General features: G+C 62.9%; 159 protein-coding genes and 8 tRNA genes (2 of these 167 cut by a window edge). 106 read left to right on the forward strand and 61 right to left on the reverse strand.

Translation table 11 applies throughout. The features are described from left to right. The 7 genes from GDJ97_RS02600 to GDJ97_RS02630 all read right to left on the reverse strand — a co-directional run. Window positions 1-466, reverse strand: partial view of a phosphatase gene (locus GDJ97_RS02600; RefSeq protein WP_152069656.1) — the 5' portion only. 407 nt of this gene lie to the left of the window's left edge; only the first 466 of its 873 coding nucleotides appear in the window; its start codon is at window positions 464-466; the stop codon falls past the left edge of the window. 16 nt (window positions 467-482) lie between these two features. Then, entirely contained in the window at window positions 483-1,664 is a 1,182-nt protein-coding gene (locus tag GDJ97_RS02605) for a pyridoxal phosphate-dependent aminotransferase (RefSeq protein ID WP_152069657.1), read from the reverse strand. Window positions 1,665-1,773: 109 nt separating this feature from the next. Beyond that, window positions 1,774-5,220: a leucine-rich repeat protein gene (locus GDJ97_RS02610; RefSeq protein WP_152069658.1), complete on the reverse strand. Its 3,447-nt coding sequence runs from the start codon at window positions 5,218-5,220 to the stop codon at window positions 1,774-1,776. Between the two features lie 181 nt (window positions 5,221-5,401). Beyond that, window positions 5,402-7,651, reverse strand: a complete 2,250-nt coding sequence (ftsH, locus tag GDJ97_RS02615) for an ATP-dependent zinc metalloprotease FtsH (RefSeq protein ID WP_193221280.1) — start codon at window positions 7,649-7,651, stop codon at window positions 5,402-5,404. Window position 7,652: 1 nt separating this feature from the next. Next, window positions 7,653-8,201 (reverse strand): hypoxanthine phosphoribosyltransferase, encoded by a 549-nt coding sequence (hpt, locus tag GDJ97_RS02620; RefSeq protein ID WP_152069659.1) that lies wholly within the window; start codon window positions 8,199-8,201, stop codon window positions 7,653-7,655. Window positions 8,202-8,287: 86 nt separating this feature from the next. Continuing rightward, the gene (gene tilS, locus GDJ97_RS02625; protein ID WP_193221281.1) at window positions 8,288-9,787 is read right to left on the reverse strand and encodes a tRNA lysidine(34) synthetase TilS; all 1,500 of its coding nucleotides are present in this window, start codon (window positions 9,785-9,787) and stop codon (window positions 8,288-8,290) included. Window positions 9,788-9,943: 156 nt separating this feature from the next. After that, window positions 9,944-10,378 (reverse strand): Hsp20/alpha crystallin family protein, encoded by a 435-nt coding sequence (locus tag GDJ97_RS02630; RefSeq protein WP_152069660.1) that lies wholly within the window; start codon window positions 10,376-10,378, stop codon window positions 9,944-9,946. Between the two features lie 297 nt (window positions 10,379-10,675). Between GDJ97_RS02630 and GDJ97_RS02635 the strand changes: the two genes are divergently transcribed. Together GDJ97_RS02635 and GDJ97_RS02640 are read left to right on the forward strand one after the other, a co-directional pair. After that, entirely contained in the window at window positions 10,676-11,215 is a 540-nt protein-coding gene (locus GDJ97_RS02635; protein WP_152069661.1) for a hypothetical protein, read from the forward strand. Between the two features lie 66 nt (window positions 11,216-11,281). Continuing rightward, window positions 11,282-12,511, forward strand: coding sequence for a cysteine desulfurase family protein (locus tag GDJ97_RS02640; protein WP_152069662.1), 1,230 nt, complete (start codon window positions 11,282-11,284; stop codon window positions 12,509-12,511). Window positions 12,512-12,558: 47 nt separating this feature from the next. Here GDJ97_RS02640 and GDJ97_RS09650 read toward each other — a convergent pair whose 3' ends face one another. From GDJ97_RS09650 to cbiM, 5 genes are all read right to left on the reverse strand, one after another. Next, window positions 12,559-12,690 carry a hypothetical protein gene (locus tag GDJ97_RS09650; RefSeq protein WP_255445736.1) on the reverse strand — a complete coding sequence of 44 codons (132 nt, stop codon included), beginning with the start codon at window positions 12,688-12,690 and terminating at the stop codon, window positions 12,559-12,561. A 206-nt stretch (window positions 12,691-12,896) separates the two neighbouring features. Further along, window positions 12,897-14,591, reverse strand: a complete 1,695-nt coding sequence (locus tag GDJ97_RS02645; protein ID WP_152069663.1) for a phospho-sugar mutase — start codon at window positions 14,589-14,591, stop codon at window positions 12,897-12,899. Window positions 14,592-14,764: 173 nt separating this feature from the next. Then, a complete protein-coding gene (locus GDJ97_RS02650) occupies window positions 14,765-15,505 on the reverse strand; it encodes an energy-coupling factor ABC transporter ATP-binding protein (RefSeq protein ID WP_152069664.1) in 741 nt (246 codons plus the stop codon). Between the two features lie 9 nt (window positions 15,506-15,514). Beyond that, window positions 15,515-16,372: an energy-coupling factor transporter transmembrane component T gene (locus tag GDJ97_RS02655; RefSeq protein WP_152069665.1), complete on the reverse strand. Its 858-nt coding sequence runs from the start codon at window positions 16,370-16,372 to the stop codon at window positions 15,515-15,517. 93 nt (window positions 16,373-16,465) lie between these two features. After that, on the reverse strand, window positions 16,466-17,536 hold the full coding sequence (gene cbiM / locus GDJ97_RS02660) for a cobalt transporter CbiM (RefSeq protein ID WP_152069666.1): 1,071 nt from the start codon (window positions 17,534-17,536) through the stop codon (window positions 16,466-16,468). A 280-nt stretch (window positions 17,537-17,816) separates the two neighbouring features. On the opposite strand from cbiM, the gene GDJ97_RS02665 reads away from it, so the two are divergent. Then, a tRNA-Lys gene (locus GDJ97_RS02665) sits at window positions 17,817-17,892 on the forward strand. Window positions 17,893-17,976: 84 nt separating this feature from the next. On the opposite strand, the gene GDJ97_RS02670 is transcribed toward GDJ97_RS02665, so the two are convergent. The 7 genes from GDJ97_RS02670 to GDJ97_RS02700 form a co-directional block, all read right to left on the reverse strand. Continuing rightward, complete coding sequence (locus tag GDJ97_RS02670) at window positions 17,977-19,260, reverse strand: aminopeptidase (protein WP_152069667.1); 1,284 nt, start codon at window positions 19,258-19,260, stop codon at window positions 17,977-17,979. 141 nt (window positions 19,261-19,401) lie between these two features. Then, window positions 19,402-20,028 (reverse strand): hypothetical protein, encoded by a 627-nt coding sequence (locus GDJ97_RS02675; RefSeq protein ID WP_152069668.1) that lies wholly within the window; start codon window positions 20,026-20,028, stop codon window positions 19,402-19,404. Between the two features lie 4 nt (window positions 20,029-20,032). Next, the gene (locus GDJ97_RS02680) at window positions 20,033-20,908 is read right to left on the reverse strand and encodes a phosphoribosylaminoimidazolesuccinocarboxamide synthase (protein ID WP_152069827.1); all 876 of its coding nucleotides are present in this window, start codon (window positions 20,906-20,908) and stop codon (window positions 20,033-20,035) included. Window positions 20,909-21,088: 180 nt separating this feature from the next. Beyond that, window positions 21,089-22,645: an ATP-binding protein gene (locus GDJ97_RS02685; protein ID WP_373422654.1), complete on the reverse strand. Its 1,557-nt coding sequence runs from the start codon at window positions 22,643-22,645 to the stop codon at window positions 21,089-21,091. 123 nt (window positions 22,646-22,768) lie between these two features. After that, window positions 22,769-23,494, reverse strand: coding sequence for a response regulator transcription factor (locus tag GDJ97_RS02690; protein ID WP_152069670.1), 726 nt, complete (start codon window positions 23,492-23,494; stop codon window positions 22,769-22,771). Window positions 23,495-23,595: 101 nt separating this feature from the next. Further along, window positions 23,596-24,819 (reverse strand): hypothetical protein, encoded by a 1,224-nt coding sequence (locus GDJ97_RS02695; protein WP_152069671.1) that lies wholly within the window; start codon window positions 24,817-24,819, stop codon window positions 23,596-23,598. Continuing rightward, a complete protein-coding gene (locus tag GDJ97_RS02700) occupies window positions 24,816-25,091 on the reverse strand; it encodes a TIGR03905 family TSCPD domain-containing protein (RefSeq protein WP_152069672.1) in 276 nt (91 codons plus the stop codon). The genes GDJ97_RS02695 and GDJ97_RS02700 overlap by 4 nt, the downstream gene beginning before the upstream one ends. 258 nt (window positions 25,092-25,349) lie before the next feature. On the opposite strand from GDJ97_RS02700, the gene GDJ97_RS02705 reads away from it, so the two are divergent. Further along, complete coding sequence (locus GDJ97_RS02705) at window positions 25,350-26,318, forward strand: hypothetical protein (protein WP_152069673.1); 969 nt, start codon at window positions 25,350-25,352, stop codon at window positions 26,316-26,318. 218 nt (window positions 26,319-26,536) lie between these two features. Here GDJ97_RS02705 and GDJ97_RS02710 read toward each other — a convergent pair whose 3' ends face one another. From GDJ97_RS02710 to GDJ97_RS02720, 3 genes are read right to left on the reverse strand one after another with little or no spacing between them, the layout of a single operon-like run. Further along, entirely contained in the window at window positions 26,537-27,208 is a 672-nt protein-coding gene (locus GDJ97_RS02710) for a cytochrome c3 family protein (protein WP_152069674.1), read from the reverse strand. Window positions 27,209-27,229: 21 nt separating this feature from the next. Beyond that, complete coding sequence (locus tag GDJ97_RS02715; RefSeq protein WP_152069675.1) at window positions 27,230-29,476, reverse strand: aldehyde ferredoxin oxidoreductase; 2,247 nt, start codon at window positions 29,474-29,476, stop codon at window positions 27,230-27,232. 14 nt (window positions 29,477-29,490) lie between these two features. After that, on the reverse strand, window positions 29,491-30,213 hold the full coding sequence (locus GDJ97_RS02720; protein WP_152069676.1) for a 4Fe-4S binding protein: 723 nt from the start codon (window positions 30,211-30,213) through the stop codon (window positions 29,491-29,493). Window positions 30,214-30,478: 265 nt separating this feature from the next. On the opposite strand from GDJ97_RS02720, the gene GDJ97_RS02725 reads away from it, so the two are divergent. Then, entirely contained in the window at window positions 30,479-31,828 is a 1,350-nt protein-coding gene (locus GDJ97_RS02725) for a coproporphyrinogen III oxidase family protein (protein WP_152069677.1), read from the forward strand. A gap of 120 nt (window positions 31,829-31,948) precedes the next feature. On the opposite strand, the gene GDJ97_RS02730 is transcribed toward GDJ97_RS02725, so the two are convergent. Further along, window positions 31,949-32,539, reverse strand: a complete 591-nt coding sequence (locus tag GDJ97_RS02730; protein WP_152069678.1) for an iron-sulfur cluster assembly scaffold protein — start codon at window positions 32,537-32,539, stop codon at window positions 31,949-31,951. A 90-nt stretch (window positions 32,540-32,629) separates the two neighbouring features. Continuing rightward, a complete protein-coding gene (locus GDJ97_RS02735; protein WP_152069679.1) occupies window positions 32,630-33,457 on the reverse strand; it encodes a hypothetical protein in 828 nt (275 codons plus the stop codon). 122 nt (window positions 33,458-33,579) lie between these two features. On the opposite strand from GDJ97_RS02735, the gene GDJ97_RS02740 reads away from it, so the two are divergent. Next, entirely contained in the window at window positions 33,580-35,196 is a 1,617-nt protein-coding gene (locus GDJ97_RS02740) for a response regulator transcription factor (RefSeq protein WP_193221282.1), read from the forward strand. Window positions 35,197-35,425: 229 nt separating this feature from the next. Here the strand turns inward: GDJ97_RS02740 and GDJ97_RS02745 are convergent, their stop codons facing one another. The 3 genes from GDJ97_RS02745 to GDJ97_RS02755 all read right to left on the reverse strand — a co-directional run bounded on the left by GDJ97_RS02745 (window position 35,426) and on the right by GDJ97_RS02755 (window position 38,725). Further along, window positions 35,426-36,445: a hypothetical protein gene (locus tag GDJ97_RS02745; protein WP_152069681.1), complete on the reverse strand. Its 1,020-nt coding sequence runs from the start codon at window positions 36,443-36,445 to the stop codon at window positions 35,426-35,428. 519 nt (window positions 36,446-36,964) lie between these two features. Next, window positions 36,965-38,308, reverse strand: coding sequence for an adenylosuccinate lyase (gene purB, locus GDJ97_RS02750; RefSeq protein WP_152069682.1), 1,344 nt, complete (start codon window positions 38,306-38,308; stop codon window positions 36,965-36,967). Window positions 38,309-38,650: 342 nt separating this feature from the next. Continuing rightward, window positions 38,651-38,725, reverse strand: a tRNA-Gly gene (locus tag GDJ97_RS02755). Window positions 38,726-39,059: 334 nt separating this feature from the next. On the opposite strand from GDJ97_RS02755, the gene GDJ97_RS02760 reads away from it, so the two are divergent. Continuing rightward, window positions 39,060-44,414: a VaFE repeat-containing surface-anchored protein gene (locus GDJ97_RS02760; protein WP_152069683.1), complete on the forward strand. Its 5,355-nt coding sequence runs from the start codon at window positions 39,060-39,062 to the stop codon at window positions 44,412-44,414. Window positions 44,415-44,520: 106 nt separating this feature from the next. On the opposite strand, the gene GDJ97_RS02765 is transcribed toward GDJ97_RS02760, so the two are convergent. Together GDJ97_RS02765 and GDJ97_RS02770 are read right to left on the reverse strand one after the other, a co-directional pair. Further along, window positions 44,521-44,754 carry a hypothetical protein gene (locus GDJ97_RS02765; RefSeq protein WP_152069684.1) on the reverse strand — a complete coding sequence of 78 codons (234 nt, stop codon included), beginning with the start codon at window positions 44,752-44,754 and terminating at the stop codon, window positions 44,521-44,523. A 162-nt stretch (window positions 44,755-44,916) separates the two neighbouring features. Continuing rightward, window positions 44,917-48,033: a M28 family peptidase gene (locus GDJ97_RS02770; RefSeq protein WP_152069685.1), complete on the reverse strand. Its 3,117-nt coding sequence runs from the start codon at window positions 48,031-48,033 to the stop codon at window positions 44,917-44,919. Window positions 48,034-48,231: 198 nt separating this feature from the next. On the opposite strand from GDJ97_RS02770, the gene GDJ97_RS02775 reads away from it, so the two are divergent. Both GDJ97_RS02775 and GDJ97_RS02780 read left to right on the forward strand, forming a co-directional pair. Next, window positions 48,232-49,236, forward strand: a complete 1,005-nt coding sequence (locus tag GDJ97_RS02775) for a YafY family protein (protein WP_193221283.1) — start codon at window positions 48,232-48,234, stop codon at window positions 49,234-49,236. Then, window positions 49,223-50,134, forward strand: a complete 912-nt coding sequence (locus GDJ97_RS02780; protein WP_193221284.1) for a YafY family protein — start codon at window positions 49,223-49,225, stop codon at window positions 50,132-50,134. The genes GDJ97_RS02775 and GDJ97_RS02780 overlap by 14 nt, the downstream gene beginning before the upstream one ends. Window positions 50,135-50,158: 24 nt before the next feature. Here GDJ97_RS02780 and GDJ97_RS02785 read toward each other — a convergent pair whose 3' ends face one another. Both GDJ97_RS02785 and GDJ97_RS02790 read right to left on the reverse strand, forming a co-directional pair. After that, on the reverse strand, window positions 50,159-53,038 hold the full coding sequence (locus GDJ97_RS02785; protein ID WP_152069688.1) for a helicase C-terminal domain-containing protein: 2,880 nt from the start codon (window positions 53,036-53,038) through the stop codon (window positions 50,159-50,161). Then, complete coding sequence (locus GDJ97_RS02790; RefSeq protein ID WP_152069689.1) at window positions 53,038-54,003, reverse strand: D-alanine--D-alanine ligase; 966 nt, start codon at window positions 54,001-54,003, stop codon at window positions 53,038-53,040. The genes GDJ97_RS02785 and GDJ97_RS02790 overlap by 1 nt, the downstream gene beginning before the upstream one ends. Before the next feature lie 102 nt (window positions 54,004-54,105). Here GDJ97_RS02790 and rlmN point away from each other — a divergent pair, with 102 nt between their 5' ends. Then, window positions 54,106-55,161 (forward strand): 23S rRNA (adenine(2503)-C(2))-methyltransferase RlmN, encoded by a 1,056-nt coding sequence (gene rlmN, locus GDJ97_RS02795; RefSeq protein WP_152069690.1) that lies wholly within the window; start codon window positions 54,106-54,108, stop codon window positions 55,159-55,161. A 155-nt stretch (window positions 55,162-55,316) separates the two neighbouring features. Here rlmN and GDJ97_RS02800 read toward each other — a convergent pair whose 3' ends face one another. The 9 genes from GDJ97_RS02800 to rpmH form a co-directional block, all read right to left on the reverse strand. Further along, window positions 55,317-55,565 carry a hypothetical protein gene (locus GDJ97_RS02800; RefSeq protein WP_152069691.1) on the reverse strand — a complete coding sequence of 83 codons (249 nt, stop codon included), beginning with the start codon at window positions 55,563-55,565 and terminating at the stop codon, window positions 55,317-55,319. Then, a complete protein-coding gene (locus GDJ97_RS02805; RefSeq protein ID WP_152069828.1) occupies window positions 55,562-56,398 on the reverse strand; it encodes a ParB/RepB/Spo0J family partition protein in 837 nt (278 codons plus the stop codon). Before GDJ97_RS02805 ends, GDJ97_RS02800 begins: the two co-directional genes overlap by 4 nt. 43 nt (window positions 56,399-56,441) lie before the next feature. Then, on the reverse strand, window positions 56,442-57,242 hold the full coding sequence (locus GDJ97_RS02810; RefSeq protein WP_152069692.1) for a ParA family protein: 801 nt from the start codon (window positions 57,240-57,242) through the stop codon (window positions 56,442-56,444). A 111-nt stretch (window positions 57,243-57,353) separates the two neighbouring features. After that, on the reverse strand, window positions 57,354-58,115 hold the full coding sequence (gene rsmG / locus GDJ97_RS02815) for a 16S rRNA (guanine(527)-N(7))-methyltransferase RsmG (protein ID WP_152069693.1): 762 nt from the start codon (window positions 58,113-58,115) through the stop codon (window positions 57,354-57,356). Between the two features lie 103 nt (window positions 58,116-58,218). After that, entirely contained in the window at window positions 58,219-58,827 is a 609-nt protein-coding gene (locus tag GDJ97_RS02820; protein WP_152069694.1) for a R3H domain-containing nucleic acid-binding protein, read from the reverse strand. Between the two features lie 61 nt (window positions 58,828-58,888). Beyond that, window positions 58,889-59,662, reverse strand: a complete 774-nt coding sequence (locus GDJ97_RS02825; RefSeq protein WP_152069695.1) for a YidC/Oxa1 family membrane protein insertase — start codon at window positions 59,660-59,662, stop codon at window positions 58,889-58,891. Further along, window positions 59,643-59,927 (reverse strand): membrane protein insertion efficiency factor YidD, encoded by a 285-nt coding sequence (gene yidD, locus GDJ97_RS02830; RefSeq protein WP_152069696.1) that lies wholly within the window; start codon window positions 59,925-59,927, stop codon window positions 59,643-59,645. The genes GDJ97_RS02825 and yidD overlap by 20 nt, the downstream gene beginning before the upstream one ends. Continuing rightward, complete coding sequence (gene rnpA, locus GDJ97_RS02835) at window positions 59,920-60,249, reverse strand: ribonuclease P protein component (RefSeq protein ID WP_152069697.1); 330 nt, start codon at window positions 60,247-60,249, stop codon at window positions 59,920-59,922. The genes yidD and rnpA overlap by 8 nt, the downstream gene beginning before the upstream one ends. Before the next feature lie 11 nt (window positions 60,250-60,260). Beyond that, window positions 60,261-60,407 carry a 50S ribosomal protein L34 gene (gene rpmH / locus GDJ97_RS02840; RefSeq protein ID WP_152069698.1) on the reverse strand — a complete coding sequence of 49 codons (147 nt, stop codon included), beginning with the start codon at window positions 60,405-60,407 and terminating at the stop codon, window positions 60,261-60,263. 339 nt (window positions 60,408-60,746) lie between these two features. Between rpmH and GDJ97_RS02845 the strand changes: the two genes are divergently transcribed. From GDJ97_RS02845 to gyrA, 7 genes are all read left to right on the forward strand, one after another. Beyond that, the gene (locus GDJ97_RS02845) at window positions 60,747-61,976 is read left to right on the forward strand and encodes an ATP-binding protein (RefSeq protein WP_152069699.1); all 1,230 of its coding nucleotides are present in this window, start codon (window positions 60,747-60,749) and stop codon (window positions 61,974-61,976) included. Window positions 61,977-62,029: 53 nt separating this feature from the next. After that, window positions 62,030-63,781, forward strand: coding sequence for a DnaA ATPase domain-containing protein (locus GDJ97_RS02850; protein ID WP_152069700.1), 1,752 nt, complete (start codon window positions 62,030-62,032; stop codon window positions 63,779-63,781). A 248-nt stretch (window positions 63,782-64,029) separates the two neighbouring features. Beyond that, window positions 64,030-65,133, forward strand: coding sequence for a DNA polymerase III subunit beta (dnaN, locus tag GDJ97_RS02855; RefSeq protein ID WP_152069701.1), 1,104 nt, complete (start codon window positions 64,030-64,032; stop codon window positions 65,131-65,133). A 24-nt stretch (window positions 65,134-65,157) separates the two neighbouring features. After that, the gene (locus tag GDJ97_RS02860; RefSeq protein WP_152069702.1) at window positions 65,158-66,285 is read left to right on the forward strand and encodes a DNA replication/repair protein RecF; all 1,128 of its coding nucleotides are present in this window, start codon (window positions 65,158-65,160) and stop codon (window positions 66,283-66,285) included. Continuing rightward, window positions 66,275-66,862: a DUF721 domain-containing protein gene (locus GDJ97_RS02865; protein ID WP_226808759.1), complete on the forward strand. Its 588-nt coding sequence runs from the start codon at window positions 66,275-66,277 to the stop codon at window positions 66,860-66,862. Before GDJ97_RS02860 ends, GDJ97_RS02865 begins: the two co-directional genes overlap by 11 nt. A 239-nt stretch (window positions 66,863-67,101) precedes the next feature. Continuing rightward, complete coding sequence (gyrB, locus tag GDJ97_RS02870) at window positions 67,102-69,120, forward strand: DNA topoisomerase (ATP-hydrolyzing) subunit B (RefSeq protein ID WP_152069703.1); 2,019 nt, start codon at window positions 67,102-67,104, stop codon at window positions 69,118-69,120. Window positions 69,121-69,156: 36 nt separating this feature from the next. Then, on the forward strand, window positions 69,157-71,910 hold the full coding sequence (gyrA, locus tag GDJ97_RS02875; RefSeq protein WP_152069830.1) for a DNA gyrase subunit A: 2,754 nt from the start codon (window positions 69,157-69,159) through the stop codon (window positions 71,908-71,910). 442 nt (window positions 71,911-72,352) lie between these two features. Here gyrA and GDJ97_RS02880 read toward each other — a convergent pair. Then, window positions 72,353-72,428: transfer RNA gene (locus GDJ97_RS02880), tRNA-Ala, on the reverse strand. Window positions 72,429-72,493: 65 nt separating this feature from the next. After that, window positions 72,494-72,570: transfer RNA gene (locus GDJ97_RS02885), tRNA-Ile, on the reverse strand. 129 nt (window positions 72,571-72,699) lie between these two features. On the opposite strand from GDJ97_RS02885, the gene GDJ97_RS02890 reads away from it, so the two are divergent. The 9 genes from GDJ97_RS02890 (at window position 72,700) to typA (ending at window position 103,049) form a co-directional block, all read left to right on the forward strand. Continuing rightward, entirely contained in the window at window positions 72,700-73,245 is a 546-nt protein-coding gene (locus GDJ97_RS02890) for a bifunctional nuclease family protein (protein WP_152069704.1), read from the forward strand. A gap of 126 nt (window positions 73,246-73,371) precedes the next feature. Continuing rightward, a tRNA-Ile gene (locus GDJ97_RS02895) sits at window positions 73,372-73,448 on the forward strand. Window positions 73,449-74,079: 631 nt separating this feature from the next. Continuing rightward, a complete protein-coding gene (locus tag GDJ97_RS02900; protein WP_152069705.1) occupies window positions 74,080-79,371 on the forward strand; it encodes a sugar-binding domain-containing protein in 5,292 nt (1,763 codons plus the stop codon). A gap of 105 nt (window positions 79,372-79,476) precedes the next feature. After that, window positions 79,477-84,282 carry a discoidin domain-containing protein gene (locus tag GDJ97_RS02905; protein ID WP_152069706.1) on the forward strand — a complete coding sequence of 1,602 codons (4,806 nt, stop codon included), beginning with the start codon at window positions 79,477-79,479 and terminating at the stop codon, window positions 84,280-84,282. Window positions 84,283-84,325: 43 nt separating this feature from the next. After that, on the forward strand, window positions 84,326-90,427 hold the full coding sequence (locus GDJ97_RS02910) for a beta-N-acetylglucosaminidase domain-containing protein (protein WP_193221285.1): 6,102 nt from the start codon (window positions 84,326-84,328) through the stop codon (window positions 90,425-90,427). A 264-nt stretch (window positions 90,428-90,691) separates the two neighbouring features. Continuing rightward, window positions 90,692-95,776 (forward strand): glycoside hydrolase N-terminal domain-containing protein, encoded by a 5,085-nt coding sequence (locus tag GDJ97_RS02915; RefSeq protein ID WP_152069708.1) that lies wholly within the window; start codon window positions 90,692-90,694, stop codon window positions 95,774-95,776. 237 nt (window positions 95,777-96,013) lie between these two features. Further along, entirely contained in the window at window positions 96,014-100,030 is a 4,017-nt protein-coding gene (locus tag GDJ97_RS02920; protein WP_193221286.1) for an alpha-L-fucosidase, read from the forward strand. A 613-nt stretch (window positions 100,031-100,643) separates the two neighbouring features. Beyond that, window positions 100,644-101,093: a hypothetical protein gene (locus GDJ97_RS02925; protein WP_152069710.1), complete on the forward strand. Its 450-nt coding sequence runs from the start codon at window positions 100,644-100,646 to the stop codon at window positions 101,091-101,093. Window positions 101,094-101,210: 117 nt separating this feature from the next. Beyond that, window positions 101,211-103,049 (forward strand): translational GTPase TypA, encoded by a 1,839-nt coding sequence (typA, locus tag GDJ97_RS02930; protein ID WP_152069711.1) that lies wholly within the window; start codon window positions 101,211-101,213, stop codon window positions 103,047-103,049. Between the two features lie 287 nt (window positions 103,050-103,336). Here the strand turns inward: typA and GDJ97_RS02935 are convergent, their stop codons facing one another. Next, window positions 103,337-104,110 (reverse strand): trimeric intracellular cation channel family protein, encoded by a 774-nt coding sequence (locus GDJ97_RS02935; RefSeq protein ID WP_152069712.1) that lies wholly within the window; start codon window positions 104,108-104,110, stop codon window positions 103,337-103,339. A gap of 158 nt (window positions 104,111-104,268) precedes the next feature. Between GDJ97_RS02935 and GDJ97_RS02940 the strand changes: the two genes are divergently transcribed. The 37 genes from GDJ97_RS02940 (at window position 104,269) to GDJ97_RS03120 (ending at window position 161,172) form a co-directional block, all read left to right on the forward strand. Next, window positions 104,269-104,359: transfer RNA gene (locus tag GDJ97_RS02940), tRNA-Ser, on the forward strand. 53 nt (window positions 104,360-104,412) lie between these two features. Further along, window positions 104,413-104,503 (forward strand) — tRNA-Ser (locus tag GDJ97_RS02945). Between the two features lie 146 nt (window positions 104,504-104,649). Further along, window positions 104,650-105,201, forward strand: coding sequence for a hypothetical protein (locus tag GDJ97_RS02950; protein ID WP_152069713.1), 552 nt, complete (start codon window positions 104,650-104,652; stop codon window positions 105,199-105,201). Window positions 105,202-105,205: 4 nt separating this feature from the next. Beyond that, window positions 105,206-106,360, forward strand: a complete 1,155-nt coding sequence (locus GDJ97_RS02955; protein ID WP_193221287.1) for a DUF4013 domain-containing protein — start codon at window positions 105,206-105,208, stop codon at window positions 106,358-106,360. Between the two features lie 352 nt (window positions 106,361-106,712). Then, complete coding sequence (rpsF, locus tag GDJ97_RS02960; protein ID WP_152069715.1) at window positions 106,713-107,009, forward strand: 30S ribosomal protein S6; 297 nt, start codon at window positions 106,713-106,715, stop codon at window positions 107,007-107,009. Between the two features lie 50 nt (window positions 107,010-107,059). Next, window positions 107,060-107,548, forward strand: coding sequence for a single-stranded DNA-binding protein (locus tag GDJ97_RS02965; protein WP_152069716.1), 489 nt, complete (start codon window positions 107,060-107,062; stop codon window positions 107,546-107,548). Window positions 107,549-107,594: 46 nt separating this feature from the next. Next, window positions 107,595-107,867, forward strand: a complete 273-nt coding sequence (gene rpsR / locus GDJ97_RS02970) for a 30S ribosomal protein S18 (protein ID WP_152069717.1) — start codon at window positions 107,595-107,597, stop codon at window positions 107,865-107,867. A 12-nt stretch (window positions 107,868-107,879) separates the two neighbouring features. Then, window positions 107,880-108,410, forward strand: a complete 531-nt coding sequence (gene rplI / locus GDJ97_RS02975) for a 50S ribosomal protein L9 (protein ID WP_152069718.1) — start codon at window positions 107,880-107,882, stop codon at window positions 108,408-108,410. Between the two features lie 560 nt (window positions 108,411-108,970). After that, the gene (dnaB, locus tag GDJ97_RS02980) at window positions 108,971-110,365 is read left to right on the forward strand and encodes a replicative DNA helicase (protein WP_152069719.1); all 1,395 of its coding nucleotides are present in this window, start codon (window positions 108,971-108,973) and stop codon (window positions 110,363-110,365) included. A 70-nt stretch (window positions 110,366-110,435) separates the two neighbouring features. Next, the gene (locus tag GDJ97_RS02985; RefSeq protein WP_152069720.1) at window positions 110,436-111,722 is read left to right on the forward strand and encodes an adenylosuccinate synthase; all 1,287 of its coding nucleotides are present in this window, start codon (window positions 110,436-110,438) and stop codon (window positions 111,720-111,722) included. Window positions 111,723-111,848: 126 nt separating this feature from the next. Further along, on the forward strand, window positions 111,849-113,135 hold the full coding sequence (gene purD, locus GDJ97_RS02990; protein ID WP_152069721.1) for a phosphoribosylamine--glycine ligase: 1,287 nt from the start codon (window positions 111,849-111,851) through the stop codon (window positions 113,133-113,135). A 42-nt stretch (window positions 113,136-113,177) separates the two neighbouring features. Further along, a complete protein-coding gene (locus GDJ97_RS02995; RefSeq protein WP_152069722.1) occupies window positions 113,178-113,864 on the forward strand; it encodes an NUDIX domain-containing protein in 687 nt (228 codons plus the stop codon). 221 nt (window positions 113,865-114,085) lie between these two features. Further along, window positions 114,086-115,834: an ABC transporter ATP-binding protein gene (locus GDJ97_RS03000; protein WP_152069831.1), complete on the forward strand. Its 1,749-nt coding sequence runs from the start codon at window positions 114,086-114,088 to the stop codon at window positions 115,832-115,834. A 78-nt stretch (window positions 115,835-115,912) separates the two neighbouring features. Next, window positions 115,913-116,773, forward strand: coding sequence for a hypothetical protein (locus GDJ97_RS03005; protein ID WP_152069723.1), 861 nt, complete (start codon window positions 115,913-115,915; stop codon window positions 116,771-116,773). A 143-nt stretch (window positions 116,774-116,916) separates the two neighbouring features. Then, window positions 116,917-117,810, forward strand: a complete 894-nt coding sequence (locus GDJ97_RS03010) for a PfkB family carbohydrate kinase (RefSeq protein ID WP_152069724.1) — start codon at window positions 116,917-116,919, stop codon at window positions 117,808-117,810. A gap of 217 nt (window positions 117,811-118,027) precedes the next feature. Beyond that, window positions 118,028-119,407 carry a glutamine-hydrolyzing carbamoyl-phosphate synthase small subunit gene (gene carA, locus GDJ97_RS03015; protein WP_193221288.1) on the forward strand — a complete coding sequence of 460 codons (1,380 nt, stop codon included), beginning with the start codon at window positions 118,028-118,030 and terminating at the stop codon, window positions 119,405-119,407. Continuing rightward, window positions 119,400-122,738: a carbamoyl-phosphate synthase large subunit gene (gene carB / locus GDJ97_RS03020; protein WP_152069726.1), complete on the forward strand. Its 3,339-nt coding sequence runs from the start codon at window positions 119,400-119,402 to the stop codon at window positions 122,736-122,738. Before carA ends, carB begins: the two co-directional genes overlap by 8 nt. Window positions 122,739-123,077: 339 nt before the next feature. Then, the gene (locus GDJ97_RS03025; protein WP_152069727.1) at window positions 123,078-127,667 is read left to right on the forward strand and encodes a discoidin domain-containing protein; all 4,590 of its coding nucleotides are present in this window, start codon (window positions 123,078-123,080) and stop codon (window positions 127,665-127,667) included. Window positions 127,668-127,806: 139 nt separating this feature from the next. Further along, the gene (locus GDJ97_RS09695; RefSeq protein ID WP_152069728.1) at window positions 127,807-134,262 is read left to right on the forward strand and encodes a discoidin domain-containing protein; all 6,456 of its coding nucleotides are present in this window, start codon (window positions 127,807-127,809) and stop codon (window positions 134,260-134,262) included. Window positions 134,263-134,482: 220 nt separating this feature from the next. Next, on the forward strand, window positions 134,483-135,532 hold the full coding sequence (locus tag GDJ97_RS03035; RefSeq protein WP_152069729.1) for a Fic family protein: 1,050 nt from the start codon (window positions 134,483-134,485) through the stop codon (window positions 135,530-135,532). Between the two features lie 72 nt (window positions 135,533-135,604). Continuing rightward, window positions 135,605-136,075, forward strand: a complete 471-nt coding sequence (gene purE, locus GDJ97_RS03040; protein WP_152069730.1) for a 5-(carboxyamino)imidazole ribonucleotide mutase — start codon at window positions 135,605-135,607, stop codon at window positions 136,073-136,075. Between the two features lie 92 nt (window positions 136,076-136,167). After that, window positions 136,168-137,301: a class B sortase gene (gene srtB, locus GDJ97_RS03045; protein WP_226808760.1), complete on the forward strand. Its 1,134-nt coding sequence runs from the start codon at window positions 136,168-136,170 to the stop codon at window positions 137,299-137,301. Window positions 137,302-137,714: 413 nt separating this feature from the next. Next, window positions 137,715-143,387: a Spy0128 family protein gene (locus GDJ97_RS03050; protein WP_193221289.1), complete on the forward strand. Its 5,673-nt coding sequence runs from the start codon at window positions 137,715-137,717 to the stop codon at window positions 143,385-143,387. An 80-nt stretch (window positions 143,388-143,467) separates the two neighbouring features. Further along, window positions 143,468-143,782, forward strand: a complete 315-nt coding sequence (locus GDJ97_RS03055; RefSeq protein ID WP_152069732.1) for a hypothetical protein — start codon at window positions 143,468-143,470, stop codon at window positions 143,780-143,782. Between the two features lie 110 nt (window positions 143,783-143,892). Beyond that, a complete protein-coding gene (locus tag GDJ97_RS03060; protein WP_152069733.1) occupies window positions 143,893-145,191 on the forward strand; it encodes a hypothetical protein in 1,299 nt (432 codons plus the stop codon). A 136-nt stretch (window positions 145,192-145,327) separates the two neighbouring features. Further along, entirely contained in the window at window positions 145,328-146,395 is a 1,068-nt protein-coding gene (locus GDJ97_RS03065) for a hypothetical protein (protein WP_152069734.1), read from the forward strand. 484 nt (window positions 146,396-146,879) lie between these two features. Beyond that, window positions 146,880-148,556 carry an amidophosphoribosyltransferase gene (locus GDJ97_RS03070; RefSeq protein ID WP_152069735.1) on the forward strand — a complete coding sequence of 559 codons (1,677 nt, stop codon included), beginning with the start codon at window positions 146,880-146,882 and terminating at the stop codon, window positions 148,554-148,556. A 131-nt stretch (window positions 148,557-148,687) separates the two neighbouring features. After that, window positions 148,688-149,800 (forward strand): phosphoribosylformylglycinamidine cyclo-ligase, encoded by a 1,113-nt coding sequence (gene purM / locus GDJ97_RS03075; protein ID WP_152069736.1) that lies wholly within the window; start codon window positions 148,688-148,690, stop codon window positions 149,798-149,800. Between the two features lie 329 nt (window positions 149,801-150,129). Beyond that, entirely contained in the window at window positions 150,130-150,954 is an 825-nt protein-coding gene (purN, locus tag GDJ97_RS03080; protein WP_152069737.1) for a phosphoribosylglycinamide formyltransferase, read from the forward strand. Window positions 150,955-151,119: 165 nt separating this feature from the next. Further along, window positions 151,120-152,433, forward strand: a complete 1,314-nt coding sequence (locus tag GDJ97_RS03085; protein WP_152069738.1) for a peptidylprolyl isomerase — start codon at window positions 151,120-151,122, stop codon at window positions 152,431-152,433. 331 nt (window positions 152,434-152,764) lie between these two features. Beyond that, window positions 152,765-153,496: an amino acid ABC transporter ATP-binding protein gene (locus GDJ97_RS03090; RefSeq protein WP_152069739.1), complete on the forward strand. Its 732-nt coding sequence runs from the start codon at window positions 152,765-152,767 to the stop codon at window positions 153,494-153,496. Window positions 153,497-153,607: 111 nt separating this feature from the next. Further along, the gene (locus GDJ97_RS03095; protein ID WP_152069740.1) at window positions 153,608-154,459 is read left to right on the forward strand and encodes a transporter substrate-binding domain-containing protein; all 852 of its coding nucleotides are present in this window, start codon (window positions 153,608-153,610) and stop codon (window positions 154,457-154,459) included. After that, window positions 154,460-155,230 (forward strand): amino acid ABC transporter permease, encoded by a 771-nt coding sequence (locus GDJ97_RS03100; RefSeq protein WP_152069741.1) that lies wholly within the window; start codon window positions 154,460-154,462, stop codon window positions 155,228-155,230. 3 nt (window positions 155,231-155,233) lie between these two features. Continuing rightward, on the forward strand, window positions 155,234-155,872 hold the full coding sequence (locus GDJ97_RS03105) for an amino acid ABC transporter permease (RefSeq protein ID WP_152069742.1): 639 nt from the start codon (window positions 155,234-155,236) through the stop codon (window positions 155,870-155,872). A gap of 60 nt (window positions 155,873-155,932) precedes the next feature. Further along, complete coding sequence (locus tag GDJ97_RS03110) at window positions 155,933-156,652, forward strand: AAA family ATPase (RefSeq protein ID WP_152069743.1); 720 nt, start codon at window positions 155,933-155,935, stop codon at window positions 156,650-156,652. A 644-nt stretch (window positions 156,653-157,296) separates the two neighbouring features. Beyond that, the gene (locus GDJ97_RS03115; protein ID WP_152069744.1) at window positions 157,297-159,540 is read left to right on the forward strand and encodes a helix-turn-helix transcriptional regulator; all 2,244 of its coding nucleotides are present in this window, start codon (window positions 157,297-157,299) and stop codon (window positions 159,538-159,540) included. Between the two features lie 324 nt (window positions 159,541-159,864). Next, window positions 159,865-161,172: an ATP-binding protein gene (locus tag GDJ97_RS03120; protein WP_152069745.1), complete on the forward strand. Its 1,308-nt coding sequence runs from the start codon at window positions 159,865-159,867 to the stop codon at window positions 161,170-161,172. Window positions 161,173-161,355: 183 nt separating this feature from the next. Here the strand turns inward: GDJ97_RS03120 and gltA are convergent, their stop codons facing one another. The 3 genes from gltA to pth form a co-directional block, all read right to left on the reverse strand. Beyond that, window positions 161,356-162,807, reverse strand: coding sequence for an NADPH-dependent glutamate synthase (gene gltA / locus GDJ97_RS03125; protein ID WP_152069746.1), 1,452 nt, complete (start codon window positions 162,805-162,807; stop codon window positions 161,356-161,358). After that, window positions 162,792-163,634 carry a sulfide/dihydroorotate dehydrogenase-like FAD/NAD-binding protein gene (locus tag GDJ97_RS03130; RefSeq protein ID WP_152069747.1) on the reverse strand — a complete coding sequence of 281 codons (843 nt, stop codon included), beginning with the start codon at window positions 163,632-163,634 and terminating at the stop codon, window positions 162,792-162,794. Before GDJ97_RS03130 ends, gltA begins: the two co-directional genes overlap by 16 nt. A gap of 428 nt (window positions 163,635-164,062) precedes the next feature. After that, window positions 164,063-164,692 (reverse strand): aminoacyl-tRNA hydrolase, encoded by a 630-nt coding sequence (pth, locus tag GDJ97_RS03135; protein ID WP_193221290.1) that lies wholly within the window; start codon window positions 164,690-164,692, stop codon window positions 164,063-164,065. Window positions 164,693-164,986: 294 nt separating this feature from the next. Here pth and glmU point away from each other — a divergent pair, with 294 nt between their 5' ends. The 7 genes from glmU (at window position 164,987) to GDJ97_RS03165 (ending at window position 175,154) form a co-directional block, all read left to right on the forward strand. Beyond that, the gene (glmU, locus tag GDJ97_RS03140; protein WP_152069748.1) at window positions 164,987-166,381 is read left to right on the forward strand and encodes a bifunctional UDP-N-acetylglucosamine diphosphorylase/glucosamine-1-phosphate N-acetyltransferase GlmU; all 1,395 of its coding nucleotides are present in this window, start codon (window positions 164,987-164,989) and stop codon (window positions 166,379-166,381) included. A 54-nt stretch (window positions 166,382-166,435) separates the two neighbouring features. Continuing rightward, window positions 166,436-167,419, forward strand: a complete 984-nt coding sequence (locus tag GDJ97_RS03145; RefSeq protein ID WP_152069749.1) for a ribose-phosphate pyrophosphokinase — start codon at window positions 166,436-166,438, stop codon at window positions 167,417-167,419. Window positions 167,420-167,774: 355 nt separating this feature from the next. After that, a complete protein-coding gene (locus GDJ97_RS03150; protein ID WP_152069750.1) occupies window positions 167,775-169,436 on the forward strand; it encodes a hypothetical protein in 1,662 nt (553 codons plus the stop codon). Further along, window positions 169,433-170,302, forward strand: a complete 870-nt coding sequence (locus GDJ97_RS09530; protein WP_226808761.1) for an energy-coupling factor transporter transmembrane protein EcfT — start codon at window positions 169,433-169,435, stop codon at window positions 170,300-170,302. The genes GDJ97_RS03150 and GDJ97_RS09530 overlap by 4 nt, the downstream gene beginning before the upstream one ends. Next, complete coding sequence (locus tag GDJ97_RS03155) at window positions 170,299-171,762, forward strand: ABC transporter ATP-binding protein (RefSeq protein ID WP_226808762.1); 1,464 nt, start codon at window positions 170,299-170,301, stop codon at window positions 171,760-171,762. Before GDJ97_RS09530 ends, GDJ97_RS03155 begins: the two co-directional genes overlap by 4 nt. Next, window positions 171,743-172,510 (forward strand): DUF6580 family putative transport protein, encoded by a 768-nt coding sequence (locus tag GDJ97_RS03160; RefSeq protein ID WP_226808763.1) that lies wholly within the window; start codon window positions 171,743-171,745, stop codon window positions 172,508-172,510. The genes GDJ97_RS03155 and GDJ97_RS03160 overlap by 20 nt, the downstream gene beginning before the upstream one ends. A 634-nt stretch (window positions 172,511-173,144) precedes the next feature. Beyond that, window positions 173,145-175,154, forward strand: a complete 2,010-nt coding sequence (locus GDJ97_RS03165) for a cation:proton antiporter (protein WP_152069752.1) — start codon at window positions 173,145-173,147, stop codon at window positions 175,152-175,154. A 212-nt stretch (window positions 175,155-175,366) separates the two neighbouring features. On the opposite strand, the gene GDJ97_RS03170 is transcribed toward GDJ97_RS03165, so the two are convergent. Continuing rightward, window positions 175,367-176,182, reverse strand: a complete 816-nt coding sequence (locus tag GDJ97_RS03170) for an exodeoxyribonuclease III (RefSeq protein WP_152069753.1) — start codon at window positions 176,180-176,182, stop codon at window positions 175,367-175,369. A gap of 184 nt (window positions 176,183-176,366) precedes the next feature. On the opposite strand from GDJ97_RS03170, the gene folP reads away from it, so the two are divergent. Next, the gene (gene folP, locus GDJ97_RS03175; RefSeq protein ID WP_152069754.1) at window positions 176,367-178,130 is read left to right on the forward strand and encodes a dihydropteroate synthase; all 1,764 of its coding nucleotides are present in this window, start codon (window positions 176,367-176,369) and stop codon (window positions 178,128-178,130) included. A gap of 72 nt (window positions 178,131-178,202) precedes the next feature. Here the strand turns inward: folP and GDJ97_RS03180 are convergent, their stop codons facing one another. Continuing rightward, the gene (locus GDJ97_RS03180; RefSeq protein ID WP_152069755.1) at window positions 178,203-178,976 is read right to left on the reverse strand and encodes a type III pantothenate kinase; all 774 of its coding nucleotides are present in this window, start codon (window positions 178,974-178,976) and stop codon (window positions 178,203-178,205) included. A 128-nt stretch (window positions 178,977-179,104) separates the two neighbouring features. On the opposite strand from GDJ97_RS03180, the gene GDJ97_RS03185 reads away from it, so the two are divergent. From GDJ97_RS03185 to GDJ97_RS03220, 8 genes are all read left to right on the forward strand, one after another. Further along, window positions 179,105-179,773, forward strand: coding sequence for a cytochrome c maturation protein CcmE (locus tag GDJ97_RS03185; protein WP_152069756.1), 669 nt, complete (start codon window positions 179,105-179,107; stop codon window positions 179,771-179,773). 186 nt (window positions 179,774-179,959) lie between these two features. Then, window positions 179,960-182,161, forward strand: a complete 2,202-nt coding sequence (locus tag GDJ97_RS03190; protein ID WP_152069757.1) for a heme lyase CcmF/NrfE family subunit — start codon at window positions 179,960-179,962, stop codon at window positions 182,159-182,161. An 84-nt stretch (window positions 182,162-182,245) separates the two neighbouring features. Then, window positions 182,246-182,425: a hypothetical protein gene (locus tag GDJ97_RS03195; protein WP_152069758.1), complete on the forward strand. Its 180-nt coding sequence runs from the start codon at window positions 182,246-182,248 to the stop codon at window positions 182,423-182,425. Further along, on the forward strand, window positions 182,412-183,149 hold the full coding sequence (locus tag GDJ97_RS03200) for an ABC transporter ATP-binding protein (RefSeq protein ID WP_193221291.1): 738 nt from the start codon (window positions 182,412-182,414) through the stop codon (window positions 183,147-183,149). The genes GDJ97_RS03195 and GDJ97_RS03200 overlap by 14 nt, the downstream gene beginning before the upstream one ends. After that, window positions 183,150-183,878, forward strand: coding sequence for a heme exporter protein CcmB (locus tag GDJ97_RS03205; protein ID WP_152069759.1), 729 nt, complete (start codon window positions 183,150-183,152; stop codon window positions 183,876-183,878). Between the two features lie 54 nt (window positions 183,879-183,932). Continuing rightward, a complete protein-coding gene (gene ccsA, locus GDJ97_RS03210) occupies window positions 183,933-184,778 on the forward strand; it encodes a cytochrome c biogenesis protein CcsA (RefSeq protein ID WP_226808764.1) in 846 nt (281 codons plus the stop codon). A 3-nt stretch (window positions 184,779-184,781) separates the two neighbouring features. Further along, entirely contained in the window at window positions 184,782-184,967 is a 186-nt protein-coding gene (locus GDJ97_RS03215) for a hypothetical protein (RefSeq protein ID WP_152069761.1), read from the forward strand. Window positions 184,968-185,403: 436 nt separating this feature from the next. Continuing rightward, a tRNA-Met gene (locus GDJ97_RS03220) sits at window positions 185,404-185,480 on the forward strand. Window positions 185,481-186,878: 1,398 nt separating this feature from the next. On the opposite strand, the gene GDJ97_RS03225 is transcribed toward GDJ97_RS03220, so the two are convergent. Further along, entirely contained in the window at window positions 186,879-188,825 is a 1,947-nt protein-coding gene (locus GDJ97_RS03225) for a DUF6273 domain-containing protein (RefSeq protein ID WP_152069762.1), read from the reverse strand. A 589-nt stretch (window positions 188,826-189,414) separates the two neighbouring features. Beyond that, on the reverse strand, window positions 189,415-190,209 hold the full coding sequence (gene larE / locus GDJ97_RS03230; RefSeq protein WP_152069763.1) for an ATP-dependent sacrificial sulfur transferase LarE: 795 nt from the start codon (window positions 190,207-190,209) through the stop codon (window positions 189,415-189,417). A 163-nt stretch (window positions 190,210-190,372) separates the two neighbouring features. Between larE and GDJ97_RS03235 the strand changes: the two genes are divergently transcribed. The 3 genes from GDJ97_RS03235 to glmS all read left to right on the forward strand — a co-directional run bounded on the left by GDJ97_RS03235 (window position 190,373) and on the right by glmS (window position 194,699). Then, a complete protein-coding gene (locus tag GDJ97_RS03235) occupies window positions 190,373-191,047 on the forward strand; it encodes an HAD family phosphatase (RefSeq protein ID WP_152069764.1) in 675 nt (224 codons plus the stop codon). A gap of 455 nt (window positions 191,048-191,502) precedes the next feature. Further along, a complete protein-coding gene (locus GDJ97_RS03240; protein ID WP_152069765.1) occupies window positions 191,503-192,594 on the forward strand; it encodes a LacI family DNA-binding transcriptional regulator in 1,092 nt (363 codons plus the stop codon). A 227-nt stretch (window positions 192,595-192,821) separates the two neighbouring features. Next, window positions 192,822-194,699: a glutamine--fructose-6-phosphate transaminase (isomerizing) gene (gene glmS / locus GDJ97_RS03245; protein ID WP_152069766.1), complete on the forward strand. Its 1,878-nt coding sequence runs from the start codon at window positions 192,822-192,824 to the stop codon at window positions 194,697-194,699. Window positions 194,700-194,776: 77 nt separating this feature from the next. Here the strand turns inward: glmS and GDJ97_RS03250 are convergent, their stop codons facing one another. Further along, on the reverse strand, window positions 194,777-195,526 hold the full coding sequence (locus GDJ97_RS03250) for a GntR family transcriptional regulator (protein WP_193221292.1): 750 nt from the start codon (window positions 195,524-195,526) through the stop codon (window positions 194,777-194,779). A 207-nt stretch (window positions 195,527-195,733) separates the two neighbouring features. On the opposite strand from GDJ97_RS03250, the gene GDJ97_RS03255 reads away from it, so the two are divergent. The 4 genes from GDJ97_RS03255 to GDJ97_RS03270 all read left to right on the forward strand — a co-directional run bounded on the left by GDJ97_RS03255 (window position 195,734) and on the right by GDJ97_RS03270 (window position 199,410). Further along, window positions 195,734-197,134 (forward strand): glycoside hydrolase family 1 protein, encoded by a 1,401-nt coding sequence (locus GDJ97_RS03255; RefSeq protein WP_152069768.1) that lies wholly within the window; start codon window positions 195,734-195,736, stop codon window positions 197,132-197,134. Window positions 197,135-197,244: 110 nt separating this feature from the next. Next, window positions 197,245-198,609, forward strand: a complete 1,365-nt coding sequence (locus GDJ97_RS03260; protein ID WP_152069769.1) for a PTS sugar transporter subunit IIC — start codon at window positions 197,245-197,247, stop codon at window positions 198,607-198,609. A 141-nt stretch (window positions 198,610-198,750) separates the two neighbouring features. Beyond that, entirely contained in the window at window positions 198,751-199,056 is a 306-nt protein-coding gene (locus tag GDJ97_RS03265; RefSeq protein ID WP_152069770.1) for a PTS sugar transporter subunit IIB, read from the forward strand. A gap of 9 nt (window positions 199,057-199,065) precedes the next feature. Then, window positions 199,066-199,410: a PTS lactose/cellobiose transporter subunit IIA gene (locus tag GDJ97_RS03270; protein ID WP_226808765.1), complete on the forward strand. Its 345-nt coding sequence runs from the start codon at window positions 199,066-199,068 to the stop codon at window positions 199,408-199,410. Window positions 199,411-199,605: 195 nt separating this feature from the next. On the opposite strand, the gene GDJ97_RS03275 is transcribed toward GDJ97_RS03270, so the two are convergent. After that, complete coding sequence (locus tag GDJ97_RS03275; protein ID WP_152069771.1) at window positions 199,606-200,136, reverse strand: nitroreductase; 531 nt, start codon at window positions 200,134-200,136, stop codon at window positions 199,606-199,608. A 123-nt stretch (window positions 200,137-200,259) separates the two neighbouring features. Between GDJ97_RS03275 and GDJ97_RS03280 the strand changes: the two genes are divergently transcribed. The 10 genes from GDJ97_RS03280 to cydC all read left to right on the forward strand — a co-directional run bounded on the left by GDJ97_RS03280 (window position 200,260) and on the right by cydC (window position 212,932). After that, window positions 200,260-201,096, forward strand: coding sequence for an HAD-IIB family hydrolase (locus tag GDJ97_RS03280; RefSeq protein WP_152069772.1), 837 nt, complete (start codon window positions 200,260-200,262; stop codon window positions 201,094-201,096). Window positions 201,097-201,318: 222 nt separating this feature from the next. Beyond that, window positions 201,319-201,630, forward strand: coding sequence for a CDP-alcohol phosphatidyltransferase (locus tag GDJ97_RS03285; protein ID WP_152069773.1), 312 nt, complete (start codon window positions 201,319-201,321; stop codon window positions 201,628-201,630). Between the two features lie 149 nt (window positions 201,631-201,779). After that, entirely contained in the window at window positions 201,780-202,160 is a 381-nt protein-coding gene (locus tag GDJ97_RS03290; protein WP_152069774.1) for a Rid family detoxifying hydrolase, read from the forward strand. Between the two features lie 181 nt (window positions 202,161-202,341). Further along, a complete protein-coding gene (locus tag GDJ97_RS03295) occupies window positions 202,342-202,878 on the forward strand; it encodes a MarR family winged helix-turn-helix transcriptional regulator (protein ID WP_152069775.1) in 537 nt (178 codons plus the stop codon). Between the two features lie 70 nt (window positions 202,879-202,948). Then, window positions 202,949-204,778, forward strand: coding sequence for an ABC transporter ATP-binding protein (locus GDJ97_RS03300; RefSeq protein ID WP_226808767.1), 1,830 nt, complete (start codon window positions 202,949-202,951; stop codon window positions 204,776-204,778). Next, a complete protein-coding gene (locus GDJ97_RS03305; protein WP_152069776.1) occupies window positions 204,771-206,657 on the forward strand; it encodes an ABC transporter ATP-binding protein in 1,887 nt (628 codons plus the stop codon). Before GDJ97_RS03300 ends, GDJ97_RS03305 begins: the two co-directional genes overlap by 8 nt. A 212-nt stretch (window positions 206,658-206,869) precedes the next feature. Next, window positions 206,870-208,318, forward strand: a complete 1,449-nt coding sequence (locus tag GDJ97_RS03310; protein ID WP_152069777.1) for a cytochrome ubiquinol oxidase subunit I — start codon at window positions 206,870-206,872, stop codon at window positions 208,316-208,318. Next, the gene (gene cydB / locus GDJ97_RS03315) at window positions 208,315-209,334 is read left to right on the forward strand and encodes a cytochrome d ubiquinol oxidase subunit II (protein WP_152069778.1); all 1,020 of its coding nucleotides are present in this window, start codon (window positions 208,315-208,317) and stop codon (window positions 209,332-209,334) included. The genes GDJ97_RS03310 and cydB overlap by 4 nt, the downstream gene beginning before the upstream one ends. 57 nt (window positions 209,335-209,391) lie before the next feature. Continuing rightward, window positions 209,392-211,134, forward strand: coding sequence for a thiol reductant ABC exporter subunit CydD (cydD, locus tag GDJ97_RS03320; protein ID WP_193221293.1), 1,743 nt, complete (start codon window positions 209,392-209,394; stop codon window positions 211,132-211,134). A 13-nt stretch (window positions 211,135-211,147) separates the two neighbouring features. Then, a complete protein-coding gene (gene cydC, locus GDJ97_RS03325) occupies window positions 211,148-212,932 on the forward strand; it encodes a thiol reductant ABC exporter subunit CydC (protein WP_193221294.1) in 1,785 nt (594 codons plus the stop codon). An 83-nt stretch (window positions 212,933-213,015) separates the two neighbouring features. On the opposite strand, the gene GDJ97_RS03330 is transcribed toward cydC, so the two are convergent. Beyond that, window positions 213,016-213,672 carry a VTT domain-containing protein gene (locus GDJ97_RS03330; RefSeq protein ID WP_152069781.1) on the reverse strand — a complete coding sequence of 219 codons (657 nt, stop codon included), beginning with the start codon at window positions 213,670-213,672 and terminating at the stop codon, window positions 213,016-213,018. Window positions 213,673-213,989: 317 nt separating this feature from the next. Between GDJ97_RS03330 and cysE the strand changes: the two genes are divergently transcribed. From cysE to GDJ97_RS03360, 6 genes are all read left to right on the forward strand, one after another. Continuing rightward, on the forward strand, window positions 213,990-214,691 hold the full coding sequence (cysE, locus tag GDJ97_RS03335; RefSeq protein WP_152069782.1) for a serine O-acetyltransferase: 702 nt from the start codon (window positions 213,990-213,992) through the stop codon (window positions 214,689-214,691). A 106-nt stretch (window positions 214,692-214,797) separates the two neighbouring features. Further along, window positions 214,798-215,841 (forward strand): branched-chain amino acid aminotransferase, encoded by a 1,044-nt coding sequence (locus tag GDJ97_RS03340; protein WP_152069783.1) that lies wholly within the window; start codon window positions 214,798-214,800, stop codon window positions 215,839-215,841. A gap of 290 nt (window positions 215,842-216,131) precedes the next feature. Continuing rightward, window positions 216,132-217,802, forward strand: a complete 1,671-nt coding sequence (locus GDJ97_RS03345; protein WP_152069784.1) for an InlB B-repeat-containing protein — start codon at window positions 216,132-216,134, stop codon at window positions 217,800-217,802. A 346-nt stretch (window positions 217,803-218,148) separates the two neighbouring features. Beyond that, window positions 218,149-219,021: an amino acid ABC transporter substrate-binding protein gene (locus GDJ97_RS03350; protein ID WP_152069785.1), complete on the forward strand. Its 873-nt coding sequence runs from the start codon at window positions 218,149-218,151 to the stop codon at window positions 219,019-219,021. 75 nt (window positions 219,022-219,096) lie between these two features. Continuing rightward, window positions 219,097-219,750, forward strand: a complete 654-nt coding sequence (locus GDJ97_RS03355; protein WP_152069786.1) for an amino acid ABC transporter permease — start codon at window positions 219,097-219,099, stop codon at window positions 219,748-219,750. Window positions 219,751-219,809: 59 nt separating this feature from the next. Further along, window positions 219,810-220,595 (forward strand): amino acid ABC transporter ATP-binding protein, encoded by a 786-nt coding sequence (locus GDJ97_RS03360; protein WP_152069787.1) that lies wholly within the window; start codon window positions 219,810-219,812, stop codon window positions 220,593-220,595. A gap of 49 nt (window positions 220,596-220,644) precedes the next feature. Here the strand turns inward: GDJ97_RS03360 and GDJ97_RS09335 are convergent, their stop codons facing one another. Further along, window positions 220,645-220,992 carry a hypothetical protein gene (locus tag GDJ97_RS09335; RefSeq protein WP_193221295.1) on the reverse strand — a complete coding sequence of 116 codons (348 nt, stop codon included), beginning with the start codon at window positions 220,990-220,992 and terminating at the stop codon, window positions 220,645-220,647. A 16-nt stretch (window positions 220,993-221,008) separates the two neighbouring features. Between GDJ97_RS09335 and GDJ97_RS03365 the strand changes: the two genes are divergently transcribed. The 3 genes from GDJ97_RS03365 to GDJ97_RS03375 all read left to right on the forward strand — a co-directional run bounded on the left by GDJ97_RS03365 (window position 221,009) and on the right by GDJ97_RS03375 (window position 222,909). Beyond that, window positions 221,009-221,545, forward strand: coding sequence for a PTS glucose transporter subunit IIA (locus tag GDJ97_RS03365; protein ID WP_152069788.1), 537 nt, complete (start codon window positions 221,009-221,011; stop codon window positions 221,543-221,545). Between the two features lie 107 nt (window positions 221,546-221,652). Continuing rightward, window positions 221,653-222,339: an orotate phosphoribosyltransferase gene (pyrE, locus tag GDJ97_RS03370; protein WP_152069789.1), complete on the forward strand. Its 687-nt coding sequence runs from the start codon at window positions 221,653-221,655 to the stop codon at window positions 222,337-222,339. A 9-nt stretch (window positions 222,340-222,348) separates the two neighbouring features. Continuing rightward, window positions 222,349-222,909, forward strand: coding sequence for a DUF5105 domain-containing protein (locus GDJ97_RS03375; protein WP_152069790.1), 561 nt, complete (start codon window positions 222,349-222,351; stop codon window positions 222,907-222,909). A 78-nt stretch (window positions 222,910-222,987) separates the two neighbouring features. On the opposite strand, the gene GDJ97_RS03380 is transcribed toward GDJ97_RS03375, so the two are convergent. The 7 genes from GDJ97_RS03380 to GDJ97_RS03410 all read right to left on the reverse strand — a co-directional run bounded on the left by GDJ97_RS03380 (window position 222,988) and on the right by GDJ97_RS03410 (window position 228,985). Further along, on the reverse strand, window positions 222,988-223,236 hold the full coding sequence (locus GDJ97_RS03380; RefSeq protein WP_152069791.1) for a helix-turn-helix transcriptional regulator: 249 nt from the start codon (window positions 223,234-223,236) through the stop codon (window positions 222,988-222,990). A 12-nt stretch (window positions 223,237-223,248) separates the two neighbouring features. Then, a complete protein-coding gene (locus GDJ97_RS03385) occupies window positions 223,249-223,719 on the reverse strand; it encodes a hypothetical protein (RefSeq protein WP_152069792.1) in 471 nt (156 codons plus the stop codon). A 301-nt stretch (window positions 223,720-224,020) separates the two neighbouring features. Then, window positions 224,021-224,680 carry an HAD family hydrolase gene (locus GDJ97_RS03390; protein ID WP_152069793.1) on the reverse strand — a complete coding sequence of 220 codons (660 nt, stop codon included), beginning with the start codon at window positions 224,678-224,680 and terminating at the stop codon, window positions 224,021-224,023. Window positions 224,681-224,937: 257 nt separating this feature from the next. After that, complete coding sequence (gene hypE, locus GDJ97_RS03395) at window positions 224,938-225,957, reverse strand: hydrogenase expression/formation protein HypE (protein ID WP_152069794.1); 1,020 nt, start codon at window positions 225,955-225,957, stop codon at window positions 224,938-224,940. A gap of 78 nt (window positions 225,958-226,035) precedes the next feature. Next, window positions 226,036-227,157: a hydrogenase formation protein HypD gene (hypD, locus tag GDJ97_RS03400; protein ID WP_152069795.1), complete on the reverse strand. Its 1,122-nt coding sequence runs from the start codon at window positions 227,155-227,157 to the stop codon at window positions 226,036-226,038. Further along, a complete protein-coding gene (locus GDJ97_RS03405) occupies window positions 227,154-227,405 on the reverse strand; it encodes a HypC/HybG/HupF family hydrogenase formation chaperone (RefSeq protein ID WP_152069796.1) in 252 nt (83 codons plus the stop codon). The genes hypD and GDJ97_RS03405 overlap by 4 nt, the downstream gene beginning before the upstream one ends. 185 nt (window positions 227,406-227,590) lie before the next feature. Continuing rightward, window positions 227,591-228,985, reverse strand: coding sequence for an NAD(P)/FAD-dependent oxidoreductase (locus GDJ97_RS03410; protein WP_152069797.1), 1,395 nt, complete (start codon window positions 228,983-228,985; stop codon window positions 227,591-227,593). Window positions 228,986-229,248: 263 nt separating this feature from the next. Here GDJ97_RS03410 and GDJ97_RS03415 point away from each other — a divergent pair, with 263 nt between their 5' ends. Further along, window positions 229,249-230,686: the 5' portion of a BglG family transcription antiterminator gene (locus GDJ97_RS03415; protein ID WP_152069798.1), read on the forward strand. It continues 488 nt past the right edge of the window; the window shows 1,438 of its 1,926 coding nt (coding positions 1-1,438); the start codon lies at window positions 229,249-229,251; its stop codon lies beyond the right edge, outside the window.

The following is a 230,686-nucleotide window of genomic DNA, read 5'->3' on the forward strand; positions in this document are numbered from 1 at the left end:
TGATGAACACCTTGGGCTGCTCCAGCGCGCGCAGGTACATCTCCGTGGCCTGCACCGTGCTGGCGCCCTCGGTGAATCCGGCGTTGTGCACGCTCGCCACCACGTAGTCCAGATTGTCCGTCACGCGGTCGAAGAGGCTCCGGTCCTTCTTGTACGCGCGCCCCACGATGCTCACGGGCGAAGGCGTGTCCTGCCCGTAGAGGTCGCCGCGCAGGGTGAGGATGTCGGCTTCGCAGGCGCGGAACAGCGCCACGCCCTTCCACCGACGCGGCCAGATGCCCACGTTCAGAAAGAATTGGAAGGTACGGATGTCGCGCTCGGTGAAGAGCATATCGCCAAAATGGTCGGCGGAACCGAGCATCTCGAGCCCTTGCTCGGCGGCCGCCGTGACGTTCTCCTGAATGGTCGAGTATGCATGACGCGAGTACAGCGTATGCGTGTGCATATCGCCCTTGATCTGGTACATGGTGCCGAAGCCCCTCCTATCGATAGCTCTCGGCCAGCGCTTTCCACGCCGGCAACGAGGCCTTGATCGTCTCGTAGCTCACGCAGTAGCCGATGCGCACCCAGCCAGGGACGCCAAAGCTGTCGCTCGGAACGGGCAGCAGCTCAAAGCTCTTCGCTCGCTCGCAGAAGGCCTGCGCATCGGGCTCCAGGGCACGCACCCATAGGTAGAAGGCCCCCTGCGGCTCCACCGTGGTATAGCCCATCTCACCGAGCGCGTTGGCGAGCAGGTTCCGGTTGCGCGCGTACGCCTCCACGTCCGCCGGCTCGTCCACGCAATCCTCCACCACGCGCTGGAAGAGCGCCGGAGCGCACACGAATCCGAGTGACCGGGCGGCACCCGCGATGGCGGGCATCACTTTGTCGGCCATGGGATCCGTATTGGGCACGAGCACCCAGCCCACGCGCTCACCCGGCAGGCTGAGCGACTTGCTGTACGAATAGCAGACCACGGTGTGCTCGTAGAGGTCCGGCACCCAGGGCACCTCCGCCCCGTAGGTGACCTCGCGGTAGGGCTCGTCAGAAATGAGGTAGATGGGATGCAGGCGGCTCTTGTTGCGCTCGTGCAGGATGTTTGCCAGGCGCGTGAGCGTCTCGCGCGGATACACGGCCCCCGTGGGGTTGTTGGGCGAATTGACGATAACCGCCGCCGTCTTCTCGGTGATGGCACTCATGATGCTCCCCACCGAGAGGTTGAAGGTGACGGACTTGGCGGGTGCTTCCACGCACACGGCGCCCGCCTCCTCGATCCACACGCGATACTCGGGGAAGTACGGCGAGACCACGATCACCTCGTCGCCCGGATTGGTGAGGGCATGGAGCGCGCAGCACACCGAAGCAGCCGCGCCGCAGGTCATAAAGATATTTTGCTGACCGTAGGCGGTGCCGAAACGACGATTGAGCGAATCGGCCACCGCCTTGCGCGTGCTCGGCAGGCCGGGGGCCGGCGTGTAGCCGTGCAGCTCCTCCGGCGAGCGCCCCATCAGGTTGCGCTCGATGCTCTCGCGCACCGCTGCCGGAGCGGGAATGCTCGGGTTGCCCAGGCTGAAGTCGAACACGTTCTCGGCGCCGATTTGCTCTTTGCGTTGGCAGGCATAGGTGAAGATCTCGCGAATGACGGAGCTCTCGGCCCCGCGCGCGTACATGGTCTTGTTGATCATGCGAACCCCCTCAACCAAAAAGTGGTACATCGGGACAGTCCCAATGTACCACGTTCATGAACTGGTACGCTGGGATCGTCCCACTGTACCACCGTCGCTTACGTGAAGCCTACTTTTTGCCGCGTCGCGCGAAGATGCCCACGGCGATGCACACGACGGCCACACCGGCCACGCCGATCAGCAGCAGCGGGCTCCAGGTATCGCCCGTGCCCGGCAGCGCTGCCTTGGGCTGCTCGGCCTTGGGCGCCGGGTTGTCCGGGTTTGGCGTGCTCGGCTTCTCGGTGCCATCGGTGTTGTCCGTATCATTGGTATCGTCCGGGTTCGACGGGTTCTCGGGCGCACCGGGGTTCGTAGGCTCCCCCGGCTTCTTGGTGTTGGTGATGGTGAAGCCCTTCTCGGCGCTACCGGTCGTCTTAGAGGTGTAGCCGTCGGGCACGGCCTTCTCGCGCACCGTGTAGGTGAACTGCTCGCCCGTGCCGTCGGCTCCCACCGTCCGGTAGACGGGCAGGTTCTCGAACGTAGCCTTCCAGCCGGTATCGGCGGAGAGCGTGGCCGTGTCGATCACGGCGTCACCGTTCAGCAGCTCGACCTCGACGCTCTGCGGACGGTCGACCGCGGCGTCGTCCTTCCAGACCTTGGAGACCTCGACCTTCGTCAGCTCGCCCCGCGCATCGCCCGAGGCCACGCCGCCGTTGGTACCGATGCCGCCGCCGCGCTTGGCGCTGTTGCCGGTGATGAACAGCGTGGCCGTCTCCCTGGCGAGCTTGGCCGCGTCATCGCTCACCTGGGCCTTGAGGGCAAGGTTCCGAGCCACACCGCCGGCAAGGTCATCCACCGCGGTATTGTCAACGCCCTCGGTGCCGTAGCGCGCGCCATCGCCCACCTCCGTGTTGCCCATGCCCATGGGCGTGTAGACGCTGCCATCCGCATACCACGTAACGGAGCCGCCACCCAGCACGCGATCGGCCAGAGCGAGCGTATGAGCCTCCTCACCCTTCTCGTAGCCGTTCACCACGTCGTCGCCCGCCGCCTTGCCGTCCTGATCGTCCGTCTTGGCCGTGTTGCCGGCAATGTAGGCACCGAGCGCCACCGTCGCCTTGACCTCGCCCGTCGGACACGACCACAGACCACCGCCCTGCTCGGCGGTGTTGCCGCTCACGTAGGCGTTGTAGATATGGAGCGTGGAGTAGTAGTCCTTGTTGCCCTCGCTGTAGATGCCGCCGCCTTTGTCGGTGGCAACGTTATCGGTGATGTAGCCCGCCCTCAGTTCCACGCCGTTCGCGTAAGAATAGATGCCAGCGCCCACAGCCGCACGGTTCTTGGAGATGATGCCGCCGTTCATGATGAACGCCGTACCCGACTCTGTCGACGCCGAGGCATGCTGCAGACCGCCGTCGACAACGCAGACGCCACCGCCCTGCACACCCTGGTTGCCGGTGATGGTGCCGTCGTTCATGGTGAAGGCGGCCACATCCTGAACGTGCACCGCGGCGCTGCCCTGGAGCGTGCTCGACGTGCTTGTGGTCGTGTTGCCCGAGATCTCGCCGCCGTCCATGGTGAAGGATGCCTGCTCGTCCTTGGTCGTTCCGCCCCACAGGTAGACCGCGGAGCCACGATGGCCCTTGTTGCCCGAAATGGTGCCGCCCGTCATCTTGAAGGAAGACGCCCCATAGAGCATGATGCCAGCACTCGAGGTGTGACCGTCATCCGCCAGGCCGTCGTTATCCTTGATGGCACCGGACTTCATCTCAACGCTCGCCCCGTCCTTCACGAGTACGGAGCCCGAGTAGGAGGTGCCGTTCACCAGCGTGTTTTCGCTGATGGCGGCGCCATCAAGCAGGAGGGAGGCCTTGGTGCCCGCGACCTTCACCGCGCCACCAAACGTGTTGTCACCCACCCGAAAGCGCGTGATCGTCACGCCGTCGCGCAGCTTGAGCTCGCCGGCCGAGGTGATTGCAGGGGCGGTCGTCGCGCTGTAGCGACCGTCGAACGTGAGCGTGGCGCCATCCTCCGCTTTGAGAGTGAGCGAGGCGCCCTCTGCCACGCTGATGAGCGCACTGTTCAGCGGGCTATCTTTCTTGCCGATAATCCGCCAGTCGCCGCCCTTGGCGGCGATGGTGACCTTCTTGCCAGCGGGCACGGTCACGGTCTTGGTTGGGCGCACGTTCTTGGTGATATAGATGGTATCGCCGTCTTGGGCGGCGTTGATCGCCTCCTGCAGCGTGGGCGCGTCGGCGTCATCGGAGATGGTGTCGTCCGTGTCTGGGATGGAGGGAAGCGTGTAGACCTTCTCCGCCGAGGCGGGCAGCGAGCCGTTGGTCACCACAACGTCATCCTGACTGTTGTTGAAGGTGATCTTGGTCACACCGCTCGTGGGGAAAATGCTCGCATCGACCTTCTTCAAGCCGGAGCCGATGGTGAACTCCGTGGCGTCGGTCCCCCGGAATGAGCCTGTTCCGATGCTTGTCACGGAATTCGGAATGACCATCGGATTGGCCACCTTGCCGTAGTAAAACGCATACGTGCCAATAGTCTGCAGGCCGTCGGGCAACGTCACATGGGAGGTATCGCAGTGGATAAAAGCCCAATTCCCGATAGCGGTCAGGTTGGAACTCAGCTTGGAAACCTTTACGTGCGAATAGGCAAATGCGTTTGTTGGAATGTCGTTCAACGCGGAAAGGTCCACCTCAGTCGTAAGCGAACTGCAGCCTGAAAACGCATAGGACCCCATCTTGCTCACCTGGGAGAGGTCCGGGATCGTCGTGAGCGAACTGCAGTCTGAAAACGCGCTGCTACCAATGGAGGTGATAGTCGACGGCGCGATAACCTCGGTCAGCGACGTGCAACCGCTGAAGGTGCTCATCGGAATAGACGTCATGGCGGACGGCAGGGTAATGCTCTTGAGCGCGGTGCACCCGCTGAAGGTGCTGTTTTCCTCGATTACCAGGTCATCAGGCAGGCTAATGGATTCCAGGGCGGTCGCATTGGAAAAGATCGCCACACCGCTGATCTTCTTGAGCGAGCTCGGCAGGTTGACCGTCTTGAGCGATTCACAGCCAGACACCATTGAATTACCGGTCAGGTCCTCAACGCCCTCTTCAAAAGTAATCGACTCGAGCCTGCGGCAGTTCTGGAAGCTGCCGTTGAACTCCTTCACCGCGCCGGGGATCGTCATAGTAGCGAGATCCGAGAAATGACTGAAGTTTGCAGACGAATAATCGGTAATGGTATCCGGCAGCTTGAGCTCGGTCACGTTGGCGACCTTTTCGCTCCAGGCGGAAAGAGAAATATCAGTCACCGCATACGACACGCCGTTGTACTCAACCTTGCTGGGAACGGTGACCACAGTGGGCGAGGCGGGTCCAGAGACATCCGTGAAAGTCGCCGTCTTCGTCGAATCGTCCAGCTCGAAGTCGAGCTGCAGGCCATCGACCTCAATCGTGGTGTCCGTCGTGGCAGCGCGGGCAACCCGCGGTACCGAAAAAGCGACGATAGCCACCAGAACCATGGCCGCAAAAAGCGGCACCCTCCTCAACAGGCTGTGCGTGCGTTTCATCTTCGTCTTCCCCGTTGAGCCTCGACGGTACGGAGGGGGATATTCTGTACCCCCCCCCCGTCAAAGCGAGCTTGAGGTTACACAATAGCAAACCCAACGGTGGAAAGTAGCGAAATGGAAGCGTTTCCAAGTCTTAATTTGAAAAATGGTGCACCGGACTGTCCCGGTGCACCATGTTTAGCTAGCTCTCGTCGTCTGCCGAGTTGCCTACCGAGCTCGCAGCCGCCATGCCGGAGACCTGCTCGGCAGCGTAGGCCGCGGCCTCGTCTTGCAGGGCCTCCTCCTGCTCGGGCGTAAGCGGGCGCTTCTTGTCAGCCGGAGCCTCGGACCCGTCATCTCCACCCTTGGCGGCCTCGCGCTCCAGGTAGGCATCCCACTCGTTATCGAGCAGCGCCTCCACGGCCTCGCCCTCCACCGTCTCGCGCTCAAGCAGCACCTTGGCCATCAGGTCGAGCTGATCATGGCGCTCGGAGAGGATCTTCTCGGCGCGCGCGTGGGCCTCGCGCATGATGCGCTGGACCTCCTCGTCAATCCGCTCGGCGGTCTTCTCGGAGTAGTCCTGGTGGTCGGCGTAGTCGCGACCCAGGAACACCTGGTGCTGCGCCTCGCCGAACACCTGCGTGCCCAGCACCTCGCTCATGCCCAGGCGCGTCACCATCTCGCGCGCCATCTTGGTGGCCCGCTCCAGGTCGTTGCTCGCACCGGAGGTCACGTCGTCGCACATGAGCTCCTCGGCCACGCGACCACCCAGGAACACGGCGAGCTCATCGAGCATCTCGTTCTTGGTCTTGAGGTAGTGGTCCTCGGTGGGCAGCTGCAGCGTGTAGCCCAGCGCCTGGCCGCGGCTGATGATACTGATCTTATGCACCGGATCGGAGTTGTCCAGCACATGCCCCACCAGCGCGTGACCGCTCTCGTGGTAGGCGATGGTCGTGCGCTCCCTCTCGGTCATCACGCGGCCCTTCTTCTTAGGGCCGGCGATGACGCGCTCCATGGACTCCTCCACCTCTTCCATAGAGATGAAGCTGTGGTGCCGGCGCGCCGTGAGCAGCGCCGCCTCGTTCAAGAGGTTGGCAAGGTCAGCACCGGTAAAGCCCACCGTGAGCTTGGCGAGTTTGTCAAAGCGCACATCGTCCTTGAAAGGCTTGTTTTCCGCATGCACGCGCAGAATCTGCTCGCGACCCTTCACGTCCGGGCGGTCCACCGTCACCTGACGGTCAAAACGGCCGGGACGCAGCAGGGCGGGGTCCAGGATGTCCGGACGGTTGGTGGCGGCGATGAGAATCACGGACTCGTTATCCTCAAAGCCGTCCATCTCAACGAGCAGCTGATTGAGCGTCTGCTCGCGCTCGTCGTGCCCGCCGCCCAGGCCGGCGCCACGCTGACGACCCACGGCATCGATCTCGTCGATGAAGATGATGCTCGGGGCCTGCGCCTTGGCCTCTTTGAAGAGGTCGCGCACGCGCGAAGCGCCCACGCCCACGAACATCTCAACGAAGTCGGAACCGGATATGCTGAAGAACGGCACGCCCGCCTCACCGGCCACGGCCTTGGCGAGGAGCGTCTTGCCCGTGCCCGGAGGGCCCACCAGCAGCACGCCTCGCGGAATCTTGGCGCCGAGTTTGCGGTAGCGGTCGGGATCGGCCAGGAAGTCGCGAACCTCTTCCAGCTCCTCGACCGCCTCGTCGATGCCCGCCACGTCCTTGAACTTCACCTTGGGGCGCGTGGCTTCGCTCGTCTTTGCGTTGGTCTTGCCGAACTGCATCGCGCGGCTGTTGCTCCCGAGCGTCTGGCGCATGAAGTACACCATCACGGCGATGATCGCGATGGTGGGCAACACGGTGACGATCACGTTAGTCCAGAAATCAGGATCGACGGTATTCACCTTGTAGACCACGCGGGGATGATCGGCCATGAGCTCGGAGAGCGAGTCGGAGCCCACGTAGCTGGTCTTATACGACTTGAGCTTGGAGAGGCTCTTCTCTTTGGCAGCGCTCTTGCTGGTCCAGTACTTGCCTTCCACGGCACCGTTGGCGGTGGTAAAGGTAGCGCTCTGAACGCGGTCTTCCTTCACTGCCGTCACGAACTCACTGGTAGCGAGCTCGGTCACGTTGGACTTGCCGCCAAAGACGCCGCCCATGTTGAAGATGATGTAGGCGATGAGCGCCACGGCGACGGCGAGGTACACCCAGTTCACGCGCGGGCGCTTGGGACCATCGCCTTGCGGGTCGGAGCCGCCGCCCGAGAGCAGGTCCTCCAGGCGATCGCGCGCGGACTCGTCCTTGCGGCGCGCGGGGCCGGCCGGCTCGGAACCCCGGTCATCCCGCTCTCCCGAGGCCGGCGGCTGGGGACCGCGCCCTTTACCAGAGCCGCCGCCCTCGGTCATGAGGACGACGGCACGCTCGTTTTCGGTTGCAGTATCGAACGTCATGCTACGAATAGACCTCCGGTTTAAGAACGCCCACGTAGGGCAGGTTGCGATAGCGCTCGGCATAGTCCAGGCCATAGCCCACCACAAACTCGTTGGGGCAGTGCGTGCCCACGTACTTGGGATCCACCGCCGTGGTGCGGCCGGGCACGTCCTTCCACAGGAAGGTCGCCACCTCGAGCGAGGCCGGATGGCGGTTGGACAGGTTCTTCATGAGGTACTTGAGCGTGAGGCCGGAATCCAGCACGTCCTCCACGATCAGCACGTCGCGACCCTTGATGTCCATGTCGAGGTCCTTGACGATGCGCACGATGCCCGAGGACTTGGCGCCGTCGCCGTAGCTGGAGACGGCCATGAAGTCGATGGCGCATCTGGTGTCGATGGTGCGCATGAGGTCGCCCATGAACACCACGGCGCCGCGGAGCACAGCGATGAGCACGAGGTCCTTGCCCTGATAGTCCTGGGTAATCTGCTCGCCCAAGCGCTTGACGATGCCCTTGATGTCGTCTTCGGTGAAGAGAACGCGCTCGATGTCCGGATGCATGGCTTCCATGAAGGCCCTTCCTGCTCGGTGATGTGCCTGGTAGCAGCGCGCGGAACGATACCGCGCGCCTTCGGTGCCTTTGGATTGTAGCGCGGCTAGGCGCCGGTAACAGGGCGATTGGTCAATTTCACGAGCCGCGTGCTGCGCTCCGTGCACTTAAAGCGCTCGTCCAAGCGGATCCCGGGGAGCCACACCACGGCTCCGCCGGGTTCCGTGCGCACCACGGGCACCAGATGGCGCTCAGCCACGGGAACGCGCGCGGCGCCCAGGATGTCCGAGAGCTTCTTCTTGCGACCGTTCATGCCGAGCGGGCACATCACATCGCCGGGAGCCGGCGCATCCACCCACAAACGCCCGTTCAACAGGCTCGCATCCACGTAGGCAACCGCGGCGGGAGAAGTATCTGATACGTTGGAGCTGTCCCGCTGCACCACCCAATCCAGTGGGTTCACGCCGGCGGGCACGCGCAGCAGCTCGGCGATCAGGATGCTTCCCGCCGCCGTGGCAAAGCTGCCCGGAACGGCGAGCCAGCCCGTGGCAAGCTCCTCGCGCGCCCGGGGCGTGCGCAACGTGAGGGTGCCGAACTCCATGCGGGCATCCAGGCCGCCGGGCAACGTGACGGAACCCTCGCCCGCTCCCACGCAGGCGAGCACATCCTCCACATGGCGCATCTCGAGCCGCGCATCCGGATCAAGCGCCTTGACCGCAAGGCGCACCATCCGCCGCGCGATCGCAACCTCGCTCGCCGCCAGGCGCGCGCCGTCGATCACCAGCAGGCCGTCCTGGCTCCGGCGCGTGCACGTGCGGAGCGCCGTCGCCGCGAGCTGCTGCATGAAGGCATCTTCGTCGCCGAGGATCTCGCAGCCCGTGCCCACCGTGCGCTCCAGGTTGCCGTTGCGCTCACGCGCCACCGGCAGCAGCTTGTGTCGAACGAAATTCCTCAGGTAGGAGGTATCGGCGTTGCTGACATCCTCCCGCCAGGGCTGACCGGCCATCTCCAGGTAGTCCACAAGCTGCTCGTGGGTGAGGTCGATGAGCGGGCGAACGATGATGTTCCGCCGCCGGGGGATGCTCGAGAGCCCGGCGGGCCCCGACCCCTTGATCGCGTTCATGAAGAAGGTCTCCGCCCGATCGCTCGCCGTGTGGGCCGTGACGATGCGCGCGGCGGATCGCGGCGTGTCTGAGGCGCGACACAGCTCGCGCACGTACCGACGCGCGGTCGCATAGCGCACCTCGCGCGCGGCAGCCTCCAGGTTCCGGCCTCCTAAATCCCCAAAGGAGGCATGTTCCACGCAAAGCGGCAGCCCGTAGCGCTCGCACAGGTCGCGGACGAACGCCTCATCGCCATCGGATTCGGCCCCGCGCAGGTGATGGTTCACGTGGAGCACGTGCAGCCGCTCGCGCGCGATGCGCGAAGGACCGCGACCATCCGCCAAATCAAGCTCCGCGGTGCAGGCCATCAGCAGGAGCGCGGTGCTGTCCGCCCCGCCCGACACCATGAGCACCACGGGGGCGCGACGCTCCGGCTCAGCCGCCGCAGCCACCCGCTCCCCGCGAGCACGACGGTTGGCATAGCGCTGGGCAACGGTGGGCATGAGGTTCCTCCTTCTTCAACGGCATCATTGTATCCACGGGAGCAAAGCGAAAACGCATCCGGCTCAAACGATCCCGAACCACCTTGCCCCCGAAACAAAAAGCCCGGAGCCGAAGCTCCGGGCCAAAACCGTCTCGCGCGCTGATAGGCGGCAAGGCTAGTCGATGGCGACCTTCGTGACGTTCTTCTTCTCCACGAACTTGGGCACCGAGACCGTGAGCACGCCGTCCGCGTACTTGGCCGTTAAGCCCTCGCTCGCCGCGTCCTTCAGGTACACGCCACGCGTCGCGCTGTAAGAGGTGAACTCTTTCTGCAGGTAGTTCTTGCCCTTGTCCTCCTCCTTGTCCTCAACGTTCACGGAGATGGACAGGCGGCCCTCGTTGAGCTCGACGTCGATGTCGTCCTTGTTCACGCCGGTAAGGTACGCCTTGACCTCGTACTGATCGCCCTTGTCCTCAACGTCGATCGGGAACGCCTTGTTCGCGAGCGGCGAGCTGGCGAAGTCCATCATGTCATCGAACGCGTCGAGCCACGAAGCCGGGACAGCGGGACGAATACCAAAAACCGAACGATACGGAACCATGCTTGCCATGATTATCACTCCTTCAGGTGACTACCGCTCCCCTCGCTTCCGGGGATCGCGGTCTTCTTTGTACGCTTGTGGTTATTCCCACGCCCATTGGCTCTAAACAATTTATCTGAGATTTTCTAAGCGTCATATCATCATCAAATCTAAGTCTATACCGCTTAGGTATTTGATGGACCGTCCGGCTCACGTGGCATCGCCTTACATCTCGCTAAACCTTTATCGCATTTTCTGAGGCGGGTTCGCACACCCCGTGCAAGGTCGTAGAATGGTGCATAAGCGACCCGAAAGCAGAGGATCTCGATGAGCGAACAGGACAAACCGCACGACACGTATGCGGAGCACGAGGGCGGTCGCCCCTTGCCCGGGGCCACCCCCTCCCAGCCGTACCACCGTCGCGTACCACATGTCACGCAGTCCCCCATCAACGACGTGGAGCCTGAGTACGCCACCATCAACCGCTACGCCACGCTCGATCAACAGCGCACCGCCTACGCCGAGCAGCGAGCGGAGCGGGGCAGACGCCATATGGGAACCGCCACCTCCGATGCCGACTATCTCCCACTGACGGATTTTCAGAAGCAGCAGGATCGCGCCGCCGCGATCGCCGCGCGCGGCCAAGGCAAGGAGCCGAATTCGAGTAGCCCGGCCTTGGCATCAGACGAGACCGGCGCCGCTCCTCGGAGCCTGCATGCGAGCCGGTACCTGCAAACGCCCAAATCTGGCCGGTCCATCTTCGTGTCCCGCCAAGCACGTCAGCAAAAGCGCCATAAGGCTCTGCTCCTTCTCTTCGTGGTGCTTGCGCTGGTGCTCGCCCTGGTGTGGTTCTTCATCCTGCGGTAACCCGCTCGGCTCACCCGTACCGAAAGCCGCCGGGCACCCCCCCCGCATTCATACAAGGAAGACTTCATGAGCACGCAATCCGATAATCCCTACATCTACGCCGATAACGCCGCCACCACCCCGCTCTCACCGGTGGCGCGCGAGGCCATGCTGCCATTTCTCGGCGGCACCTTCGGCAATCCCAGCGGCATCCACCGCGTGTCGCGCGAAGCTGCCCACGCCCTTGCGGACATCCGTGCGCGCCTGGCCCGGGCGCTCGGCGCACGCGATGCCGGCGAGATCTACCTGACAAGCGGCGGTTCAGAGTCCGATAACTGGGTGCTCCGCGGTGCGGTTCGGCGCTTCCTCGACCAGCATACCGCCGATGAATCCCACTCCCCGCATCCCTTTGTGGTGACCAGCGCGATCGAGCACCATGCGATTCTCCACTGCTGCGAGGCTATGGAGCATGAAGGTCTCGCCACCGCCATCTACCTGCCCGTCGACGCGCAGGGCCATGTGCGCGCCGAGGATCTAGAGCGCGCGCTTGCCGCCCATGAGGGCCAGGTCGCACTCGTCTCCGTCATGCTCGCCAACAACGAGATCGGAACCGTGGAGGACATCCGCGAACTGGCGCGTATCGCGCACGAGCACGGCATCCCCTTCCATACCGATGCCGTTCAGGCGGTCGGCCACATCCCCGTAGACGTTCGCGCGCTCGGCGTGGACGCGCTCTCGCTCTCCGCCCACAAATTCCACGGTCCCCGCGGCGTCGGGCTGCTCTACCTGCGTGAAGGATTCTCAATTCCCCCGCTCATCGCCGGGGGCGCCCAGGAGCGCGGCGAGCGAGCCGGCACTGAGAACCTCGCCGGTGCCGCCGGCATGACGGCCGCACTCGAGTCCGCGCTGGGCGGCCTCGAAAACCGCATGACCCGCGTCGCCGCCCAGCGCGATCGCCTCATCCGCGCCGTGATCGACGCGGTTCCCGACGTTAAGCTCACGGGAGACGCCGGACCTGACGCCACGCGCCGCTTGCCTTCTATTGCTTCCTTTATCTGCAAGGATGTGGACGGGGAACTGCTCGTGGTGCTCCTCGACCGCGCGGGCGTTGCCGCGGCCACGGGCTCCGCGTGCGCCACGGGCTCCACCGACCCCTCGCACGTGATTCTCGCCCTGGGCGAGACGGACCGTCGCTGGAACCACGGCACCCTGCGGCTCTCGCTCGCAGACGATGCAACGGCCTCAGATATCGACGCTCTCTGCGAGCGCGTTCCCGCCTGCATCCTGCGCGCGCGGGCACTCAGCGGAACCATGTAACGGCAAGCGGAAGCCGCGCGGTAGCCGCCACCGACACAAGGCGCGCCTTACACGGAGAACAGGGACACGATCCAGACCGAAACGGCAACGAGCGCGAGAACGGTGAGCACGTACACGATGGCGGCACGGCGGACGTCTTTATCCCCCAGTTTCTCGGTGCTCATACGCATACCCTTCATGACGGCTCCTTTCACGCAGAGCGTTTTCTAGCTTCATCTTCGTCTCCTCTTATTAACGCACGGTAAGGGAGGGGTAAATTGTTACTTGCGTCTTTCGCAGGTGATCGGTCGGCATAGAAAGCGGGCCCCGTACACCGTCCATGCCGTGCATGGAGCGTGTACAGGGCCCGCTTATCAGCATCCTCTCGCGAGGATACCAGCCGAGATTACGACAGCAGCTTGCGACCGTCCTCCTCGATCTTCGCAAGCAGGGCATCGGCCGCGGCCGCGTCCTCGCCCTTGGCAAAGATGTACAGCTTGATCTTGGGCTCGGTGCCGGAGGGACGCACGATGGCCTTGTTGCCGCCCTCGAGGTCGAACTCGAGGACGTTCGCCTTGGGCAGGCCGCTCACGCCCTCGTTGTAGTCCACCACAGCCTCGACCTTGCTGCCCGCGATCTCCTGCGGAGCCTCCTCGCGCAGCGCAGCCATGATGCCGGCCATCTTGGCGTGGCCGTCGGCGCCGGGATAAGCCAGCGCGATCGTCTTGTTGTGGTAGTAGCCGTACTTCTCGTACAGGTCGTGGATGGCATCGGCCAGGTTCTTGCCCTGCAGCTTGTAGTACTGGGCCATCTGGCAGATGAGCAGCGACGCGTTCACAGCGTCCTTATCGCGCACGTGGTCGCCCGTAAGATAGCCGTAGCTCTCCTCAAAGCCAAAGATGAAGCGCTCGACATGCCCCTCGTCGGCGAGGCCGGTGATGATATCGCCGATGTACTTAAAGCCGGTGAGGCAGCGACGCAGCTCAAAGCCGTACTCGGCAGCCAGCGCGTCCACCATGGCGGAGGATACGATGGTGGTCACGGCAACCTTGTCGGTGAGGTCCTCGCCACGCTCGGCGCGCATCTTGCAGATGTAGTCGAGGAGCATGACACCCATCTCGTTGCCGGTGATGAGCTGGTAGTCATCGCCCGCCTTGCAGGCCACGCCCACGCGGTCGGCGTCGGGGTCGGTCGCGAGCAGCAGGTCGGGATGCACCTGCTCGCACATGTCGATGCCCTTCTGCATGGCCTCGCGAATCTCGGGGTTGGGGTACGGGCAGGTGGGGAAGTCCCCATCGGGGTTGGCCTGTTCGGGCACCACGGTGATATCGGTCATGCCGGCGCGCTCGAGCACGGTCGTCACCGGGATGAGGCCGGTACCGTTGAGCGGCGTGTACACCAGCTTGAGCGGAGCCTCGGCCACTTGCTTGTCCGTGAGGTTGGAGACGGACTTGGTAAGCACCGCGTCGTAGTAGGCCACGAGCACGGAGTCGTCGATCCAGTTGATGATGCCGTCCTTGGCGGCCTGCTCAAAGTCGGTGGTCTTCACGCCGTGGAAGGTGTCAGTCTCGGCGATGGCGGCGGAGATGGCGGCCGCCGCCTCGGAGGTGATCTGGCAACCGTCGGGACCATAGGCCTTGTAGCCGTTGTAGGCAGCCGGGTTGTGGGAGGCCGTCATGCAGATACCGCCCGAGCAGTGCAGGTAGCGGGTGGCCCAAGAGAGCGTGGGAACCGGCGAGATCTTGGGGTAGATGTAGGACTTCACGCCGTTGGCAGCCAAAATGGAGGCCGTCACGCGCACGAAGAGGTCGCCCTTGTTGCGGCTATCGCGCGCGATGGCAACGCTCGGGTTCTCGTAGTTTTTCACCAGGTAGTCCGCAAAGCCCTGCGTGGCGCGACCGACGGTGTAGATGTTCATGCGGTTGGTGCCCGCGCCCAGCGTGCCGCGCAGGCCGGCGGTGCCGAACTCAAGGTCCTGGAAGAAGGCATCGGTGATGGCGTCCTCGTCACCGGTATCCTTCATGGCCTTGAGCTCGGCGGCCAGCTGCGGATCCGTGACATTCTCGATCCACGTATCGAGAAGCTTGTTCACATCTTGCATGGATGCACCCTTCCGTTGTTCGATAGGCAGTCCCATGGCGCATGCGCACCATCCATCTGCATGATATGCCATATATAGCACCCTGCGCACATCAACTGCGCCAAGCGGGAGTTTAACCCGGGCGTGTGAACGATGGAACCAGAGACGTTCTTTCCCGCGCGCTCGCAGGCGCGCTAGCGGGCGGCCACGTTGCCGACGGCGCTCTCCGGCACGGCATCGGACACCAGGCGGTGGTCCTTGCCGATGCGGATTGGCCGCGCGCCCAGCTGCTCTACGAAGTCCCGGTGGTGGGTGGAGACCACCACCGTCTTCCCCGCCTTGGCGTAGGACACCAGAAAGGCCGTCACCGCGTCGGCGGAGTCCTCATCCAGCCCGTTGGTGGGCTCGTCGAGCACCAGCACGTCCGGGTTCATAGAGACGATGGCGGCAAGCGTCACACGCTTCTTCTGCCCGCCCGAGAGCCGGTACGGAGCGAGCGGCGCCAGATCGGAGATGTTGAAGAGCGCGAGGGCGTCCGCCACCCGGCGGTCGACCTCCTCCTCGGGAAGTCCCATCTGCGCGGGCCCGAAGGCCGCTTCTTCTTCCACACTCGGGCAGAAGAGCTGGTCGTCGGCGTTCTGAAACACGTAGCCCATGCGCTGGTGCAGGCGCTTAGCGGCCAGCTCGTCCTTGGCAAGCGCCCGGTCCACGCGCTCGCCCTCGAACATGACGGTCCCAGAATCGGCAAACTCCAGCCCGTTCATGATGCGCATAAGCGTGGTCTTGCCGCACCCGTTGGGCCCCAGCAGTGCCACGATCTCGCCGCGGTTCACCGCAAACGACACGTCGTCCACCACGGTAGCATCCCCGTACGCGAAGCTCACGTGCGAGAACTCAATCAGCGGGACCGCGTTCTCAGCTTCCGTCAAACCCATTGCAAACCCCTAACCCAGCAGCAGGTAGCACAGCACGAGTAGCGCGATGCCACCAAGATAGATAATACCCGCGGGCGTCATCACGCGCTCGCGCCGGCAGACATACGTTCCCGTGAACCCGCGGCAGAGCATGGCCTCGTCAAGCGCCTGCCCGCAGGTGTACGCCTTGAGAAACGTGGCGCCCATCACACCCGCCGAGGACGTGGTCTTATCAAAGCGCCCGCGCGTACGGCCCACGCTTCGCAGCACCAGCGCCTCGTTGAGCCGCGTCGCCGAGCGCCCCAGGATCTCGATGTGCTTGAGCGCAAGGTCCAGCGTGAAGATGATCTCATCCGGCAGGTGGAAGAGCTTCAGGCCCGCGATCAGCCGGTTCCAGGGAACCGTCCACGACACCCCAAGCACCAGGGTCACGTTCAGCAGGATCTTGGCGGCGATGCTCACCATGGCGACGGCGCCGTTCACCCAGATGGCGGGGATGGCCAGGACCAGCGCAACGATCGCCGCACCAAACGAAGGAAGCAGCGTGGCCTTGATGCCGGCCGCGGGGCGCAACGCCACCATCACCAGGACCACGCAACCCATGAGCATGAGAAAAACCGGGTTGTGGGCGATCAGCGTCAGGGCGATGCACACCAGCAGGCCGATCAGCCGCAGCGCCGGGGACACGTGCGAGAGCGCTCGGTCGATAGGTGAGACGGGACCGGTGCCGTACGCGAGTGCCGCCGCGCCGCCGCCCATCTTCACGTGGGCGACCATGCTCGTCAGATGCAGCAGGTTTCGGGCCATGAAGCCCGTCTTGTCGTGCTCTGGCCGGTAGTCTTCGCGCTGCGCGAGCCAGGATGGAAGGGTTATATCAGGCTGCGGCATGGCAGAATCGTCGTCCCTGTTTTTCCAAAAGGCGACCCGCCGCCGCGTGATGCGACAGGCGGGTCAGCGAAACTATACGTACCGAACACGGTCTTACGCAGCGTACGTCGTCTTCGAGTTGTCATCCTTCGCGGCCAGAGACACGAGCTTGAAGATGATGGTCAGACTCGCGGCGCCAATCACGCCGGACAGGATGTAGACGGCCGCCTGACCGACAAAGGAGAAGTTGTCGTTCTCGGCCAGCACCTGCATGTAGTCACCTAGCGGCGCGTTATCGGCGTAGGTGGGCGCGTCGAGGCCGACGGACGGCTTGATGCTCGAGTCGCCGTTCTCCTGCACCGCGGTCGCGGCGCCCTCGGCATCCCACTCGCCCCAAGCATCACCAGTGGCAAGCAGGCCCAGCGGCGTGGCCACGATGAGCACGAGGGTCAGCACGATGGTGGGCACGAGCGTCGTCTTCTTGGCCGGGGTGGTAAACACGTCGCCGGCACCCGGTCCAACCACGAGCTCAGACGCCGTGCGCTTGATGAACAGCAGGATGGCGGCACAGGATACACCCTCCACCACGCCGGCGACCAGCATGTGCGGGATCACCATGGCCGGGATGGAAACGGAGAGCGGGAAGGGGCAGAACAGCGGATTGCCCGCAGCATCGTGGAAGAGCGCGGGCTGGATGCCGAACTCGATGGACGCGCAGAGCGCCGCGACGCAGATGCCCACCCAGCCGCCGACGGCCGCGGAGATGGCGAAGCCGGTCGCGTTCTTCGGCAGGTGGGAGCGCAGGCCGTTGAACACCAACACGCTCAGGAAGGGCAGGACGAACGCCATGTTGAAGCAGTTGGCGCCGAAGGAGAGGATACCGCCGTCGCCGAACAGCAGAGCCTGGATGGCCAACGCGACCGAGACAGCGATACACGCGGCTTCCGGCCCCAGGAGCAGGGCGATGAGCGAGCCGCCGACCGCGTGGCCCGTGGTGCCACCGGGCAGCGGCACGTTGAACATCATGAGCAGAAAGGAGAAGGCAGCGCAGATGCCCAGGAAGGACAGGTGCTTGCGGTCGAGGGTCTTCCGGACGGTGCGGACCGAGTGGACCCAGACCGGCACCATGGCAACGGCCATCACGGCGTCCGTCTGCGGCGAGAGGTAGTTATCTGGAATGTGCATGCGCGTCAGCTCCCAACTGCACGCGCCCCGCTTACCACGCGGGACGATCCGAACAATGCTCGTTGCGTGAGGTGAGGGCTCGAAGGCGATACAGGTCGCGCAGCTGTGGAGATGTTACTCCGATTGGAATTCGTGCTATTGCCGATTGTCGCGGAAATAGATTCGTAACATATTCCTTAGCATCGTAACATGATGTGAGAGTTGGACGTGCGAGGTCGGCAGGACTGGCGGGCGGTGCCACCGGTGGATACCGCCGCCATCATGCTACAATGCTGCACGCGCACCGTTAGCTCAATTGGCAGAGCAGGGGACTTTTAATCCCAAGGTTCAGGGTTCGATTCCCTGACGGTGCACCATCCGGAAACCGAAAGAGGGGCGCCGCGGCGCCCCTCTTTTTTTCGATTATGCTATTGCCGGCGACGGGCCGGCTGCGGTACGCCCTACTCCCAGCCCCACTGGCCGTTCACGAACACGGGAATCTCCTCGCCATCGGCAGTGATGCCTACGATATCGAGGTCATCCGTTCCGATCATAAAGTCCACGTGCGTGGCGGAATGATTGACATGCGCGGCCTGAAGCTCCGCGGACGTCATGTCGTAGCCGCCCTCCAGGCACTCGGCAAACCCGATACCCAGTGCGAGGTGACAGCTCGCATTCTCGTCGTAGAGGGTGTCGTAGAAGAGAATCTCGCTCTCGCGGATAGGCGTGTTCTTGCTGATGAGCGCAGCCTCGCCCAACCGACGCGCACCTTCATCCGTGTCCAAGATGCTCTGCAGCGTGGCACGGCCCACCTCGGCGTCGAAGTCGACCACGCGACCGGCCTCAAAGCGCAACCAGAACCGGTCGACCCTGTTGCCATGGTGAATGAGCGGCAGCGCGGAGTGCACGATACCGTCCACGCGCGTGCAATCCGGCGAGGTGAACACCTCCTCCGTGGGGATGTTGGGGAAGAACGGATGCCCGTCGGGCGTCTCACCGCGCCCGCCGGCCCAGATGCCGCCCGGATTAAGGCCCACCACCAGGTCCGTTCCATTCTCGCTCGTATAGTGGAGGCGGTCGAAGTGCTTGCCATTCAGGAACCGCAGGTTCTTCTCAAAGGTCGCGTCGTGCAGCTCCCAATCCGCCTCGGGGTCCTCGCCGTCCGCGCGCGCCACGGAAAGGATGGCGCGCCACAGACGATACACCGCCACTTCGTCATCCTCGCAGTCCGGAAACACCTGCCGCGCCCACGCCGCCACCGGCGCGCCGGCAATGCACCACGGGTTGATGTTGAAGTCGAGGCCATGGCGGAATGCGCGGCACTGGGTGTTCTGCGCCTTCGAAGCGGCGGCGGGTTTGGCAGGGTCGATACCCTTCAGCGCCGCAGGGTCCGCACCCTCCACGAAGATGAAGCACGCGCCCGCCTCGGCAAGGGAATCCAGCTGCACGCGTTGCCACTCGGGCGTCTGCTCGAACCAGCTCGCCGCCACGTTCTCGTACGTCAAACGGGAAACGACGTCATCGCCCCAGATAACCGTCACATGCCCCGCGCCCGCTGCGTATGCGCGCGCCACCAGAATGCGGCAGAAGTCCGCACGTTCAACCGGGCACCGAATCACGACCTCCTGGTCACGCTTGACGTTCACGCCCTTGCGAACAATGAGGTCCGCATAGCGCTCGAGCTGCGGCACGAGCTTGCTCATGCCGATTCGGGCATCTTCCCTGGTGATCTTTGCCACGACCATGAAACGGCTTCCCTTCCTGTGGTGACGCGGACTCGCAATCCGCCGGACCCACCTTTTTGCATACGGACAGAACGGGTGGACCACCCGATTCCAAGTGATCCACCCGTCATCGCTCACATCAAGCCATCGCCGCGCGACGAGCTACTTGCGCTTACCGCGCTTACCGGCCTTCTTGGCCTCCTTGTCGGCGCGCTTGGAATCCTCCTTGGAGGCCCCGCGCTCGACCGTGGCGCTGAGCCGTGCCTCGCTCATGCCCTCGGCCTTGGCACGCGCCTCGTTGCGGATGGGACGAATCTTGACGAAGTCGAAGATGAACGCCGCAAAGATAGCAATGTAGGCAATCGCCACCGTGGCATACTCCACCACGGAAAGGGTAGCTGAGGGCTTGTTCCCCGCAAACGAGAACAGGATGAACGCCACAACGATCACGGCAATACCCGCAGCGATGAGAATCATCCAGATCTTGCGATAGCGGTTGTAGTCAAAGTCCTCGCGCATGAGAACGTTTGCAGCCGCAAAAACACGGTCGTCATGCCGGCGAATCTCGGCCTTGCGGGCGCGCTTCTCCTCGCGCGACAGACCGGAAAGGTCCTCGCCGCGCTCAGCCTGCTGGCGCTTGGCCTTGGAATTGGCGGGGACCACGCGGACGGACTCGGCCGCAGTGCGCGCCGGCTTGGCGGAACCGGCGGACTTGCGCATCATGCCGCCCTTGGTCTCACCGCGCAGGCGCTCCTGGGTTCGCTTGTTCTGGGGACTACGGGTGCTCACGTGCCTACTGCTCCTTCTTGCTCTCGAACTTGCTGCCGGTGATGATCTCGAACGCCTCGCGATACCGCGCCGACGTACCCTCGATGACATCCTGGGGCAGCTCGGGCGCCTCGCCCTTGAAGTCCCAGTTGGCCTTCAGCCAGTTGCGCACGAACTGCTTGTCGTAGCTGGGCTGGACCTTGCCCTCCTCATAGGAGTCCGCCGGCCAGAAGCGGCTGGAGTCCGGGGTAAGGCACTCGTCGATGAGCGTGACCTTACCGTCGATGATGCCGAACTCGAACTTGGTGTCGGCGATGATGATGCCGCGGGTCAGCGCGTACTCGGCCGCCGCGGTGTAGATCTTGAGGGAGAGGTCGCGGATTTGTGCGGCAATATCCTCGCCCACGATCTCGGCGCAGCGCTCGTACGAGATGTTCTCGTCATGCTCGCCCAGCGCCGCCTTGGTGGACGGGGTGAAAATCGGCTCGGGAAGCTTGGAAGCCTCGACCAGGCCCTCGGGGAGCTTGATGCCGCACACGGTGCGATCCTGGTCGTAGGTCTTCTTGCCGGAACCGGTCAGGTAACCGCGCACGATGCACTCGATGGGGATGGTCTTGGCCTTCTTCACCAGCATGGAACGGCCGGCCAGGTAGCTCGCGTACTTCTGGAACTCCTCGGGATAGTCGGCCGTGTCGCACGAGATGAGGTGGTTGGGCACCAGGTCGGCGAACTTGTGGAACCAGAACTCGGAGATGCGGTTCAGCACCTCGCCCTTGAAGGGAATCTCATCCGGCAGGATGTAGTCGAAAGCCGAGATGCGGTCGGATGCCACCATCAGCAGGGCGTCACCCGTATCGTAGATATCGCGGACCTTGCCATGCGAATCGGGACGAAGCTCCATCTGTGCCACTGGTGACCAGCTCCTTTGCGGTCGATGTTGCAGGTTGCAACCTCGTATTGTATCCCATACGCGTACCGCGCGCGGCGCAAAGGGTCGGCTTGACGCAGAGGCCATCGGCAAAGGGAGGGCGTTTCACGTGAATCAGATGCTGCCCGCTTCAGGTACTGCCCGCTGGCAGATCTAATCCTCCGCCTGCTCGCGCGGCAGGTGGATGGTGAATGTGGTGCCATGTCCCAGCTCGGACTCAACGGAGATGAAGCCGTGATGGCGCTCGACGATACCCTTGGTGACCGCCAGGCCCACGCCCAGACCCCCGGCCTCGCGCGCACGGCTCGCATCTGCCCGCCAGAAGCGCCCGAAAATCCGCGACAGGTCTTCCTTGGCGATGCCGATGCCCGTATCGGATACCTTAATCAGCACGTTCTTGCGATCCGCCTCAACGGACACGAGCACCCAGCCATCTTCCGGCGTGTAGCGCATGGCGTTCGACATGATGTTGATCATCGCCTGGGTGATCATATCGGGATCGATCTCGGCGGTGGCACCGCGCCCCTGCGTCTCATCCGTAAAGCGAAGATGCAGGTCGCGGTCGTGGAACAGCTGATGCTGGCTCGACACGATAGTGCGGGCGAGCGATACCACGTCCACGCGCTCGATGCTCATGGGAGCCGTCTTGTTCTCCATGCGCGAGAGGTCGAGCATCTGCTGCACCAAGCGCGCCAGGCGCCGCGTCTCAGAGGCGACCGTCTCCAGATGGTCGGAGTCCGTGGGGTACACGCCATCCTGCATGGCCTCCACCGTGGCAAGCATGGCCATGAGCGGCGTGCGCAGCTCATGCGCAACGTCCGAGGTCAAACGACGTTCGTGCTTGAGGTCTTTCTCCAGGCTCTGCGTCATCTCATCGAAGGTCTCGCCAAGCTGATCGATCTCGTCGTCGCCCTTCATGCCCGTGCGTGCCGTTAGATCTCCGTCGCGAATCTGCTTGGCGGTGGAGGTAATGCGGCGAATGGGATTCGTGAGCATGCGGCTCACCAAAAAGCCGATGACGAGCGAAATGATGACGGCCACCAGCGCGGAGATAGCCATGGCGTTGAAGGTCTTGCCGCGAAACGCGGTGTCCGCCTTGGTGAGCAGGGCGTCCGAGCCCAAAACCCACATGCGCAGGGTGCCGATCTCCTTGCCATCCGAGGTGGTGATGGCGCGGCTCACGGCCTCCACCGGATCCGTGGGCGCCTTGGACGCAAGCGCATGCGCGCCGGAATCCGCGCTCGAGTACGCCGGAGCGCCCGAGGTATCGGTCGAGCCGGAATCTGCCGGGATAACCGAGCTCTCCTCCGTGGACGTTCCCGCAGCATCCGAAGCGGCGGAGCCACCCGAGACCGAAGCGTCCTCGGTGGAACCCGCGGGCTCGCTCTGGGCCTTTTCCTCGCGGCGAATCTCGGCGGCAACCGAGGCCGCCGGCCAGGTGTCGTCGTAGAGAATCGTGCCATCGGCATCCAGCACCTGCATGCCGATATCGTCAGAAACGGAGGACGAGCTGGCAACGTTGGCTAAAAAGGAAATCGACCAGCCGCCCCGCTCCTCATAGCCCGCGGACAGGCGCTCCGAGGTGAGCCGTGCGATTTCTTCCACGTTCGCACGCGTGTACTCCGAGAACGCGCCGCCCCAGACCACGGTCACCACCGACACCAAGATGGCGACGGTCAGCAGCGAGGTGAGCGCGAACGAAAAGGCCATCCGCGACCCGTACGTCGTAGCGGGGCGAACGTCCGCACGTGGCGTATTCCAGCTCGCACGGGACGAACCGTCCTCTTTCTTATGCTTCTGGCCTATGACGAACTGAGCCGGCAGCATGGGTTGTTACTTGGCCTGGACGTCCTCGGCCGGCTTGGCCGGGGCCTCAAAACGGTAGCCGACGCCATGAACGGTGTAGAGCCACTTGGGATGCTTGGGGTCGTCGCCCAGCTTGGCACGCAGGTTCTTCACGTGGCTGTCGATGGTGCGCTCGTAGCCCTCGAAGTCGTAACCGAGCACCTTCTCCACGAGTTCCATGCGGTTGTACACGCGACCCGGATGACGCGCGAGCGTGGTGAGCAGCTTGAACTCGGACGCGGTGAGGTCCACTTCCTTGCCCTCCACGAGGATCTTGTGCCCGGAGATGTCGATGACCAGATCACCGAAGTCGAGCACCTCAACCTGGGGCTCATCAGCCAGATGAGTGCGGCGGAACAGCGCGCGCACGCGAGCGACGAGCTCGCGCGGGGAGAACGGCTTGATCAGATAGTCGTCCGCGCCGAGCTCCAGACCGATGATGCGGTCCTCAACCTCGCCCTTGGCGGTCAGCATGATGATGGGCACATCGGAGGTATCGCGAATGGCGCGGCAGACGCGCTCGCCGGAAAGCTTGGGAAGCATGAGGTCGAGCACGATGAGGTCGAACTGGTGCTTTTCGAATTCCTCAACCGCGGACTGGCCGTCGCCAACGCCCACGACCCAGTAGCCCTCGCGCTCAAGGTAGGCCGCGACGGCATCGCGAATGGCCTTCTCGTCCTCGACGAGCAGAATCTTGCGTGCATCTGAAGCCATGGTGGCCTCCTTGTCCTAAATGCCCATAGTTCAACCTATTTTAGCGCAGGCCGTATCTTCGTTTCTACCCAACCTGCCACCGGGTTAACCGCGGCCCGCCCCTACAACGATATCAAGCGGGCGAGCACGTGAGACGGTTTGCCCTTGTCGTCGCGCACCGTCGCAAACACGAGTGCCGTGGAGCACGCACCCTCGCTGGCGGTAAAGTCCCCCAGTCCCAAGCTTCGATCGGGTGACGAGATCCCCTGGTATTTCTGCGAATCCGTATCTATAGCGTAATGAGCGGACTGTGTCTTGATCAGATAGTGCGAGCCGTTGAACGCCACCTGGGCCGCCGGCTCGCGCGAGAAGTACACGTACGGGCCGCCCGAACTCCCCAAAAAGGTTCCCATATTGCCTAAGCTGCCCGCCGATTCGTACGCCGCCTCGATGGAGAACGCAAACTGCGACCCGGTGTAGACCGCCTCGAACGGCTTGACCGAGGAAGGCAGCACCAGTTGTGCCAGTTGGGAATAGTTGCTGCTCGTGAGGTCGAGCGCGGTGATGCCGTAGTAGGTTCCCTCCGACACGCGCACGCGCGGCGTGATGGCGAGCGTCCCGTCGGACACGCGCGGATGCGTGGCGAAGCGCCCCTTGGACTCCCACACCGACGAGCCCTTGCTGTCGCCAACCTTCCAAACGAGGCAATTCGACGCCTCGGAGCTCTTCGAGCCCTTCGCCATGGGCATCTTCTGCCAAACGACCATGGTCCCCGTACAGCTGAATTGCGGCGGCTCCCAGTTGGCGTCCCCGCTGTCGAGCTCCGCAGCCGCACCCGAGATCGCTCCGTTCCCGAAGGGCTGCGCAAGAAGCACCCAGTCGAGCGTGCGGTAGTTCATCTCGATCCAAGCCATGACGCCCGTGCCGAGCCGCACGTCATGGAAACCGTACGCCGAGCCCTTGGTCGGGGCACTCATGAGCGTGGTGAGCGATCCGGCCGAGAGCGAGAACGCGCCAATCGTGTTGGGATGCAGCGCGGACTCAGGCGCCATCATGGCCGCAGCCCATGCTCCCTCGCTATGCCAGAGCAGCGTCCCCAGGGGAAGCGTCCAGCCATCGGAGATGGTCAGGCCCAGGTCGCCCGACTTGTAATCGCCGTCGAGCACGTTCACCACCTGCGAGCTGTCGGTCACCACCTGGGGCTCGCCCTCCGACTTCGACTGCGTCCCCGAGCAGCCCGAAAGCGCCGTTGCCGCAGCAGCCGCCCCGGCAACGGCGACGGTTCCCGCCGCGAGCTTTCGGCGCGTTACCCCTCCGGCGCGGTCAAAGAGGTCGCGGATACTCATGCCCGGGTCGTCCGAGCGTCAGAAACCGCCTGCTCAAGCGCGTGCGCCAGCTGATCAGCGCACGACGTCGAGCGCGGACCGCACGTGTTGCCGCGCAGGATGTCGCAGACATGCTCCACTGGCTGCCCCTCTACCAGCTTTGAGATCGCCTTGAGGTTGCCATTGCAGCCACCTGTGAACTCAACGTGCTCGATGGTCCTACCGGTGTCATCCAGCTCGACATGGATATTTCTCGCACATACGCCACGCGGCGTGAAATCTGTCTCGATCACGGTACCCCCTCATCTTGTCGCACACCATTATATATTGGTGCGCGTGCAATCCGGATTTCCACACGGCGACCTCGACCGCCGATGTGTCACGACCCTCTGGCACCCCACCCGCCCCTGCCTCTGCTCATCGAACGTACCGCAAAGGCCCAAAACAACCCGTATACTATCCTGTTTTTTGGCCGTTCGGGTACGCTCGATTTGTACCCCTCTTAATCCCGACTTCGCGCGATAATGATTACCCGCGCAAAGGAGGCCATCATGGGAGGATGGGCCGCAACCGAAGCAGCTATCGACCTTCAATTTCAGAAGGCCGAGCAGCAAGGAGTCTGCCTGGTCTCGAGCTCCCGTTCCCTGCGGCGGGCGCTCGCCGCCAGGGCCAGCGAAGACATGCTGATCAGCCCGCTCCCCGGCATGTTTGCGCGGCCAGCCTATTGGAACGCCCTGTCTCGGCCTGAGAAGCTTCTACTGGTTGTTCGGACCGACGCCTTGCTGCATCCAACATGGGTTTTCTCCCATGCAACCGCCGCCTTCGTCCTCGGACTCGACGTTTCCTACAACCTCATCTGGCCCATCAACTTCCTCACCGATAATCCGGGAGGCGGAAAGCACCCTCCCCACCACAAGCACCATCGCACGGGCTTCAACGCCTTTATTGAAAAAGGCAGTATCAAGACAACCGATGTCCTGCAGACCGTCATCGACTGCGCGCGGACATATCCCTTTGGCCATGCCCTTGCGATAGCCGACTCCGCGCTCCACCAAGGGCTCATCGCCAAAGATGATCTTGAAGCCGGTCTTGCGTGGTTTGGCGGAAAGCGGGGTATTCGGGCCGCCCGACGCGTCGTATCCCTGGCGGATGAACGACCGGATTCTGGAGGTGAATCCATGGTCCGCGCCCTCATGATGGAACTCAGCCTTCCCCAACCGATCCTTCAGGCACCCGTTCCCAATCTTGAGCATCCCGAGCTCGTTTACCGCGTCGACTTCCTCTTCCGTCCCGAGGGGCTCGCCCCGGTCGCGTTCGAGCTCGATGGTCTCGAGAAATACGAGAGCATCCAGATGACCAAAGGTCGCACCGCAGTTCGCATCATGGCAGAGGAGCGACAACGCGAGGCCGCTATCACGGCCAGTGGCATCCGCGTCGCCCGTCTTGGATTCCGCCAAGCCATGAAACCGCGCCTCCTCCTGGCCAAGCTCGCGGCCTACGGCGTGGTCCCTACCTCATAGTCCGTACGCTCGAGCGTACCGCAAAGGCCAAAAACAGCCCGTATACTATCCTGGTTTTTGGCCGTTCGGGTACGCTCGCGCAACATAGGCAAGGAGCATCAGCCGCGCCGACGCCGGCGCCGGCGCCGGCACTCCATAGCCGCTACAGCAACCCGCCAACAAAAAGCGGGACGACCCAAAGGCCGCCCCGCTCGCTGCTGGCTTCCTGCTACCAGGTGCTACTCAGCAGCCTGGAAGTTCTTCGGCGTCGTCCAGCCGTCGGGCACGCCGCCCTGCTGGCCGTCGCCCAGATCCTGCATCGTCCAGCCCTCGGGCAGGCTGCCCTCGCCCTCCCAGGCGCCAACCTGGTGGCAACCGGCGCAGGTGAAGACGGACTGGTCGTGCATGCGGTGGCAGCTGTTGCACTGCTGCACGCCATGGTGGGTGCTGTGCGGGTCGAACGACCAGTCCTTCGTGGAGGACTCAGTCGCGCCCGGCATCACGCCGGCACCGGTGTGGCAACCGCTCTGCAGGCAGAACTCGTTCGTGAAGGTGACCTTCTTGAACGGCATGTCGTACGTGCCGGAAAGCTGCATCTGCACCTCGTGCAGCATCTGGGGCAGCGTGGCCTCATGGCAACCAAGGCACTGGTTGTTCGCAGCGGCCTTGTGCTTGTACGCGAGCGTCGTGGTGTCGTTCACGAAGCTGTTGTAGTACTTGCCCATGGTGCTGTGGCAGATGGTATCGCAGCACTCCGGGGTGGCATGCCAGGCCCAGCCGGCAACGCCCACCACCGTCACAACGCACACGAGGGCGATGATGATCGGAAGGCGCTTCTTCTTCCAATCGATCTTCTTCTTCGGAGTTGCCTCGGCCGTAGCCTCGGTGCTCTCCTTGATCTCGTCAGCCATTGTCTACTCCTCTCGAGATCTCTAGGCGTTGAGCGCCGGGTTGTCGCCGCAGTACTTCTCGAGGATGTGATCGTACTTGCGCGTACGGTCTTCGTACTTGGCGCCGCCTTCGGTCAGCAGGCCGAGCTTCTCGAGGTCCTTGGCCTGATCGGTCAGACCCAGATCCTCCAGGCACTCCTTGGTGGGGCAGCCGAGCTTCTCGTCGTAACCGAAGCGCTTGTAGAGCATGGTCAGGGCCTTCTTGAAGTCCTTGTGCTCCATCTTGTCCGTACCAGGGGTGAAGGGCGCGATGTCCGGGTCCTTGCTGAACGGCCACTCGGTGATGACGTCGTGGACGCCGCGCATGTCGTTGCAGCCCTTCTTGCCATCCTTGTCGGTCATGCCGCGGACGGTGTTGCAGCGCTGCAGCGTCATGATGCGCTCGCCGGCCTTGTACAGGTCGTCGATCGTGACCTCGATACCGGTCACCGCGGTGTAGAACTGGGCCTCGAGGTCCAGGTCGCCACGGTAGCTGCGCTCCTTGGCGGGGGCCATGGTCATCGGCCACACCCAGTTGCACAGGGTGAGGGAGTCGTGCAGGACATCGGTAACCAGGCACCACCAGGCGAACTCGGCCTTGGCCTCGTTCATCGGGGTATAGTTCTTGTCCGGGTCAACCGCATCGGCGCTGCCCCAGACCTCCTTGGCCATGTCCTTCTTAAGCTCGATGGGCAGGCCGCAGCCCTGGAAGTTCACCGCGGAGTGAATCATGTCGTCGCGGTTGAACCACATGTTGTACAGGCCGCCCACCTGGCTGAAGCACTCGATGGCGTGGTGCACGGGCCAGCCGCGGTAGTTGATCAGGCAGCTGCGCTTGTCGTCGAACCACTCCATGTCGTTCCAGTGATCCTTGTCGCACCACACGAACGGACCGTGACCGAGCCACGCGATGGGCTTGTTGTCGGTGTCGTTGGAGGCGATGTCGGAGAGGATCTTGATGAACGGCGTGGCGTCGCCGGCCATGATCTTGTCGAAGCCGTACTCGGGGAACTGGTCGCCCAGCTCGCGCTCCAGGATGCCGTCCACATAGGTGTGGGCGATATCGCGGTAGAGCTGAGCGTAGTTGCACCACAGACCGAGGTCATCCACGGTGGCCTGGATGAGCAGGTTGTACACCACGGACTGCTCGGTAAGCTTACCGCTTTCGTCGGTGGTGCCGGGGACCTTCATCATGCCCTGCATGTACGCGGAGAACGGGAAGTTGGGCACGCAGGTGTTGCCCATGGACTCGTAACCCGTCTTCTCAAGCACGACGGGGTGCTTGACCTGGGCGTAGCAGCGCACGGGGCAGCCGTGGCAACCGGCCATCTTGACGGTGTACTTCTCAGCCTCGGGGCCGAGGTCCTTGGTGGACTTCATGCAGCGATAGCCCATGGTGTTCGGCTCGAACGGCTTGGGCTCGCCGGTCTCGATGGGACCGCCCTCGGCGGCAGCCCAGTAGAGGCCCTTCTTGGAGGTCCAACGCGAACCCTTGTCGTAGTACTCGGCCCAGGACTGCTGGGTGCTCGGCACGACGTGGTTGTTGTTGGAACCCAGGACCTGAGCGATCATGTAGTCGGACAGGTCGGCGACCATCTGCGGGTTCTTGACGTTGACCGGCTTGGTGCCGCGCACGACCACGGCCTTGACCTTCTTGGAGCCGAGCACCGCGCCCAGACCGGCGCCCGCGGAGTGCGAACGGGTGTTGATGACGCAGGCGTAGGGCAGCAGGTTCTCACCGGCGGGGCCGATAGCGGCAACGCAGCAATCCAGGCCGTGCTTCTTGCACAGGGCCTCGGTGGTCTCACGCGTACCCTTGCCCCACACGGCGGAGGCGTCCTCGATCGAGACCTTGTCGTCATCGATCAGGATGTAGACCGGGCTGTCGGCCTTGCCCTCGATGATCAGGCCGTCGTGGCCCGAGAACTTGAGCTTGGCGCCCAGCTGACCGCCGCAGTGGCAGTCGACGACCAGGTGGTCCTTGGTGTAGGTGGACAGCGTCGCCCAGGTGGAGCGGCCACCCAGAGGCACGCCGGAACCGGTCAGAGGACCGACTGCGAGAACCGCCTTGTTCTCCTCGTCCATCCAGTCCGTGCCGGCGGGCACCTCGTCGTACATGATCTTGTTCGCGAAGCCCATGCCACCGATGTAATCCTTCTGCATATCGGTGTCGTCGACCTCGGTGATGTCACCCGTGCTCAGGTTGACGCGAGCGATCTGACCCGCCCAACCGTACGTGGTTTCTGCCATTTACCTCTCCTCCCCTACGCGATCTTGCCGCCGGCGATGAAGTCCTGCTTCTCGGTGACGAGCTGCTCGGGGTTCGCCTGGCGGGTCGGGCCGGAGGAGTGGTTGACGTTCTCCCACTTGACAAGCTCGAGCGCGCCGTTCGGGCACTGGTCTGCGCAGCGACCGCAGGCGATGCACTTGGTGGACTTCTTCGTAACGGTGTTGACGACGGGCATGTGCCACGGGCAGGCAGCGACGCAGGTGCCGCAACCCACGCACTTGTCCGGGTCCACGGAACGGACGCCGTTGTCATCCGTGAGGATGGCAGCCTGCGGGCACGAGGTCTGGCACAGTGCGGTGGTGCACATGTGGCAGGTACGGACCATCCACTCCATAGAGTAGTAGATGCCGTCGCCCGAGCCGAGCTCCGAACCATAATAGAAGCCGTCGTTCACGTGGATACGAGCAGCTGCGGGCTGCGACACGCCGTCGTTCTTGAGCGTGCAGCTCATCTCGCAGCGCTGGCAGCCGGTGCACCTCGCACGGTTCACCTTCAGCACGTGGGACGGGGTCGCGTAGTAGTCGACCTTGCCCTTCGAGCTGGTGGGAGCCGCCGCGGCGGAGTCGGGCAGCAGCCCGAGAGCCACCATGCTGGCGACGAACGCGCTCGAGACCTTCACGAACCCGCGACGGGTAAAGAAGGTGTCGAGGCGATCCGCGCCGGAGCCGACATGCTCCAAAGCGGTGTTCTCTTTCATAGTTCCCTCCCCTTGCATTGCTTCGCGACGAGTCTTGGGATGACTCGCCGTACCGATGGATCGGCGCGCAGGCGGCACGCACCGAATACTCCACGAGCTATTGTGGGACACGGCGCGGGGAGTTCGTCCCCTCCTTGTGGGTAACTTTGTTCCTTATCGCGTTTCCACAGCTCAGACGTGTCACCTATAACAGGGTACCCTTCTCTTTTGAGCTGCAAGGCTTGTCGGTGCTACACTGTCGGGCGTCGAATCGAGAGGGGTCCCCATGCTTTCTGAGCGTTTGCTCTCCAAAACCATCGGCGCCGGCGCCGTCCAGCTCTTCCGCTCCAAGACCGAGACCGCGGACATGCTTCCTGCGCCCAAAGATGGCCATACGTACATGCTCTACGTACACATCCCGTTCTGCGATGTGCTATGCCCATATTGCTCGTTCACACGCTTCCCGTTTAAGGAGGAGCTCGGCCGCCGCTACTTCAAAGCCTTGCGCCAGGAACTGAAGGCCATCCACGATCTGGGCTACCAGCCGCCCTCGGCATACATCGGCGGCGGCACGCCCACCATCATGATGGATGAGCTGGAGCGCACCATCGACTACATGCGCGAACTGTTCCCCACTATCACCGAGGTCTCCAGCGAGACCAACCCGCCGCACCTGGACCGCGAGCGCCTGGAGCGCCTCTCCCACATGGTGCAGCGCTTCTCGGTGGGCGTGCAGAGCTTCGACAACACGCTGCTCAAGCGCATGGACCGCTACAACAAGTACGGCAGCGCCGAGGAGATCGTAGAGCGCATCCAGAACGTTCACGACATGTTCCAGACGTTCAACGTGGACATGATCTTCAACTTCCCCGGCCAGACGCCTGAGATGATCTTGCATGACATCGAGGTCTTCAAGACCACCGGCGCCAACCAGATCACCTACTACCCGCTCATGGCCTCGCCGGGCTCCGAGAAGCTCATGCAGACCTGCTTCCACGGCCAGGTGGACTACGTGCGCGAGCGCGAGCTCTACAACACCATCTTCGACACCATGACGGCACCGGAGGAGCAGGGCGGTGCCGGCTTCTACGCCACCGACGTCTACACCTTCGCCAAGGACAAGAACGCCATGATCGACGAGTACGTGGTCGACTACGGCGAATTCGTTGCGGCCGGTTGCGGCGGCTACTCCTTCATGGGCAGCGAAATCTACAACAACGACTCCTCGCTCGACGGCTATTGCCGTCGCATCGAGGAAGGCCATATGAGCGTGGCGAACAAGATCGACATGGGCCGCGCCAACGAGAAGCGCTACCGCATGGGCCGCGAGCTCTTCGGCCTGCGCCTGGACAACCAGGCCTGGCGCCGCGACTACGGCAAGTACATCCAGTACGACATGCCGGTTGAGTACGGCTACCTGGCCGCAAACGGCGCCTTCGACAAGAACAACGCCGACGAGCTCACCCTCACGCGCAAGGGCCGCTACCTGGTGCTCGTGATGATGCGCCAGATCTTCATCGGCATGAACACCGAACGCGACCGTCTACGCACTCTGCTGCCGGATGAGGAGCGCACCTGGTTCGCGAATTCCGCCGCCAAGCAGGTTGCCGCCGCGAAAGCCGCCGACGCGGAGTAACCGCGCAGATCGCGCAGCGTGCTACGGCCACGCGTAGCGACTGGTTAAGAAAGGGCCCGGCTCGATTCAGCGCACAGCGAATCGAGCCGGGCCCTTGTTGTAGAGCGTGGAAACGGGTGGCTAGATCTCGCCGACCTCGCGCATCTCCTGATCCACGCGTTCGTCACGCAGCGAGCAATTCTCGGTGAGCAGACAGTCCACGCACATATTCTGGCAGGTCACGCGCTCGTTGAGCTGCGCCAGGTTGTAGCCCTTCACACGGAGGAAAAAGTCGCCCACCAGGGCTTTGATGGCCTCCACGGCAAAGAGCAGGGTGTAAGCGCGGCCGTTGGGCACGCCGTCCACCGCGTCCGAGACCGTCTTCTGGTCGATTTCCAGCGCTTCGTCGATAGTCATCCCCGGCAGCATCTGCGAGATCGCGGCGGCACATGCGATGGCCGCCAGGCATCCGTGGCTCCGGAAACCCACCGCCCCAAAGGTCTCCGTCTCGGGATCGATGACGGCGAAGAGCTGCATCTGCACCGTGCCGCGCTTCTCGCGCCCCACGCTGCAGAAAGCGTTGGCACCATCCGGAATACCGGAGTTGCGGGCATCGGCAATCAGGTCGAGCGACTTCTCCGAATACTCGGTAATCGGAGCGTCGTTCTCGATCTGGTACATATCGGGCGTGCGAAGGAACGGCGTGTCCTCCTTGAGATGAACGCGCGCCATAAATCTCCCCTCTCATTCAATGGCGGCGGGTGCAGGGGTGGGCGGTTTCGTCGGCTTCGTCAAACGAACGTGGCCGCACCCCGTTCCCGGTTATGGATTGGCAAGCTTCTCGACCTCGTACCACTCGGCAAGCGAGCGCGCCTGGGCCGCGCTCAGGTACAACGTTGAGTAGAAATGCACCTTACCATTGCTCGAGGAGCAGCGCTCGATGTCCTTGAAGGCCCCATCAGCTTGAACCTGCTCGAAGAGCTTGAGCGTCTTAGCCGGATCCCACAGGTAGGGCGGGTTCATGAACTGGTCGATCGCCACCGGGCGCGGATAGGTGCGCGACTCGCTCCGCACCACGTCAACGAACGTGGCCAGTTCGTCATCCTCCGTGGTGAGGAAGAGGGCATGCGCGAAGCTGTGCGAGAGCAGCGGCTTGGAGTAGAGGTAGGTGCCCTTCTTGCCGTACAGCAGGACCACATCGGACACGTCGAGCGCGGGCAGAAGCTCGTCCTCGTCAATCTCCTGGCCCTCAAGCTGCACGTCGAGCGGCTTGGGCGCCTCCATGCGGCCGATGGCGGGCGTGTCCTCGGCGTGCGGGGACGCCTCGATGAACTCGAGCAGGCCCTCAGCGAAGTCATCGACAGACATGCCCGCGGGTGCCACCGCGAGCTTCTTCCAGCGGGCAGGCGTGGTGAGCTTGCCCTCGTAGCTCCGCTGACGCATATCGGTGAGCGCTGCGTCCCGCGCGCGGGTGAGGGCGTTCGCAGCGTGAATCTCCGCCCGCTCCTCGTCTGTGAGCTCGGGTTTGGCAGCCGCCTCTCCTTCCACGGCACCGACATCGGACTCGGGCTCATCCGCTATCGACACGGCCTGGTCCTCCTCGACAACGGGCGCTTCTTCGTCCGCCGTCGATGTGCTCTTGTCTGCCATGCTCTCCCCCTTTGCATTCATACGTTTTGCGTAGGTCTCGATTCTGTGTCCACAGTGTAGTACAAGGTATACTAACGTATCACCTAGTTGAGGGTACGGACGACAAAAGGGGAGGTAGAAGCATGGGCGATGCTTTGGATAGGCGATCCGGCGCAGGCGCGGACGCTCCCGAGGCATCAGGCGCCGACCCCACCATGCCACCCCTTACCCTCGAGAACTACGGCATCTTGCTTCCCTCTATCACCGGCCTCGCTATGGCTTCCACGGCCTCGAATATCATCGTTCAGCAGGCGCACGCCACCACCGGCATCTCCACCTTTGGCGGATGGGCGATGGTCGCCGCCTGCATCCCCGTCGGCGCGCTCTTCATCGCAACGCTCGTAGTCAAGCGCTTCTCCAAGCGGGCCATCTCGCTTTCCGTCTTCCTTTCCATTCATCTGGCGGGTCTCTCGGCCCTAGCGCTCGCCTTTGCCGACCTTACCCAAGCGAGTTTCCCTACTGCCGCGGAGCTGCTCTTTCAGGGGGCGATTGCGCTGGGCGCGGTGATCGTGCAGTTCTACTGGCTCCGCAAGCTGCGCGGCACCTCGGCCCAAGCCGTCGTGATGGTAGTGTTCTCGGCGCTTGCCATCTCCGAGCTGCTCACCTTTATCTGTTCCCTCGCGCCGCTGCCGACACGTCTCGCTTTCTCCGTGGCGCTCATGTTCATGCAATTCGCCGCGGTGAACCGCTCCCGCAAACTCGGTGTGCCGAGCGACCAATTCCCCGCCGTCTCTGAAAGCTACTTTGGGACCGACGAAAACCGTTTCTCCAACCGCAGCTTTCTGGCGGTTGCCGCCATGGGCGTGTGGTTCATCTCCATCCCGCTCGGCATGGGACGCGGCTTCCCTGCTGGACCGGCCATCTACCTCGACGTGCTGCCGCGCGGCCTTGTGCTCGCCTGCGTCTGCGTGGTCTCTGCGCTCTGGGTTCGCTTTGCCCTGGCCTCGCGCATGTGGGCGCTCACCACGAGCATCTGGGTGATGATGCAGCTGCTGCTTGGCGCGGGCGCCATCTGTTTTGCCGCATGGCCTGTCAACGCCAGCATGGGAGGCGCATTCTTCATGGCCGCAGCGCTCGTGCTGCAGGCGTTTATCTGGTACATGACCGTGGCCTTTACCAGCTTTGGCTGGCGCGACCCGTACTACTACGCCAGCGCCGCGTGGCTCGCCATGAACCTGCTTGCCATCCTCGGCATGCGCGTCGACTCGCTGCTGACCGCCATGTTCCCCACGAATACCGGCGTGATTATCGCCATCATGAGCTTCTTCGTGCTGATCGGCGCGCAGGTTGTCTTCACCCGACTCCTTGCCTCGCCCTCGGAGGAACAAGCCGCTGCCCAGGCTGCGGCGCAAGCTACCTCGGGTGCTGGTACCGAGGGCACCCCGACGGAGGAGGTGCACCACGAGCCGCTTATGGGCATGCTCGCCATCTCTCCCCAGGAGAACATTTCTATGAGCAGCAAGACCCCGGACGTGCACATCGCCCAGTCCGTTATGGAGATGGGCCGGCTCTTCGGCCTTACCGGACGCGAGGTCGAGGTACTCACCCTCTACGCGCTGGGCCACACCCAGGCCCGCGTAAGCGAGGAGCTGCAGCTCTCCACGAACACCGTGCACACGCACATCAAGCGCATCTATGAGAAGACCGACCTGCATTCGCGCCAAGAGATCCTCGACTACATCACCAAGTACGGACGATAGCGCCCTTGGGGTGGTTGGGAGCCGGCTTCCCACCACCGCCCCAAGGCGGTTGCTAAGCGGATTTGCCACTATCGGGCTTTTGCTAAGCAGATTTGCCACTATCGGGCTTTTGCTAAGCGGATTTGCCACGAAGACCCTGTTTTCGAGGCTTTGCTGGCAGGTTTGCTTAGCAACCTCCTGTTACTGGAAGATGTGCTTAGCAACCGCCCCCTCCTGCCGACAGGTTTGCTTAGCAGCGTCCCTTTAGCGGCCGATCAACTGAGCGACGTGCCCCGGGGTGCAGTCCAACGGAGGCCAGAAGGTGCTCCAACCATCCCGGTGCTACCAAATCGTGAAAGGTAAAGCGCAGCACCGGAAAGCCGAGAAGCGTCAAGTGCGATTCCCGCTGTCGTTCATCGATGAGCTTACGGGCCTCAAGTCCGTTCGCAAGCACGCCGCCTCGACCGTACTTACCGAGTCCATCGAACTCCCCGATGACTTTGTCCACCTTGTTACCAGCCCTTTTGATCTTCCAGAAGAAGTCAACCCGATACACCCGGTGCCGGTCAACCGGATCCCTGAGTTCGACCTGCAATTCCGGCAGCTCATATCCATTTTCTATCAGATAGGCTCGGACGCGAGATTCCCCGCCGTTCTCCGCGCGCGGGTCGACCCACTCCGCCGTATGAAGCGCCCCCGCTCGACCGTGACGACGAATCGTCTCCTTCATGACCCGACTCACGAACTCATCCCGGTCCAACCCCTGCAGGCGAGCTGCTGAATCGGCAACTGCCAAGGCTTCTGAAAAAGGTGCGGTCAGCAGGCAGTCGCATACCGTGCGCCAGAACGGCGTAACCATCATTCCCTGTGCGCACTCCGCTTCGACATTCCGGTACGAATGGAAGCTGACGGGGTGTTCGGGCATCCTTCCGGCATGCCCGGGCGCTTGAACGTGAATGGAATGAAGCAGGGAATACGGAACGTCAAGGCCGTGAATCAACGCAGCGCTCGAACCGCAGAAGATCCAGGCTGGATGCCTCTCGGCGAGACCTCTCATTACGCCGAGCATCCGCTCTTCTGCGGGAAGCGTCTGCCAGCGCGAGCGACGCGCAAAGACCCCGGGTACCGGCTCAACGATTTCATCCTTGCAGAGACGCTGCAAGACTCGTCGGTCAGCGGAAGATGCCGGCGCTAAACAGCCTCCTTGTTTCTCCGACTCATTGAGGAGAAGCTCCGCTCGCGCGCGTGCTGCAGTTTGTCGTCCCTCCATATGCGCAACCTCCTTTTTGAAGATTACGCTAGCTCAGACCCCTTGTTTTCGCTCCCCGAGAAGGTGAGCGGTCTTAATGGAATCTGACAGGGATTACGATTTTTCTTCCACGGAACTCACGGTAAACACGACGCCGCCGCTCCAATGCGCGCCATTCTCGCCGACGCTCCGAAGAACAGCCGGCCCGTCCATACAATCGACATGAGCGGTTATGGAGAGACCAAGCAGGTCAGCCGTTCGCCGAACCGCCCCATGCTCTTTATATGATGAGCACGGGGCGGGTCCGGTATCACCGCCAACGCGGGGGGCATCGAGCCGCGTTGCGTTGCAAAGCAGATCTTCCACCACCAGTCTTTTGCTAAGCATATCTGCCGGCAAGACCCCGGAAACGAGGGTTTCGTGGCAAAGATGCTTAGCAAATTCCTCTTGGTGGACGCTTTGCTTAGCAACCGGGGCTCCGGACGCTTTGCTTAGCAACGACCTCGCCATCGGAAGCAGACTGGGCCAACGGCCAAGGAGTTAGAACTCCAGCTGCTCCAGGCGGTCGAACACCGTGTCGATGCGGGTGAGGAAGTCCCAGGGGTCAAAGATCTCGTCCAGCTTCTCAGCCGGAATGGTGCAGCGCGGATCGGCCTCGAGCTTCTCCTTGAGGGTCGTGCCCGGCTCGCACTGCTGCACCTCGCGCCAGGTGGCCATGGCGTTCTCCTGCACGATCTTGTAGGCGTCCTCGCGCGTGATGCCCGTGTCCACGAGTGCCAGCAGCACCTTAGACGAGAACACCAGACCGCGCGTCTTGTTGAGGTTGGCCTCCATCTGCTTGGGATAGAGGATCAGCCCGTCGATCACGCGCAGCAGGCACTGGAACATGTGGTCCAGCGCGATGAAGCTGTCAGCCTGCGCCACACGCTCGGCGGAGGAATGCGAGATGTCGCGCTCGTGCCACAGCGCCACATTGTCGAAGGCAACCTGCGCGTTCGCCTTCACCACGCGGGAGAGGCCGCAGACCTTCTCCATGGTGATGGGGTTGCGCTTGTGCGGCATGGCAGAGCTGCCCTTCTGGCCCTTCTTGAACGGCTCCTCGGCCTCTAGGGTGTCGGTCTTCTGAAGGTTGCGTACCTCGGTAGCGATGCGCTCGCAAGTCGCGGCCGTAGTGGCGAGGACGCCGGCCAGGTAGGCATGGTGGTCGCGGGAGATAACCTGCGTGGACAGCGGGTCGTGCACGAGGCCCAAGTGCTCGCAGACGTACTCCTCCACGAACGGGTCGATGGAACTGTAGGTACCCACCGCGCCGGAAATGGCACCGAAAGCCACATTCTTGCGCGCGTCCACCAGACGGTCGAGGTCGCGCTTGAGTTCCCAGGCCCAGCTGCCGAACTTCATACCAAAGGTCATGGGCTCGGCATGGATGCCGTGCGTGCGGCCGACGCAGAGGGTGTTGCGCTCCTCGAAGGCACGGCGTTTGCAGATCTCGACGAGCTTCTTCACATCTTCGATGATGAGGTCGCAGGCCTGCGTGAGCTGGTAGCAGAGCGCGGTGTCGCCAAGGTCGGAGGAGGTCATGCCGTAGTGGACCCAACGGCTGGGCTTCGGTTCGCCCTCCGGCACCTCGGCATCGATGTAGCTGCCCATGTTGGTAAGGAAGGCGATGACATCGTGGTTGGTCACGGCCTCGATCTCGTCGACCTCGGCCTTGTTGAACTTGGCGTGTTCGCGGATCCAGGCGGCCTCTTCCTTGGTGATGCCACTCTTGCCGAGCTCCGCCTGAGCCTCGCAGGCGAGCACCTCGATCTCCTGCCAGACGGCGTACTTGTTCTCGAGCGAGAAGATGTGACCCATCTCGGGGCGGGTATATCGATCGATCATGCAGGCTCCTTTACGTGGACGCAGGGCAGATAGGTTCATTGTACAAAGATGGGTGCGTTTCACTCAAATTTCCGATGACGGTGCGATGAAACGCGTGCGCACCTGTTGCGCCTTTTCGCACACAAGCGTTGGTGGCCACACAAGCAGGCATGGGCAAGCAACTTTCCTTCCCAGCAGGGTCGGTGCGATAGGCCCGAACGGACCCCGGCGCTGGCCTGGGAGATGAATCCCGAACAGCTTTCCGTGCGAGTTTGGCTCACATTTGGTGCACATTCATGGCGCACATTCCTCGGAAAAGAAAGCAGGTCAGAGGCTTTACCACCTCTGACCTGCTGCTTTTCTTGGAGCGGGTAACGGGACTCGAACCCGCGAATGTCAGCTTGGGAAGCTGATGCCTTACCACTTGGCGATACCCGCATATATCTCGCTGGGCGAACCAGCGCAGCGTTCAGTATACCGTGGGCGTTTTCGTGGAACAAGGTGTCAGCTGGAATCGGCTGAAATTCGCGGGCACCGGAGCCGAAGGGCATCGCAACCAAACTTGTGTTCTTCTCCTGGGTACTTTGTGCAGATTGACACCCCTTTGCCTTGAAACCCACCGATGCAACACCGACTCCTACCAGCTCCGTTCAGCTTTTTGGAAGATTGCCCCGGTATCTCCTTCAGACATTTGGAAGCTCAACCGTAATCTGGTTCAGATTCCCCACGGTACGCTCGCCTTCCCGAGAACGCCGTCGAAGGGAGTGACGCCATGACACGCAATCGAAGATCGAACGTACCCCCGCCCATGCCGATCGTGATAGCGGTGATTATCCTCTTAACCGCGCTGGCGGCGCTCTCGGCCTTGCGTCCGCTCTCGGCACGTGCTGCCGTTGACGCCATCGTCATCCAGTCGGACGAGTGCCTCACCGAATTCACCTCTGTCGGAGCCGTGACTCCCTCGTTCTTTCAGGTAACGGGCGGCGGCACCGGCTCCGCGGCATATTGCGCCATGGCGAGCATGAAGGCCCCGCGCAACGGCGACTCCTGCGCCTACTACGGGAGCCTCGGTATCCCTGAGCTCGACTACGTGATGTACCACGGCTACGACGGTGAGGTGGTTACCCAGATCTACGGCCTCGACGAGAAGCGATCGAAAGCAGCGACCGCCGTCGCCGTGTGGCTCGCCATCGGAGACCAGCGACTGGACGTCCAGACGGTGATCGGCGCGATCGACGGCAAACAGTACCAGGGGAACGGTGCCTGGCAGCTCGGATACAACTCCATCACCGACACCGCTGTCAAGAACGCCGCCTGGCGCCTGTACCAGGAGGGCCTTGCTTACAAGACCGCGGGCGAGCATGCGCCCGAGAAGGGATGTACCACCTATTGGCGCTCTGGCGCGGATCCCTCCTACGGCCGCTGGCAGGCCATGGTCACCGTGGAGAAGAGCGTGGACGTGACATTCTCCAAGACCTCCGCGAACGCCACACTCACCAACGGTAACACGGAATACAGCGTGGCCGGCGCCGAATATGACATCTTCCTCGCGTCGAACAATACCAAGGTGGCACACATCACCTTGGATGGCAATGGCCAAGCGAACTTGTCTCTCAAGCCGAATACCGACTATTACGCCGTCGAGACCAAGGCGCCGCGAGGCTTTGTGCTCGATACCGGGAAGCGCGCGTTCCAGACCAAGACGGGACAGACCGCGGTCACCCTGACCGATATCCCCGGCGCCGTGAACCTCTCTCTGCGCAAGCGTGACGCCGATACGCACGGCAACGCCCAAGCAGCGGCGACCCTCGAGGGGGCCGTGTTCCGCATCACGGACGCCAACGGCAAGACGCATGAGGCGAGAACTGATACCCAGGGGCGCTTCTCGGTGACGGGCCTACCGCTGGGTCAGATCACCGTGGTTGAGACCAAGGCGCCTACCGGCTATCTCCTCGATGAGACTCCCCGCATCTACCAGTCCTCCGCAGATGACTTGCCCGCCACAGGGGTGGTCGAGATTGAACGAGCGAATGACTATGACGAGCAGATCATCCGCGGCGGGGTCCGCGTACAAAAGCTCGATGCCGACAGCGAGAACGATCACAACACGGGAGACACCTCCTTTGCCGGCGTGAAGTTGCAGGTCTTGAACGCCAACGCGGGAGACGTCATGGTCGGCGGCAAGGCCATCCCCCAGGGCGGTGTGGTCGCAACGCTCACGCTCGACGAGCACGGCACGGCCGCCACTTCGGCAAAAGCCTTGCCGTACGGCACGTACCGTGTGATCGAGAGCGCCGGGGCGGGCGGATACCGCCTGAACCGCGATTGGTCGGCGACCATCACAATCGAGCACGACGGTCAGATGGCCGACCTCACCGCGAACCCGGTTTCCAACGAACCCATCCGAGGCGATATCCTCGTCCGGAAACGCGATGTGCAAACCGACGCGACCACCGCGCAGGGAGGCGCCACCTTGGAAGGCGCCGAGATCTCCATCACCAACCGCTCAACCAAGATGGTGAAGGTCAACGGGGTGTTCTACCAACCCGGTGAGGTTGTCTGCCGCCTGCTAACCGACGCTCAGGGCAAGGCGCGAACCGAAAACGGGGCGCTACCCTACGGCACCTACGAGCTCATCGAAACCAAACCGCCGCGCGGATACAAACTGAACACCACGTGGAAGAAGACCGTCGAGATCCGAGAGCACAACAAACTGTATGAGGTGACCGGTCCGTGCGGCAGCATGAACCTTGCTGGCAAGAGCAACACCTCCGGTGTGGGCAACCTGGTGAAACGCGGCGACCTGCACTTCAACAAAATTGCCGGGATCGCGCAGCGGCGCTTGCCACGCACGGCGTTCCTCATCACCTCCGATTCCACGGGAGAGCGCCATGTGGTAGTCACCGATGAGAACGGCTCCTACGACTCACGCGCCTCATGGACTCCGCATACCGCGTACGTGGACGATGAGGGCATCGAGCATAAGACCAACGCCAACGATGCGCTCCTCTCCTCGGATGGGGCTGCCATCACAGACAGCCGGGGACTCGATCCCGCTGCGGGAACCTGGTTCTTCGGCTCTGCGAACAACAAGGATGCCGCGCCCGACAACGCGCTGGGAGCGCTTCCGTACGACACGTATACCGTGCAGGAGCTGCGCTGCGAAGCGAATAGGGGCTACCAGCTCGTCCGCTTCCGCCTGAGTGTGACACGCGACGGAGCCGCCGTTGACGCCGGCACCCTCACGGATACCATGCCGTCCATCTCCACCAAGCTTGGAGACGGCAATGGCAGCCAAGAGCTCGCTGAGATGGAAAATCTACAGCTCATTGATACCGTCAAGCTGAGCGACCTTGCCGAGAGCGCAACCTATACGCTTGTCTGCAAGCTTTGGGACGACACAGCCGGTGCCTATCTCACGAACGGGGATGGCAGCGAACGCACCTGGCAGCAGGAGGTGCATGCCAAGGGAACCAGCGTCACCGTCCGCCAGAAAATCAGCCTTGATGCGCGCAGTCTGACCGGTCACACGCTCGTGGCCCACGAGTTTCTCTACGATGCTGGCGGAACCCTCATCGCCGAACACGCGGATAACAGCGATCCCGAGCAGACGGTAACCTTTGCGTCGCTCGACACCATGGCCTCCGGAGCGCACGGCGAGCGCGACATCCCCGCTGGTCCCACGACCGTGCACGATCGCGTGACCTGGGCAGGTCTTCGCCAAGATGCCGTGTACGAACTCACGGCAACCGTCCACCTCCTCGATGAAAAGGGGCGGGACGACGGCGTGGCAACCAAGACCGACGGAAGCCCCGCACGGGCAACGAAGGAGTTCACGGCAACCTCCTCGCAGGGTGATACCGCCATGGAGATCGAGGTTGACGCTACGGAACTCGGTGGACGAACCCTGGTGGTCTTCGAGGTGCTCAAGCGCAATGGAACCACCGTCGCCCGGCACGAGGACGTACGCGATGACCAGCAGATGGTCACCGTACCGCGCATTGAGACCAAGGTCTCGGGCGAGGACGGTTCGAACACAGCCCGTGCAGCTGAGGATGCTTCTTTTACCGATGTGGTCCGTTACCAGGGACTCGTTCCCGGTCAGACCTATGAATTGCGCGGCACCCTGCATCTGCGCCACGAGGATGGAAAGGACGCAGGCTCATTGACCGATGAGGCAGGGAACGAGCTTGTCTCGACGGTCTCTTTCACGCCTACGGAGTCAACGGGTGAGGTCGAGGTACCGTTCAACATCGATGCTCGCGCGCTCGATGGCAAGACGCTCGTTATTTTTCAAACGCTCGCCCGAAACGGCGTAACCTTCGCCACCCATGAGGATATCGGCAGCGGCGATCAGGAAGTCCTCCTTCCTCATATAGACACCACCGCGACCGATGCGGACACCGACTCCCATGAACTTGCCTCCACGGGCAAGGTCACGGTCGTGGACCGTATCTCGTACGAGGGTCTCGTCCCCGGTCACCTCTACACGGTAACGGGGACGCTCATAGATGCGGCAACCGGAGAGGCAGCCCTCGATGCCTCCGACCAGCCCATTCGTTCACAGGAGCGCTTCACGCCCAAACAGAGCTCGGGCACCGTGGAGATTACGTTCACCTTCGATGCGGCGCGTTTTGCCGGAAAGACCTTGGTGGCGTTTGAAGAGGTCGAGCGCGACGGCAAGCTCTGGACTTCCCACGCCGACCTCACCGACGCGGATCAGACGGTGACCATCCCCCGCATCGGCACCTCGCTCGCGGATAACGGCGGCGCACATGAGGTTCAAGCCGCTCGCGACCCCAAGCTCATCGACACCGTTGCCTTTGAGAACCTCACCCCCGGCACGGAGTATCGACTCGTCGGCAGGCTCAAGAATGCCGAGACCGGCAAACCGGTGACGGACGCCAGCGGCAGGGAGGTCAAGGCGAAGACCTCATTCACCCCGAAGAAGCCCGACGGCTCCGTGGACGTCACGTTCGCCTTCGATTCCAGCAAGCTCGCTGAGCAGCGTCTGGTTGCCTTCGAAGAGCTCTGGCGCGCCGATTCGCTCATCGCCGCCCATCGCGATCTCACCGATGAGAACCAGACGGTCAGCATTGTTGACATTACTACCAAGGCAAGCGATGCCCAAGACGAGGACAAGTCCCTTGAGCTGCGAGACGGTATCGCGACCATCGCCGACGAGGTGGAATACCAGGGACTTACCCCGGGTGAAACCTATGAGCTCGCCGCGAGCGTCATCGCGAAGGACAGCGAGAACAAGGAGGTGCTCCCTGCTCTTGACCTGACAGAAATAGAGGTCGTTGAGCTGCAGGAGGACATGGAGAAGGATGTCGAACTCCTCTCGAATGGGCGAGTCCGCTTCACGGCGCAAGCGCCCTCTGGGAGCATCCGCGTGCCGATTCGCATCTTCATCGGAGCGCTCTCCGGAAAGACGCTCGTCGCGGCAGAAGAGCTCACGCGCGGCGGAAGGACGGTAGCGGTGCATCGAGACCTCGAAGATGAAAAACAGACGGTGCGAGTACCGGAAATCGACACGACGCTTACCGCGCTTGATGGCAAGCACGCCGTTGCGAGCAATGCCTCGGTTGAGCTGGTGGACACCGTTTCGTATCGCAATCTCGTGCCCGGGAAAACCTACCGCGTCATCGGAGCGCTCCAGCTCCTGCCCAAAGACTGGCCAAGCGGGCGAGACAAGGCGGACGTTGAGCCCGAAAGCGACGCCGTGGTAGCAGAGGATGCGGCCGAGCGTGTTGATACCGCCCTTACGGGCGCCGACGGGCAGCCGATGAGCGCTGAGGCCGCCTTCACGCCCGAGCAGCCCGACGGCACGGTACCGGTTACCTTCTCCTTCGATGCGCAAAAGCTCGGAGGCCGAAAAGTCGTCGCGTTTGAACGCCTCTACACCGAGGACGGCTCACTCGTCGCACAGCATGAAGATCTTGATGATCGAGCCCAGACCGTCGAGGTTGCCGCGCCGCTCCCCAAGACCGGTCTGTTCAACCGCCTCGCCGTCCCCCTGCTTGTCACGGCCGCCACAGCGGTCACCGCGCTTGGGTGGTATACCCGGCACCATGGCCAACGTTCAGGCCCGAAGGGACCGCGCTGGATGATGCGTCAACGGTGACGGCGCGGTTAACCAGCTCAGGAGACTGTACGTAACAAGGACCTGGCTTCCATTGCTGCACATCGCAAGCAATGGAAGCCCGGTCATCTCGTTCCAGCGCAGATTGTCACTCAGCAGTCGAGCCGGAATCGCTCGTACCAGAGGAGGAACTACTCTCCGATTCGCTCTCCATCATGGTGTTGAGCTCGGCGTTTTTCTGCTCAGCCTTGATATTCTCAGCACGCGTATCGGATGGCGTCGATGCCTTGATGCCGATAACGTAGGCCCCAAGTCCGCCCAACCCGAGCGCGATGAGCGCCGCAATGAGATAGGCAATCCAATGCCGTCTGATAAAGTCCATCGCTTCCTCCACACCCCCGAACCATAAACGACATGCTAACAGCTTTTCCAGTCTCTTCTTGCAGCTACTTGGCTCGATTGCCAGCAAAATGGGACCGGATACGATCCGATCCCATCATCGTTCCCCTTGCAAGTGCACTGAACGCCAGATGCCTCGCGACCCTTAGGACCGGCGAATGGCCTCGGTCACCACGTTGGCCACGTGATTCACGTTGCGCGGATCGATATTGAACGGCTGGTCCTCCTCGTTGTGCGAGCACGCCAGATGCGTGGCGTCGATGCCGGCGAGCGTCAGGGCGCGCAGACTGAGCTCCATGGCGGCATGGGCGTCGGTATCGATGAACGGCATGTCCACCGCACCGATCTCGCCATGGAAGGCGGAAGACACGCGCGACACGAGCTTCATGATGCGCTTATCGCCCTTGAGCACGCGATTCTCGCCCTCGGTGGCAAGCATAGCCAAACGGCCGGCCCCCACGCTCTCGAGGTTGATGAGGAACACGCCGCGCAGATACTCGCGATGCGTGGAAAGGAAGGCCTTCATGCCTGCGTTGCCATACTCGGAAGCGCCGGTCGCCACGAACCAGATGTCGTGACCCAGGAGTTCGTCATCACCCATGCTGGTGATTGCATCGCGTAGCTCGTCCTCGGAGACACCCTCGGCTCCCGTGGCGCCACCCTTCCAGTCGTCATCGGAGTCGAAGTTATCCCAGCTGCCGATCTCGCCGCCGGTGCGCTTGGCGTCGAAATCGTCTCCCACGCCCAGCCACTCGCCCATGCTCTCCTGTTTATCCTTCTTACGGCCGAAGAGCTTGCCCAGGGCGTGCCGTTCCTTCTTGGGCGCCGGGGCTTCGGACTTGATGGTCACAGGCGCAGGGGGCTTCGGCTCGCTCGTGGGAGCCATGGCCGCGTCCTCCGGGGTGACCAAGCTGAACCCGCTCGTCGTAGGCGTTTCCACCGCGGAAACGGGCACGGTCGGAATCGGACCCGATGAGGCAAAGGGATCACTCGGAGCGGTTGCCGGGTCGGGAATATCGAACAGCGCGGTGCGATTGGACGAAACCGGCTGCTGATATGCCGAAGGATCGGGCACCACGGGAGGGATCTGACGGATAACGGTACCGTTCCCCATGCTCGGAATGTTCAGCGAGCGCTGCGGACGCGGTGCGGGAGCGCTCTTCGCCTGGATCTGGGCCATCAGCGAATCAACGGTCTCCGCCGGCTGGGACACAGCCTGGGTAGCCTGGTCGTCCTGCGCCGGCATGGCAACCGTTGCGGAGAGATCGGCCTCGGCAGCGGGCTCCGGAGTACCCTCCTCGTTCGCAGACGCCTTGCTCGCGGGATCCTCGTCGGCCGCAAGATCGATGGGAACCGTCACGGACACGGTCTTTTGCGGGTCGGTCGGCGCAGCGCCCTCTGCAGCGGGCGCCGCACCCGCTCCATCCGCCCCACCGGAGCGAGGCTCAGCCGTATCGGACGGCTCCTCGGCACCGTGCTCGTCATCCAGCTCGGCATACTCGACCACGGCATCCACCGCGTCTGCGTACTCGGCGGCATAGAGAAGGTGAGCGGGGGTCGCCTCGCCGGCATAGATCACGCCGGCAGGAGGCACAGGGATCTCTTCCGGCTCAGGGGTCTCTTCCGACCCAGGGGTCACCTGGGTCATCTGCTCCGACGCGGGCTCCGCCGTAGGAGCGGCATTTGTCGCGGGAGCAGCATCCCCCTCCGCGGCAGGCATATCGGTGTATGCCTCGCTCGTCGCAGGCCCGTCCGCGGTCGCGGCGACAACCTGCTCGTCCATCTCGGTCACAGCGGGAACAGCGGCATCGTCTGCTTGCGCAGCGACCTCGGCATTCGCTTCCTCTTCGACGGCGTCGCCATTCGCAACGGAAGCGGGCTCGGCCTCAACCGGAACGGCGGGCACCGCTGCGGAAACGGACGCCGCCGCGGAAGCGCCGTCATCAGAGGAATCCTGGTCGGTCCCGTTCTCCCCCACGTACACAACGCGGCAAGAGACGGGAACCATGCCCAGGGAGTGAATCACATCGGAGCCGTAGCGAATGTTGCCGAGCGCGTTCACCGGCACGGCGGTCGGCTGCGGCTCGGGCAAAACGGGCTCCTCCGTCTCCGGAGCGGAACCGTCGCGCGACTCATCTTCCTGCGCCGGCTCGGAAACAACCTCGTTACCCTCAGAAGCGGCCTCAGATGAAACGGGAACTGGAGCGGGAACGGGTGCGGCATCGTCTTCCACCGGCGCTACGGCGTTGGCGCCGCCAAACGAATCCAAGCCGGCATCGATACCCACACCGTCCATAGCCTGCGTAGACGCGGGCGTGGGCACGGGAGCAACAACGGGGGCGGCAGCCTCGGGAACGGCCGCGTCCTCGTCGGCGACCTCCTCGGGCGAAGCAACCTCCGCGCCGAGCATGTCACCATCCTCGCCACCGAACGCATCCACGTCCTCATCCGCGGAAGGCACGGCAAAGCTCGCTGCCAGGGAAGACTGGCGTCCCATATAGGCCTCGAACGGTTCGTCGTTCGGGAACTCCTCGCCGTGCGCCCAGGGGGCCACAGCGTCCATGACGCCCAACATGGCGGCCACGGAGGACTTGTTGCACACGGAACCCGAGGTATAGGGGGTGAAGAAACGGTTGGCGATGATGGCCACGGCGTTCGCGAGCGGCACGAGGGCAGCAAGGATGGCGAGCACCCACAGAATCGCTTTTGCGGCGCCGGGCAGCGGCAGCAAGCGCACGACCGCGATGGCGGCGGGAACGATCATGGCGTAGGGCAGGAACTTGGCAACGAGCGGTCGATACGCGGCAAACGGCTCCTGCGCAAACAGGTCGGCACGCGGAGAATCGTAATGGGCGACCACCACGACGGGGCGGTTGCGCGGAGACGCCATGGGGCCGGACGCCACATGGTGCGCGATCACGTTCTGCGAGAGACCGCCGGATCCCAGGTGGAAGAAATCGATACGGCCGGCGCGCTCCAAACCGAAGACCACAGCGGCGGCCACGGCGAACAGGAAGCCGAACACGCCGAGCGCCCCGCTGAAGCCCATGAGGAAGGCACCGAGAAAGAGCACGATGCCCAGAATCGCCCGAACCACCTTGGGCGTGCCGTTTGCGGTGAACTCCTGTACCTCAGGTTCAAACCCGTGGGAGCGAAAGATATCTGCCACGAGGTCAGAAGCGGCGCGCTCCTCCTCGCTGCAAGCAGGCGTGATGCCGGTGTTTTGCAGCAGGTGATTGAGGTACTTTTCGGTATTGGCCATAGGGGCTCCACATCAGATGCTCGACAAGTACGGACGCCCGCCTTGGCGGTGCGCCCATATATTCCGCAAGTATACCCTTACTCAGGCCTACCTGCATCTTTTGCGTTTCCGCTGCATAAGTCCGCCGAGAGCGCAGTCCCTGTCGCAAAGTCCATATGGGCTAGAATGGACCGAACGAGAGTGCGGAAAGGAGCGCCCGTGGCTTCAGATAACGATGCATGGCGCATGATGAACCTGGCCTTCACGCTTAACACCTCGCGGCGGCCGGTGACCACGGAGGAGATCGTATCCGACTCCGACCTTGGCTACGGTTCCGCCAACAAGGACTCCGATAAGCGCAAGTTCCGGCGCGACCGCGCCGCCCTGGCCGAGCGGGGCATCCACGTGCGCGAGATTCGCCCGCTCGGAGCAAAGAACTCCGACCAGAGCTCCTGGACCATCGACGATAACTCCACCTACGCCGACACCCTCGACGCTGCCGACACGGATGCGCTGCTCGCGGCGCTCGATGATCAGATGGCTCGGACCGACCTTCCCTACCGTGGGTCCCTTCCCGCGCTGCGCACCAAAGTGGCCATGGCGACTGGGAGGTTGAACCAGGTGGCGGACGGGGCCACCGAATCGGAATCGATCCAGACGCCTTCCAACAGCGCCGTCTTAGATGCGGTGTGGGGCGCCTATCTACTCAGAAGGGGACTGCTCTTTGCATATCGCGACGGATCAGGCATTGAAACCAAGCGGACCGTCTTCATCTACGGCATCTTTACCAGAAACGGCCTCTGCTATTTCGTGGGCATGGATGATGTGGCCCAGGATATCCGAACCTTTCGAACCGACCGCGTCGCACGCGCGTACCAGCCAAAACCAAAAGACGTCTACGAGATTCCCGATAGCTTTCACCTCGATGAATACCTTTTTCTCCCCTTCGACCTTGCGATGGGCGACGACATAGACGCAACGTTCTCCTTCCCGGCCACGACGAATGCCGAGGAGATTCGCTCGCTCGGCTGCGAGCGTGGAACGCTTGAACGCGACGCGGGAGGGTTCTGGCGTTGGAGCGTGCACGTACGCGACCTCGATGCGGCGGCCGCCTTTGCCCTCAGCCATGCCCGCAGGGGCATGCGCTGCCTGGAACCTCCAGCCCTCGTGGATAGTTGGAACCGAATTATCAAAGAAGTGGTGGAGTGCCATGCCGGCGAGTAGCAAGAAGAGCGCAAATACCGTCATTAACCTGCTCATCCTTTTGAACACCAAGGGCGGCGCCGTGGCACGCGAGGAGGCGTGCCGCATACTTGGCGTCCGCGACGGCGCGCTTGACGAGGCCCTCGATATCATCAACTCCCTGGCGAACCGCGAGTCGGGTGCGAGGGCCGTGGTCGTGGACGACGGTGAGACTCTCACGCGCCTGGGTCACTCGGCCGACCTCGCCCCGATTCGCCTGACCATAGACGAAGGGCTCATCCTCTCGCAGGTCATGACAGATGTCGACTTGGATGAAACCCTCCGGCAACGCGTCGCCGATGCGTTGCTCCCCCTTGGAATAGCCCCCACGCGAGACGCCCGCGTGGCGGATACCACCCACTATGGGCCCTATTACCAGCGCCTGAGCGAAGCGGTGGCCGACGGTATCCGCTGCCGCATCGTCTACCGCTCCGACCGGGAACCGGCGCCCACGACGCGGACGATCGATCCGCTGCGGCTGCGCGTCGAGACGGGCATCTCCTACCTCGACGCCTGGGACGTGGAGCGCGACGCGCAGCGACGCTACCGCTTGGACCGTATAACCCAGGTCTCCTTTACCGAGGACTCCGCAAATCGGCACACCTGGGACCGCGCCGGCCTTGCCGAAAGCCTGAAGCGCGACGGCCAGGTTGCCACGCTCGCCTTTCCCTCCGAGCGCCACGCCCATATGCGGGACTGGTCCGGCATGGGCGACGTGGTTACCGTGCGCGAGGGACTCGCCTTAGCGAGTGTTGCCTACACGAACGAGGCATGGCTCTTTGACCAGGTCCTTGAGGGTGCGGGCGAAATTCAAATCATAGCTCCGCTGGAGCTGCGGGAGCGGCTGCGCGACTACGCCGCCGCCCTTCTCACCGCGTAGAAGCGCCACCGACGCCGCCGGCGTCTACTCGTGACCGCGGCGCCACAACGTGAGAAACCGTCCCACCTGCCGCGCCTCGAGCCGCTGGTAGTCCGTGGGCAAACTCTTCAGGAACTGCTTTCCGTAGCCCTTGCTCACCAGGCGCGAGTCTGCCAGCACGAGCACGCCCGCGTCCGTGGAAGATCGGATGAGCCGGCCGGCTGCCTGCTTGACCTCGAGTACGGCATCGGGAAGCGCGTACCGGGCCCAGGCGCGGTTCTCGCGAACTTCGCGCTCGCACGAGAGCGGGTCGGTGGGCGGGCTGAACGGCAGTTTGGGAATCACCACGCAGCGCAGCGTCTCGCCACTGGCGTCGAACCCTTCCCAAAACGCCTTGAGTGCAAAGAGCGAGGAGGCCTTATCGGCCAGGAACTTCTCCCGCAAGCGTCGAACGCTCGTCCCGTGCGCCTGATAGTCCAGCACCAAACCCTCCCGGGCCAGGCGCGGAGCCACCCGTTCATAGAGGTCCTCCATGTCGCGCCGGTTGGTGAACAGCGTCAGCGTCGAGCCGCCCATGGCAACGTGCACATCCACGAGCAGCTCCTCGAGGGCGTTCAGGTAGGCATCGCGATTGCGCGGATCGGGAAGATCACCCGCCACCACCACGGCCATGTTGCGCTCGAAATCGTAGCTCGAGTCCAGATGACGCGAGCTGCTCGCGCCCGCAGGAAGACGGTCGAGCCCCACGGCATGGTTGAAGTGCTCAAACGAGTTCGAGATGCTACAGGTAGCCGAGGTGAAGATGACCGTCTTCATCTCGGGCAACCACTCCTCGGCAAGCGCCTCGCCGATATCCATGCGCTCCGCCGTCAACGATTCGCCGCCCACCCGGAGCCGGTGATTCACCTGGAAGGAGTACACGTAGCGATCATCCGTGCCATCCATGACGAGTTTGAGCACGTCCCGCAGATCAGCGAGGGAGTTCGCCGCATCCGAGAGGTCGGCGATGGCTTCCGGTTTCTCCTCGCTCGCCGCTTGCACCAAACCCGCAAGGTTCTTGGCAGCCCCGTCGAGCGCGTCCCGCGCCGCGGCGGCAACCGGGAGAAAAGTCTCCCATGCCTGGGAGGCGCGCAGCTCCGCGCCGATCCACGTGTTCACGTTGTCGAAGCCGCCGCGCGCCTTCTTACCGAGCAGGCGGATGCCGTCGAAGAGGTCGGCCAAGGATGAGGACGCGCGCTGCACCGAGGCGACTGCCTTGGCCAGCACGCCCAGGTAGAGCGTGGCGGCATCTGATGCAGCTAGGTCGTGCGCGGCGCGGCCCAGCGAACCCGTGCGGTCGGTACCCAGGCGCTCGAACAGAGCACGCACTTCATCAGCCGAAACCGTGAGCGCCCACTGACGGCGCGCCTCCTTTTCCACGGAGTGCGCCTCATCTACCACCCAATGTCTGATCGGCGGCAGGATCTTTCCGTCTGCGGCGACGTTTCGAAAGAGCAGCGAGTGGTTCGTGACCACCACGTCCGAGCGGGCAGCACGGCGGCGCGCGCCATGCACCAGGCATCCTTCCGGATAGAACGGGCAAAGCCTCCGGGCGCACTCTCGCGAGCTGCACGTGAGGTCGGCACGGTTTACGCTGCGCCAGCGAATACCAAGCCCGTCCAGGTCTCCCGAGGGAGACTGACACGCGAACGCGTAGATGACCGCGATCGCCGTGAGCGTATCGGCCGGGTTCTTATCGGTTTTGACCTCCTGGGCGCGTGCCAGACGTTCCAGGCGGCGGAGACACGGGTAGTGGTCGTACCCCTTGAGTGCGCAGAACGAAAGGCCACCGGGAAGCTCGCGGGCGAGTCGGGGCAGCTCCTGGTACATGAGCTGGTCGGCCAGGTTGTTCGATTTGGTGGCAACGCCCACCGTTATCTTGTTACGGCGCGCAGCCTCCGCCATGGGAACCAGGTACGCCACGGACTTACCGACACCCGTGCCCGCTTCGATCACGCGGTGCGTGGAGGTCGCCAGGGCATCGCGCACCGTTACGGCCATGGCCATCTGCTCCTCGCGCGGCTCGTAGCCCGGATACATCCGGCTCACCAGGCCACCGGGGGCAAAATCCTCCTCCACCTCGGCAGCGCTTGGCACGTCGAGCGCGGGCAGGTCGTCGGCATTCACCCGTTCGGGCTCGCTTACCGCCCGTACCACCTTTGAGCGTGCCTCTACCAGGGAAAACGTTGCCGTCGGCTGGCTGCCGGCAAGGTACGAGAAAATCGGCCGGTACGCCCACGGCACCTCGGGATGCATATCGGCCAACCGGCGCAGGAGCCCCTGCGGCAGATCGTCCAGGGCGGCGAGCAGGATACGCCAGACCCCGCAGAGTGCATCGACATCATCCACCGCGCGGTGGCTCACTGCGGCGCACCCAAAGAGCTCGGCCATGCTCGACAGTTTGTGCGAAGCCAGACGGGGCAGGGCGATGCGCGAAAGGGCGAGCGAATCGATCCAGAGGTCGCTCACCTTCACACCGCCCTTCACGCTCTCGATGAAGGAGCGGTCGAAGGTAGCGTTATGGGCGATCACCGGGGCGCCGTCCACGAACCGAGCCAGGTCGGCCACGGCATCCTGCGCTTCGGGAGCGTTTGTAACCTGCGCGTTCGTGATGCTTGTAAGCTTGGTTATCTCAGGCGGAATAAGCCCGTGCGGATGCACGAACGTGTCGAAGCGATCTACCACCGTGCGACCGGAGAGGCGCGCGGCGGAAATCTCGATCAGCTCGTTCTCGGAAACCGAAAGCCCCGTGGTCTCGGTATCGAGCACCACGACGTCTTCCTCGATCAGCCCGAACGACTGGGTACGAGCGCGTTCGGGCAGTTTGGCATAGGCGTCGATAACGAACTGGGGGGTTCCCGGCAGGACCGCTTCGCTGAAATTCATCAGGCTCCCGCCCGCTCGATTGCCATGTCGACCAACCCTGCGCATACCTCGGGAAACGTCAAGTCGGACGTGTGCCGAATCTCATCGGGATACAGCGAGGTATCGGTCATGCCGGGAATGGTGTTGGTCTCCAGGATGACCGGGCCTTCCGGTGTGACGATGAAATCGCTGCGCGATATTCCCAGGCAGCCCAGGGCACGGTGCGCCGCGCAGGCGAGTTCCTCGGTTCGCTGGTACAGCTCAGGGGAGATCTGGGCCGGGATACGGTGGAGCTTGGAGGGATCGATGTACTTCACGCTCGTGTCGTAGTACTCGGCACCCTCGTTCTGTACGCACACCTCAACGATGGGCAGCGCGCGCAGGTGCGCATCGTCGCCGAAGACGCCCACGGTCACCTCGGTACCGCGCACGCGGCGCTCTACGAGCACCTTTTCGCCGTACTCGAACGCGTGCTCGATGGCGCGCGGGAGCTCGGACGGATCCTTGACGAGCGAGATACCATAGCTCGAACCGTTTACCGCCGGTTTGACGAAACACTCGCCGCCTACGATCTTCACGATCTCGTCCACATCGTAGTCATTGCCGCGCTCGATGGCGCAACCGGGGGCGACGGGGATGCCGGCGCGGGCATAGAGCAGCTTGGAGAGCTCCTTATCGGCTGCGCACGCGCTCGCCGCCACGTTCGACCCGGTATAGGGAATACGCAGCACCTCAAGGAGACCCTGCATCGCGCCATCTTCACCCATAGCACCGTGGAGTGCCAGAAACGCGCAGTCGAACGAGCCTCCCGTTAGGGTGTCTATAAATGATGAATTTCCGGTATCGACGAGCTTGACTACGCCGAAACCGGCCTGTTCGAGCGCCCGCGCCGCATTCGCACCCGATGCCAGTGAAATCTCCCGCTCGCTCGACGTGCCGCCCGCGAGCACGGCGATGCGCATACTCTCCCTGCCGTTCGCAGCCATAGCTCCTCCTTTTTCGTGACAAAGGAGGAGTCCTTTTGTCACGCGCTCGATCAATCCTTTATTGTATAGGCATCATCGCCCTAAATCCTCGAAAGGCATCATATGCAGCGTACTACCATGCGTCGTGACATCCGCACCCTCAAACCCGAAGATCTCTCCCAACTCGTCTCCGATCTGGGCCAGCCGGCGTTTCGCGCCAAACAGATCGGCGAGTGGCTCTTCCAGAAAAACGTCCGCTCTTTCGATGAGATGACCAACCTGCCCAAGGCACTTCGCGAGCAGCTCGCTGAGCGCTACTCGTTCAGTGCTCCCACCGAGACCGCTCGCCAGGTGTCTCGCGATGGCTCCCGCAAATATCTGCTCACGTTTTCCGACGGAACCGCTGTTGAAACCGTTGGCATGCCGCGGCGTAACAAACTTGCCGTCTGCATTTCCACGCAGGCCGGTTGTGCCATGGGTTGCGCCTTCTGCGCCACGGGTATGTCGGGCCTCATGCGCTCGCTTTCCGCGCGCGAGATGGTCGACCAGGTGCTCCATGTTGCCGACGACTTCAACGAGCGCGTGACCAGTGTTGTCTTCATGGGTCAGGGCGAGCCGTTCGCCAACTTCGACGCCACAGTCGAGGCCCTTCGCATGTTGAATGATCCTGACGGCCTCGCCATCGGCGCACGCCATCTCACCGTTTCCACCTGCGGCATCATTCCGAGTATCCGTCGTTTTGCCGAGCTTCCCGAGCAGTTCACCCTGGCCGTTTCCTTGCATTCTGCCGTTCAGGAGACCCGCAACAAACTCATGCCCGGTGTGAAGAAGTTCACGTTGCTCCGCCTACACGAGACGCTTCAGCTCTACACCGAGAAGACGGGTCGTCGTCCGAGTTATGAGTTCGCTATGATCGACGGGGTGAACGACACGCGCCCCGAGATGGAAGCACTCGTTGATTTCTGCGCCGGCACGCTTTGCCACGTCAACCTCATCCAGCTGAACGATATCCCGAGTAGCCCGCTCAAGCCGTCTCCCCAGGAAAAGGTTGAGCGTCTCCAGCACCTGCTCGAGATGCACGGTGTTGAGACGACTATCCGCAACTCCCGTGGTCAGGACATCGACGCAGCCTGCGGTCAGCTGAAGCAGCGATTTGCCGTGAAGAAGGCGGGGGAGTAGGCTCACCCAACCCTGCAGCGCACCATGGCAAATACCCCGTTCTCTTGAGCAGGATGACCTGATTGGAGAACGGGGTTTTTCTTTAATCGCAACGCACGTGCTTTTGTTTCGTCAGGCGCTGTTGCCTTATCTTGCCGATTAACTAGTTCGGTACCTTACAGACCTATTGCTTCCCATTGCTTTTCAACAAAGTCCTGATTTACCTTGGGGTTCTTGGTGAGCTTAGCTGTTCTGATGGCCACATCCTCACTCATCGTATCAATCTTCTTCGTGAGTTTGAGGACGTCCTGAGCATTCCGAACAATCTTTCCGCGGAGTTCATCATTAGTAGCAACCTTGTAACCAAGGAAGGATCCCGCAGCAACGGCAACGCCCGCAATAATTATTCCTATATACTTCTTCATGCTTCATCACCTTGTTCAAGCGATACAACCATCTGCAGAATATGAGAGAGTTGTTCCTCGTCTTTGAACTCAATCTCGATCTTGTTCTTACCTCTCAGCTGTTTTACCCGCACATTGGTATTGAACACTTGACGCAGTACGCGGGCCGCCTTCTTATACGACTGTGGCGTGACAGGTCGAGCAGGCTTTGGCTCATCTCCGACTGAAAACAATGGAGCAAGGTTTTCAGTCGCACGAACCGATAACTGCTCTGCAACAACTTTCTCAGCAAGCTTGATTCGTTGTTCCTCAAAAGGAACAGCAAGGATTGCACGAGCATGTCCAGCCGTCATCTTGCCCTCAAAGAGAAACTGCTGAACCTCTTCTGGCAAATCGAGCAGCCGCAATGAATTCGTGATAGAAGACCGAGATTTTGAGACCGCCTTAGCCAAGGCTTCCTGAGTCATCTTACTCTTCTTGATGAGTTGCTGATATCCTTTGGCCTCTTCGATGGGATTCAGGTCAGAACGCTGAAGATTTTCGATGAGCGCCAGCTCCATCATCTTCTGATCGTCAACATCCTTGATGATTACGGGAACCTCATCGAGACCCGCGAGCTTAGAAGCTTGATATCGCCGCTCGCCCGCAATGATCTCGTAGTTCTGACCTTTCTTGCGAACCAACAATGGCTGCAGGACACCATTCTCTCGAATTGATTCGGCAAGCTCTGCGAGAGCTGACTCATCAAAATGCGTACGCGGCTGATTGGGATTCGGTTTCACCTGAGCAATGGGGAGCGTCTGGTCCTCATGCTCGGCACTGTTATAACCAGTTTCTGTTTGCGCTTCCCCCATAAGGGAACCCAAGCCACGTCCAAGTGCTGACTTCTTCTTGGGACTAGGCACGCTTGATCACCTCTCTCGCCAAAGCGATATACGCACGTGAACCCTTATTGTTGGGCGCATATTTGGTTATTGGCATACCAAAAGACGGAGCCTCGGATACCTTTACAGAACGTGGTATAACCGTCTTGAAGGTTAGGTTGCCGAAGTACTTACGCACTTCATCTGCAACCTGATTTGAGAGAGATGTACGCGAATCAAACATCGTGAGCAAGATGCCAAACGTATCAAGATTCTTGTTGATCCTACTCTTTACCATGCGCATCGACTCAAGTAGCTTCGTAACGCCTTCAAGCGCGTAATACTCGCATTGGATGGGGATCAATACGCTGTCTGCGGCTGTCAGCGCATTGATTGTCAGAAGACCGAGAGAAGGTGGGCAGTCAATAAGGATGAAGTCAAACTCGTCACGAATCGGCTCTATCAGATCCTTTAACCGCGTTTCCCTTGCCATTGCGGAAACGAGTTCAATTTCTGCTCCGGCAAGCTGAATAGTTGCGGGAATCACGAATACTTTTTTGCAGCATGTATCTTGGATGAGCTCATCAGCTGTTGCATCATGTAGAAGTGCATCATATACGCATTTCTCAAGCCCCTCTTTATCGATACCAAATCCACTGGTGCTATTTCCCTGCGGATCGAAATCGATAATGAGTACTTTACGATTTTGGTCACCAAGTGCTGCTGCGAGATTTACTGCCGTGGTCGACTTTCCAACGCCACCTTTTTGATTGATGATTGCAATGACGCGTGTATCCTTCTCGCTTTTTGACCTTAGTACGTCTTTGTATCCCACTATCCCTCCATTCGTGTTTATGCTTCATTTGGATAGCAAGAAACCCTAGATGTTTCACGTGAAACATCTAGGGTTTCACTCTGCTAATTCATTATGTTTCACGTGAAACATCTAAGCAAGAGGATTCTTCTTTGCAAGTCCCGGTGTACGAGGAAGCTTGACGCGGGAACGCTCCACAGCCATATAGGTATAAACAACACGATGACCAAGATCATTCGGTAAATCAAACTCATCGAAACCATCAAGCTCAAGACCAAGCATTTCTGCAACTTTCTCACCAGAAGATAGTTCCCCTTCTGAAGGATTTGCCTTAGCAATAACAAGAGAAGACCCCAACTGCAGAAAGGGACGACCATATTCAAGCAAGAGGGGTATGGGGCCAAGGGCACGGGCAACAACACAATCAAAGCAATGGTTCTGCGAAGCATACAGCTCGGTACGTTCATGAACAGCTTTGAGGGTTTTCAAATCCAATTGATTGAGAATTGCGTTTACCACGTTTACCTTCTTGCCAACGGAATCGAGAAGAATGCCGTTGCAACCAGTAGCGATTCCAATTGGAACACCCGGGAAGCCAGGACCTGTGCCCATATCGAGGAACGAGTTCAGGTCAGGTGGAAGGGATTGCAACAGTGCGAGCGAATCAAGAATATGAAGAACAAGAGCCTCATCAAGATTCGTAATGCGAGTTAGATTGATGTAATGGTTCACCTGTTCCACGTAAAGAAGATGTTCGACGCAGAGGTTTGCTTGCTCAGCAGTAAGTTCGATACAGAAGTCATCACAATACTGGAGAAGCTTATTAACAAGAGTCTTCAGGTCGGAATCCAAAACATCCAACGTTTTCAGCTGAATCTCTCTTTGTGTATCCATAACTCTTCCTTTCAATACTATGTCTCAAATCAGTGTAACAAGAAGCTCAGTCAAAAAAGAAGGGCGCATCGCTGCGCCCTTTCACCAACCTATGGGGAACAAGCTAGACAAGCTCAATCACAACATGACGATTAGTATCACTACCCTCGGAATGCGTATCGACGTGCTCGTCATCGCGAAGAGCGATATGCACCAAGCGACGCTCGTAGGCAGTCATCGGCGGAAGGCTGACAGAGCGATGCTGGCGAACAGCACGGCTTGCAGCGGAACGAGCCATGTTCGTGACCTTCTGGCGACGACGCTCCTTGTAGCTCTCAATATCGATAACAACAGGGTAGTGGAAACCCATGCGATGATCGAGAACCATAGAGAACATCGTCTGGAAGGCTTCGAGACCACGCCCGTGATACCCAATGAGAACGGAGAGATCGCAGTTCTTCTTACCGACCTTCTCGTCGGCAAAGACATTGAGGATCAACTCGCCCTCATCGCCATCGAACTCCTCAATGCTTGCGCGATCGAGGTTGTAGAAGGATAGGATCTCGCGAACAACCGTGACGCCCGCATCACCGATCAGATCGATATCGTCTTGAGAGAGCTCCTCGCCGACATGCACACGCTCAGCAAGGGCTGTGAAGGAAGAAGTATCCTCGACCTCTGCCACGTCCTCAATCACATCATCCTGAACATCTTCGATGCTGTCCTCCGCCATGGGAACCTCCAAATAGTAAGGTACCTAACAGGATACCCTGTTAGGTACGTAGAAATGAAAGCTAGTTCTTCTTGTGCGGACGCTGGCGACGCTCGCGGCGCACCACATCAACCTCGAGCGGAGCATTCTCCATACGCTCCTGCTCCTCCTCCTTGGCCTTCTCCATGACCTTCTGAGTGACGAAGATCTGCTGGATGACCTGCCAGCCGGTGGAGACGTCGTAGTACAGCAGCACACCGGCGGGAAGACTCCAACCAATCCAGAGCATCATGACGCTCATGACGATAGCCATGGTCTTCATGCTCTGTGCCTGGGAACCGGTCTGGTTCCGCGCCTGCATGAGCGTAGGGATCAGGGTCAGCACGGCAAAGAGCAGCAGAGCGACCACATACGGGATGGACTGCATCGGGTCGGTGGTCAGCGTGCCGGAAACCGAGGCTGAGAGGTTGGGCATGATGCCGAAGAAGCAGAAGTCACCCTTGACCTCAAGGTACTTGCGAATATCGCGCAGCAGCGTGAAAAGCGCGAACAGCACGGGCATCTGGATGAGCAGAGGCAGGCAGCCGCCCAGCGGGTTGAACTTGTTCTCGGAGTAGAACTTCTGCATCATCTCCGACTGCTTCTGGGGATCATCGGCGTACTTCTCCTGAATCTCCATCAACTTGGGCTGCAGCACCTGCATGCGCGCCTGCGACTTCGTTGACTTGAGCTGCAGCGGGGTGAGGATCAGGCGGATGATGACCACCAGAATGATGATGGACAGACCCCAGTCCACGGCAAAGCTCTGGATGCCGCCGAGGACGACGGCAAGAATGTTAACGATCCAATCCCACATGTGAGTCCTTCCTAAGGGACGCCGGCCCCGCCGGGACGGGGTCGTATCCTCCTTTATGCAAGGGATTACAGCGGGCTATGCGGCGCGCCGCGAGCCAGCCACCCCTGAGTACACCAAATCGAGCAATAGCCTCAACAGCATACGCGGAACAGGTCGGGATGTATATACACGCGTCCGGTAAAAGAGGTGAGATCCACCGCTGGTAGACGCGTATAGTGCCGATGACGAGCCGCTGGACATAGCCGGCAGGCCGAAGATTATCCATTGATGCCGGCGCGGCGGAGAAGCGAGGAAAGCGCGCCGCACAACTCCTCGGGAGATGCGTCGCGAGTACGCGGCGTGGCGAACAGGATGACGTCTCGCCCGGGGAGCGGAAGCTCCAGATGCCGGGCGGCCTCGCGCAGCACGCGCTTGGACCTGTTGCGCACCGCGGCGCAACCAAGTCGCTTGGCAGCAACGAAGGCGACCCGACCAGGATCGCCTTCGTCAACAGTTTCACCTATGACCATGCGCATCACCGGGTGGTTGTAACGCCTACCCGTGGTGAACACCCGCTCAAAATCGCGCCGGGACTTGAGTGTCCTCATGGGCACGAGATCTACTTCTCGTCGCTCACCGTGAGACGCTTGCGACCCTTGGCACGACGACGGGCAAGCACGGCACGGCCGCCCTTGGTCGCCATACGGGCACGGAAGCCGTGGGTCTTGGCACGCTTGCGCTTGTTCGGCTGGTAGGTACGCTTCATGGTGGTTTTCCTCCTGCTGCGTTTCGTTCGCATCCGGCTGAGCCGAAATACGGATAACTAGGCTCGTGAGCTTTCAGATTGTAGGGAAATCGCCGCTCGAATGTCAATCGCACAACTAAAAAAGAACGCGGTGACGAGGTATCTACGCAGGGCGTTCACGGGCTTTTCAACACTTTTCACCATATTGCACTGAGTTTTCAACAGCTCACGTTGAAAGTGTTGATAACTTTTCGCGATTTTTCTTCAGTTTTCAACCATTTCGGAAAACTTGTTGAAAACCTGAAAGAACCGCGGCCACGCGGTATGCTGGTTGGGCATCTTCGAGGAGTGGGATCACGCATGTCAGACGATTTCTACCCGTTCGTGGACTCGGGCGACCCCGCTCCGGGCAACGAGCACCTTCATCAAACCGCGCGAGACGGTTCGGCCGCGCTCTCGACGCAAACTGAATCGAACGTCCAGAACTTGGACGGGGGCTCGCGCGCGCTCTATGCCACGCGCATCGCGGTGTACGACGACATGCTCTCCACGCCGCGCGTGCTCGTGGTGGATTCTAAGGATGTGCGCACCTACCTGGAAGAGGTCACGAACACCACGTACCGCTGCATGAAGGAGCAGGGTGGTCGCCTCTCCCTTATGGTGATTCGAGAAATCGTCGAGAACTTCATCCACGCCCATTTCGCCGAGCCGGTCATCTCCATCCTCGATAACGGGGACACGATCCGCTTCGCCGACCAGGGCCCGGGTATCGATAACAAGGAGCAGGCGTTCGAGTTCGGCGTGACGTCGGCCGACCGCGAGAAGAAGCGCTACATCCGCGGCACGGGCGCCGGGTTCCCCATGGTGCAGCAGTATCTGGAGAACGCAGGGGGCGCCATCTCGATCGAGGACAACCTAGGACAGGGGACCGTGGTGACGGTGACGGTGGACCCGGGACGCACCCAGGAAGTGGAAGCCTCCTCGGCCCGCGGCGCAGCCGTTCGCGGGGCCGCGGGAGCCGGAGGCGGCATGGCCCGACAGCAACCGGCCTCCCCGTCGGCGACATCGACCGGGTATACCGTATCGGCGGGAATGGAGTTCAACGGCGCGGGCTGTGCACCAGCGCCCGGCTGGCCCGCGGGGACGCAGGCGCCTGCCTACGCCGGCTACCAGCCATATCAGGCCGCCTACCCGATGCATGGCGCCCAACCCTGGCCGCAACAACCCGTGTACCAGGGATATCCCGCCTACCAGCAGCCCGTATACCAGCAGCCGGCGGGCATGTGGCCGGCGATGGCGCCGATGCCAGCAGCCCCGCAGGCCCCGGTGCCGATGAACCCCGGGGCGCCGCATGTGTCGGAGCGTGGGCGGGCCGCGCTGGCATACCTCATGGCCAACGGCATCGCCGGCCCCACGGACCTCGCCCACGCGCTCGGCGCCTCCAACGCCACCTGGTCTCGCGAGCTGGACGCGCTCGGAGCGTTGGGGCTCGTGGTGAAGCAGGGGCAGAAACGCGTGCTCACTGAGATGGGCCGCGTCTGGCTCGAGCAGGAGGGCGGCACCGCGCAGCCGCCGGTCTCCGTATCATAGCGACGGCAGAGCGCGCCCGCGTAAGTAATAGAGAGGGACGGTAAGGGAGCCCCATGGAAAGCGAAGCCAAGATTCTCCTGGACGACGCCATCGATTTCTGTCAGCGAGACGGTCGCGACGACCGCCTGGTGCAGATGCTCTCCCAGGCTCGGGCGGTCGAGCTCACCGACGACCGCCTGGTCATCGAGGCGCCGAGCCGGTTTGCCATCTCGTACCTGGAGCGGAACCGCGAGCTGGTGGAGGGCTACCTGATGGAGATCGCCTTCGCGCCGATCGCGCTCGAGGTGCGCCCACCGGAGAGCGCGGCGGGCGATAGGTCCGCGCGAACGCGGGCGGCGGGCATACAGGCTCCCGTGACGGCGCAGCCCGCGGCCACGCCGCAGGCGGATACCGCCCCGATGCCGGTTCAGCCCGCATCGGTCGCCGCTGCCGCGGCCGCGATCCCCGCCCGCGCGCAGGCGGCCACGACGCCGCGCCCGACAGCGCCATCCCCCCTGCCCCGGCCGCAGCAGGCTGGCGACCGCCCAGCCGAGGGCGGCATCCGCGTGAAGAGCACCATCAACCCCGCCGAGCTCGCGGAGATGATGGGGCGCATGGGAGGCGCCACGCCGGCGACGCCAGCTGCCTTGCACGGCGCCGCAAGCCCCGTCGCGACCGCGGGCGTGGTGGAGCCCAAACTCGAGCCGGATTACCCGCAGACCCCCATCAACTCCAAGTTCACGTTCGCGAACTTCGTCTACGGCGACGAGAACAAGCACGCCTATCACTCCGCCCAGCGCTTCGCCGCCTTTGCCGACGAGCCGGGACAGGCCGGCTCGCTCTTCATCTACGGCGACTCGGGTCTGGGAAAGACGCACCTGTTACTCGCCATCCAGAACTACCTAGCCGAGAACAAGCCGCACATCCGCGTGAAGTACTCCAACAGCCAGGCGTACATCGATGACTTCATCAACGAGATCCAGCGGCAGAAGACCGAGGGCCGAACGATCCTGCGCGAGTACCACGATGCCGACGTGCTCATCATCGACGACATTCAGAACATCATCGGCAAGCAGGCCTCGATCGACTACTTCTTCCGGCTGATGGAGGAATTCATCAGCCAGAACAAGAAGATCGCCATCGCATCCGACCGCGCGCCCAAGAAGCTCGCCCTGGACGAGCGCATGACGAGCCGCTTCAACGCGGGCATGCTCTGCTTGGTGTCGGAACCGGGCTTCGAGATGAAGTACACGATCCTCAAGCGCTACTACGAGAGCATCACGCGCCCTGACGACGACATGCAGCTCAACTACGACGCCTCCCTGCTTTCGGCGTTCAAGCCCAACGAGGGCCGGCTCACAGACGAGCAGCTGCGCCATATGGCCGAGATCTCGGGCAACAACATCCGCGAGCTCGAGAGCTTCTGCGAGCGGTGCACCAACCTCTCCTTCGAGCGCGAACAGGCGGGCGGCGAGCTCACGGCCGAGGACATCGAGCGCGTGGCCGACGAGTACTTCGACACGCAGCACAAGGTGATCCACATCGACACCATCCAGAGCGTCATCGAGGAGTTCTACCACGTGAGCCACGAGGAGCTGATCGGCCCTAAGCGCCAGCGCGACATCGCGTTCGCGCGGCACGTGGCGATCTACCTCTCCAACAGCCTGTGCGACCTCTCGTCCAAGGCCATCGGCGAGGAGTTCGGCGGGCGCGACCACTCCACGGTGATCAACAGCCTGAAGGTCGTCGAGAGCAAGATGAAGGAGGACCGCCGCATCTGCGAGGACCTGCAGCAGCTCAAGAACAAGATCACCCTGCGCTCGTAGCCCGTGGCGCGGGACCACGCCGCACCGACCGACACCGCTGGAAAAGATGGGGAATGACGGTGGAAAGACGGTTCAAACCCCGTGGAGAGATGCGATGGTGGAAAACCGTTGTGGAAACCGGGGGACTTATCAACAGTTCGACAGGGAAAAAGATTCGGGGCGCTATCTGTGGATACGCTTGTTCTCAACACCATCCACAGGCTTATTATGATGATTAGATTTTTATATATCTAAGGAAGGATAAACAGATGAAGTTCACGGTCAGCCAATCCTCCCTCGCGGAGGCTCTCGGCGTCGTCATGAAGGGCGTTGCGGGAACCTCCACCCTCCCCATCCTCTCCGGCGTGCTCGTTCGCGCTACGGACGGCGTCATCGAGTTCCAGACCTCTAACTACACCATCGCCATCCGCCATCGTATCGCCGCGCGCGTGGATGAAGAGGGTGCCATGGTGGTCCCCTGCAAGATGCTCTTGAACATCACGCGCACCCTGCCCGATGCCCCCGTGACCTTTGAACAGGTGGAGCGGCAGGTTCAGATTCGCTGCGAGAAGAGCTCGTTCCGCCTGAACACGCTCGACGTGAGCGACTTCCCCGAGTTCCCCACCTTCGCGCTCGAGAGCTCCGTCGAGCTGCCGGCCGATATCCTCTCGGAGATGGTTGCCCGCACCTGGCGCGTGACCTCCACGGATAAGAACCGCCCCGTGTTGAACGGCGTGTACCTCACGGTCGAGAACAACACGGTGCGCCTGGTGGCCACCGACTCCTACCGTCTCGCGGTCTGCGACACGCAGGTGGAGACCTCCTCGCTCGATGGCAGCTTCGAGCTGAACGTGCCCTCCGATTCCTTCAACGACGCCGTGCAGCTCACGGGCGGCCAGGGCTCCATCCTCATCGGTGCCACGGACACGCAGGTGGTCTTCGTGGCGGGCAACACCACCTACGTGGCGCGCCGCATCGAGGGCATCTTCCCCGACTACAAGCGTCTGTTGCCGCCGACCTGCGCCACCACGGTGAAGATCGGCATCGAGGCCTTCTCCGCGGCGCTCAAGCGCGTGGCCGTGGTGGCCCAGGGCAACTCCGCGGTGAAGTTCGGCATCGACGCCGACGCGGGCATCATGTCGCTCTCGGCCGTCTCGAGCGACCAGGACGCCGCCGACGAGACGCTCGACGTGGAGGTCGAGGGAGATTCCGGCATGATCGCCTTCAACTACCACTACATCCAGAGCTGCCTGGACGTGCTCAAGCGCGAGAAGGAGATCACGCTCGAGCTGCAGAGCTACAACCAGGCGGGCGTCTTCAAGAGCTACGACAAGATCAACTACCTGTACCTGGTCATGCCCGTGCGCGTGTAGGCGACGGCTGGGGTATCGCTCGGTATGGCGCTCTCCGCCCGCACGCTCTCTGTGCGCAATTTCAGGAGCTACGAGGAGTTCACCCTCGAGCTCGACGCCGGCGTGACCGTGCTCGCAGGCCCCAACGCCGCAGGCAAGACCAACCTGGTCGAGGCGCTGCAGCTCCTCACGGCGGGGCGGTCCTTCCGGACCACCTCGCCCGCCCCGCTCGTGCGCGCCGGCGAGACGCGGGCATCGGCCGAGCTGCTCGTGGAGGGGGACGGCCGCCGCGTCGATTTGGGATGGCGCGCGGAAACGGACGTGGTGGCCGCGGCGGGCAATCTGGCGGTCAAACGGACGTTCACGCGCAACGGCAAGAACGTCACCGTGGCGGGTATGCGCGGTGTGCTGCCGAGCGTGCTCTTCTACCCGGACCACCTGGACATCGTCAAGCGCGCGGCCGTGGAGCGCCGCAGTGCGCTCGATGAGTTCGGCGTGCAGCTCTCCGAGAGCTACGCGCAGCTGCTCGGCGCTTACCGAAAGACGCTCGAGCAGCGAAACTCCCTGCTGAGGGGAGGCTTCGCCGATCCTGTGCTGCTTTCCTCATGGGACGAGGCGCTCATATCCGCCGGCATTTCCGTCATGCGCCACCGCGCGGCCCTGCTCGAGCGCGTGCGCGGCCACTTCCACCGGGTGTACGCGGCAATCTCGGGCGGTGAGGAGGCCGATGCCGTCTACGAGCCATCCGTCCCGCTCGCCGTGCCGGTGACCGAGGCTTCGGCGGACGATCTGGAGGAGGCGTTTCGCGCGGCCCTCGCGGCTCATCGAGGCGAGGACCTCGCCCGCGGGCACACGAGCGTGGGGCCCCAGCGCGACGACGTGGCCATGAGCATCGCGGGCCTGCCCGCGCGTACCTTCGCGAGCCAGGGGCAGCAGCGCTCGCTCGTGCTCGCTTGGAAGATCGCCGAGGTCGAGGTCGTGCGCGACATCCTCGGTCGCCCGCCGCTGCTGCTGCTCGACGACGTGATGAGCGAGCTCGACGCGGACCGCCGCCGCGCGGTGATGCGCTTTGTGCAGGAGGGAATCCAGACCGTCATCACGACCACCAACCTGGGGTATTTTGAGGGCGATGTGCTGGACCGGGCAAAGGTGGTGAGGGTCGGTGGCGAATAGGTATCGCGGCAGGGGCTCCGCCCGCATGGGCGAGACCCGCGGTCTGGGCGAGGTGGCGGCCGATATCAGCCGGAACATCTACGACCGCTCGAACGCCGACACCCGGGCCCGTATGGACGCCGCGAGCCGCCGCGGCCGCGTGTTCGCGGCCTTCAACGGCGTGGTCGCCGGCACGCGCGAGGGGGCCCACGTGACGGGCCTCCACTACCTGTCCGATTCCAACGAGCTCGTGGTCTACCTGGACGGGCCGAGCTGGACGCAGGAGTTCACCGTGATGCGCGAGATCGTGCGTGCCCGCATGGAGGCCAAGGGCGGCGCCGTGGACGCGCTCATCTTCCGCACGAGCCGTCCCGATTACGTTCGCTCGCAGCGAGCGGATGCCGTGTTGCAGAGCCATCGTTCGTCTTCTCCGGTGGCCGCCCCGCCGCTTCCGGAGCTGACGCCTTCTGAGGAGGCCAAGCTCGACCGGGACGTGGCCGGCGTGGCCGATCCCGGTCTGCGCGAGGCGCTCCGCCGGGCCGAGCGGGCTTCCATCGCGCTCTCGAAGCAGGACTCCACCGCACAGCCGCGCGAGTAAACGGACGAATCGGCTCCATTCGCCCGGTAGTGCGGTGAAAACGCTTCGCACGGGTCCGCTATCCACTCAAAAGTGACCTTTCTGGTATGAGATGCCAAAGAAACCGTCCGCGGGCCTTACAGGGGCATCTGGGTTCCTTGTAGAGCCATGTCGCCGGTGTCCCGTGTGTCCGATTCAACCGTTAAAATAGACAAGTTTGTTCCCTAGCTCACCCAGACGGGTGGAGAGGTAGCGTGCGCATGGCGAAAAACGAGTACGACGGCAGCGAGATTAAGATCTTGGAGGGCCTCGACGCCGTCCGCAAGCGTCCCGGCATGTACATCGGTTCCACGAGTTCGAGCGGCCTGCACCACCTGGTGTGGGAGATCGTCGACAACGCCGTCGACGAGGCCATGGCCGGCTTCTGCACCAAGATCGAGGTGACCGTGCACGCGGACAACTCGATCACCGTCGTGGACAACGGCCGCGGCATCCCCGTGGACAAGCACCCTGTGAAGAAGATCCCCACGCTCGAGGTCGTCATGACGATCCTCCACGCGGGCGGCAAGTTCGACAACTCCGCCTACAAGGTCTCCGGCGGCCTGCACGGCGTGGGCGTCTCCGTGGTGAACGCCCTCTCCAAGAAGGTCATCGTGCAGGTCAAGCGCGACGGCAAGATCTACGAGATGCAGTTTTCCCGCGGTAGGACCACTGAGAAGATGAAGGAGGTCGGCACCTCCAAGACCACCGGTACCACGGTGACCTTCTGGCCCGACGAGGAGATCTTCGAGACCACCGTCTACGATTACGACACCCTCCGCGACCGCCTGCAGGAGACGGCCTTCCTCAACAAGAACCTGAAGATCGTGCTCACCGACGAGCGCGAGCTCGCCCCGCGCGTGGACGAGTTCTGCTACGCCGGCGGCATCGTGGACTTCGTGAAGTTCCTGAACGAAGGCAAGACCGTGGCCGACGGTCTCAAGCGCCCCATCTACCTGGAGGGTAGCTCACCCGAGGGTACGCCGCTGGAACGTATGGGCGAGGTCGAGGTCGCCATGCAGTGGAACACCTCGTACTCCGAGACGGTCATGAGCTTCGCCAACGACATCTACACCCCCGAGGGCGGCATGCACCTGGAGGGCTTCCGCACGGCGCTCACCAAGGTGGTGAACGACTACGCCCGCAAGCAGAACATGCTGAAGGACAAGGATCCCAAGCTCGAGGGCAACGACGTGCGTGAGGGCCTGGCCGCCGTCATCTCCGTCAAGCTCGCCGACCCGCAGTTCGAGGGTCAGACCAAGGCCAAGCTCGGCAGCTCCTTCATGCGCGCGCTCGTGCTCAAGGTGGTGACCGACGGCCTTACCGACTACCTGGAGGAGCATCCCAAGCAGGCTCGCGAGATCGTCAAGAAGGCGCAGCAGGCGAGCAAGGCCCGCACCGCCGCCCGCAAGGCCCGCGAGGCCACGCGCCGTAAGAGCCTGCTCGAGACGGCGAGCCTCCCCGGCAAGCTGGCCGACTGCTCGGTGCGCGATGCCGAGATGACCGAGCTCTTCATCGTAGAGGGCGACTCCGCCGGCGGCTCCGCCAAGGACGGCCGGCGCCGCGACATCCAGGCCATCCTGCCGCTCCGCGGCAAGATCTTGAACGTGGAGCGCGTGGGCGACCACCGCGCCTTCTCGAGCGACACCATCCAGTCGCTCATCACCGCCATCGGCACCGGCGTGACCACCGGCGCAGGCGACGGCGGCGACTTCGACATCACCAAGGCGCGCTACCACAAGATCATCATCATGACGGATGCAGACGTCGACGGCGCGCACATCCGCATCCTGCTGCTGACGTTCTTCTACAAGTACATGCGTCCGCTCATCGATGCCGGCTACGTCTACGTGGCCTGCCCGCCGATCTTTGGCATCAAGGTGCGCAACAAGATCCACTACGTCTACCCCAACGGGCGCCAGGCGGAAGACGAGATTCTGCGCGACTCGATCATCGAGCTCGGGCTCAACCCCGACGAGGACGACGACAGCGCCGCCGGCAAGGTGACCAAGAAGCGCAAGGGCTACACCGTCCAGCGTTACAAGGGTCTGGGCGAGATGGACCCCAAGCAGCTGGCGAGCACGACCATGGACCCCAAGACGCGCATTCTGCAGCGCGTGACCATCGAGGACGCCGCCGTGGCCGAGCGCGCCGTGCGCGAGCTCATGGGCAACGAGGTGGGGTACCGTCGCGAGTACATCGAGAAGCACGCGCATGACGCCCGCTTCCTCGACGCGTAGAAGGAGAACTGAGTGGCTGAGAACAACGAGAACGAGATGAACGAGGGCACCGGCGCGACCGGCCTGCCCGACGACCTCAAGCACCTGCTCGCCCGCGCCGAGGCCGATGACGGCGCCGACGTGTACGTCGAGGACGCCGCCACCGACGACGAGGACGATGCGGGCGACGGCGAACTCGAGGAGAGCTTCGGCGACATCGACCGCGGTGACGACGGCGGCGAGGACGAGAACGGCGGCAAGCTGCAGCTTTCCGAGTTCGGGCACGAGATGAAGCAGTCTTTCATCGAGTACTCCATGTCCGTCATCACCGCGCGCGCCCTGCCGGACGTGCGCGACGGCCTGAAGCCGGTGCACCGCCGCATCCTCTACGCCATGAACGAGAGCGGCATCTTCCCCAACCGCCCGCACAAGAAGAGCGCGTGGACGGTCGGCGAGGTTATCGGCAAGTACCACCCCCACGGTGACTCCGCGGTCTACGAGACGATGGTCCGCCTGGCCCAGTGGTTCTCCATGCGCACCCCGCTCGTGGATGGACACGGCAACTTCGGCAACATCGACGGCGACTCCGCGGCGGCCATGCGTTACACCGAGAGCCGTCTGGCCAAGCCCGCCATGGAGCTGCTGCGCGACCTGCAGAAGGACACGGTGGACTGGCAGCCCAACTACGACGAGTCACTCGCCGAGCCCCAGGTGCTGCCCGCGCGCTTCCCCAACCTGCTGGTGAACGGCCAGACGGGCATCGCCGTTGGCATGGCCACCAACATTCCGCCGCACAACCTGGGCGAGGCTATCGAGGCCACCTGCTACTACATCGACCACCCCGACTGCACGGTGGACGAGCTCATGCAGATCATGCCGGGTCCGGACTTCCCCACGGGTGCCGTCATCATGGGCACCGACGGCATCCGCCAGGCCTACGAGACCGGCCGCGGCTCCATCACCGTGCGCGCCAAGGCGCACGTGGAGTCCACCAAGACGGGTCGCAACCGCCTGGTGTTCACCGAGGTTCCCTACATGGTCAACAAGGGCACTCTGCAGGAGAAGATCGCCGCGCTCGTGAACGAGAAGCGCATCGAGGGCATCTCGGATATGCGCGACGAGTCCACGCAAAAGGGCATCCGCCTGGTGATCGAGCTCAAGAAGGGTGTCATCCCGCAGGTCGTGCTCAACAACCTGTACAAGTTCACCCAGCTGCAGACCACCTTCGGCGCTAACAACCTGGCCCTGGTGAACGGCGTGCCCAAGTGTCTGTCGCTCCGCGAGATCCTCGGGCACTACGTTGACCACCAGGTTGACGTCGTCACCCGCCGCACGCGCTTCGACCTCAAGAAGGCCCAGGCCCGCGCCCATATCCTCGAGGGTTACCTCCTGGCTCTCGACCACATCGACGAGGTCATCTCCATCATCCGCTCCTCGCAGACCGATGCCGAGGCGAGCGCGCGCCTGATTGAGCGTTTCAGCTTCAGCCCCGAGCAGACCACGGCCATCCTCGAGATGAAGCTGCGCCGCCTGACCGGCCTCGAGCGCGACAAGATCGAGGACGAGCTCGCCGGCCTGCGCCGCGCCATCGCCTACTACGAGGACCTGCTGGCGCACGAGGAGAAGATCTTGGGCGTCATCAAGGACGAGATGCGCGAGATCGCCCGCAAGTTCGGTGACAAGCGCCGCACCGAGATCACCCACGCCGAGAAGGACCTGGACGTGGAGGACCTCATCGCCGACGAGGACATGGTCGTCACCATCACGCACACCGGTTACGTGAAGCGCATCCCGGTGGCCACCTACCGTAGCCAGAAGCGCGGCGGCAAGGGCGTCTCGGGCGCGAACCTCAAGGAAGATGACGTCATCGACGAGATGTTCATCGCCAGTACCCACGAATACGTGCTGTTCTTCTCCAACCGCGGCAAGGTGTACCGCGTGAAGGTACACGAGCTGCCCATTGGCAGCCGCCAGGCGCGCGGCACGGCGATCGTGAACATCGTGCCGTTCGAGGACGGCGAGAAGATCGCGAGCGTCATCTCCTGCCGCGAGTTCCCCGAGGACGAGTACCTGATGTTTGCTACGGCGTCCGGCATGGTGAAGAAGACGGTGATGAGCGCGTACGGCCGCGTGCTGCGCAGCGGCATCATCGCCATCAAGCTGCAGGCCGGCGACCGCCTGCTCGGCGTGCGTCGCGTGCGCCCGGGCGACAAGGTGATCCTCGCCTCTACCGCGGGCAAGGCCATCATGTTCGATGAGAACGAGGTGCGCGCGACCGGTCGCGACACGAGCGGCGTGCGTGGTATGGCGCTTAAGAACGACGCCGAGGTGCTGGGCATGGAAATCACCAACGGGAGGGGCGACCTGTTCGTGGTGACGGAGCGCGGCTTTGGCAAGCGCACCGCCGTGGCCGACTACCCGACCCAGGGCCGCGGCGGACAGGGCGTCTACACCATCCAGATGACGGACCGCAAGGGCAAACTGGCAGCCTGCAAGGTGGTGGGCCCGCAGCACGAACTGTTCATCATCACCGAGGGTGCCACGGTGATCCGCGTGAAGACGGCTGAGATCTCTGAGACCGGCCGCGCCACGCAGGGCGTGAAGATGATGAGCGTGGCCGACGGCGACCGCGTGTGTGCCGTGGCGCGCATGACGAGCGCCAAGAAGAAGCCCGCCAAGCCTACCGGCGTGGTCGAGGGTCAGGGCGCGCTCGACCTCTCGGCCGCCGGCGCCGAGGACGCCACCGACGCGGCCGACCGCGTGGACATCGGCAGCGGCGACGAAGCGCTCGAGGATCTGATGGACGAGTAGCGCGGCTCTCCCTCAATCGCCCCCATGCTCAGGACGGCCTCGGAGAAGTTCCTCCGAGGCCGTTTGTGTTGATAAACGCGGTACGCGGCGAATGCAGGGCGTAGCGAACGGGTGAATATGCCGGAACGGGCTCGAACTTGCAGAAATCGCAATTTCAAGCCCGTTCTGGCAGATCGCCCTCTATGCGCTCCGCGCAACCGGTTTGCTTGGGGACAGCGTTATCCGTTTTTAGATGTCAGATAAGGCTCGAAATCGCATTTTCAGCGATTTCGAGCCTTATCTGATCAATCGATACAATAGCCTCATGTCAGTTAAGCCTCGAAATCGCAAAAATCCGGATTTCGAGGCTTAACTGACATCTCAGTCCCGTATCAGATCCGGGGCGACAAGGGCGTCTGAGTTCAAGAACGAAAAAACAGGCTCGCGGCCCGCCAAAAAGAAGTGGTGGAGATGAAGGGGCTCGAACCCTCGGCCTCAGGCTTGCAAAGCCCGCGCTCTCCCAGCTGAGCTACATCCCCACTCTAATGTAATAAACACCCCAGCGGCGACTCGGCTCTCGCTGGGGTGTTTATTGCGAAAGAAGTGGTGGACCTGACAAGATTCGAACTTGTGACCTCCCGGTTATCAGCCGGACGCTCTAACCAACTGAGCTACAGGTCCATCGCTCGAACGATATTAGCCTAGATGAGTATTCCAAGTCAACAACATTTTTTGAAATAAGCGACAAATAGTTGAAAAGCGGGTACCATACCTCATTGCAAATGTGCGAGGAAGGTGAGGAGGCACCAGATGATACGCGTTGATATCGAGACTGTGATCATGTCGAATGGTCCCGTGCCGTCCGTCATCGTACTCCGCGAGCGAAGCGACCAACGCACTCCGGAAGCCGCCACGCGCGTTCTTTCCATTCAAACGGGCATGTTCGAAGCAGCGTCCATTGGGCGCGGTGCCGAGCAGGCAAGGAGTTCCCGTCCCATTACGCACGATTTGCTCCTGAACGTCATGCGCGAGCTGGGCGGCAAGCTGGAGCGCGTGGAGATCGACCGGGTGGATGCCCCTGTGTTCTTCGCCAAGCTTATCGTGCAGGTTGAAGCCGCCGTTGAGGATAGTACCTCCGCCGAGGCGGCAGTGGGCAGCCAGCCCCGCGAACTGCGCATCGATGCCCGTCCGAGCGACGCCCTGGCCTTGGCCGTGCGCGCCAACGCACCCATCTACGTTGAAGACGACGTCATGAACCGCGCCGGCAACATCAACGTGCGCGAATCCGGGGACGGTGAGGCCGAGCTGGAGCGCTTCGACCAGTTCGTGCAGACGCTTTCGCCCGACGACTTCTAAGACAAGGGAAGCCGCATGGACAACGACCTCGACGAGTAGGTAGTCCTCTCTGACAAAAAAGCAGACCCCTCACATTGGCGGTCGATGCCCTGCGCGGCGACTCGTCTCATATGTCCCTTGTGTGATGGACCTGTAGCTCAGTTGGTTAGAGCGTCCGGCTGATAACCGGGAGGTCACAAGTTCGAATCTTGTCAGGTCCACCATCTATTGAACTGAAGGCCTCGGGGCATTGCCTCGGAGCTTTTTTTGTGCCGAGAAGGGTCGGGGGGCAATGGCTTTCGCGTTGTACGCCTCGGTAGAGACAGACGGGTCTAGCGGCGAGCCTCGCGATACTCACTGTTCGGACGTGCCTACATCCGGCCATTATCGATGTATAAAAAATAAATGAATATTCCCAAACTGGTATCGTTATGAAAATACCTCTAAATGCAGGTATAACCGTTTACCGATTGGGGACAACAAAAATAGAGTGAATAATAATGGCGTAAATAGCGAATTAAATGAATAGTGAACTCATGGAAGAAAACTAACACCTTTCCATTCGGTGTCGAGGCATAGCGCCTGAGCAAGCTTTTTATAACGCTGCAGGTGCGCAATGGGGGCTATGTTTGCGTTAACAATTGCTCAGTTCTGCGTAAAGACGCCCATATTGTCAAAAGACGTTTACCGGTGGGCGGCAGATTCTTAAGTTGTTTTTAAGTTAGAAACATGGTGGAGCGTAATGTCAGTCCGCGCTGCGCCAAGGCTATGCAGCTTGCGTCGCAAGACGTGTGGACACGGCGCAGCTTGACGGCAGTTTGTCGTCGGCTTGTAAACGAAAGGGGCGCTGCTGCCATGGTAACTAACGGTCGTGCAATTCGATGGGTGCGAGGGGCGGTGTGCGCGGCGGCATTTGCGGCGGCTGCGCTCACCCTTCCCGTAGCCCACGCGTGGGCGGCGGATGATGTTTCGCCCGAGCTGCGCTCGCAGACTCAGACTCAGATGAGTTCTGCACCCGAGATTGCCTATGTGAGTAATGTAAGTAATCCGTCTCAGCGTACGGTTTCGTTTAACGACAACTGGAAATTCAATCTGGGCGACGCCAGCGGCGCCCACGATCCCTCTTTTAACGATTCGACGTGGGAGAACGTGACGCTTCCCCACGACTACAGCATCGATCAGGACTATGCGTCCAACCTTGAGGCCGAGAGCGCCTACAAGCCGGGCGGCATCGGCTGGTATCGCAAGAGCTTCTTTGTCGACAGCGCTCTTGCCGGTAAGCAGGTTCGCATCGATTTCGATGGCGTCTATATGGATGCCACCGTGTGGGTCAACGGCACCGAGCTGGGTAACCACCCTTACGGTTACACCCCCTTCTCGTTCGATCTCACCCCGTACCTCAAGACGGGCGAGGAGAATACCATCGCCGTCAAGGTTAACCATAAGGTTCCCTCGAGCCGTTGGTACTCCGGTTCGGGCATCGGCCGCAACGTCGACCTCGTTGTGACCAACAAGGTCTCCGTTGCCAAGGACGGTGTGCACGTGACTTCCCCCAGTCTGGAGAGCCAGGCCGGCGGCACCGTGACCACCAAGCTTTCCTCCACCATCGTCAACAATGGCGACAAGGATGCCTCCGTGACGCTCGTGCAGACCATCTTCCCCAAGGGTGGCAATGCTGAGCAGGCTATCGGCACCGTGACCACCGACGCTCAGGCTGTGGCGGCAGGCGAGTCCAAGACCATCGAGTCGACGATCAAGGCTGCCAACCCGAGCCTCTGGTCCACCGAGGCCCCCAACCTCTACACGGTTCGCACCGAGGTCAAGGTTGGCGACAAGGTTGTCGACACCTACGACACGGTCTATGGCTATCGTTGGTTCAACTACAACGTCAACAACGGCTTTAGCCTTAACGGCAAGAACGTGAAGCTCAAGGGCGTCTGCATGCATCACGATCAGGGTGCCCTGGGTTCCGTCGACAGCCGTGCGGCTGTTGAGCGCCAGGTCCGCATCCTGAAGGAGATGGGCTGCAACTCCATCCGCACCTCTCACAACACGCCGTCGCGCGTGCTCGTTGAGGTGTGCGAGGAGCAGGGCATCCTGCTTGACGAGGAGATCTTTGACGGCTGGACCGACGCAAAGAACGGCAACCGCTTCGATTACGCTCGCTTCTTTAATAAGAAGGTCGGCGATTCCAAGATCATCGGTGCCAAGTCCGATCAGGCTTGGGCTGAGTTTGATCTTAAGGCAACCATCGCCCGTGATTACAACTCCCCTTCGGTCATCATGTGGTCTGTAGGTAACGAGATGATCACTGGCGGTACCAAACCGTTTGATGAGACCGCTCAGCGCAACCTCATTAAGTGGACCAAGGAGGCCGACCCCTCTCGTCCTGTGACGCTCGGCGACAACCAGCTCAAGAGTGGCTCGTGGAACTATCGGCCCGGCAACCTTGCTAACGCTGGCGGTCTGATTGGTATCAATTACGCCGACGGCAGCATGTATGATCAGCTGCACCGCAATAATCCGACGTGGAAGTTCTACGGCTCCGAGACGGTTTCTTCCGTTAACAGCCGTGGCGTCTACAACACGCTCGGCAGCATGGCCGATGCCGGCGGTCATCAGCTGACCTCCTACGACACGTCTTATGTAAGCTGGGGTCACACCGCTTCCCAGGCATGGTATGACACCATCACCCGCGACTTCGTCGCCGGCGAGTATGTCTGGACCGGCTTTGACTATCTGGGTGAGCCCACTCCGTGGAACGGCATCAGTGCCGGCGTTCAGGGTGGCGATTGGAGCATTGCTCCCAAGAACTCCTATTTTGGCATCATCGATACCGCCGGCCTGCCCAAGGATACGTACTATCTGTATCAGAGCCAGTGGAACGATAGCCTGCACACGCTGCACATCCTTCCTGCCTGGAAGAACGATATGGTCAAGAAGGATGCCAGCGGCAAGGTCAAGGTCGTTGTCTACACCGACGCGGCTGGCGTCGAGCTCTTCTTTACGCCTAAGGGTTCCACGACCCCGCAGTCGCTCGGCAAGAAGACGTTCACCAAGAAGAACACGACTGCCGGCTACACCTATCAGATCTATGAGGGTGAGGGCAAGAGCGTTAAAACGGCTGAGAATCTCTGGCTCAGCTGGAATGTTCCCTATGCCGATGGCACCATCACCGCCAAAGCCTATGACGAGAGCGGCAACGTTGTCCCGACCGAGAATTGGGACGGCCGTCAGAGCGTGACGACCACCGGTGCCGCCACCAAGCTCGAGGCTTCGGTCGATCGCACCGAGCTCTCTGGTAAGGGCGACCTGGCCTATGTCACCGTGAGCGTTAAGGACCAGAACGGCAACATCGTTCCCGACGCCAAGAACAACGTGAAGTTTGAAGTCAGCGGTGCAGGCGAGCTCGCCGGTATCGACAATGGCAGCTCCCCGGACCACCAGTCCTACCGTGATAACAACCGCAACGCATGGGCTGGCCAGCTCGTGGGTATCGTGCGCTCCAATGGCAAGGGCGGCGACATCAAGGTCACCATGACTGCCGGCGGTCTCGCGTCCACCACCGTGACGATCCCCTCTACGAGTTCCAGCGATCCTGCGGCTCCTAAGTCGGTTTCGAGTCTGCTGTACTCCCGCTTCTACTATGTTAAGACCGGCAGCGAGCTCACCCTGCCCAAGCAGATTGATGTCAACTATTCCGATGGTACGTCCGAGAAGAAGGATGTTGCCTGGGCCCCGATCAACAAGGATGACCTGTCCAAGCCCGGCACCTTCCAGGTTACCGGTGAGGTTGCGGGTGCCAAGGTCTCTTGCACCGTTACGGTTCTTGATGAGGTCGCCGCGCTTCTGAACTACTCCGCCACGACCCCGGTCGGTACGGCCGCTGCTCTCCCCGACGCGCGCCCTGCCGCCATGGCCGACGGCTCCGTTCTCAATGCGAGCTTCCCCGTTACGTGGGAGACGCCCGCCGAGGACGCTTACAAGCAGGCTGGCACCGTGACCATCAACGGCACCGCCAACGTCTTTGGCAAGGACCTGACCGTCACCGCAACGATTCGCGTTCAGAACGAGAAGGTCACCATTGGCGACAACGTTGCCAACGCCGGTGCCCTGATGAGCGTTTCGCAGAGTGTCCCCGAGGGCAAGCAGTCCGATAGCCTCTCGGCTATCAACGACGGCGTCACTGCCTTCACCCCGGGTAAGGGCGACGGTAGCGCCAATACGACCTGCTGGTCCAACTATGCGTATGCACAGGAGGGCCACACCAAGTCGAGCGTGACCTTCAACTACAACACCCAGCAGCGCCTGGGCCGCGCCGTGGTGTACTTCGTTGAGGATTCTTGGTCTGCGAGCTATCCCGATGCCGGTACCACCAAGGTCGAGGTTTCCGAGGACGGCAACACTTGGCGCGCGGTCACTACGACTGAGACCATCGGCTCTGCCAGCAATCGCGTTAAGCCCTACACGTATGAGTTCGAGCCCACGCTTGCTACGTTTGTGAGGTTCACCTTCACCAACAAGAACGTGACGCTTCCCCATGCCAAGCCCTGCACCTGCATCACCGAGATCCAGCTGCTTGAGGCCAAGGGCAGCTTCGACACCAATACCGAGGCTGCGCTCGATAGCCTGACGGTCAACGGCAAGAAGTTGAGCGCCAGCAACCTCGAGAAGGGCAGCTACTCCACGGCTGCACTCTTTGCCGATGTTGAGGCTGTCGGTTCCAACAACACCGCTGTCACGGTGCTTCCGGCACACGATAACAAGATCAACATCATCCTCGAGTCCGAGGACCACGCCACGCGCAAGACCTTTGTTATCAATCTTGCGGCCGATGCCAGCTCGAGCGTTCTGCCCGACGATAGCGACGAGCGCGATGTTCCCAACGAGGAAATTAAGAACAAGGCCGCCGGCAGCGAGCTGAAACCCGCCTCTGGCAACGAGGGCCCTGTTGCGTTTGCGTTCGATAAGAACAACGCGACCTACTTCCACACCAACTGGAGGAATGGCCATAAGCCCAGTGCCGATGAGCTGTGGGTCTCCATGGAGCTCGAGGAGGCCCAGGCGGTCGAGGCCCTGCGCTACCTGCCGCGTAACTCTGGCGGCGATGGTGGCTACAACGGTATCGTTACCAATTACGAGATTCAGTACCGTGAGAACGAGTCTGACGAGTGGAAGACCATCTCTACCGGTCACTGGAAGGGCTACAAGGACGAGGGCTTTGAGATGGGCTGGCGTGTCGCTCAGTTCGATCGCCCTGTCACTGCCAAGTACTTCCGCTTTAAGGCCAACGGCACCCAGGCTGCCAGCGGCGATAACGAGCACATGAGTGCTGCCGAGATTCGCCTGCGCAAGCCGAGCCCGGCTGTCGAGATCAAGGATGAGAACGTCAAGGTCGCCGACACGCTCAAGGTCGCCAACATCAACGATGAGGACGCCATCAAGAGCGCGATCGCCAAGACGGTCGACGTCATGGTCGGCGACAAGAAGCTCACCTATGGTCTCGATTACAAGCTCGCCTTTGAGATGGGCGATGTGAACGAGGGTACCCGCGCCCGTCAGGTTACCGTTACGGTGACCGGTATCGAGGACTACAAGGGTTCTATCAATAAGGACGTTGCGATTACCGAGGCCCCGCGCTCGCTTGAGGGCATTGCGGTTAACGCCGATGCCGCCAAGCTCACCTACACCGAGGGCGAGAAACTCGACCCCAAGGGTCTGGTTCTGACGCTGACCTACAGCAACGGCACTTCCGAGCAGGTCGAGTACAACGACGACACCAAGAGCGACTTTACGTTCGATCCGACGCTCGACACGGAGCTGACCGAGAACGGCAATCTCCAGGTGACCGTTACCTATGGTGGTAAGTCCGCCAGCTATGTTGTCTCGGTGAGCAAGAAGGCGAACCCCGACCCCGACAAGCCCAACCCTGAGCCGAGCCCTGACCCCAAACCCAATCCGGATCAGCCCAAGCCTGAGCCGAACCCTGACCCCAAGCCCAACCCCGGCAAGCCTGGCAAGAACAACGCCAGCGGCTCTATGCCCGAGACGGGCGATAACGCACTTGTTGCGGTTGCGGCAACCGGATGCGCTGGTGTTGCGGCTATCGCTTGGGGCATGGTTGCCCGCAAGCGTCGCCAGAACTAATCGCACCACCACGGACGCGCTCCCTGGATACAGGGGGAGCGCGTCCTCTTGCGCGTTAAAAACGCACGAATTTGGTAGGAAGAGAGAAAGGAAGGGAACGTAAGTATGACGGTTCATAAGACCAAAATGCTGAAGCGCGTGACCACCATGGTTGCTTGCATGCTTGCAATCGTGTTTGCGTCTACGCTGCTCTGTGCGAACCCTGCCGTTGCGGCCGAGGCAGCCAATCTCGCCCTCAACAAGACCGCCGTTGCGGATAGTGAAGAGGCGGGCACGGTTGTCGCTGCCAAGGCGGTGGACGGTAGCGACTCCACTCGTTGGGGCAGTGCCGAGGATAGAACCGGTGGCGCCCACTGGATCTACGTCGACTTGGGGTCTTCGAAGACCGTAAAGAAGGCGACGGTCAAGTGGGAGTCGTACAAGGCGACTGGTTACAAGATCCAGTATGCGACGGGCAACACGGCACCAGCCGCCGATAGCAGCGATTGGAAGGACATCCATACGTCCAGCGATCGCCCCGCTTCCCTTACCGACGAGATTACGTTTGACACTCCTGTGTCCGGTCGTTTCTTCCGTCTGTACATCACGGGCTTCACGAGCCATGACCCCAACGGCGCTGCTGTTGATTGGCCGACCATTGCCGTGAATGAGTTTGAGCTCTACGGCGACGAGACTACGACGCCTTCTACTCAAGATCCGCAGCAGAACGTTGCGCGTGGCGTGAATGCCACCGCCGACAGCGTCGAGGCGAACACCCTCGGTGCCGCCAAGGCCGTCGATGGCAACACGACGTCCTCGTCATCCCGTTGGGCAAGTGCCGTTGACGCTACCGCTTCTCGGGATGGTGGCCCTCACTGGATCTACGTCGATTTGGGCCAGCAGCGCGACGTAAAATGCGTCCGCGTGTTCTGGGAGCTGCGCAAGGCTAAGGGTTACAAGATTCAGATTGCCAACGGCTCTACTGCCCCCGCCGCCGATAGCTCTGACTGGAAGACGGTTTACACCAACGCTGGGCATCCTTCGAGCAAGACCGATTTGATTACGCTCGACAAGGTGTATCAGGCTCGTTTTGTCCGTCTGTATATCGACCACAACACCTATGCCGATCCCGACGGCGGCGTCGCATGGGGCAATGTTTCCATTTTCGAGCTCGAGGTCTACGGTGGCACGCCCAAGATGGACATGAACGGCCTGGCCGATGCCATCAAGGTCGAGGCTCCCAAGAAGGGCGACACGCAGCTTAAGGTCACCCTGCCCACCTCTGAAGAGTATGACGTTACCTATAACGGCACCGACTACGAGCAGGTTGTTGGCACTCAGGCCGACGACGGCACGATTCCCATCTACCAGCCGATCGTTGATACGCAGGTCAAGGTTTCCTTCAAGGTGACCAAGAAGAGCGACAAGAACACCTATACGTTCAAAGAGGTTCCCGTTACCGTTCCTGGTAAGTTCCAGGTCGAGGCGGACGATAACGCCGCCCCCGAGGTTTTGCCGCAGCTTCGCGAGTGGAAGGGCCGCTCCGGCTCCTTTGCTCCTACCGCGCAGACGCGCGTTGTCTACGACAGCGACGACTTTAAGACGGCTGCCGATGAGCTGGCCGCCGATTACAAGGACCTGTTTGGCTCCGAGCTCACGGTTGTTAAGGGCAGCTCTGCCAACGCAGGCGACATCTTGCTCTCTAAGACCACCGATACGTCCCTTGGTCTTCAGGACGAGGGCTATCTCATGGAGATCACCGATTCCGTGAGCGTCAAGGCCGAGACCAAGACGGGTGCCTACTGGTCCACCCGCACTATTTTGCAGGCCCTCAAGACCGGTAACGGTTCCATCCCGCAGGGCATCACCCGCGATTACCCGCTGTATAAGGTACGCGGTCTGATTCTCGACGTGGGCCGCAAGACCTTCTCGCTTGAGTGGCTCCAGCAGATGAGCAAGCAGCTCTCCTGGTTTAAGCTCAACGATTTCCAGGTGCACCTTTCCGACAACTACATTTGGGTCGAGGAGTACTCGGACGACACCGTCAACACTGCCTATAGCGGCTTCCGTCTGGAGTCCGATATCAAGAAGGGTGGCAACAACGGTAAGAACAAGGCCGATCTGACGAGCACCGACGTGTGGTACTCCAAAGACGATTTCCGCAAGTTCATTCAGCACTCGCGTGACCTCGGTGTCAACATCGTTCCCGAGTTCGATATGCCGGCACATTCCCTGGCACTCACCAACGTGCGTCCCGACCTGCGTACTCCTAAGTCCATGACGCGTCGTGGCAACGACCACCTTAACCTGGCTCAGAAGTATGACGAGTCGCTCGAGTTCGCGCTTTCCATCTGGGATGAGTACCTCACCGGTTCCAACCCTGTCTTTGACAACCAGACCATGGTTCATATCGGCGCTGACGAGTACGAGGCCGACGGTAACGCATACCGCAAGTTCGTCAACGACCTCTTTGAGCACGTTGAGGCCTCCGGTCGCACTGCCCGCGTATGGGGCAGCCTTACCCAGATTAAGGGCGACGGCTCTGTCCAGGTTTCTGGCAAAGGCGCCGCAGGCGAGCATCGTCAGATGAACCTTTGGAGTGTGGGTTGGGCCAAGATGGACGAGATGTACAATCTCGGCTTTGATCTGATCAATTGCGTCGACAGCAAGTACTACATCGTTCCCAACGCCGGCTACTACTACGATTACCTCAATGACAATACCGTGTACAACTCTGCCGTTAACTCCTATGGCAACGTTACGATTCCCGCCGGCGACGAGCAGATGATCGGTGGTGCCTTTGCCGTCTGGAACGACATGTGCGGCAAGAAGGAAAATGGCATCTCCGAGTATGATGTCTACGACCGCATCACCAACTCCGCTGGCCTGTATGCTGCTGCCACCTGGGGCAAGGGCACGGCCGATGTCTCCGCTGCAAAGGCTACTGCCAAGAAGCTCGGCGACGCCCCCAATACCAACTTTGGTTACGAGACCACGGCCAATGCCGAGGGTACCGTCATGCAGCTTGGTATGGACGATGCCAACGATGCCTCGGGCAACGGCAACAGCCTTAACCTGAAGTCTGCCAAGAACGCCGAGGTTGTCGACGTAGACTTCAAGAAGGCACTTGAGCTCAAGGGCGGCAAGAGCTATGTCACGCTGGATTCCGATCTTGAGACCGCTGGTCTCGGTAACGATCTGCGCGTGAAGGTCAAGCGCACCGATGCCACGAGCGACAAGGACCAGATTCTGTTCGAGAGCCCCTATGGCTCCATCAAGGCCGTTCAGGCAAAGACCGGTAAGGTCGGTATTACCCGCGAGAACCATGACTACTCCTTCAACTACACGCTTCCCATGAACGAGTGGGTTGAGCTTGAGTTCAAGAACGAAGGCATGGGCAAGGTTTCGCTCTATGTGAATGGCGAGCTCAAGGAGACCATCGGTCGGGATGGCAACAATAAGCTCAAGGCCACCTGCATGTTCCCGGTCAAACGCATCGGCAGCAAGACGAATGCCTTCACGGGTTACGTCGATGATGTTCGTCTGACGCGTAACGCTACGTTTGCGACCACCATGCCGCTCGATAATGCCGAGCTCAAGGCCCGCTCCGTGCTCGCTGCCGGTGCGGACGATGCCGAGCTCGAGAAGCTCGTTGAGCGGGCTCGCGCTCTTGTCAACCAGGTCAACCCCAATGCCGCCGAGATTGCCAATCTCGCGCAGCAGATCAACGACCGCGTTGCCAACGTCAAGTACAAGCCTGCCGATTACCGCAAGCTCGACGCCCTGCTCGCCGCAATTCCTTCCGACCTGTCCGTCTATACCGACGAGTCCGTTGCGGCACTCACATCTGCACGCAATAGCATCCAGCGCGACCTGCCAGTGAGCATGCAGGATACGGTTGATGCCTACACGAAGACGCTCACCGAGGCAATTGAGGGCCTCGAGCTTAAGTCTGCAGACAACAACTTTGCCCAGGGCGTGACCGCTACAGCCTGCTCCGAGGAGAAGACCGGTGAGACCGCTCCCAACGGTCCTGCTGCGGCTGCCGTCGATGGTGACGAGTCCAGCTTCTGGCACAGCAAATGGAGCGCTCCTGCCGACAATACCATGCCTCACTGGTTCAACGTTAAGCTTGCTGCTCCCGCCAAGGTGAGCGGTATGGTGTACGTGCCGCGTACCGGTAGCTCCAATGGCCGCTTGACCAAATACCATGTCGAGGTAAGCACCGACGGTGGTAGCACCTATACGAAGGTTGCCGAGGGTATGCTCGAGTCCAGTGCGGGCGCCAAGAACATCGCCTTCGACAAGCCTGTTGCCGCCGCAACCGACGTCAAGCTCTACTTTGACGAGACCGACGGCGACTCTGCCGCAAATAGGAACAAGTTTGCAACCGCGGGCGAAATTCGCGTTCGCGTCATCGACGAGACGGTTGACCTCGATGGTCTTGCCGCTCTGATCGAGCAGGCCGAGGGCCTCGACAAGAATTCGTACACGACGGCTACCTGGAAGAAGCTCGAGAGCGCGCTTGCCGATGCCAAGGATGTCGCGGCGAGCGATAACCCCACGTTCGAAGCTGTGAACGACGCCAAGGCCAAGCTGCGTTCCGCGATGCTGGGCCTGCGCCCCGGTACTCCGGATCCCGTTACTCCCGACCCCGACAAGCCCAACCCGGACAAGCCGAATCCGGATAAGCCCAACCCCGACAAGCCCAACCCCGACAAGCCGGGCGCTTCTGATGGCGGCAATGGCGGCTCCGGTACCGCTGGGTCCAACAAGGGCGATTCGACTACGGGCAACAAGGGCGATAAGAAGCCTGGCACTCTGGTTAAGACCGGTGATGATCAGGCAATGTACATCGCGGCCGCGGGTGTCGTGGGCTTGCTTGTCGTCGGCGCCGGCGTGGTCCTGCGTATCAAGAACCGTCGTAAGTAATACGACGGCTTGCGAAGAATCGTTAAAAGAGAGGGTCTCTGAGATGAAGAAACGGATGTGTGCCAAGCTGCTCGCTGTTGTGGCAGTTGCGCTTGCCTGCTTGGGCTGCTTGGTTCCGTTGCAGGCCAATGCCCAAGAGGCATCGGCCGACTATAAGCTGTATCCCACACCCCATAGCATGGTGTACGGCGAGGGCGCGCAGACCCTGCGCGCCAAGGCAAGCGTGCTCACGGAGTCTGGCATCGATGCCGACACCAAGCGCCGTCTGGATGAAACCCTGGCACTGAAGGGCATCAACGCCACGAGCGTTGATGCCGTTCCGGCCAAGAGCAACGTGACTACGGTGCTCGTGGGTGTTAAGGGCTCTGGCGGCGCGGTCGACACCTATGTCGATCAGCTCGTCCAGAGCGGCAAGCTGTCCTATACGGAAGGCTTGTTTGACAAGACCGATTCCTATGTACTGGCCTCGCTGCCTTCTGAGGGCAACGAGCCCGACCGCGTTATTGTGTTGGGCAAGACCACCGACGCTGCCTACTACGGCCTGACCACGCTCTATCAGATCCTGCAGCAGACTCCCGATGCCAAGCTGCGCAGCTTTACCATGTCCGACTATGCTGACGTGGTGACGCGCGGTTTTATCGAGGGCTACTACGGCAATCCGTGGAGTACCCAGGACCGTGTGAACCTTATGCAGTGGGGCGGCTACTACAAGCTCAACGCTTATGTATATGCTCCCAAGGATGACCCCAAGCACAATTCCAAGTGGCGTGAGCTCTATACCGAGCAGGAGCTGACCGAGAAGATCGAGCCCCTGGCCGAGGCCGGCAATGCCTCCAAGTGCCGCTTCGTGTTCGCGCTTCATCCGTTTATGCACAACCCCATCACGAGCTCCAACTACGACGCGTCCGTAGCTATCCTCAAGCAAAAGTTCACGCAGGTTATGGATCATGGCGTCCGCCAGATTTCCATTCTTGCCGATGACGCCGGCAACCAGGGCAGTGCTCTGTACACCAGGCTTTGCAAGGATATGACCGACTGGCTGCACGAGAAGCAGGCCGAGAAGAATCCCGACGGTTCGCTTAAGTATCCCGGCCTTAAGGACACGCTCATCTTCTGCCCCGTGAACTACATGGGCTGGGGCGAGTCTTGGTATGCCAACCTGCCCAAGACCGTCCAGGTCATCAATACCGGTGGTCGCGTGTGGGGCAAGGTCGACAACAACTTTACCTCTGCCTTTACGAGGAACTCGGGCGTTGCTCCCTTTATGTGGATCAACTGGCCGTGCACCGACAACAGCAAGGACACGCTGTCCATGGGCGGCTACGAGAATGCTCTGGGCACCGACGTTCAGCCTGGTAAGGTTCAGGGCGTCGTGCTCAACCCGATGCAGCAGTCCGAGCCTTCCAAGGCTGGCATCTTCATGAACGCCGACTTCTCTTGGAACCTGTGGAAGAGCCAGGAGCACGCCGATCAGGCTTGGGAGGACTCGTTCTCCTATGTCGATCACAACTCTCCCGTTGCCACCAAGGGCTCCAGTGCTCTGCGCGAGCTCAGCCGTCACATGAAGCGCTATACCGGCGGCGGTGTTGTCTTTGAGAGCCGCGAGTCTGCAAACATTAAGGATCAGCTTCGCGCCTTCCAGGGCAAAGTTACCTCTGGCACCGCTACGGCCGAGGACTGTGACCAGATGATCAAGCTCTTCGGCGACCTGCAGAAGGCTGCGAAGACCTATCGCTCCAACGCGGGCAACAAGGCCATGCTCGACCAGATCGTCTACTGGATCGACACGTGGGATGACGTTACGAGCGCTGCCATCTCCGAGCTTCAGGCGCTCAAGGCCGATCTTTCAGGTGACAGCTCCCAGATGCTCTCCAAGTATTCCGAGGGTTCCGAGGCGCTCGCCGCCTCGCGCAAGCACGGCTTCCACTATGTTGATCACACCGAGTATGCCTCGGTGGGCAAGGCATACATCATGCCGATGCTCAATGCCCTTAACGACTATCTTGGTCAGCGCGCCACAGTTGCGACCAACCCCAACGCCGACACCACGCGTTTTGTGACCAGCCGCACCGACACTCCCGAGGGCAAGGTCGAGAGCGTCTTTGACGGCAAGGCGACGACGGGCCTTGTATACAAGAACCCCAACAAGCTCACGGCCGGTACCTACTTTGGCATGATCAAGAGCAAGCCCTTCGATCTTACCAACGTGACGTTTATCCAGGGCAACGGCGCCGACTACATGCAGCATGCCAAGCTCCAGACCTTCGACGGCAAAAACTGGAACGACGTTGAGGGCCAGGGCAACCTGACCGGCACGACCGTTACCGTTACCGGCTTGGATATCAAGGGCGTCTACGGCGTCCGTCTGATTGCCACGCAGAACAACAGCCGCGACGCCTGGCCGACGATCTACGAGATTCAGGTCAACAAGGAAGACAAGACTCCCGAGGGTCAGCCCGTTGCGGGCACCGTGACCATCGATGGCCAGGTTCTGGCCGGCCAGTCGCTCTCCAACGTCAACGATGGCAATGTTTCGACGTATGCCCACCTCCAGTACAAGAAGGGTCTCTCCCAGGGCGATCCCGAGTACGACATCCGCGACACCACGCAGCCCAACGCTACCGTGACCCTCACGTTTACCAAGCCGTCCGAGGTCGATACGTTTACGTTCGTGCAGGCAGCGCGCAACGGCAACGAGCCCACCTCTGGTGATGGCATCAACGCCGGCGTGCTCGAGTACCAAAACGAGGCCGGCACGTGGATTAAGGCTGGCGATATCGACGGCACTGCTACGCAGACTATCACGCTGCCCAGCGCCGTTAAGGCAAAGGCCATTCGCGTAAAGAACACCACGGCCACCAAGTCTTGGTGGAAGGTCTATGAGCTTTCCGCCACCAAGGGTGCAACCTCCGCGACCGAGCCCACCGCTACGGTTACGAGCACGGGCTTGGATGTGTACCAGTCCTACGCGCTTTCCCGCGTAGTCGACGGCAGCGAGGATACGTACGCTTGGGTTAAGCACAACTCCGGCGGCGGCAACATCAAGAGCGGCGACACCATCACCGTCACCTACTCTGCCCCCAAGACCGTGGGCCACGTGCGCTATGTCCAGGGCAGCGACAAACTCTCGGCCGGTGCGCTCGAGTACACCGTCGATGGCACCAACTGGGTCAAGTGCGGCGACATCAACTCCGATCTTGAGCAGGAGTTCGACTTCGAGAATGTCCAGATTCGCGGCATCCGCGTGCGCTCGACTGCAGACACGCAGTTCTGGTGGAAGGTCTGCGAGATCGCAACCTCTAAGGGCAAGGAAGCCAGCACCGGCACCATCCGCTCCGACATCTCCGGTGTGAGCCTCAAGGCCACGGCCGAGGACGGCAACGTCAAGCTCTCCGACGGCACCGTCTCGTTTGGGCCCGGTAACTACCTGGCGGTTGACTTGGGCGCCGTGCGCAACGATGTTGCTATCAACACCGACGATATGACGCTCCCTGAGGGCGCCAAGGTCGTGTACTCGCAGAATGCGCTCGAGTGGCTTGACTACGCCAGCGCTCAGAAGCCTGTCCAGGCTCGCTTCGTGGGCATCAAGGCCTCCGCTGCATGTGACGTGTCCTTCACCAACTTCTCTGCCAGCTACAAGACGGTTAAGGCTCCCTCTTATGTGAAGGGCGACCTGGGCAACTTTGACGCCTCGAAGATCTTCGACGGCGATCTGTCCACGACCTTCAAGAACACCCAGGGTGCCACCGAGGGCAACACAATCGTGTTCGACCTTGGTCAGGAGCGTACGATCAACTCCGTTGCGTACTATGTGCCCGAGACCACGTATGATTTCATCCGCAAGGGCGTTATCGAGGTTGCCGACAGCCCGGACGCTGCCGATGGCGAGTGGACCGAGGTTCTCAAGATCAACAGAGCCGACGCTCAGATCTCCAACACCTTTAACAGCGACACCGCCAAGACCGCCGCTTGGCTTACGCACGATACCAAGAACCCGGGCAACATGTGCACGGCCAACCCCAAGACCGAGGCCACCGCTGCCAACGAGAACGATCCCAACGGCACCGAGAAGCTCAACGTGACCGGTCGCTACCTGCGCATTCGCTTTACCGCGACCTACACGCAGCGCTGGATCGAGATCGGTGAGATTCGCATCAACGACGGCGAGTATGTAAGCACCTACGGCGATGCCGACTTTGATTCCTCGAGCACCGAGGTGAAGGGCAAGACCCCTGCCAACCTTGCCGATGGCGACACCAAGACCGCTTGGCAGCCGCAGGACAACAAGGGCACTCTGATGTATCACGTTTCCGAGCCCATTGCCGAGGGTGGCAAGGTGCACTCGGGCGTTCGTATCGTTTCTGCCGGCACTCCTTCCAATGCCAAGGTGACTGCTACGGTCTACACCGATGCCGCCTACAGCAAGACGGCAGATGTCGAGCTGGGCACGCTCAACCAGCCCGTGAGCGAGTTCTGCTTTGGCACGCGCGCCCGTGCTGCCGGTTCGACCTTCTCGGCCGTTAAGGACATCAAGGTTACGTGGGACGGTGCCACCCCCGAGATCGCCGAGTTCTTCTTGATTGATGACGCCAATCCTGCCGACACCACGGCGCTCCAGAATGCTATCAATGAGCTCAAGGACAAGGACGTGAACGGCTGGACCAAGTCGACCGCCGCCGCCTTTAAGAAGGCCCTTGCCGATGCTCAGGCAACGCTGACCAACGATAAGGCCACGCAGACGACGGTTGATTCCGTCACCGCCGCCCTGAGGTCTGCCAGTGCTGCCGGCGTGGAGAAGTATGCAGGCGCGGACCTTCCGGAGAAGGTCTCAAACGACGATGGCCAGTACACCGTCGCAAGCTATCAGGCATATGCGGACGCGTATACCGAGGCCGAGCAGGCATTCGCCAATCCCGATGAGCTTGCTAGGGCCCAGGGCGAGGCTTTGCTTGCCGAGGTTGTGGCCAAGCAGGATGCCCTGGTCTACGACCAGAGTGCTTTGCAGCGTGCCGAGGTCGCTTTGGCCGACGCCAAGCTGCTGTATGGCGATGCCGACGCTGCCGCCGATAAGTACACAACCGACAGCGCCGCTGCCTATCGCGATGCGCTGAGCGCGCTTGAGAGCTTGATCGCCGACACTAAGGCCACGCCGGCTCAGCTCAAGGCCGCCCAGGCTGCGCTCGAGGACGCCGAGGGCAAGCTGGTCGACGCCAGCGAGCTCAAGGCCGCCCGCGCTGAGTTCAAGAAGACCAACGGTAAGCTGTATACCGAGGACTCTTACAACGCCTATAAGGTTGCCTACGATGAGTCTGCCGCTGCCCTTAAGAACGGCACGGCCGAGGAGGTTGCCGCCGCGACCACCAAGCTCAACGACGCCAAGGCTGGTCTTGCCCTGCGTGAGGCTGTCGACCTGAACAAGGTGATCGCCGAGGCCGAGAAGCTCGATCAGGCTGACTACACCGAGGCGAGCTGGGCGCCCCTGGCCGCCGCCATCGAGGCTGCCAAGGCCCCGCACGATTCGGCCGCCGACGCCGACTTGGCCCAGGCCATCACCAATGCCAAGGCCGCACTGGTTAACGTCAAGGCCCTTAAGGCCGATATCGCTTCTGCCAAGAACGCTCCAGCCGAGGACTACACCGAGGATTCGATGGCCCAGCTCAGCGCTGTCCTCGCCGAGGCCGAGGGCGTTCTTAAGAACGGCTCTGCCGATGACGTTGCCGCTGCGCGCGCCAAGATCGCCGACGTGCTGAAGGCCCTGGTAAACGTGAGCGCGTTGAAGGACGCGATCGCCAAGGCCGAGAACCTGGACACCGCCAACGGCACCGACGAGCAGAAGGCACAGCTCGCCGATGCCATCGCCGCCGCCAAGGCTCTGCTTAAGAGCGGCTCTGCCGACGAGGTTGCCGCTGCGATCGACGCGCTCAACGCCGCTATGGCAAATCTGGGCGGTTCTGGCTCCATCAAGCCCGAGCAGCCTGGTACGCCCGCCGGCAGCGGCCCCGCCGCGGCGAAGCCGTCCGGTTCTTCCAAGAAGGACCTTCCCCGCACCGGTGACGCGTCGCTCCTGGGCGCCGTGATCGCCGGCGGTTCCGGCGTCGCCGCCCTCGCGGCGGCCCGCGCTATTAACCGCAAGCGCCGCCGCTAGTCGCTCGCTGCATACGAGCCAAAGGGACGTCCCTTCGGGGGCGTTCCTTTTTTTGTGGTTGCACGGCGTTGTCGGTATCTTTTATCGAATACCAGTATGTAACAAAACAAAAGGTAGATACCCCTGCTTTTACCGTTTACGTCGCAAAAGCGACCGCTCGTCTATGTGAATGACCCCATGGCAGTCGAGTGGCACTCATGTCCGTAAAATGGGGTGTCTGATATATCTGCAACATACCCTTACTCGGGGGAAGGAGAAGAAGGTATGGCACAACGCAGGATGCCACCTCCGATGCATCGTGCGCGCCGCGCACTCAAGGGCACGCTCGCATTTGTTTTGGCGGTTGCGCTCATGGTGCCAAATCCCGGAATCGCGTGGGCGGTTGCTAACGATGGAGCAAACACCCACAAGACACAGGACGAGGTGACGAGCCCGCTGAAGCTCTGGTATCGAGAGTCGGCAAGTGCACACGGCGGAGGCGCCAATGATATTTGGCAAAAGCGCACGTTACCCATCGGCAACGGCGATATGGGCGCCAATGTGTACGGTGAGGTCGCAACCGAGCACCTCACGTTCAATGAGAAGACCCTTTGGACGGGTGGTCCGAGCGCGTCTCGCCCCAACTATCAGGGCGGCAACCTTGATAACAAGGGCAATAACGGCGCAACGCTCAAAAACATCCAGAAGCTCTTTGCCGAGGGCAAGAGTGGCCAGGCCTCGACCCTGTGCGATCAACTTGTGGGTACGAAGGACGGCTACGGAGCTTATCAGGCCTGGGGTGACATCTACTTTAAGGTCAACGGCCTCTCTGATTCCGGGGCAAGCGAATACGAGCGTTCCCTTGATATCGAGAATGGCCTTGCCGGCGTCTCCTTCAAGCAAGGTGGTACCTCTTATAAGCGTGAATTCTTTGCCAGCAACCCCGATAACGTGATCGCCGGCCAGTTCACCTCTGAGGGTGAACCGATGAACGTCGAAATCACGTTCCCTTCCAAACAAGGCGGCCAGACGATTGTCTCGGCCGATCAGCTCACCCTTGCGGGCGCTGTTTCCGATAACCAGCTCAAATACGATTCCGTCCTCAAGGTTAAGACCGAGGGCGGTACCGTCACGGCATCCGGTGACAAACTGGTTGTCACCGGCGCCAACAAGATCTCGTTCTTCGTTGCCGCGGCAACGGATTATAAGAACGACTATCCTGCGTATCGTACGGGCGAGTCTGCCGAGCAGTTGCACGCCCGCGTTCAGGCTACGGCCGACGCCGCAGCTGCGAAGGGCTATGACGCCGTTCGCGCCAAACATGTCGCCGATATGAACGCGCTCATGAGCCGCGTCAGCCTCAACCTGGGCGACGGGGCCGCCTCCGACAAGCCGACCGATAAGCTGCTCGAGGCGTACAACAACGGTACGGCCACGGAGCCCGAGCGTCGTTTGCTCGAAACCATGCTGTTCCAGTATGGTCGTTACCTGACCGTGGCATCTTCGCGTGAGAATTCCCAGCTCCCCAGCAACCTGCAGGGCGTGTGGAACAACTCCAACAACCCGCCTTGGTCTTCGGACTATCACATGAATGTCAACCTGCAGATGAACTACTGGCCCGTGTACTCCACGAACCTTGCGGAGTCCGCTCGCCCGCTCGTTTCCTATATCGACAGCCTTCGCGAGCCCGGCCGTGTGACCGCCAAGGTATATGCGGGTGTCGAGAGCAGCGAGGGCGAGGCAAACGGCTTTATGGCCCATACGCAGAACACGCCCTTTGGATGGACCTGCCCGGGTTGGAGCTTCGACTGGGGATGGTCGCCCGCGGCCGTGCCCTGGATTCTCCAGAATACCTATGACTCCTATCGCTACACGGGCAACGTTGAGTACCTTAAGAGCGATATCTACCCCGCGCTCCGCGAGGAGGCGCAGCTGTATGCTCAGCTGCTCGTTCGCGATGAGAACGGCAAGTACATCACCTCGCCTACGTATTCGCCCGAGCATGGTCCGCGTACGGCTGGTAACACCTATGAGCAGGCTTTGATTTGGCAACTGTTCCACGATGCCATCGAGGCAGGCAAAATCGTGGGCGAGGATCCCAAGGTCCTGGCTGTATGGCAGGATAAGTTCGATAACCTGCGCACCCCGATCGAGATCGGCTCTGATGGGCAGATCAAAGAGTGGTATATCGAGGATGCCTTCAACAAAGACGCTTCTGGCAATACGCTGCCGGGTACCCAAGGCTACAATCATCGCCACATCTCCCATATGCTCGGCCTGTTCCCGGGCACGCTCATCTCGGTCGATACGCCCGAGTGGTTCGCCGCCGCCCGCGTGTCCATGAATCTTCGTACCGATGAGAGCACGGGTTGGGGCATGGGCCAGCGCATCAATACCTGGGCCCATCTGCGCGACGGAGACCGTGCTTACAAGCTTCTCGGCGACCTGTTCAAAAATGGCATCTATCCCAACCTGTGGGATACGCATCCGCCTTTCCAGATTGATGGCAATTTTGGCGCCACGTCCGGTATCACCGAGATGCTCCTACAGAGCAGTGGCGGCTACATCGATATGCTGCCGGCGCTTCCCTCCGCTTGGAGCAAGGGCTCGGTCAAGGGCCTCGTGGCACGCGGTAACTTTGTCGTGTCCATGGACTGGAATGAGTCGCGTCTTAACTCGGCGACCATTGAGTCCCGCAACGGCGGTACGGCCACCGTTAACGTCCCTGGATGCTCTTTGGGTGTTGTGACGGATGCTCAGGGCAACCCCGTTGACTGCAAGATTCTCTCGAACGATCGCATTTCGTTTGAGACCGAGCAGGGCGGCGTGTACACGCTGAGCATGATTCCTGCGGGTGTTAAGCTCGGCGCTCCTTCGGGCCTGCGTGCCCTAAAGGCCGCCGACAACGCCGTTGAGCTCTCCTGGAATGCCATTGAGGCTCCCGAGGGCACCGATGTCACCTACACGGTGATGCGCAAGGTTGGCGACGGCGACTGGGTGACGTGCGTTTCCGACCTTAAGGAAACGTCGTTTACCGATGGCGAGGCCTACGACTTCTTGGGTAAGGTATCGTATCGCGTTCGCGCCGTCTCCAATGGCACCGCCGGCGAGCTGAGCGACGCTGTCGATGTCAAGGACCTGCGCAACATGGCCGGCATGATCGATGACCAAGACTCCCGTATCGCCTATCAGGGCAACTGGGGCAACTGGGACAAGGATTCTGACAACTATGCCGGCACCATTAAGTACCTCAACGAGCCCACGGGTTCCGATACCGCCACGCTGACGTTTGCGGGCACGGGCATCGAGGTCATCACCTGCAAGAACAGGGACCGCGGCACGTTTGAGATTTCCATCGACGGCACGGTTGTCAAAACCGTCGATACGTACGCGGCCTCGACGACGCGCCAGCAGACTGTCTTCTCCAAGGATGACCTTAAGCCCGGCATCCACACGATTGTCGTTCGCGCTACGGCTCAGAAGGGCACCCAGGCAGCCTCGGGTACCAAGGTCGAGCTCGACGCCTTCCGCGTTCTGGACAAGAATGCGGTGGCAGTGAGCAAGATTACCGTCAAGGCTGCTAACGGCATGAACGTTCTCTCTCAGAGCGGTTCTACCCTTCAAATGACCGCCAAGGTTGCTCCGGCCGACGCCACCGCTTCTGACGTGGCGTGGTCGGTTCGCACCAAGAGCGGCGACGCCGCCGGCACCATCGATGCGAACGGCCTGCTGACCGTTACCGGCAATGGCGGTGTGGTCGAGGTCAAGGCAAGCGCCAAGGACGCCTCTGGTGTTTCGGGCACGTGCGACATCACGCTTGCCGTTGCAGGCGAGGCCACGACCGTTGTCGAGGACTCCACCGACCAATCGCATCCGAACCCCGCACTTACCTGGGAGGGTAGCTGGAGCACGTGGGGTGGCGAGCCCCATAAGCATCACGGCGGCTCCAAGACCGAGGCCAGCGCTGGTGCGAGCGTGAGCATCACGTTTAACGGCACGGGTATCAAGGCCTATGCTCACAAGCACTTTAGCTGCGGCGCCTTTGATGTGGAGCTCGACGGCCAGCAGCTCGATCGTGTCGACTTGGGCGAGGACGGCGCCGATGCTGCCAAGACCAAGGTCTTTGAGAAGACTGGCCTTACTAACGGCGAGCACACGCTTAAACTGACTGCCGTCGCGCGCGATGGCAAGACCAACGCGAACATTGACTACTTCGAGGTCGTCGCCCCCAATTCCGTCGCAGACAAGACGGCCCTGCAGGAGGCTATCGAGGCTCATGCAGGCAAGAAGAAGGACGCATACACCGCTGCAACGTGGAATCAGTTCGACAAGGCACTGAAGGCCGCGCTCGGCGTCATGAACGATCTCGCCGCCACCGCAGCACAGGTCCAGAAGGCCACCGCCGACCTGACGGCCGCCGCTGGTGCTCTTGAGGCTGCCGAACTGCCCCTTCCCGTGATTCCCGCCGATGCTGAGCTTAGGTTTGCAGCCATCGACTCACAGTCTGCGGCGGTTCTGTGGAACGCCGTTGAGGGTGCCGATTCGTACCGCGTTACCTACACTGCAACGGGTTCCGCCCGTGCCGCCTCTACGCCGCAGGAGGTTACCGTTGACACTCCGTACGTTCACCTTACCGGCCTTGATGCGGCGACCGCGTACGACGTGAGCGTCGTAGCACTTAACCGCGCTGGCGGAGCTTCCGCCAAGGCAATCAAGGGTAACTTCTCCACGCTCCCGACCGCATCCGAGCAGGGACCGAGCGTGCCTGCCGATCTTAAGGTGAAGGCAACCGAGGAGAACGGCAAAGCCACGCTGAGCTGGTCCGCGTCGACCGATCCCATGGGCGGCACGCTGAGCTATCGCGTGTACCTCAACGGTCAGGAGCTTACGGTGACTGACAAGACGTCCGTCATGCTTGAGGGCCTTGAGAAGGGCGAGACGTATCACGTACGTGTTGTCGCTCAGTCCTCCAGCGGCCAGGTCTCTCTGCCCGCCGCCGCGCACTTTGCCTACGAGGGTCCCGAGAAGCCTGTTGAGCCCAATCCGGACCCCAAGCCAGAGCCTAGCCCGGACCCCAAGCCCGAGCCCAGCCCGGACCCCAAGCCCGAGCCCAGCCCGGACCCCAAGCCCGAGCCCGAGCCTAAGCCCGAGCCTAAGCCCGAGCCGACCCCCAACCCGGGTGACAACGCCGGCAACACGGGCAACAAGCCCGCCGGCGCCGTTCCCGCCGCGGCGAAGCCGTCCGGTTCTTCCAAGAAGGACCTTCCCAGCACCGGTGACACGTCGCTCCTGGGCGCCGTGATCGCCGCCGGTTCCGGCGTCGCCGCCCTCGCGGCGGCCCGCGCGATCGCCCGCAAGCGCCGCCGTTGACATTGTTTATCGGGGCGGGCCCGTTGTCTGCGGGTTCGCCCCCTGGGCTGTGAAGGGCGGTCGGATGTCACCGCGTCCGATTCTCTGCTTGATAATCCGAAAGGGGACTGCATGTTCAAACACGCTCAATCATTGAGGAAGGTGGGAGCTCGAGCGCTCGCCTCTGCCGCGTTGCTCTTTGCGGCGGCAGGTTCGCTTGCTGTGGCTCCGGTGTCTGCGTTTGCCGCAGATGCTCCTGTGAAAAATAGCGTTGTTCCCAACGCTGCACAGTATAAGTATCAAAAGGACGAGCTCGCCGCTTTCTGCCACTTTGGTCCCAATACCTTCAACGAGATCGAGTGGGGCGAGAATTACGGCAATAAGCCCCCGAGCGAGATCTTTACGCTCACGGAAGATTTTGACGCCGAGAATTACGTCAAGACCATCAAGGAAGCTGGCTTTACAAGGCTCGTCGTTACCGCCAAGCATCATGACGGCTTCTGCATTTGGCAGTCCGATCTGACCGAGTACGACATGGGTGGCGTCACCCAGTACAAGGGTGGCAAGGGCGATATCCTAGCTGAGCTTTCGGCCGCCTGCTCCAAGTACGACCTGGACATGGGCCTGTATCTCTCGCCATGGGATATTCACGATGCTTCATATGGCTATTCCAATGGCGAAGCGCCCGGTATCGGCACTTCGACCGATCCCAAGGTCAACTACAACTACTACTACGATGGTCAGCTCAGGGAGATCTTGGGCAATCAGAAGTACGGCAACAACGGAAAGTTCGTTGAGGTCTGGATGGACGGCGCCAAGGGTTCCGGCGCCAACGCCCAGGTGTACGACTTCCAGCGCTGGTACAACACCATCAACGAGCTCGAGGGCGACGACTGCCAGATCTTCCAGGGCGGTACCTTTGCGGGTATCCGCTGGATCGGCAACGAGAACGGTCTTGCGCACGACACTACCTGGGGCCCGTGCAAGACCGATACCAGCGCCAAGGACGGTTTCAACACCAACCTGAGCGGCGGCTACAGCAAGGGCTTCGCCGATGGCGACAAGTGGCTCGTCCCCGAGGCCGATGCTCGCATCACTTCCGGTTGGTTCTGGGGTACGACCAAGAACACTCCCAAGACGCTTACCGAGCTGGGCAATATGTACTTCCAGTCCGTCGGCCACGGCGCTCCGCTGCTGTTGAACGTACCGCCCAACAACAAGGGCAAGCTCGACACCGCCATTGCCGACCGCGTGCGCGAGTTTGGCCAGAGTATCAAGGAGTCGTTCAAGGACGACCTGACGCGAGCCAACGACAAGGGCCGCGCTGCCGCTACGGCCCAGGCCAGCAGCACCTGGAACGACAACGAGGACTACGGTGCCTCCAAGGTTCTGGATGGTAAGGACGATACCTATTGGTGCGCAAAGAGTGCAACCGACCAGACGCTTACCGTCAAGCTGCCCAAGCCCACCACGTTCGATATCGTCTCCATTGAGGAGGCTATTCAGAACGGTCAGCGCATCTCTGGTTTTACGGTGTCCTATCAGACCGAGGAGAACGGTGCCTGGATCGACTTTGGTCGCGGCGGCACCATCGGTGCCAAGCGCCTTGTTCGTGGCGCTGCGGTGACGGCGACCGCCGTTAAGGTTACGTTCACCACGCACAACTTTGTCAATTCCGAGTGGCGTCTGCCTCAGATTTCTGAGTTTGGCCTGTACAAGGCGTCTCGTGGTTTTGAGAAGCCGGCTCCGCTGCCCGAGGGCATGACCGGTATCGATAACACCGAGATGACCAAGACCGGCAGTTGGAACGCCGAGAAGATTGACGGCTGCTTCAAGGGTACGAGCATGTGGACCACGCAGTCGGGCGCCACGGCCTCCTTTAGCTTCACGGGCACCAAGTTTGCCATCGTGGGAACCAAGGATCCGAATCACAGCACGTTTACCGTTTCCGTCGACGGCGGCGCGCCCCAGACGGTCGACACGCACGATTCCGTTCGCACCGTTCCGGCACTGCTCTTTGAGTCCGATACGCTCAATCCCGGCACGCATAACGTTGTTATCAAGGCGACGGGTACCGTCGGCATCGACGCCGCTGCTTATCTGAATAACGACAGCACCGGTATGTTCGATTTCACCGAGACCAATGTCACCATGGACGAGGACAGCATTCACGCCTTTACCATCCGTCGTACGGGTGGCTCCAAGGGTTCTGTAACGCTGGTCGTCCAGCCCGAGCCTGGCTCCGCCATCCAGGACAACTTCGATACCACGCCGCAGGAAGTCACCTTCGCAGACGGCGAGACCGAGAAACAGGTCAATATCAAGACCCGTCGCGTTGTGACTGGCTCTGCTGCCAACGGCGACAAGCAGTTCTCGGTTTCTCTTGCGGTTAAGACTGGCGAGGGCGTTGTCATTGGCTACCACGGCGTGGCAGACGTCACCATCACCGACCTCGACGCGGCGTGCAACGCGCTCATCGCCCGTGCCGAGGCCCTGGATACGGCTAACTTTAATGCCGATTCCATCGCCGAGCTGAACGCCGCTATCGAGGCTGCTCGCCACGCCGCCGATAACGGCGACGTTAAGGGTGCCGAGGTGCGCAAGGCTATGAAGGCCCTGCAGGCCGCCATGGACAACCTGTCGTTTGCCTTCCCCTCAGAGGAGGGCAAGACCGTGACGATCGAGGCCGAGTACGGCACGATGCACGACGATCACTCCAACGATCGCGACCAGTGGGGCGGCAACTATCCCATGAAGATCGTTGAGTTTGATGGTGCAAGCGGCGGCAAGATCGTGAACGCCATCAACAACGGCGACGCCGTGTCCTATCGCGTGAACGTCAAACGCGCCGGCACCTACAGCGTGAAGCTCACGTACTCTTCGGGCTCTGCGTCCAACGCGATCAAGCTTTCCGACGACAGCGGCGTGTTCAAGGCCGTCGACTCCGTTTCCGCCGGTCATACGAACCCGAGCGAGCTCAAGACGGTGACGTTCGATCTTGTTGCCAAGAAGGCCGGAACGACCACCCTTACGGTCGGCACTCCCGGTTCTGCCTCTGCTCCGCGCCTGGACAAGTTCGACATCACGCTGAAGAGGGCAGTTGCCGATAAGGCTGCGCTCCAAAAGGCTGTCGACAAGGCTGACGAGTTGAATGCCGAGGACTACTCGGCTGAGTCTTGGAGGAGTTTCCAGGCCGCCCTCGCCGCCGCCCAGACCGTGCTCGATAACGAGGAGGCAACCCAGGCCCAGGTCAACGATGCTCTTGCGGCTCTGAACGATGCTCGCGATGCTCTCGCCGAAGCTCCTGCTTTCGCTTTCCCGACCAAGTCGGGCGAGACCGTGACGATCGAGGCCGAAGACGGCACGATGGTCGATGACCACTCCAACGACGCCGACCAGTGGGGAAACACGTATCCCATGACGGTCATGCCTCTCGACGGTGCCAGCGGCGGCAAGGTTGTGGATGCCATCATGAACGGCGACGCCGTGTCCTATCGCGTGAAGGTCGAGCGCGCTGGCACCTACAGCGTGACGCTCACGTACTCCTCGGGTTCCGCCGAGAACGCGATCAAACTCTCCGACGACGAGGGCGTGTTTGAGGCGGTTGATTCCGTGTCCGCAGGTCACACCAATCCTCGCGATCTCAAGACGGTCACCTTCGACCTCGTTGCCAAGAAATCTGGTACGACCACGTTGACGGTCGGCGCTCCCGGCAACGCCAACGCGCCGCGTCTTGATAAGTTCGACATCACGCTTAAGAAGCCCGTCGTCAGCAAGGACGAGCTCAAGAAGGCCATCGATGACGCCTCCGCCCTGGACGAGGACGGCTACACTGCCGAGACCTGGACCGCCTTCCAGGCCGCCCTCGCCTCCGCGCGGGACGTGCTCGGCAACGAGGCCGCCACGCAGGATCAGGTCGACGGCGCCCTCAAGGCCCTGAACGACGCCCGTGGCGCCCTGGCCGAGAAGCCCGTCGAGCCCGAGCCTAAGCCCGAGCCTAAGCCGGACCCCAAGCCCGAGCCCAGCCCGGACCCCAAGCCCGAGCCTAAGCCCGAGCCTAAGCCCAAGCCGACCCCCAACCCGGGTGACAACGCCGGTAACACGGGCAACAAGCCTGCCGGCAGCGGCCCCGCCGCGGCGAAGCCGTCCGGTTCTTCCAAGAAGGATCTTCCCCGCACCGGTGACGCGTCGCTCCTGGGCGCCGTGATCGCCGGCGGCTCCGGCGTCGCCGCCCTCGCGGCGGCCCGCGCGATCGACCGCAAGCGCCGCCGCTAGTTTTTTCGCATGGTCCGTCAAGGAGCGCCCTCCAGGGGGCGCTCCATTTTTGCGCCAAGACGCAATGGGCGCGTGGGCTCGATCAGCCCAATCGTTGACAAATTCGCTATGCGGCAGAAGTTCGTGTCGACATAGAGACCGTTGTCAAGCCCGCCGCTCCCGTGCCGTCGCTCATCGTTTTGTGTGAGCGCTCCGCTCAGTCGGAGTCGACTCCCCCTTTCGCTCACGTTCCATTCAGACTGGATCGGTTGAGGTTGCCGCCATCGTCCGCGAGGAAACGATGCGCCCCGAGGCTTCGGAAGCCGCGCGGCTCGCATGTGTCATGCGGGCGCGCGCTGCGCGAGCGGCGGGGCGCCTCAATAAAGTTGATCGTTATCGCCGGCGTCGCCACCGCGCTCTTTTCCCGTCTTCGTGGTACAGTCGGTGCACTTGGTTTTTCGATTTCGGCGGGCCTGGTTGTCTGAGGGCGGTCGATGCTTTTATGCTCACCAGCTAGATCGGCGCGCTCGCTCGCCGTGTGGCGGACATGCTTCGCGCACGTGACGCCGCTGCGATGATCGCGGACGAGGTCCGGAAGCTTTCATGTCGTCGAGTGCTATGGAAAGGTCTAAAGATGGCACAGGATATGCAGGATGCAGGCGTTGTCTCTGTAGAGCTCGATGCCATGGTATGCGACCTTATCGGTGCGTTCTTGGATGATCTTGCCGCGGGGGAGAACCCCGGCGTGGTCGTTGCCATCGAGGACGCCGAGTGCAACCGTTATTTGGCGGCCCTTGACGAGGACGGCGAGGAGGCCTGCCTCGAGGCGGCTAACAACTTTATCTCGGAGCATAAGATGGGCCTCAAGGACGAGGGACTGGGCCGCATCGCGCGCTATGCCATCGGCTATGCCGGCTGCGTCGAGGTCGAGGGCGGATATCATGACGCCCTGCTCGTGAGCTTCTTTGAGACCTCGCTTGAGAGTGGTTTTTCGGCCTACGTGCTGTACGAGGGCGTGGGCGCCGGCGATGGTTTTATGTGGAGCGACCCTGAACCTGCAGGTGAGGAAACCCCTCTTATCTAAAATCGCTAAAATAGACGAGTTTTCGGTAAAAGGCTCAATATTCCCGCCGAGCGTTGTATTGCTGGACGGGTCGCATACGCGTGCCGTTCGTATATGGATAGAAGATAGGGGAACTACATGCGCGTAGACAATCTGAGGAACATCGCCATCATCGCCCACGTTGACCACGGCAAGACCACACTCGTGGACAAGTTGCTCCGCGCCACGGACGCCTTCCGCGCCAACCAGCAGGTCGAGGACCGCGTGCTGGACTCCAACGACCAGGAGCGCGAGCGCGGCATCACCATCCTGGCCAAGAATATCTCCATCGAGTACAAGGACGTCAAGATCAACGTCATCGATACCCCGGGCCACGCCGACTTCGGCGGTGAGGTGGAGCGCGTGCTCCGCATGGCCGACGGCGCCCTGCTGCTCGTGGACGCCTTTGAGGGCCCCATGCCCCAGACCCGCTTCGTGCTGCGCCACGCCATCGACACGGGCCTCTCCATCATGATCGTCATCAACAAAATCGACCGTCCCGGTGCCGATCCCGAACGCGCCTACAACGACTGCCTGGACCTCATGGCCGATCTGGGTGCCACTGACGAGCAGCTCGAGTTCGCCATGGAGCACGTGGTCTACGCCAGCGCGGTGAACGGCTACGCGCGTCTCTCGCCGGACGACGACAACATGGACATGTACCCGCTGCTCGACATGATCCTGGAGGACCTGCCCGCGCCCGAGGCCGACCCCGAGGGTCCGCTCGCCATGCAGTGCGTGACCATCGACCACAGCAACTTCGTGGGCCGCATCGGCATCGGCCGCATCTACTCCGGCACCATCCACCAGGGCGATAAGATCCTCGTGGTCAAGAACGACGGCACGCAGCAGCAGGCCACCGTCAAGCAGCTCTTCACCTTCGACTACCTCGGCCGCACCGAGTGCGAGGAGGTGCAGGCCGGCGACATCGCCGCCGTGGTGGGTATCGAGCGCACGGATATCGGCGACGTCTACACCGACCCCGAGAACCCCGTCTCGCTGGAGCCGATCGAGATCGACCCGCCCACGCTCTCCATCATCTTCGAGGCGTCCACCTCGCCGCTCGTCGGCCGCGACGGCGAGATCGTCGGAGCCCGCCAGCTGAAGGAGCGCCTGTTCGCCGAGCGCGAGAACAACGTGACCATGAAGATCGAGGAGCTCGAGGACAAGAGCGGCGTGGAGGTTTCCGGCCGCGGCATCCTGCACCTCTCCGTGCTCATGGAGACGCTGCGTCGCGAGGGCTTCGAGTTCCAGGTGGGCCGCCCGCGCGTGCTCTTCAAGAAGGACGAGAACGGCAACATGACCGAGCCCGTCGAGCAGGCCGTGGTGGAGTGCCCGGACGAGTACGCCGGCAAGGTCATCGAGGTCTTTGGCAACGCCGGCGGCACCATGACCAACATGGAGACGGGCACCACGGTCACGCACATCGAGTTCAAGATCCCCACGCGTGGCATCATGGGCCTCAAGAACCGCATCCTCAACGTCACCCACGGTGAGGGTGTGTTCTATCACACCTTCCTGGAGTATGGTCCCTACGCGGGCGAGATCGGCGGCCGCAACAACGGCGCCATGATTTCCATGACCACCGAGAAGGCCGTGGCCTACGCGCTCGGTACGCTGCAGGAGCGCGGCCAGCTGTTCGTGGAGCCGGGCACCGAGTGCTACGAGGGCATGCTCGTGGGCGAGCGCAACCAGCCGGGCGACATGGTGGTGAACATTGCGCGCACCAAGAACCTGGGCAACCAGCGTAGCTCCACGGCCGACATCTCGGTGCAGCTGGTGCCGCCCCGCACGTTCTCGCTGGAAGAGGCGTTGGAGTACATCGCGGACGACGAGCTGGTCGAGGTCACGCCCAAGAACATCCGCATGCGCAAGCGCATCCTGGACGCCATTGCCCGCAAGAAGGCCAACGTCAAGGCGATGAACCTGAACAAGTAAGTTGAGGAGCCGGCAACGCGCTGATGCTGCGTAAACGAGCTGTCTCTCGAAGAGGTTGCCCGCGCCGACACGTCGAATGTCGTCAAAACGAAACCTCCCATTCCTCGGACTCTCCTTTCCAGTCCAAGAATGGGAGGTTCTTTATATCCCGATCCCATCGCATCTCATTGACACTGCAGCTCAAGCGCGCGGCAAAGATCGCCCTCAAGCGCGGATAGCACGCAGTCGGGAGCGTTGTGGGAACGAAGAGGCAGGCGCCTTTGCAAGATGGGGTGCCTGCTTTTGCTTTATCGCTTGGCGTTCTTGCGACGGCGCGTGCGGCGCGGGGCGCAGGCGGTGGCGCGCGCGATGTGGCGTGTCTTGACGGCCACCTGGTGCAGGTCCACCTCGGTGGGAGAGAGGATGTTGTAGCGCAGCGAGAGCCAGCGCAGCAGCATGGTCACCGCCACGCAGACCACGAGCGCGGTGATGTTGGACACCATGCCGGTTTCCAGAAGCGCCACGTAGGTTGCCGCGCCCGCGATGCAGGCGATGGCGTAGAGGTTCCCGCGCTGGAAGATGTAGGGCGTCTCGCCCACGCAGATGTCGCGGATCATGCCGCCGCCCACGCCGGTGAAGAACCCCATCATCACCGCTACGAGCGGATCAAAGCCGTAGACCAGCGCTTTGTCCGCACCGGTGGCGGCGTAGAGTCCCACGGCAAAGATGTCGAGGATCGCGATGAGCCGGTCTTGGTCGGCCACGAAGCGCGGAAACAGGAACACGATGCCCGCCGTGGCGATGGCGATAGGCAGGGCGAGCGGCTGGTTCAGGATGTAGACGTCGCCCACCTGCAGGATTATGTCGCGCAGCAGACCGCCGCCGAGCGAGCACACCACGGCGAGCCCCACCGAGCCGATGAGGTCGAGGTTGCGGTCCCGTGCGGCGAGCGCGCCGCCGATGCTCGCCGCGACAACCGCGATCATTTCCAGCTGGATGGGCACGGAGACCGGCGCGTCCGCGATGCATCTGGAGAGGGAGACGGCCAGGGTGACCGGTATCGATACTGCTCCGAGCGTCATCCGCGTCTCCTTTGGGCTGCGATCCGTACTTCAAAACGGCATCATCTTACACGTCCTGCCGGCGCGCGATTCCGCATTCTGAACTGCACATTCCGCGTAGTTGAAAATACGGGCTTGCGCACGGCGCGGTATCCGGTACAATAGCCGATGCTACATGAGGAGAGTTGTCCGAGTGGCCGAAGGAGCACGATTGGAAATCGTGTAGGCGCCAAAAGCGTCTCCAGGGTTCAAATCCCTGACTCTCCGCCAGTACCTTTCCGCGGCGTGTCCCACTCTTTGGGCGCGCCGCGTTCACCCCAAGCGGAGGGGTGGCAGAGTGGTTGAATGCGGCGGTCTCGAAAACCGTTTACGGGTGTTCCCCGTACGAGGGTTCGAATCCCTCCTCCTCCGCCAGTTTTCCTTTTCAACAGCTTCATCGCCGCGTTTGTGAGCTGCTGACGTTTTGCCGCAGCCGCCGTTCGACCGTTAATTGCGGAGACGTTACGTTCGCGGCGCATCGCGAACGTATACACTGCTTTCATGAACACGGAAGGAGCGATATGTTCAAGACCGATATGTCCACAACCGAGGTCATGCTGACCGATTCCCAGCGCACCGCCCTCGATCATGCGCTGGCCGATGCGCGCGAGTGCCTGGAGCGCGACGGCGGCATGTGCCCGTTCAGCGTACTCTGCACCTCGGATGGCTTTGTGGTAACCGATCATCCCGGCGAGGGCGCGGACGATATCTACAACTCGGTGCGCGCCCTGCTGGCGCAGGAGCTGCCCGAGGCCTACGTGCTGTGCTACGACGGATTCGTGGACCTTGATTCTGGCAGGATTGACGCCATCGTGTGCGAGATCGCCCGCCGCGGCGAGGCCTTTGCCACGTTGCTCGCGCAGGTCTACGAGGTGGAAGACGGCGTCTATCACTTTGCCGACGCGCCCGCTTCTGCCGGCACGGCCAAGCCGCTCTATCCGCGCGGCACCAAGCCCATCGTGTCCGGCCTGGTGGAACAGGCGAGCGAGCGCGCGGAAGACGCTTCGGGCGGGGATGCAAACGAACAAGACGGAGAGCGGGAAAACGCCCCCGCGCAGGAAGTTGAGGAGTAGGGGCATGGGAAGTCACGTTCTGGGGTTTAAGTCGTCGTGGGAGATGCTCACGCGCGATAAAGGCTGGATCAAGCCGGTCATGGTGCTTGCGATCGTGGGAATCATTCCCGTGGTGGGGCAGATCGCGCTGCTGGGCTACGGCTTTGAGTGGGCGCGCCTGACCGCGTGGGGCGTGGACTCCGCGCCCAAGCAGTCCAACGTGCAGGTTGGCAAGATCATGCGAACGGGTGGCATAGCCTTCTTGGTGGGCCTCAGCATGGCGGTCATCCTCGCCATCATCGAGACGATCGTTTTTGGTTCCGGCAACGTGCTGCTCGCGTTCCCGGGCACGGCCGGCTTCGCCGAGTTGTTCAACCGGTCCACGAGCGTTGCGGGTGCGCCCTCCTCGTTCGTGAGCACGGTGGTGAGCCTGCCCATCGGCACCTTCTTCTCAATCGCGATGATGCGTGCCACCATCTATGACGGTTTTGTTGCCGGCTGGCGTGTGGATCGTCTGGGCCAGATGATCGGGCGCGATCCCAAGGGGTTCGTGCAGCTGTGCGTGGTCTCGATCCTCACGGGGCTGGTGAATTGGGTGTATGGCGTGTTGCTGGGCGCCGTCATGGGCGTCATGCTCCTGGGTAGCTTCATCGGCGTGGTCTCTGCCTCCGCTATGGCGGGTTCCGTCGAGGGCGTGCAGGGTATTGTGATGGCGTTTCTGCAGATGGGCCCGGCCACGGCCCTGGTGTTCCTGATTGTGATCATCGCGCTGGCGTTCGTGGGTGCGTGCGTGGGCATTGCCATGGAGCTCGTGAGCATCAACGCCGTGGGCCAGTGGTTCTGCCGTTTCGACCTGGCGCGTTGGGGCGAGTCCGCCGACCCGCTGCCCGATGGCGTGCCGCTGGACTTTGGCCAGGGCGCCTCGGGATGGAATGCGCCGGCGCCGACGAACCCCGCGCGGGATCAGCAGACCGTGGTTGCCGCGCCGGCCGTGGATGCATCCGAGCCGGCGGGTGCCCCTGAGCCGGCGGCGGAGCCGACGGTCGAGCCCGCCGCGCCCGAGACAAGCCCCTCACCTGCGGAGGCGCCCGCTGAGGCGGATGCCGGCGAGTCTGCTCCGAGCGAGGAGGCGGCCCAGGACACCGCCGGCGAGCCCCACGAGGACTCGCCCTTCTCGTAACCTCCACAACGATGCGCCCCGCACGGTTAAACGGTCGCGGGGCGCATGTAGTCCTTGTGGTTTCATCCGCGTGTTATCCGGTTGAATACCCTGTACGCGCCCTGTCTGAGCTGCCCGGTTCAGATGGGGCGTAGTTGTATGGAAGCGCTGGCTGAGATTGGGTAGACATTTGGTTCAGAACGTGTCCGTGGCGTATGCCATAGTGGTGGCGCTAAGGAAAATGTGGATGTCATGAGGGTGGAACAGCAAGGTCGTCAAGAGCAGCCGCGGCATGGGCTATACTATGTCGGTCTTTTCCTGCTCCGGGCGCACCTTCACGACCCGGGGCCTTATGCCCAGAGGAGGTGACAATATGAAGGCTTATGAACTGCTGTTCTTCGTCGACCCGGCTCTCGATCCCGAGACTCGCCTCGCCGTCATGAAGCGTATCGACACCACGATCGCTGAGGGCAAGGGCACCGTCGACAACGTTGACGACTGGGGCAAGCGCAAGCTCGCGTATGCCATCGACAAGCTCGTCGAGGGCGATTACACCCTCATCAACTTCCACGCAGACCCCTCCACGATCGCCGAGCTCGATCGTGTGCTCCGCATCACCGACGCTGTGGTGCGCCACATGATCGTCCGCCGCGAGGACATCAAGGAGTAGGTGTAATGGAAGTGCGGGCCCTGCGCCCGTCAGAGAGGTAGGGAACGAGCATGAGCATCAACCGAGTTCTTATTTCGGGCAACCTGACGCGCGACCCCGAGCTGCGCGCGACCGCCGGTGGCACGCAGGTGCTGTCGTTCGGCGTGGCCGTGAACGACCGCCGTCGCAACCCGCAGACCAACGAGTGGGAGGACTACCCCAACTTCGTGGACTGCACCATGTTCGGCAACCGCGCCGAGGCCGTCGCCCGGTACCTCTCCAAGGGTTCCAAGGTCGCGATCGAGGGCAAGCTTCGCTACAGCTCCTGGGAGCGCGACGGCCAGCGCCGCAGCAAGCTCGAGGTCATCGTCGATGAAATCGAGTTCCTGTCGCGCGGCCAGCAGGGCACAGGCCAGGGTGGCTACGGTGGTGGCTACGGCAACCAGGGCGGTGGGTACGCTCCGCAGCAGCAGGGCTACGCCGCACCCGCTCCTCAGCCGGCGCCCGCGCCGCAGATGCCTCCCGTGGCCGACGTCTACGACAAGGACATCCCGTTCTAGCCCTCGGGCTTAACGGGTGTTCCGCACTTATTGAAAGGCTTATGACATGGCTAATGATTATTCTTCACGTCAGCCGCGTCGCAAGTACTGCCAGTTCTGCAAGGAGAACACCGAGTACATCGATTACAAGGATACGCAGCTCCTTCGCAAGTACACGACTGATCGCGGCAAGATCAAGCCGCGCCGTGTGACCGGCGCTTGCACGCAGCACCAGCACGACATCGCGAACGCCATCAAGCGCGCTCGTGAGATGGCGCTGCTTCCGTACACCGTCCCCGTGGTTTCCTCCCGTGGCAACCGCAACCGCGATCGCGACTAGGAGGGGAACGCAATGAAGGTCATTCTTCTTGATGAGATCAAGGGCAAGGGCGGCGAGGGCGACGTTATCGACGTTGCGCAGGGCTACGCCGAGAACTGCCTCATCCCTAAGAAGCTCGCCGTGGCTGCCACCAAGGGCAACCTGAAGCAGCTCGAGGAGCGTCGCAACAACATCGCCAAGCGCGAGGAGGTGCGTCTGGCCACGGCCAACGCCACCAAGGAGCAGCTTGCCGACAAGGCCGTCACCGTGGATGTCAAGGTGGGCGACGAAGGCGTGCTCTTCGGCTCCGTCACCGCCGCGATGATTGCCGACGCCATCAAGGACCAGCTGGGTGTTGAGGTCGACCGCAAGCGTGTCGAGCTCGGCAAGCCCATCAAGGTCGCTGGTAGCTACCAGGTCGAGATCTCGCTCTACCGCGATATCAAGGCCGAGGTCACCGTGCTCGTGGGCGTTGAGGCCCTCGAGGAGGAGGCCGCTCCCGAGGAGGTCGTCGACGTCGAGGTCGAGGCTTCCGCCGAGGAGACCGCCGAGGACGCCGAGTAGGCTCGTCTGAGGTTTCGCTTTCGTGATCGCGCCGTGTCGCTCAGAGGCACGGCGCGATTTTTGTTGGCTGGCTGTCGTTCTGCGCGCAACTGGTCAAAATTCACCGCGGTGGAGCGCAGAGCTGGGGAAAACCGTTATCAAGCAGGGCGGGGCGGGAACGGCCGAGTGAATCCTGAACACCCTCGCTATGCTGCGGCTTTGTACGTAATGCGCTAAAACAGCCTTCACTACCTGCGCATTCACGAAACCATCACAGGTATGTTGGAGCGATACCACCCCGTCTACATAGGCTTTCCGCACGTCAGAGCTTTGTAAGGTGGGCTGTGGAAAACTATTTTCTTGCGCGGCAAAAAATGTGGAAAGTGTTGAAAAGCATCGTTTGCGCAGGGGAGCGCGGGCATGTTTTTCCCCAAGCGGCAGTGGATTAACAAAACCGCATGACAGAGCCTTGACATTTGCACTTGACACGCTTGGCGGAGTTTTCCGGATGCCCTACCATGGTAGCCCCGCCGATGCTGGCGGGGTTTCCAACGCATGATGCATGGCATGAAAGGAGCGGCATGGACGCTTCGACCGATTCCTCTTGGGGCGCCTCCGGCGTGCTCGAGCGCGGCGCGCGCCTGACGCCGCCCAACAATACCGAGGCCGAGGCCAACGTGCTCGCCGCCATGATGCTGTCCCGCGAGGTGGTCGAGGGCGCCCTGGTGGAGCTTTTGCCTGATGACTTCTACCGGCCGGCGCACAAGACGCTCTTCCTCGCCATGCACGAGATGTACGACAAGAACGTCCCTATCGACGCCATCTCGCTCGTCGACTACCTCACGTCTATCGAGAAACTCGAGGCCGTGGGCGGCGAGGCGTACATCCTCGAGCTCATGGGTAACACGCTCGCGCTGGTGAACTGGCAGCACCATGCCGGCATCGTGCGGCGCGATGCCATGCTGCGCGAGATCATCGGCGCCACCAACCAGATCAACGCGCTCGCCTACAACGCGCCCACCGATACCAAGGAGGTCATCGAGCGCGCGGAGAGTATGCTGCTCTCGGTGACGGCCCGCGAGGTCAAGAGCTCCTACAAGTCGCTTTCGACCTTTATGGAGGAGGCCTACGCCGAAGCCGAGGAGGCTTGCCAGGCGGGCGGTATCGCCCAGGGCGTCCCCACGGGATTCCCGAGCCTGGACGGCATGCTCATGGGCCTGCGTCCCGGCCAGCTGATCATCATCGGCGCGCGTCCCGCCGTGGGTAAGACCTCGTTCGCGCTGAACCTGGCCCTGAACGCGGCTGCCGAGGGTTATACCGTGGCCTTCTTCTCGCTCGAGATGAGCGGCAAGGAGATCGCGCAGCGCTTTATCTGCGCGCACGCCCAGATCAACATGTCCAACTTCCGCACTGGCAAGATTTCGCCGCAGGAGTGGGTCAACATCAACGAGGCCACCGCGGAGCTCTCGCAGCTGGACATCCTCATCGACGACACGCCCGGCACCACGGTGACCGAGATTCGCGCCAAGGCGCGCCGCATGACGCACAACAAGGAGAAGTCCATCATCATCTTGGACTACCTGCAGCTCGTGAACCCGCCTGCCGGGCGCCGTGCCGAAAGCCGCGCCGTCGAGGTATCGGAGATGAGCCGTGGCCTCAAGATCATGGCCAAGGAGCTCGAGGTGCCGCTGATCGCGCTGTCGCAGCTCTCGCGTCAGGTTGAAAGCCGTACCGGCAAGCGTCCGCAGCTCTCCGACCTGCGCGAATCGGGTTCGATCGAGCAGGACGCCGACATTGTCATGTTTCTGGACCGCTCGAGTTCCGAGCAGGAGGCGGCCCGCGACGACCGCCCGGGCGAGGGCATCACGCGCATCGTGCTCGCCAAGAACCGTTCCGGCCCCATCGGCGACGTGGACCTCGTCTTCCTGCCTTCCAGCACGAAGTTCTTCGAGTTGGAGAAGGATGCCGAGCAGTAGTCGGCGGTGGTGGCGCGCGCGGCCACTATAATAGAGGGGTTGACTCAACCACAAGGCAAGGAGCTGGGCCATGTCATCGACAGTGCTCGTTGGAACGCAGTGGGGCGACGAGGGCAAGGGCAAGATTTGCGACCTCATCGCGGGCGATTTTGACGCCGTCGTTCGCTACCAGGGCGGAAACAACGCTGGGCACACCATCGTGGTGGGGGACCGCAAGTACGGTCTTCACCAGGTTCCCTCGGGCATCATGTACCCGCAGTGCGTTTCCGTGATCGGCAACGGGTGCGTGGTGAACCCTAAGGTGCTGCTTGAAGAGATCGACATGTTCGAGGCGGACGGCATCTCCACCGCCAACCTCAAGGTCTCCGGCAACGCGCACATCATCATGCCCTACCACATGGACCTTGACGGTGCTTCCGAGGCTCGCCTGGGCAAGAACCTCATCGGCACCACCAAGCGCGGCATCGGCCCCTGCTACATGCACAAGATGGAGCGCATCGGCCTGCGTATGCAGGACCTGCTCGACGAGAAGATCTTCCGCGAGAAGCTCGAGACCGCGCTCTCGCGTGTGAACCCCGAGCTGGAGCTCATCTACGGTCTGCCCACCTACACGGTGGACCAGATCTGCGAGGAGTACCTGCCCTACGCCGAGCGCCTGCGCCCCTACATCTGCGAGAGCGGCCTGCTCCTGAACGACATGATCGACGAGGGCAAGTCCATCCTCTTCGAAGGCGCCCAGGCAACGCTGCTCGACATCGACCACGGCACGTACCCGTTCGTCACCTCGTCTAACTGCACCGCCGGCGGCGCGGTGACGGGTTCCGGCGTGGGCATGAAGAACATCGACCGCGTGCTGGGCATCTGCAAGGCCTACATCACCCGCGTGGGTTCCGGCCCCATGCCCACGGAGCTCTCGTATGAGAGCGAGGAGGGACACACCCTCACCGAGGTGGGCTATGAGTACGGCGTGACCACCGGGCGTCGTCGTCGCGTGGGCTGGCTGGACGGCGTGATCGCCAACTACGCCGCCCGGGTGAACGGCCTCACCGACCTGGCGATCACCAAGCTCGACGTGCTCGGCTCCTTCGACACCATCAAGGTTTGCGTGGCCTACGACTGCGACGGCACCCGCTACACGAGCGTGCCCGAGCACCAGAGCGTGTTCCACCACGCCAAACCTGTGTACGAGGAAGTGCCGGGCTGGCGTTGCGACATCTCGGGCGTTCGTCGCTTTGAGGATCTGCCCGCCGAGGCCCGTGCCTACGTGGAGCTCATGGAGGATCTGGCGCACACCCGCGCGAGCTTTGTCTCCGTGGGTCCCGACCGCGAGCAGACCATCAACCGGTTCTGGAAGTAGCTGCATCTTCGTTGCCCGGTCGAAAGGGGACAGGCGCTTTTGCCCGGGCAGCGAGCAATGAGTTGAACGAATGCCCGATCGGGACAAAAGCGCCTGTCCCTTTTGTCATCGTGTGAAGGAGACGCCATGAATATCCTGCTACTGGGTTCCGGTGGACGCGAGCATGCCCTAGCGGTGGCGCTCGCCGCTTCGCCGCGCTGCGACGAGCTTTACATCGCGCCGGGTAACGGCGGTACCGCTGCGGTGGGCGAGAACGTGTTGCTTGACGCCGAGGACCCCGCGGCGGTGGCGGACTTTGCCCGCGAGACCGGCTGCGGCCTGGTCGTTATCGGACCCGAGGCTCCGCTTGTCGTGGGCGTGGCCGACGCCGTGCGCGCGGTGGGCATTCCCTGCTTTGGCCCCGGTGCCGAGGGCGCCCAGGTGGAGGGTTCCAAGAAGTTCTCCAAGGAGCTCATGGAGCGCGCCGGCGTTCCCACGGCGGCGTATGCCAGCTTTACCGATGAAGCCGCAGCGCTCGCCTACGTGCGCGATCAGGGTGCTCCGCTCGTGGTCAAGGCCGACGGCCTGGCTGCCGGCAAGGGCGTGGTCGTGGCGACCGAGCTCTCGCAGGCCGAGGACGCCGTGCGCGCCTGCTTTGACGGTGCGTTCGGCAAGGCCGGTGCCACGGTGGTCATCGAGGAGATGATGACCGGTCCCGAGTGCTCGCTTTTGGCCTTCACTGATGGCGAGACCGTGCGTCCCATGTGTACGAGCCAGGACCACAAGCGCGCGCTCGAGGGCGACCGCGGTCCCAACACGGGCGGCATGGGCGCCTACGCGCCGGTACCCATCGTCACGGACGAGGAGCACGCCGCCATGGTGGACGCGCTCGAGAAGACCGTGGCCCAGCTGCACGCCGAGGGTATCGATTACCGCGGCTGCCTGTACGGCGGCTTCATGCTCACGCCCGCCGGCCCCAAGGTGCTGGAGTTCAACGCGCGCTTTGGCGACCCGGAGACCCAGGTGGTGATCCCGCGCCTGGAGAACGATCTGGTCGAGGTTATGCTCGCGGTGGCCGAGGGCCGGCTTTCCGAGGTGGAGCTGCGCTGGAGCGACCGCTGGGCCGTCACGGTGGTGCTCACGAGCGCGGGGTATCCGGGCAGCTATGAGAAGGGCAAGGTCATCACCGGCGTGGAGGATGCCGAGGCCATGGACGACGTGACGGTCTACCATGCCGGCACGGCGCTCACCGACGCAGGCGAGCTCGTGACCTCCGGTGGTCGCGTGCTCGACGTGACGGCGCTGGGCGACACCTTCGAGGCTGCGCGCGATCGCGCCTACGCTGCCTGCGAGAAGATTCAGTTTGAGGGCAAGACCCTGCGGCACGATATTGGTCTGCGCGCGCTGCGCGGTCGCGCGGCCTGGGACGAGTAGGTTCACTCGCGGGGTATCTGCGGGGCGGTTGGCTGAAGGGGCATGGATATGGACGCCGAGGTTATTGAGGATGTTCAAGACGCACGGGTGAACGGTACCGGCGAGGCCGGGGTTCCGGTTGATGAGCCCCACCTCGTGCTCGGCGAGGATGCGCCGGGCGACGCCGCCCTGCACGAGCGGGTGCTCTCCGAGGAGCAAGCGTGGCGGGGTCGCATCCTGGATGTGCGCTCGCTTAAGGTGGAGCTTCCCAACGGGCACGTGAGCGGCCGCGACATCATTCGCCATCCCGGCGCCGCGGCGGTGGTGGCGCTGACGAGCGAGGGCAAGATCGCGCTCGTGCGCCAGTACCGCACTGCGCTCGATCGCGTGACGGTGGAGATTCCCGCCGGCAAGCTCGATCCCGGTGAGGATCCGCTCGAATGCGCCAAACGCGAGCTGCACGAGGAGACGGGCTTTGTTCCCGGTAAGATCCGCTACCTGACGACCATCGCTACCACGCCGGGCTTCTGCGACGAGGTCATCCACATCTACTTCGCCACGCAGCTGCGCTTTGACGGTGCGAATCCGGATGACGATGAGTTCGTCAACGTGGACCTCGTGCCGCTCTCCGAGCTGATCGACGCGGTGCTGGACGGCAAGATCGAGGATGCCAAGACCGTGGTGGGCGCGCTCGCGTGCGACGCCATAGCGCATCGGCTCGCCGCGGACGTCGCTGAGCCCGCGGAATAGGGTCCCGGAATCGGGTGTGTTTGAGATAAACGCTAAAGTGTAGAGTTTTTGGCGTCCCTGTCGAGTACGGACGCTCGCGTGCAGGTCCTTTCCTGGGGTTTTGTTGCCGAGCGAATGCCTCCTTCTTCAGGGTGAGCTGAAAAACTCTACACTTTAGCGTTTATCTCGTTTCAACCAAGAATCACAGGCAAGGAGGGTCCATGCAGAAGCCCCAACAGACCATGTTTCGCCGCTTTTTGGCGTACTACCGCCCGCAGATGCATCTGTTTGCGGCGGATACCGTTGCCGCGCTCGCCATCGCGGCGATCGACCTTTCGTTTCCGGTCATCCTGCGCTCGCTGGCGAACGGCCTTTTCACTCAAGGGAGCACGGCCATCCTGCAGGCCCTACCCTTGATCGGCCTCGGTCTTATCGCGCTCTTCACCCTGCGCTTCATCTGCCGTTACTTTGTCTCAGCGTGGGGGCACATCATGGGCGCGCGAATGGAATCGCGCATGCGCGAGGATCTGTTCGACCAGTACGAGCGCATGTGCTTTGGCTACTTCGACCAGCATAATTCCGGCGACATGATGTCGCGCGTGGTGAACGACCTCTTCGATATCTGCGAGGCGGCGCACCATGTTCCGGAATGGGTCATTACCTGCGGCATCGAGATCGTGGGCGCCATCGTCATCCTCATGACCATCTCGGCTCCGCTGGCGCTGGCCATGCTCGTGGTGACCGTGGTGTTCGTCATCATCATGGTACGCCAGAACTTCAGCATGCGTGCCACCTTTGCGGACAACCGGTGCAAGATCGCGGAGGTCAACTCGCAGCTGCAGGACTCGCTCTCGGGCATGCGCGTGGTGAAGTCCTTTGCCAACGAGGAGACCGAGCGCGCCAAGTTCCGCCATTCCAACGACCGCTACCTGGACTCCAAGGTGGCGCAGTACTTTGCCATGGGTACGTACCAGGGAACCTGCGCCGTGCTCACTGGCTCGCTCTTTACCGTGGTGGTTATCTTTGGTGGCTGGCTCATCGCCCAGGGGCGTATGAGTGCCATCGACCTGGGCACCTTCGCGCTCTATATCAGCCTGTTCTCCACGCCCATCGAGACGCTGGTGAATTCCACCGAGACGTACCAGAAGGCAATCGCCGGGTTCGAGCGCGTGGACGAGGTGCTGCGAACCGCGCCGGACGTGCAGGATCGTCCAGATGCCCGCGAGCTCGTGGTAACCCGCGGTGGCATCGAGTATCGCGACGTCTGCTTCTCGTATCCCGACGAGCGGGCCGACGACGGCGTGGAGCCGCGCCCGGTGATCGACCACTTGAGCCTCTCCATCGCACCGGGAGAGACGCTCGCACTGGTGGGTCCGAGTGGCGGCGGCAAGTCCACCACCTGCAGCCTGCTCCCGCGCTTCTACGATGTGGTGAGCGGGTCCATCCAGATCGACGGCCAGGACGTGCGCACCGTGACCCAGAAGAGCCTGCGGCAGGCCATCGGCCTGGTGCAGCAGGATGTCTATCTGTTCGACGGAACGCTGCGTGAGAATATCGCCTACGGTCGTCCCGGTGCTACGGACGAGGAGATGCGCGAAGCCGCGCGCCGCGCCAATATCGCGGAGTTCATTGAGGGGTTGCCCGAGGGCTACGACACCGTGGTGGGTGAGCGCGGCAGCCGCCTTTCCGGCGGTCAGAAGCAGCGCGTGGCCATCGCCCGCGTGTTCCTGAAGGACCCGAAGATCCTCATCCTCGACGAGGCCACCTCGGCGCTGGACAACGAGAGCGAGGAAGCGGTGCAGCGGGCCCTGGCGGAGCTCGCGCGGGACCGCACCACGATCATCATCGCTCACCGCCTCTCCACCATCAAAAACGCCGACGACATCGCCACCGTGGAACGTGGGCGCGTTGTGGAACGCGGTTCGCACGAGGAGCTTCTCGCTCGAAACGGCACGTATGCCCGGTACTATCGGATGCAATTCGAAGGCTAGCAGAGCCAGGGCGAGGACGCTGCCGCGCGGCGAGCGTGGTGCGGGTCTTGCCCGCTTTGTGGTGAATGAAGGACGTGGATGGCCAAGAAGCCGCTGACAGACGAGGAAGTGGTCGAGCTCTTCAGCGAGCTGGACGAGTCCGGTGTCGTTGACCTGGAGCGTAAGGCCGCGCGCGAGAGCGGCGGTAAGCGCGGGCCTCGCGCGCGCCGGCGCAAGGTGGACCCGCTTTCCGAAGACGATCCCTCGGGCAGTCGCGCGGGCGAGGCTATCGGCCGCACGGCCGTCGCCGTTATCTTGGGCGTGTTCGCGTTCATCATGGGCATGCAGGTGGTCTACGGCGTGAGCCGCCGCCTGAACACCGCCAACCTCTCGGAGGGCGCCTCGGTCGATTCCGTGCGGCATGCCATGGAGAGCGGTGTGGAGTGGGGCAACGGCTTCACCCAGTTCCCCGAGCAGTTCACGGTGGACGAGGTGGACGAGCGCGCGGGCGTGATCGAGGTCTCGGTGGTGGACACCACCTCGGGCAACGAGCTCGAGCTGCTCTCGAATTCCCAGATCCAGGCGGCAGCGCTGGCAACGAACGCGCTGCTCAACAGCAAGATCGATCGCGTGGTGTACAACGTGTACGTGCTCGTGGACGAGAACGGCAACTTCCAGCACGACAGCTTCCTCGGTCTACTCAAGGCGCGGGGCACACGCAAGGCCATGCTTTCCTTTGTGTGGAACAAGAACGGCTCAGATGGATCGAGCAACGTCGACTGGGAGCTCAAGATCATCGGCATGGACGAGGGTGTGGCCACCAAGATCCAGAAGCAGGTGAACTCTGTGAGCTCGCTCATCGAGGACGATACCGTGAGCCAGGACCGCTACGACGACGGTGAGCTTGAGGCCGAGACCGAGCAGGCGCAGCACGGCGAGGAAGTTCTCACCGGCAAGTAGCGCGCTCGCCCCCGGACCCAAAAACCCTGTGGAATCAAAAACCTATAAAACCGGTAGGTTTATCTTGCTAAAGCGGGACGGCCCTGCTATGCTGAGTCCTACGTACGCTGGTCCATAAGTCCGCGGATGAAAGAAGGATTTCCATGTCCAACCAAATCACCAGCCAGGATTCTGTCCTTTTCGAGCGTCAGGGCGCGGTCATTCCGCGCGTGGCGGCCGTGCACGACATGTGCGGCTACGGAAAATGCTCGCTTGGCATCGCCATCCCCGTGCTCAGCGCGGCGGGCGTGGACGTGTGTCCCGTGCCCACGGCCCTGTTCTCGGCCCACACCAAGTTCCCCGTCTTCTACATGCACGATACTACCGAGATGCTGAACGACTACCTGGATGCCTGGCAGAAGGAGGGCATCGATCTGGACGGTGTGTACTCAGGCTTTCTGGGTTCGGCCGAGCAGGTGGCGGTGATCAAGCGTCTCTACCGCGAGTACCCGCGCGCCCTGCACATCGTGGACCCCGTTATGGGCGACGGCGGCTCCAAGTACCCCACGTACACCGATGAGATGTGCGATGCCACACGCGGCCTGGTGGACGGTGCCGACGTGCTCACGCCCAACCTCACCGAGGCGAGCATCCTCACGGGCATCGCCTACCAGGGGCAGGACGTTCCGGTTGAGTTCGTGCAGAAGAACGTGGATGCTCTGCTTGAGATGGGTGCCAAGAACGTGATCATCAAGGGTGTGGTGCACGAGGGCGAATCGGTGATTCGCAACTATCTGGCGAGCGCTGGCGTGGACGGCGGCCATGCGGTGGAGGTCGAGAGCGACCTTTTGCCCTATATGCTGCACGGCACGGGCGACCTCTTCGCGAGCGGCCTCACGGCGGCCATCTACGCGGGCCGTGGCCTGCGCGCGGCGGTTGAGTTCGCGGGAACGCTCGTGCGCGACGCCATGAAGATCACGCGTGAGCAGCCGGACTACGAGACGCGCGGCGTGAGCTTCGAGCCGGTGCTCGGCGAGGTGGCGGCGCTGCTGCGGTAGCGGGCGGGGCTGCCCCGGGGGTCTGCGCCGCTGCCACGCGCGGACCCCCGCGCCCTCGACACAGGAGCTTCACAGCAGGTGAATAGAACAACCGCTACATGTAACAGAATCGAATAAAGACGGCGGAATTGGCATAATCGAGCAAGAACACCTACAATGCCATGCAACCTTGTACGCCTTTAATCCGGTCCCGTGAGTCCGGGAAGGGAGCATGTGCATGTCACTGCAAGAGGAATTGCTCGCTCGAACGAGTAAAGGTCTCCGCGGTCCGGCAGTCCTGATGTTGGAGGACGGGACCGTTTTTCATGGCCGTGCGTGCGGCGCCGAGGGCACCGCGGTGGGTGAGGTCTGTTTCAACACGTCGCTTGAGGGCTACTTCGAGGTGCTGACGGACCCGAGTTACGCGGGCCAGATCGTGACGATGACGTACCCGCAGATCGGCAACTATGGCATCGATCCCGCGGACGCCCAGCTTTCGGTGGCGCCGGACGCCGCCACGCGCCCCGCACTCCGCGGCATGGTGGTGCGCGACATGTGCGCCACGCCGTCGAGCTGGCGTGACCGCATCTCCCTGCCGGAGTACCTGAAGAGCCGGGGCATCGTGGCGATCGAGGGCATAGACACGCGCGCCCTCGTGCGGCACCTGCGCGATCATGGCGCCCAGAAGGGCATCGTCTCCACCGAGGTACAGGCCGTCGATGCCCTGCGTGCGCGTATGGACGAGGCACCCGACCTGGTAGGCCAGAACCTCGCTGCCACGGTGAGCTGTACCGCGCCCTTCCCCTACACGGCGGCCAACCTGCCCAAGGAGCATGACTTCGCCCTCATGCCCGCGAGCGAGCGCCGCACTCCCCGCCGCGTGGTGGCCTACGACTGCGGCATCAAGCGCGGCATCCTCGAGGGACTCGTGCGCGCGGGTTGCGAGCTCACGGTGGTGCCTTGGGACACGCCGGCTTCCGAGGTGCTCGCCCAGCAGCCGGACGGCGTCTTCCTCTCCAACGGTCCGGGCGACCCGGATGCCGTCACCGTTACCTACGAGCAGGTGCAGGAGCTGCTGGGGCGCGTGCCCGTCTTCGGCATCTGCCTGGGGCACCAGATGATCAGCCTGGCCTGCGGCGCCACCATGGAGAAGCTCAAGTTCGGGCATCGCGGTGGCAACCAGCCCGTCATGAACCTGCTTACCGGGCGCGTGGAGATCACGGCGCAGAATCACGGCTTCGGCCTGGTGTGGCCGAGCCTGGGCGCGCTCGTGCCCGAGCTCTCCGGCGGCATCGCCGAGCATCCCGCCGACGGCGACCTGCGCTTCTGGGTGCGCGCCGGTGTGGCCCCCGTGGTCCAGAACGAGCGGTTCGGCCGCATCCGCCTCACGCATGTGAACCTGAACGACGGCACCCCCGAGGGCATCCAGCTGCTCGACGTGCCTGCCTTCTCGGTGCAGTACCACCCCGAGGCCTCTCCGGGACCGACCGATGCGCACTACCTGTTCCGCGCCTTCACCCGTCTGATGGACGGCGAGCCGGACTACCTCAGCATCGACATCAGCCAGGACCGTCTGGCCGGCTGGAACTTCGCCACCAAGGAGGTCGCTCATGCCTAAGCGCACCGACATCAAGCGCATCCTCGTCATCGGGTCCGGCCCCATCGTCATCGGCCAGGCCTGCGAGTTCGACTATTCCGGCGCCCAGGCCTGCAAGGTGCTGAAGGAGGACGGCTACGAGGTCGTGCTCGTCAACTCCAACCCCGCCACCATCATGACCGACCCGGGACTCGTGGACCGCACCTATGTGGAGCCTATCACGCCGGAGTTCATCGCCCAGATCATCGAGCGGGAGCGCCCAGACGCCCTGCTGCCCACGCTGGGCGGCCAGACCGGCCTGAACGCCGCGGTGGAGCTGGCCAAGAACGGCACGCTTGAGCGCTACGATGTGGAGATGATCGGCTGCGACCTGGCTGCTATCGAGCGCGGCGAGGACCGCAAGCTCTTCAACGAGGCCATGGCCGAGCTGGGGCTCGAGGTGGCGCGCTCGGGCTACGCGTACTCGGTGGAGGACGCGGTCGAGATCGCCGGTCGCCTGGGCTACCCCGTGGTGCTGCGTCCGAGCTTCACCCTGGGCGGCGCCGGCGGCGGCATCGCGCACGATGAGACCGAGCTCCGCGCGACGGTGGCGCAGGGCCTGGAGCTTTCCCCCGCGCACGAGGTGCTGGTGGAGGAGTCCATTATCGGCTGGAAAGAGTACGAGATGGAGGTCATGCGCGACCGCGCCGGCAACGGTATCATCGTGTGCTCCATCGAGAACCTGGACCCGATGGGCGTGCACACCGGCGATTCCATCACCGTGGCCCCGGCGCAGACGCTCACCGACCTCGAGTACCAGCGCATGCGCGTGGCGTCGCTCGCCATCCTGGAGAAGATCGGCGTTGAGACCGGCGGCTCCAACGTGCAGTTTGCGGTGAACCCCGAGAACGGCCGCCTCATCGTGATCGAGATGAACCCGCGCGTGAGCCGCTCCTCGGCGCTCGCCTCCAAGGCCACGGGCTTCCCCATCGCCAAGGCCGCCGCGCGCCTGGCCGTGGGCTACACGCTGGACGAGATCGTCAACGACATCACCCGTGCCACACCGGCCTGCTTTGAGCCCTCGATCGACTATTGCGTGGTCAAGGCGCCGCGCTTTGCATTCGAGAAGTTCAAGGGCGCCGATGACACGCTCTCCACCCGCATGAAGGCCGTGGGCGAGGTCATGGCAATCGGCCGCACCTTCGAGGAAGCGCTCGGCAAGGCCATGCGCTCGCTCGAGGACGGCCACGAGGGTTTGCTTACCTGGGGCCGCGGGGCGCTCGAGCAGCTGGGGGAGGACGAGCTCGCCGCCGCGGTGGCGCGCCCGACCGAGGGCCGGATCTTCCACGTGGCGGAGGCGCTGCGCCGCGGCTGGACCGTGGAGCGCGTGCACGAGCTTTCCGGCATCGACCCCTGGTACCTCGCACGCATCGCCGACATGATGGCCGTGCGCGAGGGTGTGCGCGGCTGCGCGCTCACGGATATCGACGCGCCCGCCATGCTGCTGCTGAAGCAGATGGGCGCAAGCGATGCCGAGCTGGCGCACCTGACCGGCTTCGACGAGCGCTTCGTGCGCGCCTACCGGCTGGGCCTGGGCGTGCGCCCCTGCATGAAGACGGTCGACACCTGCGCCGCCGAGTTCGCGAGCACCACGCAGTACCACTACAAGACCTACGAGCTGGCCGCTGAGGCGGGTGCGTCAGGTACCGCGCTCGCGGCGTCGGAGACGCAGCCCTGCGAGAAGCCCAAGGTGATGATCCTGGGCGCCGGTCCCAACCGCATCGGCCAGGGCATCGAGTTCGACTACTGCTGCGTGCACGCCAGCTACGCGCTCGCCGCCCGCGGCTACGAGACCATTATGGTCAACTGCAACCCCGAGACTGTCTCCACGGACTACGACACGAGCGACCGCCTGTACTTCGAGCCGCTCACCTACGAGGACGTCATGGACGTCATCGACGTGGAGCGCCCGGACGGCGTGGTGGTGACGCTCGGCGGCCAGACCCCGCTCAAGCTGGCACGCCTGCTGGAGGAGGCCGGCGTCCCCATCTTGGGCACCCAACCCGCCGCGATCGACCTCGCCGAGGACCGCGAGCGCTTCTCGGCCCTGCTGGACCATCTGGGCATCATGTACCCGCCCGCAGGCATGGCCACCTCCTTTGAGGAGGCCGAGGAGGTGGCCGCGCGCATCGGCTACCCGCTCCTCGTGCGTCCGAGCTACGTGCTCGGCGGTCGCGGCATGATGATCGCCTACGACGCCAGCCATCTGCGCGAGTACATGGCCGAGGCGGCACGCATCTCGCCTGACTACCCCGTCTACCTGGACCGTTTCTTGGAGGGCGCCATCGAGTCCGACGTGGACGCGCTCTGCGACGGCGAAGAGGTTTACATTGGCGGCATCTTGGAGCATATCGAGGAGGCGGGCATCCACTCCGGCGACTCCGCCACGTGCCTGCCGCCGTTCAGCTTCAGTGATGCGCTGCAGGAGAAGCTGCGCGAGACCACGAAGAAGATCGCGCTCGCGCTCGGCGTGCGCGGCCTGGTGAACGTGCAGTACGCGGTGCGCGGCGAGACGGTCTACGTGATCGAGGCCAACCCGCGCGCGAGCCGCACGGTGCCCTTCATCTCCAAGGCCACGGGCGTGCCGCTCGCCAAGGCTGCGGCGCGCATCATGGCGGGCGAGAAGATCTCCGAGCTGGGGCTGCCTTCGGACACGCGCCAGCTGGATTGGTTCTGCATGAAAGAGGCCGTCATGCCCTGGGGACGCTTCCCCGGTGCCGACGTGGTGCTCGGGCCCGAGATGAAGTCCACGGGCGAGGTCATGGGCATTGCCAAGAGCTATCCCGAGGCCTATGCCAAGAGCCAGCTCGCCATCAGCTACCGTCTGCCAACGCCGGAGTCCGGCAAGGTGTTCATCTCGGTGTGCGACCGCGACAAGCGAAGCATCCTCTCCATCGCGCGTATCCTGCGCTACCTGGGCTTCGACATCTGCTCCACCGAGGGCACCGCGCGGGTGCTTGCCGGCGGCAACGTGACCTGCGAGGTGGTGGGGAAGATCTCCAGCCCGCACGACGGCGAGCTGCCGAACGTGGGCGACCTTATCGCCGACGGGAAGATCGCGCTGATCATCAACACGCCGTTCGGCCCGGGCTCGCGCGGCGACGGGTACCGGCTGCGCACGGAGGCCGTGAAGCACAGCGTGACCTGCATCACGGCGCTCTCTGCGGCCAACGCCTTCGTTTCGGCGGTCGAGGCGGTGCGCGAGAGCGCGCTCGGCACCAACGACGTGGCGGGCACCGTGCCGCCGCAGGGCGAGGACGGGGCGAGCATGAGCGTCATCGCGCTGCAAGACCTGCCGCAGTACGAGGTGTAACGAAATCTGTTCATTCTGGGACGGGTCCCGAATCGGCACCCGTTGGTTCGGGGTCCGTCTCAGAAATAATGCAAAACCCCTATGGGACTTGACGAGCTGGTTCTGTCATTCCGAACCGGCCTGTTCTTATTAATACCAGTTTAATACCACTTAACGATTCATTACGACCGTTTGACGGACCCGTGGTCCAATCTCGGACGTACGGCACAAGTGCCCCCGTACAGTCTCTGCGATTTGATCTGCGTCGATACGGTTTCTCCTTTTCGCTGCGCAACCCCCTGGGTGCCTTGCGGACCGGACGTTCCTCATCGATGCATTCCGATCTTGAAGGGAGACGGCATGGTGCGGAAATCGAACGGGGGGTGGCTCCGGGCCCTGGTGGCGGCGTTCTTGGGATTGACCCTCGCAGGCCCGGTCCCGGCGCTTGCCCAAGCGGCCGATCACGGCGGCGGAGCGGTGAAGATCGCCCAGACCGATGACACGGTCACCATCGGCAACGACTACCTCACCCGCACGTTCTCCAAGGTGGACGGCGGCTGGAAGACGATCGAGCTCGACAACAGACGCATCGGCAAGAAGCTCGTGCCGCAGGACGGCTCCGAGGACTTCATCGTGAACCTGGTCGCCTCCGAGGATGATCGCACGCCCGCGGTGACCCCCACCAAGAGACTCGACCGCTCCGCGTGGACGTACACCATCTCCAACGCCTCCGGCCAGCAGTTCTCGGCCGCCCAGGCGGCGAAGCTCTTCGATGGCAGCCTGGACACCAATGTCGACGAGTACACCATGCCCGGCTACCCCATCTCGGTCGTGATCGACCTGGGCAGCGAGCAGACCGTCGGCAGCTTCTCCTACAACAAGCGCCCCGGCTTCTCCGATGCCGCCTACGGCATCAACGGTACCATGGGCAAGTACAAGCTTTACGTGAGCGATGACGGGCAGAGCTGGACCGCCGCCGGCGAGGGCGAGTTCACCCGCGCGGACTACAACCTGCACGACGCGAACGGCCTCCACAACGTGGGCGACACCGTCTACGGCAACTTTGACAAGCCGCGCACGGCCCGCTACGTGAGGATCGACCAGCACTCGGATGCCCTGGGCGCTACCCAGGAGTTCTCGGGTGCCGAGCTCAACCTCTTCGAGGACCAGGGCACCGCGGCCACCAAGGGCAACACGGCCATCAAGGCGAGCGACCTCAAGCTCGCCCGCGTCACCGTGGACGACGATAAGAACACCGTTCGCGCCGAGTTCTCCCCTGTCGAGCTCGGTGGCGTGACGTGGCAGATCGCCCAGGTGACCGCCATGGAGGACGGCGCTCACTACATGAACAGCTACCTCGAGATCAAGGCGAGCAACCCGTCCGCCCGCGCCATCGACTACATCGAGCTCGACCGCTTCATCCTGCCCCGGGACGTCGAGGGCCTCTGGAGCATCCCCGACCTGAGCCAGGTCTCCTCCATGTGGATCGGGAAGCACGAGCTGATGCTCGGCCAGCCCATCTACGCCGACGGTATGTTCTTCGGCTCGGAGTTTCCGGCTGAGGACTCGGACGTCAAGGGCGACGCCATGCAGATGCGCTACTACAGCGGCAAGACCATCGCGAAGATGGCCGAGGACGGCCAGACCGTGAACGAGGCCGGCAATACCTTCCGCACCTGGAGCAACGTGGTGGGCGCCGCCAAGGGCACCGACACCGCCGTGGTGCAGACCGACTTCTTCTCCTACATCGACGACATCGCCACGCCCAGCGACTTCCGCAAGCAGTACAACTCCTGGTACGACAACATGATGAACATCGATGACGCGAGCATCGAGAAGTCGTTCCTGGGTTCCGAAAAAGGGCTTTCCCAGAATGGCGTGGAGCCCCTGGATTCCTATGTGGTGGACGACGGCTGGAACTCCTACTACAACGAGCTGAATAACGTCGATCCCTCCTCCTCCGCCGGTACCACCTACAACAAGACGGGCTTCTGGGAGTTCAACGAGAAGTTCCCCAACGAGCTGTACACCTCCACCTCCCTCGCCCATAACCTGCAGAGCTCCTTCGGCATCTGGGTCGGTCCCCAGGGCGGCTACAACTATTTCGGCGCCTTTGCCGACTACCTTGCCAGCAAGGGCACCGGCGAGGTGCAGAACGACTACTGGAAGTGCATCGACACCGGCAGCCGCACCTACATCAAGAACTTCCAGAACCGGTTCCTGGACTACCAAGAGCGTTTCGACATCGATTACTGGAAGTGGGACGGCTTCGCCCTGCGCCCCTGCACCAACGCCAGCCACAACCACATGACCGGCGGCACGGACAACATGTACTACACGAGCGACATGTGGGAGGCCTGGACCGACCTCTTCGAGACCTTCCGTGCCGCCCGCGCCAAGGAGGGCAAGGACCTCTGGATCAACGCGACGTGCTACGTCAACCTCTCCCCGTGGATGCTCCAGTGGGTGAACACCATCTGGGTGCAGGACTCCGGCGACACCGGCCAGGCTGCGAACGCCGGCGCCGCGCGCCATCAGCAGAAGATCTACTACCGCGACCACGTGTACTACAACCTGTACAAGCAGAACCAGATCCAGTTCCCGTTGAAGAACATCTACAACCACGACCCCATCTACGGCGTGTCCGACGCTTCCTCTGCCACCACGGACGTGTTCCGCGAGTACCTGCTGGACAACGCCATGCGCGGCACCGCCTTCTGGGAGCTCTACTTCTCGCCGTCCATCATGGACGACGCCAAGTGGCAGGTGACGGCCGACGTGCTGGACTTCGCCGAGAAGAACTTCGATGTGCTGCAGAACGCCAAGCTGTTCGCGGCCGATGGCGCCTTCCAGGGTACCGATCCGGCCAGCACCGTCTCCGGCGTCTACGGCTACTCCGCCTGGAAGGGCGTGCGCGGCATCGTGTCCTTCGTCAACCCCACGGAAACCGAGCAGACCTATAGCCTGAAGCTCACCGACATCGTGGGTGTGCCGCAGGGCATGAAGGACCTCGCCACCACGCAGATCTACCCGTATGCGAGCGAGGCTGTCACCGGCGAGACCGTCTCCTACGGCGACACCGTGACCGTGAAGCTCCCGGCGCACTCCAGCAAGATTCTGCAGTTCGGCAAGACCGATGAGGCCAAGCCCGCCATCGAGAGTGCCAAGGTGCAGCCCCGTGGCACCGTCCGCGTGCGCTTCACCACCCGCATGAGCGACGCCGCGACCTTCAAGATCGACGGTGCCGCCGCCGAGGCGAAGCTCCTGGACGACTACCGCACCTTCGAGATCACCCCTGCCGAGGGCAAGGCCAAGGCCGGCCAGACCCTCACCGTCGCGGGCATCAGGAGCTACTACGGTGTCCCGGCCGCCGACGCGGACGTGAAGGTGGCCGCCTCCGGTGACATCGCGACGCTGGCGACCGATGACGACGCCAAGGATGCCGGGCTCGCGTCCTTCAAGAACGACGCGAGCGATCAGCCCGTCTTCGCGGCTCCCGCCAAGGCCGTCGAGCTTGCCAAGGCCGGTATCTCCGGCACGGGCGACTTCGCCGTGAGCCTGGGCGTGAGCACCTCCTCCACCGGCGCCGCGCTGCTCTCCCAGGGCGACGACTGGGCCCTCTCCATCGACGACGAGGGCTACGCGACCTTCACCGTGGGCAAGCTCTCGGTGTCTAGCAAGCACGACGTGACCACCGTCACCAGCAAGGCGACGGGCACCTTTGGGACGGACGCCTACCAGCCCACCCAGACAAAGACGGAGACCGCGGGCAGGGTGGCCGACGGCACGATACATGCCATCCAGGCCGTTCGCGAGCTCAACGGCGAGCTCAAGCTCTATGTGGATGGCGAGCTCGTGAACTCCGCCTACGACAAGGGCAAGAAAGCCGACCTCTCCGGCGCGGCCGTGACCCTCGGCTCCAAGAAGCTCGCCGGGTACGTGGCCGACGTCCACGTGAAGAACTCCGCAACCTACTACGACGATGCCGCCGAACAGGCCAAGAGCCTCTCCATCGGCATCACCTCCAAGACCCTCTCCCAGAAGGGTTGGACGGCCACGGCATGCTCCGAGGCCACCTCGACCCCCGGCACGGGCGGCGATGGCGCGGCGGCCGACACGGTGGACGGCAACACGGCCACCTATTGGCACAGCAACTATGCCGGCCAGGACACTTGCACGGGCGCCCACTGGCTCAAGGTCGACTTCGGCAAGGACACCTCCTTCGATAACCTCGTCTACACCGGCCGCGCCGGTGGCGGCAACGGCGACTGGGAGCGGGTGAAGATCGTGGGCATCAAGGATGACGGCACCGAGGTCGTGATCCGCGACACCGCCGACGTGAAGCTCGACGGCGCGCGCCAGGCGACCTTCTCCTTCGACGAGCCGCAGACCTTCCGGGCCGTGCGCTTCGAGATCACGGGCAAGGGCGGTTTCGCCTCCGCGGCCGAGATCACCGCGACCGTGAACGTGAAGCAGGTGGACGGTACCAAGGTGAACGAGCTCAAGGCCTACGCCGCCGAGCTCGCCGCCAAGGTTAATGCCGACGACTACACCGAGGATAGCTACCAAGCCTTCGTAGCCGCGATCAAGGCCGTGGATGCCCTGAGCCCCTTCAGCGCCGACGACGCGGCCAAGGTCGATGACCTGCGCTCCAAGCTGGACGCCGCACACGCCGCCCTGGTCAAGAAGCCGACGACCCCCGATCCCGGCCCGACCGATCCCGGTCAGAAGCCCGACACCAAGCCCGGTCAGAAGCCCGATACCAAGCCCGAGCAGAAGCCTGGCTCCGACCAAAACGGCTCCGAGACCGTCCCGACCAAGAAGCCCGCGGGCAAGCAGACGGGTTCGCTGCCCCGTACCGGTGACGACTCGGCTCTGCCCATCATCGCCGTCGCCGTGGCCGGTGTGGCCGTGATCGCCGTGGCCGTGGTGCTCAGGCGCAAGAAGTAGACCCCTAACTGCCCGCGCCGCGCGCATTCCGGGCGCTGCGGCGCGGGCCCATTCCAAAGACCCCCTGCCGGATGGGACCAAAAGCTGCAGGAAAGATCCGGGCGCGCCGGCTGCGCCCATCGTTAGAAAGGACGACCCCATGGCCAATCTTGACCCGTTCCACCGTGAGCGCCCCGGGGCGGTGAGGCGCATCTTCGCCGCCGCGGCCGTGGCATTCGCCATCGCGAGCCCGCTCGTGGCACCCAACCTTGCCTACGCCGATTACTCGGGTTCCCTGAAGTCCGTCGAGGCCGCGACCGTCGACTCTGGTAAGGATTACGTGGTGAACGTGACCTTCAACGACGGCGTGCAGGGCAAGATCACCTTCCTCGAGGACGGTATCTTCCGCTACAACGTGGACCCCTCGGGCGAGTTCTCCGAATACGCCACCCCGCGCAGCAAGGACCATACGGCCAAGATCCCCGCGCAGCCCGATACCTCCAGCAGCTACGCGCATCCCAAGGCGACCGTGAAGGACGCGGGCGACGCGTTCGAGATCACCTCGGGCGACACCACCGTCGTGCTGGACAAGGCCACGGCCAAGCTGTCCGTCAAGGTCGGCGAGAAGACCGTGATGCGGGAGAAGCAGGCGCTCACCCTCACCGATAACGCTACCACGCAGACGGTGGAGAAGGAGGGCGGCGAGAGCTTCTTCGGCGGCGGCACGCAAAACGGCCGCTTCATCCACACGGGCCAGTCTATCGACATCGTGAACAACAACACGTACGTGGACGGCGGCGTGTCCTCGCCTAACCCGTTCTACTGGACGAGCGACGGCTACGGCGTGCTGCGCAACACCTTCTCGCAAGGCGGCTACGACTTCGGCAAGACCACGGGCGACGAGGTGGTGGCCGAGCATCAGGAAGACGAGTTCGACGCCTACTATTTCGTGACGGACGCCACAGGCTACAAGAACGTCGCGCAGGACCTGCTCCAGGACTACTTCAAGGTCACGGGCAATCCGGTCCTGCTGCCTGCCTACGCCTTCTACCTGGGCCACTACAACGCGTACAACCGCGACATGTGGTCCGATACCGCCCAGAGCGGCTATAGAGCGTGGAGGATCTGGGGCCATAGCGCCGCCGGCTCGGCCACGCCCGATACCACCCGCTACGAGAAGGGCGGCACCGGCACCAAGATGGAGGCTGGCTCCACCGTCGAGACCCTGAACGGCGACGCGCCCACCGTCTCCACCCAGAACATCCCCGAGGGCGTGAAGACCGACGAGAAGTACTCCGCGCGCGCCGTGGTGGACGAGTACCTCGACTACGACATGTCGCTCGGCTACTTCCTGCCCAACGACGGCTACGGCGCTGGCTACGGGCAGAACGGCTACGACGTCACCGGCGGCGTGAACGCCGACGGCTCGAGCTCCGCCGAGCGCCTGGCCGCGGTGGCCGCCAACGTGGACAACCTCAAGCGCTTCCGCGACTACGCCAAGGAAAAGGGCGTGGAGACGGGCCTCTGGACCCAGTCGAACCTCTCGCCCGACTCAAACGCCTCCACTCCCTGGCATACGCTGCGCGACTTCTCCGCTGAGGTGAAGACCGGCGGCGTCACCACCCTCAAGACCGACGTGGCCTGGGTGGGCTCGGGCTACTCCTTCGGCCTCAACGGCACCAAGACCGCCTACGATATCGTCACCACGAGGGACGGCGACTCCGGTATCCGTCCCAACATCGTCACCCTGGACGGCTGGGCGGGCAGCCAGCGTTTCGCCGGCGTGTGGACCGGCGACCAGACGGGCGGCAATTGGGAGTACATCCGCTTCCACGTGCCCACGTTCATCGGCCAGAGCCTCTCGGGCAACCCCAACATCGGCTCCGACATGGACGGCATCTGGGGCGGTAACCCCATCGTCGCCACCCGCGACTACCAGTGGAAGTCCTTCGCCCCGCTGATGCTGGACATGGACGGCTGGGGCTCCTACGCCAAGATGCCCTACAGCTACGGCGACCCGTACACGGGCATCAACCGCATGTACCTCAAGCTCAAGAGCTCGCTCATGCCCTACATCTACACAACGGCGGCGAGCGCGGCGAACATCGACACCGGCAACGGCGACGCGGGCCTGCCCATCGTGCGCGCCATCCTGCTGTCCGATAACTCCGAGTACGCGGCGAGCACGGCCACGCAGTACGAGTACACGCTGGGCGAGAACATCCTGGTGGCGCCCATCTACCAGAACACCGACGGCGACGCCGCCAACGGCGGCCTGGGCGACGGCAACGACGTCCGCAACAACATCTACCTGCCCGGCACCGAAGACGACGTCTGGGTGGATTACTGGACGGGCAAGCAGTACCGCGGCGGCCAGGTGCTCAACAACTTCGACGCACCCATCTGGAAGCTTCCGGTGTTCGTGAAGGCCAACGCCATCATTCCGATGTACAAGCCCAACGACAACCCAAACAAGACGGACCGCACCAAGCGCGACGTGGAGTTCTTCGCCACGGCGGGCGAGGGTAGCTACACCCAGTACGAGGACACGGGTACCTACATCCAGAACAAGACGGACACCTCCGATGAGGCGTACGGCACCGAGGACAACATCTCCTACGGCAGCCACGTGTCCACCACCTACACCTCCCAGGTGGACGGCGACACGGCCACCTTCACGGCCAAGAAGTCCGAGGGCAGCTACACGGGCTACAAGCCCGAGCGCACCACGACCTTCGTGGTGAATGCCTCCGCCGAGCCCCAGAGCCTCGTGGCCAAGAACGGTGACGCCCAGCTCAAGCTCACCAAGGTGAACAGCCAGGAGGCCCTGGAGGCCGCCGAGCCCAAGGCGGGCGAGGCCGTGTACTTCTACAACGAGACCCCCAACCTCAACTACAACGCCACCTCCGACAGCGAGGCCGTTCGCAACGAGGAGTTCTCCAAGACCGCCATCACCACCACGCCCAAGCTGTACGTGAAGTTCGCCAAGACCGATGTGTCCAAGAGCGCCCAGACCCTCACCGTGAAGGGCTTTGAGAACGACGGCCACCTGCCCACGATCGGCCTGGACAAGAACCTCGCTGTGCCGACGGGCCTGGCCGCAGCCGAGGAGACCAAGACTTCCACGAGCATCAAGCTCACCTGGAACAAGGTCGAGGGCGCCACGGGGTACGAGCTCAAGGTGGACGGCACCGTCTTCTCCGTGGGGGACGTGTCCGAGTACAACCACACCGACCTCTCCTACAACAGCACGCACGTCTACCAGGTGCGTTCCCGCGGCGAGAACGGTTACTCCGAGTGGAGCGATGTCCTCACCTCGACCTCGCTGAAGGACCCGTGGCGAAACGCCCCCGAGCCCGAGACAATCACCTGGACGAAGGGCGATAGCTGGGGCGCCGTGAAGAACGCTTTCGACCACAAGGTCGACGACAAGATGTTCCACTCCACCAACGGCGACGCCGTGGGCGAGCCCATGACCATCGACTACGGCAAGGCCTACCAGCTTGACAAGTTCGTCTACGTGCCGCGCCAGGACAACGGCGGCAACGGCAACGTGGGCAAGATGAAGCTCGAGACCAGCATGGACGGCGTCCACTGGCAGGAGCACGAGACCGACACCTGGGATAACTCCGGTGCGGACAAGCTCGCCGCCAAGACCGTGAACCTCGCCGGCACCACGGCGCGCTACCTGCGCCTCACGGTCGAGCAGTCCACGGGCGGCTTCTTCTCCGCGGCCGAGATGACGCTCTACAAGGTCGACGGCACCACCGGCTCCCAGATCGGCGCTATCAACGGCAGCGCGACGGTGACCGATGCGGCCTACCAGCACCTCAAGGGCAACTGCCTGGGCCGCGAGAACCGCGAGCCCATGGTCGACCAGTTCAACACCCATGTGGCCAAGCACGGCGCCGACTACAACCTCAACGGCGCCTTCGACGCTTACGACATGTCCTTTACCATGAGCGCGCTGGACGGCGGCACCAAGAAGACCGGCAAAGTCGACGGCAACGTGGCCGTCGTGCCCAGCGCCACCGACGCCAAGGCGGGCGACGTCATCAGCGTCGACGTGCTCGCGGACGACGTGAAGAACGCCAACGCCCTCGGCGCACTCGTGCACTACGACAGCTCCAAGTTCGAGTTCGTGGCCGGCAGCATCACCCAGGACGGCTCCATCTCCCAGATGGAGAACCTCTCCGTGGCGCAGGGCGGCTTCACGGATGGCATCCAGAGCGTGAACCTGGCCTTCTTGAACCGGGGCGACCAGAAGCTCTACAGCGGCTCCGGCGTGGTGGCGAGCTTCAAGCTGCGCGCCAAGGCCGACACCTCCACGGCGAGCATCGCTACCCAGGCAAAGGCGTCCTCCACGAGCATCACCTCCACAGCCTGGGTCATCGGCCCCAAGGAGGACTTCAAGGAGACCGTGAACGACGGTACCGTGACGTTCCCCGAGGTACCCAGCGACACCAAGGCCGAGTACGGTCAAGAGGCGTTCGACATCACCATGACGAACGACAAGCTCGTGAGCGACGACGGCACTAACGCGGCCAAGCTGCTCCAGAACACGAACGGCTACGCCCCGCTGTTCGACGGCGACGAGCAGAGCGGTGAGTTCGAGTTCAAGTGGGATATCGCGGCCAATCAGGTGGACGGCAAGCTGCCTGGCTACGTGAAGCTCCCCACCACGCTGCACTTCGCCATGAAGAAGCCGGGCGTGATGAGCGACGTGCAGGTGCTCTCCCGCACGGCCGGCAACGGCGTGGTGAAGAGCATCAAGGCGAGCATCACCTTCGAGGATGGCACCGTGCAGGAGTTCGCGGGCGGCAAGTACGACACCCAGCAGGACGTCTACACCTTCACCGTCTCGGACGCGAACAAGGCCAAGAAGGTCACGCGCGTCGACATCACGCCGCTGACCTCCACCGGCACGGCGTCCGATGCGGAGGCTCCCGACAACCGTATGCTCACCCTGCGCGAGATCAACTTCAACTACGTCAAGTCTGCGCCCAAGGTGCAGTCCGTCGAGCTGGGTGAGAACAAGACGTCCATCTACGTAGATGACCTTACGCCGGTCAAGGCCACCGTCACCACCGACGGCAACGCCTACCCCTACTTCACGGTGGAGAGCTCCGACCCGTCCGTGGCGAGCATCTCGGCGGTGCAGGACGGCGACGACGTGAAGTACTACGCCCGCGGCAACAAGCCCGGCAAGGTCACTATCACGGTGGCGTCCAAGCTCGATCCTTCCAAGACCGCCAGCTACGAGCTCGAGGTCAAGGAGGGCGTGAACACGTCCGCGCTGCAGGCGGCGCTCACCAAGGCCGCGGGCTACAGCAAGGACGCCTACACGTCCGAGAGCTATGCCAAGCTGGCCGACGCCGTCGCCGCGGCCAACAAGCTGCTGGCCGGCGAGTACACCAAGACCCAGGTCGCGGATGCCACCACGGCCATCGAGAAGGCCATCGAGGGCCTCGAGATGCGGAAGATCGATGAGAAGACCCTCATCAACACCAAGGCCGATTCCGGCGTGTCGGTTGCCGACAAGTCCAGCCAGGCCGGCGAGAGCCCGGCCGAGGGCGTGCTCGACTACGACGAGTCCACGATCTGGCACAGCAGCTACAACGGCCCGGTGCTGCCCCAGTACGTGATCTTCGACCTCGGTAAGGACTACGACCTCACCGACGTCACCTTCCTGCCGCGCCAGGACGGCGGTACCAACGGAGACATCTTCGAGGCGCAGGTCATCGTGGGCGACTCCGTGGAGACGCTGAAGGGCGGCAACGGCGTCGTCATGGGCACCTTCGAGTTCGACAACAACGGCGTCACGCTGAAGAACCGCGACCAGTGGAAGCAGATGAGCTTTGGCGCGGCCCAGACCCGCTATGTCATGGTGAAGGTGCTGCACGCCGGCGGGCAGTCCATCGACGAGTACTGCTCTATGAGTGAGATTCGTTTCTACGGCTCCGAGCACAAGGAGCAGGGCGAGGTCAAGAAGGACGCGCTGCAGAAGCTCTACGACGAGTACGCGGGCAAGAAGCTCGAGGCCGCGGACTACACCGAGGCGAGCTGGAAGCCGTTCGAGCTCGCCATGGCGGATGCCAAGCGTCTGCTGGCAGACGCCTCCGCCACGCAGGACGAGGTGACGCAGTGCGAGACCGCGCTGGAGGCTGCGTACAAGGGCTTGGTCAAGTCTGAGGTTCCCCCCGTGGAGAAGCCGGGCGTCAAGGAGCTGAACGACCTGGTGAAGCAAGCCGAGGGCCTGGATACCTCCGGCAAGACGCCCGAGAGCGCCCGCAAGCTGGCTGCCGCGATCTCCTACGCAAAGGACGTGGCCGGGAACCCGGACGCGACCCCCGAGGAGATCAAGGCTGCCTACGACCAGCTGAAGCTCGCGATCGATGGACTCACCGACCAGGGTGCCGGCGGCAAGCCCGGCGAGGGCGGCAAGCCTGGCACGGGCAACAAGCCCGGGACCGATGCCGCGGCCGGCAAACCCGGCTCCGGTAAGGACGCGCTGCCGAAGACGGGCGACGCGAGCGGTATCGCCGCGCTCCTGTTCACCCTCGGCGGTGCGGCGAGCGCCGCGGCCGGCGCGATCTTCAAGCGCCGCAAGCGGTAGCACCGCCATCGGTGACGTTCGAGAAGAGGGCCGCCCGCAGGGACGGTCCTCTTTCTTGACCCGCGCGCCGGCGAGGCGGCGGCGCGCGAACGAGCCGGTTCATCCCCGCCCACCAGACTCTTTTTGCAAGGCATGAGCATGCGAGAATTGCCTCATGCCTCTATAATCTGCATCAAATATGGTTCAAATGATGCAATTAAGCAAGAGATGAGGTTGTTCTATGAGGAGGTTCCTGGTTCCGGAACAGCTTGACTCCCTGCTGACGCCTGCGATCGTGGCATCGCTTTCGGCGATCCACGAATACCGGGGCAGGCAGTCGGCGATGCAGGGGCTTCGTCCCGACGCCCTTGAGTCTCTCCGGCAGGTCGCCCTGATACAGAGCACGGGCGCGTCGAACCGTATCGAGGGCATCTACACGAGCGACTCCCGTCTTGCTGGGATCGTTCGCGAGCGGGTGGCTCCCCGGAACCGCGACGAGCAGGAGATACTTGGGTATAGGAACGTGCTTGCGCTCATCCACGAGTCCCATGACCTCATTCCCGTTTCCCCGGGGGTGATCTTGCAGCTGCATCGCGACCTCTTTGCTTCGACGGGCTTGGGGTTTGGCGGGAAGTGGAAAGACGCGGACAACGCGATCGTTCAGGTGAACGCCGATGGAAGCACGAGTCTTCGATTCAAACCGACCTCGGCGCTGGAGACGCCCGCTGCAGTTGAGGACCTCTGCCGCTCTTATGCGGAGGCGCTTACGGTACATCGGGTCGATCCGCTGTTGCTCGCAGCGGTCTTTACCTTCGACTTCGCGAGCATTCACCCGTTCAACGACGGCAACGGACGGATGAGTCGCCTGCTCTTCCTCCTCCTGCTGTATCAGGTTGGCTACGACGCCGGAAAGTACATCAGCATCGAGCGGGCTATCGAGGAGAGTAAGCAGAGCTATTACGAGACGCTGCGCTTGAGTTCGGTGGGTTGGCAGGACAGTGCAAACGACTACCGGCCCTTCGTCGAATACCTGCTCGGCGTGGTGACCGGTGCGTATCGTGAGCTCGATCGCAGGCTTTCTGCCATGGAGGGTGCAAGCGGCAATAAGGCTGCTCGCGTAGAGGAAGAGATCTGCGGAACGCTGGGAGCCTTTACCAAGAGGGATTTGCTTTTGAAGCTGCCCGATATCAGCGCCGTGACCGTTGAGCGCGTGCTCAAGGCTTTACTGGATGCGGGCAGAATCGAGAAGATGGGAGCGGGTCGCGGAACGCGGTACGTGCTCAAACGATAACCTCTACCGCGCACGCCGTTTACGTGCGACGGGTATACTGGGACGGATATGACCAAACGTCAAGGAGGCAGCATGGCCGACACCGAGAAGACCCCGCTCGTGGGCATCATCATGGGTTCCAAATCCGATCTTCCCACCATGGAGAAGTGCACCGAGGAGCTTGAGACGCTCGGCGTGCCCTATGAGCTGGTCATCGCCAGCGCGCACCGCACGCCCGACAAGGTGCACCAGTGGGCCGAAACCGCGGCCGACCGCGGCCTCAAGGTGATCATCGCCGCCGCCGGCAAGGCCGCGCACCTGGGCGGCGTTGTGGCTGCCTTTACGCCGCTGCCCGTGGTGGGCGTGCCCATGAAGACCTCGGACCTGGGCGGCATGGACTCGCTGCTCTCCATGGTGCAGATGCCCTCCGGCGTGCCCGTGGCGTGCGTGGCCATCAACGGCGCCAAGAACGCGGCCATCTACGCCACGCAGATTCTGGGCGCCACCATGCCCGAGTACCGTCGCGTGATCGAGGACATGAAGCAGGAGATGGCCGAGGCATAAGGCCTTGCGTTGGCCGCGTTTGCCTGGTTGCACGATGCATGTAACTGACGAGCGATCCCGGTTCAATCACCGGTAAGGAGCGAAGGAGCGAGATGGATTCCAAGAAGAGCAGCGGCGGTTCGCACTTCGCACCCAAGGGAGCGGCGTCGCCGCACTCTTCGCAACCGCGTTCGCAAGCGCAGCCGGCGCCGCGGGCGATGACGTCCGCGCGCGGCGTTCAGCCGGTTCGTCCGTCCTCGTATACCAGGACCTCCGGTTCGCGCGCTGCCGGCGGCGCGCGGTTCGCGAGCGCAAGCACGGCCCGATCCGGTGCGGCGACGCGTTCCGGCGCCTCGCCCTACAGCCGCGCTGCCCAGCCCCAAAAGACCGGCCGCGCGCGTCGGGTGATCTCGACCATCTTGATCGTGGTGGGCGTCGCCTTGCTGGCAACCTCTGCCGGCATCTTCATCAAGGCCCAGTTGGGATATAAAGAAGCGTCGAGCTCCTACCAAAAGATTCAGGAGCAGGCGATCACCGAGACCTCGGGCGACGGCGTGCCGCAGATCGACTTCGACGCGCTTGCGGCCATCAACCCGGACGTGGTCGGCTGGATCTACGTGCCCGGCACCGTCATCAACTACCCCGTGGTGCAGACGGACAACAACAGCACCTACCTGCACAAGCTGTTCAGCGCCAACGACAACAACGTCGGTACCATCTTCATGGATATGGACGACACCGCACCCGGTATGGTCGATCAGCAGACCACCATCTACGGCCACCACATGAACGACGGCTCGATGTTCAAGTACATCGACAACACGCTTTCCCAAGATGCGTTCGACACGGTGAAGAACGTGTACTACATCACGCGCGACGCCACCTACAAGCTCAAGCCGCTCTACACCATGCAGGTGGAGGACTCTTACAACAACGCGCGGGTCGCGAACTTTGGGGACGCTGCCGCTTTCACCTCGTACCTGCAAGAGGGTCTTACGAAAGCCAAGGCCAAGGCGTCGGATGCAGGCGAGCGCATCCAGAGCGCGGATAAGGTGCTCGCGCTCGTGACCTGCGCGGGCGAGATTATTCCCCGCACCACGCGCGCAGTCATGGTGTGCACGGTGGACCAGGCGACGCCGCGCGCGGACGCGTCGGCCGCGGGCAGCGGGGACGCCGCCGCGGCGACCGATGGCACGGCTGCGGCCACCGACGCTACCACAGCGACGACCGACCAGCCCGCCGCGTAGCGCGGGGCCCGCGCCCAGCCTCTTCACCCTCCCCCTACAGCCCGCGTATATGAAGAAAATGTGAATTCTTCTTACTGGCGCTTTCAGTTTACAGTTCAAGACGAACCATCGCTTATAGGCTATTTGACCGGTATAAAGTTAGTATCAGTCCCCCCCCCCCTATCAAAACACTGACTAACCGCTGACATCAACGATCGGTGTAAACCACAAAAGACCCTCCCGGTCTATAGAATCAATACCTGTATTACTGTTTTTAGGTGGATTCTGCCGATTCTGCCTATAGACGGCCGTGTCGTATGGATGAGGGGAATGTCGTGATGGGCGCTGAAGCGAAAAACCAAACGGGGGGGGGGTGCCTCCTAGAAGGCACTCGTAGGCACCGGAGCGGCAACGCCGCACGGCGACCGTTGCGCATGGCAGCCGCCGGCTTGTTCGTGGCGCTTGCGCTCACTATGACGGTCGCGGTCCCCGCCGCGCGGGCGAGCGTGCTGGATGACATCGCCTCGTTCTTCTCTGGGATGTTCGGCGTGTCCGCGCAGGCGGACCTGCCGGACGGTGCCACGACGGCTGTGGATCCCGACACGACGGATAGCTGGATGGACCTCATCAGCCGGAGCACCGAGAACGTTGGCCGCATCTGGACGGACAAGACCGTCACGGACGCCGACGACGGCGAATTCAACGTGAGTCTCTCTGCGCTCTCATCAACTTCCAATCTCTCCTCCACGAGCACGACGCCCTTGGATATCGTGCTCGTGTTGGACTCTTCGGGCTCCATGAAACAGAAGATGACCTCGTATGAGGCGGCGTATGGGATTCCCGCATCGGGCCGCTGGAACGGTTCAGGCGAGCAATGGGGCCAGGACGGCTACTACATCTATGACGCGAACGGTCAACAGGTGCACGTCCAATGGAAGCGGAAGAGCGGATCCGGACTCACGGCCGTCTACGCGTGGCGCGACTCGGAAAATGACGTATGGTACACCCCCAAGACCTCTGCCAACGACACGGACCCCACGCATGTCCAGTTCTACAAGGCCGTCACCTCGAACGTAACGAAGCTGCAGGCGCTCAAGACCGCCGTGAACTCGTTCATCGATAGCGTGGCTACCCAGAACGCTGCCCTCAGCGATACGGTCCAGAAGCACAACTTGTCGATCATCGATTATGATTCCTCGGCAAAGGTGGTCCAGGATCTTCAGACGGTCACGAATGACAACAAGCAGAGCTTTAAGAACAAGGTGGATAGCGAAGTGGCTTCCGGCGGTGCGACCGCTTCCGACAAAGGCCTTGAAGCTGCGAAAACCCAGCTGACCCAGCACGGGCGCAAGGGCTCCAAGAAGGCCGTCATCTTCTTTACCGACGGAGAGCCAAACCATCAGAATGGCTTCTGGGGTAACGTGGCCGCCGACGCGATTAACGCCGCTTCGAATCTCAAGAAGGATTTGGATGCAACGGTCTACTCCATCGGCGTGTTTGGGGGCGCAAACCCCTCGGACACGACCACCCCGTTCAACAAGTACATGAACGCCGTCTCGAGCAACTATCCCGAGGCGACAGCCCGGTCTAATGGGTCTGGTACTTCATCGACCTGGAGTTGCACCTTGGGCGACCGCGCGAAGGGCGACCACTACTTCGCAGCTTCCAACTCCCATGAACTCTCCCGGGTTTTCAGCAGCATCTCCGAAGAGATCAATGAGGGCACCGGTTCCCCCACGGTGACGAATGACGAGGACGGCGCGGCATCAGGCTATATCACCTTCACCGATAAACTCGGCGATTACATGGAGGTCGGCAACTTCACGTCGGTCGTCTATGCGGGGCAGACCTTCAATAAGGTGAGCTCGTCCACACAGGGCAACACGACCACCTACACCTTTACGGGTGCGACACCCGGCAACGGCGTCTACGAGAGCGGCGACCTGAGCAACATCAAGATCACCGTGACCAAGAGCGGCGTCGACGATGCGAAGACCGGCGATACAGTGACGGTTCAGATTCCCGCCCAGCTCATCCCGCTGCGCCAGTTCAATGTCGATACCGATGACGACACCATGACGGTTACCCACGTCGACCCGATTAAGGTCAACTACACGGTGGGGTTGAAGGCTGACTTCAAGGGAAAGCTGGCCGAGAACCTCGCGGATCCGGACGACGCGCTCAAGGCTTACATCAAAGCCAACACGTCCACCGATGGCAGCTCCGTCTACTTCTACTCCAACGCCTACACGAAGGCGAATGGCGCCGACAACGGCGATACCACCGCGGGCTTCGAGCCGGCGAAGGGTAACAGCTTCTACTATTTCACGGCTGATACGCCCCTCTATAAGGATGAGGCGTGCAAGATTCCGCTGACGGACAGTCAGCCGGATACGACCGCAACCTACTACTATCCGCGCACGTTCTACACGCTCGAGGGCGACAAAACAGCCAAGGAGAACCAGACCATCCAGTCTGTGTCTGGTCGTATTTTCGACCAGGCCGAGGGCACGGTGTGGGGCCGCAACGATGACAACCAGGTTTTCATCAAGGCTGGTACCGCTCGCACAGTGCGTGTGAACGACACGCGTCTTCAGAAGACCAGCAACACCACCGCCACGGCAGGCCTCGTGAACAATCCCACTTGGGCCAACCAGGGTGTGTGGTCGCAGATCGATACCTACCTGGGCAATAACGGCCGCGTTGCCGTGGAGCTCCCGGGCATGCTGACCGTGACCAAGACGGCTACCGCTGCTGAGGGCCTGACGGTGACTGACGACTTCCTGAACGGTAAGGACTTCACTTTCGCGCTTGGCCTCACGGACAAGGGCGGTAACGCGCTTGCCGCAGACAAGACGTTCAAGGCCCAGGTGTTTGCCAAGGACGGCACCACCAAGGTGGGCGACGAGTTTACGGTGAACAACGGCTCGACGTTCACACTCAAGAACGGGGAGACCCTGAGGGTGTACGGCCTGGCCGCCGGCACGCAGTACACGGTGACCGAGGACACCTCGGCCGGCAAGATGCCCGCCGGTTTCGAGCAGACCGACAAGAAGAACGATACCGGCACCATCACGGCTAACGCCGTCTCCGCCGCTTGCTTCACCAACACCTACAAGGTGAGTGAGGCTACGCTCGACGGTGCGAAGAACCTGAAAGTGACCAAGGAGCTGACCGGCCGTGACTGGCAGGATGGCGATGAGTTCAGCTTCAAGCTGGCGGCCGACGAAAACGATGCTGCGACCAAGGCCGCGCTCGACGCGAAGAACATCGTGCTGCCGGATAACGCTGACAGCATCACGATCAAGAACGACACCGCGAACCACCAGGCTGCCTTCGGGGACATCACCTTCAAACAGGCCGGCACCTTCAAGTTCACCATCACCGAGGAGCAGGGCAGCCTGGGCGGCATCACCTACGACACCACCCCGAAGACCGTGACGGTGAAGGTGAAGGACCAGGGCGACGGCACGCTCAAGGCTGAGGCCACCGAGGGCGCCAACCCCACCATCACCAACACGTACGGCACGGTTGTGCCCGACGCTGAGGCAGCCAAGACCGACGTCAAGTTCACCAAGGAGTTCAACGGCTGGTCGGATGCAGACGGAGCCTTTGACAACACGAACTTCAGCTTCACGCTGAAGGCCGTGACCGAGGGCGCCCCGCTGCCGCAGAAGAACGGCGTGGACAATACGACCGCCACGGTTTCCAAGCCTGCCTCTGGCGCCTCCGCGACGTTCAGCTTCGGCACGATCAACTTCACCTACGACATGGTGAAGGACGCGCAGAACAAGACCAAGACGTTTACGTACGAGGTGACCGAGGACGTGCCCCAGGGTGCCGACAGCGGCAAGCTGAACGGTATTACCTATGACACTGGCAAAGGCACGGTGGAGATTACCGTGACGGATAAGAACGGCAACGGCCAGATGGGCGTTACCGTGAGCGTGGACAAGAAGAAGTTCACCAACACCTACCAGGCCGAGCAGGTAACGGTTGACGCCAATGGTGCGCTCGCGGGCACCAAGGTGTTGACGGCCGTGAACAGCGACAAGAAGCTCGCGGCCAAGGAGTTTAGCTTTACGGCCAAGCCGATCGACAACACCACCGTGGCGCCCACCGACACGACTGCGACGAACGAGGCCCCGACGACCGCGGGCTCCAATACCGGCGCTTTCAACTTCGGTTCGCTCACGTTCGACGCGCCCGGGACCTACACCTATAAGGTGACCGAGGATGTTCCTCAGGACGCTCAGGGCGGCAAGCTGAACGGCTACACGTACGACGGCTCCGTCTACACGGTGACCTTCACCGTGAAGGACAATAAGCAGGGCAAGCTGGAGGCCGCGCGCACCATCACGAAGGACGGCGCCCCCAAGGATTCCATCGTCTTCACCAATAGCTACGAGCCCGCGCCTGTCTCCTCGGATACCGCGGGCGTGCTGGGTGGCAAGAAGATCGTGCAGGCGAGCAAGGGTAATAGCTACACGCTCCGGGCCGGCGACTTCAGCTTCCAGCTGACGCCGGGCGCGGGTGCCTCGGGCGATGTCCAGACGGTGCAGAACAAGGCGGACGGCTCCTACACGTTCGATCCCATCCAGTTCACCTCTGCTGGGACCTACAGCTACACGGTGAGCGAGGTACAGGCCACCAAGGGCGGCTTCACCTTCGACGGTGCCAGCTACGGCGTGACCTTCACGGTGGAGGACCAGAACGGCACGCTAAAGATCACCGACACGAAGGTCCAGCGCGTGGAGGGCGACAACACGACCGATGCCACGGTGGGGCGCCTGGACTTCACCAACAAATACGACCCGAAGGCCACCTCATACACCCTGACTGGCACCAAGGTGCTGGAGAGTACGGATCCGTCCGCACAGCGCTCGCTCAAGGATGGTGAGTTCACTTTCCAGCTGACGCCTGTTGGCGGCACGGCCGGTGACGTGCAGACGACGACCAACGCGTCCACCGGTGCCTTCTCGTTCGGTACGCTGAACTACACGGCTCCTGGCACGTACACCTACGAGGTGCGCGAGCTGGCAGGCAAGGACAGCACCATCGCCTATGACACGAACACCGTCTACACCGTGGCGGTCACGGTGGAGGACCAGGACGGCATGCTGACGGTGACGAACGTGACCGGCGTACCGGCAGGCGGCATCGTGTTCAAGAACACGTACACGCCTACGCCGGTAACGGTGGATCCCACCGCTGGCGACACCAAGATCGGCGGCACCAAGACCCTGACCGGTCGCGATGCCAAGGCTGGTGAGTTCACGTACGAGCTGCTGGACGACTCCGGCACCGTGGTGGACACCGCAACGAGCGGCGACGCCAAGGACGGCGAGGCTGCAACCTGGACCTTTGACAAGAAGCTCGAGTTCACCAAGACGGAAACCTACCGCTACACGGTGCGTGAGGCATCCGGCGGCACCACCGCCGCAGGCGTGACCTACGACGCCGCGACCTTTGGCGTGACGATCACCGTGACGGAGGACGCCGCTGCGCACGCGCTGGTGGCGCAGGTGACCACCACCAAGGATGGTGCCGAGGCGCCCATAACCTTCGCGAACAGCTACGCGGCGGCACCGGCGACGGTGGGCTTCAAGGCTGGCAAGGTGCTGACCGGCAAGGACCTGACGGCGGGCCAGTTCAGCTTCAAGCTGACGGGCTCCGGCGTGAACCTGACGGCCAAGAACGATGTGGACGGCGGCGTTGACTTCGGCACGTTGACGTTCAAGCAGACGGGCATCTACACCTATCAGGTGAGCGAGGTTGACGACAAACAGGCCAACGTGACCTACGACGACACCGCATACAAGGTGGTCGTGACCGTGACGGATTCCGGCACGGGTCAGCTCCAGGCCCAGGTGACCTATGACAACGACGCGGCCCCGGTGTTCCAGAACAGTTACGCCGAGCCGCCCAAGGACGACGGCAAGACGGACGAGCAGCCACCCCAGAAGAAGCAGCCCAAGGACGAGGTCAAGAAAGAGCAGCTGCCCAAGACCAGCGACGACACCATGGTCGGGATTGTGGCGAGCGTGGTGGTCGCCATCGGCGCGATCGGAGCGGGCGTGGCCCTGTGCCTGAAGGGCCGCAGATAGGTAGATAGCTAGGTTTTTCGCGCGGAGCGGGGGAGAGAGCCTCGCCCCGCGCGCCTTTGCACGAGAGGGTTGGAAGTCACATGGCAAGGCGAGTACGGCTGGTCGTACCCACCGAGGTTCTGGTGCGCGATATCGACATACGCACGCTTGACGCTGTGGACCGTGCCTCCAAGCGCCCCACCCGGCCAGTGAGCATCGCCTCACGCGAGCTGGCCTCCAACGTGGGCGCGAGCGCCGCGACCGTGCATCGCGCCGTGGTCTCCAGCGTGGAGAGCGGCTTTTTGGTCGTGGACGAGCAGCACCTGGAAAACGGCGCACAGCTGGCCAACACCTACGCGCTCACCAAGCGCGGGCTGGCGGTCCTCGCCGCCGCGCGCGATGCCGGGCTGGTCTGAACCTGGTACCCTTGCACCTTTTACCGTCCGCTTGCCGCGGCATCGTCTGATTCTGCCAAGTCAGCTTATCGACTATCATATTTGGCAGAAACGAGCGCGATGGGAGATGCATGAGCGAGACGACGTCCGAGACGACACCCGAAACCGAATCCACGGCCGTCGACCGCCCCGTCAACGGCCTGAATCCCAACATCCCCACGCCGGAGCAGCAGCGCCGACTGCCGCTGATCGTCAAGATATACGGCGTGCTCTGTCTGGTGATCGGTGTGGTGTCCGTGCCGCTGCTCGCCATCTTCTACACGCTGATCCTGCTGGCCGTCTTCACCAACCCGGAATACTCGCTTGCCAACTACGACCCCACGTTGACCGTAATCGTGGGCGTCGTCGGCGCCATCCTGGCCCTGGTTGGCTCCGTCGGCCTTATCTACCTGGGCTGGTCGCTCTTTAAGGACCGGCGCCGCAACGCCGCTATCTGGGCCTACGCGCTCGTGGTCGTCACGCTGGGGCAGCTGCTCTGCGACATCATGCTCGATGGCATGGGCACCGAGCTCATCCGCCCGGCCGTGCAGCTGGCCATTCTGCTGGCGCTCTCCGCCACGGTGGACCCATCGCTCAAGCAGGAGCGCGAGCTGGAGCGCAGACTGAGCGACCTGCAGGACCGCGCCGCCGCCGAGGAGGGCATGCTCGGTCGTGACATCGAGGGCGACGGCTATATCAAGCTGAACTTCTTCAACCTGTTCTGGGTGTTCATGATCGCCAGCCTGGTTGGTCTGGTACTGGAGGTCATCTGGCACATGGTGGTGGTCGACCCGGGCGTCTACCAGGACCGCGCCGGCCTGCTCTTCGGCCCGTTCTCGCCCATCTACGGCGTGGGCGCCGTGCTGCTGACGGCGGCGCTCAACCGGTTCTACCGCGCGAACCCGATCATCATCTTTTTGGTGAGCGCGGTGATCGGCGGCGTGTTCGAGGCCGCGGTCAGCATGTTCATGCAGCTCTCCTTCGGCGCGGTGGCCTGGGATTACTCCGGTACCACCATCTTCGGCTTGGCGGACCCGGTGGCCCTGCTCTTCCAGGGGCGCACGAGCACGCCGTTCGCCTGCATCTGGGGCGCGCTCGGTCTGGTGTGGATCAAGCTCGTCCTGCCGCGCCTGCTGGACATCATCAACCTCATCCCCTGGAAGATGCGCTACTCGCTGACCACGGTGGTCACCGTGTTTATGCTGGTGAACGCCGTGATGACGCTGAGCGCGCTGGACTGTTGGTTCGAGCGGGTGAGCGGCATCGAACCCACCTCGCCGGTGGAGGAGTTCTACGCGCGGCACTTCGACGACGAGTTCATGTCCAATCGGTTTGAGAGCATGACGATTCATCCGAAGGACTCCACACGCGTGAACGCCCACCAGGCTTGATTGCCGCGCCGGCAAGGTGAAGGGTACCGGGTTCGATTACACATCTTCAGACGTGTAATCGAACCCGGCACCCTTGCACCTCTAAATGAAACTTGTAGGTTACATCGCCGCCGGGTGACTGAGCATACTGGACGGCATGAATACGCTGGTCCTTACATCTACCTCGGCCCTTCGGCTCATGCGCGCCGAACGGAGGAGGAACGCTGCCCTGAACTGGAGGGTCCTGGGTAAGGTAGAGCAACGCCAGGTGCTCAAGGCGTGCGTCCCCAATCCCTCCGACATAGACTTCGAGCTCCTCGAGGCCCTGGGCGCCTGGGAGGGCTTGGAATCTGAGAAGCTCGAGGTTCTCGTATCCGATGCGTCTCGACGTCGGAATGGCGCTCGCGTCCAATCAACGCTGCGTTCGGGTCCGTTGCCATACGGCTCGATCGCGCATGTTCGGGAGAACGTTTATTGCGTCACGCCCGCGCACGCCGCGCTGCAGTATTCGTGCGGCCGACCCCTGGGCGAGGTGTTTATGCTGCTCATGGAGCTGCTGGGGACCTACAGCATGCCCGAGGATTGCACGCTGCACATTGCCTGGGGCGGCTTCTGGCCCTACGACCTGGATGGGAAGGCCGTGGAGCAGGCGCGGTACAAGTGCGATCCGGCGGTGACCCTGAAAGAGCTCAGGGGCCTGTGCAAGGTGGCGACGGGCAACGTATCCGCAACGTTTCGGAGGGCGGTCCAACTCGCCGCGGAGGGTTCGGCGTCTCCGGGCGAGTCGGTGATGTTTGGGATGCTGGGCGTTCCCATGCGCTACGGCGGCTTCAACCTGTGCGGGCTGCCGGGCGGGATGAGGCTGAACAGCCGCGTTGTCTTCGAAGGAAACGCTGTGCGGATGTCGTCGGGTATGCCGTACGCTATCTGCGATGCGGCGGTTCCGGCTGCACGGGTGGACCTGGAGTACAACGGGTTGGGACACGAGAAGGAAGCGGCCCGCATCCATGATGGCAACCGAAATAACGGCCTCAAGGGCATGGGGTACACCGTTATGGTTATCAATCGAGACCAGATGCGCGACGTGGTTGCGCTCGAGGCCATCGCGCGGGCGGTGTACAAGGGCGCGGGCAAGCGCATGAGGTATTGGTCAGGTGGCGTTCGCGTGCGGCAGGCAGCGTGGCTGAACGCGCTCCGCCGCGGCATCGGGCTCAGACCGGTCTAGAAGCGGCCTGTTTGTGGCGGGTTCATGCTCCGCCGAAGCGTTTTTGAAAATAATCGCGGTGAAGCGGTGGTTTTGCACCTGTTTTGTAGAGCGAGCCTCCGCCAAACGCCCGCAGGGCAGGCTCGAAACGGGGCGCATCTGTATCTTGCCTAAAAGAAAAGGCACAGATAGTTGATAAATGTGTAGTAACGACGCGATTGAAGGAGGCGGGTGAGCCAAGATGCCATGGTTCATTGCTGTGAACTATACAAAACCGGCACTAAACCACCGCAACTGAAGCAAAAAAACGAAAAAGTACGGCGCGTCCCCATCGCGTCACCCATTGTGTCCGATGGTGCAGCCACCGCCCGACCACATAGGGGGCTCCGAGCCCGATTGTGCGCCCAGCCCCCCGCGGATGTGCAATTGAACCCGGTACCCTTGCACATCCATGCCATAATGTATCGGTAACGCCTTTTACCTTTACAGACATAGAGGGGATGTCATGTCTCAGGAAACCATTCGCGCGGCGCAGCAGGCGACCGAGCGGAAGGCGGCGCTTGGCGCTTCGACGGACGACCTTGATCGCGATCAGCTGCACGAGGAGTGCGGTGTTTTCGGTGTGTGGGCACCCGGACGAGACGTGGCGCGTCTGACCTACTTCGGCCTGCGCGCGCTGCAGCACCGTGGCCAGGAATCCGCCGGCATCGCCGTGGGCGATGGCGGCACCGTGTGGGTGCGCAAGGACCTCGGCCTGCTCGGCACCGTGTTCTCCGCCGCGGACCTCTCCGCACTCACCGGCCAGCTCGCAGTGGGCCACGTTCGCTACGGCACGGCGGGTGCCAAGAGCTGGGAGGCCGCACAGCCGCATCTCTCCACCATCAACGACGTCATCATCGCGCTCGCGCACAACGGCACGCTCGTGAATACGGACGAGCTGCGTCGCCAGCTGATCGAGCTGGGCGTGCCCTTCCTCTCCAACTCCGACTCCGAGGTCGCGGCCAAGCTCATCGGCTACTTCACGCAGCGTACGCACCATCTGCGCGAGGGCATCCGCAAGACCATGGAACTCGTGCGCGGCGGCTACGCCATGACGCTCATCAACGAGCAGGCGCTCTACGCCTTCCGCGATCCATATGGCATCCGTCCGCTCGTGCTCGGCCGTCTGGCGGGCATGGGCCTGGACCAGCTGGATCCCAACGCCGTGGCCGCCATGCCCGCCACGGCGGACGACCCGCACGCCGATACCGCCGCGCCCGTGGCGAGTGCCGGCGGCTGGGTGGTCGCCAGCGAGACCTGCGCGCTCGACATCGTGGGTGCGGAGTACGTGCGCGACGTGCGCCCTGGCGAGATCCTGCGCATCAGCGCCGAGGGCCTGGTGTCCGAGCAGGGCGTGCCCCCCATGTTGGAGAGCGCCGAGTGCATCTTCGAGCAGGTCTACTTCGCTCGCCCTGACAGCATCATGAACGGCAAGTCCGTGTACGCCTGCCGCTACGACATGGGCCGTCAGCTCGCTCGCGAGGCGCCGGCCGACGTGGATATGGTCATCGGCGTGCCGGACTCCGGTATGCCGCCGGCAGAGGGCTTTGCCCATGAGCTGGGACTGCGCTATGGCGAGGGCCTCATCAAGAACCGCTACGTGGCCCGTACGTTCATCGAGCCCACGCAGGAGCTCCGCGCCATGGGCGTGCGCATGAAGCTGAACCCCCTCAAGGACAACATCGCCGGCAAGCGCCTGGTGGTCATCGACGACTCCATCGTGCGCGGCACCACCATGGTGCAGCTGGTGCGGATGCTTCGCGACGCCGGTGCGCGCGAGATCCATGTGCGCATCAACTCGCCCGAGGTGGTGTGGCCGTGCTTCTACGGCATCGACACAGACGTGCAGAGCCAGCTCATCAGCGCCAACAAGAGCGTGGACGAGATCTGCCGCTTCATCGGGGCCGATTCGCTCGCGTTCCTCTCGGTGCAGGGCTTGCTGAAGTGCGTGCCGCGCGGCGGGTACTGTACGGCGTGCTTCACCGGCGTGTACCCGGTGGCCATTCCCGAGAGCTTTGGGCGTGAGAAGTTCATGGACGGTTACCGCCCCGTGAGCCTGACAGCCCAGGAATCGCTGCCAGGCGACGTGGTGGTGGAGAAGGACCGCGACCGCACCTGGGAGGAAGAGCATCCCGGGGAGTAGGTCCCGCTGCTCACTCTCAAATATCTCTCAAAACTGAGAGAAATTTGAGAGATGGCTGAGAGCGGAATCAGCGTCGCGTCTCTTTTACAATACGGACAGGAATCAGCACGACCACGCGAAAGGGCAGGCACATGAGCACCAGCGATTCTTCCAAGCATGTGACGTACGAGGACGCCGGCGTGGACACCGCCGAGGGCGGCCGCGCGGTGGATGCCATCAAGCAGATGGTTGCCGCAACCAACCGTCCCGAGGTTGTGGGCGGTATCGGCGGCTTCGGCGGGCTCTTCTCCGCCGCCGCGCTGAAGGACATGGAGGATCCCATCCTCATCTCGGGCACGGATGGCGTAGGCACCAAGCTCGTGCTCGCCCAGCTGCTGGACCGTCACGAGACGGTGGGCCAGGACCTGGTGGCCATGTGCGTGAACGACATCCTGGCCTCCGGCGCCGAGCCGCTGTTCTTCCTGGATTACGTGGCCATCGGGCACATCGAGGCCGAGCACATGGCGCAGATCGTGAAAGGCGTGGCCGACGGCTGCAAGTTGGCGGGCTGCGCGCTCGTGGGCGGCGAGATGGCCGAGCACCCCGGCGTCATGCGCCCGGACGACTACGATTTGGCCGGCTTCACCGTGGGCGTCGTCGATCGCCCCAAGATGCTCGATCCCGCTAACGTCCGCCCCGGCGATGTGATCCTGGGCCTGCCGAGCACGGGCATCCATTCCAACGGCTACTCGCTGGTCCGCGCTGTGCTGGGCGTTGAGGGGCTGGTCCCCGGCACGCCCGGGGCCGCCGCCAAGCGCGCCGAGCTGGAGGCCCCCTGCGAGGAGCTGGGCGGCGCCTCACTCGCCGATGCCCTGCTGGCGCCCACGCGCATCTACGTGAAGCCGGTACTCAAGCTGCTCGCCGGCGGCGCTCCCGTGCATGCCATCGCGCACATTACGGGCGGCGGTATCACCGAGAACCTCAACCGCGCGCTCGCCGCGGACGTAGACGCCGTGGTGGACCGCCGGAGCGACGCCATGGGCTGGGACGTGCCACCCGTCATCGACTACATTCGCCATCGCGCGCACCTCACGCCCAACGAGGCCTGCAGGACCTTCAACATGGGCGTGGGCCTGTGCCTCATCGTGGCGCCGGAGGACGAGGCGGCCACCGTGGCGGCGCTCGAGGAGCTGGGTGAGCATCCGTTCCGCGTGGGTGCCTGCGTGGCCGGTTCGGGCCAGGTACGCTACGCGGACGAGGCGTAGGCACGCTTCCAGTTGACTTTCAAGGCTGATTGCTTAAACCGCGGTATCCGGGCGAACCAGGTGCCGCTGTTTGTTTTTGGCGCTTAGGCTGATGGCTCGAGGGGCCTCTCTCCGTCGGAGCGTCTCTGTGTAGATAGTATGGATACCTGGTCATCGGCTCCATTCTGACGAGCGCAAAAATCGCGTCTCAAAGGAAGCGGCATAAAAGACAGCTTCGCTGGAATAGGTTGGAACGCGCGCCGCGCCCGCCCCCCGCTATGATGGGGTGAGCAGCCAATTGCCGGGGCCGGTATGCCGCCGGCTATGACGACGAAACGGGGAGACGTGCCATGGATAACGAGACGAAGCGCCTGATCGAGAAGGCCAACCTGAGCCCCGAGGCGGTGCCGAGCGACCTCTTCTTCGGGAACGGGGCAGAGCGCGAGCTCGACGGCGCCATCCGCCGCGCCGCTGCCTGCGCGGAGGCGCCTGCGCGCGAGGACATCAACGCCATCGAGGCGCGCCGAGCGGACCTGCGTGCCGCCGCTACGCCGCAGAACCCCGTGCCGCCCGTTAAGATCGCCGTGCTCATCTCGGGTTCGGGCACCAACTTGCAGGCGCTCATCGACCGTATCGCCGACGGCTCGCTCAACGCGAAGATCGTGCTTGTCGTTGCCAGTCGGCCGAGCGCGAAGGGCCTCAAGCGTGCCGAGGCGGCGGGCATCCAGACAATCACGCTCTCCAAAGAGATCTATGCCGATCCGCTCACGGCGGATGAGGTTATCGCCACCGAGGTCTATCGCGCGGGCGCCGAGTTCGTGGTCATGGCGGGTTACATGCGCATGGTGCACGCGCCGCTGCTCGCCGCGTTCCCCAACCGCGTGATCAACCTGCATCCGGCGCTTTTGCCGAGTTTCCAGGGCGCGCACGGCATCGGCGACGCCTTCGCCCGCGGGGTGAAGGTCACGGGCGTGACGGTTCATATCGCCAACGAGGTCTACGACCAGGGGCCGATTCTTGCACAGGAGCCCGTGCGCGTGGAGGAGGGCTGGACCGTGGACGACCTGGAAGCGGCCATCCACGCGGTGGAGCATCGCCTGTACCCGCAGGTGGTGCAGCTCCTGGCTGAGGGTCGTATTCATGTGAACGACGACCTGACGGTGCGCGTGGGGTAACAGCCCGCCGCCTGCGTCGCCGAGCTACTGCCCCGGCCCCGCGCCGCCGACATGCCGAGACCGCCCGCTGGGCAGCTGTTTCTATAACGCAGCTGCTCACGGGCGGTCTTGGCATACAATAAGAAGTTGCTGTTGAAAATGACTACCCCCTCGAAGGGACCTTTGATGAGCCAGAAGCAGAAGAAGAATTCCAAGGTGGCAGGAGCCACGGACGCGAGTGCCAAGGCGGGTACCTCGGCCAAGGGGAAGGACGCTTCCAAGAGCAAGTCCGCCCAGGTGGCTGAGGCCCGCGCCGAGCGCGCCGCCAAGAAGACCCGTAAGGACAAGGCCAAGAAGACGCTTTCCAAGACGGCCAAGTACGTGCTCGTGGCCATCGGTTGCGCGGCCATGCTGCTCTCCGTGTCCGCCATGGCGTGCTCCGGCGTGCTGAACCAGGCCTCCAGCTCCGAGAGTTACAAGCTCACGGGCGGCGTGGCCGCCACGGTGAACGGCGTGAATATCACCGAGGACACCATCACCAAGCAGATCATGAGCGTGCGCACCCGGGGCGGCTACACCAAGGACAAGGACTTGGCCCAGTACCTGGTTGACCAGAACACCACGCCCGAGAAGCTGCGCAAGAGCTACATCGAGAGCTACGCCAAGCAGTACCTCTCCGAGCAGGCTGTCAAGGAGTACAACATCACCGTTTCCGATGCGGACGTGCAGAAGGCCTATGACGACGCGGTAGCGCAGTACGGCGGAAAGGACAGTTTCGAGCGCATCATCAAGGCGATGGGCTACACCGAGGACACCTACAAGCCGCTGCTGAAGAGTCGGCTCGAGCAGAATAAGCTCAAGGAGAAGGTCGCCCCCGCAAAGGATGCCACCGATCAGGAGATCCTCGACTACTTCAACCAGAACTTCGATACCTACAACGACGCCCGCCGCTCCGAGAACCTGCTGATCAAGGTGGATTCCAAGGCGACGGACGAGGAGAAGGCCAAGGCCAAGGAGAAGGCGCAGGAGATTCTGGACAAGATCAACGCCGGCGAGATTTCGTTCGAGGACGCTGTGGCGAAGTACTCCGAGGATACGGGCTCCAAGGACGACAAGGGCGACGTGGGCTGGGACAAGCTCACGCGCTTCGTGACCGAGTACCAGAGCGCGCTGAACGGCCTTTCCAAGGATCAGATCTCGGGCGTGGTGGAGACGAACTACGGTTACCATCTCATCAAGTGCACGGACGTCTTCAAGCTGGATGGCAACGCCACGTCTATCGACCAGCTGCCCGATAAGTTCAAGGACTACATCGGCAACGTGGTGAAGACGCAGACCCAGTCTGCCGCCTACTCCAAGTGGGAGACGGAGTACTTCGACAAGGCCGATATCAAGATCAACGACATGCCCGAGAACGTGCCGTACAACGTGAGTCTGGACGGCGTGACGCCCACGTCAGAGAAGGGGAGCGCGGCCACGACGTCGGGCAGCAACGAGTAGCGCGGTCGCTGCTCCCGCGGGCGGTGCGCGCCGGGCTTCCGGGGTGCCGGCGGGGGCCCGGCCTGCTCGGCCGTGGCTCTGGCGCGTTGTCGCCGGCGTGCTGGAGCGCGACATGGAACTCGGGGTGGACACGAGCATCATCATTCTAGGATGCAGCCCTGCGCGGTAGATCGGTTATACGGGGCGAGCGCTTTCGCAAGACGGAGGCGCTCGCCCTTGCTTATGCATGGCGGAATGCTCGCATCGCAGCTCAGGCGCGTGCCGCGCGGCAACATCGCGTATAATCAAGTATTCTCACTGTTATAAAAAACCTCAGAAAAGGAGGCCGTCTATGGCGAATATGATCGAGATTCGCAATCTGAACAAGTATTTCGGCGACCTGCACGTGCTCAAGGACATCGATTTGACGGTGCAGGCGGGCGAGAAGGTCGTGATCATCGGGCCGTCCGGTTCCGGCAAGTCCACGCTCATCCGCTGCGTGGACTATCTTGAGGAGCCCACCAGCGGCGATGTGATCATCGACGGCACGCCGCTCACCAAGAAGAACCACCTGGAGATGGCCCGTAAGTACAGCTCGATGGTGTTCCAGCAGTTCAACCTGTATCCCAACATGACGGTGCTCGGCAACCTCACCCTGGCACCCATCAAGCTGCAGAAGAAGAGCAAGGAGGAGGCCACCGCCACCGCCATGGCGGCGCTCAAGCGCGTGGGCCTCGCCAACAAGGCGGGCGAGTACCCGCAGAATCTCTCCGGCGGCCAGCAGCAGCGCGTGGCCATCGCCCGGGCGCTCTGCACCAAGCAGCCCATCATTCTCTTCGACGAGCCCACCTCCGCCCTCGATCCCGAGATGGTGCAGGAGGTGCTCGACGTCATGATCGAGCTGGCGCAGGAGAACATCACCATGATCTGCGTGACGCACGAGATGGGCTTTGCGCGCCAGGTGGCCGACCGCGTGATCTTCATGGAGGACGGTCGCATTCTGGAGGAGGGCACGCCGGACCATTTCTTCGAGAATCCGGAGAACCCCCGCTGCCGCGATTTTTTGGCCAAGATTTTGCACTAGCCCCCTTCGTCCGGTCCGACCTGCACCCGTGGCATCAAGCGCAGCCGATTTGCTGAGGGCGCGCCGGAGCCACAGCGGGCCATGCGGGACCACCTGTTTGAAAGGAGAGATATGACGAGCACCATGACGCGTCGAGGCTTTCTGGGCCTGACGGGTGCGCTTGCGCTCGGAGCCCTGGCGGGTTGCGGCGCTACCGCGAGTGCCGGCTCAACCGCCGCCTCCGCGGGTTCCAAGCTCGCCGCCATCCGTTCGCGCGGGCAGTTGAACGCCGGCGTCAAGAAGGACGTGCCCGGCTACGGTTACTTCGACCCCGCCAGCGGCACCTACCAGGGCATGGAGATCGACCTGTGCTACCAGGTGGCCGCGGCCATCTTCAATACGAGCTACGAGGACGCGCAGAAGCAGGGCCTTGTGGCGTTTACCGACGTCACGCCCAAGACGCGCGGCCCGCTCATCGACAACGACCAGCTCGACATCGTGTGCGCCACCTACACCATCACCGACGAGCGCAAGAAGAGCTGGGATTTCTCGCGTCCCTACCGCACGGACTACGTGGGCCTGATGGTTAAGAAGAGCGCCGGCTTCAAGAAGATCGCCGACCTCGACGGCAAGATCATCGGCGTCTCGCAGGGCGCCACCACACAGGGCCTTGTGGAGCAGATGCTCGTGGACGAGCACATCGACGCCACGCCCGAGTTCCGTGCCTTCTCCGGCTATCCCATCATCAAGAGCTCGCTCGACGCGGGCAATATCGACTGCTTCGCCATGGACCGCTCCACGCTCTCGGGCTACATGAACGATACGGTCGAGCTGCTCGAGCCCGACGTGAAGTTCGGCGAGCAGAACTACGGCATCGCCACCAAGATGGGCTCCGACCTCTCGCCGGTGGTCGACCAGGTCGTGGCCGATATGGAGGCGAGCGGTTGGCTCGCTCAGGAGATCAAGGATTGGGGGCTGGTGTAGATGTGGGAGGGCCTCTTCAACGCTGACCGCTGGGCCGCCGCGTTCTCCAACATGGGCACGTTCTGGGACGGCTTTGGCGTGACGCTCTCCGTGGTTGTGGCCGGCCTCGCGCTCTCGCTCGTGCTGGGTACGCTTCTCGGCGTGTTCTCCACCACGCGTTCGCGGGTGCTGCGCGCCGTCTCGCGCGTGTACGTGGAGTTCTACCAGAATACGCCGCTGCCGGTGCAGGTGCTCTTTATGTACATGGCCGGCCCGCAGTTCCTGCAGGCGATCACCGGCGCCGCGCAGCCGGTTCGCATCGCCCCGTTCGCCCTGGGCGCGCTCGGCGTGGGCCTCTACCATGCGGCCTACATCTCCGAGGTCATCCGCACGGGTATCGAGGCGGTGCCGCGCGGCCAGATGGAGGCGGCTCAGAGCCAGGGCTTCTCCCGCGTGCAGAGCTACGCCTACATCGTGCTGCCGCAGACCTTCAAGGTCATTCTGCCGCCGCTTTGCAACCAGGCGCTCAACCTGGTCAAGAACACCTCGGTGCTCGCGCTCGTGGCCGGCGGCGACCTCATGTACCGCAGCGATAACTTCGTCTCGCTCTACGGCTACCTGCAGGGCTACATCATCTGCTGCTTCATGTACTTCATCATCTGCTTCCCGCTGGCGCTGCTCGTGCAGTGGCTCGAGCGCCGGAGCAAAGAGCGTCCGCGTGCCAAGGACATCCCCGGCGTGACGAATGCGGGCGATGCCGACGGTGCGGCCATGGCTGGAGAGGGGGTGTAGCCGATGGATATCTTCAACGCGACTAACCTGGTCTACATCATGGGCGGCTTCGTCAAGACCATCCAGATCTCGGTGCTCGCCATCATCTTCTCCATCGTGTTGGGTACCGTCCTCGCGCTGGTGAAGAGCTACGGCCCGCGCCCACTGCGCTGGCTGGTGTCCGCCTACATCGAGCTGTTCCGCTGCACGCCCAACCTGCTGTGGATCCTGTTCATCTACTTCACCGTGCAGGGGTCGGATATTCTCATCTCCACGCTGGCGTTCACGCTGTTCACGAGCGCGGTGATGGCTGAGATCGTTCGCGGCGGCCTGAACGCGGTGCCCGCCGGGCAGTTCGAGGCGGCCCGGAGCCAGGGTTTCGGCTTCTTCGGCACCATGGGCTACATCATCTTGCCGCAGACGTTTCGCACCATCATTCCGGCGCTGTTCAGCCAGTGCACCACGGTGATCAAGGACAGCTCGTACCTCTCGGGCATCAACGTGGCGGAGTTCATGTACACCACCAACGTGGTGATGGCGCATGCGGTGGAGCTGAACCAGGTGCTCATGCTCTACGGATTCGTGTTCCTGCTGTACTTCGCGCTGAACTTTGGCATCTCGCTTCTGGTGCGCGCCTACCAGCGCCGCGTCGTGGCTGCCTAGCAACGGAAACGCGGTACGTTGGGACGCGTCCAGCGTACCGATTTGGGGAAGGAGGCCCATATGGGCGCCATCAAGGATCGCATCGAGGCGCGCGTGGCAGATGTCCACGCCGCCGCGCTGGCCGGTCAGCCGGTCGTCATCACCATCGCGCGCGACTTTGGTGCCGAGGGGCACGAGATCGGCAAGATGCTCGCCCTCGAGCTGGGGATTCCGCTGTACGACAACGAGATTCTCGTGCGAAGCGCCCTGCGCGCCCATGAGAGCGTGGACATGATGGCCGCCTACGACGAGAAGCTCGCGGCCGAGACCGCGGCCTTCCTGCCCGATCGCGTGGATGCGCGCACCACCTCCGACCGACTCTTCCGCTCCATGACGCAGGTGATCCTGGACCTGGGTGCCAGCCAGAGCTGCATCATCGAGGGCCGCCTCTCCGACTACCTGCTGCGCCACAACCCCAATCACATCGCGGTGCTCGTGACGGCCCCGCTCGAGGCCCGCGTGGAGATCGTGCGCAAGAAGCGCGGCCTCAACAAGAAGAAGGGCCTCAAGCTCGTCAAGCAGATGCAGAAGGACCGCGAGCTCTTCTACAAGCGCTACTCCGCCGGCAAGTGGAAGATGACGAGCGGCAAGGACCTGGTGGTGAACCGCGCCAAGCTGGGCCGCGAGGGCTGCGTGGCTGTGATAGCCGCAGCGTATCGCGCCAAGCTGGCGGAGGTGGCGCACGCGGAGGCGGAAGAGAGCGCCGTCGCTTCGTCCGAGGCGGTTCCCGAAACGGAGTAGCCCGGTCTCACGGAAACCTCCAAGACAGCTAAAGACAGATGGAGCAGATCCTGCGCATATCGGCGATATGGAGGTCGATATGCGCAGGATTCGTTACATCTGCGGCGGGGAAACCACTCGACAGATACAGGTCCCTGAACTGCTCGGATAATCGGTATTATGAGGACGACGAGTTGGTGATCGCCCATATCTTCCACCAGAGCCGGGACTACGCTCGCCTCGTGTAGATGCGAGGGGACCGGGTGCAGAGCCCGATCCCCTTGAGTTTCTTGCGAGAAATGCCGAAAAAACACCTCCGGATGGCTCTAAAACAGAAATCATCAGGGGCGTATGACAGACAAAGTACCAGCTCGATGCAAGACTGGGGTCAATGGCGAAGGCGCTGAGACGGAAGGAGGAGCGGGTTGTTGGTGTGTAGAATACGTGGTGGCGCTGTACGGATTTGCGAGTTCGTGGCCGCGCCATCCCGTGTGGCTTCGTGTTGGGAGGCGTCATGTTCTTGAACTCTATGGAAGTCCTTTCACTGGTATATGCGGGCATTATCTGGCTCCTTCCCCATGTCGTTCTGCTTCTCTTGGTCTACGTCGTCGTGCGGTTTGCAGTGCGGCGCGAGTTGAGAGCTTGGACAGGCGCCGGGGACGAGCATGAAGGATGAGGTGTGGTCGTCCACGTCGGTAGACAAGCGAGAAGTGCTTGAGGGCGGGCGACTGGTTGGCCTGTTTTCGCTGTTACTCCCCTTCGCCCTTCTGCTTGCGATTGTCCTCTTCTCCCTATCGCCTTGTGATGACGGCATATTCAAGCTATCGGATGCATCGGTATGCGGGCTGTTTCTCTCGGTTTCCATCGTTGCCGTTCGTGCAAGGAGCGGTGTTCGAGGCCGTGGGTTTGACCCTTCTTTCTGGCTGGCGATTGCAGCTATGGTGCTGCTGGTCTTTGGCTATTGGCGCGAGCCAGTTGTGTATATCGCTTCTGTCTGCCTTATGGTCGCCGCTTTTCTTCTGGTGCGAGGCATGTTGCTCGTCATAAAGAAACCCTTTGCGCGCCGCTGTCGGGCTCATAGCGATGCCCGCGCGCTCAAGGTTCCGGCTGCGGTTTGTTTGGCCGTACTGGCGGCCCTCGACTTTCTTGGCATCGAGCGTCTTCATGGCTTTGCGTGTTTTCCAGGGGATGGGAGTGAGGCGAGGACTGCGGTCGCGCTCGGTGCGTGTCTCATGACTATCGCAGGTGCGCGTCTTTTGGGTCGCATCGAGAGGGAGATGGCCGCGCCATCATGTTTTAGGGTGGACACCGCGGGCACCAAGATGCTGGCAACGAAAGGTTCGTCTTCTTGCAAAAGGAAGAGATCCCATACGGCTGTTCACAATCTTCTTGAACGCTTAGATACCTCGTTCTCTCCGCGAGAGAATCGGGTGGCTGAACTCATCCTTCTCGGAGAGAGCATGAACGATATAGCGCGAAGGCTCGGGTTATCGAAGGCGACGGTTGGAACCTATGCGGTGCGCGTATACAGGAAGAGCGGGGTCGAGAATCGAGCAGAGTTCTATGGACTCGCACAATCTTATGCCAAAAGCGTGGAGGAGGGCTCGGCCCTGGGGCATGATGAGGAACCCGGCGATGGAGGCGTTAGTGACGGTTTGTTCAGCGGGACCTCATTCCTTCACGATGCGAGGATGGCTATCGGCGAGTTGGCGGGTCTCGCTGCGACGTGTCTATTCGCCCATCTCTTTCTCACCCTCATCGCGAGTCTATGCGGAATGGCTGTACCTTGTCAGGTTCGATGGCCGCAAACCATCCTTTTGCTGCCCCTGTTCACCCTGCTGGGCTTCATCGGCACCTCGTTTGCTCTTAATCGGGTGGTTCACACCCTGATTGCTCGTCCCTTATGCATTCAGGGCAGCATAAGGGCTGCGGTCGCAGGAGCCAGACGGTCCTTTAAGGCAACGGCAGTACTGCTGATGCCCACGCCCGTTCTCGTCCTTGGATATCTCGTCTTTCTGGAGAGGTCAACGTTCGCCGCGTTTGTTGTCGAATGCGGTTTGTCATGTGCTGCTCTACTTGCCTTGGGGTTGGGGCTCATCGTTGCGGCGATAGGGTTGCCCGCCCTCAGCACCGCGCGGCTTGGCCCCTCATGTACGTATGTGGTCGTAGGACTGACCATGCTTGCCTTGCAGCTCTCGGGCCCTATTCTTGTCGTCGAAGCACTGCTCGCCGTCGCCCTCCTGATGGCGGCATCCCTGTTGGGCGGATACGCTCCCAGGGAGGTGCTATCGAATCCAGAGGGCCACTTCTTTCTCGCTCCGCACCAAGCACTTGCAGCGCTCTCCTTGGGAAGCCTGTTCTGGGGAGGCGCGGATATTCTGCCCGGCTCGCTTCGATTGATCTGGATGACATTGAATGCGTCCCTGCTCTGCGTTTGGATGATGAAAGCGGGTGTTAGGCTGGATGCCGAGGGCATTCTCGTTGCGACACCCGTCCTCGCGGCGCTTGCATTGGGCGCCGTGGCCGTTTCTGCTCTGCTTGCATGGACGGCGCGCATCTTTGTAACCGAAGCGCCTTTCTGCTTCATCCTCACTGTTGCGGTAAGCTGGCGCATCCTGTTTCAGTATTTGGCGGATTGCGAACGAAGGAAGGCGCTTCTGACCGACCTCGATCGTGATGTGCTGGACCGGGCGCTCTTCAACGAGGGACTAACGGAGCAAGAGCGGCGTATCGCCCTCCTTGCGGCAAGAGGCTTGACTGCTCGACAGATGGCGGACGACTGCCACGTCTCAAAATGCACGGTCTATACGCACATCAGGCATATCTATGCGAAGCTCTCAGTGCATGATCGTGTCTCGCTTGCGGCGAAGGTGGATGATGTGTACAGGGCGGAAGTGGATCGTACGTAGGTGGTGCCGAAGACCTTCAAGGTCATCCTGCCGCCGCTTTGTCCGAGGCGGTTCCCGAAACGGAGTAGCTCGGTCTCACGGAAACCTCCAAGACAGCCAAAGACAGACGTAGCAGATCCTGCGCATATCGGCGATTTGAAGGTCGATATGCGCAGGATTCGTCACATCTGTGGCAGGGAAACCAATCGACAGATGCAGGTTCCCGAACTGTTCGAAAATCGGTATTAAAATAATCGGAAAAACCGGAACAGATGATTCGGAAAATCGGTATTATGCAAGTTAGACGGTAATATCTATCTTAGTGCTAAGACCGGTGGTGAGACCATGGAATCGGTGCGACCCGTGGGGTACCTTCCTCGGACGGTGGATGCCAAAGTCGAGCGCTTCTTGCGTGTGTTTGGGGCCGTTGAACTCGCCGGTACCAAATGGTGCGGGAAGACATGGACGGCTCTTGAGCACGCGGCAAGCGTCAGCTATGTAGACGAGTTCCTCGCGCTCGCGCAGGACGACCCTTCCGCCATGCTTATCGGCGACCATCCTCACGTTATCGACGAGTGGCAGCTTGTGCCTCAGATTTGGGATGTGGTTCGTCACGAGATCGATCGCACGAGAGGGCTGCGCGGGGGCTGGATCCTAACGGGATCATCGACGCCGCTGAAGAAAGGCACGACACCGGCCGCCATGCCAAACCATAGCGGTGCGGGACGCATAGGACGCATTCGCATGTATCCGATGACGCTTCAAGAGAGCGGAGATTCTACGGGCAGTGTATCGCTTGCGGGCCTGTTCAGCGGGACGTTTGCGCCCGAGCAGCGTGCGACGGACGCTCGCGAGCTCGTTGACATCGCCTGTCGAGGTGGCTGGCCTGAGGCTCTTGGGCTGTCTGCCGACGATGCCCAGCTCATCGCCCGCGAGTACATGCGCGTGCTCAGAGCCGAGAGCGTGCCGCGCCAGGGTAAGGATGCGGGCGTGGCTCAGCGCCTGCTCTTCTCGCTCGCGCGCAATCTTGGACAGTCTGTCACGTATAAGACGATTAAGGCCGATACGGCCAATGAGGCACTGAGTCTGCCCATGCTGACCGTGGACGAAAAAACGATTCGCTCATATCTTGAGCTTCTCAAGGCGTTGTTTATCGTGGAGGAGATTCCGGGCTGGATGCCGCCGGCGCGCTCTCCCAAGCGGGTTACATCAAAGCCTAAGCGGTACTTTGCCGATCCTTCGCTTGCGGTGGCGACGCTTGCGATGTCCCCCGAGTCCCTCATGGCCGACTGGCAGACGTTCGGCCTTGTATTCGAGAATCTCGTTATCCGCGACCTGCTCGTATATGCGCAGGCCATGGAGTCCGCCGGCGACGTTCCCGTTCGCTATTACCGCGACGATTCCGGACTTGAGGTCGATGCCATTATCGAGCTGGCCGATGGTCGATGGGCCGCGTTTGAGATCAAGACGAGTGAGGCCAAGGCGGAAGAGGGGATTGCGAACCTGAAACGCCTCCGCGATAAGCTGACGCGCAACGCGCGTGCGAGGACGCGGAAACCTGAGTTCATGGCGGTTATCACGGGCGTTTCGCAGTATGCACGCCGCGTGGAGGATGGAATCTACGTCATCCCGATTCGCTGTCTCGGCGCATAAAGACAGACGAAGCAGATCCTGCGCATATCGGCGATATGGAGGTCGATATGCGCAGGATTCGTTACATCTGCGGAGAGGAAAGCGTGCCGCGACCGCTTGACAGGCGAACGGCTCAACCAAAAGGGCGCTCGGAACCGAAGCTCCGAGCGCCCTCGCGTACCGGTTTGCACGGTCGCGCCCCGGCTACTCTGCCAGCAGCGTCTCAGCGATGCTTGCGGCGGCCTTCTTGCCGGCACCCATGGCCAGGATGACCGTGGCCGCGCCGGTGACGATGTCGCCGCCGGCCCACACGCGCGGATTGCTCGTGCGGCCGTTCTCGTCGGCCTCGATGAGACCCCACTTGTTCAGCTCGACATCGGCGCAGAGCTTCGCGAACGGGTTCGCGCGCGTGCCGATGGCGGTGATGGCCACGTCGCAGGGGATCTCGAACTCGGAACCCTCGATCGGCTGCGGGCGACGACGACCGCTCGCGTCCGGCTCGCCGAGCTCCATGCGCTGCAGGCGCACCTTGGCCACGGAGGCGCTGCGGCCCTGGCCGTCGTCGATGAACTCCAGCGGCGCCACGAGCTCGAGGAACTTGATGCCCTCTTCCTTGGCGTGGTGCACCTCGGCCAGACGGGCGGGCATCTCGGCCTCGGTACGACGGTAGGCCAGCGTGACCTCCTCGGCGCCCAGGCGCAGCGCGGTACGAGCGGCGTCCATGGCCACGTTGCCGCCGCCAAAGATCACCACGTGCTTGCCGTGGCGGATGGGCGTGTCGTACTCGGGGAAGTTGTACGCGTGCATCAGGTTGGAGCGCGTGAGGTACTCGTTGGCGGTGTAGATGCCGGGCAGGTTCTCGCCGGGCACGTTCAGGAAGTTGGGCAGGCCCGCACCCACGGCCATGTAGAGCGCGTCGAAGCCCTCGTCGTTGAAGAGCTCGTCGGCGTCGAATAGGCGGCCGGCTACGGAGTTGTACTCAAAGTGGACGCCCAGGTCCTCGAGGCTGGCGATCTCGTGCTTCACGATGGCCTTGGGCAGACGGAACTCGGGGATGCCGTAGGTCAGCACGCCGCCGCCGGTGAAGAACGCCTCGAACACGGTGACGTCGAAGCCCTCGCGCGCGAGGGCGCCGGCGCAGGCGATGCCGGACGGGCCGGAGCCCACCACGGCGACCTTCTTGCCGTTCTTGGGCTTGCAGACGGGCGCCTGGCCCACCTCGTCGGCCATGTCGCCGAGCATGCGCTCGAGCTGGCCGATGGCCACGGGCTCGCCCTTACGGCCGAGGATGCACTTGCCCTCGCACTGGTTCTCCTGCGGGCACACGCGGCCGCAGATACTCGGGAGCAGGTTGTCGTCCTTGATGGTGGCAAGCGCGCCGCCCCAGTCCTCGGCGCGGATCTGCTCGATGAACTGCGGGATATGCACGCCCACGGGGCAGCCGTCCATGCAGAAGGGCTTCTTGCAGTCCAGGCAGCGGTTGGCCTCGGCGATGGCGTCGGCCTTGGTGAAGCCGTTGTCGACCGGACGAAAATCGCGAGCACGCTCGGCCGCCAGCTCCTCGTTGGGGGCGGTGCGCGGCGCGCGCGTGGGACGGTACTTCTTAGGGGCGGCAGCCGAATCGGCGGCCGCGGCGTTCTTTACTTCCTGTGACATGCGCAGGCCTCCTCCTCGTAGTGCTGCTTGGACACGGCTTCCTCGGCACGATAGGTGCCCTGGCGACGACCGAGGTCGTCCCAGTCAACCTTGGTGGCGTCGAAGTCCGGGCCGTCCACGCAGGCAAACTTGGTGGCGCCGCCGACCTCAACGCGGCAGCAACCGCACATGCCGGTACCGTCGACCATGATGGGGTTCAGGCTGGCGATGATGGGCACGTTGTACTTCTCGCAGGTGAGGGTGGAGAACTTCATCATCGGCACGGGGCCCACGCAGAACGCCTGGTCCACCTCGCCGGCCTGGCAGAGGCGCTCGAGCGGAGCGGTGACCACGCCCTGCTCGCCGTAGGAGCCATCGTCGGTGGTGATGAAGAGGTTCTTGAGCGGCAGCGCGCGGAACTGGTCCTCGAGCAGCAGGAGGTCCTTGGTGCGAGCGCCCATGATGACGCTCACCTCCTTACCGGCCTCGCACTGCGTGCGCGCCACGGGATAGGCGATGGCGAGGCCAACGCCGCCGCCCAGGATGACCACGCGGTCGCCCTCAATCTCGGTGGGGCAACCCAGCGGGCCAACAACATCCTGCAGGTAATCGCCCTCGTTGAGCTTGGACAGGCACTCCGTGGTCTTACCGATGACCATGAAGATGAACTCGATCCAGCCCTCCTCGGCATTCCAGTTGGCAAAGGTGAACGGGACGCGCTCGCCCGTCTCGTCGATTCGCACCATGAGGAACTGGCCGGCGTGCGCCGCCTTGGCCATCCTCGGCGCGTGGACGCGGAACTCGAAGACCTTCTCCGAGAACTGCGTCTTCTTCAGAATTTTGAACATGAGACCCCTCTCTGTTCGTCCAACAGGCAGACGGGCCAAGTATACCGCGCTGGTAGTGAGGTATGGGAGCGTACGCAAGGCAATCTCATTCAACGGTGGGGGCGTCTTCGACGGATGACATGCTCGGGTGTGCGCGGATGCGCGAAAAGGGGGTCTGTATGATGGTGTCTCGGCAACGGGATTCGGCCGAAACATCCTTGATCAAACCTGAAGATGGAGGGATACAGTCAAATCATGTGTCTCGGGGCGTTCCGCGGCTCGGTGAACAACGGCGAGGCTGTGCCGTATGCCTACCATGAGAGTGACACGGGCACAACGGCCCGATTCGCCTGATACGACGAAGGGCGGTCCCGCGGGGCCGCCCTTCTGCATGTACGTGGTTGAGACGCCCGCGATCCCGCCGTTGGGATCTGCGCGCTGCTGGCTACCTAGTGCCTGCCGTTGCTCGCGGCACCGCCGTTCACGTGGTCGCGGGCGAAGATGACGCCGCGCGTGATGGCAAGACCCGCTGCGTCGGCCGCACGCCCGCAGGTCTCGGCAAACGCCTCGGCCTCCTTGGGGCGGAACTGCTTGAGCACGAAGTCGGCCACCTGCATGCGTCCCGGGGGCTCGCCGATGCCCACGCGGATACGGCTGAAGTCGCGGCTGCCGAGCTTGTCGATGATGCTGCGGAGCCCGTTGTGGCCGGCGTGTCCGCCGCCGACCTTCACACGCACGTCACCCTCGGGGATGTCCAGCTCGTCGTGGATGACGAGCACCTCGTTGGCGGCGATGCCATACTCACGGCAGAGCTTGGAGATGGGCCCGCCGCTCGTGTTCATAAAGGACTGCGGCTTGACGAGCACGACCTCGCGGCGCCCGCCTTCGGCTTCGGCGTCTGCCACGTTGATGACGGCGACCTCGGCGCCCAGCTGGTTCTTCCAGTAACTCACGCCCGCCTGCCGCGCCAGCGCGTCCACCGAGCAGAACCCGGCGTTATGCCGCGTCTGCGCGTATTCCTCACCAGGGTTGCCCAACCCTGCGACCATGCGAATCTTTCCCGGCTGCACTGCCGCCATGCGACTCCCTTCGTCAACGTTTCCGCCGACCATCATACCTGCAGCGGGGTTTTCGGTCATTATCTTGTGAGGAAAGAGCCGCGACCCCGTGGCGTCCGGGGCATGGCCTGCGCGATTTCTGAGCGAACTGCGGAAACGGCGAGGCTGTTTTCCAGTCTCGCGAAGCTGAGCGTAGGCCATGCCCCGGACGCCACGGGCCTGAGCTCCTTTTGCGAACCCTGCCGCCTCAAAGCCGGATGCCGTGCAAGCTGCGCTATCATCGGGGGGCAATGCACACCACCCGTAGGGGAGCATATGGACGCTACCGCTATCGTTCTCGCTGCTGGCGAGGGCACTCGTATGAAGTCCAACCATGCCAAGGTCTCGCATAAGATCCTGGGCAAGCCGATGATTCAGTGGGTTGTTGATGCCGCCATCGCCGCTGACTGCGCGCGCGTGGTCGTGGTCGTGGGCAGCCATGCGGACGAGGTCCGTGCGCTGCTCGACGCCGCCTATACGGATTCCCAGGTGCCCGTCGAGGCCGTGGAGCAGGCCGAGCGTCTGGGCACCGGGCATGCGGTGCGCGTGGCGCTGGATGCCTGCGGCATTTCCGCCGGCCCCGTCGTGATCCTGAACGGCGACCTGCCGCTCGTGCGCCCGGAGACCATCGCCCAGTTCGCCGCTTCCGTGGCAGACGGTTCCACGGCGGCGACCATCTTCACCTGCACGCCGCCCGATCCCTTTGGCTTCGGCCGCTTGGTGCTGGACGAGACGGGTGCCGTGATCCGCAACATCGAGCAGAAGGACTGCACGCCCGAGCAGGCTGCCACGCTCACCGAGTGTAACGCCGGCTGCTATGCCTTCGACGGCGAGCTGCTTGCCCGCTACATCGGCGAGGTGGGCTGCGAGAACGCGCAGCACGAGTGCTACCTGCCCGACATGATGGAGATCCTGCGCGAGCACGGGCATCGCGTGTCCATCTTCCACGTTGACGACTACCGCGAGGGCCTGGGTGTGAACTCCCGTGCCCAGCTCGCCCAGATCACGGCCATCGCCCGTGATCGCATCAACGATCGTCTCATGGCCGAGGGCGTCACGTTCATCGATCCTACCCAGGCGTGGATCAGCCCCGATTCCACCATCGGCCGCGACACCGTGGTGTGGCCGCAGACGCACCTGATCGGCGCCTGCACGGTGGGCGAGGATTGCCAGCTGGGTCCCAACACGCGTCTCACCAACGTGCGCGTGGGCAACGCCTGCACGCTCGACGAGGTTGTGGGCATCGACGTCACGCTCGAGAACACTATTTCCTGCGGACCGCGTGCCTACCTGCGTCCCGGCACGCATGTGCTGGACGGCGCCCACGTGGGTACGCACGTTGAGATCAAGAATTCCACGATCGGTGAGGGCAGCAAGGTGCCGCACCTCTCCTACATCGGCGACACGCAGATGGGTGCGGGCGTGAACATCGGCGCCGGCTCCATTACCTGCAACTACGACGGCAAGCGCAAGAACCGCACCACCATCGGCGACCGTGCGTTCATCGGTTCCGATACCATGATGGTGGCGCCCGTGAACATCGGTGACGACGTTATCGTGGGCGCGAGCAGCTGCATTACCAAGGATGTTCCCGATGGGGCGCTCGCGCTCGAGCGTTCTCAGCAGCGTATCATTGAGGGCTACACCGCGGCGAGGCGCGCGCGGCAGTAAGGATTTCCGGCCGCCCGCCGGAGCATGTTGGCATCAACAGAAGGAGAAGGGGCAATGCCGACCATCGATCTGAAGAAGTCTTTGAGCGTGTACAAGAGCTTGCGTGTGTTCTCTGGTTCCTCGAACCGTCCGCTCGCGGAGAAAATCGCCGCCGAGCTGGGGGTGGAACTCGCGCCCATCACGCTCGAGCAGTTCGCGAACGGCGAGATCTACGCCCGCTACGACGCGACCATCCGCGGCGCCGACGTGTTCTTCATCCAGTCCGTGTCCGGCCGCGTAAACGACATGCTCATGGAGCTGCTCATTGCCACCGATGCCGCCAAGCGCGCCTCCGCCCGCAGCATCACCGCCGTCATCACGCACTACGGCTACGCCCGCCAGGACCGCAAGGCCGGCCCCCGCGAGCCCATCACCGCACGCCTGGTGGCCAACCTGCTCGAGTGTGCCGGCGTGGACCGCATCATCACGCTTGACCTGCACCAGGGCCAGATTCAGGGCTTCTTCGATATTCCGGTGAACCACCTGTCGGCCCTGCCGCTCTTTGCCGACTACTACAACGATATGAACTTCGACACCGACAACCTCGTTGTCGTGTCGCCCGACGTGGGTCGCGCCAAGGCTGCCAAGAAGCTGTCCGACATGCTGGGCTGCTCCATCGCCATCGCCCACAAGGGCCGTCCGCGCCACAACGCCGCTGAGGTCATGGGTATCATCGGCGACATCGAGGGCAAGACCTGCGTCATCAACGACGACATGATCGACACCGCAGGCACCCTGTGCGCGAGCGTCCGCGAGCTGAAGAAGATGGGTGCCGGCGACATCTACGTGTGCGCCACGCATGGTATCTTCTCCGGCCCCGCGATCGAGCGCCTGAACGACGCGCCCATTGTGGAATGCGTGGTCACGGATGCCATTCCCGTGCAGACGGGTGGCAAGATCAAGACCATCTCCGTGGCGGGCGAGTTTGCCGGCGCCATTGCCGCTGTGTACAACGAGGAGTCCGTGTCGCTGCTTGTCGGCGGCGACTTCGCGATGTAGGTTCGCTGGGACCTGACTGACCTCTGGCCCGCCCCGTGCATCCCTCGGGTCGGTCGCCGTTTACCCTGCACTCAGCTTTGCGAGACTGGAAACGGCTTTGCCGTTTTCGCAGTTCGCTCAGAAATCGTGCAGGTTGAACGGCGACCGACCCGAGGGATGCACGGGGCGGGCTTGTTCGTTCGGTTCCGCTCGCGTGAAAGAGAAGGGGGCTGACGTGGCTGATACGATGACGGTTTCTCGGCGTGAAGCGCTGGGGCTGGTCGCGGCGGCCGGGTTGATGCCCTTGGCGGGCTGTGCGGGGCGTTCGGGTGAGAGCGGGTCTCGATCGGAGGGCGCTCGCCCGAGGGATGTCGCGTTGACGGATGCGCAAGCGGCTTTCTCGGAGAGCTATACGGCGTGGCGGGGGTATGCCAGCACGGCTGCGATGAGCGTGGTGCCGGGGGCGGTGCCGGTGTCTGCGCCGGTGCTGGAAAAGACCGCATGGGCGCTTGCCGCTGATAGGGAGACGCGGTTGCTCGCGTTGCGGCAGCGGGGCCAGGCAACCTGGCTGTACGTTGCCGCTCGTCAGGGGATTGCTGCATATAGCACGGTTGCTGGGCCTGATGCGGCGGATGGCGTCTCGCTCGCGTCGATCGATCTTGGCGCTGCGGTGGCCGGGGTGGGCGGCGCGGCGTTTGTCGATGCCGTTTTGGCGGTGCCGCTGTGCGATGGCAGCGTGGTCGTGCTGGACGAGGACCTCAAGCGCATCTGGCAAAGCGAGCCCATGGCACTGCCTTCCGGTGCCGCTGTGTGGGATGCGACCACTCAGGTGGTGGGGGATGACGATGCCGTTGCGGTGGCGTTCTCGGCCGACGCGGACGGCGTGCGCACCGTTGCCCTGGTGTCGCTCTCCGCGCTGGACGGCAGCGTGCGCTGGTCTCGGCGCTACGAGGTGGCGCTGCCCGCCGAAGGTGCCGCGGTACCGTTTGCCTCGCCCGCGCTCTTTGAGTGCCAAGGGGCGCTCCTGCTGTCTGACGGTGTGTCTATGCTGCGGTTTCTGCATGAGGAAGCTGGAAGCGGGCTCGGGTCGGGCGATGAGGGCGATGTGGCGGAGTCGGTGTTCGACCTCTCAGGCGACGGCGTGGCGCAGGTGCGCGTAGCGCAGATTCCAAATGGGTTGGCAAGTGCCCCGCCGTTTCTGTTTACGGCGTTCGATGTGGCGGCCGGCCGCTTGCGGGCGGGCGTTGCTTCGGCAGACGTGGCTGCTGAGTCGTACCAGGTGCTGACCTCGCTCGATCTGGACGCCGGTGCCGCGCTTGCGGATCCCGTGTTCCTGGGCGGTCAGGCGCAGCTCGTTGCGGTGGCGTCGGACGGCTCCGGCGACGTGGCGGTTGCCCGCCTGCTCCTGCCCGCTCGGCCGGATGAGGGTTTGCAGCTTGCCGGGGCGGTGCAGTTTTCAGGGTTCGATACCGCACATGAGGCGTGCCAGCTCGCAACCGCCTATGGCGAGCGCGCGGCGGAGGCGTGCGCGGACGTGCTCATGCTCGATGCCCGCGGGACGCTTGTTCGCGCTCGCTATGCGGCGGGCGACCTGACGGGGGACGGAGCGAAGCCCAAGATTGATATGCTCCATGTTCCTGCGCAGGCGGCAGCTTCGGACGCGGACCCTGCCGCGTCGACGCTCCTGGCGGACCGGAGTGGCGTGGTGTTCTACGTTGCGGCCGATGGCGGGCCGGACGTCAGCGCGAATACCGGGGTTCGCGTGGTGGCGCTCGCGCCCGACGAGGACCATGCCGTTGCCACGGATGTGGGCGGGGCGACCGGTCTCGATACGCTGGGCGGGGCCCTTACCGGCATCAGCTTGCCTACGGGCACCAGCTTGGGTGCGGGCGCCCTGGTGTTCGCGTTGGGGTTCGGTGCCTACGCGTACATCCGCAACCGGGGCGGCCGGGCGGCGCGCGACGAGGGTCTGGACGAGTGGCGGCGCGAGCATGATGGTTCGGCAGCGGATCGGCGCGGCAGGGGTCGGCGCCCATGAGCGAATCCGTCCGCCACGCCGCCTTCGATACCGCGCACCCCGTGGTGCCGGCCGTCTACCTGGTCCTGACCCTGGGCATGACGATGTTCTGCCTGCAGCCCGTGCTCATTCTGCTGTCGCTTGCGGGCGCGTTTCTGTACGGTGCGCGCACGGTGGGGTGGAGACGGTGCGTGGGCTCCCTGCGCTGGCAGCTGCCCGTCGTGCTCCTGATCGCGGGGTTGAATCCGCTGTTCTCGGCCTCGGGCTCCACGGAGCTGTTTCGGCTGGGGGGTTGCTCGGTGTACGCGGAGAGCCTCTGCTTCGGCGCTGCCATGGGAGGTTTGTTCATCGCGAGCGTGCTGTGGTTCCAAGCGGGTTCGCGCATGCTCTCGTTCGACCGGGTGATGGCGCTGCTGGGAAACGCGATGCCGACCACGGCGCTCATGGTCTCCATGTGCATGCGGCTGATTCCGCGCTTTGTGCGGCAAGGCCGCACGATCCTCGCGGTGCAGCGCGCGTCTCAACCGCGCGAGATGACGGCGGCCGAGCGCTTGCGGGGCCGGCTCCGCGCGTCGAGCGTGCTCATGGGGTGGACCATGGAGGATTCGCTCGAGACGGCGGACGCCATGCGGGCGCGGGGATGGGAGGCCCGCGTGCGTCGGAGCACCTACACGCGTTTCCGCTTTACGGCTCGGGATGGTCTGTCGCTTGCGGCGCTGCTGGTAGCGGGCACGGTTTGCTGCCTGCTCGGGTACGCAGCCACGGCGCAGTTCTCGTTCTACCCTCGGATGAGCCAGCTCCTCGCCTGGTGGGGGTACGCGCCCATCGCTCTTTGGATGCTGCTTCCCACCCTGTTGCTCGTACGTGCCGAAAGGAGGTTCTCGTGAGCGCTCACGTCGATTTCACTCGGGCAGATGCGGCGGCCTCGACCGTCCCCTGTCTACCCGCTCTCGAGGTCGAGGATCTCTCGTTCACCTATCCGGGTGCCGAGGCTCCCGTGCTGAACAGTCTTTCCTGGGAGGTTCCCGAGGGATCGTTCGCCCTGCTCGTGGGTGGTACCGGCAGCGGCAAGTCCACCTTGCTCTCGCTGTTGAAGCCAGAGATCGCACCGACGGGCGAGCGCGAGGGACGCCTGCTCGTGCTTGGCCGGCCGGTGTCGGACTATACGCCTGCTCAGTCCGCGCGCGCCATCGGCTACGTGTTTCAGAACCCCGACAACCAGCTCGTGTGCGAGAGCGTGTGGCATGAGATGGCGTTCTGCCTGGAAAACCTGGGGATGGAGCAGGGCGCCATGCGGCGCCGCGTGGCCGAGACCAGCTACTTCCTCGGCATGGAGGACTGGTTCCGGCACGATGTGGACACGCTTTCGGGCGGGCGCAAGCAGCTGCTGGCGCTGGCGTCCACGCTTGCCGTGCAGCCGCGCATCCTGCTGCTCGACGAGCCGACGGCGCAGCTCGATCCCATTGCTGAGAAGAACTTCCTGCACGCGCTCTTCCGTGTGAACCGTGAGCTGGGGTGCACGGTGGTCGTGGCGACGCATCAGCCGCGGGCGATGGTCGATTACGCGACCTGCGCGTTCCGGCTGTCCGGGGGCGCGTTGACGCGGGTGGACGACCTGGAGGCCCTGCGCGAGCGCGCGGCGCTGCTGCCGCGGGTGCCCGCTGCGGGGGAGGAAGGTGCAGGCGCCGGCCGAGTGGCCGTGGAGCTGCGCCGGGCGTGGTTTCGCTACGATCGCGGCGACGATTGGGTGCTTCGGAATCTCGACCTTTCCGTGCGTGCCGGGCGCATCCACGCGCTCGTGGGCGGCAACGGATGCGGCAAGTCCACGCTGCTCTCGCTCATGGCGGGGGTGCGCCGCCTGGATCTGGGCAAGCTTGTCTGTGCGGAGCGGGCTCGCGCGCTGCTGCCTCAGGACCCCCATGCGCTCTTTGCCGAGGAAACGGTAGATGCGGAGCTCATGGAGTGGGCGTCTGCTGCGGGGTACGGTCAGCGCGAGGCGAACGAGATGCTCGATGCGCTCGGGCTCGGGGCATGCGCGGCGCTTCATCCCTACGATCTGTCCGGGGGTCAGCAGCAGCTGCTCGCGCTCGGCAAACTCTTGCTCACCAAGCCGCGCTTGCTGTTGCTCGACGAGCCGACGAAGGGCCTCGACCTGCCCGCGCGTCGTGCCATCGCGCAGCTGTTGCGGGAGCAGGGGGACGCCGGCGTCACGATGGTGGTGGCTACGCACGACCTCGACTTTGTGAGCCAGGTTGCCGACGACGTTTCCATGGTGTTCGACGGCGAGATCGCGTGCACGGCACCTCGAGAGGAGTTCTTCCGCGGCAATGTGTACTACCGACCCTAACGCTTCCGGCGCAGGTGGCGCGGTCCGCTTGCGCGCGCGGCTGTGCCGTGGGTTCCTCGATGCGCTCGAGGTTCCTTTGCTGCTGGCGGTACCTTTGGTGATGACGGCGATGCTGTTGCTCGGGGTGCCGAACGCTGCTGGATTTATGTTGCTCGTGGTGGCGTTGGTGCTGCTGCTCTTCTTTGCCGGGTACGAGGCGGGGCGTCCGGCGCTCAGGCAGATCATGCCCACGCTCGTGCTGGCGTCGATCGCCGCCGCCGGACGCATCCTGTTCGCGTCCGTGCCCGACCTCAAGCCCGTCTCGGCCATCGCCATCATCGCGGGTGCGACGCTGGGCAGGAGAAACGGGTTCATGGTCGGCGCGCTGGCGGCGCTCACGAGCAACTTCTTCTTTGGCCAGGGCATGTGGACGCCCTGGCAGATGTACGCCTGGGGCCTGGTGGGGTATCTGGGCGGCGTGCTCGCCGACGCCGGCGCCTTTGCGCGCCGGGACGGGTCGGTGCACCTGTCCGCGCTGCTGGTTTTTGGCTCGGCGTCCGGGTTGATTTTCGGCGCGATCATCAACGCGTACGACATCATCGGTTTCGTACAGCCGCTGACTGCGGCGGGCGCGGTGGCGAGGCTCGCCTCGGCCCTGCCGTTCGACGTGCTGCACGGTGTGGCGACGAGCGCGTTTCTCGCCGTGCTCTACGTGCCGTGGACGCGCCGCATCGCCCGAGTGGTCCGCAAGTACGGCCTTCGGAGCTGACTGTGCGGCTGCTCGGACGTCATCGCGGTCAGGGTTCGGACCCGCGGCTGGACCTGTGCCAAGTCCTGGACCTGTGTCCAGGCAGTTGCTAAGCAGGTCGTCCGGGAAGGGCGGGCAGTTGCTAAGCAGCTCTTCCGGGAAGGGGCGGTTGCTAAGCATACAGTCCACGAAGGGTGGGCGGTTGCTAAGCACGCTTTCCACGAAGAGAAGGTTGCTAAGCAGAACCACCTCGAAGGGGGCGGTTGCAAAGCAGATTGACCGCGAAGGGAAGCTTGCTAAGCAAATCGTCCACGAATGGGCTGTTTTTCGCCCCTTGATGGCAGATGTGCTTAGCAACTCCCAGTTGGTGGCATAGCTGCTTAGCAACCGCCCTCTTCCCGGAAGAGCTGCTTAGCAACCGCCCTCTTCCCGGAAGAACTGCTTAGCAACGCCCCTCTCGGTGGCAGATGTGCTTAGCAACTGCCCAACAATCAGCGCCCAGCGCCCAGCGTCCAGTGGGCCGTCGGGTTTGTCCGATTGTGCGGCGCACCCCTTCCGAGTCTCATTGCCTAGAACGTCTGCTCGCGGGTAGGATAAACGGGATTCAGATTGACGCGTGACGCGTTCGACCATGCCACCCCCCATCGGAGGTTCCATGCACGGAGATACCATCCTGCTCATGACGTTTGTCCTGGCGCTCGTCGCCGCCTTTGCCGGCGGCCTCGTCGCCCGCGCCCTGCGCCTTCCGCCCATCGTGGGCTATCTGGTCGGCGGCCTGGTGGTGGGTCCGTTCACGCCCGGCTTTATCGGCGATTCCGATGCCATGAGCCAGCTTTCCGAGATCGGCGTCATGTTCATGATGTTCGGCACGGGCCTGCACTTTTCCTTAAAGGATCTTTTCGAGGTTAAGGGCGTGGCGGTTCCCGGCGCTGTGTTGCAGATCGCAGCTGGTACCTGCGCGGGCTACGGCCTCGCCATAGCGTTTGGCTGGGAGCCCGCCGCCGGCGTGATGCTCGGCCTTTCCGTGTCTATCGCCTCGACCGTGGTGCTCATCAAGAACCTCACGGACGCCGGCCTCTACCAGACGCAGGGTGGCCGCATCGCAACGGGCTGGCTCATCGTGGAGGATCTGGCGACGGTCCTCATCTTGGTCGTGCTTCCCGTGGTGTTTGGTCCGGGGGAGATTTCCGGCGTGGAGCTGGCGGCGGAGCTGGGCCTCGCGCTCGGCAAGACCATGGCCTTCGTGGCGCTCATGCTCGTGGTGGGCTCGCGCGTGCTCCCCTGGCTGCTTGCCCGTATCGCGCGCTTCTGCCCTCGCGAGCTCTTCCAGCTCGCGGTAGTGGTCATCGCACTGGGTACGGCGATGCTCGCGTCGGCGCTTTTCGACCTCTCCGTGGCGCTTGGCGCCTTCTTGGCGGGCGTGGTGGTTTCCGGTTCCAAGCTCAGCCATCGCGTGGCGGCTGAGGCCATTCCCTTTCAAGACCTCTTTTCTATCATCTTCTTCGCGAGCGTGGGCATGATGGTCAATCCGTTCGTGCTGGCGGCGCACCTGCCCGAGCTCGCCATGCTCGTGGCGCTCATCATGGTGGGTAAGTGGCTCATCAACATGGTGCTAGGCGTGCTGCTCTCCGCCGGTCTGCGCGAAAGCCTGACCATCGGCGCCGGTCTCTCGCAGATCGGCGAGTTCTCGTTCCTCATCGGTCAGACGGGCATGGCGCTGGGCGTGCTCTCGGCCGACCAGTACAGCCTGATTCTGGGCGGCGCCGTGGTGTCCATCGCACTGAACTCCTTTGTGTTCAAGGGCGTGGCGCCGCTCGAGCGCGCCATGCGACGCCATCCGCGACTCGTGGGGCTCTACGAGCGCCATGCGACGCAGTTCGAGCCGCCGGCCGAGGGTATGGAGGGTCACGTGGTCGTGGTGGGCTACGGCCAAGCGGGCGGCTGCGTGGCGGACGTCCTTGCGGATCTGGACGTTCCCTGCCTGGTGGTTGAGCGCGATCTGGACAGCGCCGAGGAGGCGGAGGCCGCAGGGCTCGAGGTACTGATGGGCGACGCCGCCAATTCCGAGATTCTCAAGCACGCGAGCTTGGAACACGCCAAGCTGCTGGTCATCACCACGAGCGGTGAGTCCTCGGCCGAGAAGATCGCCCACGACGCGCGCGCCGTGAACCCGAACCTCACGATCATCGGTCGTGCGGAAACCGAGGACGGTGTTCGCGACCTCGCGGCGGCAGGTGTGGCCGAGGTGGTGCGCCCGCAGCTGGAAGGCGGCATCGAGCTCATGCGCCACACCCTGCTCGACCTGGGCTATCGTCCGCGCCAGATTCAGGGCTACGTGAACGATTTGCGCGAGAGCGGCTACGAGGCCATGGGCGAGGACGCCCGCGTCAAGCGTTCACGCGCCATCGAGCGCTTGGTGGCGGGTTTGGCCGACGCGGACATCCGCTGGGTGCGCGTGGAGGACGCGGGCGAGGCGGCCGGCCGCACCCTCGCCGAGATCGACCTGCGCGCCCGCACGGGCGCCAGCGTGGTGGCTTTCCGCCACGACGGTCAGGTCCTGCCCCTCGTAGACCCTGACGCCAAACTCTGCCCCGGTGACTGCCTTGCCCTCATGGGCGCCGACGAAGACGTGGAAGCGGCCGAGAAGCTCCTGGCAGGGGAGTAACCCAGGGCATCGACCGCCCTGCGTTAGCCCCGGTTGGCTCCAACCCCGACTCTCCTCCCCTTCGAGCGCAGCGAGCGAAGGGCCCGCGTGTGGGCGGAGTCCGGTGCCGGGCCTATGCTCCCGCGCGCAGTTCGGCGAAGCCGCTGTTTGAGCACGGGATCATATGCCCGGCACCGGACTCCGCCCACACGCGGGCCCGACAGGTAGCCGAGCTACAGCTCGATCTCCAACGTGACGGGGCAGTGGTCACTGCCGAAGATGTCGCTCCGAATGCCCGCGCTCTTCACGGCGCTCGCAATCGAATCGCTCACCAAAAAGTAGTCGATGCGCCAGCCCGCGTTGTTCTTCCGCGCGTTGAAGCGGTAGCTCCACCAGCTGTAGGCGCCCGTCTCGTCCGGGTGCAGCGAGCGGAACGTGTCCGTGTAGCCCGCATCGAGCAGCTCACCGAACTTACCGCGCTCCTCGTCCGAGAACCCGGCGTTGCCGGCGTTGCTCTTGGGATTCTTGAGGTCGATCTCGTTGTGCGCCACGTTGAAGTCGCCGCAGGTGACGATAGGCTTGTCCGTCTCCTTCTCCAAACCGCGCAAAAAGCCGCGGTAGGCGTCGTCCCAGGCCATGCGCACGTCGATGCGGGCGAGCTCGTTCTGCGCGTTGGGCGTGTAGACGTCTACGAACCAGAAGCGGTCGAACTCCAGGGCGCAGACGCGGCCCTCGGTAGCCGCCGCGGCCACCAGGTCGCGCGCGTCATCGCTTGCAAATTCCAGCACGCTGTCGGCATGGCGCACCGAGATCGGAGTCTCGCGGCTGAACACCGCCGTGCCCGAGTATCCCTTGCGCTCGGCGTAGCTCCAGGTCTGCGTGTAGCCGGGAAGATCGACCTCCACCTGGCCCTCTTGCAGCTTGGTCTCCTGCAGGGCGAGGACGTCGGCGTCAAGCTCCGCGGCCACCTCGGCAAAGCTTGGCTCCTTCTTCATGACGGCGCGCAGCCCGTTGACGTTCCACGAAGCGAACGTATAGGTATTCGACATGCTTCTCCTTTAGATACGGTGCGTAGCGCCCGCGGGGGCGACGAATCGCAGCCTATGGTAGCCCATGGCACCCGTCTGCGGCTTCAGTTTGGGCTTCGGCCTTCCGCTCTCTTTGTGCCCGCCGTGTTGCGTGCTCGTCCTGCGGCTACAATGAGTAAGATTGCACAAATGCGAAAGGACCTCCATGGCGAACGACACCAAAACCTGGCGCTGCGGCAAGTTCGAGCTCAAGTTCGACCGTCCGCGCATCATGGGAGTGCTGAACGTCACACCCGACTCCTTTTCCGATGGCGGCGAGCACCTGGACAAGGACGTCGCTATCGCCCATGGACTGAAGATGCTGGACGAGGGCGCGGATATCATCGACGTGGGCGGCGAGTCCACGCGGCCTGGCTTCACGCCCGTTTCGGCCGATGTCGAGGCCAAGCGCGTGCTGCCCGTGGTGCGAGCGCTCGTGCAGAAGGGTGCCATCGTCTCCATCGACACGCGTCACGTGGACGTGGCCAAGGCCGCGGTGCGCGTGGGCGCGAGCATCGTGAACGACGTGACGGGCTTCACCGACCCCAAGATGGTCGAGTTCGTGAAGAACAGCACCTGCGGCCTCATCGTCATGCACGCGGGCGACCCGCTCGAGGGCGAGGCGCCGCGTCGGCACACCGCCGTGCAGCTCGACACCTCGGCCGCGGCCTTTGCGGCCGAGCGCGCCCGCGAGGTGGAGGAGGGCACGGCTCCCAAGGGTCGCTTGGGCAAGAGCCGTATCGCCCCGGCGGGTGAGCGCAAGCTTGCGGGCGGGGCAGTGCAGCCGCCGCTGCCGTTTGCCGACATGCCAGCGCCCAATGGGTCAGAGGCCGCTGAAGCTGTCGATGACGCTATCGCCGCGACCGCGGAGGCTGGCTCCTTCAGCAAGACCCCCGATCAGGTTTCCGCCGAGATCGAGCTCACCGCCGACGCTCTGGTTGCCCAGGACGAGCGCGCCATGCCGAAGGACGAGCTGGCGAGCATCATGGCCCGTTCCGCGCGTCGCGATGCCGCGACCGTGCCGACCTCGCAGCTCCGGCGCTTCACGCTGCCGGATTCCGCTCCCATCATGCGTCGCGTGATGGGCTTCCTCTCCGACCAGGCGCGCTCGCTCGTGCATGCCGGGGTGGATCGCAGCCGCATTTGCATCGATCCGGGTCCTGGTTTTGGCAAGGACGCCAACGAGGATATCGTCATTCAGCGCGAGACCGCCAAGCTGGCCTCGCTCGGCTATCCGCTCATGTGCGCCGTTTCGCGCAAGCGTTTCGTGGGCGCCATCTCCGGCGTGGAGCAGGCTGCCAAACGCGACGCGGCCACCTTCGGCGTGTGCCTGGGGGCCATCCAGCTGGGTGCCAACGTGGTGCGCGTGCACAACGTGTCGGGGTTCGCGCAGTTCCTGAACGGGTATTGGGCCATCGCCCGCCCGCAGCCGCGTCGCGCGTTCGTGGCGCTCGGTTCCAACATGGGCCAGCGGGTGGATAACATCCGCGCCGCCAAGCAGCTCATCGCCGAGATCCCCATGACCTGCGTTTCAAGCTGCTCGCGCATCTACGAGAGCGAGCCCGCCTACGAGCAGCGTCAGGAGCCGTTCGCCAACGCGGTGATCGAAATCAAGACGGAGCTGGCCCCGCTGATCCTTTTGGACGAGCTGCTGAACGTTGAGAAGCGCCTGGGCCGCAAGCGCGGCCGGGGGACGCGTCCCAACGGGCCGCGCGTGATCGACTGCGACCTCATCTGGATGGACGGCGAGGTTCACGGCGGTGACAAGCTGCAGCTCCCGCATCCCGGCTTGGGTGAGCGCGACTTCGTGCTCGTGCCGCTCGAGGACCTCATGCACAACCCGGCGCGGTTCTTCCGCTTTGAGGGTGTGGACGTGAAGGAGCCGGAGGAGCGCTACGGCCACGTGATCGGCGAGCTCGGTACGCTCTAGACCGGCCGGCTAGCCTGGAGGGGCAGCGCGGGGGAAGCCTCGCGGCGCCCCTCGTCAACGGATCTGCCGTACCTATTCCTGCATCCGTTCCCAGATGAGGCGAATGCCCTGGAGCGTGAGCTGCTGGTCCACGTGGTCGAAGACCTCGGTGCAGTTTGCTACCACGCCGGCAAGGCCGCCCGTGGCGATGACCTGCGCGTTGCGCCCGGTCTCACCCAGCTCGCGCCGGATGCGCCCGACCAGGCCCTCGGCCATGGCGGCGGTTCCCATGACGATGCCAACCTGCACGGCTTCGACCGTGTTCCGCCCGATGGCGTGCGCGGGCACCTCCATCGGCACGCTCGCAAGCTTTGCCGCGCGCGAGGAGAGGGCGTCCATGGAGATTCCGATGCCGGGGGCGATGGCGCCGCCGATGTAGTAGCCGCGCGCATCCACCACGTCGAGGTTGGTGGCGGTGCCGAAATCGACCACGATGCTCGGCGCCCCGTAGAGCTCCGCGGCGGCCACCGCGTTGGCGATGCGGTCCGCGCCCACCTCGGCGGGATGGGGCGCATCCACCTTCGTGACCGCGGCCGTATCGGACCCAACCTGCACGAAGGGGACGCCCAGCTGTACCGCCACCCCGCGCCACTCGCGCAGGAGCTGCGGCACCACGCCCGCAAACGCCAGGGCGCTCACCTGCGCGAGCGAGATCCCATACATCTGGAAGTAACCGAGGAGCCGCACGTGCAGCTCGTCCTTGGTGAAGGTGTGGTCGGTGGGCATCCGCCACGACTGCACGAGCTCGCTGCCGTTAAAGAGGCCGATCGCGGTCTGGGTGTTTCCCAGGTCTATGGCAAGCAGCATGACGATTTCTCCAGAATGGTTCTCAATTACTTACATTTCACGGCATCTGCCTGCGGCCATTGTATACTGTCACCTATCTGTGACGCGCGGATTTCCCGCCTCGTCCAGAGAAGGAGGAGCTCGTACTCATGAACAAGAAAGCCAAGCGTCGCCTGATCGTTGTGGGCGGCATCATCGTTATCGCCATGCTTGTGATCGTTGCGGTTGCCGGCTCCGGCGGTGCCGCATCGTCCCTTTCCATCTCCGACGTTTTGAGCGGTGACTACGAGGGCAAGAAGGTCCAGGTGACGGGCTCCGTGGTGGCCGATTCGGTGAGCGCCAAAGGCTCGACGGCCGAGTTCAAGATCCAGCCCGAAGACGGTGACGCCTCGCAGCAGCTCGCGGTGAGCTACTCGGGTGCGCTGCCGGCAACGTTCGGTGCCGGCGTGGTGGCCATCTGCACCGGCACGGTAACCAACGGCACGCTCGATGCCTCCGAGATGGTGACCAAGTGTCCCTCCAAGTACGAGAGCGCCGAGGGTTCGCTCACGGTGAAGGGCCTGAAGGACCAGGCGAGCACGCTCACCGGGGCCGACGTGAAGGTCTGCGGCTACGTGCGCGGCCAGATCAACGGCGCCGATGCGGATTACCGCTTCACCATCGAAAGCCAGGGCGAGAAGATGAACGTCGTCTACGACGGCGGCTTGGACGACAACATCAAGGATGGCACCGCGCTCGTCATCGCCGGACAGCTCGACTCGGACGGCAACTTCCATGCCAGCGAGCAGCCGAGCATCGACTCATCTGTGAAGGAATAGCCCGTCAGGTCCGTTCGCCCGCGCGTCGCAGCGCATGCCCGAAGCGACACTCCACAGCGAACTGAGCGAGCGACGAAGTCGTTTGCCGGTCTCGCGAGGACTGAACGTAGGGCATCCGCTGCGATGCGCGGGCAAACGGACCGGCGACTTTGGTGCGGCACGCGATAGGGAAAGGAAATCAACCTGATGATCTCTACCATAGGTAATGTTTTGCAGGTCGTGGCGCTGATCGTGTCGGCGATCGCGGCCATCTCGCTCGTTGCGGGCGCGCGCGGCCACCATGAGGGGCTGGTCAACGCCGGCTACTTGATGGTGTTCGGCAACGCCATCGCGCTGACGGCGTGCCTGGGGCTCATCCTCGTCTGCTTCCTTACGGAGAACTACAGCATCGCGTACGTGGTCTCCAATTATCCGAGCACTACGAGCGCGCTCAAGCCGCTCTACCTGGTCTCCGCCGTGTGGGCCGGGCGCCAGGGATCGCTGCTGCTGTGGACGTGGCTCATCTCGCTCTATGCCGCCGTGGTCGCGTGGAAGCGCATGCACGTGACGGACGACCTCTCTTCCGTGGCCCTCGGCGTGACCGAGGTCATCGTCGCGCTCTTCCTCTGCACGCTCGTCTTCTCGGATTCCAATAACCCCTTCATGCCCACGGCCTCGGAGTACCTGAACGCCGATGGCACGCTGGCGCAGCGGGTGGGCGGCATGAACCCGCTGCTCATGCACTGGGCGATGATCCTGCATCCGCCTGCAACGTTCATCGGCTATGCCGGATGCGCCCTGCCCTTTGCCTACGCCATGGCGGCGATCATCACGGGCGACCTTTCCGCTCGTTGGGTTGAGCTCGCCGACCGCCTGGCTATTTTCAGCTTCATCTTCCTGACCATCGGCATGTCGCTCGGCGCCGTGTGGGCCTACGTGGTGCTCGGCTGGGGCGGCTTCTGGGGCTGGGACGCCGTGGAGAACGCGAGTCTCTTCAGCTGGCTCACCGCGGTGGCGATGATCCACAGCTTCACGATGTACCGCAAGCATGGCATCTTCCGCCGGTGGAGCATGTTCGCCGCGACCATCACCTTCATCTTCGTGGTGCTCGGCACGTTCATCACCCGTTCCGGTCTGGTGCAGTCCGTGCACGCCTTTGCCCAGGACCAGGTCTCCACCTACCTCTTCCTGGCGATCATGGTGGTCGCGGCGCTCGCGTTCCTCATCGGCCTGCTTTACCGCAACGCCGAGTTCGGCGAGGACGACGACCAGATCGAGTCGCTCTTCTCCAAGAACGGCTCTTACTTCATCACCAACCTGGTGATGATCGTGGCTGCGGTGCTCTGCGCCTACCTGACCGTCTCGAGCGCGCTGCCCAGCTGGATGCCGCTTGGCGGGTCCGTGGTGGCTGCGGGTGCCTTCAACGCGGTGGCGCGTCCCGTTGGCACGCTGTTCTGCCTGCTCATGGCCGTGTGCCCCATGCTTGGTTGGCGCAAGACCGACGGTGCCAAGTTCGCCCGCAACATGCGCGTGCCGGCGATTCTGGGCGCGGTGCTGTTCGTTGCGCTCATGGTGCTCTTTGTGACGAAGCTCGCACCCGAGTACGACGCCATCGTGGCGGCCGGCGGAGACGCGGCGACCACGCTCACCGAGCAGGGCCCGCGCATCTACTACTTCGCGCTCACCGTGGTGGCCTTTGCCGCCGCGTCGCTGCTCTTTGCCAGCTCGGCGTACCTGCTTGCGCGCGGCGTGGGCGCGCGTCGTCGCAACAAGGGCGAGAACGCGCTTGCTGCCCTGGTCAACCTGTTCCGTCGGTCCCCCGCGCAGGCCGGTGGCTATCTTACGCACCTGAGTGTGGCGATCGTGCTGGTGGGCCTGGTGGGCTCGAGCATGTACGTGCGCGAGCAGACGCTCAACCTCACCGCCACGGCTGGGGAGAGCGGCCAGGTGGGTGCCTACACCCTGACGTACGAGGACGGGCGCGAGTACTCCACCACCGGCAACAACAAGCTCAAGGAGATCACGCTCAAGGTGACGGATGCCTCGGGCAAGGAACTCGGCACGCTCAAGCCCTCGCTTGAGGTGAGCGCCACCAACACCGGTCAGCAGACCCTGCACGCCGGCGTGCTCACGTTCCCGGGCGAGGACCTGTTCGTGGCCTTCCAGGGTCTGAACGCCGACGGCTCGCTTTCCGTTCACGTGAAGGTGAACCCGCTCATCCTACTCAACTGGATCGGCGGCGGCGTCGCCGTGCTGGGTATCGTGCTGGCGTTTGCGCCGCGTCGTGCCACGCCGCTGCTGGCGGCCGATGAGCGCGTTCGCGTTGAGGCGGCTGAGGAAGAGGCCGTTCGGGCCGAGCGTGCGCAGGTGCGCACCAAGCGCCGGGCGCGTCCGAGGAAGAAGTCCTAGGCATATGAGATTGCGGGGCCGACCGGCCCGGCTTGCTGGCCGGGTTCGATTGGCCCCGTTTGACTTGAGGAAAGGGAGCTCGAGATGCTCGATCCGTTTGGCGGTGTGGTCCACGCGCCCGAGGAACTCGATGCCATGATGGCCGAGGAGGCGTCGCTGGCCGAGGCCGCGCTGCGTGCTGCGGATGCCGCGCGCGCGGCGCACGCCGCGGCGGAGGACGCCGCGGCAGCTGCCGGCGCTGGAGTTGCCGATGCTCGTGCGTGACGCCGTCGGTCCCGCGGTTGAGGCGCACGGGCTCGTCAAGCAGTTCGGCGACCGCCGCGCCCTAGACGGCGTGGACCTTGCGCTTCCCCGTGGGTCCTTCCTCTCCATCTTTGGCCCCAACGGCGCCGGCAAGACGACGCTTCTTCGTCAGCTCGCCCTGCTCGCCCGTCCCACCCGCGGCGAGCTGCATATCCTCGGCGTGGACGCGCTCGAGGAGCCGGATGTCCTGCGCTCGCGCATCGGGCTCATCTCGCACAAGTCCATGCTCTACGGCGATCTGACCGCCCACGAGAATCTGGAATTCTTCGCCTCGCTCTATGGCGAGCCGGATCAGGCCCGCATCGACGAGCTGCTGCGGTTGGTGGAGCTCGATCACCGTCGCAACGACCCTGTGCGAACCTACTCGCGCGGCATGCAGCAGCGCCTCTCCATCGCCCGCGCGCTGGTGAACGATCCCGACTTGGTGCTGCTCGACGAGCCGTACTCCGGCCTTGACCCGCACGCCGCCGAGCTCTTCGACCGGCTCATCGGCCGCGTGCGCGAAGACGGCTGCAACCGCACGTTCATCATGGTGAGCCACGATCTCGCTAAGGGCTACGCGCTGTGCAGCCACGCGCTCATCCTTGCGCGCGGCCAGGTGGTGGTCTGCGCGGAGAAGCAGGGCATCGATGCCGCCGCGTTCAAGGACCTGTACCTGGCAACCGTCGGCATGGGGGTGGCGTAGATGAGAATCGTTGACTCCGCGCGGCCGAAGGGGCTGTCTTCGCTCGCCCAGTACCGCGCCCTGCTGTTGAAGGATCTGCGGCAGGAGATTCGCACGCGCGAGATGCTCACCTCCATGGCGGTGTACGCGCTGCTGGTGCTCACCATTTACGGCGCCGCGCTTTCGCAGGTGGGCGATAAGATCCAGGTGGTCTCGTTTGCGGGCGGGCTGCTGTGGGCGCTCATCATCTTCACGAGCCTGCTGGGACTCAACCGGAGCTTCAGCCACGAGACGGAGTCCGGCTGCCTAGAGGGCATTCTGCTCGCACCGGTGGACCGCGCGATCATCTTCCTGGCCAAGGCGACCTCGAACCTCATCTTCCTGGTTGCCGTCGAGGTGCTCGTGCTTCCGCTCTTCTTTCTGTTTTTCCTTTCCGGCGCGGATCTGGCGGGAACGACGTTCTACATCGCTTTGCCGCTGCTCATCGGTACGGTGGGCGTTGCCGGTGTGGGCACGCTGCTCTCGACCATGACCATCGACACGCGCGGCCGCGATGTGCTCTTGGCCATTCTCTTCATTCCCGTGGCATTCCCGCTGGTCTACGCTTGCGTTTCCGCGACGACGGTTGCGTTTATGGGTGTGGAGGGAACGTTTGGCACGTTTTGGACCTCGTGCGCGGTGGCCGCGGCGTACGACGTGATCATGATCGCAGCCGCCTGGGGGCTCTACGAGTTTGCCGTTGATTCGTAGGCTCCGCGCTACAATGGCTACTACCTTCCCGTCTTGAAGAACGAAAGGATAATCGTGCGTTCCAAAGCCGATAAGCTCGTGCCCGTGCTGCTTGTGCTGGGCGGACTGCTCACGCTCGCAGACATCGTGTGGGCATTCACGCTCTCGCCGCTCGTGCAGGGAGCCGTGCTCGATGAGCCCGTGGTGATCGCCGGACATATGGTGACCACCAAGCTGCTGTTCAGCCAGAAGATCTTCTACCTGCATGTGCCGGTCGCCGTGGCGTCGTTCGTCGCCATGGCCGTCTCGTGTTTCCATGCCGTGCGGTTCCTGATGACCAAGGACCGCGCTCACGACCTTAAGTCGCACACCGCCATGCAGGTGACGTTCGTGTTCGTGCTGGCAACCATGGTTTCCGGCGTAATCTGGACACGTCTTGACTGGAACGTGTGGTGGACGTGGGAGCCGCGCCTGACCACGTACTTCATCCTGATGCTGCTCGTGATGGCCTACTTCATCCTGCGAAACGCCATCGACGACCCGGAGCGTCGCGCGCGCTTCTGCGCGGTGTTCGGCATCGTGGCATTTGTGGACGCGCCCATCTCGTTCATGGTGACTCGCGTAATTCCTTCGTCCATTCATCCTGTGGTGTTCCGCACCGACAGCGGTTTGCCGCCGATGATGCTCGTTCCGTTCCTGCTGGGCATGTTCGGCATGCTGATGGTGTGCATCGCCATCTACGTGCTTGCGGTTCGCGTGAACGAGCAGGCTGTGGTGGTGGAAGAGCTAAAGGAGCGGCTCGAGGAGCGCGACGCTTCGCGTCAGGTTGCCGTGGCCGATGAGGCGCTGGCCCGCCTGCGCGCCCAGGGCGAGAAGCTTTCCGCGGCTGAGGCTGATGACGATTCCAAGAAGGAGAACTAACGCATGGATGCCATTCTTTCCGAGGTCTACTCGACCGTCCTTCCGGTTGCTCCGTACGTGCTCGTGGCTTATGTGGGCATATGGCTCGTGCTGTTTGCGTTCATCGCTATGCTGCGGGGCAAGCAGAAGCGCACCGCTGCGGACATCGACGCGTTGAAGAAGGCGCTTGAGAGCCGCGAGGAGCGGTAGGGGCGTCGTTCGGGACCTGCCGGTGTGCTGTCGGCGGTGCCGGGGGCGAACCATCGCGATACTTTATCGGTTTTGCCGGCCAATGCAAAAAGGGGAGCGATACTTTATCGCTTTTCAGGCGAGCTGCGAGTAGCCCGCTGGTCTCTGACCTAGAAACTGCAGGTAAAGCAACTGCGATATTCGCCTCTATTCAGGAAGCGCTTGGATAATCGATAAAGTATCGTTGACTTTTTCAAGCAGGGACCCTGAACCGATAAACTATCGTGCAGATTTGTTCGCGCGGGCGAGCCTAAGCGCGCTCGCAGGCCCCCAGTGGAGCGGTGAAGCGGATGCAGTGAACCGTAATGCGTCGAATTGTGGAGACGCTGCGATTCGGTTGCGCTCTGCGCGCGTCCAACGTAATATACTATCTCGCGCATGAGATGCGCCCAGACATTGCGGGGTGGAGCAGTCTGGTAGCTCGCCGGGCTCATAACCCGGAGGTCGTAGGTTCAAATCCTGCCCCCGCGACCAAGAACTTGCAGGCCAGTCGCTTATGCGGCTGGCCTTTTTCTTGTTGTGGCAGCCTGTTTTGGGGCTTGTGGCAGAATTGTGGCAGTTAACCATGGCAAAAAATGAGAATCGAGCAGCGGGAAGCAGGCTGAAGATGTCCTTCGGCACGGCCGCTTTTTCGCCCCAGTCCTCCGAAGAACCGCCGTCGTCTCCCGGTAGGAAGTGCGAGTAGGTCTTGTAGGTAATCTCGATGCTCTCGTGGCCCAGACGGGCGAAGTCGCTGCAGAACATGGGCGTGCCCTCGTCCTGCTCGATGTCGTTGTACATCAGGCGGTAGAGTTGGACCTGCTTGTGGTGGCGCAGGAACTCGACTGTTTATGACATCGTAGTTGGTGTCAACTACGGCGCGGTCGTTAATGCTGCTGCGGCGGCCATGGTTTATTCGAAGGCGGTTGCCATCGAGTAATATCCATTTGGTTCAATTCGATTGTGAATGCGCAACCAGAATGGAAAGCAGGGGTGGTCTTGTGGATATAGAGAATGCTGTCTGTTTGATGACTTCGATTGCCTTGATTGCCCTTTCAATCCAATACAGAAGAGGGAGATGGCTCTGCTCAATTGCTGGATATGATGTCACAAAAAGAGAGAGCGGACTTGATACGCGTGCTTATGCAAAGCGGATTTCTTCTATGACGTTATGGATGGGGCTGTTGTTTTTCTTGTGGGCAGTAGAGGGATGGGCACGCAATTGCAATGCCAGTGTTTTTGAAGTTTTGGTTCTGCTTCTATTTTCTTGGCCTCTTTGTCATTCGTGCGACTAGTTAGGTTTGTGTTTTCGAGGCGATAGCCAGCGGAAGTGGGATGGACGACGAAATGGACCAATACAGCCAATCGTCAAAGTTGATAGGGTCGGCTTAACAGATTTGTTCGAGGGCATATCCGTATCGGGGAATAGGTTCTATGTTGTTGAGCACTTATTCGCATCGGGTAAAGTGAGTCAAGATTATCGAGGATCATTGAGGCTTCTGCATCTTGGGGAGTCTGTGGCGCAATCTGATCTAAAACCATTTTCTGAGCTGATTCAGCTTTTAGCGGATGCCGGAATTGTTATTCCGGAAGACGGAATTGGCGCGTCGTGCAAGACCCAAGCTTCATCATGGCGCATACCGACGAGCCGATGTTCTACGACGAAGAGCTTGGGCTGTACGTGCTCGGGGTGAGGCATTTCGGGACGGCGTGGAGCCTCGCTCCCGCCCCAGATAATCGCTCGTCATGCGCGCCTTATGGGTGCGGCGAGAAATCGCCGCACCCTTCCTTTTTCGCGCGATGCATCTGGCGCGGAGGTTGATAAAAAAGCGGGGCGCGGGCGTTTATTCCCTGCGCCCCGCAAAAGACGGATTAAGGTTGTGTAAGCCGCGTCTATTCGTCGGGGTCCTTTCGCCGCTTCAAGGTGATTGTCAATGCAATACAGGCTGCAAGGGAGAATAACAGCATGGAACCCCAAAACGCAGTATGGGTGCTGTCGCCCGTTTGAGGTAGGCCGGTTGTCATGTTTTGGTTGACGTCGCCATGATCCTTTGTACTTCCGCTGCCGCCAATATAACTCCAAGCTGCCGTGATCGTCGTGTCGGCTGCGGGCATGGTAAAGGTAGTGCTTGCGCTGGAAGCGTCGGCAAAGCTGCCGCCGTTTGAGGAGGTCCACCCGTCAAAGCGGTAATTGCTGCGGCTTCCCGCGTCGATATTGATAACCGCGCCCTCGGCATATGCACCACCTGTTGTGCTGCCGCTGCCGCCGTTTAAGTCAACGGTAAGGGTATAGGTGTCCGGCGTTGCCTCAACGACGGAAAAGGAAAGGGCAACCTGTGCGCTGGCACCATCACTGCCGGAAATGGCGAGCGTTTCCTCATAATCTTTCACGCCAAGCCCGGTGTTCGGCTGGACGGTAAAGGTCGCCGTACCGTTATCTGTTGCAAGGGTAGCGGTGCCATTGGTAAAACCCTCTCCCGCGGTAATGGCATAGTTCGTGCTGCTCGGCAAAGTTACCGTTACAGCTTGGTTGCCCGTATCGGTGAGCTTTACCGTCCGCATGTTAGGCGCGGTTTCATAACCCACCGTTTTACTGCCAAAGATCAACGTCGCCGGGGAAGCGGAGATGCCGTAGCTGGGCGCGACATAAGCGGGTATTTCGATTTTCAGTTCGTCGCTCACATTCCCCGCCGCGTCCTTTGCCACGATGTAAATATCCTTTGCACCCGCACCCGAAAGGTTCGCAAGAGAAAGGATATTCTCGCCGCTGGCACAGGAAGTTCCCGCCCCGGTGGTGGTAATCTCCGACTCGGCTGCGTCGCTGTCCACAACAGCATAATAATAGCTGCCCGCTTCACTGCTGGTAAACTGCACCGTTGCGGCGGTTTCGCTCTGGCGGATCGTGCTGCCCGGTGTCAGCGTGGGCGCGGTGGTATCTCTGGTTACAGTAAGCGTAACAGGGTCAAATTCGCTGGCGTAGTCGGTCTTGTAGTCGCCGTTGCACTGCTCGCTGAACACATATAGGGTATAGCTTCCGGGCGCAAGGCCGGTTGGAATGGTAAGGGTTACCGTCCCGCTTTCTCCGCTCGGCTTCGCCACTCTGCCGTAATACTTTGCGCCGTTTTCGTCCGCAAGGATGACGGAGATATATTCATTTGTGCCGGTGGTCGACCCGGTGTACTTCAGCGTAATGGTATCGCCGGGCTTGCCGCTGGCGGTTGTTCCTGTAACGGCGAAATTGCGGCTGTTGTCTTTCAGTGTCAGTTTCCAGTCGTTGCCGTTATAATCGCCAACCTTATTCAGCCCGTCCGGCTTGCCGCCTACGACGGCAGATGTGAAGAGGACAGATGTCAGATCTATATTAAAAGCGGGGCGAGCAGCCCGGGCAGCGTCTACGATGCCGAAGAGCACAATACCATAGGGGTCGACCGCGCCCGCAACGCTCGTGCTGCCCGCGTGAGGCGAGCGGAGCCACCACACAGCGGGGCCGCCGTCGACAAATGTCGCCGCCAGCCCCGGCGCTTTGCTATAACTTCCAACAAGATTCGTAAGTTCCCGGACGGACAGGAAAAACATCTTATCGTTTGAGGTCAAGCTGCTTGTGCCCCAGTTATTAGAATATAAGTTGCTCTCTTCATTGTCCGTCTTTTTCACACCCAGCATTGCGCCCTGCTCTGTCAGGGAAAAGTATGATGAATTGGTTGCAAAAGTGCGGCACCACTTTTGCGCGTCGCTATGCTGCCACTCATTCGGATCGGTCTGTCCATCACCATCGTCGCTATTCCGTGCGGCTTCAAACTGAACACCTTTTGCGAGCAGATGTTCCGACAGCAATAACATTCCGGCTGTGCTGCCGTTATTTGCCTTGTCCGCGTCTAGAACACGCCATTTGATGGGTGTTTCTCCGTTTTACCGAAATAGATATAACTGTTTGGGATGTAGAATTTACCGTTACTGTCGGTGTGTGCGGACGGGTCTTTTATCCCGCTTGTGCCCAGCATAATGGTTTTGTCGCCGTCCGCCGCAAACGCCGCTGTGGGCATAAGCCCAATAACAAAGCAGATTGCAAGCAGCAAACTCAGTATTCTGCATTTTGGCTTCATTTTATGCCCTCCCGTCCTTTTCCTCACACCATTAGTTATACTCTATCATGGAATAATCTCCCTGTGGCTACTTTAACCCACTGGTTGTATTTTTGTCCGCATGCGCGCCTACCATCCCCTTGAGAACATCCATCTCCGAGTCGGGAGGCGCGGCATGATGGGCGCGATGGGGCACGGGCGGCCGGGGGAGCTAGATCATCTGGCGGTGTCGGCGACGCTGATTGGCTATGGACCATGACGAGAGTGAGCCTAATGGCCCTGCGGCTGTTATCGCAAGTAAAACCTATGGTGGTGCGTTGGGGCGGCCCCGTCGCACCACTTTTCTGTTAGTTCATTGCGCCGTGGACGTAAGGCGTGGCCTCGGGATTGATGTGCTCGGCGCCGTGGGCCCGAAGCTCGGGGATGATGTGCGCCATGCCGCCAAGTGCTTCCAGGCGTTTGAGATCCTCGGGCGCGGCGGTCACCTGGGCTACACCGTCCGCGAGCCGCACGCGAACCTGGCAAAGCCCCAAACTACGCAGGTAGTCCTCGCACGCGCGGACGACCTCCAGCTTCTCGCGCGAAAGCGCCTCGCCGCATGGGATGCGCGTGGCCAGGCAGGCGCCCGCCGGCATGTTCCACACGGGGATATCCCAGGAGCGCAGCAGCTCGCGCTCCTCATTCTTATGCCAGCCTGCTTCCAGGAGCGGGGAGCGCACGCCGAGCTCGTCCACCGCGCGCATGCCGGGCCGATAATCCCCCGCGTCATCGGCATTGCTGCCGTCGATGACGGTGTTGTAGCCGCGTGCCGTCGCCTCCGCCACGATGCGCCCAAAGCCCAGGTGCTTGCAGTGATAGCAGCGGTCGGTGGGGTTCGCGGCAACCTCGGGCGCGTCGAGCGGATTAACCTTCAGTTCTAGAACGGGTAGGCCGAAGGTGTCTCGCTGCGCTTGGAACGAGATTTGTTCGGGTGTGCCGATGAGCGGCGTGGTCAGGTGCACGAGCAGGGCGTCTTCCGGCATGCAGCGGCTGAGCACGCGTGCGAGAAACGTGCTGTCCACGCCGCCGGAAAAGCCGAGCGCTACGCGGCCGTACGAACGCAGGAGCTGCTCGAGTTCCAAGAGCTTCTCGTTGTGGTCCATGATCCTCCCCCTGTGGTATCAGCCCGGTCATGGTACCCATTGCCCGCACCAATCGGCGGCGCGCGGGCCATCTTCTTGCGGCATAATGACGGCGTTTGTGCATCGCGGCTGATGCGGCTCCAGCCGACGCGATTCCGGATACGAACGGGGAAGGGGAGCGGATATGCTCAAGGCGGTCATCTTCGACATGGACGGCACGCTGATCGATAGCGAGCGACTCGGGCGCAGGGCCTGGCATCAGGCGGCCCAGGAGCTCGGTTGCAGCGATGTCATCACCGACGACCTGCTCGTTACGTTTACCGGACTGCAGCCGGCGCCCGTCAAGGCGCTGCTCGTGGAAGCGGTGGGTAGCGAAGAGCTGGCCAACCGCCTGCTCGAGCGCTCGTCCGACATCCGCGTGAACGAGTTGGCGCCGACAGAGCTCGAGCCCAAGGCGGGCGCACGCAAGGTGCTTGCGGACTTGAAGGCCCTGGGGATTCATCGCGCACTGGCGACTTCGACCGTACGCCCCGCGGCGCTCCGCAGCTTGGACCTTGCGGGGTTGAACGGCCAGCTCGATTCCATCACCACGGGCGACGAGTGCGAGCACGGCAAACCCGCTCCGGACATTTTCTTGCTCGCGGCGAGTCGCGCCGGGGCCGCGCCCGAGGAATGCGCCGTGGTGGAGGACTCACCAAACGGTGCTCGCGCTGGTCACACGGCTGGTATGGCCGTCTACTTCGTTCCGGATCTCATTGCGCCCACGGACGAGGTGCGGGGCTTGGCAACCGAGGTGCTTCCATCGCTGAACGAGCTGATACCCGCCCTTGAGTCGCGGTTCGGGGCCTTGGGTGAGTAGGGCAGCCGTTGGCCGGATGAGGCCGCTGCGTGCCGGGGTCTCAGAATGCCGGGGACGTTGCTAAGCAGACTCTCCACCCAGGGGGACGTTGCTAAGCAAACTGACCACCCAGAGGGACGTTGCTAAGCAAACTGACCACCTAGATACATTTGCTAAGCAGATTTGCCTCCAAGGGCGCTAAAACGGGCTCTTCGTGGCAGATATGCTTAGCAACCGCCTTCTGGTGGCGGGACTGCTTAGCAACCGCCCCGTGAGTGGCAGGACTGCTTAGCAACCGCCGGAAGCCGCGCAGCCAGCGCGACAACGCAGACAGCGCGACCTGCGCAGCCAGCGTCGTCGGCGCCGGAGACCGGGCAACCTCGCGGAACACGAAGCTCACAACTGAATCCCTGTGGTAGAATCCCAGCGCAATTGAAGCGCATCAATGGCAAACGGTCGAGCAGGGGAGGCTACCTGTGGCAAAGGTCACCATTCAGGACGTGGCTCGCGAGGCGGGGGTGGCGCTCGGCACCGTGTCCAACGTGCTCAATCATCCCGAGAAGGTCAAGCCCGCCACCATGCGGCTCGTGCGCGACGCTATGGATCGCCTGGGCTACGCGCCCAACCAGAGCGCCCGCCTGCTCGCCGGCGGCCAGCAGCGCATTTTCGGACTCGTGCTTCCCCGTCTCGGTCACGGGTTCTCGTTGCAGATTTCGAGCGGGGCGGAAGCCGAGGCGCTGCGCCACGGCTACGATCTGCTCATCGCCAACGCTGACGACGATGATGCCCGCAGCGACCGCTACGCGCGCCTGTTCGCCGGCATGCAGGTGGCGGGCATCCTGGTCCAGCCGCTCGCCGAGCGCGATTGGCGCCCGCCCGCGGCCCCCGTCACTGGAGACGCCAACATTCCCATCGTCTACCTGGGCATTCAGAGCGATGAGCCCGGTTGGTTCGCGGCGGCTGACAACGGGGCGCAGGGTCGCCTCATCGCCGAGCACGCCATCGAGCGCGGCGCCCACCACGTGGCGGTGTTCGGCAAGGCCGAGACCATCCGCAGGGCGCAGCGAGCCGCCGGAATCGGAGCGGTGGCAGAGGACAATCCCTCAGTCCGCTTTGAGTTCTTGGACGAAGGCACCTGGGACCGCGCGCACGACGGGTACGAGATCGGCCGCCGCCTTGCCAAGCGTCCGGTGGACGAGCGCCCCGACTTCGTGATCGCGCTCACCGACGCCTTGGCCACGGGCGCCATCACCGGCATACAGTCCGCGGGTCTCTCGGTGCCGGACGACATCATGGTGGCAGGCGGCGACGGAAACCCGCTCGCGTGGACGGGCGGCGTGTCGCTGACGACGGTGGTGCCCCTGGGGTACGAGGTGGGCCGTCGCGGCGTGCAGTCGCTGGTGGAGCAGGGCGAGATGGAGCGCCGCGCGCGTAAGACGGGCAAGCCGGTGGACCGTACCGTCAACCACCAGGCGCTGGTGCGTCCGTTCCTGCTCGCTCGCACGAGTACGGGCGTCTTCACGCGCTCTGCCAGCGATTACGAGATGGACCTGGGCGCCCACCTCTAGGCACTACAAGCCGCAGCGCCCGTCAGCGCCCGCTTCCACCCATACTGGTATTTCAATGAAGTGACCACGATGGGCTCGCCGCGGCACGGGCCGGGAGGGTGCGTTCGCTACAATGAACCGCGTTGGCGAACCCGCCCGACGTGCTCGGACCGCCCGACGCGCACACCCATCCGGCGCGGCGCCGCCATCTGCTTGCTATCTGTCCGCCTACCTCAAGGAGCGACTCTATGTGCGGCATTGTTGGTTACACCGGTTCGAATAAGGCGGCGGAGATCCTCATCTCCGGGCTGAAGCGCATGGAGTATCGCGGCTACGATTCCGCGGGCGTGGCGCTGGAGGACTACGCTGAGGACGGCGCCGTCAAGCTCGACGTCATCCGCCGCGTGGGAAAGGTGCAGGGCCTCGAGTCCGAGTTGGCCGCGCGCGAGGATCTCACCGCTACCTGCGGCATCGGCCACACCCGCTGGGCCACGCACGGGCGCCCCACGGTCAAGAACGCTCACCCGCACACGAGCTGCGACGGCAAGATCGCCGTGGTCCACAACGGCATCGTCGAGAACTTCGCCGAGCTGCGCGAGGAGCTCGAGGGCCGCGGCCACGTGTTCAAGAGCGACACCGATACCGAGGTCTTTGCCCACCTCATCGAGGAAGCCTACGAGGGCAACGAGGTGGCCGGCAAGCCGGCCACCCACGACCTCATGGCCGCCGTGCGCGATGCCTGCTCCTACGTGGTGGGCGCCTACGGCCTCGCCGCGGTGTGCGCGGACGAGCCAGGCACCATCGCTGTGGCGCGCAAGGACAACCCCATCATCATCGGGCGTGGCGAGCACGGCAGCTACGTGGCGTCCGACGTCATCGCCCTCATCGACGCCACGCGTGACGTGGTGGTGCTCGAGGACGGCCAGTTCGCCAAGCTCACGCCGGATGCCATCGAGTACACCGATGCCGAGGGCAACGTTATCGAACCCGAGGTCACGCACGTGGACTGGGACGTGGATATGGCCGAGAAGGCCGGCTACCCCGACTTCATGCTCAAGGAGATTTGCGAGCAGCCGCGCGTGGTGCGCGACACGCTCGTGGGCCGCATGTCCGGTGCCGGAGAGCTCGACATCGACGAACTGGGCCTCACCTACGAGGAGCTGAACCTGGTGGACCGCGTGTACGTGATTGCCTGCGGCACGAGCTTCCATGCTGGACTCATCGCCAAAAACCTTATCGAGGGCTGGGCGCGCATCCCCACCGAGGTGGAGGCCGCGAGCGAGTTCCGCTACCGCAACCCCATCATCACGCCGTCCACGCTCGTGGTAGCCGTGAGCCAGTCCGGCGAGACGGCCGACACCCTCGCCGCCATCCGCGACGCGCGCATCAAGGGTGCCAAGGTCTTCGGCATCACGAACGTGGTGGGCAGCCCCGTGGCGCGCGAGTCCGACGGCGTCATCTACACCAAGGCCAACAAGGAGATCGCGGTGGCCTCCACCAAGAGCTTCATCGGCCAGGTGGTCTCGCTCACGCTGCTCTCCATGCTGCTCGCCCAGGTGAAGGGCAAACTGACGACCGGTCAGGTGCGCATGCTCTTTCGCGAGCTGGGCGACACCGCCGAGCAGATTCAGCACATCCTGTACACCCAGCAGGTGGCCATCCACGAGGCGGCGCTCGCGTGCAAAGACGCGCAGTCGGCGCTCTTCGTGGGCCGCGGCATGGGCGCGGCCATCAGCTACGAGGGTGCGCTCAAGCTCAAGGAGGTCAGCTACCTGCACGCGGAGGCATACGCTGCCGGCGAGATGAAGCACGGCCCCATCGCGCTCATCGATCAGGGCTTCCCGGTTATCGCCATCGCCACCAAGAGCCCCGTGTACGACAAGACGGTGAGCAACCTGAAGGAGTGCGAGGCCCGCGGCGCGATGATCATCGCCGTGGCCACCGAGGGCGACGAGGAGATCAAGCAGATCGCCGACCATGTGATCTACATCCCCAAGGTGCGCGACGCCTTCGTGCCCATTACGGCGACGGTGCCCCTGCAGCTGCTCGCGCGTGAGGTGGCAATTCTGCGCGGATGCGACGTTGACCAGCCGCGCAACCTCGCCAAGAGCGTGACGGTGGAGTAAGCGCGGGGCAATCGGGCTCGTTGCACCGCGCGACCGGTCTTCTCTTTATGGAGGGCCGGTCGCGCGGTGTTTTCTTCTTACGCGAGCGTCACGTCGTGCAGCTCGTAGCGGTTTCCGACGTTTCGCGAGATGGAATACTCAAATGGGACGCCACTGTCGAGGAAGCCGACCTGCTCCAGCTCGAGCAAGGGGGCTCCGGTGGGAACCTGCAGCCGCTCGGCTTCCTCCTCGGTGGCGGGAACCGCCCGGATGATGCGGTGGAAGCTGGAGATCTTGAGCCCCAGCTCGTTTTGGATATAGCTGTAGACGGACCCGTAGAGGTTCTTCTTCTTAAAGCCGGGGATGAGGTCGAGCGGCATGTACGTGTACTCGATGACGATGGGCGTGCCGTCCAGCACGCGCACGCGGCAGTCGAAGTAGGCAAAGTCGTCGGCATCCAGGTTGAGCTGGCGGGCGATGCCCGCGGGTGGATTCACTATCTTGAAGTCGTAGACGACCGATTCGACTTTCTGACCCTGGTGCTCGGAAGTGAAGCCGCCCGCGCGGTCCGAGCGCCCGCCGGAGACCGCGTCGAGCGCCATGCCGGCGGCTTCCTTGACATACGTGCCGGAGCCTCGTCGGCTCGTGACCAGGCCGTCCTCGGTCATGCGCTCGATGGCGCGGCGCACGGTGATCTTGCTCACGCCATAGAGGTCGCAGAACTCCACCACGGTGGGGAGCTTCTCGCCGGGCTTGAGGGTGCCGTCCTCGATGCTGCGGCGAATGTCGGCGGCTATGACTTCGTACTTGGGGATCATCGGGCACCTCATCTCAATTGCGATCAGCATAGCGCGAAAACCTTCGCACATTGCAGGGGCGGACGCTTTATCTCCTCCGTTTTCGTTTACCCAATAAATAATACCGCGAGCAAAGAACTCAAAAAACGCTTCACGCAAAAAATTAAAGCGCTATAATCCATATCGACAAGCGCGACACATCCTATGAAAGGAAGCGTCGCACGGGTCGAACCACCTCAGACAAGCCAGGGAGGACAGATGGAGCAATTCACCCTGCCCGATGATTTCTTCTTCGGCGCGGCCATGTCGGGCCCGCAGACCGAGGGCGAGTGGAACACGGGCGGCAAGCTCGAGAACCTATGGGACACCTGGTCCCAGGAGAACCTCTCCGACTTCTACAACCGCGTGGGTAGCTACGCGGGCAACGCCTTTATGGCCAAGTACCAGGAAGACCTGCGGATCATGGCCGATCTTGGCCTGACTACTTACCGCACCTCCATCCAGTGGAGCCGCCTTCTCGACGAGGACGGCAACATCAATCCCGAGGGTGCTGCCTGGTACCACGAGCTTTTCCGCGCTTCGCGCGAGGCCGGGCTCGAGTGCTTCGTCAACCTGTACCACTTTGACATGCCGACCTTCCTGTTCCGCCGAGGTGGCTGGGAGAGCCGTGAGGTTGTTGAGGCCTATGCCGCCTACGCCGCCAAGGCCTTTGCCGAGTTCGGCCAGGAGGTCAAGCACTGGTTCACATTCAACGAGCCCACGGTCGAGCCCGAGCAGCGCTTCCAGGCGGGCGTCTGGTATCCCAAGCTGCACGACTTTGGTCGCGCTCGCGTGGTGCAGTACCACATCTCGGTTGCGCATGCGCTGGCCACGGCCAACTTCCGCGCCGCGCAGGCCGACGGCACGGTGCGCGCCGACGCCAAGATCGGTCTCATCAACGCCTTCACCCCTACGTACACGCGCGAGAATCCCACGCCCGAGGACCTTGAGGCCGTGCGCATGATGGGCGGCATCAACAACCGCTGGTGGCTCGACCTCATCACCAAGGGTGAACTGCCCGTCGACGTACTCGACACCCTCGCCGAGAACGGCGTGCACCTGCCCATTCGTCCGGGCGATGCAGAGATCCTCAAGCAGGGTGTCGTCGACTGGCTCGGCTGCAACTACTATCACCCCACGCGCGTGCAGGCGCCGGCGAGTAAGGTGGACGAGTACGGTCTGCCGCGCTTTGCGGACGAGTACGTGTGGCCCGATGCCGTGATGAACGAGAGCCGCGGCTGGGAGATCTACCCCGAGGGCCTCTACGACTTTGGCATCGATGTGCGCGACAACTACCCCGGTCTGGAGTGGTTCGTGTCCGAGTCCGGCATGGGCGTCATGGACGAGCACCTGCACCGCGGGGACGACTACCGCATCGAGGACCCGTACCGCGTGGACTTCGTGCGCGGTCACCTGGAGGCTCTCGCCCGCGCCATCGAGGCGGGTTCGCCCTGCAAGGGCTACCACTATTGGGGCCTTATCGACAACTGGAGCTGGTCCAACGCATTCAAGAACCGTTACGGCTTCGTTGAGGTTGACCTCATGGACGGCTATAAGCGCCGTCTCAAGCGCTCGGCCGACTGGCTGCGCGAGGTGGCTACCACGCACGTGGTGAAGTAGCAGCAAGAACAAGCCGCGGGACGGGTGTCGCAATGCCGCGCCCGCCCCGCGCAAAACACAGGAACGTGCCGGGCGAACAGGAGTCCCGGACGGATAGGGAAGGAGCCATAATGGCCGAAGGAAAGGGACAGGCGTTCCTCGACAAATTCGCCGAGGTATCCGCCAGGGTGGGCAACCAGGTCCACCTGCGCACCCTGCGCGACGCGTTTGCCACCATCATGCCGCTGTACATCCTGGCGGGCATCGCGGTCCTGGTGAACAACGTGGTGTTCGCCTACATCTGGGGAGACACGGGCTTTGCGCCCAACGCCGAGGTGCTGGCGAACGTCCAGACCTGGGGTTCCGCGCTGACGCTCGGCACCCTCAACGTGTCCGCGCTGATCCTGGCGGGCCTCATCGGCTACTGCCTGGCGCGCAACGAGCGCTTCGACAACCCGCTGGCCTGCGTGGTCGTGGGCATCTCCGCGCTCGTCATCATGATGCCGCAGACGGTCACCGCGAACCTGGCCGCCACCTCGCCGCTGCTGACCGATAAGGTCACCTCCGCAGCTGTGACCGGCGCGCTGTCCACCGCCAACACGGGCACCAACGGCCTGTTCGGCGCCATCCTGATCGGCCTTGCCGCCGTGACGGTGTTCATCAAGATCTCCGGCGTGGAGAAGCTCAAGGTCAACCTGGGCGAGGGCGTGCCCCCTGCGGTTGCCAACTCCTTCAACGTCATGATCCCGATGCTGCTCTCCCTCTCCATCTTCGGTGTGGTCTCCGCCGTGCTCGCCGTGGCGTTCTCCACCGACCTGATGACCATCATCTCCACGTTCATCTCCACCCCGCTCAAGGGCATCATGAACGCTGGCCCGTGGGCCGTCGTGCTCATCTACACCCTGGCGAACCTGCTCTTCTGCCTGGGCATCCACCAGTCCACCATCTCCGGCGTGCTGCTTGAGCCGATCCTCACCATGCTCATCGTGGACAACATGGCCACCTTCGCCGCCGGCCAGCCCATCCCGGCCGACCACTACATGAACATGCAGATCATCAACTCCTTCGCCCTCATCGGCGGTTCTGGCTGCACCTTCATGCTGCTGCTCGACACCTTCCTGTTCTCCAAGAGCAAGACGAGCAAGACCGTTGCCAAGATGGCCATCCTGCCCGGTCTGTTCAACATCAACGAGCCGGTTATCTACGGTTACCCCATCGTGTACAACCTGCCGCTGATCATCCCGTTCGTCATCGTCCCGGATATCTTCATCGCCGCCACCTACGGCCTGACCTGCGCCGGCATCATCGGGCCCTGCGTTGCCCAGGTGCCCTGGACCACGCCTCCTGTGATCTCCGCGCTGCTCGCCACGGGCATGGATTGGCGCGCCGCCGTGTGGCAGATCATCGAGATCATCATCGGTATGGCCATCTACCTGCCCTTTATGAAGGCTTCCGAGCGCGCCCAGGAGCTGCAGGTTGAGGAGCTCGAGGCGTAAGGCTCGCGCTAGGAACGCCAAGGGAACGTCTGCTTGGAACGGTGGCAGGGTTGGAACGGCAGCCTTGCCACCGCGCTGGCGGACGTGATTCGCTGGGTACAATGGAGGGGTCGCCGTGGCCCCGGTTAGAAGGGAACCACCATGAAGAAGATACTTCTTTGCTGCAACGCCGGCATGTCCACCAGCCTGCTGGTGCAGAAGATGCAGAAGGACGCCGCTGCTCGCGGGCTTGAGGTCACCATCGAGGCCCGTCCGCTGAACGAGGCCATGGATCATCTTGACGACGCGTCCATCGTGCTGCTCGGGCCCCAGATCGGCTACGCCAAGGGCGACTTCGAGAAGGCCTGCGCGGGCAAGAACATTCCCGTGGACGTCATTCCCATGGCCGACTACGGTCGCATGAATGCCGCCAAGATCATCGACGGCGCGCTCGCCAAGATCGGCTAGGTGCGGAACATGGCTATGGAGGACCTGGAAGCCCTGCAGATGACCTGCTTCGAGATCATTAGCTACGTGGGTACGGCCAAGAGCTGCTACATCAATGCGGTCGAGGCGGCCAAGAAGGGCGATTTCGATGGCGCCGCCGACCTGATGAAGCAGGGCGACGAGGCGTACAACGGCGGGCACGACGTGCACATGAAGCTGCTGCAAGCCGACGCCGCGGATGAGCGCGAGCCGGTTGCCCCGCTCATCCTGCTGCACGCCGAGGACCAGATGGCCGGCACCGAGATCGTCAAGCTCATGGCCAAGAACCTGATCGATGTGGAGCGGGAGCTCCAAGAACTTCGTTCCCAGCGCTAGATCGGGCCAAGCAGCCGAGATAAACGCTTAAGTGTAGAGTTTTGGATGCCGTTGCCTGATAGGGCAATAGGTACAACAAGAAACCCGCAGGTCAGGGGCCTGCGGGTTTCTTGTTGTATGGCTGGTTACAGGGACGGGCGCGGTAAAACTCTACACTTTAGCGTTCTTCTCCCACGCGGGGTGTGCGCTGGCCGGTTAATCGACCCAGATGACGTTCTCCTTGCGGGGTTTTGCCAAGGGCGCGGGCGCACCGGCGGGTGCGTAGCCCAGGATGCAGTGACCGATGCCGCGGAGCGAACCGTCGGCGGGCAGCCCCCATTGGCTCAGGAGCTCGCGCCCCTCGGCGGAGTCGAACTCCTCCTCTGCACGGTGGATCCAGCAGCTCTCCACACCCAGCGCGTGCGCGGCGTTCATCAGGTTGCCGAGAGCGAGCGCGCCGTCGTCCTGCGAGGTGGGAACCTGATTGTCTACCAGCACCACGATGACTGCGGGCGCCTCGTAGAACGGGTCTGCGCTGCTGCCCATGATGGCTGCGTTCATGCGGGAGAGGCGGTCGCGCGTGGCGCGGTCGGTCACCACGACGAAGTGGACGGGCTGGCGACCCATACCGCTGGGGGCAAATCGGCCGGCCTCGACGACCTTCTCGAGCGTTTCCCGGTCGACCGGTCGATCGGGGTCGTACGCGCGGCAGCTGCGGCGGGTAAGTAGGGTTTCGTAGGTATCCATGGCGATCTCCTTTGCCGGTTGACGTGCCCACGCTGTTATACCCAAGCCGGAACCATCCACGGTCGTCCGTGTATCCTTGTGCGGTGATGGCGCAGCGAAGGTCGCGAAGGTGAAAGGCGAACCATGGCAATCAAGCTCATCCTCTCCGATATAGACGCGACGATCCTGCCTGCGGGCGAGAAGCAGGTGTCCGAGCGTACCGTGGCTGCCTTCCACGCAGCGCTCGACGCGGGTATCGCGATCGGTCCCTGCAGCGGACGGAGTTTCGCGCAGATTCCACCGTTCTTTGGCGGAGACACCGCGTGCTGCGCCACGGCCATCGCCACGAACGGACTGCAGGCATACGCAGATGGCCGGAAGGTGATGGAGAGGACGCTCACCGCTCCGGTGGTCGAACGCCTGCGCGACGTGGTCGACGGCGTGCCAGGCGCGGGATTCATCTGCTTTGACGGGACCACACCGCTCCTCATGACGGGTGAGCGGGGCGACCTCGCCGCCGCGCGCGACGCACTCGCTAAGACCTTCCCCGCGTATGCGGAGTGCTGCGTGCCCACGTCCGAGATCCCGAGTTTTCCGGTGATCAAGGCCAACGTGTTCACCGGGGGCACCGTTGAGGACGCCAATGCCCTGCAGCGGCTCGTGGAGGGCGTCGTACCCGAGGTCTCGCTCGACCGCGCTTACCCGTGCTACTTCAACGTCATGACGCGCGGGTGGAACAAGGGCGAGGCGGTTCGCTGGCTCTGCAGACATTTAGGCGTGGGGCTCGATGAGGTGGTCGTCTTCGGCGACGGCACCAACGACCTCTCCATGCTGCGCGTGGTGGAGCATTCCGTTGCGGTGGCCAACGCGGTTCCCGAGGTGACTGAAACGGCGCGCTGGCATATCGGGGCCTGCGCGGACGATGCGGTTGCCGCGGCTGTTGAGGAGCTGGCGGCGGGGGAGTGGCCGTTTACCGCGTGATGCGGCGTACGGGATTCGCCATACGCGAGGGGCGCAATCGGTCCATTCTCAGCGACCGCTGCTCGACCAAACGGGCCGTCGGCCAATTTGTCTGCATAATCTCGCATCCGTAAGGGTTAATTGAAGACAACGGATTGATTCAGCGCCGAGGTTGCCCGATGCGGATGGCGTCCGATGCCGTTCGGTGCGAGCCTGCCGGCGCGCGAACTCAGGGAGGTCTCCATGGGAGTGAAGGCAGACGATACCCTTGCGGTAGATTTCGAGGAGCTCCTTGCGTACCTGCGCTCCAAGACGCGCGTGTTCATGGACGTGGACGGCCATGAGTACTACGTCACCCACACCGATGGGTACTGGCGCGTGCAGGACTGCGAGAAGCTCAACCCGATGGGTCGGTTCACCGACTGCTCCGAGCTCGTCACCACGCTTTCCGAGCTGATCGAGCTTCCCTGGCTGGATGGCAAGTCGATTCACGATCTGTGCCGCGACGCCACCTTCCACGAGTCTATTCAGGAGGGCTGGGTCCGTCCCGAATAACGGTATCCGGTGCGGCGCCTTGGCGCGTCGGCGCATGGATCTACGTAAACGTTTCCCCTAACCGGTGCCCCGTCTGACGGGGCACCGTGTTTTGTGTGACAATCGGCGCAGGCGGAAGGTCCGCCGGTCAACGGCAAAGGAGGCAATCCATGGCGATCGAGGCAATCGTATCCGACAAGGCGCCGGCAGCGCTTGGCCCTTATTCTGCAGGTACGCGTGCGGGTAACGTGATTCATGTTTCCGGACAGCTGGGCATCTTGCCCGAGACAGGCGAGTTCGCGGGCGAGGACGTTGCCGCGCAGACGCGTCAGAGCCTGACTAACATCAAGAACATTCTTGAGACCGCCGGCGCTTCCATGGCAAACGTGGCCGAGACGACGGTGCTCCTGGACGACATCAACGACTTCGCGGCGATGAACGAGGTCTACGCCGAGTTCTTCGAGGCTCCCTATCCGGCCCGCGCCGCCTTTGAGGCTGCTGCCATTCCCAAGGGTGCCAAGGTCGAGATCAAGGTCGTCGCCTACCTGTAGGCGCACGTGGTACAACGGGACAGTCCCAACGTACAAACAACCCCCTATACTTATAAGAGCCTGGTGCGCCGGAGTCGTTTCGGCACACCACGCTCCTGCTTGACATCATCCGAAACCGGACTAAACTGGTTGTATGACAGTCCGGATTCGGACTTTTTTATGCGAGGTGCGAGGAGGGACCATGGCGGAGGATATCGAGAGCCCGGCGGCGCTGGATTACCTCTACAACGCCGCGGACAAGCTGTACATGCAGTTTGCCCGCAGCTGCGGGCTCTCCACCTGCGCATATTGGATGCTCTACGACCTGACCCGCGCCGGCGGCGAGGCGTCGCTGCGCGATATCTGCGATTCCTGGGCGTATAGCAAGCAGACCATCAACTCCGCGCTGAAGAGTCTGGAGGGACGGGGGCTCATCGAGCTCTTTTTCTGCGAGGGGAGCAGGAAGAACAAGGGCGCGCGCTTGACGGATGCCGGCCATGCGTTCACCGGCATCAACGTTGAGCCCGCCATGAAGGCCGAGCGGCACGCGTTTCTCTCGCTCGACGCGAGCGAGCGGGCGACGCTGCTTCGGCTCACGCGCAAGTACACGCAGGCTCTTGAGGTGGAGTTTCGCGAGATGGCGAAGCGCGACGACGCGGCCATGACAGCCGCTTCTGATGAACGTCCGGGCGAGGGGGCCATGGCGGACCCCGGCGCCGTCCCGCGCCCGGCGCCCTAGGGCATTTTCCGTGGCGCCCGCCGCATAACCAAATCGATTTCACCCCGCATCTAAGACGAAGGAGCAGCCGATGGCGCAGGAAGCCGCCGCTACGAATAGGCAAGAAGCAGGAGTCGAGCAGGAGGACTACACCCTGCGGGACTCCCTGCGTCTGCTTGCGCGGCTCATCAAACCCTACCGCCGCCTTGCGTTGGCGACGGCGGTGGCCCTCATCTTCGACATGACGGGCATGCTCTACGTGCCAACAGAGCTTTCCGCCATGATTAACGCGGCCCTGTCGCCGAACGGATCGACCGACCTCCTCGTTCACGGCGTTCGCATGCTCGTGGCGTCCATCTGCGGGTCTGGTGGTGCCATCACGGCCATCTACCTGGCCTCCAAGCTTGCCGCCAACGTGGGGCGCGACATGCGTATGGCGGTGTACGAGGCGTCGCTCGCGTACTCTGGTTCCGACTTTGAGCGCTTTGGCACCGGTTCCATGATCACGCGCACGCTCTCGGACGCCAACGTGGTGCAGCAAACGCTTGCCATGGGAATCATCATGATCCTGCCGGTGCCGGTAATGAGCGTTATCGCTGTGGGACTGGCGTTCTCCATCGACGCGGTCATGGGCTGGCTGCTTTTGACGGTGACGCTCGCCGTGGTGGCGGTCTCCGTGGTGACCGTGAAGGTCTCAGCGCCCATCTTCACGCGCCTGCAGGCCTTCATCGACCGTATGAACGTGCGCCTGCGCGAGACCATAACCGGCGTGCGCGTGGTGCGGGCCTTTGGGCGCGAGGAGGTGGCCAAACACGAGCTGGACCGCACGTTCTCGGACTACGCCGATAACGCCATCCGCGTGAACCTCATGTTCTCGACGGCGGATTCGCTCACGTTCTTCCTGATGAACGGGGTCGAGGTGCTCGTCATTTGGCTGGGTGCCGACCGCGTGGGCACGCATGCCATGCAGATCGGCTCCATCACGGCGCTGATCGAGTACGCCATGCTCATCATGTTCTTCTACATGATGGCCCAATTCGCCATGCTCTCGGTGCCGCGCGCGCTGGCGTGCCTTGGTCGCGCGAGCCAGGTGGTCGACCTGGCGCCCGAGGTGGGGGACCCGGCGACGCCGGCGGTGCTGGGCGAGGGGGGCGCGGGTGAGCGCGCAAGCGCCCACGCGGAGGTGGCGCGCTTTGACCACGTCTCGCTCCGTTTTCACGATGCGGACGAGGATACTCTGCACGACCTGGACTTCTCCCTGCGACGCGGCGAGACTTGCGCCATCATCGGCAACACGGGTTCCGGCAAATCCACCATCGCCAAGATGCTCCTGCGCTTCCACGACGTGACGGCCGGCCGGTTGCTGTTCGGCGGCGTGGACGTGCGCGAGCTCACGCAGGCGGACCTGCGGGCGCGCATCTCCTATGTGCCCCAGAAGGCGTGGCTCTTCTCGGGGACCATTGCGGAGAACCTGCGCCATGGCGATGCGTATGCTACGGATGAGCATCTCTGGCATGCGGTCGACACGGCTCAGGGGGCCTTCGTGCACGAGTTGCCCGAGGGGCTGGCCACGCGCGTCTCGCAGGGCGGTACCAATTTCTCCGGCGGGCAGCGACAGCGCCTGGCCATTGCCCGCGCGCTCGTGCGCCGCGCCGACCTCTACATCTTTGACGACAGCTTCTCCGCACTGGACTTCAAAACGGATGCGGCGCTGCGCCACGCGCTCAAGGACGAGCTGAAGGACGCCGCGGTGCTCATTATCGCCCAGCGCGTGAGCACGATTGCCCATGCGGACCAGATCGTCGTGCTGAACGAGGGTGAGGTGGTCGGCGTGGGTACGCATGAGCAGCTGATGGAGGAGTGCCCCACGTACCGGGCCATCGCGGACTCTCAGGCTAGGAAGGAGGAGAGCCATGTCTAGCGAGAACGAGCGCGTGCAGGTGGGTGACGCGCGGGGCGATGAGCGGCGTGCCGCGCAGGTCGCCGCGCAAACCGCCGCGCAAGCTGCCGCGACGGAAGAGGTCGAGGTGCCCGCGGACGCCCTCGGCACGGCATGGCGCCTCTGGGAGGCAGCGGCCGGCATGCGTTGGCGTCTGGTGGTGGCCGCGCTCTCGGCGGTGGGCTTCGTGGTGTTCAGCCTGGCCGCCCCCGCCTACAGCGCCTATCTGCTCGACCTGCTCTGGGGTCGTATCCAGGCGATGTTCGAGCGCGGCGAGGGCTTTGTCGTCACCATGGAGACCGGCGGGCGCGAAATCGTAATCTACCTGGTGATCTGGACCATCGCCTGGGTTTTCTACACCGTCCAGGCCATGGTGATGTCGAGCTTTGCCGAGCGTCTGAACCTGAGCCTGCGCAACCGCATCGCGGCCAAGCTCGAGCGCCTGCCGCTGCGCTATTACGACGCACGGCAGCCGGGCGATACCATCAGCCGCGCCACGAACGACCTGGACAAGGTGTCCGAGGTCCTGCAGCGCGGCGTGCTGCAGCTGATTATCGCCGTCCTCATGCTCACGGGCGCCGTCATCATGATGGCTCGCTACAACCTGCTGCTCACGAGCGTGTACGTGTTCTTCATGCTGCTCTCGTTCGCTGCGACGAAGGTTATCGCGGCCCGCACGCTCAGCATCGCCTCCGCGCGGCAGGCGGCCGTGGGCAAGCTGACGAGCAGCGTCGAGGAGGCCTATAGCGGGCGCGCCGTCATCAAGGCGTTCGGCCGCGAGCAGGCGAGTGCCGCGGAGATGCGTGCCGCCGCCGAGGAGCTGGCGCGCACGAGCACGATCGCGGACTCGCTGACCAATGCGGCGGGGCCGGCTATTCGCTTCCTGGGGCGTATCGCGCTCGTGATCATCGGCATGATGGCGGGCGGCATGCTCGTGGCGGGGCGGCTGACCGTCGGCGTGTTCCAGGCGTTTTTCCAGTACGTCAACACAGCATCCGAGCCCCTGACGCAGATGTCCATGACCATCAACATGCTCCAGGGGGCGCTTGCCGCTGCCGAGCGCGTGTTCCGCCTGCTCGACGAGGAGGAGGTTGAACCCGACCCCGCGCAGCCGGCCGAGTTGCCGCGCAACGTGGAGGGCCGCGTGGCCTTTGAGCATGTGCGCTTTGGCTACGAAGCGAAGAAGCCGCTCATGCGCGACGTGTCGCTCGTGGCGGAGCCGGGCCAGAAGGTGGCCATCGTGGGCGCGACCGGCGCGGGCAAGACGACGCTCATCAACCTGCTCATGCGCTTCTACGAAATCGACGGCGGCCGCATCACGCTCGACGGCGTGGATACGCGGCGGCTGACGCGGGCCGATCTGCGGCGGCAGTTCGGCATGGTGCTGCAGGACGCCTGGCTCTTTGAGGGGACCATTGCGGAGAACATCGCGTACGGATGTCCCGGTGCTTCGCGCGACGAGGTGGTGGCCGCCGCCAAGGCGGCGCACGTGGACTTCTTCGTGCACACGCTGCCCCAGGGATACGACACCATGCTCTCAGGTGACGCGGAGAGCATCAGTCAGGGCCAGCGCCAGCTGCTGACCATCGCCCGCGCCATGCTCTGCGATCCGGCGATCCTCATTTTGGACGAGGCTACGAGCAGCGTGGACACGCGGACCGAGCAGGCGATTGTGCGCGCCATGGAGGCGCTCATGTACGGGCGCACGAGCTTTGTGATCGCGCACCGGCTCTCGACGATCGTGGACGCCGACCTGATCCTGGTGATGGACCACGGCAACATCGTGGAGCAGGGAACCCACGAGGAACTGCTCGCCGCGGACGGCGCGTACGCGGAGCTGTACAACAGCCAGTTCTCGTAGCGGGTGGCATTGGGTTGCGTTGCGGGGCGGGCGAGACGCTGGGGCTAGCCCCCAACCTACCGTTCACCCCAATATGATGTTAAAAAGGTGGCATATCTGGCTCGACCCATGAACGTGGACGCCATTCTGTGCTATATATGAGCCATCTGCACATGAACGCCGCGGGGGCGCCTCTCCGCGGCGCTGCTCGCACAAGGGGAGGGGTGATGCGCATGGGCTGGCTGAACGATCCCGTCGTCCTGGCTCGCATCCAGTTTGGTTTAACTGCGCTCTATCACTACATCTTTGTTCCGGTGTCCATTGGCGTCGGCCTGGTCACGGCCGTCATGGCGTCCAAGTGGTACCGCGACGGCTCCAAGGAGAACGACGCCGCGCTGCGCTTCTGGGTCCGCCTCTACGCCATCAACTTCGCCGTTGGCGTGGCCACGGGCATCACCATGGAGTTCCAGTTCGGTACCAACTGGGCCGACTACTCGCGCTTCGTGGGCGACATCTTCGGTGCGCCGTTGGCCGCCGAGGCGCTCTTCGCCTTCTTCATGGAGTCCGTGTTCATCGGCATTCTGATCTTTGGCAAGAATCGCGTGTCGCGCAAGGTCTACCGCCTCTCGGCCTGGCTCTCGTGGGCCGGCTCGCTGCTCTCGGCGCTCTGGATCATCATCGCCAACTCCTGGATGCAGACGCCCGCGGGCTATAAGATCGCCTACGACGCCAACGGTGCCAAGGCGCAGATCACGGACTTCCTAGCCGCCGCTCTCAACCCGTCCACGCTGCCGCGCTACTTCCACGTGGCCGTGGCCGTGCTGACCATGGGTGCGCTCGTTTGCATCGGCGTTGGCGCGTATTACCTGCTCAAGGGCCGTGTCCAGAGCATCGCCAAGGGCTTCCTGCGCACGGGCGTCATCCTGGGCGCCATCTGCGCCGTGGCCATGCTGCCCGCCGCGCACCAGCAAGCGCTCACTGTGGCCCGCACGCAGCCGGCCAAGCTGGCCGCCATGGAGGGTCAGTACGAGACCGGGCCCGTGGCGCTCTCGCTCTTTGGTTGGGTCGATGAACAGAACCAGCAGACCTACGCCTTGGGGATTCCCGGTGGTACCTCGGTCCTCGCCGACATGGACCCCACGGTGGAGTACCTCGGCCTCAACGACTTCGACGCGGACGAGACCACTCCGTTCGTGAACCTGATCTTCCAGTCCTACCATCTGATGGTCGCGCTCTACGGCGCCATCATCCTCGTGGTCATTCTGGGAGCGCTCGTGCTCAAGGGCAAGCTCGCCAACCACAAGTGGCCGCTCGTCATCCTTTCGCTCGGTTGGATCGCGCCGATCGCGGCCATCGAGTTCGGTTGGATGGTGACGGAATTCGGCCGCTACCCGTGGATCGTCTATGGCGAGCTCAAGGTCGAGGACGCCATCTCGCTCGCGGTGCCTGCGTGGCAGGTGTTGATCACGATCCTGCTGTTCCTTGCCGTGTACACCCTGCTCTTTGTGGTGTGGGCGCGCATGCTCAGCAAGACGGTGAAGGCCGGCCCCGAGGCGTTCCTGGCCGAGGGCGAGGCTGCCGCCAAGGACGCCGCAGTTGCGGACGCGGACAGCGCCCCGTCGTACTTTGGTGCTGATGCGACGGCAGATGCCGCCGCCGAGAAGGGGGGTGCGTCCGCATGAGCCCGCTCGCAATCATCTGGTTTCTGCTCATCGGCGTGCTGATCTTTGGCTACTTTGCGCTCGACGGCTTTGACTTGGGCGCCGGCGTGCTGTATCCGGTGCTTGGTCGCAGCGAGGCCGACCGCGCGGTCATTCGCCGCTCCATCGGCCCCGTGTGGGATGGCAACGAGGTCTGGCTCCTCACGGCGGGCGGTGCGCTCTTCGCCGCGTTCGCCCCTGCCTACGCCACCAGCTTCTCCGGCTTCTATCTGGCTATCATGCTCGTGCTCTTCGGCCTCATCGTGCGCGCCGTGTCGCTTGAGTTCCGTGCGCACGACGCTGCCTGGGCGCGTCTGTACGACGTGATGTTCGTGGTCGGCAGCCTGCTGCCGGCGCTGCTCTGCGGCGTGGCCGTGGGCAACGTGATCGCGGGCATCCCGCTGGATGCCAACGGCGACTTCACGGGTACGTTCTTCACGCTGCTCACGCCCTTCACCCTCTCTTGCGGCGTGCTGGGGCTCGTGCACATGCTGGTGCAGGGCAGCGCCTGGATCGCGCTCAAGGCCCCCGAGGATGCCGAAGGCGCCGAGCTGGCCGAGCGTGCCCGCGCGCTGCGCGGCAAGCTGGTGCTGGCCGAGGCCTTGGTCTTCGCCTTTGTGTCCGCGTGCTTCTTCGTGTCCGTGGTGCCGAACGGCGCGGGCGTGGAGGTCACCTTCCTGGCAGCGTTCTTTGCCGTGCTCTACGCGGTGAGCCTGCTCGTTGCCGGTCGTGGCGGCTGCGATCTGCGTGCCTTCCTGGTCGAGGAGCTGGGTTGCGCCGCGCTCGTGGGCATTGCGGCGTCCACGCTGTTCCCGAATCTCATCAACGCGACTAAGCCGGCGTTCGCCATCACCATCGAGCATGCGGCGGGCAGTGACCTGACGCTCGCCATCATGCTCGGGATCGCCCTCATCGGCGTGCCCATCGTGCTGGTGTACCACGTGGTGGCGTACCGGGTGTTCCGCGGTCGCCTGAAGCGGGGAGACCTGACGTACTAGCTTGAGCGGGGACTGCGCTGTTTCGGGCGGTCCCCGTTTTCGTATCTGGGGACGCGCGTGTTCGATAAAACGGTCTTCAAACTTATCGGGGCGGGCAGGACGGCGGTTCTGCTCGCCCTGCTTTCTCTTGCGGGGGCGCTGGCGTCTGTTGGGCAGGCCTGGGCGCTCTGTTGCGCGCTCGTGGCGCTCTGGGGCGGTGCCGGTCTGGCGGGCCGCGAGGGTTTGCTCGTGGTGTTCGCCAGCTGCTACCTGGGGAATCGCGTCATCCGAGCCGTGCGCGAGTGGCTGCTGACGCGTTTTGCCGCCGCGCGCGCCGGAGAGATGCGCCGTCAGGCGCTCGAGCGCCTCATGGCGGGGCGTGTTCGCGGCGAGGATGCGGGCCTGGGCGCCGCGGGAGGAACCTCGCTCGTCATCGAAGGTGCCGAGCAGGTGGAGCGCTATCTGGAGCTTTCACTCGGCAAGAGCATCGACCTTGCGGTGATCCCCCTGGTGATCATCGTTGCCGTGTTCGCATTGGACTGGGTGTCGGGCATCATCGCGCTCGTCGCCTTTCCCTTCATCATGCTCTACATGGTGATGATCGGTGGCAATGCCCGTGAGCTTGCCGAGCAGCGTCAGCTGGAGCAGGCGCGGCTCAGCAACCATTTTCTCGACGCCATGCGCGGCTTGGACGTGCTGCGCGCCTTTGGGCGGGCCCGCGGCCATGCAGATGCCATCTATCGGGTTTCCGAGCGCCTGCGCGGGGCGACCATGCGTACGCTGCGCACGGCGACGCTCTCCTCGGCCGTGCTCGACCTCTTTGCCACCTTTGCCCTGGCCGGTGTGGCGGTTATGCTGGGATTCCGGCTGGTCGATGGCGATATGATGCTCTTTCCGGCTCTCATGGCGCTCGTACTGGTGCCCGAGTTCTTCTTGCCGGTGCGGAGTTTTGCCGCCGACTATCACGCCACGCTCGACGGCAAGCACGCGCTCGAGCGCATGCGGGCGCTGCTCGAGGCGCCGGAGCGGTCGGTTGCCGTGCTGCCCGAGGCGGCGTGGGGGGATGGCTCTGAGCTGGCGATTCGCGGTCTGACCGTGCGGTACGGGGATGCCTGCGCGCTGGAGGACGTCTCGTTTGCCGTGCGGGGGTTTGAGCGCGTCGGCATTGTGGGAGCGAGCGGCGCGGGCAAGTCTACGCTGGCGAGTGTGCTCGCCGGTTTCCTGGATCCTTGCGCGGGCGCGTTCGAGCTGCGTGCGGGCGAGAGCGAGGCGCGGGCTGCCAGCTTGTACGCGCCCGCGTGGCAGCGTCAGGTCATCTACATCCCGCAGAAACCCTACCTGTTTCATGCCACGGTTGCCGAGAACATCGCGTTCTACACGCCGGATGCCCCGCGCGAGTGCATCGAGCGCGCGGCTGAGGCGATGGGCTTGGCACCGCTTCTGGAGCAGCTGCCCCAGGGCTTGGACACGCTGATCGGAGACGGTGCGGGGGCGCGCCAGCTTTCCGGCGGCGAGGCGCATCGCATCGCGCTTGCCCGCGCGTTTTTGGACGGTCGTCGCCGCGTCCTCATCTTCGATGAGCCTACGGCGCATCTGGACATCGAGACGGAGCTCGAACTCAAGGAGCGCATGCTGACCCTCATGCAGGGGCGCCTGGTGTTCTTCGCCACGCATCGCCTGCATTGGCTGGCGAATATGGACCGCGTGCTGGTGCTCGCGCACGGACGCGTGGTAGCCGATGGCGAGCCGCGCGCACTCGCGGCGGACGGCACTATTGACCGTTGTCTGCGGGCAGCGGAGGGGGATGAGGTCGATGCCTAGGGGAGTGCTCTGCATGTTGCGGCAGGATCGCTGGGTGGCGCCCTATTTTCGCCGATATCGTTGGGTTTTGGCCCTCGCCCTGGGGCTCGGCGTGCTCGCTTCGGTGCTCGCGTGCCTGCTCATGTTCATCTCGGGATGGCTCATCGGTGCCGCCGCGCGCATGCCCGAGAGCATCTTCTCGCTCATGGTACCCATCGCGCTCGTGCAGGTGGTGGGCATCGGCAAGCCGATCGTGGCGTATGTGGAGCGGCTCGCGAGCCATGATTGGGCGCTGCGCATGACGAGCTCGCTGCGCCGTCGGCTCTTTCTCGCCATGGAGCGGCTGACTGATACGAGGAACTCGGCAGCTGAGGGCGCGGCCAGCGGAGCCATGGGCGCAGGAGACGCGCTCGCGCTGCTGAACGAGGACGTCGCCCACGTCCAGAACCTGTATCTGCGTGTGGTGTTCCCCATCGTGATCGCGTGGGCCACCGCCTTGCTCGCCGTCTTGGCGCTTGGGACCGCGGACGCGCTCTATGCGGCGTGGATGGCGCTTGAGCTCTTTGTGGTTGCCGCCGTGCTACCTGCGGTGTCGCTCGCGGCGGGCGCAGCCGCGCGCATGCGCCGGAAGCAGGCGACCACTGCGTTCTACCAGAGCCTGACCGACGCGGTCCTGGGCGCGGCGGACGTTGCCTTTGCCGGACGCGGTGCGGATGTGCTGGCGCGCTTCGACCGTCAGGCGGGGGCCGTGGCGGCGGAGGATCGACGGCTGGCGCGGATCGACCGCGTGCAAGGGATCGTCGTCCGCGCAATGCTGGCCGTGGCCGCTGTGAGCTTGGTGGCCTGGTCCTCTCGCGCGCTCTCCTCCCAGGGGGATGCCATTCTGGCCGCGGTGCTCTGCTTCTTTCCGCTGGCAGAGATCGTAACGCCCGTATCGGATGCCGCGGAGTTGCTGCCGGAGCACACGGTTGCGATCGAGCGGTTGAACGCGTTGGACGATGGCGAAGCGGAGACCGGGGACAGCGCGGGCGTTGCGGCCGGCGCATCGACCGGCAAAGTCTCGCGGGCAAGCGCCCCAGCGTCTGCCACACCCGCCGTGTGCTTTGACCATGTGACGCTCACGCGCCCGGGCGCCCCCCAGCCGACTATCGAGAACCTGACCTTCCAGATTGAGGCGGGCCAGAAGATGGCGCTTCTGGGGCGAAGCGGCGCAGGCAAGTCAACCTTGCTCGCGCTGATTCGCGGAGACCTGATGCCGAGCAGCGGTTCGGTGCTGCTAGCGGGGTGCCCGCATCCCGGTACCGACGCCGTACATGGCCTCGTGGGTGTGATCGGGCAGAACCCGCATGTCTTCAATACCACCGTGCTCGACAATCTGCGCATCGCCAAACCGGATGCCACGGAGGACCAGGCCCTCGAGGTGCTCGACCGGATAGGACTGCTGCCGCGCGTGCAGCGATTCCCCCGCGGCCTTCTGAGCGTGGTGGGCGAGGAGGGCCGCCAGCTCTCAGGTGGAGAACGGCATCGTCTCGCCCTGGCGCGCATCCTACTGGCCGATACGCCGCTGGTGCTGCTCGATGAACCCTTTGCGGGCTTGGATCCCGCCACGGAGCGCGCGGTGTTCGACGCGATGATGGGGGCCCTGGCGGGGCGCACGGTCATCATGGCGACGCACCACTTGCAAGGGGTCGAACGCATGGACCGTGTGGCGTTTCTGGAGAACGGCGGCTTTGTCTTGGACGGCTCGCCGGCCGAGCTCGGCGAAACGAGCGAGCGGTATCGCAGGCTCCTTGCTGCCGACCGCGGAGACCTTGCCTAGACGATTCCCCAAGGCAAGTTGGCACGAAAAAGGGCGCTTCTCCTGAAGCGCCCTGACATGACTCTATGGAGCAAGCGCCCCAGCTACGCAGCCTGCTTCTTACCGAACTTCGCGCGCAGCAGGCCGACGGCAGTGGGAATCACGCTGACGAGCACGATGCCCACGATCAGCAGCTCAAAGTGCTCCTGCACCACGGGGATGCCGCCAAAGAAGTAGCCGAGCAGTACAAAGCCCGTGGACCAGGTGACGCCGCCCAGGATGTTGAAGAGCACGAAGCTGTGCCACTTCATGCCGCCCACACCGGCCAGGAACGGCACGAACGTGCGGATGAACGGAAAGAAGCGGCCGAGGAAGATGGCGAGGTGCCCCCACTTGTCCAGGAAGGCCTCGGACTTGGCGATGCGCTCCGGGGTCATCGCCTTGATCTTACCCGACGCGATGATGCGCTTGCCAAAGAAGTGGCCGATGAAGAAGTTGCACTGGTCGCCCACCACCGCGGCCATCCACACGAGCAGCAGCAGGTGGATGATGTCCAGGCCGCTTGCGGGCTCATGCGCAAAGAAGCCGGCGGCGAACAGGAGGGAGTCGCCCGGCAGGAAGGGCATGAAGACCACGCCGGTCTCGATGAAGATGATCAAGAAGATGAAGCCGTAGGCATATGCCGGGCCCATGGCGATCCAGCCGGCGATCGCCGTGCGCGGGTCGCGCAGCAGCTCCATGAGGAAGTTGATGAAACCCATGAAAGAACTCCAAGCGTGAGGGCCGGGGGTATTCCGGCTCGTACATCGGCAAAAAACCAGTATAGGGGATGCCGACGGCGGACATGTGGGCGTGAGGTGTGGGGTTGACGGCGGAAAACACCGCACAATCGAATGGGTAAAACAAAAAAGCCAAAATACTCGTTCGATAGCGCGGTGTTTGCGGGCGCGGCCAGCTGAATCTGGCTGCAAGTAGTCCCATCCGACCGCAGCTCGTCATAAGTCCTACCAATTCACTAGACTTTAACGTGCCGCGGGCATACCATAGGTGCCCATGGCCAACGAGAGGGGAGGCCTCGATGAGCTTCATCAGCACCATACGTGAGGATATCGCTACCGTGAAGCGGAGCGATCCTGCTGCTCAGACGGGGTTTGTCATCTTTCTCTCGTACCCTGGCCTCCATGCCAAGTGGGCGCACACGCCCGAGCACTGGCTCTGGACCCATGGGCATCACAGCTTGGCGCGCGTGCTCTCGCAGATCACCCGCTTCATGACGGGTGTCGAGATTCACCCGGCCGCGGAGCTGGGGCGCCGTCTCTTCATCGACCATGCCATGGGCGTCGTTATTGGAGAGACCACCATTCTGGGCGATGACTGCGTGCTCTACCAGGGCGTTACCCTGGGTGGCACCGGCAACGAGACGGGCAAGCGCCATCCCACGCTCGGCAACAACGTCACGGTGGGTACGGGTGCCAAGGTGCTCGGCAACATCCATATCGGCAGCAACGTCAAGATCGGCGGCAATTCCGTGGTGGTCAAGGACGTGCCGGATAACTGCACCGTGGTGGGCGTGCCGGGACGCATCGTGCGCCGCAACGGCTGCCGCGTGATGGAGGCCGATGCCGACGCGCGCTGCCATCGCGAGTACCTGCCCGATCCCGGCGAGGAGGCGAGCGCCCTCAACCGCGAGAACATCGCCATCAACCAGCGTCGCATTCACGAGCTCGAGAAGCAGGTACGCGAGCTCACCGAAATGGTGCGCAAGCTGTCCGGAGAATAACTTCCCCGCTGTCCTCACTTCGCCGTAACAAAGTGGATACAAAACTCTCGGTCAATGGGAGTAGAATCACGCGTTACACCGGTCGTTTGCATGGAAAGGAACGAGCATGAGCGTCGAGAAGAAGGACATCGACTGGGGCAATCTGAGCTTTGCCTACCAGTCCACGGACTATAGCTACGTGTGCGATTGGAAGGACGGCGAGTGGGGCGAGGGTCATCTCACCACCGACCACGAGCTGCATCTTTCCGAGTGCGCCGGCATCTTCCACTACTGCCAGGAGGTCTTTGAGGGCCTGAAGGCGTACACCACCGAGAACGGCGACATCGTGTGCTTCCGCCCGGACATGAATGCTGAGCGCATGTACAACTCCGCCCAGCGCCTGGAGATGCCGCCCTTCCCGAAGGACAAGTTCGTGGAGGCCGTCAAGCAGGTCGTTGCCGCCAACGCCGCATGGGTGCCGCCCTTCGGCTCCGGTGCCACGCTTTACGTGCGCCCGTTCATGATCGGCTCCGGCGAGGTCATCGGCGTGGCCCCGGCTCCCGAGTATCACTTCCACATCCTCGTGACGCCGGTCGGCCCGTACTTCAAGGGCGGTCTTAAGCCCATCAAGCTCTGCATCTCCAAGTACGACCGCGCCGCGCCCCACGGCACCGGCAACATCAAGGCCGGCCTGAACTACGCCATGAGCCTCAAGCCCACCATGGAGGCCCATCGCGCCGGCTATGCCGAGAACCTGTACCTGGACTCCGAGTCCCGCACCTACGTTGAGGAGACCGGCGGCGCCAACGTGCTGTTCGTCACCGAGGACGGCACGCTCGTGGTTCCGCAGAGCCACACTGACTCCATCCTGCCCTCCATCACGCGTCGCAGCCTGGTGCAGGTGGCCGAGGACCTGGGCATGACCGTTGACCAGCGCCCCGTCACCTGGGCCGAGGTCGAGAGTGGCAAGTTCGTGGAGTGTGGCCTGTGCGGTACTGCGGCCGTCATCTCCCCCGTGGGCGAGATCCACGACGGCGAGGAGGTCGTCTCCTTCCCGGCCGGCCACGACGAGATGGGTCCGGTCATGAAGAAGCTCCGCGAGACGCTCACCGGCATTCAGGACGGTGCGCTCGAGGACAAGCACGACTGGGTCTTCAAGATCGAGGCCTAGGTTCAAGCTGGCTAGAGCTACATGCGCATGTGAAGCGGCGGTCCTGCGGGGCCGCCGCTTTTTGTTGGAGCGCTTGGCGAGCTGGTTTCAGAGCCACGCAATCTGACGAGCCGAGCACTTGTAAGATGTTTCGCTCACCTTGGGAACCCGGCCTCTGGTCGGGTTCCTTTGTGTTTGCGGCTCTTCTATGCCATACTTGTGCGTATCCCAAGTGGGTCTGACGTAATCGAACTCGAAACGCACCATGCTCCAACGGCATTGCTGTTGAGTCAGAACTTGGAGGTACCAATATGGGTTCGCCCCTACCCCGTCCCGTTGCACAGCGCGCCGTTGTCGCCGGCTTGACTGCCGCCCTGGCTTTTGGCTCGATCGCGGCTCCGCTGCTCTCTGCTCCTACGGCCGCGTATGCTGCCTCCGGGCTTTCCGCCGTCTCGCTCTCCGACGAGATGAAGTACTTCACAAAGTATGAGAGCGGCAAGAACTATCGCCAGGGCTTCAGCTCGGGCGATGGGTACAACGCGCTCGGCTATTACCAGTTCGACCGGCGTTTCTCGCTGGGCTCGTTCATCGAGCAGGCCTATGCGTACAACCCCACCAAGTACGCCGCGCTCAAAGAGATCGCGCAGAATTCCGGCAAGCTCAAGACCGAGCAGATCGCCAGTAGCGGTAAGCTGACCGACTACGGCCAACGGGTGCAGGATGCCTGGTACGCGGCGTACGACGCCGATCCGGCCGAGTTCTCCGCGCTGCAGGATTCGTATGCGTACAACACGTACTACCTGCCCGTTCAACGCGTGTTGCTGAACGGCTACGGGGTGGATATCAGCGACCGCGCCGACTGCGTGAAGGGTCTCGCCTGGAGTCTGTGCAACTGGTTGGGCCAGGGCGGCGTTCGCGCGTTCTTCGACTGGGCGAAGGCGGACAGCGGCCTTTCGGACAATATGACCGATCGCGAGCTGGTAAACGCGCTATGCGATGCGGTGGTCAACCACATCAAGGATTACTCCAGCCAGAGCCAGTACTATGCGGGTTGGATCACCCGGTACGGCACGAACGAGCGCAATGTCTGCCTTGCGTACATCGCTGAGGACGAGCAGCTGGCAGCGGGGAGCGGTTCGGCCACGACGACGCCGCCGGAGACCGGTGGCTCGGATGCCGCGGGCGACTCGACTGTGGATTCCGGTGTTGGTGACGGTTCGGCGGGTTCGGGTGACGCCGCGGATAATAACGCGGGCGCCACGACCACTCCTGATACAGGGGCTACGACCGCGCCCGATGTTGATGCCGGTGCCGATGCCGGCGATGGCTCGCTGACCGGTGGGGCTGCCAAGCCGGAGACCTCGGATGATGCGGCGACGGACGATGCCGGAAGCGCTGGGGATACGGGCGCGGACGGCACGACGTCGGATTCCGCTGGCAACCAGGGCGGGTCGACCGATGGTTCTACCAGCTCACATGGTGCTGACAACGCCGCTGGTGATCAGACCACCGATACCGGTACGACTGACAATGCCGGTGCGCAGGACGGTTCTTCCACGGTCAACGACGCGACGGGTGGCACGCAAGCCGGCGCGAGCGCCGACGGAGGTGCTTCCACAGCCCCGGCCGAGGAGCCCACGGTTACCTTTACAGTCAAGGGCAAGGCATACAAGGCGGTCCAGGCCAAAGACGGCAAGGTCACCAGTATCGTCGCACCTCAGTATCAGGGTTACAGCTTTGCGGGCTGGTATCTCAACGGTGAACGCTACTGCGGCGAGAACAAGGAGATCTCGGTTTCCTCCGACACTGAGCTGATCGCGTTCTACCGCAAGGACGACGCCGCTCCTACGTCGCAGCCGGATGGTCTGCCGCAGACGGGCGATAACAGCGCCATCATCTCCATGGGTGCGATCGGCCTGACGGTTGCGGGGACGTCCGTTGCCATGCTTGGCGTGCAGCGTCGTCGCGAGGCGCAGATCTAGTTTTGTTTGGTGGTCCGGGTGGGGTTTTCACGCCCCACCCGGCATGGCGCCTAAAACTATCCGATACTTTATGGCTTTCGGTCTGCTGGGTAAAAAGTAAAGCGATACTTTATGACTTATTGCAGGTCCCGCAAGTAGCGGCGCGCATGCACTCATTGTTTACCCAGGTAAAAGCCATCTCACAAAACTTGTTCGTTTGGCATCGTGGAGAAAACCGATAAACTATCACCTTGCTTTCCCTCGGAATAGTGAAAACCAATAAAGTACTGGGTTTTTCTTGCGTCCAGTACTTTAGTAAAGTAAAGTAATCTGCGCACGAGGAAGAATGCACGGGAAAGGGAACCCCATGAAGAAGAAAAAGCGCCTTTTTGCACCCTTGGCCGCTGCCGCGGCCGCTCTGGTGCTGACCTTGGGCCTCGCGGCGTGTGGCGGTCAGTCCGCGAGCACCGGTCAAACCGCCGGCTCTGCTGCCGGTTCCGCCGCTACTGAATCGAGTGCCTCCGCTGTCGCCACGGGCAAGCTGGTCGTTGGCTTTGACCAGGCGTACCCGCCCTACGGCTTTGTTGGCGATGACGGCGAGTTCACGGGCTTCGACCTGGACCTTGCCAAGGCTGTGGCTGACAAGCTGGGCTGGAAGGTCGAGTACCAGGCCATTGACTGGGACGCCAAGGACACCCTGCTCAACTCCGGTGCCATCAACTGCATCTGGAACGGTTTCACCATGGAGGGCCGCGAGGACGGTTATACCTTCTCTGATCCGTATATGCTAAACGAGCAGGTCATTGTGGTGAAGAAGGATTCTGGTATCAAGAGCTTCAGCAATCTTTACGGTAAGAACGTCATCACCCAGGCGGATTCCGCCGCACAGGACGTGCTCAAGGGCGATCAGTCCGCGCTGGCCGGCACCTTTGCCGCGCTGGAGACCCGTCCGGATTACAACACGGCCTTCGCCGAGCTCGAGAGCGGCGCAACGGATGCCGTGGCCTGCGATCTCTCCATTGCCCAGTACCAGATCTCGGCGAACCCCGACAAGTACGAGCAGCTCGAGGAGCCGCTGTCCTCCGAGCACTATGCGGTCGGCTTCAAGAAGGGCGACACCGAGACCGCCAAGGAGGTCACCCAGGCTCTGAAGGAGCTGTACCAGGACGGCACCGTCAAGACGCTGTGCGAGAAGTACGCCGACTACGGCCTGTCCTTCGATAACTGGGTGCTGAAGTAACCCACCTGCGTTCGATGGAATAGCCCCAAGCACCGTTGATCTGTTTGGGGCTATTTCGCGTTTGGAAGAGATGTCATGACATTCAACACGATGCTGGGGATGCTGGGCGGGGGCTTTGTCACCAGCCTGCAGATTTTTGTCTTTACGCTGCTGGGCGCTCTGCCGCTGGGCGTGCCGGTTGCGCTTGCTCGCATGAGCCGCTTGGCCCCGCTGCGGTGGCTCGCGCGCATCTACATCTCCGTCATGCGCGGCACGCCGCTCATGCTGCAGATGTTCGCCATCTACTTTGCCCCGTACTATGTGTTCGGCATCCAGCTCACACCGGATTCCAAGTGGCAGGCGTGCGTTGTGGCGTTCATCATCAACTACGCGGGTTATTTCGCCGAGATCTACCGTTCGGGCATTCAGTCCATCCCGCGCGGCCAGTACGAGGCGGCCGAGGTGCTGGGTTACTCGCGGTTCCAGACGTTCGTGCGGATTATTCTGCCGCAGGTGGTCAAGCGCATCATGCCGGCACTCGGCAACGAGGTTATCACGCTGGTGAAGGATACGTCGCTGGCGTTCTCGATCGGCGTGGCCGAGATGTTCTCCACGGCCAAGGCGCTGGTGGCATCGCAGCGCAACATGGTGCCGTTCGCCATCGCGGCAGCGATCTACTGGGTGTTCAACTTTCTGGTGGAGCTCGTGATGGGCCGCATCGAGAAGAAACTCGACTACTACCACGACTAGCCGACGAGGCCGACGATACTCTCGCCCTGAGCAATCTGTTCCATCATGAGGAGTTCAGCATGTCCGAGAATACAAATCCCGTTGTAACACTGGAGCATGGCCGCAAGGCGTTCGGCTCCAACGAGGTACTGCGCGATATCTCGCTTGCCGTGCAGCCGGGTGAGGTCGTGGCGGTGATTGGTCCCTCGGGCGGTGGCAAGTCGACGCTGCTTCGTTGCCTGACACTTCTGGAGCAGCTGGATGACGGTGAGCTCTCCTATGGCGATGTTCGGGTCGCCGGACATGGCGACAGCGCGGTGGGCGGTCGCTTTGAGTACGCGTCTAAGTCCGCGCTCGCGCAGGCGCGCCAGCGTTTTGGCCTGGTGTTCCAGCAGTTCAATCTGTTCCCGCATATGACGGTGCTGCAGAACGTGATGGATGCGCCCCTGGTGGTGCAGAAGCGTTCGCGCAGCGAGGTGGAGGAGCAGGCGCGTGCGCTCATCGCCAAGATGGGCCTTGCCGGCAACGAGGACAAGGTGCCCTGCCAGCTTTCTGGTGGTCAGCAGCAGCGTGCGAGCATCGCCCGTGCGCTCGCGCTCAACCCGGATATCCTGTACTTCGACGAGCCGACCTCCGCGCTCGATCCCGAGCTGACCGGGGAAGTGCTCAAGGTCATGCGCCAGCTGGCAGATGACGGCACCACCATGGTGGTCGTCACGCACGAGATGGCGTTCGCGCGCGACGTGGCGAGCCGCGTAATCTTCATGGACGGCGGGCGCGTGGTGGAGGAGGGGCCTGCGAGCCAGGTCATCAACGAGCCGCGCGAGGAACGCACCCGCGAGTTCCTGGGGAGGTACGCGGGGTAGGCAGGGGTCGGTTCAATCGTCGTCTTGCCATGCGCGATGCGCTCGAAGCTCAGACGGCGGGAAACCCGTCCCGCTCGTTCACGAGCCGGGTAAGCCCTTTGTCGAAGGTGAGAATGCGTCGGCCAGACAGTTCGTGCTCGGCCGCGAGGATGCAGTCAACGAAGTCCTCACTGGTGGACCGGTAGAGCCCCAGCGCGGTACCAGCAACGGCTTTCCGGGAGCAGGTGACTCCATCGAGCAGATCACGGTTTCGTGTCACTCGTTTTAACCCGCCAGGCGGTCGGCTCAACTGTTTTAGCCCCCATGCCTTCAGGTACAATAAAAAAGCTGCCGCGGTAGCGCCCATAATCAGTTGGGAAGCGCGTCGCTGACCGAGGGCCTCGGGACGGCGCGCCATGTGAAGGGAGGGCCCCATGGGCCTGTTCGATACGTTGAAGAAGGTGGCGGGCGGCTCTTCTAAGGCATCGGGCCCGGCATCGGTTCAGGTTTCTGCGGACGAGGACGAGCTGTCGGCCCCCGTGCGCGGCCGCGCCATCGCCCTTGCCGAGGTGCCCGATCCGGTCTTCGCCGGCGGCATGCTCGGTGACGGGTGCGCCATCTGGCCCGAGGACGACCTGATCTACTCTCCTGTAACCGGCGAGGTCACAGTCACCATGGGCCACGCGCTCGGCCTCAAAGGCGATAACGGCACCGAGGTGCTCGTGCACGTGGGCATCGATACCGTTGCCATGCAAGGCGAGGGCTTTGAAGGGCTCGTCGCCAAGGGCGATCGCGTGACGGCGGGCCAGCCAGTGCTCCGCGTCGATCGCGCCAAGATCAAGGCCGCGGGTCATCCTGATTGCGTGGTGCTCGTGGTGAGCAACACGGCCGACTACGCTTCCGTCGGCATGGTCGTGGAGCCCGGGGCAACCGTGGAAGCTGGTCAGCCCGTGCTGCGCGTGCAGCGTTAACCCGACAACGCGCTTACGGGCGCATCGAACCGAATCCCTTTTCCACTGGTTTCCCGTGCCAGGTGCTATGCTGCTCTAAGCAATCGCGCCACGTTGAAGGGAGCCCCATGGAGGCGTACAAGCAGGATTTTATCGATTTCATGGTCGAGTCCGACGTGCTCAAGTTCGGCGAGTTCACACTCAAGAGCGGACGCACCTCGCCGTTCTTTATGAACGCCGGTGCGTATGTGACGGGCAGCCAGCTCAAGCGTCTGGGCGAGTACTACGCTCGCGCCATCCATGACAACTTCGGGCTGGATTTCGATGTGGTCTTTGGCCCTGCGTACAAGGGCATTCCCATCTCCGTGGCTACGGCCATCGCCTTCGACGAGCTCTACGGCAAGGAGGTCCGCTACTGTTCCGACCGCAAGGAGGTCAAGGATCACGGTGCGGACAAGGGCGGCATGCTGGGCTACGAGCTCAAGGACGGCGACCGCGTGGTGATGGTGGAGGATGTGACCACCTCCGGCAAGTCCATCGACGAGACCTACCCCAAGCTTATGGCAGCGGCAAACGTCGAGGTCAAGGGTCTCATTGTCTCCCTCAACCGCATGGAGGTCGGCAAAGGCGGCGTTCATACCGCGCAGCGCGAGGTGCAGGAGAAGTATGGCTTCCCCGTGGCGAGCATCGTCTCCATGGCTGAGGTCACCGAGCGCCTCTACAACCACGAGATCGGCGGTCGCGTGGTGATCGACGACGACATCAAGGCGCGACTCGATGCCTACTACGAGCGCTACGGTGCCAAGGAGGACTAGAGGTCCCGAATGAAGAAGCGGTTTTTTATCGTTACCCTGTTCGCTTGCCTGGCGCTCACGCTGGGACTTACCGCGTGCGGCCAACCGAGTGCGGAGGAGACGATCCGCGAGGGCCTGACTTCGGAGCTCGATGGCCTAAAAGACGATAAGAGCGACGAGTTCGTGCGCGGGCTCGAAGGGGACGCGGCCGACGAGCTCGATCAGCTGGGCATCGACAAGAAGCAGTTCGCTACCGAGTACCTGAAGGGCTTTACCTATCAGATCGGTGACATTGCGGTTGACGAGGACGCCGGCACCGCTTCGGTTAAGGTGACGCTCACCATCAAGTCCATGAACGACGTCATGAACCTGTGGAACGAGGAGTATCAGAAGCGTCTGGCTGACATGGATACCCTGCCTACGGAAGGCGATTTGTACAAATTGGGCGGCGAGCTGATGATGGCTGCCGTCAAGTCCGCGGAGCCCAAGACCACAGACATCGAGCTGACCTGCAAGAAGGACAAAAATGGCTCATGGCAGTTCGACGAGCAGGACTTTGCATCCAAGCTGGTGTCCCTGCTGACATCGTAGGGCTGGACTCCTTATCTACAACAGGCTGGCTCAATGGCGCGGGCCTCTCTCCAATCGAAACCGGGGAGGGGCTTCTCGTTACCGGTTGAGCTGCTTGGTGCCAAACGCATCCGCCATCTCCTCTTCAGACATGATCTCAAGGAGGTCTCCGGGCGTGCAGTCGAGCGCTCGGCAGAGCTGCTCCAACGTGTTAAAACGGATGCCTCTAATATGTCCGTTTTTGATACGCGAAAGGTTGACGGTCGTCGTCCCGATTGCCTCGGCCAATTCGGTTGAGCTGATTTTCCTTTCGCTCATCATCCGATCAAGTCTTACAACGATGGGCATGTACGTGCCTTCCTATATCATTTCCTCAGAATCGAGGAAGAGCTCTTGACCATATCGGAAAAGAAATGAGAGCAGAATAAGAAATACCCCAAGAAACAGGGCCGATGTATCGGGCGCGATACCGCGCAGGAGATCGCCGAACTCGCTGGTTCCAATAAAGCCGAGCTGGGAAATTGCTTCGTGAGCGAGGTGTAGCCCCGCGCCTGTCTTGACGAGGAGCGTTGCTCCCAGCAAAAGCAGGAAGAATGACGTGCTCCTACGAAAGGGGTTGCCACACGACATGCGCTGAAGCAGAGCGACGCAGAGAAGCGCTTGAACAATCTCGAGAATGGCTGACGCGAGAAGTGCACCGTAGAAGGAACGGACGACGCCCATGTCCGGCGATGAGGCCTGGGCTAGATAGGGCGCGATCCTTGTTATGGATTGATAGGCGGCGACAAGGGTGAAAAGGAGGGCAACGACCCAGGTAACGGTACAAAACAATTCGGAAAACCTTCAGCGTACCGTCTCGATTGTCAGCGGACATAGTAACCTCCTTAAAATATTGATTGATGTTATTAACACAATACGTTAACTAAATAATGTCGACAATGGGTTTCACGTGATATCCAAAACTTGAATAAGATGTTAGGAGGAACCGTGGAACACAAGTAATATGCATGGTCGGTCCGACTGGCAGCAATGGCAGGAATTGCACTCATGGTTCTCGCTGCATTCTTTGCCGTCCCGGATGCTGCGAAGGCGGATGAGGTGACGCTGCGCGAGGCAACCACTCAAAGAGGCATTAGCGCTCCGCGATACGAGTGAGCTCTTCTGGGGTGTCGGCGATGAAGTCGGCACCCTCTTTTTCAAGCTCGGGGCGGCCGCGGAAGCCCCAGGAGACGCCTGCTACCTTGAGTCCGGCATTGTGGCCGCACTGCACGTCTACGTTGCTGTCACCCACGTAGAGGGTGGTTTTGGGATCGGCGCTGAGCTGTTCGAGCACATGCAGCGTAATGGGCGCAGCCGGCTTGGGCGGAAAGGCATCGACGCGGCCCTGTACGACGGCGAAGTGGTCGGCGCCAAAGTAGCGCGCAACGAGTGGAACAACAGCAGCGTGGTCCTTGTTGGAAAGGACGGCAAGTGTGAGGCTCGCGCGTTGTAGTTCATCGAGAAGCTCGACGATGCCGGGGTAGGGAGCTGTATGGTCCTCCTTGTGCACGTCGTAGTAAGTGCAGAGCTCGGCGTATGCCTGGTTGAAAAGCGCGCGATTGCTCCGAAGCTCCTCGGGCATGAACCGCTCCACGAGCTTGGGCATGCCGTTCCCCACCTTGAAGCGGTACTCGTCCACCGAGAACGTGGGCCAGCCATGGACCGCGCACACATGGTTGCCGGCTGCGGCTAGGTCCTCCAGCGTGTTGAGCAACGTGCCATCGAGGTCGAAGATCACGGTATCGAAGTGCATGCGAGTATCCCTTTCAGCCCAGTTCTGCCAACGGCCATGGTAGCGCAGCGGTCGGACGGGATGACCTGCGCCCCCGCGCCGATTTCGAGCGAACTGTGAGAAGGGCCCGGAGAAACCCAGGAAAGCGATTCGGTCTCAGGGCACGCAAGAACCACGTGCCCATCCTCGTTTATCGCTTTCCTGCGGTTTCTCCGGGCCCTTCTCCAGTCTCGCGAGAACTGGCGCGGGGTGCAGATCATCCCGTCCGACCGCCGCCACTAGCAAATGCGCGGCAGCTGCTCTCCCACCAGCATGTCGAGGATGCGCGTGGAGCCCCAAGGCGTCCGTACGCGGACCACCGGGTCCCCGGAGACGCTGCCCACGGTGCCGATGATCGCGGCGTTCTCGCCGTATCGGCTACCGTGCATGGCAGAGAGGGCTGCGTCAGCCTCGTCAGCGGGCACCACGGCGACCATCTTGCCCTCGTTGGCCACCTGGAGCACGTCGTAACCGAGCATGTCGCAGGCGCCGCGCACTTCATCGCGCACGGGAACGGCATCTTCCTTGATCTCCATGTTCACGCCACTCGCCGAGGCGAACTCATTCAGCGTGCTCGCCAGGCCGCCGCGCGTGGGGTCGCGGAAGCAGCGGACGTGCGGCGCGGCCTCCATCACGGCGGCAATCAGGTGGTTCAGCGGCGCCGCATCCGTTTCGATGGTGGTGCCGAAGGCCAAGCCTTCGCGCTGACTCATGACCGCGATGCCGTGGTCGCCGAGCGTGCCGGAGACGAGGATGACGTCGCCGGGCTGGCAGTTGGCGCCCGAGAGGTTCACGCCCTCGGGGACTTCGCCAACGCCAGCGGTGTTTATGTACACGCCGTCCGCGCCACCGCGCTCCACTACCTTGGTGTCACCGGTGACGATGCGGACACCCGCCTCGCGCGCGGTCTCGGCCATGGTCGTAACGATGCGGCGCAGGTCGTCCATGGGGTAGCCCTCCTCCAGGATGAACCCGCAGGAGAGGTAGCGCACGTTGGCACCGGAAGTGGCAACGTCGTTGACGGTGCCGCAGATGGCCAGCCGGCCGATGTTGCCGCCGGGGAAGAACTGGGGCGTAACCACAAAGCTGTCGGTGGACATCGCGATGCGGCCGGTAGCGGGCAGGGTGCCCACACCGGCGTCGTTGCCGGCGAGCAGCTCGGGCGAGCCGAAGGCCTCTAGGAAGACATCGTCGATGATGCGCTTCATCATCTGACCGCCGGACCCATGGCCCAACAAGACGGTATCGGAATGTGCCATAATGCGTAGCTCCTTAGCGAAACGCGTGTTGACGTGGACCGGTAGCTCGAGCGGGTGCCGGATGGGCTCCGGTCGAGCTTACGCCTCCCGGTAGCGGAAGTACGCCGCGCAGCTGCCCTCGCTGGACACCATGCATGGGCCAACGGGATGCTCGGGCGTGCAGGCACGGCCGAAGAGCGGGCAGTTGCCGGGGGTGATGGCGCCGCGCAGCACGTCGCCGCAGCGGCAGCCGCGGGGCTCCACCGTGGGCTCGATCTGCACCGAGAAGCGACGGCTCGCGTCAAATCGTGCAAAGGCATCGCGAATCCGCAGGCCGGAGGCGGGAATGGTGCCCAAGCCGCGCCATTCGGCATCGCAGGGCTCGAACGCCTGCGCCACCAGGGCGCGCGCGACGGCGTTGCCGTCTGTGGACACCCCGCGCTGGTAGGCGTTCTCGATGGCCGGTTTGCCGGAAACCACCAGGCGCACGAGCTCGGCCACGCCCTCCAGGATGTCCACCGGCTCAAAGCCCGTGACCACGCCCGGCGTCTGGAACTCGTCTACCAGGAAGGTATACGGCGCGAGTCCGGTGATCGTGCTCACGTGGCCGGGCAGGATGAAGCCGTCGATACGCGTCTCGGGGTCGTTGGCGATGGCCCGGAGCGCCGCCGGCGTGGTCTTGTGCGCGCAGTAGACCGAGAAATTCGGCAGGTCGCGCGCCTCGGCCTCCAGAATACACGCGGCGATGGTGGGCGTGGTGGTCTCAAAGCCCACGCCCATGAAGATCACCTGGCGCTCGGGGTTGGCGGCGGCGATGTCCAGCGCGTCGAGCGGCGAGTAGACGATGCGGATATCGCGGCCGGCAGCCTTCATCTGCGCGAGCGAGGTGGAGCTGCCCGGTACGCGCATCATGTCGCCGAACGTGGTGATGATGGCGTCGTCCATGCGGGCCAGCGCGATGGCGTGGTCGATGTCGTGGTTGGCGGTGACGCACACGGGGCAGCCGGGGCCGGAGAGCAGCTTGACGCCCGCGGGCATGACGCTGCGGAACCCGTAGCGGCCGATGCTCATGGTGTGCGTGCCGCAGACCTCCATGAGGTTGATCTGGCGGTCGCCGGCAAGCTCGTGGATGCGCGCGATGAGCTCCCGCGCGAGCACGGGGTCGCGGAAGGCGTCAAAGTTGATATCGCGGGACGCGGCGGTTGCGTTGGATGTCGTCATGCCACGGCCTCGGCGGGGGTGCCTTCGTCGGCGAGCTCGGGCAGCTGCTTGAAGAGCTCGATGGTCTCGCGCGCTTCCTCCGGGTCGATCACCTGGATGCCAAAGCCCGCGTGCACGAGCACGTAGTCTCCCACCTGCGCGTCGGGCACCAAACGCAGCGAGGCCTCGCGTGTGACGCCGAGCATGTCGACGACGGCGCGACCCCCCTCCTCGATGGACTGAATCTTTCCCGGTACCGCTAGGCACATGGTTAAACCCCTCTCCCCGTTTACCGTGGAAGATGGTACCCCTGCAGGCGGAATTGCGCACTAGCGTCACAAGCGCACCACGGACCTCCCACGGGTGAAGGAGCGAGCCGAAGAAAGGAACCAGAGACGTTTCATCGTCGTGCAGATGATGAAACGTCTCTGGTTCGTTCTTTCATCCGCGTTCGCTACAGCTCGGAGGCCAGGCGCTCGCCCATCAGGTAGCCCATCACGGAGGCCATCATGAGGCCGCGGGTCCATCCGCTGGAGTCGCCTAGGCAGTGGAGCCCCGCCACGTTGGTGTTGAACTCCGCGTCCATGGACACGCGGTTGCTGTAGAACTTGAGCTCCGGCGCATACAGCAGCGTCTCCGCAGAGGCGAAGCCGGGAATGGCCTTGTCCACGGCCAGCATGAACGCCACGATGCTCGTCATGGTGCGGTAGGGCAGCGCGCTCGTGATATCGCCTGCCACGGCGTCCGGCAGCGTGGGCCGCACGTTGGAGCGCGCGAGCTCCTTCTCCCAGGTGCGCTTGCCGTCCAGGATGTCGCCGAAGCGCTGCACCAGAATGTGCCCGTCGCCCAGCATGTTGCACAGCCGCCCCACGTTCTGCGCGAAGGCGATGGGCTGGTTGAAGGGCTCGCGGAAGTTGTGGGAGCATAGGATCGCCAGGTTGGTGTTATCGGACTTCCGCTCCTTAAAGGAGTGCCCGTTCACCACCGCCAGGCCGCCGTCGTAGTTCTCCTGCGCCACGAAGCCGCCGGGGTTCTGGCAGAAGGTGCGCACCTTGTTGCGGAACGGGTTGGGGTAGCCGATGAGCTTCCCCTCGTAGAGCACGTTGTTCACGTCCTCAATCACCTCGTTCCGCATCTCCACGCGCACGCCGATGTCCACGGGGCCGGGCTCGTGCTTGATGTGGTGCGCGGTGCAGAGCCCCTCCAGCCAGTTCGCGCCGCGGCGGCCCGTGGCCACGATGACGCTCCGGGCGTCGATGCGCTCCTCGCCCACGGGACCCACCGCCACCACGCCGGTGCAGGCGTCGTTCTCGATGACGATGTCGCGGCACTCCGTCCGGAACCGTATGTCGACCCCGGCGTCCAGCAGGTACTTCTCGATGGCGGCGTACAGCTCCTGGGCCTTCTCGGTGCCCAGGTGGCGGATGGGGCAGTCCACCAGTTTCAGGCCCGCCTGGATGGCGCGCAGGCGGATGGCGCGCGCCGCAGGGTTTCCGCCCGCGCCCTCAACGTGGCTGTCCGCACCGAAGCGCAGGTAGATCTTATCCACGATATCGATGGTGTCCTGCGCGCGCGTGGCGCCGATCAGCTCCGGCAGGTCGCCGCCTACCTCGTGCGAGAGCGAGAGCTTGCCGTCCGAGAACGCGCCCGCGCCGGAGAACCCGGTGGTGATGTTGCACGGGTTGCAGTTCATGCAGTGTCCCGTCTTGTCCTTGGGGCAGTGGCGGCGCTCGACGGGCAGGCCCTTCTCGAGCATGACGATGCGCGTCTGCGGACGCTCCTCGATAAGTTTGAGCGCGGTGAAGATGCCGGACGGTCCGGCGCCGACGATGACGACGTCTGTGTTCATGTAAGCCCCCTTGCGATCCTTGCCGAGGGGTCCGGCGGGGTCGTCCCGCGCCTCGGCACAACTCAGGCAAGGCTACACGCTAGGACAACCCGCGCCGCCAAACAAGGCCCGCTGCCGGCCCCCAGCCCCCAGAACCAGGGGAAAACCCAAGGAAACGCCAGGTCGGTTACTATTACGTAATACCGCTGCAACCTCGGTTGCAGGCAGGGCGATGGAGTTCCAAAATGCGGTTGTTACCATGGAAAATATAGAAGGGGGCCAGTGTGCGTACCGTGGACTTGGTTACAACGCTGCAAGGTGAGGAGGTGCTCTCTGTGGAACGGCTGGCAAGGCGTTTTAACGCGAGCATCCGCACCGTGCGCTCCCATATCCACCAGGCGAACAGCGCACTCGAGGGCGTGGCCCGCATCACGTTCTCGCGCACGGGCAACGGCTACCGGCTGGACGTGACCGACCCGCAGGCCCTTACCGCCTGGGTGGACCGCAGCCACGCCCTTGCCGGCGCGAGCGACCGCAGCGCCTCCGAGGAGCGCGCCCTCTCCCTGGCCATGGACCTGCTGCAGCGCAGCGACTGGGTGACCATCGCCAACCTGGCTGACATGCTATACGTATCCCCGCAGAGTGTCTCGGGCGACCTCAAGGCCGTGTCCTCCCTGGTGGAACGCTTCGGCCTCGAGGTGGTCCGCCGTCCGCGCTACGGCGTGCGCATCGATGGCCCCGAGATGCCGCGCCGCCTGTGCCTGGCGAGCCTGATCTCCAAGAAGCTCCTCTCCAACGGCGTGCCCAGCTGGGACGCCGGCCAGGACCGCGTGGTGCAGCAGGTTGCCGCCTGCGTGAACGATGCGCTGCAGGACGCGGACATCACCATCGGCTACGGCGCCCTGCAGAATCTGGTGGTGCACGTGGCCGTGGCCATCGAGCGCATCCGCAGCGACTGCTACGTGCCGCTGGACGAGGAGCGCCTGGCCGCCCTGCGCGGCGCCAAGGAGTTCCCCGTGGCGCAGCGCATCGCCCAGAAGGTGGGCCGTGCCCTGAACGTGGAGATGCCCGAGACCGAGGTGGCTTACATCGCCATCCACCTGGCGGGCAAGAAGACCCTGGACAAGCTCGTGGAGGCCGGCTCGTCCGACGACGCCGGCGGCGCCCCCGCCATCTCCGACGAGGTGTGGACCGCCGTGGGCGACATCCTGGATCGCGTATGGGAGTCCTCCCACCTGGACTTCCGTAGTGACCTTGAGCTGCGCATGAACCTCGCCCGGCACCTGGCCCCGCTCTCCGTGCGGTTGCGCTACGGGCTCCGCATGGAGAACCCGCTGCTGGCGGACATAAAGACCCGCTACCCGCTGGCTTACTCCATCGCGGCGGACGCCGCGGGCGTGCTGGCCGAGCACTACGACGCGGAGCCCTCGGAGGACGAGATCGGCTATCTGGCCTTGGCCTTCGCCCTGGCCCTGGAGCGCCAGCGCACCGGCGCCAGCAAGAAGAACGTCCTCATGGTGTGCGGTTCGGGCATGGGCACGGCGCGCATGCTGGAGTACCGCTTCAAGCAGGCGTTCTCCGGCTACATCGACACCATCCGCACCTGCGATGCGCACGATGCGGCGCGCCAGGATTTCAGCACTATCGACTACGTGTTCACCACGGTGCCCCTGGAGCAGGAGCTCCCGGTGCCCGTGTGCCAGATCAACTTCTTCTTTGAGG

The organism is Collinsella sp. AK_207A (genome assembly GCF_902501965.1).
Lineage (GTDB): Bacteria > Actinomycetota > Coriobacteriia > Coriobacteriales > Coriobacteriaceae > Collinsella.

Excerpts from the sequence above, each read along its gene's own strand:
- rsmG (WP_152069693.1), bottom strand. The coding sequence starts at position 58,115 with ATGGATACACAAAGAGAGATTCAGCTGAAAACGTTGGATGTTTTGGAT.
- carA (WP_193221288.1), top strand. The coding sequence starts at position 118,028 with ATGTCACTGCAAGAGGAATTGCTCGCTCGAACGAGTAAAGGTCTCCGC.
- GDJ97_RS03280 (WP_152069772.1), top strand. The coding sequence starts at position 200,260 with ATGGCAATCAAGCTCATCCTCTCCGATATAGACGCGACGATCCTGCCT.
- GDJ97_RS02685 (WP_373422654.1), bottom strand. The coding sequence starts at position 22,645 with ATGGCCTTTTCGTTCGCGCTCACCTCGCTGCTGACCGTCGCCATCTTG.
- larE (WP_152069763.1), bottom strand. The coding sequence starts at position 190,209 with ATGGACCACAACGAGAAGCTCTTGGAACTCGAGCAGCTCCTGCGTTCG.
- dnaN (WP_152069701.1), top strand. The coding sequence starts at position 64,030 with ATGAAGTTCACGGTCAGCCAATCCTCCCTCGCGGAGGCTCTCGGCGTC.
- GDJ97_RS03165 (WP_152069752.1), top strand. The coding sequence starts at position 173,145 with ATGCACGGAGATACCATCCTGCTCATGACGTTTGTCCTGGCGCTCGTC.
- GDJ97_RS03355 (WP_152069786.1), top strand. The coding sequence starts at position 219,097 with ATGACATTCAACACGATGCTGGGGATGCTGGGCGGGGGCTTTGTCACC.
- GDJ97_RS03160 (WP_226808763.1), top strand. The coding sequence starts at position 171,743 with ATGTGTACTACCGACCCTAACGCTTCCGGCGCAGGTGGCGCGGTCCGC.
- GDJ97_RS03100 (WP_152069741.1), top strand. The coding sequence starts at position 154,460 with ATGTGGGAGGGCCTCTTCAACGCTGACCGCTGGGCCGCCGCGTTCTCC.
- pyrE (WP_152069789.1), top strand. The coding sequence starts at position 221,653 with ATGGAGGCGTACAAGCAGGATTTTATCGATTTCATGGTCGAGTCCGAC.
- ftsH (WP_193221280.1), bottom strand. The coding sequence starts at position 7,651 with ATGACGTTCGATACTGCAACCGAAAACGAGCGTGCCGTCGTCCTCATG.
- purN (WP_152069737.1), top strand. The coding sequence starts at position 150,130 with ATGGATAACGAGACGAAGCGCCTGATCGAGAAGGCCAACCTGAGCCCC.
- GDJ97_RS02710 (WP_152069674.1), bottom strand. The coding sequence starts at position 27,208 with ATGGCTGACGAGATCAAGGAGAGCACCGAGGCTACGGCCGAGGCAACT.
- GDJ97_RS03085 (WP_152069738.1), top strand. The coding sequence starts at position 151,120 with ATGAGCCAGAAGCAGAAGAAGAATTCCAAGGTGGCAGGAGCCACGGAC.
- purM (WP_152069736.1), top strand. The coding sequence starts at position 148,688 with ATGAGCACCAGCGATTCTTCCAAGCATGTGACGTACGAGGACGCCGGC.
- GDJ97_RS03055 (WP_152069732.1), top strand. The coding sequence starts at position 143,468 with ATGGCAAGGCGAGTACGGCTGGTCGTACCCACCGAGGTTCTGGTGCGC.
- pth (WP_193221290.1), bottom strand. The coding sequence starts at position 164,692 with ATGGCGGCAGTGCAGCCGGGAAAGATTCGCATGGTCGCAGGGTTGGGC.
- GDJ97_RS02770 (WP_152069685.1), bottom strand. The coding sequence starts at position 48,033 with ATGGCCAATACCGAAAAGTACCTCAATCACCTGCTGCAAAACACCGGC.
- GDJ97_RS02720 (WP_152069676.1), bottom strand. The coding sequence starts at position 30,213 with ATGAAAGAGAACACCGCTTTGGAGCATGTCGGCTCCGGCGCGGATCGC.
- GDJ97_RS03120 (WP_152069745.1), top strand. The coding sequence starts at position 159,865 with ATGGAATCGGTGCGACCCGTGGGGTACCTTCCTCGGACGGTGGATGCC.
- GDJ97_RS03005 (WP_152069723.1), top strand. The coding sequence starts at position 115,913 with ATGGCCAAGAAGCCGCTGACAGACGAGGAAGTGGTCGAGCTCTTCAGC.
- cbiM (WP_152069666.1), bottom strand. The coding sequence starts at position 17,536 with ATGCACATTCCAGATAACTACCTCTCGCCGCAGACGGACGCCGTGATG.
- GDJ97_RS02655 (WP_152069665.1), bottom strand. The coding sequence starts at position 16,372 with ATGCCGCAGCCTGATATAACCCTTCCATCCTGGCTCGCGCAGCGCGAA.
- GDJ97_RS03300 (WP_226808767.1), top strand. The coding sequence starts at position 202,949 with ATGGCGCAGGAAGCCGCCGCTACGAATAGGCAAGAAGCAGGAGTCGAG.
- GDJ97_RS03225 (WP_152069762.1), bottom strand. The coding sequence starts at position 188,825 with ATGTTATTGCTGTCGGAACATCTGCTCGCAAAAGGTGTTCAGTTTGAA.
- purE (WP_152069730.1), top strand. The coding sequence starts at position 135,605 with ATGGCCGACACCGAGAAGACCCCGCTCGTGGGCATCATCATGGGTTCC.
- GDJ97_RS02780 (WP_193221284.1), top strand. The coding sequence starts at position 49,223 with ATGCCGGCGAGTAGCAAGAAGAGCGCAAATACCGTCATTAACCTGCTC.
- cydC (WP_193221294.1), top strand. The coding sequence starts at position 211,148 with ATGTTGCGGCAGGATCGCTGGGTGGCGCCCTATTTTCGCCGATATCGT.
- GDJ97_RS03380 (WP_152069791.1), bottom strand. The coding sequence starts at position 223,236 with ATGCCCATCGTTGTAAGACTTGATCGGATGATGAGCGAAAGGAAAATC.
- GDJ97_RS03410 (WP_152069797.1), bottom strand. The coding sequence starts at position 228,985 with ATGAACACAGACGTCGTCATCGTCGGCGCCGGACCGTCCGGCATCTTC.
- GDJ97_RS02950 (WP_152069713.1), top strand. The coding sequence starts at position 104,650 with ATGTTCAAGACCGATATGTCCACAACCGAGGTCATGCTGACCGATTCC.
- GDJ97_RS03025 (WP_152069727.1), top strand. The coding sequence starts at position 123,078 with ATGGTGCGGAAATCGAACGGGGGGTGGCTCCGGGCCCTGGTGGCGGCG.
- gyrB (WP_152069703.1), top strand. The coding sequence starts at position 67,102 with ATGGCGAAAAACGAGTACGACGGCAGCGAGATTAAGATCTTGGAGGGC.
- GDJ97_RS02690 (WP_152069670.1), bottom strand. The coding sequence starts at position 23,494 with ATGGCTTCAGATGCACGCAAGATTCTGCTCGTCGAGGACGAGAAGGCC.
- GDJ97_RS02605 (WP_152069657.1), bottom strand. The coding sequence starts at position 1,664 with ATGATCAACAAGACCATGTACGCGCGCGGGGCCGAGAGCTCCGTCATT.
- GDJ97_RS03260 (WP_152069769.1), top strand. The coding sequence starts at position 197,245 with ATGGCCGAAGGAAAGGGACAGGCGTTCCTCGACAAATTCGCCGAGGTA.
- yidD (WP_152069696.1), bottom strand. The coding sequence starts at position 59,927 with ATGGATAATCTTCGGCCTGCCGGCTATGTCCAGCGGCTCGTCATCGGC.
- GDJ97_RS03275 (WP_152069771.1), bottom strand. The coding sequence starts at position 200,136 with ATGGATACCTACGAAACCCTACTTACCCGCCGCAGCTGCCGCGCGTAC.
- GDJ97_RS03405 (WP_152069796.1), bottom strand. The coding sequence starts at position 227,405 with ATGTGCCTAGCGGTACCGGGAAAGATTCAGTCCATCGAGGAGGGGGGT.
- cysE (WP_152069782.1), top strand. The coding sequence starts at position 213,990 with ATGAGCTTCATCAGCACCATACGTGAGGATATCGCTACCGTGAAGCGG.
- GDJ97_RS09695 (WP_152069728.1), top strand. The coding sequence starts at position 127,807 with ATGGCCAATCTTGACCCGTTCCACCGTGAGCGCCCCGGGGCGGTGAGG.
- GDJ97_RS03145 (WP_152069749.1), top strand. The coding sequence starts at position 166,436 with ATGCCGACCATCGATCTGAAGAAGTCTTTGAGCGTGTACAAGAGCTTG.
- GDJ97_RS03265 (WP_152069770.1), top strand. The coding sequence starts at position 198,751 with ATGAAGAAGATACTTCTTTGCTGCAACGCCGGCATGTCCACCAGCCTG.
- GDJ97_RS02760 (WP_152069683.1), top strand. The coding sequence starts at position 39,060 with ATGACACGCAATCGAAGATCGAACGTACCCCCGCCCATGCCGATCGTG.
- folP (WP_152069754.1), top strand. The coding sequence starts at position 176,367 with ATGGCGAACGACACCAAAACCTGGCGCTGCGGCAAGTTCGAGCTCAAG.
- hpt (WP_152069659.1), bottom strand. The coding sequence starts at position 8,201 with ATGGAAGCCATGCATCCGGACATCGAGCGCGTTCTCTTCACCGAAGAC.
- GDJ97_RS02730 (WP_152069678.1), bottom strand. The coding sequence starts at position 32,539 with ATGGCGCGCGTTCATCTCAAGGAGGACACGCCGTTCCTTCGCACGCCC.
- GDJ97_RS02740 (WP_193221282.1), top strand. The coding sequence starts at position 33,580 with ATGGGCGATGCTTTGGATAGGCGATCCGGCGCAGGCGCGGACGCTCCC.
- GDJ97_RS03130 (WP_152069747.1), bottom strand. The coding sequence starts at position 163,634 with ATGTTCAAAATTCTGAAGAAGACGCAGTTCTCGGAGAAGGTCTTCGAG.
- srtB (WP_226808760.1), top strand. The coding sequence starts at position 136,168 with ATGGATTCCAAGAAGAGCAGCGGCGGTTCGCACTTCGCACCCAAGGGA.
- glmU (WP_152069748.1), top strand. The coding sequence starts at position 164,987 with ATGGACGCTACCGCTATCGTTCTCGCTGCTGGCGAGGGCACTCGTATG.
- GDJ97_RS02965 (WP_152069716.1), top strand. The coding sequence starts at position 107,060 with ATGAGCATCAACCGAGTTCTTATTTCGGGCAACCTGACGCGCGACCCC.
- GDJ97_RS03010 (WP_152069724.1), top strand. The coding sequence starts at position 116,917 with ATGTCCAACCAAATCACCAGCCAGGATTCTGTCCTTTTCGAGCGTCAG.
- purB (WP_152069682.1), bottom strand. The coding sequence starts at position 38,308 with ATGATCGATCGATATACCCGCCCCGAGATGGGTCACATCTTCTCGCTC.
- GDJ97_RS03330 (WP_152069781.1), bottom strand. The coding sequence starts at position 213,672 with ATGGGTTTCATCAACTTCCTCATGGAGCTGCTGCGCGACCCGCGCACG.
- dnaB (WP_152069719.1), top strand. The coding sequence starts at position 108,971 with ATGGACGCTTCGACCGATTCCTCTTGGGGCGCCTCCGGCGTGCTCGAG.
- GDJ97_RS03185 (WP_152069756.1), top strand. The coding sequence starts at position 179,105 with ATGAACAAGAAAGCCAAGCGTCGCCTGATCGTTGTGGGCGGCATCATC.
- rplI (WP_152069718.1), top strand. The coding sequence starts at position 107,880 with ATGAAGGTCATTCTTCTTGATGAGATCAAGGGCAAGGGCGGCGAGGGC.
- GDJ97_RS03235 (WP_152069764.1), top strand. The coding sequence starts at position 190,373 with ATGCTCAAGGCGGTCATCTTCGACATGGACGGCACGCTGATCGATAGC.
- hypE (WP_152069794.1), bottom strand. The coding sequence starts at position 225,957 with ATGGCACATTCCGATACCGTCTTGTTGGGCCATGGGTCCGGCGGTCAG.
- rpmH (WP_152069698.1), bottom strand. The coding sequence starts at position 60,407 with ATGAAGCGTACCTACCAGCCGAACAAGCGCAAGCGTGCCAAGACCCAC.
- GDJ97_RS03205 (WP_152069759.1), top strand. The coding sequence starts at position 183,150 with ATGAGAATCGTTGACTCCGCGCGGCCGAAGGGGCTGTCTTCGCTCGCC.
- GDJ97_RS03375 (WP_152069790.1), top strand. The coding sequence starts at position 222,349 with ATGAAGAAGCGGTTTTTTATCGTTACCCTGTTCGCTTGCCTGGCGCTC.
- GDJ97_RS02670 (WP_152069667.1), bottom strand. The coding sequence starts at position 19,260 with ATGGTCGTGGCAAAGATCACCAGGGAAGATGCCCGAATCGGCATGAGC.
- GDJ97_RS02905 (WP_152069706.1), top strand. The coding sequence starts at position 79,477 with ATGACGGTTCATAAGACCAAAATGCTGAAGCGCGTGACCACCATGGTT.
- GDJ97_RS02645 (WP_152069663.1), bottom strand. The coding sequence starts at position 14,591 with ATGCAAGATGTGAACAAGCTTCTCGATACGTGGATCGAGAATGTCACG.
- GDJ97_RS09335 (WP_193221295.1), bottom strand. The coding sequence starts at position 220,992 with ATGGCGCGCCGTCCCGAGGCCCTCGGTCAGCGACGCGCTTCCCAACTG.
- GDJ97_RS03250 (WP_193221292.1), bottom strand. The coding sequence starts at position 195,526 with ATGCTGATCGCAATTGAGATGAGGTGCCCGATGATCCCCAAGTACGAA.
- rlmN (WP_152069690.1), top strand. The coding sequence starts at position 54,106 with ATGCAGCGTACTACCATGCGTCGTGACATCCGCACCCTCAAACCCGAA.
- GDJ97_RS03190 (WP_152069757.1), top strand. The coding sequence starts at position 179,960 with ATGATCTCTACCATAGGTAATGTTTTGCAGGTCGTGGCGCTGATCGTG.
- GDJ97_RS03170 (WP_152069753.1), bottom strand. The coding sequence starts at position 176,182 with ATGTCGAATACCTATACGTTCGCTTCGTGGAACGTCAACGGGCTGCGC.
- GDJ97_RS02860 (WP_152069702.1), top strand. The coding sequence starts at position 65,158 with ATGGCGCTCTCCGCCCGCACGCTCTCTGTGCGCAATTTCAGGAGCTAC.
- glmS (WP_152069766.1), top strand. The coding sequence starts at position 192,822 with ATGTGCGGCATTGTTGGTTACACCGGTTCGAATAAGGCGGCGGAGATC.
- GDJ97_RS02715 (WP_152069675.1), bottom strand. The coding sequence starts at position 29,476 with ATGGCAGAAACCACGTACGGTTGGGCGGGTCAGATCGCTCGCGTCAAC.
- GDJ97_RS03070 (WP_152069735.1), top strand. The coding sequence starts at position 146,880 with ATGTCTCAGGAAACCATTCGCGCGGCGCAGCAGGCGACCGAGCGGAAG.
- GDJ97_RS03345 (WP_152069784.1), top strand. The coding sequence starts at position 216,132 with ATGGGTTCGCCCCTACCCCGTCCCGTTGCACAGCGCGCCGTTGTCGCC.
- purD (WP_152069721.1), top strand. The coding sequence starts at position 111,849 with ATGAATATCCTGCTACTGGGTTCCGGTGGACGCGAGCATGCCCTAGCG.
- GDJ97_RS02790 (WP_152069689.1), bottom strand. The coding sequence starts at position 54,003 with ATGGCTGCGAACGGCAGGGAGAGTATGCGCATCGCCGTGCTCGCGGGC.
- GDJ97_RS09650 (WP_255445736.1), bottom strand. The coding sequence starts at position 12,690 with ATGAAGGGTATGCGTATGAGCACCGAGAAACTGGGGGATAAAGACGTC.
- carB (WP_152069726.1), top strand. The coding sequence starts at position 119,400 with ATGCCTAAGCGCACCGACATCAAGCGCATCCTCGTCATCGGGTCCGGC.
- gltA (WP_152069746.1), bottom strand. The coding sequence starts at position 162,807 with ATGTCACAGGAAGTAAAGAACGCCGCGGCCGCCGATTCGGCTGCCGCC.
- GDJ97_RS03305 (WP_152069776.1), top strand. The coding sequence starts at position 204,771 with ATGTCTAGCGAGAACGAGCGCGTGCAGGTGGGTGACGCGCGGGGCGAT.
- GDJ97_RS09530 (WP_226808761.1), top strand. The coding sequence starts at position 169,433 with ATGAGCGAATCCGTCCGCCACGCCGCCTTCGATACCGCGCACCCCGTG.
- GDJ97_RS03200 (WP_193221291.1), top strand. The coding sequence starts at position 182,412 with ATGCTCGTGCGTGACGCCGTCGGTCCCGCGGTTGAGGCGCACGGGCTC.
- GDJ97_RS02735 (WP_152069679.1), bottom strand. The coding sequence starts at position 33,457 with ATGGCAGACAAGAGCACATCGACGGCGGACGAAGAAGCGCCCGTTGTC.
- typA (WP_152069711.1), top strand. The coding sequence starts at position 101,211 with ATGCGCGTAGACAATCTGAGGAACATCGCCATCATCGCCCACGTTGAC.
- GDJ97_RS03110 (WP_152069743.1), top strand. The coding sequence starts at position 155,933 with ATGGGCGCCATCAAGGATCGCATCGAGGCGCGCGTGGCAGATGTCCAC.
- GDJ97_RS03390 (WP_152069793.1), bottom strand. The coding sequence starts at position 224,680 with ATGCACTTCGATACCGTGATCTTCGACCTCGATGGCACGTTGCTCAAC.
- GDJ97_RS03195 (WP_152069758.1), top strand. The coding sequence starts at position 182,246 with ATGCTCGATCCGTTTGGCGGTGTGGTCCACGCGCCCGAGGAACTCGAT.
- GDJ97_RS02785 (WP_152069688.1), bottom strand. The coding sequence starts at position 53,038 with ATGAATTTCAGCGAAGCGGTCCTGCCGGGAACCCCCCAGTTCGTTATC.
- GDJ97_RS03295 (WP_152069775.1), top strand. The coding sequence starts at position 202,342 with ATGGCGGAGGATATCGAGAGCCCGGCGGCGCTGGATTACCTCTACAAC.
- GDJ97_RS02650 (WP_152069664.1), bottom strand. The coding sequence starts at position 15,505 with ATGGGTTTGACGGAAGCTGAGAACGCGGTCCCGCTGATTGAGTTCTCG.
- GDJ97_RS02630 (WP_152069660.1), bottom strand. The coding sequence starts at position 10,378 with ATGGCAAGCATGGTTCCGTATCGTTCGGTTTTTGGTATTCGTCCCGCT.
- GDJ97_RS02825 (WP_152069695.1), bottom strand. The coding sequence starts at position 59,662 with ATGTGGGATTGGATCGTTAACATTCTTGCCGTCGTCCTCGGCGGCATC.
- GDJ97_RS02985 (WP_152069720.1), top strand. The coding sequence starts at position 110,436 with ATGTCATCGACAGTGCTCGTTGGAACGCAGTGGGGCGACGAGGGCAAG.
- gyrA (WP_152069830.1), top strand. The coding sequence starts at position 69,157 with ATGAACGAGGGCACCGGCGCGACCGGCCTGCCCGACGACCTCAAGCAC.
- GDJ97_RS03340 (WP_152069783.1), top strand. The coding sequence starts at position 214,798 with ATGAGCGTCGAGAAGAAGGACATCGACTGGGGCAATCTGAGCTTTGCC.
- GDJ97_RS03215 (WP_152069761.1), top strand. The coding sequence starts at position 184,782 with ATGGATGCCATTCTTTCCGAGGTCTACTCGACCGTCCTTCCGGTTGCT.
- rpsF (WP_152069715.1), top strand. The coding sequence starts at position 106,713 with ATGAAGGCTTATGAACTGCTGTTCTTCGTCGACCCGGCTCTCGATCCC.
- GDJ97_RS02800 (WP_152069691.1), bottom strand. The coding sequence starts at position 55,565 with ATGAAGAAGTATATAGGAATAATTATTGCGGGCGTTGCCGTTGCTGCG.
- GDJ97_RS02890 (WP_152069704.1), top strand. The coding sequence starts at position 72,700 with ATGATACGCGTTGATATCGAGACTGTGATCATGTCGAATGGTCCCGTG.
- GDJ97_RS02765 (WP_152069684.1), bottom strand. The coding sequence starts at position 44,754 with ATGGACTTTATCAGACGGCATTGGATTGCCTATCTCATTGCGGCGCTC.
- GDJ97_RS02805 (WP_152069828.1), bottom strand. The coding sequence starts at position 56,398 with ATGGGGGAAGCGCAAACAGAAACTGGTTATAACAGTGCCGAGCATGAG.
- GDJ97_RS03105 (WP_152069742.1), top strand. The coding sequence starts at position 155,234 with ATGGATATCTTCAACGCGACTAACCTGGTCTACATCATGGGCGGCTTC.
- GDJ97_RS03050 (WP_193221289.1), top strand. The coding sequence starts at position 137,715 with ATGGCAGCCGCCGGCTTGTTCGTGGCGCTTGCGCTCACTATGACGGTC.
- rpsR (WP_152069717.1), top strand. The coding sequence starts at position 107,595 with ATGGCTAATGATTATTCTTCACGTCAGCCGCGTCGCAAGTACTGCCAG.
- GDJ97_RS03285 (WP_152069773.1), top strand. The coding sequence starts at position 201,319 with ATGGGAGTGAAGGCAGACGATACCCTTGCGGTAGATTTCGAGGAGCTC.
- GDJ97_RS03000 (WP_152069831.1), top strand. The coding sequence starts at position 114,086 with ATGTTTCGCCGCTTTTTGGCGTACTACCGCCCGCAGATGCATCTGTTT.
- GDJ97_RS02610 (WP_152069658.1), bottom strand. The coding sequence starts at position 5,220 with ATGAAACGCACGCACAGCCTGTTGAGGAGGGTGCCGCTTTTTGCGGCC.
- GDJ97_RS03255 (WP_152069768.1), top strand. The coding sequence starts at position 195,734 with ATGGAGCAATTCACCCTGCCCGATGATTTCTTCTTCGGCGCGGCCATG.
- GDJ97_RS02955 (WP_193221287.1), top strand. The coding sequence starts at position 105,206 with ATGGGAAGTCACGTTCTGGGGTTTAAGTCGTCGTGGGAGATGCTCACG.
- rnpA (WP_152069697.1), bottom strand. The coding sequence starts at position 60,249 with ATGAGGACACTCAAGTCCCGGCGCGATTTTGAGCGGGTGTTCACCACG.
- GDJ97_RS02925 (WP_152069710.1), top strand. The coding sequence starts at position 100,644 with ATGGCACAGGATATGCAGGATGCAGGCGTTGTCTCTGTAGAGCTCGAT.
- GDJ97_RS03095 (WP_152069740.1), top strand. The coding sequence starts at position 153,608 with ATGACGAGCACCATGACGCGTCGAGGCTTTCTGGGCCTGACGGGTGCG.
- GDJ97_RS02995 (WP_152069722.1), top strand. The coding sequence starts at position 113,178 with ATGGATATGGACGCCGAGGTTATTGAGGATGTTCAAGACGCACGGGTG.
- GDJ97_RS03090 (WP_152069739.1), top strand. The coding sequence starts at position 152,765 with ATGGCGAATATGATCGAGATTCGCAATCTGAACAAGTATTTCGGCGAC.
- cydB (WP_152069778.1), top strand. The coding sequence starts at position 208,315 with ATGAGCCCGCTCGCAATCATCTGGTTTCTGCTCATCGGCGTGCTGATC.
- GDJ97_RS03290 (WP_152069774.1), top strand. The coding sequence starts at position 201,780 with ATGGCGATCGAGGCAATCGTATCCGACAAGGCGCCGGCAGCGCTTGGC.
- GDJ97_RS02935 (WP_152069712.1), bottom strand. The coding sequence starts at position 104,110 with ATGACGCTCGGAGCAGTATCGATACCGGTCACCCTGGCCGTCTCCCTC.
- GDJ97_RS02850 (WP_152069700.1), top strand. The coding sequence starts at position 62,030 with ATGGAAAGCGAAGCCAAGATTCTCCTGGACGACGCCATCGATTTCTGT.
- hypD (WP_152069795.1), bottom strand. The coding sequence starts at position 227,157 with ATGACGACATCCAACGCAACCGCCGCGTCCCGCGATATCAACTTTGAC.
- GDJ97_RS03365 (WP_152069788.1), top strand. The coding sequence starts at position 221,009 with ATGGGCCTGTTCGATACGTTGAAGAAGGTGGCGGGCGGCTCTTCTAAG.
- GDJ97_RS03035 (WP_152069729.1), top strand. The coding sequence starts at position 134,483 with ATGAGGAGGTTCCTGGTTCCGGAACAGCTTGACTCCCTGCTGACGCCT.
- GDJ97_RS02635 (WP_152069661.1), top strand. The coding sequence starts at position 10,676 with ATGAGCGAACAGGACAAACCGCACGACACGTATGCGGAGCACGAGGGC.
- GDJ97_RS03270 (WP_226808765.1), top strand. The coding sequence starts at position 199,066 with ATGGCTATGGAGGACCTGGAAGCCCTGCAGATGACCTGCTTCGAGATC.
- GDJ97_RS02845 (WP_152069699.1), top strand. The coding sequence starts at position 60,747 with ATGTCAGACGATTTCTACCCGTTCGTGGACTCGGGCGACCCCGCTCCG.
- GDJ97_RS02695 (WP_152069671.1), bottom strand. The coding sequence starts at position 24,819 with ATGAGTATCCGCGACCTCTTTGACCGCGCCGGAGGGGTAACGCGCCGA.
- GDJ97_RS02900 (WP_152069705.1), top strand. The coding sequence starts at position 74,080 with ATGGTAACTAACGGTCGTGCAATTCGATGGGTGCGAGGGGCGGTGTGC.
- GDJ97_RS02640 (WP_152069662.1), top strand. The coding sequence starts at position 11,282 with ATGAGCACGCAATCCGATAATCCCTACATCTACGCCGATAACGCCGCC.
- GDJ97_RS02725 (WP_152069677.1), top strand. The coding sequence starts at position 30,479 with ATGCTTTCTGAGCGTTTGCTCTCCAAAACCATCGGCGCCGGCGCCGTC.
- GDJ97_RS03350 (WP_152069785.1), top strand. The coding sequence starts at position 218,149 with ATGAAGAAGAAAAAGCGCCTTTTTGCACCCTTGGCCGCTGCCGCGGCC.
- GDJ97_RS03115 (WP_152069744.1), top strand. The coding sequence starts at position 157,297 with ATGAAGGATGAGGTGTGGTCGTCCACGTCGGTAGACAAGCGAGAAGTG.
- GDJ97_RS03065 (WP_152069734.1), top strand. The coding sequence starts at position 145,328 with ATGAATACGCTGGTCCTTACATCTACCTCGGCCCTTCGGCTCATGCGC.
- GDJ97_RS02745 (WP_152069681.1), bottom strand. The coding sequence starts at position 36,445 with ATGGAGGGACGACAAACTGCAGCACGCGCGCGAGCGGAGCTTCTCCTC.
- GDJ97_RS03180 (WP_152069755.1), bottom strand. The coding sequence starts at position 178,976 with ATGCTGCTTGCCATAGACCTGGGAAACACCCAGACCGCGATCGGCCTC.
- GDJ97_RS03310 (WP_152069777.1), top strand. The coding sequence starts at position 206,870 with ATGGGCTGGCTGAACGATCCCGTCGTCCTGGCTCGCATCCAGTTTGGT.
- GDJ97_RS02680 (WP_152069827.1), bottom strand. The coding sequence starts at position 20,908 with ATGGAGCTTCGTCCCGATTCGCATGGCAAGGTCCGCGATATCTACGAT.
- GDJ97_RS02820 (WP_152069694.1), bottom strand. The coding sequence starts at position 58,827 with ATGGCGGAGGACAGCATCGAAGATGTTCAGGATGATGTGATTGAGGAC.
- GDJ97_RS03060 (WP_152069733.1), top strand. The coding sequence starts at position 143,893 with ATGAGCGAGACGACGTCCGAGACGACACCCGAAACCGAATCCACGGCC.
- GDJ97_RS02915 (WP_152069708.1), top strand. The coding sequence starts at position 90,692 with ATGGCACAACGCAGGATGCCACCTCCGATGCATCGTGCGCGCCGCGCA.
- tilS (WP_193221281.1), bottom strand. The coding sequence starts at position 9,787 with ATGCCCACCGTTGCCCAGCGCTATGCCAACCGTCGTGCTCGCGGGGAG.
- GDJ97_RS03360 (WP_152069787.1), top strand. The coding sequence starts at position 219,810 with ATGTCCGAGAATACAAATCCCGTTGTAACACTGGAGCATGGCCGCAAG.
- GDJ97_RS02705 (WP_152069673.1), top strand. The coding sequence starts at position 25,350 with ATGGGAGGATGGGCCGCAACCGAAGCAGCTATCGACCTTCAATTTCAG.
- GDJ97_RS02910 (WP_193221285.1), top strand. The coding sequence starts at position 84,326 with ATGAAGAAACGGATGTGTGCCAAGCTGCTCGCTGTTGTGGCAGTTGCG.